This is a genomic window from Nocardia grenadensis NBRC 108939 (genome assembly GCF_001613445.1).
GTDB classification, from domain to species: Bacteria; Actinomycetota; Actinomycetes; order Mycobacteriales; family Mycobacteriaceae; genus Nocardia; species Nocardia grenadensis.
In genome coordinates this window covers 346,030-576,715 of sequence record NZ_BDCJ01000003.1, presented here as the reverse complement: position 1 = coordinate 576,715, position 230,686 = coordinate 346,030, and the positions used below count along the sequence as shown (strand labels likewise).

Annotated in this window: 190 protein-coding genes, 1 tRNA gene, 9 pseudogenes and 1 riboswitch (2 of these 201 running past the window's edge); of the genes and pseudogenes, 100 read left to right on the top strand and 100 right to left on the bottom strand. The window is 68.9% G+C overall.

Going from position 1 to position 230,686, the window contains the following annotated elements:
* The 5 genes from NGR01S_RS04800 to NGR01S_RS04780 form a co-directional block, all read left to right on the top strand.
* Positions 1–258, top strand: the end of a protein-coding gene (locus NGR01S_RS04800) for a hydroxymethylglutaryl-coenzyme A reductase family protein (RefSeq protein ID WP_063034891.1). Its footprint begins 783 nt before the window's first position; only the last 258 of its 1,041 coding nucleotides appear in the window; the start codon falls outside the window, past its left edge; it ends in the stop codon at positions 256–258.
* Between the two features lie 20 nt (positions 259–278).
* Positions 279–1,451 carry a hydroxymethylglutaryl-CoA synthase gene (locus tag NGR01S_RS04795; RefSeq protein WP_063034890.1) on the top strand — a complete coding sequence of 391 codons (1,173 nt, stop codon included), beginning with the start codon at positions 279–281 and terminating at the stop codon, positions 1,449–1,451.
* Between the two features lie 26 nt (positions 1,452–1,477).
* Positions 1,478–2,440: a ketoacyl-ACP synthase III gene (locus NGR01S_RS04790; protein WP_157107113.1), complete on the top strand. Its 963-nt coding sequence runs from the start codon at positions 1,478–1,480 to the stop codon at positions 2,438–2,440.
* Positions 2,441–2,668, top strand: a complete 228-nt coding sequence (locus tag NGR01S_RS04785; protein WP_063034888.1) for an acyl carrier protein — start codon at positions 2,441–2,443, stop codon at positions 2,666–2,668.
* Positions 2,669–2,784: 116 nt separating this feature from the next.
* The gene (locus NGR01S_RS04780) at positions 2,785–3,879 is read left to right on the top strand and encodes a phosphomevalonate kinase (protein ID WP_063034887.1); all 1,095 of its coding nucleotides are present in this window, start codon (positions 2,785–2,787) and stop codon (positions 3,877–3,879) included.
* Between the two features lie 140 nt (positions 3,880–4,019).
* Here the strand turns inward: NGR01S_RS04780 and NGR01S_RS04775 are convergent, their stop codons facing one another.
* From NGR01S_RS04775 to NGR01S_RS32785, 3 genes are all read right to left on the bottom strand, one after another.
* Positions 4,020–4,358, bottom strand: a complete 339-nt coding sequence (locus NGR01S_RS04775; protein ID WP_063034886.1) for an ArsR/SmtB family transcription factor — start codon at positions 4,356–4,358, stop codon at positions 4,020–4,022.
* Positions 4,348–4,779, bottom strand: a complete 432-nt coding sequence (locus NGR01S_RS04770) for an SRPBCC domain-containing protein (protein WP_063034885.1) — start codon at positions 4,777–4,779, stop codon at positions 4,348–4,350. The genes NGR01S_RS04775 and NGR01S_RS04770 overlap by 11 nt, the downstream gene beginning before the upstream one ends.
* A gap of 234 nt (positions 4,780–5,013) precedes the next feature.
* Complete coding sequence (locus NGR01S_RS32785) at positions 5,014–5,145, bottom strand: hypothetical protein (protein ID WP_281179703.1); 132 nt, start codon at positions 5,143–5,145, stop codon at positions 5,014–5,016.
* A 183-nt stretch (positions 5,146–5,328) separates the two neighbouring features.
* Between NGR01S_RS32785 and NGR01S_RS04765 the strand changes: the two are divergent.
* The 3 genes and pseudogenes from NGR01S_RS04765 to NGR01S_RS04755 all read left to right on the top strand — a co-directional run.
* A pseudogene (locus NGR01S_RS04765) lies at positions 5,329–9,960 on the top strand (cation-translocating P-type ATPase); the annotation flags it as partial.
* A 160-nt stretch (positions 9,961–10,120) separates the two neighbouring features.
* Entirely contained in the window at positions 10,121–10,504 is a 384-nt protein-coding gene (locus NGR01S_RS04760) for a hypothetical protein (RefSeq protein WP_063034883.1), read from the top strand.
* Positions 10,505–10,521: 17 nt separating this feature from the next.
* The gene (locus NGR01S_RS04755; RefSeq protein WP_063034882.1) at positions 10,522–11,217 is read left to right on the top strand and encodes a cupin domain-containing protein; all 696 of its coding nucleotides are present in this window, start codon (positions 10,522–10,524) and stop codon (positions 11,215–11,217) included.
* 45 nt (positions 11,218–11,262) lie between these two features.
* Here the strand turns inward: NGR01S_RS04755 and NGR01S_RS04750 are convergent, their stop codons facing one another.
* A complete protein-coding gene (locus NGR01S_RS04750) occupies positions 11,263–12,423 on the bottom strand; it encodes an AI-2E family transporter (RefSeq protein WP_084480361.1) in 1,161 nt (386 codons plus the stop codon).
* Positions 12,423–12,599, bottom strand: coding sequence for a hypothetical protein (locus NGR01S_RS04745; RefSeq protein ID WP_157107112.1), 177 nt, complete (start codon positions 12,597–12,599; stop codon positions 12,423–12,425). The genes NGR01S_RS04750 and NGR01S_RS04745 overlap by 1 nt, the downstream gene beginning before the upstream one ends.
* A gap of 500 nt (positions 12,600–13,099) precedes the next feature.
* On the opposite strand from NGR01S_RS04745, the gene NGR01S_RS04740 reads away from it, so the two are divergent.
* Positions 13,100–14,515, top strand: a complete 1,416-nt coding sequence (locus NGR01S_RS04740; protein WP_084480360.1) for a bifunctional lysylphosphatidylglycerol flippase/synthetase MprF — start codon at positions 13,100–13,102, stop codon at positions 14,513–14,515.
* A 260-nt stretch (positions 14,516–14,775) separates the two neighbouring features.
* Entirely contained in the window at positions 14,776–15,681 is a 906-nt protein-coding gene (locus tag NGR01S_RS04735; RefSeq protein ID WP_063034879.1) for an SAM-dependent methyltransferase, read from the top strand.
* A 35-nt stretch (positions 15,682–15,716) separates the two neighbouring features.
* Here the strand turns inward: NGR01S_RS04735 and NGR01S_RS04730 are convergent, their stop codons facing one another.
* Positions 15,717–16,439: a DUF6875 domain-containing protein gene (locus NGR01S_RS04730; RefSeq protein WP_063034878.1), complete on the bottom strand. Its 723-nt coding sequence runs from the start codon at positions 16,437–16,439 to the stop codon at positions 15,717–15,719.
* Entirely contained in the window at positions 16,436–33,646 is a 17,211-nt protein-coding gene (locus tag NGR01S_RS04725; RefSeq protein WP_169811862.1) for a non-ribosomal peptide synthetase, read from the bottom strand. The genes NGR01S_RS04730 and NGR01S_RS04725 overlap by 4 nt, the downstream gene beginning before the upstream one ends.
* A gap of 562 nt (positions 33,647–34,208) precedes the next feature.
* On the opposite strand from NGR01S_RS04725, the gene NGR01S_RS04720 reads away from it, so the two are divergent.
* The 4 genes from NGR01S_RS04720 to NGR01S_RS04705 all read left to right on the top strand — a co-directional run bounded on the left by NGR01S_RS04720 (position 34,209) and on the right by NGR01S_RS04705 (position 40,235).
* On the top strand, positions 34,209–35,705 hold the full coding sequence (locus NGR01S_RS04720; protein WP_063034876.1) for a molybdopterin-dependent oxidoreductase: 1,497 nt from the start codon (positions 34,209–34,211) through the stop codon (positions 35,703–35,705).
* Positions 35,706–35,725: 20 nt separating this feature from the next.
* Complete coding sequence (locus tag NGR01S_RS04715) at positions 35,726–36,085, top strand: hypothetical protein (RefSeq protein WP_157107111.1); 360 nt, start codon at positions 35,726–35,728, stop codon at positions 36,083–36,085.
* 137 nt (positions 36,086–36,222) lie between these two features.
* Positions 36,223–39,132, top strand: coding sequence for an FAD-binding and (Fe-S)-binding domain-containing protein (locus NGR01S_RS04710; protein ID WP_063034874.1), 2,910 nt, complete (start codon positions 36,223–36,225; stop codon positions 39,130–39,132).
* On the top strand, positions 39,129–40,235 hold the full coding sequence (locus NGR01S_RS04705) for an enolase C-terminal domain-like protein (RefSeq protein WP_063034873.1): 1,107 nt from the start codon (positions 39,129–39,131) through the stop codon (positions 40,233–40,235). Before NGR01S_RS04710 ends, NGR01S_RS04705 begins: the two co-directional genes overlap by 4 nt.
* On the opposite strand, the gene NGR01S_RS04700 is transcribed toward NGR01S_RS04705, so the two are convergent.
* The 5 genes from NGR01S_RS04700 to NGR01S_RS04680 all read right to left on the bottom strand — a co-directional run bounded on the left by NGR01S_RS04700 (position 40,221) and on the right by NGR01S_RS04680 (position 44,687).
* Positions 40,221–41,186 (bottom strand): SDR family oxidoreductase, encoded by a 966-nt coding sequence (locus tag NGR01S_RS04700; protein WP_084480358.1) that lies wholly within the window; start codon positions 41,184–41,186, stop codon positions 40,221–40,223. The genes NGR01S_RS04705 and NGR01S_RS04700 overlap by 15 nt on opposite strands.
* Positions 41,187–41,235: 49 nt before the next feature.
* Positions 41,236–42,996 carry a glycoside hydrolase family 15 protein gene (locus tag NGR01S_RS04695; RefSeq protein ID WP_063034872.1) on the bottom strand — a complete coding sequence of 587 codons (1,761 nt, stop codon included), beginning with the start codon at positions 42,994–42,996 and terminating at the stop codon, positions 41,236–41,238.
* 160 nt (positions 42,997–43,156) lie between these two features.
* The gene (locus NGR01S_RS31445) at positions 43,157–43,381 is read right to left on the bottom strand and encodes an alkyl sulfatase C-terminal domain-containing protein (protein ID WP_063034871.1); all 225 of its coding nucleotides are present in this window, start codon (positions 43,379–43,381) and stop codon (positions 43,157–43,159) included.
* A gap of 53 nt (positions 43,382–43,434) precedes the next feature.
* Positions 43,435–44,505: a ferredoxin--NADP reductase gene (locus NGR01S_RS04685; RefSeq protein WP_063034870.1), complete on the bottom strand. Its 1,071-nt coding sequence runs from the start codon at positions 44,503–44,505 to the stop codon at positions 43,435–43,437.
* On the bottom strand, positions 44,502–44,687 hold the full coding sequence (locus NGR01S_RS04680; protein WP_063034869.1) for a hypothetical protein: 186 nt from the start codon (positions 44,685–44,687) through the stop codon (positions 44,502–44,504). The genes NGR01S_RS04685 and NGR01S_RS04680 overlap by 4 nt, the downstream gene beginning before the upstream one ends.
* Before the next feature lie 194 nt (positions 44,688–44,881).
* Between NGR01S_RS04680 and NGR01S_RS04675 the strand changes: the two genes are divergently transcribed.
* From NGR01S_RS04675 to NGR01S_RS04665, 3 genes are read left to right on the top strand one after another with little or no spacing between them, the layout of a single operon-like run.
* Entirely contained in the window at positions 44,882–45,379 is a 498-nt protein-coding gene (locus NGR01S_RS04675; protein ID WP_063034868.1) for a flavin reductase family protein, read from the top strand.
* A 16-nt stretch (positions 45,380–45,395) separates the two neighbouring features.
* A complete protein-coding gene (locus NGR01S_RS04670) occupies positions 45,396–45,929 on the top strand; it encodes a nuclear transport factor 2 family protein (protein WP_063034999.1) in 534 nt (177 codons plus the stop codon).
* 6 nt (positions 45,930–45,935) lie between these two features.
* Positions 45,936–47,078, top strand: coding sequence for an oxidoreductase (locus tag NGR01S_RS04665; RefSeq protein WP_063034867.1), 1,143 nt, complete (start codon positions 45,936–45,938; stop codon positions 47,076–47,078).
* A gap of 76 nt (positions 47,079–47,154) precedes the next feature.
* Here NGR01S_RS04665 and NGR01S_RS04660 read toward each other — a convergent pair whose 3' ends face one another.
* Positions 47,155–47,640 (bottom strand): nuclear transport factor 2 family protein, encoded by a 486-nt coding sequence (locus NGR01S_RS04660; protein WP_063034866.1) that lies wholly within the window; start codon positions 47,638–47,640, stop codon positions 47,155–47,157.
* Between the two features lie 246 nt (positions 47,641–47,886).
* Here NGR01S_RS04660 and NGR01S_RS04655 point away from each other — a divergent pair, with 246 nt between their 5' ends.
* From NGR01S_RS04655 to NGR01S_RS04640, 4 genes are all read left to right on the top strand, one after another.
* Entirely contained in the window at positions 47,887–49,059 is a 1,173-nt protein-coding gene (locus NGR01S_RS04655) for an acyl-CoA dehydrogenase family protein (protein WP_063034998.1), read from the top strand.
* Between the two features lie 28 nt (positions 49,060–49,087).
* Positions 49,088–50,014: a biphenyl-2,3-diol 1,2-dioxygenase gene (bphC, locus tag NGR01S_RS04650; RefSeq protein ID WP_063034865.1), complete on the top strand. Its 927-nt coding sequence runs from the start codon at positions 49,088–49,090 to the stop codon at positions 50,012–50,014.
* Positions 50,015–50,189: 175 nt separating this feature from the next.
* Entirely contained in the window at positions 50,190–50,843 is a 654-nt protein-coding gene (locus NGR01S_RS04645) for an IclR family transcriptional regulator (RefSeq protein ID WP_063034997.1), read from the top strand.
* 174 nt (positions 50,844–51,017) lie between these two features.
* Positions 51,018–51,770 (top strand): IclR family transcriptional regulator, encoded by a 753-nt coding sequence (locus NGR01S_RS04640; protein WP_063034864.1) that lies wholly within the window; start codon positions 51,018–51,020, stop codon positions 51,768–51,770.
* 7 nt (positions 51,771–51,777) lie between these two features.
* Here NGR01S_RS04640 and NGR01S_RS04635 read toward each other — a convergent pair whose 3' ends face one another.
* Positions 51,778–52,566: an SDR family NAD(P)-dependent oxidoreductase gene (locus NGR01S_RS04635; protein ID WP_063034863.1), complete on the bottom strand. Its 789-nt coding sequence runs from the start codon at positions 52,564–52,566 to the stop codon at positions 51,778–51,780.
* Positions 52,567–52,671: 105 nt separating this feature from the next.
* On the opposite strand from NGR01S_RS04635, the gene NGR01S_RS04630 reads away from it, so the two are divergent.
* Positions 52,672–53,301 carry a TetR/AcrR family transcriptional regulator gene (locus tag NGR01S_RS04630; RefSeq protein ID WP_063034996.1) on the top strand — a complete coding sequence of 210 codons (630 nt, stop codon included), beginning with the start codon at positions 52,672–52,674 and terminating at the stop codon, positions 53,299–53,301.
* Here the strand turns inward: NGR01S_RS04630 and NGR01S_RS04625 are convergent.
* The 3 genes from NGR01S_RS04625 to NGR01S_RS04615 form a co-directional block, all read right to left on the bottom strand.
* The gene (locus tag NGR01S_RS04625; RefSeq protein ID WP_063034862.1) at positions 53,284–54,420 is read right to left on the bottom strand and encodes a 3-ketosteroid-9-alpha-monooxygenase, oxygenase component; all 1,137 of its coding nucleotides are present in this window, start codon (positions 54,418–54,420) and stop codon (positions 53,284–53,286) included. The two genes, NGR01S_RS04630 and NGR01S_RS04625, sit on opposite strands and share 18 nt — an antisense overlap.
* A 52-nt stretch (positions 54,421–54,472) precedes the next feature.
* Positions 54,473–54,640 (bottom strand): hypothetical protein, encoded by a 168-nt coding sequence (locus tag NGR01S_RS32285; protein ID WP_245664429.1) that lies wholly within the window; start codon positions 54,638–54,640, stop codon positions 54,473–54,475.
* Between the two features lie 176 nt (positions 54,641–54,816).
* Positions 54,817–55,371, bottom strand: coding sequence for a TetR/AcrR family transcriptional regulator (locus NGR01S_RS04615; protein WP_063034860.1), 555 nt, complete (start codon positions 55,369–55,371; stop codon positions 54,817–54,819).
* A 98-nt stretch (positions 55,372–55,469) separates the two neighbouring features.
* Between NGR01S_RS04615 and NGR01S_RS04610 the strand changes: the two genes are divergently transcribed.
* The 3 genes from NGR01S_RS04610 (at position 55,470) to NGR01S_RS04600 (ending at position 58,364) form a co-directional block, all read left to right on the top strand.
* Positions 55,470–55,913 (top strand): SPW repeat domain-containing protein, encoded by a 444-nt coding sequence (locus NGR01S_RS04610; protein WP_174551656.1) that lies wholly within the window; start codon positions 55,470–55,472, stop codon positions 55,911–55,913.
* Between the two features lie 44 nt (positions 55,914–55,957).
* Complete coding sequence (locus NGR01S_RS04605) at positions 55,958–56,554, top strand: hypothetical protein (protein ID WP_157107109.1); 597 nt, start codon at positions 55,958–55,960, stop codon at positions 56,552–56,554.
* Between the two features lie 142 nt (positions 56,555–56,696).
* Positions 56,697–58,364: a bifunctional 3'-5' exonuclease/DNA polymerase gene (locus NGR01S_RS04600; protein WP_218020714.1), complete on the top strand. Its 1,668-nt coding sequence runs from the start codon at positions 56,697–56,699 to the stop codon at positions 58,362–58,364.
* Positions 58,365–58,430: 66 nt separating this feature from the next.
* Here NGR01S_RS04600 and poxB read toward each other — a convergent pair whose 3' ends face one another.
* The 8 genes from poxB to NGR01S_RS04560 form a co-directional block, all read right to left on the bottom strand.
* The gene (gene poxB / locus NGR01S_RS04595; protein WP_063034858.1) at positions 58,431–60,167 is read right to left on the bottom strand and encodes a ubiquinone-dependent pyruvate dehydrogenase; all 1,737 of its coding nucleotides are present in this window, start codon (positions 60,165–60,167) and stop codon (positions 58,431–58,433) included.
* Between the two features lie 186 nt (positions 60,168–60,353).
* Positions 60,354–60,896, bottom strand: coding sequence for a DUF4232 domain-containing protein (locus NGR01S_RS04590; protein WP_245664428.1), 543 nt, complete (start codon positions 60,894–60,896; stop codon positions 60,354–60,356).
* Between the two features lie 67 nt (positions 60,897–60,963).
* Positions 60,964–61,629, bottom strand: a complete 666-nt coding sequence (locus tag NGR01S_RS04585; protein ID WP_507762089.1) for an ABC transporter permease — start codon at positions 61,627–61,629, stop codon at positions 60,964–60,966.
* 135 nt (positions 61,630–61,764) lie between these two features.
* Positions 61,765–62,655: an ABC transporter ATP-binding protein gene (locus NGR01S_RS04580; protein WP_063034855.1), complete on the bottom strand. Its 891-nt coding sequence runs from the start codon at positions 62,653–62,655 to the stop codon at positions 61,765–61,767.
* A gap of 150 nt (positions 62,656–62,805) precedes the next feature.
* Positions 62,806–63,237 carry an Hsp20/alpha crystallin family protein gene (locus NGR01S_RS04575; protein ID WP_063034854.1) on the bottom strand — a complete coding sequence of 144 codons (432 nt, stop codon included), beginning with the start codon at positions 63,235–63,237 and terminating at the stop codon, positions 62,806–62,808.
* Positions 63,238–63,400: 163 nt separating this feature from the next.
* A complete protein-coding gene (locus NGR01S_RS04570; RefSeq protein ID WP_063034853.1) occupies positions 63,401–63,739 on the bottom strand; it encodes a glycine zipper domain-containing protein in 339 nt (112 codons plus the stop codon).
* 177 nt (positions 63,740–63,916) lie between these two features.
* Positions 63,917–64,840, bottom strand: coding sequence for a class I SAM-dependent methyltransferase (locus NGR01S_RS32280; RefSeq protein ID WP_245664427.1), 924 nt, complete (start codon positions 64,838–64,840; stop codon positions 63,917–63,919).
* 12 nt (positions 64,841–64,852) lie between these two features.
* Positions 64,853–66,103 (bottom strand): Nramp family divalent metal transporter, encoded by a 1,251-nt coding sequence (locus NGR01S_RS04560; protein WP_063034852.1) that lies wholly within the window; start codon positions 66,101–66,103, stop codon positions 64,853–64,855.
* A 383-nt stretch (positions 66,104–66,486) separates the two neighbouring features.
* Here NGR01S_RS04560 and NGR01S_RS04555 point away from each other — a divergent pair, with 383 nt between their 5' ends.
* The 5 genes from NGR01S_RS04555 to NGR01S_RS04535 all read left to right on the top strand — a co-directional run bounded on the left by NGR01S_RS04555 (position 66,487) and on the right by NGR01S_RS04535 (position 72,830).
* Positions 66,487–66,693 carry an SHOCT domain-containing protein gene (locus NGR01S_RS04555; protein ID WP_245664426.1) on the top strand — a complete coding sequence of 69 codons (207 nt, stop codon included), beginning with the start codon at positions 66,487–66,489 and terminating at the stop codon, positions 66,691–66,693.
* Between the two features lie 52 nt (positions 66,694–66,745).
* Positions 66,746–69,112 (top strand): heavy metal translocating P-type ATPase, encoded by a 2,367-nt coding sequence (locus NGR01S_RS04550; protein ID WP_063034851.1) that lies wholly within the window; start codon positions 66,746–66,748, stop codon positions 69,110–69,112.
* A 317-nt stretch (positions 69,113–69,429) separates the two neighbouring features.
* Complete coding sequence (locus NGR01S_RS04545) at positions 69,430–69,825, top strand: hypothetical protein (protein WP_063034850.1); 396 nt, start codon at positions 69,430–69,432, stop codon at positions 69,823–69,825.
* The gene (locus tag NGR01S_RS04540; RefSeq protein WP_063034849.1) at positions 69,822–70,733 is read left to right on the top strand and encodes a universal stress protein; all 912 of its coding nucleotides are present in this window, start codon (positions 69,822–69,824) and stop codon (positions 70,731–70,733) included. The genes NGR01S_RS04545 and NGR01S_RS04540 overlap by 4 nt, the downstream gene beginning before the upstream one ends.
* Positions 70,734–70,787: 54 nt before the next feature.
* Positions 70,788–72,830 (top strand): erythromycin esterase family protein, encoded by a 2,043-nt coding sequence (locus NGR01S_RS04535; protein WP_174551655.1) that lies wholly within the window; start codon positions 70,788–70,790, stop codon positions 72,828–72,830.
* On the opposite strand, the gene NGR01S_RS04530 is transcribed toward NGR01S_RS04535, so the two are convergent.
* Both NGR01S_RS04530 and NGR01S_RS04525 read right to left on the bottom strand, forming a co-directional pair.
* Complete coding sequence (locus NGR01S_RS04530; RefSeq protein WP_063034848.1) at positions 72,812–74,176, bottom strand: wax ester/triacylglycerol synthase family O-acyltransferase; 1,365 nt, start codon at positions 74,174–74,176, stop codon at positions 72,812–72,814. The two genes, NGR01S_RS04535 and NGR01S_RS04530, sit on opposite strands and share 19 nt — an antisense overlap.
* Before the next feature lie 188 nt (positions 74,177–74,364).
* Positions 74,365–75,315, bottom strand: coding sequence for a terpene synthase family protein (locus NGR01S_RS04525; RefSeq protein ID WP_157107108.1), 951 nt, complete (start codon positions 75,313–75,315; stop codon positions 74,365–74,367).
* A 724-nt stretch (positions 75,316–76,039) separates the two neighbouring features.
* Here NGR01S_RS04525 and NGR01S_RS33120 point away from each other — a divergent pair.
* Entirely contained in the window at positions 76,040–76,432 is a 393-nt protein-coding gene (locus NGR01S_RS33120) for a CBS domain-containing protein (protein ID WP_084480355.1), read from the top strand.
* A gap of 51 nt (positions 76,433–76,483) precedes the next feature.
* Here the strand turns inward: NGR01S_RS33120 and NGR01S_RS04520 are convergent, their stop codons facing one another.
* A complete protein-coding gene (locus tag NGR01S_RS04520; protein WP_063034846.1) occupies positions 76,484–77,353 on the bottom strand; it encodes a universal stress protein in 870 nt (289 codons plus the stop codon).
* 177 nt (positions 77,354–77,530) lie between these two features.
* A complete protein-coding gene (locus tag NGR01S_RS04515) occupies positions 77,531–78,475 on the bottom strand; it encodes a lysylphosphatidylglycerol synthase transmembrane domain-containing protein (RefSeq protein ID WP_063034845.1) in 945 nt (314 codons plus the stop codon).
* Between the two features lie 372 nt (positions 78,476–78,847).
* Here NGR01S_RS04515 and NGR01S_RS04510 point away from each other — a divergent pair, with 372 nt between their 5' ends.
* The 8 genes and pseudogenes from NGR01S_RS04510 to NGR01S_RS04475 all read left to right on the top strand — a co-directional run bounded on the left by NGR01S_RS04510 (position 78,848) and on the right by NGR01S_RS04475 (position 85,226).
* Positions 78,848–79,411, top strand: a complete 564-nt coding sequence (locus tag NGR01S_RS04510) for a CBS domain-containing protein (RefSeq protein WP_218020713.1) — start codon at positions 78,848–78,850, stop codon at positions 79,409–79,411.
* A 41-nt stretch (positions 79,412–79,452) separates the two neighbouring features.
* Positions 79,453–80,139 (top strand): annotated as a pseudogene (locus NGR01S_RS04505) (dienelactone hydrolase family protein); the annotation flags it as partial.
* A gap of 78 nt (positions 80,140–80,217) precedes the next feature.
* On the top strand, positions 80,218–81,342 hold the full coding sequence (locus tag NGR01S_RS04500) for a 4Fe-4S dicluster domain-containing protein (RefSeq protein WP_157107126.1): 1,125 nt from the start codon (positions 80,218–80,220) through the stop codon (positions 81,340–81,342).
* Complete coding sequence (locus NGR01S_RS04495) at positions 81,329–81,820, top strand: cyclic nucleotide-binding domain-containing protein (RefSeq protein WP_084480353.1); 492 nt, start codon at positions 81,329–81,331, stop codon at positions 81,818–81,820. Before NGR01S_RS04500 ends, NGR01S_RS04495 begins: the two co-directional genes overlap by 14 nt.
* Positions 81,821–81,861: 41 nt before the next feature.
* Positions 81,862–82,671 carry an FAD/NAD(P)-binding protein gene (locus NGR01S_RS04490; RefSeq protein ID WP_063034989.1) on the top strand — a complete coding sequence of 270 codons (810 nt, stop codon included), beginning with the start codon at positions 81,862–81,864 and terminating at the stop codon, positions 82,669–82,671.
* Positions 82,668–83,441, top strand: a complete 774-nt coding sequence (locus NGR01S_RS04485; protein ID WP_063034842.1) for an NADH-quinone oxidoreductase subunit B family protein — start codon at positions 82,668–82,670, stop codon at positions 83,439–83,441. Before NGR01S_RS04490 ends, NGR01S_RS04485 begins: the two co-directional genes overlap by 4 nt.
* Entirely contained in the window at positions 83,425–84,717 is a 1,293-nt protein-coding gene (locus tag NGR01S_RS04480; protein WP_063034841.1) for a Ni/Fe hydrogenase subunit alpha, read from the top strand. The genes NGR01S_RS04485 and NGR01S_RS04480 overlap by 17 nt, the downstream gene beginning before the upstream one ends.
* On the top strand, positions 84,714–85,226 hold the full coding sequence (locus tag NGR01S_RS04475; protein WP_084480352.1) for a hydrogenase maturation protease: 513 nt from the start codon (positions 84,714–84,716) through the stop codon (positions 85,224–85,226). The genes NGR01S_RS04480 and NGR01S_RS04475 overlap by 4 nt, the downstream gene beginning before the upstream one ends.
* A 66-nt stretch (positions 85,227–85,292) precedes the next feature.
* On the opposite strand, the pseudogene NGR01S_RS33115 reads toward NGR01S_RS04475, so the two are convergent.
* From NGR01S_RS33115 to NGR01S_RS04435, 9 genes and pseudogenes are all read right to left on the bottom strand, one after another.
* Positions 85,293–85,544 (bottom strand): annotated as a pseudogene (locus tag NGR01S_RS33115) (mycothiol-dependent nitroreductase Rv2466c family protein); the annotation flags it as partial.
* A 51-nt stretch (positions 85,545–85,595) separates the two neighbouring features.
* The gene (locus tag NGR01S_RS04470) at positions 85,596–86,159 is read right to left on the bottom strand and encodes a CBS domain-containing protein (protein WP_063034840.1); all 564 of its coding nucleotides are present in this window, start codon (positions 86,157–86,159) and stop codon (positions 85,596–85,598) included.
* A gap of 135 nt (positions 86,160–86,294) precedes the next feature.
* Positions 86,295–89,003, bottom strand: a complete 2,709-nt coding sequence (locus NGR01S_RS04465; RefSeq protein WP_281179702.1) for a cation-translocating P-type ATPase — start codon at positions 89,001–89,003, stop codon at positions 86,295–86,297.
* Between the two features lie 10 nt (positions 89,004–89,013).
* Positions 89,014–89,955 (bottom strand): universal stress protein, encoded by a 942-nt coding sequence (locus NGR01S_RS04460; protein ID WP_084480351.1) that lies wholly within the window; start codon positions 89,953–89,955, stop codon positions 89,014–89,016.
* Positions 89,952–90,665, bottom strand: coding sequence for a DUF2267 domain-containing protein (locus NGR01S_RS04455; protein WP_084480350.1), 714 nt, complete (start codon positions 90,663–90,665; stop codon positions 89,952–89,954). Before NGR01S_RS04455 ends, NGR01S_RS04460 begins: the two co-directional genes overlap by 4 nt.
* A 243-nt stretch (positions 90,666–90,908) precedes the next feature.
* Positions 90,909–91,940 carry an Acg family FMN-binding oxidoreductase gene (locus tag NGR01S_RS04450; protein WP_063034837.1) on the bottom strand — a complete coding sequence of 344 codons (1,032 nt, stop codon included), beginning with the start codon at positions 91,938–91,940 and terminating at the stop codon, positions 90,909–90,911.
* A gap of 345 nt (positions 91,941–92,285) precedes the next feature.
* Positions 92,286–94,025: a sensor histidine kinase gene (locus NGR01S_RS04445; RefSeq protein WP_063034836.1), complete on the bottom strand. Its 1,740-nt coding sequence runs from the start codon at positions 94,023–94,025 to the stop codon at positions 92,286–92,288.
* A 68-nt stretch (positions 94,026–94,093) separates the two neighbouring features.
* Complete coding sequence (locus NGR01S_RS04440; RefSeq protein WP_063034835.1) at positions 94,094–94,738, bottom strand: response regulator; 645 nt, start codon at positions 94,736–94,738, stop codon at positions 94,094–94,096.
* Positions 94,739–94,863: 125 nt separating this feature from the next.
* The gene (locus NGR01S_RS04435) at positions 94,864–95,724 is read right to left on the bottom strand and encodes a DUF302 domain-containing protein (protein ID WP_063034834.1); all 861 of its coding nucleotides are present in this window, start codon (positions 95,722–95,724) and stop codon (positions 94,864–94,866) included.
* A 399-nt stretch (positions 95,725–96,123) separates the two neighbouring features.
* On the opposite strand from NGR01S_RS04435, the gene NGR01S_RS04430 reads away from it, so the two are divergent.
* Positions 96,124–96,576, top strand: coding sequence for a pyridoxamine 5'-phosphate oxidase family protein (locus tag NGR01S_RS04430; protein ID WP_373861383.1), 453 nt, complete (start codon positions 96,124–96,126; stop codon positions 96,574–96,576).
* 11 nt (positions 96,577–96,587) lie between these two features.
* Complete coding sequence (locus NGR01S_RS04425) at positions 96,588–97,583, top strand: zinc-binding alcohol dehydrogenase family protein (protein WP_063034986.1); 996 nt, start codon at positions 96,588–96,590, stop codon at positions 97,581–97,583.
* A 106-nt stretch (positions 97,584–97,689) separates the two neighbouring features.
* On the opposite strand, the gene NGR01S_RS04420 is transcribed toward NGR01S_RS04425, so the two are convergent.
* Entirely contained in the window at positions 97,690–98,556 is an 867-nt protein-coding gene (locus tag NGR01S_RS04420) for a universal stress protein (protein ID WP_063034833.1), read from the bottom strand.
* A 316-nt stretch (positions 98,557–98,872) separates the two neighbouring features.
* Between NGR01S_RS04420 and NGR01S_RS04415 the strand changes: the two genes are divergently transcribed.
* Positions 98,873–99,865 (top strand): Acg family FMN-binding oxidoreductase, encoded by a 993-nt coding sequence (locus NGR01S_RS04415; protein ID WP_084480348.1) that lies wholly within the window; start codon positions 98,873–98,875, stop codon positions 99,863–99,865.
* 134 nt (positions 99,866–99,999) lie between these two features.
* The gene (gene otsB / locus NGR01S_RS04410) at positions 100,000–104,028 is read left to right on the top strand and encodes a trehalose-phosphatase (protein ID WP_281179701.1); all 4,029 of its coding nucleotides are present in this window, start codon (positions 100,000–100,002) and stop codon (positions 104,026–104,028) included.
* Here the strand turns inward: otsB and NGR01S_RS04405 are convergent.
* From NGR01S_RS04405 to NGR01S_RS04385, 5 genes are all read right to left on the bottom strand, one after another.
* On the bottom strand, positions 104,007–104,264 hold the full coding sequence (locus NGR01S_RS04405) for a DUF1918 domain-containing protein (protein ID WP_084480347.1): 258 nt from the start codon (positions 104,262–104,264) through the stop codon (positions 104,007–104,009). The genes otsB and NGR01S_RS04405 overlap by 22 nt on opposite strands.
* A 213-nt stretch (positions 104,265–104,477) precedes the next feature.
* Entirely contained in the window at positions 104,478–105,518 is a 1,041-nt protein-coding gene (locus NGR01S_RS04400) for a 1-phosphofructokinase family hexose kinase (RefSeq protein WP_084480346.1), read from the bottom strand.
* Positions 105,515–107,029 (bottom strand): bifunctional aminoglycoside phosphotransferase/ATP-binding protein, encoded by a 1,515-nt coding sequence (locus NGR01S_RS04395; protein ID WP_084480345.1) that lies wholly within the window; start codon positions 107,027–107,029, stop codon positions 105,515–105,517. The genes NGR01S_RS04400 and NGR01S_RS04395 overlap by 4 nt, the downstream gene beginning before the upstream one ends.
* Positions 107,026–109,320, bottom strand: a complete 2,295-nt coding sequence (gene ppsA / locus NGR01S_RS04390; protein ID WP_063034832.1) for a phosphoenolpyruvate synthase — start codon at positions 109,318–109,320, stop codon at positions 107,026–107,028. Before ppsA ends, NGR01S_RS04395 begins: the two co-directional genes overlap by 4 nt.
* A 31-nt stretch (positions 109,321–109,351) precedes the next feature.
* A complete protein-coding gene (locus tag NGR01S_RS04385; protein ID WP_063034831.1) occupies positions 109,352–109,906 on the bottom strand; it encodes a flavodoxin domain-containing protein in 555 nt (184 codons plus the stop codon).
* A gap of 291 nt (positions 109,907–110,197) precedes the next feature.
* On the opposite strand from NGR01S_RS04385, the gene NGR01S_RS04380 reads away from it, so the two are divergent.
* The 8 genes from NGR01S_RS04380 (at position 110,198) to NGR01S_RS04345 (ending at position 118,092) form a co-directional block, all read left to right on the top strand.
* Positions 110,198–111,178 carry an Acg family FMN-binding oxidoreductase gene (locus NGR01S_RS04380; RefSeq protein WP_063034830.1) on the top strand — a complete coding sequence of 327 codons (981 nt, stop codon included), beginning with the start codon at positions 110,198–110,200 and terminating at the stop codon, positions 111,176–111,178.
* Positions 111,179–111,237: 59 nt separating this feature from the next.
* Positions 111,238–112,116: a universal stress protein gene (locus tag NGR01S_RS04375; RefSeq protein ID WP_084480344.1), complete on the top strand. Its 879-nt coding sequence runs from the start codon at positions 111,238–111,240 to the stop codon at positions 112,114–112,116.
* A 228-nt stretch (positions 112,117–112,344) separates the two neighbouring features.
* Complete coding sequence (locus tag NGR01S_RS04370; protein ID WP_063034828.1) at positions 112,345–112,590, top strand: hypothetical protein; 246 nt, start codon at positions 112,345–112,347, stop codon at positions 112,588–112,590.
* Positions 112,587–114,398: an acetate--CoA ligase gene (gene acsA / locus NGR01S_RS04365; protein WP_174551654.1), complete on the top strand. Its 1,812-nt coding sequence runs from the start codon at positions 112,587–112,589 to the stop codon at positions 114,396–114,398. Before NGR01S_RS04370 ends, acsA begins: the two co-directional genes overlap by 4 nt.
* A gap of 23 nt (positions 114,399–114,421) precedes the next feature.
* A complete protein-coding gene (pdhA, locus tag NGR01S_RS04360; protein WP_373861387.1) occupies positions 114,422–115,402 on the top strand; it encodes a pyruvate dehydrogenase (acetyl-transferring) E1 component subunit alpha in 981 nt (326 codons plus the stop codon).
* The gene (locus NGR01S_RS04355; RefSeq protein WP_063034826.1) at positions 115,399–116,367 is read left to right on the top strand and encodes an alpha-ketoacid dehydrogenase subunit beta; all 969 of its coding nucleotides are present in this window, start codon (positions 115,399–115,401) and stop codon (positions 116,365–116,367) included. Before pdhA ends, NGR01S_RS04355 begins: the two co-directional genes overlap by 4 nt.
* Position 116,368: 1 nt before the next feature.
* On the top strand, positions 116,369–117,835 hold the full coding sequence (locus NGR01S_RS04350; protein ID WP_063034825.1) for a dihydrolipoamide acetyltransferase family protein: 1,467 nt from the start codon (positions 116,369–116,371) through the stop codon (positions 117,833–117,835).
* 2 nt (positions 117,836–117,837) lie between these two features.
* Positions 117,838–118,092: a hypothetical protein gene (locus NGR01S_RS04345; RefSeq protein WP_063034824.1), complete on the top strand. Its 255-nt coding sequence runs from the start codon at positions 117,838–117,840 to the stop codon at positions 118,090–118,092.
* A gap of 18 nt (positions 118,093–118,110) precedes the next feature.
* Here NGR01S_RS04345 and NGR01S_RS04340 read toward each other — a convergent pair whose 3' ends face one another.
* Positions 118,111–119,007, bottom strand: a complete 897-nt coding sequence (locus NGR01S_RS04340) for a universal stress protein (RefSeq protein WP_063034823.1) — start codon at positions 119,005–119,007, stop codon at positions 118,111–118,113.
* A 308-nt stretch (positions 119,008–119,315) separates the two neighbouring features.
* Between NGR01S_RS04340 and NGR01S_RS04335 the strand changes: the two genes are divergently transcribed.
* From NGR01S_RS04335 to NGR01S_RS04320, 4 genes are all read left to right on the top strand, one after another.
* Complete coding sequence (locus NGR01S_RS04335; RefSeq protein ID WP_245664425.1) at positions 119,316–120,740, top strand: wax ester/triacylglycerol synthase domain-containing protein; 1,425 nt, start codon at positions 119,316–119,318, stop codon at positions 120,738–120,740.
* Positions 120,737–122,131 carry a wax ester/triacylglycerol synthase family O-acyltransferase gene (locus NGR01S_RS04330; protein ID WP_084480342.1) on the top strand — a complete coding sequence of 465 codons (1,395 nt, stop codon included), beginning with the start codon at positions 120,737–120,739 and terminating at the stop codon, positions 122,129–122,131. The genes NGR01S_RS04335 and NGR01S_RS04330 overlap by 4 nt, the downstream gene beginning before the upstream one ends.
* Before the next feature lie 241 nt (positions 122,132–122,372).
* Positions 122,373–123,476 (top strand): GGDEF domain-containing protein, encoded by a 1,104-nt coding sequence (locus tag NGR01S_RS04325; RefSeq protein WP_157107106.1) that lies wholly within the window; start codon positions 122,373–122,375, stop codon positions 123,474–123,476.
* Positions 123,477–123,772: 296 nt separating this feature from the next.
* Positions 123,773–124,420, top strand: coding sequence for a LysE family translocator (locus NGR01S_RS04320; protein ID WP_063034983.1), 648 nt, complete (start codon positions 123,773–123,775; stop codon positions 124,418–124,420).
* 268 nt (positions 124,421–124,688) lie between these two features.
* Here NGR01S_RS04320 and NGR01S_RS04310 read toward each other — a convergent pair whose 3' ends face one another.
* Both NGR01S_RS04310 and NGR01S_RS04305 read right to left on the bottom strand, forming a co-directional pair.
* Positions 124,689–125,990 carry a Zn-dependent hydrolase gene (locus tag NGR01S_RS04310; protein WP_063034982.1) on the bottom strand — a complete coding sequence of 434 codons (1,302 nt, stop codon included), beginning with the start codon at positions 125,988–125,990 and terminating at the stop codon, positions 124,689–124,691.
* Between the two features lie 12 nt (positions 125,991–126,002).
* Complete coding sequence (locus tag NGR01S_RS04305) at positions 126,003–127,130, bottom strand: diaminopropionate ammonia-lyase (protein WP_063034820.1); 1,128 nt, start codon at positions 127,128–127,130, stop codon at positions 126,003–126,005.
* Positions 127,131–127,272: 142 nt separating this feature from the next.
* Here NGR01S_RS04305 and NGR01S_RS04300 point away from each other — a divergent pair, with 142 nt between their 5' ends.
* Positions 127,273–128,046 carry a GntR family transcriptional regulator gene (locus NGR01S_RS04300; protein WP_063034819.1) on the top strand — a complete coding sequence of 258 codons (774 nt, stop codon included), beginning with the start codon at positions 127,273–127,275 and terminating at the stop codon, positions 128,044–128,046.
* A gap of 48 nt (positions 128,047–128,094) precedes the next feature.
* On the opposite strand, the gene NGR01S_RS04295 is transcribed toward NGR01S_RS04300, so the two are convergent.
* From NGR01S_RS04295 to NGR01S_RS04275, 5 genes and pseudogenes are all read right to left on the bottom strand, one after another.
* A complete protein-coding gene (locus tag NGR01S_RS04295) occupies positions 128,095–129,522 on the bottom strand; it encodes a sodium:solute symporter family transporter (protein WP_063034818.1) in 1,428 nt (475 codons plus the stop codon).
* Positions 129,523–129,562: 40 nt separating this feature from the next.
* Positions 129,563–130,750 carry a YgeY family selenium metabolism-linked hydrolase gene (locus NGR01S_RS04290; RefSeq protein WP_063034817.1) on the bottom strand — a complete coding sequence of 396 codons (1,188 nt, stop codon included), beginning with the start codon at positions 130,748–130,750 and terminating at the stop codon, positions 129,563–129,565.
* A 1-nt stretch (position 130,751) separates the two neighbouring features.
* Positions 130,752–132,341, bottom strand: a complete 1,590-nt coding sequence (locus NGR01S_RS04285; RefSeq protein ID WP_063034816.1) for an N-acyl-D-amino-acid deacylase family protein — start codon at positions 132,339–132,341, stop codon at positions 130,752–130,754.
* 270 nt (positions 132,342–132,611) lie between these two features.
* A pseudogene (locus tag NGR01S_RS04280) lies at positions 132,612–133,482 on the bottom strand (IS5 family transposase).
* Positions 133,483–134,852: 1,370 nt separating this feature from the next.
* Positions 134,853–135,596 carry an IclR family transcriptional regulator gene (locus NGR01S_RS04275; RefSeq protein WP_063034815.1) on the bottom strand — a complete coding sequence of 248 codons (744 nt, stop codon included), beginning with the start codon at positions 135,594–135,596 and terminating at the stop codon, positions 134,853–134,855.
* 449 nt (positions 135,597–136,045) lie between these two features.
* On the opposite strand from NGR01S_RS04275, the gene dhaK (NGR01S_RS04265) reads away from it, so the two are divergent.
* The 7 genes from dhaK (NGR01S_RS04265) (at position 136,046) to NGR01S_RS04235 (ending at position 145,694) form a co-directional block, all read left to right on the top strand.
* Positions 136,046–137,047 carry a dihydroxyacetone kinase subunit DhaK gene (dhaK, locus tag NGR01S_RS04265; RefSeq protein ID WP_063034813.1) on the top strand — a complete coding sequence of 334 codons (1,002 nt, stop codon included), beginning with the start codon at positions 136,046–136,048 and terminating at the stop codon, positions 137,045–137,047.
* Positions 137,048–137,564: 517 nt separating this feature from the next.
* Positions 137,565–138,566: a dihydroxyacetone kinase subunit DhaK gene (dhaK, locus tag NGR01S_RS04260; RefSeq protein ID WP_063034812.1), complete on the top strand. Its 1,002-nt coding sequence runs from the start codon at positions 137,565–137,567 to the stop codon at positions 138,564–138,566.
* 1 nt (position 138,567) lies between these two features.
* On the top strand, positions 138,568–139,191 hold the full coding sequence (gene dhaL / locus NGR01S_RS04255) for a dihydroxyacetone kinase subunit DhaL (protein WP_063034811.1): 624 nt from the start codon (positions 138,568–138,570) through the stop codon (positions 139,189–139,191).
* Positions 139,188–141,644 carry a phosphoenolpyruvate--protein phosphotransferase gene (gene ptsP, locus NGR01S_RS04250; RefSeq protein ID WP_063034810.1) on the top strand — a complete coding sequence of 819 codons (2,457 nt, stop codon included), beginning with the start codon at positions 139,188–139,190 and terminating at the stop codon, positions 141,642–141,644. The genes dhaL and ptsP overlap by 4 nt, the downstream gene beginning before the upstream one ends.
* A gap of 252 nt (positions 141,645–141,896) precedes the next feature.
* Positions 141,897–143,888, top strand: coding sequence for an NAD-dependent DNA ligase LigA (ligA, locus tag NGR01S_RS04245; RefSeq protein ID WP_063034809.1), 1,992 nt, complete (start codon positions 141,897–141,899; stop codon positions 143,886–143,888).
* A gap of 408 nt (positions 143,889–144,296) precedes the next feature.
* Positions 144,297–144,662 carry a hypothetical protein gene (locus tag NGR01S_RS04240; protein ID WP_063034808.1) on the top strand — a complete coding sequence of 122 codons (366 nt, stop codon included), beginning with the start codon at positions 144,297–144,299 and terminating at the stop codon, positions 144,660–144,662.
* 120 nt (positions 144,663–144,782) lie between these two features.
* Complete coding sequence (locus tag NGR01S_RS04235; RefSeq protein ID WP_063034807.1) at positions 144,783–145,694, top strand: D-alanyl-D-alanine carboxypeptidase family protein; 912 nt, start codon at positions 144,783–144,785, stop codon at positions 145,692–145,694.
* Here NGR01S_RS04235 and NGR01S_RS04230 read toward each other — a convergent pair.
* The 4 genes from NGR01S_RS04230 to ligD all read right to left on the bottom strand — a co-directional run bounded on the left by NGR01S_RS04230 (position 145,672) and on the right by ligD (position 149,153).
* Positions 145,672–146,088: a hypothetical protein gene (locus tag NGR01S_RS04230; protein WP_063034806.1), complete on the bottom strand. Its 417-nt coding sequence runs from the start codon at positions 146,086–146,088 to the stop codon at positions 145,672–145,674. The genes NGR01S_RS04235 and NGR01S_RS04230 overlap by 23 nt on opposite strands.
* A gap of 443 nt (positions 146,089–146,531) precedes the next feature.
* Complete coding sequence (locus NGR01S_RS04225; RefSeq protein ID WP_063034805.1) at positions 146,532–146,978, bottom strand: 6,7-dimethyl-8-ribityllumazine synthase; 447 nt, start codon at positions 146,976–146,978, stop codon at positions 146,532–146,534.
* Between the two features lie 77 nt (positions 146,979–147,055).
* Positions 147,056–147,221, bottom strand: a riboswitch (FMN riboswitch).
* A gap of 67 nt (positions 147,222–147,288) precedes the next feature.
* Entirely contained in the window at positions 147,289–148,035 is a 747-nt protein-coding gene (locus tag NGR01S_RS04220; RefSeq protein ID WP_063034804.1) for a histidine phosphatase family protein, read from the bottom strand.
* A 92-nt stretch (positions 148,036–148,127) separates the two neighbouring features.
* Complete coding sequence (ligD, locus tag NGR01S_RS04215; RefSeq protein WP_307718758.1) at positions 148,128–149,153, bottom strand: non-homologous end-joining DNA ligase; 1,026 nt, start codon at positions 149,151–149,153, stop codon at positions 148,128–148,130.
* Positions 149,154–149,699: 546 nt separating this feature from the next.
* Between ligD and NGR01S_RS04210 the strand changes: the two genes are divergently transcribed.
* The 10 genes from NGR01S_RS04210 to NGR01S_RS04165 all read left to right on the top strand — a co-directional run bounded on the left by NGR01S_RS04210 (position 149,700) and on the right by NGR01S_RS04165 (position 161,238).
* Positions 149,700–150,509, top strand: a complete 810-nt coding sequence (locus NGR01S_RS04210) for a PaaX family transcriptional regulator (protein ID WP_218020712.1) — start codon at positions 149,700–149,702, stop codon at positions 150,507–150,509.
* 134 nt (positions 150,510–150,643) lie between these two features.
* Positions 150,644–151,561, top strand: a complete 918-nt coding sequence (locus NGR01S_RS04205; RefSeq protein WP_063034802.1) for a transporter substrate-binding domain-containing protein — start codon at positions 150,644–150,646, stop codon at positions 151,559–151,561.
* Positions 151,562–151,607: 46 nt separating this feature from the next.
* On the top strand, positions 151,608–152,540 hold the full coding sequence (locus NGR01S_RS04200; protein ID WP_063034801.1) for an amino acid ABC transporter permease: 933 nt from the start codon (positions 151,608–151,610) through the stop codon (positions 152,538–152,540).
* The gene (locus NGR01S_RS04195; protein WP_063034800.1) at positions 152,537–153,364 is read left to right on the top strand and encodes an amino acid ABC transporter ATP-binding protein; all 828 of its coding nucleotides are present in this window, start codon (positions 152,537–152,539) and stop codon (positions 153,362–153,364) included. The genes NGR01S_RS04200 and NGR01S_RS04195 overlap by 4 nt, the downstream gene beginning before the upstream one ends.
* Positions 153,361–154,515: a CapA family protein gene (locus NGR01S_RS04190; protein ID WP_063034799.1), complete on the top strand. Its 1,155-nt coding sequence runs from the start codon at positions 153,361–153,363 to the stop codon at positions 154,513–154,515. Before NGR01S_RS04195 ends, NGR01S_RS04190 begins: the two co-directional genes overlap by 4 nt.
* The gene (locus NGR01S_RS04185; protein ID WP_063034798.1) at positions 154,515–155,753 is read left to right on the top strand and encodes a CaiB/BaiF CoA transferase family protein; all 1,239 of its coding nucleotides are present in this window, start codon (positions 154,515–154,517) and stop codon (positions 155,751–155,753) included. The genes NGR01S_RS04190 and NGR01S_RS04185 overlap by 1 nt, the downstream gene beginning before the upstream one ends.
* Positions 155,750–156,931 carry a 2-hydroxyacyl-CoA dehydratase family protein gene (locus NGR01S_RS04180; RefSeq protein ID WP_063034797.1) on the top strand — a complete coding sequence of 394 codons (1,182 nt, stop codon included), beginning with the start codon at positions 155,750–155,752 and terminating at the stop codon, positions 156,929–156,931. Before NGR01S_RS04185 ends, NGR01S_RS04180 begins: the two co-directional genes overlap by 4 nt.
* The gene (locus tag NGR01S_RS04175; protein ID WP_063034796.1) at positions 156,928–158,190 is read left to right on the top strand and encodes a 2-hydroxyacyl-CoA dehydratase family protein; all 1,263 of its coding nucleotides are present in this window, start codon (positions 156,928–156,930) and stop codon (positions 158,188–158,190) included. Before NGR01S_RS04180 ends, NGR01S_RS04175 begins: the two co-directional genes overlap by 4 nt.
* A gap of 4 nt (positions 158,191–158,194) precedes the next feature.
* Positions 158,195–159,418 (top strand): MFS transporter, encoded by a 1,224-nt coding sequence (locus NGR01S_RS04170; protein WP_063034795.1) that lies wholly within the window; start codon positions 158,195–158,197, stop codon positions 159,416–159,418.
* A 53-nt stretch (positions 159,419–159,471) separates the two neighbouring features.
* Positions 159,472–161,238, top strand: coding sequence for a CocE/NonD family hydrolase (locus NGR01S_RS04165; protein ID WP_218020711.1), 1,767 nt, complete (start codon positions 159,472–159,474; stop codon positions 161,236–161,238).
* Positions 161,239–161,909: 671 nt separating this feature from the next.
* On the opposite strand, the gene NGR01S_RS04155 is transcribed toward NGR01S_RS04165, so the two are convergent.
* From NGR01S_RS04155 to NGR01S_RS04140, 4 genes are all read right to left on the bottom strand, one after another.
* On the bottom strand, positions 161,910–163,469 hold the full coding sequence (locus NGR01S_RS04155) for an acyl-CoA synthetase (RefSeq protein ID WP_063034792.1): 1,560 nt from the start codon (positions 163,467–163,469) through the stop codon (positions 161,910–161,912).
* A gap of 69 nt (positions 163,470–163,538) precedes the next feature.
* Positions 163,539–164,003: a p-hydroxycinnamoyl-CoA hydratase gene (gene couM, locus NGR01S_RS04150; protein WP_063034791.1), complete on the bottom strand. Its 465-nt coding sequence runs from the start codon at positions 164,001–164,003 to the stop codon at positions 163,539–163,541.
* 26 nt (positions 164,004–164,029) lie between these two features.
* Positions 164,030–164,923 carry a 4-hydroxyphenyl-beta-ketoacyl-CoA hydrolase gene (couO, locus tag NGR01S_RS04145; protein WP_063034980.1) on the bottom strand — a complete coding sequence of 298 codons (894 nt, stop codon included), beginning with the start codon at positions 164,921–164,923 and terminating at the stop codon, positions 164,030–164,032.
* Between the two features lie 7 nt (positions 164,924–164,930).
* Entirely contained in the window at positions 164,931–165,845 is a 915-nt protein-coding gene (locus NGR01S_RS04140) for an SDR family NAD(P)-dependent oxidoreductase (protein ID WP_063034790.1), read from the bottom strand.
* Positions 165,846–165,955: 110 nt separating this feature from the next.
* Here NGR01S_RS04140 and NGR01S_RS04135 point away from each other — a divergent pair, with 110 nt between their 5' ends.
* Positions 165,956–166,393: a MarR family winged helix-turn-helix transcriptional regulator gene (locus NGR01S_RS04135; protein WP_063034789.1), complete on the top strand. Its 438-nt coding sequence runs from the start codon at positions 165,956–165,958 to the stop codon at positions 166,391–166,393.
* Between the two features lie 222 nt (positions 166,394–166,615).
* Here the strand turns inward: NGR01S_RS04135 and NGR01S_RS04130 are convergent, their stop codons facing one another.
* From NGR01S_RS04130 to pcaH, 7 genes are read right to left on the bottom strand one after another with little or no spacing between them, the layout of a single operon-like run.
* Complete coding sequence (locus NGR01S_RS04130) at positions 166,616–167,128, bottom strand: nitroreductase/quinone reductase family protein (protein WP_063034788.1); 513 nt, start codon at positions 167,126–167,128, stop codon at positions 166,616–166,618.
* Positions 167,129–167,180: 52 nt separating this feature from the next.
* Positions 167,181–168,392: an acetyl-CoA C-acetyltransferase gene (locus NGR01S_RS04125; RefSeq protein ID WP_063034787.1), complete on the bottom strand. Its 1,212-nt coding sequence runs from the start codon at positions 168,390–168,392 to the stop codon at positions 167,181–167,183.
* A gap of 18 nt (positions 168,393–168,410) precedes the next feature.
* Positions 168,411–169,190, bottom strand: coding sequence for an IclR family transcriptional regulator domain-containing protein (locus NGR01S_RS04120; protein ID WP_063034786.1), 780 nt, complete (start codon positions 169,188–169,190; stop codon positions 168,411–168,413).
* Complete coding sequence (pcaDC, locus tag NGR01S_RS04115; protein ID WP_063034785.1) at positions 169,187–170,419, bottom strand: bifunctional 3-oxoadipate enol-lactonase/4-carboxymuconolactone decarboxylase PcaDC; 1,233 nt, start codon at positions 170,417–170,419, stop codon at positions 169,187–169,189. Before pcaDC ends, NGR01S_RS04120 begins: the two co-directional genes overlap by 4 nt.
* A gap of 36 nt (positions 170,420–170,455) precedes the next feature.
* A complete protein-coding gene (locus NGR01S_RS04110) occupies positions 170,456–171,814 on the bottom strand; it encodes a lyase family protein (RefSeq protein ID WP_157107105.1) in 1,359 nt (452 codons plus the stop codon).
* Between the two features lie 4 nt (positions 171,815–171,818).
* Positions 171,819–172,445: a protocatechuate 3,4-dioxygenase subunit alpha gene (gene pcaG / locus NGR01S_RS04105; protein WP_063034783.1), complete on the bottom strand. Its 627-nt coding sequence runs from the start codon at positions 172,443–172,445 to the stop codon at positions 171,819–171,821.
* Complete coding sequence (pcaH, locus tag NGR01S_RS04100) at positions 172,438–173,160, bottom strand: protocatechuate 3,4-dioxygenase subunit beta (protein ID WP_063034782.1); 723 nt, start codon at positions 173,158–173,160, stop codon at positions 172,438–172,440. Before pcaH ends, pcaG begins: the two co-directional genes overlap by 8 nt.
* 148 nt (positions 173,161–173,308) lie before the next feature.
* Here pcaH and NGR01S_RS04095 point away from each other — a divergent pair, with 148 nt between their 5' ends.
* Both NGR01S_RS04095 and NGR01S_RS04090 read left to right on the top strand, forming a co-directional pair.
* Positions 173,309–174,055: a CoA transferase subunit A gene (locus NGR01S_RS04095; RefSeq protein WP_063034781.1), complete on the top strand. Its 747-nt coding sequence runs from the start codon at positions 173,309–173,311 to the stop codon at positions 174,053–174,055.
* A complete protein-coding gene (locus NGR01S_RS04090) occupies positions 174,052–174,708 on the top strand; it encodes a CoA transferase subunit B (protein ID WP_063034780.1) in 657 nt (218 codons plus the stop codon). The genes NGR01S_RS04095 and NGR01S_RS04090 overlap by 4 nt, the downstream gene beginning before the upstream one ends.
* Before the next feature lie 25 nt (positions 174,709–174,733).
* Here the strand turns inward: NGR01S_RS04090 and NGR01S_RS04085 are convergent, their stop codons facing one another.
* Positions 174,734–175,642: a LysR family transcriptional regulator gene (locus tag NGR01S_RS04085; RefSeq protein WP_063034779.1), complete on the bottom strand. Its 909-nt coding sequence runs from the start codon at positions 175,640–175,642 to the stop codon at positions 174,734–174,736.
* A gap of 124 nt (positions 175,643–175,766) precedes the next feature.
* Here NGR01S_RS04085 and NGR01S_RS04080 point away from each other — a divergent pair, with 124 nt between their 5' ends.
* From NGR01S_RS04080 to NGR01S_RS04070, 3 genes are all read left to right on the top strand, one after another.
* On the top strand, positions 175,767–177,008 hold the full coding sequence (locus NGR01S_RS04080) for an MFS transporter (RefSeq protein ID WP_063034778.1): 1,242 nt from the start codon (positions 175,767–175,769) through the stop codon (positions 177,006–177,008).
* Positions 177,005–178,186 carry a 4-hydroxybenzoate 3-monooxygenase gene (locus tag NGR01S_RS04075; RefSeq protein ID WP_063034777.1) on the top strand — a complete coding sequence of 394 codons (1,182 nt, stop codon included), beginning with the start codon at positions 177,005–177,007 and terminating at the stop codon, positions 178,184–178,186. The genes NGR01S_RS04080 and NGR01S_RS04075 overlap by 4 nt, the downstream gene beginning before the upstream one ends.
* Before the next feature lie 158 nt (positions 178,187–178,344).
* Complete coding sequence (locus tag NGR01S_RS04070) at positions 178,345–179,811, top strand: aldehyde dehydrogenase family protein (protein ID WP_063034776.1); 1,467 nt, start codon at positions 178,345–178,347, stop codon at positions 179,809–179,811.
* A 19-nt stretch (positions 179,812–179,830) separates the two neighbouring features.
* Here the strand turns inward: NGR01S_RS04070 and NGR01S_RS04065 are convergent, their stop codons facing one another.
* The 4 genes from NGR01S_RS04065 to NGR01S_RS04050 are packed head-to-tail and all read right to left on the bottom strand — an operon-like array spanning position 179,831 to position 184,492.
* On the bottom strand, positions 179,831–181,276 hold the full coding sequence (locus NGR01S_RS04065) for an ABC transporter ATP-binding protein (RefSeq protein ID WP_063034775.1): 1,446 nt from the start codon (positions 181,274–181,276) through the stop codon (positions 179,831–179,833).
* Entirely contained in the window at positions 181,273–182,076 is an 804-nt protein-coding gene (locus NGR01S_RS04060; RefSeq protein ID WP_063034774.1) for an ABC transporter permease, read from the bottom strand. The genes NGR01S_RS04065 and NGR01S_RS04060 overlap by 4 nt, the downstream gene beginning before the upstream one ends.
* Complete coding sequence (locus NGR01S_RS04055) at positions 182,073–183,002, bottom strand: ABC transporter permease (protein WP_063034773.1); 930 nt, start codon at positions 183,000–183,002, stop codon at positions 182,073–182,075. Before NGR01S_RS04055 ends, NGR01S_RS04060 begins: the two co-directional genes overlap by 4 nt.
* Positions 182,999–184,492 (bottom strand): ABC transporter substrate-binding protein, encoded by a 1,494-nt coding sequence (locus tag NGR01S_RS04050; RefSeq protein WP_157107125.1) that lies wholly within the window; start codon positions 184,490–184,492, stop codon positions 182,999–183,001. Before NGR01S_RS04050 ends, NGR01S_RS04055 begins: the two co-directional genes overlap by 4 nt.
* Positions 184,493–184,959: 467 nt before the next feature.
* On the opposite strand from NGR01S_RS04050, the gene NGR01S_RS04045 reads away from it, so the two are divergent.
* The 4 genes from NGR01S_RS04045 (at position 184,960) to NGR01S_RS04035 (ending at position 187,889) form a co-directional block, all read left to right on the top strand.
* Positions 184,960–185,682: a GNAT family N-acetyltransferase gene (locus NGR01S_RS04045; protein ID WP_063034979.1), complete on the top strand. Its 723-nt coding sequence runs from the start codon at positions 184,960–184,962 to the stop codon at positions 185,680–185,682.
* 284 nt (positions 185,683–185,966) lie between these two features.
* On the top strand, positions 185,967–186,389 hold the full coding sequence (locus tag NGR01S_RS04040) for an Hsp20/alpha crystallin family protein (RefSeq protein WP_063034771.1): 423 nt from the start codon (positions 185,967–185,969) through the stop codon (positions 186,387–186,389).
* A gap of 151 nt (positions 186,390–186,540) precedes the next feature.
* Positions 186,541–186,720 (top strand): hypothetical protein, encoded by a 180-nt coding sequence (locus NGR01S_RS30785; RefSeq protein ID WP_157107104.1) that lies wholly within the window; start codon positions 186,541–186,543, stop codon positions 186,718–186,720.
* A 218-nt stretch (positions 186,721–186,938) separates the two neighbouring features.
* Complete coding sequence (locus tag NGR01S_RS04035; RefSeq protein ID WP_063034770.1) at positions 186,939–187,889, top strand: AraC family transcriptional regulator; 951 nt, start codon at positions 186,939–186,941, stop codon at positions 187,887–187,889.
* Positions 187,890–187,966: 77 nt separating this feature from the next.
* On the opposite strand, the gene NGR01S_RS04030 is transcribed toward NGR01S_RS04035, so the two are convergent.
* The gene (locus NGR01S_RS04030) at positions 187,967–188,437 is read right to left on the bottom strand and encodes a MarR family winged helix-turn-helix transcriptional regulator (protein WP_063034769.1); all 471 of its coding nucleotides are present in this window, start codon (positions 188,435–188,437) and stop codon (positions 187,967–187,969) included.
* Between the two features lie 89 nt (positions 188,438–188,526).
* Between NGR01S_RS04030 and NGR01S_RS04025 the strand changes: the two genes are divergently transcribed.
* Complete coding sequence (locus NGR01S_RS04025) at positions 188,527–189,096, top strand: YceI family protein (protein ID WP_030520356.1); 570 nt, start codon at positions 188,527–188,529, stop codon at positions 189,094–189,096.
* Between the two features lie 45 nt (positions 189,097–189,141).
* On the opposite strand, the gene NGR01S_RS04020 is transcribed toward NGR01S_RS04025, so the two are convergent.
* The 5 genes from NGR01S_RS04020 to NGR01S_RS04000 all read right to left on the bottom strand — a co-directional run bounded on the left by NGR01S_RS04020 (position 189,142) and on the right by NGR01S_RS04000 (position 193,961).
* Positions 189,142–189,513, bottom strand: coding sequence for a DUF3140 domain-containing protein (locus NGR01S_RS04020; protein ID WP_063034978.1), 372 nt, complete (start codon positions 189,511–189,513; stop codon positions 189,142–189,144).
* A 17-nt stretch (positions 189,514–189,530) separates the two neighbouring features.
* Positions 189,531–189,749: a hypervirulence associated TUDOR domain-containing protein gene (locus NGR01S_RS04015; protein WP_063034768.1), complete on the bottom strand. Its 219-nt coding sequence runs from the start codon at positions 189,747–189,749 to the stop codon at positions 189,531–189,533.
* Between the two features lie 70 nt (positions 189,750–189,819).
* A complete protein-coding gene (locus NGR01S_RS04010; protein WP_063034767.1) occupies positions 189,820–191,778 on the bottom strand; it encodes an acetoacetate--CoA ligase in 1,959 nt (652 codons plus the stop codon).
* A gap of 39 nt (positions 191,779–191,817) precedes the next feature.
* Positions 191,818–192,564 carry a 3-hydroxybutyrate dehydrogenase gene (locus tag NGR01S_RS04005; RefSeq protein WP_063034766.1) on the bottom strand — a complete coding sequence of 249 codons (747 nt, stop codon included), beginning with the start codon at positions 192,562–192,564 and terminating at the stop codon, positions 191,818–191,820.
* Complete coding sequence (locus tag NGR01S_RS04000; RefSeq protein WP_063034765.1) at positions 192,561–193,961, bottom strand: MFS transporter; 1,401 nt, start codon at positions 193,959–193,961, stop codon at positions 192,561–192,563. Before NGR01S_RS04000 ends, NGR01S_RS04005 begins: the two co-directional genes overlap by 4 nt.
* Before the next feature lie 141 nt (positions 193,962–194,102).
* Between NGR01S_RS04000 and NGR01S_RS03995 the strand changes: the two genes are divergently transcribed.
* On the top strand, positions 194,103–195,017 hold the full coding sequence (locus NGR01S_RS03995; RefSeq protein ID WP_245664424.1) for a LysR family transcriptional regulator: 915 nt from the start codon (positions 194,103–194,105) through the stop codon (positions 195,015–195,017).
* Between the two features lie 618 nt (positions 195,018–195,635).
* Here the strand turns inward: NGR01S_RS03995 and NGR01S_RS33110 are convergent.
* The 4 genes and pseudogenes from NGR01S_RS33110 to NGR01S_RS30775 form a co-directional block, all read right to left on the bottom strand.
* Positions 195,636–195,950: pseudogene (locus tag NGR01S_RS33110) on the bottom strand (styrene monooxygenase/indole monooxygenase family protein); the annotation flags it as partial.
* A 545-nt stretch (positions 195,951–196,495) separates the two neighbouring features.
* Positions 196,496–196,568, bottom strand: a tRNA-Glu gene (locus tag NGR01S_RS03985).
* Between the two features lie 280 nt (positions 196,569–196,848).
* The gene (locus NGR01S_RS03980) at positions 196,849–197,583 is read right to left on the bottom strand and encodes a DUF7873 family protein (protein WP_063034762.1); all 735 of its coding nucleotides are present in this window, start codon (positions 197,581–197,583) and stop codon (positions 196,849–196,851) included.
* Positions 197,584–197,693: 110 nt separating this feature from the next.
* Positions 197,694–197,852, bottom strand: a complete 159-nt coding sequence (locus tag NGR01S_RS30775) for a hypothetical protein (protein WP_157107102.1) — start codon at positions 197,850–197,852, stop codon at positions 197,694–197,696.
* Between the two features lie 315 nt (positions 197,853–198,167).
* On the opposite strand from NGR01S_RS30775, the pseudogene NGR01S_RS33105 reads away from it, so the two are divergent.
* A pseudogene (locus NGR01S_RS33105) lies at positions 198,168–198,275 on the top strand (2Fe-2S iron-sulfur cluster-binding protein); the annotation flags it as partial.
* Between the two features lie 261 nt (positions 198,276–198,536).
* Positions 198,537–199,865, top strand: a complete 1,329-nt coding sequence (locus NGR01S_RS03975; protein WP_063034977.1) for a cytochrome P450 — start codon at positions 198,537–198,539, stop codon at positions 199,863–199,865.
* Between the two features lie 120 nt (positions 199,866–199,985).
* Here the strand turns inward: NGR01S_RS03975 and NGR01S_RS03970 are convergent, their stop codons facing one another.
* From NGR01S_RS03970 to mbp1, 4 genes are all read right to left on the bottom strand, one after another.
* On the bottom strand, positions 199,986–200,486 hold the full coding sequence (locus tag NGR01S_RS03970; protein ID WP_063034761.1) for a metallophosphoesterase family protein: 501 nt from the start codon (positions 200,484–200,486) through the stop codon (positions 199,986–199,988).
* Positions 200,487–200,592: 106 nt separating this feature from the next.
* Positions 200,593–201,765: a phage tail tip lysozyme gene (locus NGR01S_RS03965; RefSeq protein WP_157107101.1), complete on the bottom strand. Its 1,173-nt coding sequence runs from the start codon at positions 201,763–201,765 to the stop codon at positions 200,593–200,595.
* Positions 201,766–201,883: 118 nt separating this feature from the next.
* Positions 201,884–202,576 (bottom strand): PhzF family phenazine biosynthesis protein, encoded by a 693-nt coding sequence (locus NGR01S_RS03960; RefSeq protein ID WP_063034759.1) that lies wholly within the window; start codon positions 202,574–202,576, stop codon positions 201,884–201,886.
* Between the two features lie 242 nt (positions 202,577–202,818).
* Positions 202,819–203,064: a microaggregate-binding protein 1 gene (mbp1, locus tag NGR01S_RS03955; protein ID WP_063034758.1), complete on the bottom strand. Its 246-nt coding sequence runs from the start codon at positions 203,062–203,064 to the stop codon at positions 202,819–202,821.
* Between the two features lie 329 nt (positions 203,065–203,393).
* Here mbp1 and NGR01S_RS03950 point away from each other — a divergent pair, with 329 nt between their 5' ends.
* Positions 203,394–204,083, top strand: a complete 690-nt coding sequence (locus NGR01S_RS03950) for a DUF3159 domain-containing protein (RefSeq protein WP_063034976.1) — start codon at positions 203,394–203,396, stop codon at positions 204,081–204,083.
* Between the two features lie 80 nt (positions 204,084–204,163).
* On the opposite strand, the gene NGR01S_RS03945 is transcribed toward NGR01S_RS03950, so the two are convergent.
* From NGR01S_RS03945 to NGR01S_RS03935, 3 genes are all read right to left on the bottom strand, one after another.
* Positions 204,164–204,466, bottom strand: coding sequence for a hypothetical protein (locus tag NGR01S_RS03945; protein ID WP_063034757.1), 303 nt, complete (start codon positions 204,464–204,466; stop codon positions 204,164–204,166).
* Between the two features lie 373 nt (positions 204,467–204,839).
* Positions 204,840–205,853, bottom strand: a complete 1,014-nt coding sequence (locus NGR01S_RS03940; RefSeq protein ID WP_063034756.1) for a MerR family transcriptional regulator — start codon at positions 205,851–205,853, stop codon at positions 204,840–204,842.
* A complete protein-coding gene (locus NGR01S_RS03935) occupies positions 205,847–206,521 on the bottom strand; it encodes a HEAT repeat domain-containing protein (RefSeq protein WP_174551661.1) in 675 nt (224 codons plus the stop codon). The genes NGR01S_RS03940 and NGR01S_RS03935 overlap by 7 nt, the downstream gene beginning before the upstream one ends.
* Before the next feature lie 205 nt (positions 206,522–206,726).
* Here NGR01S_RS03935 and NGR01S_RS03930 point away from each other — a divergent pair, with 205 nt between their 5' ends.
* Positions 206,727–207,539 (top strand): SAM-dependent methyltransferase, encoded by an 813-nt coding sequence (locus NGR01S_RS03930; protein ID WP_245664423.1) that lies wholly within the window; start codon positions 206,727–206,729, stop codon positions 207,537–207,539.
* Between the two features lie 75 nt (positions 207,540–207,614).
* On the opposite strand, the gene NGR01S_RS03925 is transcribed toward NGR01S_RS03930, so the two are convergent.
* The 5 genes and pseudogenes from NGR01S_RS03925 to NGR01S_RS03910 all read right to left on the bottom strand — a co-directional run bounded on the left by NGR01S_RS03925 (position 207,615) and on the right by NGR01S_RS03910 (position 212,053).
* Positions 207,615–208,547 (bottom strand): YihY/virulence factor BrkB family protein, encoded by a 933-nt coding sequence (locus NGR01S_RS03925; RefSeq protein WP_169811860.1) that lies wholly within the window; start codon positions 208,545–208,547, stop codon positions 207,615–207,617.
* A gap of 85 nt (positions 208,548–208,632) precedes the next feature.
* Positions 208,633–208,737, bottom strand: a pseudogene (locus NGR01S_RS30765) (IS481 family transposase); the annotation flags it as partial.
* Positions 208,738–208,859: 122 nt separating this feature from the next.
* Positions 208,860–209,939 carry a saccharopine dehydrogenase family protein gene (locus NGR01S_RS03920; RefSeq protein ID WP_063034753.1) on the bottom strand — a complete coding sequence of 360 codons (1,080 nt, stop codon included), beginning with the start codon at positions 209,937–209,939 and terminating at the stop codon, positions 208,860–208,862.
* Between the two features lie 63 nt (positions 209,940–210,002).
* Positions 210,003–211,277, bottom strand: a complete 1,275-nt coding sequence (locus tag NGR01S_RS03915; RefSeq protein WP_245664422.1) for a PP2C family protein-serine/threonine phosphatase — start codon at positions 211,275–211,277, stop codon at positions 210,003–210,005.
* Positions 211,274–212,053, bottom strand: a complete 780-nt coding sequence (locus tag NGR01S_RS03910) for an alpha/beta fold hydrolase (RefSeq protein WP_245664421.1) — start codon at positions 212,051–212,053, stop codon at positions 211,274–211,276. Before NGR01S_RS03910 ends, NGR01S_RS03915 begins: the two co-directional genes overlap by 4 nt.
* A 1,811-nt stretch (positions 212,054–213,864) precedes the next feature.
* On the opposite strand from NGR01S_RS03910, the gene NGR01S_RS30760 reads away from it, so the two are divergent.
* On the top strand, positions 213,865–214,578 hold the full coding sequence (locus NGR01S_RS30760) for a hypothetical protein (RefSeq protein ID WP_157107100.1): 714 nt from the start codon (positions 213,865–213,867) through the stop codon (positions 214,576–214,578).
* A gap of 156 nt (positions 214,579–214,734) precedes the next feature.
* Positions 214,735–217,185 (top strand): M28 family peptidase, encoded by a 2,451-nt coding sequence (locus NGR01S_RS03895; RefSeq protein WP_218020710.1) that lies wholly within the window; start codon positions 214,735–214,737, stop codon positions 217,183–217,185.
* Positions 217,186–217,995: 810 nt separating this feature from the next.
* On the opposite strand, the gene NGR01S_RS31430 is transcribed toward NGR01S_RS03895, so the two are convergent.
* Positions 217,996–218,151 (bottom strand): hypothetical protein, encoded by a 156-nt coding sequence (locus NGR01S_RS31430; protein WP_169811859.1) that lies wholly within the window; start codon positions 218,149–218,151, stop codon positions 217,996–217,998.
* Between the two features lie 144 nt (positions 218,152–218,295).
* Between NGR01S_RS31430 and NGR01S_RS03885 the strand changes: the two genes are divergently transcribed.
* The 3 genes from NGR01S_RS03885 to NGR01S_RS03875 all read left to right on the top strand — a co-directional run bounded on the left by NGR01S_RS03885 (position 218,296) and on the right by NGR01S_RS03875 (position 220,708).
* Positions 218,296–218,808 carry an SRPBCC family protein gene (locus NGR01S_RS03885; RefSeq protein WP_063034747.1) on the top strand — a complete coding sequence of 171 codons (513 nt, stop codon included), beginning with the start codon at positions 218,296–218,298 and terminating at the stop codon, positions 218,806–218,808.
* Positions 218,808–219,977, top strand: a complete 1,170-nt coding sequence (locus NGR01S_RS03880; protein ID WP_063034746.1) for a zinc-dependent alcohol dehydrogenase — start codon at positions 218,808–218,810, stop codon at positions 219,975–219,977. The genes NGR01S_RS03885 and NGR01S_RS03880 overlap by 1 nt, the downstream gene beginning before the upstream one ends.
* A 209-nt stretch (positions 219,978–220,186) precedes the next feature.
* Positions 220,187–220,708 (top strand): Rossmann-fold NAD(P)-binding domain-containing protein, encoded by a 522-nt coding sequence (locus NGR01S_RS03875; protein WP_063034745.1) that lies wholly within the window; start codon positions 220,187–220,189, stop codon positions 220,706–220,708.
* On the opposite strand, the gene NGR01S_RS03870 is transcribed toward NGR01S_RS03875, so the two are convergent.
* The 3 genes and pseudogenes from NGR01S_RS03870 to NGR01S_RS03855 all read right to left on the bottom strand — a co-directional run bounded on the left by NGR01S_RS03870 (position 220,652) and on the right by NGR01S_RS03855 (position 222,942).
* A complete protein-coding gene (locus NGR01S_RS03870; protein WP_063034973.1) occupies positions 220,652–221,107 on the bottom strand; it encodes an SRPBCC family protein in 456 nt (151 codons plus the stop codon). The genes NGR01S_RS03875 and NGR01S_RS03870 overlap by 57 nt on opposite strands.
* A gap of 249 nt (positions 221,108–221,356) precedes the next feature.
* Positions 221,357–221,743: pseudogene (locus tag NGR01S_RS03865) on the bottom strand (SDR family oxidoreductase); the annotation flags it as partial.
* Positions 221,744–222,666: 923 nt separating this feature from the next.
* On the bottom strand, positions 222,667–222,942 hold the full coding sequence (locus NGR01S_RS03855) for a helix-turn-helix transcriptional regulator (RefSeq protein WP_169811858.1): 276 nt from the start codon (positions 222,940–222,942) through the stop codon (positions 222,667–222,669).
* Between the two features lie 265 nt (positions 222,943–223,207).
* Between NGR01S_RS03855 and NGR01S_RS03850 the strand changes: the two genes are divergently transcribed.
* Both NGR01S_RS03850 and NGR01S_RS03845 read left to right on the top strand, forming a co-directional pair.
* Positions 223,208–224,011, top strand: a complete 804-nt coding sequence (locus tag NGR01S_RS03850) for a peptidoglycan recognition protein family protein (RefSeq protein ID WP_157107099.1) — start codon at positions 223,208–223,210, stop codon at positions 224,009–224,011.
* 39 nt (positions 224,012–224,050) lie between these two features.
* Positions 224,051–224,386, top strand: coding sequence for a hypothetical protein (locus tag NGR01S_RS03845; RefSeq protein WP_063034742.1), 336 nt, complete (start codon positions 224,051–224,053; stop codon positions 224,384–224,386).
* A gap of 70 nt (positions 224,387–224,456) precedes the next feature.
* On the opposite strand, the pseudogene NGR01S_RS03840 reads toward NGR01S_RS03845, so the two are convergent.
* Both NGR01S_RS03840 and NGR01S_RS03835 read right to left on the bottom strand, forming a co-directional pair.
* A pseudogene (locus NGR01S_RS03840) lies at positions 224,457–225,284 on the bottom strand (KUP/HAK/KT family potassium transporter); the annotation flags it as partial.
* A 254-nt stretch (positions 225,285–225,538) separates the two neighbouring features.
* Positions 225,539–226,792: an MFS transporter gene (locus tag NGR01S_RS03835; protein WP_063034741.1), complete on the bottom strand. Its 1,254-nt coding sequence runs from the start codon at positions 226,790–226,792 to the stop codon at positions 225,539–225,541.
* Between the two features lie 1,147 nt (positions 226,793–227,939).
* Here NGR01S_RS03835 and NGR01S_RS03830 point away from each other — a divergent pair.
* From NGR01S_RS03830 to mug, 4 genes are all read left to right on the top strand, one after another.
* Positions 227,940–229,052 carry a serine hydrolase domain-containing protein gene (locus NGR01S_RS03830; RefSeq protein ID WP_063034740.1) on the top strand — a complete coding sequence of 371 codons (1,113 nt, stop codon included), beginning with the start codon at positions 227,940–227,942 and terminating at the stop codon, positions 229,050–229,052.
* A 150-nt stretch (positions 229,053–229,202) separates the two neighbouring features.
* Positions 229,203–229,526, top strand: coding sequence for a hypothetical protein (locus NGR01S_RS03825; RefSeq protein ID WP_063034972.1), 324 nt, complete (start codon positions 229,203–229,205; stop codon positions 229,524–229,526).
* The gene (locus NGR01S_RS03820) at positions 229,526–230,107 is read left to right on the top strand and encodes a carboxymuconolactone decarboxylase family protein (RefSeq protein WP_063034739.1); all 582 of its coding nucleotides are present in this window, start codon (positions 229,526–229,528) and stop codon (positions 230,105–230,107) included. Before NGR01S_RS03825 ends, NGR01S_RS03820 begins: the two co-directional genes overlap by 1 nt.
* 103 nt (positions 230,108–230,210) lie before the next feature.
* On the top strand, positions 230,211–230,686 hold the 5' portion of the coding sequence (gene mug / locus NGR01S_RS03815) for a G/U mismatch-specific DNA glycosylase (RefSeq protein ID WP_063034971.1). The gene runs 100 nt beyond the window's last position; the window shows 476 of its 576 coding nt (coding positions 1–476); the start codon lies at positions 230,211–230,213; its stop codon lies beyond the right edge, outside the window.

Sequence of the window (230,686 nt, the reverse complement as noted above, 5' to 3'; positions counted from 1 at the left end):
GGCGACCTCTATTTCTCCTGCACCGTGCCCAATCTCGTCGTCGGGACCGTGGGCAATGGGAAACATCACCCGTTCGTCGACGATGCCCTGCGCCGTCTCGGCTGCCGCGAACCCCGGCCCGCGGGGGAGAACGCGCGCCGGTTGGCCGCGATCGCGGCGGCGGTGGTGCTGTGCGGTGAATTGTCGCTGCTCGCCGCCCTGACCAGCCCCGGCGAGCTCATGCGAGCGCATACCCGGCTCGAACGCCACAGCGCATGAGCGCAGCGACAGGAGGAACAATGACCACAGCGATCGGGATCCACGATCTGTCCCTCGCCACCACGCATTACGTCCTCGAGCACGCCGCCTTGGCCGAGGCCCAGGGTACGGACGGTGCCAAGTACCGGAGCGGTATCGGGCAGGAGGCGATGAGCATTCCCGCTCTCGACGAGGATATCGTCACCCTCGCGGCGAGTGCCGCGGCCCCGATTCTCGCCCGGCACGGCCGGGCGGAACCGAGCACCGTGCTGCTCGCGACCGAGTCGGGGGTCGATCAGTCGAAATCGGCGGGACTGTATCTGCATTCGCTATTGGATCTGCCGCGCTGTACCCGGATGGTCGAACTCAAACAGGCCTGTTATGCGGCCACCGCGGCACTCCAGTTCGCCGTGGGGCTCGTCGCGCGGGACCCGGCGCAGCAGATACTCGTCATCGCCACCGATATCGCCCGCTACGACCTCGATACACCCGCCGAGGCCACCCAGGGGGCCGGCGCCGTCGCGTTCCTGGTCGCCGCCGATCCCGCCATCGCCGCACTGGACCCGGTCTCGGGCCTCTATTCCGACGATGTGAACGACTTCTGGCGACCGAACTACCGCGGCACGCCGATCGTGGACGGGAAGCTCTCGGTTCATGCCTATCTCACCGCGACCGAGCACGCGTTCGCCCACTACCGCAGCGGCGGTGGCCGCGACCTCGACCGGTTCGCCGCGTTCTGCTACCACCAGCCGTTCACCGAGATGGCGTACAAAGCGCACCGGCATCTGCTGGAGAGCCAGGGCGAGGTCGCGACTCGTGAAGCGCTCGCCGAGAAACTCGCGCCCACCACCCACTACAACCGGGTGATCGGCAACAGCTACACAGCCTCCCTCTACCTGGCCCTGGCCTCCCTTCTCGACCACGGCGGCGACCTCACCGGGAAACCGGTGGCAATGCTCAGCTACGGATCGGGCTCGGTCGCCGAATTCTTCTCCGCGGTACCGGTTCCGGGCTATCGGCGGCAGCTGCGCACCACGGACAACCGGCAGACCATCGACGCCCGCAAACCCGTCGGCTACCACCGGTATCGCGAGCTGTACCACGCCTACTCGGCGCTCGGGAAGGGCGGCGATCGCACGCTACCGGTGGAGACCGGCGCACCGTTCCGCTTGGCCGCGATCGACGGTCACCAGCGGATCTACGAGGCCCGGTGAACCCGGGAACCCGGAAGGAGGATTCCATGCGGCACCACACCGCCGGGCCCGCGCCGATCGCCCTGACCGCCATCGGCACCCACCTCCCCGGTAAGCGGCTGCGGAACGCGGAGGCCGCGCCATCGCTGGCCGTGACCGAGGAGTTCTTGAACACCAAGATCGGCATCACGGCCCGTGCCGTGAAGGAACCCGGCCAACGGGCCAGTGACCTGTGCGCCGCGGCATTCGCCGATTTGTGCGGCCGTATCCGGATCGACCCCGCCGCGATCCAACTCTGCTGCGTCGTCACCCAGAACCCGGATATGCCAATACCACATACCGCCGCGATCCTGCACGAGAAACTCGGACTGGCGAAACAGTGCATGACCTTCGATCTGTCCCAGGGCTGCGCCGGATACACCCACGGGCTGGCCGTGGTGACCGCCCTCGCCGACCGCTTCGGCTTCGACCACGCGCTGCTGTTCACCTGTGATCCGTACAGCGAAATCGTCGACCCGCACGACCGGGACACGGCCCTGTTGTTCGGCGACGGCGCCACCGTCTCATACTGCGCCACCGGTGCCGGGGGATACCGGATTGTCGATGCCGATTTCGGTACCGTCCCGGGCACCTCGTCGTTGATCAGGTCCGATACCGATCGCCTGGCGATGCAGGGTCGCGGCGTATTCCTGAACGCGGCCCGGGAAGGTCCTGCGAGCATCCGCCGGGTGCTCGAGCGCAACGATCTCACGATCGGTGATATCCGCGTGTTCCTCGTACACCCGGGTTCCAAACGCATTGTCGACACGCTGCGTGACGACCTCGAAGTCGACGAGAGCCGGCTTCCCTTCGAGATCGCCGAATACGGCAACACGGTCTCGTCTTCCATCCCCCTGATGCTCGCCGCCCGCCTCGGGCAGCGGCCGCCTACCGACATCGTGCTCAGCGGTTTCGGGGTGGGCTTTTCCTGGGGGACCTGTCTGATCCGTGCCACCGAAAAGGAGAAGTAGATGACCACCGCACGAGATATCGCCGAACTGATGACGGATTTCGATGTGGATCTCGACGCGCTGCGCGCCGATCTCCCCCTCGAAGACCAGGGTGTCGACTCGATGGATATGAGCGCGCTGCTGGTCCGTATCGAACGCGCCTTCCACGTCGAGATCTCCGACGCCGAGGCCGAAAGTCTGCGGTCACTGGACGATCTGGCGATGCGGGTGAACCACGATCGTTCCTGACCGTTCAGGCCGGGCGCGCGCAGCGATCCGGCCGCTCGAACACGGAGGTCGGCCGTGAACAGTGCCGAAGCACTTGTGCGCCCACCGCATTCCCGGGCCGGTCGCGGGAGCCGGCGATGATCACCCGCCGTGCGCCGGGCAAACTGTTCGTCGCCGGTGAATACGCCGTGCTCCGGCCCGCCAATCCAGCGGTCCTCGTCGCATTGGACCGCTATGTGGCCGTCACGATCGCCGAGAGTCCGTCCGATACGACGGTGCTTTCTTCGGATCTCGGCGGCGGGAGCACGATGCGGTGCACGCGCCGCTCCGGGCGCCTCGTACCCGTATCCGGCCGAGACCCGGGACTTTTCGGGTTCGTCCTCGCGGCCGTGGGGGTGGTCGAACGGCTCCTGGCCGAATCGGGTGGGCAACCAAGCTCTTTCCGGCTGACCGCCAGGGGGGAGGGCATGACCGAAGGCGGGCACAAGCTGGGCTTCGGTTCCAGCGCCGCGGTGACGGTGGCCACGGTCGACGCGCTGGCCGCGTTCTATCGACTACACCTCGGCCGCACCGACCGGTACCGGCTGGCAATGCTGGCCTCTCTCGCGGTCGGCCCGAACGGTTCCGGTGGCGATATCGCCGCGTCCACCTGGGGCGGGTGGGTCGCCTACCGCAGTCCGGACCGGCACCGCGTACGGGAATTCGTTCGGGGTGGATCGGTCACCGCGGCATTGCGCGCACCGTGGCCGGGTTTCTCGGTGCGCACGATACCGCCGCCCGAACGGGTCGGCCTGCTGGTCGGGTGGACCGGCCGGCCCGCTTCGACACCGGCGCTCACCGCACGAACCGGGGACCGGCACCACCGGATCGACGCCTGCCCCGGATTCCTCTCGGATAGCAGCAACGCCGTCGAACACCTGGTGAACGCATTGGCTGACGACGATGTGTATGCCGTCGGCCACGGAATACGCCGGGCACGAGAACTTCTCTACGCGCTCGACGCGACGACCGGCCTCGGCATCCGGACAGGTCACCTTGATGTGCTGTGCACCGAAGCGGAGCGCGCCGGGGCGGCCGCGAAGCCATCGGGCGCCGGTGGCGGCGACTGCGGCATCGCTGTCCTGGACAGCGAGCGCCCCGCGGTGGCCGCCGAGGTGACCCGTCGCTGGCTTGCCGCCGGTATCCGGCCCGTGCCGGTAGGGGTCCACCCCGGTGCGGAATACGAGCGGTGAGCCTTTGCCGCGGTCCCGGGGGCCGTCCGGGCCCATGCCTGTCCTGGCGGGACTCGGGCATGGGCGCGGCGGCGAATCGAGAGAATTCAGATCACGGACACCCGGCGATAAGGATGTCCATCGCCGGGAGTGCCACGGCCTCATTGTTCCCGGTTGTCCAGGTGTCTACGTAACGCGTCGAGCGGGCCGTCCCAGTCCCGCGCCATCGCGGCCAGGAATTGCTGCGCAACCTGCATGGGCGCGGAATCGAGGCGGTACCGGATGCGCCGCCGCTCCCCGGGTTCCGCGATCACCAGGCCCGCCTCCGACAGCAGGGCCAGGTGTTTGGCGATCGCCTGTCGGCTGATGGGCAGTCGATCGGCGAGATCGGTCGCGGTGGCCGGGCCGCCGGCGGCGAGCGTGGCAAGGACCGAGCGCCTGCTGGGATCGGCGAGCGCGACGAAGACCCGTTCCGCGATGATTTCCTGGTCAGGCTGCATCGAGGTACTGGACGAGTTCGGCGAGTTCGCTGGCCCAGCCGTCGGTGTTGCCGCCGAAGGCGATGCGGTGTTCGTCCTCGGGCAGTTGCGCGAAACCGGTCTCCACCACGGTGAGCCGCGTGCCCGCGCCGACGGGTTCGAGAGTGAACTCGACATAGGTGCGTCGCGGATCGTCCTCGGACAATCCGAAGATCTGCCAGGTGAATCCGAAGATGCTCGGCTCCTCCACCCGCTCCACTCGCATATTCGCGGTATGCCCGCCCTCCCACGTCATCCACGCCGCGCCGCCGGGACGCAGGTCGATCGTCGCCGTATTGCCGAACCAGGAACCGAGCCCTTCGGCGGTGGTGAGTGCGGCCCAGACCTTGGCGGGTGGATGTGCGAGTTCCATGGTGCGGGCGATCTGATCGGGGAATCCCATTGCATACTCCTTTATGGCAACCAGTTGATTGCGATAAATACTATTGCAACTGTTCGGTTGCGTCAAGGGCTGCTCGGTTCTCCATGAACCGAGTACTGACTTCGGTATGCCGCCCGGGCAGCGCACTGCGCCCAGGGCCTGTCGCGGGCACTCTGTGGCCGGGGAAACAGCAGATCGACCAGTCTTCCGCCGGCCGGGGGTACTCGAACTGCTGGACGTGCTCGACGACTACGCCTACCCGGTGCCGGTGAACTGTGAGCCGTCGTACGCCGCGTCGCCGCTCCCGGTCCGGTCGTCGATCCGCCGCCCTACCGGCGCAGCCAGATCTTCCCCGGACCCCGGCATCTGCTCGTCCACTTCGATCACATCGCCGATCGTGACGGCCCGGGACCATCGCGGGGGGAGAGACGATTCTGCACGGGTGAACCGCGCGCCGGCGCACAGTTGGGTTCCGATACCGCAACGCGCGGCGCGCGCATCCTCGACCGCCCTTCTCCGCGCCTACACTCGCCCGAATGCATCGACCGATCACTCGGGAAGCCTGAGCGCATGCGGGGCATCGACTTCGGTGGGTTCGCGCGGCTCGCGACAGGGGCGATGGCGTCGACCGTCCGTATCGGATCCGCCACCGCGCTGGTCGCCCCAGCGCTCGTGGGCCCGGCGGTCGGGCCGGTACGCGACTGGGCCCGGGTCGTACTCGGCGGTCCACCGCGCAGGGGCACCGACGAGGTGGGCGTCGACCCGGCGTGGGCGTCCGGACGCAGGCTGCACATCGATCTCGACCGGACCTTGCTGGGGACGAACGGCACTGCCGGGCCCGCGGAGCTCGCACGGCTGGTCGCCGGGAGGCCCGGTGTCGTATCCGCGCACGTCGAGGCTGTACTCGGACGGTTGGTGATCGAACTGGCGGAGACGGCGGATCCGGACGAGGTCCGCGCGACCATCCGCCCCGCGGCCGACCTGCCGAGTGCCGGGCAGGAGGAACCGGGAACGCGATACCGCGGGCTGGTCACCGATCCCGGGGACCCATTGGCGGTCGCGGTTCCGGTGGTGGCCGCGGTGGCCGATGTTCTGGCGATCGGTACCTCGGTGATCGGCCGGCTGGGCCGGTTTCCCCCGGCACCACGGGCCGCTCGGGCCGCCGCGGCGGTGATCAACCATCAGCCACGGATCGTCGCGCTGCTGGAGTCGAAGCTCGGACGGGCCGGTACCGATCTGCTGACGAGTATGTTCTCCGCTACCGCGCACGGGCTCGGCCTGGCGCCCGCCGCGCCGCTACTGGATCTCGTCGCGCGAACCGCCCAGATCTCCGAGGCACTGGCGCGCCGGCAGACCTGGTGTGAGCGCGAACCCGGCCTCGCGGCCGCTACCCGGCCGCGCGGGCCGGCGCCCGCGACGATCTTCGCGGCGGAGCAGGCCGGTTCCGAACCCCGCCCCGCGCCCGAGGACACGGCCGCCGCCGGTCCGGTCGAGGAGTACGCCGAACAAGCCGCGAACGGATCGCTCATGGCGGCCGCGGGCACCCTGCTCGGGGGCGGTACCGCCGACGATATCGCCGATACGCTGCTGGCCGGCATACCGAAAGCGGCGCATATGGGCCGGGAGGCGTACGCACTCGTCCTCGGCCGGGGATTGGCCAAGGCGGGCTCATTGGTGCTGGACCCGGGGGTGTTGCGCCGGCTCGATCGGGTGCGGGTGGTCGTCATCGACGGTGCGGCATTGCGTGGCGATACCCGGGCCGTGCTCGATGTCGAAGTCTGCGCACCGGGATGGCACCGGGGACGGATCTTCGAGATCGCCGACGCCCTGCTGCACGGTGAACAGATCCCCGCCTCCGCCGACGAGATCGGTTTCGACAGTGTCACTCTGCGATGGCACGAACCTGCGGCTGCCACCATGCCGGGGACCGACCGCGCCGACCTGCTCGCGGATGGCGCGATGGTCGCCACCGTGACGATCGGATGGGAGCTCGACCCCTGCGCCGTTCCGCTGATCGAGACCGCCCGGCGTACCGGTGCGCGGGTGGTGCTGCGCAATACAGGTGGCACCGAAGAACTCGGCGCTTCGGTCACCGCCGCGTACGACCCCGGCACCGGCCTGCTCGACCTCGTCCGGGAACTGCGCGCCGACCGTGGCCCGGTACTGCTGATCTCGTCGCTGCATCCGGACGCCGATGCGGTGGACACCCTGGCCGCGCTGGCGCTCGCCGATATCGGGGTCGCCGTCGACGATCCCGCGGCCGCGGCACCGTGGACCGCCGACCTCGTCACCGGCGCCGACCTCGCCGATGCCGTCCGAGTGCTCGCGGCCGTCGTGGCCGCGCGCCCGGCGATCGACACCGCCGTGCGCCTGGCCAAGGCGGGCAGCACATTGGCGGGCCTGCTCGTGGTGACCGGGGAGACCGGCCGGCGGAGCCGACTCGGGCTGGGACAGTGGATCGCTCCGGTCGACGCGGCAGGCGCGACCGCCTGGATCTTGTGCGGGCTGGCCGCGCAGCGGGTGGTGCGATCACCGGACCCGCCGCCGCAACCACTCACCGCCTGGCATGCGCTCGACCCCGCCATCGTGTACGCGCGCGTCCTCCGCGGCCGGCGGGCCGCGATTCCGAACCCCGCGCCGGGTTGGCGGCGGAAGGTTTCCGTCCTGTCGTACAGCGTGGTGGGCGAACGACTGCGCGTACCCGCGGCACTGCTGGGCCGGCTGGCCGGGGCGGCCCGCCGGGAACTGAGCGATCCGCTCACCCCGGTTCTCGCCATCGGAGCCGCGGCCGCCGCGATCCTGGGCAGCAATATCGATGCGCTGCTGGTCGCGGGGGTGATGAGTGTCAACGCACTGGTCAGCGGTATCCAGCGGCTGCGGGCCGAGGATGCCGCGGCGGCCCTGTTCGCCGAACAGGAACAGGCTGTCCGCCGGGTCGTCGTTCCGCGAGCGGCCGCCGAGAACCGGCTGGAGGCGGCGCGGACCTCGGACCGGGTCAGCGTCGTCTCCGCGACCCGGCTGCGGCCAGGCGATGTCCTGGAGCTGCGGGCACCGGAGGTGGTACCGGCCGATGCCCGGCTGCTGATCGCCCAGGATCTCGAGGTCGACGAGTCGTCGATGACCGGTGAGTCGGTGCCGGTGCTCAAACACGTCGAGCCGGTGGCCGGCCACGCCGCGGAACGCGCCAGCATGTTGTTCCAGGGCAGCACGATAGTCGCCGGTCGGGCCCGCGCCATCGTCGTGGCCACCGGTCCGGCCACGGTCGCGAATCGCGCGATCTCCACGGTGTCCGGCGTGGCACCGGCCAGCGGGGTCCAGGGCAGGCTGCGTGATCTCACCGGCCGGGTGCTGCCGCTCACGCTGGCCGGTGGCGCGGTGGTCACCGGGTTGTCGCTGGTGCGCCGGGGACCGCTGCGCCGGGCGGTGGCCGACGGGGTGGCCATCGCCGTGGCGGCGGTCCCGGAGGGGCTACCGCTGGTGGCGACCATGGCTCAGCTGGCTGCCGCCCGCCGGCTGTCGAAACTGGGGGTGCTGGTCCGGGCGCCTCGGGCGTTGGAGGCCATCGGCCGCGTCGACACCGTCTGCTTCGACAAGACGGGCACGCTGACACTGAACCGGCTCGCCGTCGTGACGGCGGTGCCACCGGATTTCCCACCGGGTGGCGACTATCCGGCGATTACCGACCCACCCGCCGCCGCGGTGGTGCGGGCGGCCGGATGGGCGTGCCCCCGGCCGCATACAGGTGAGGGGCACACCCATGCCACGGACGAGGCCGTCCTCACCGCGGCCGCCCGCCTGCCGGGTGCCGGTCCCGACCCGATCGTGCTCGCCGAGCTGCCCTTCGAATCCTGCCGCGGTTACGCCGCGGCCGTCATCGTCGACGGCGACGGCGGACCCGGCACCTCGGCGCGGTTGGTGCTCAAGGGGGCTCCGGAGGTGATCGTGCCACGCTGCCGGTTCGACAACGGATCCGCGGGCCGGGCCGCGGCGGATGCGCTCGTGCATCACCTGGCGGATCAGGGCCTGCGGGTGCTCGCCGTCGCCCAGTGCGAACTCGACTCCGGGCGGGACGGGACAGGTTTCGATCAGGATCGGATCGAGGAACTGGCCAACGATCTGACCATCACCGGCTACGTCGGTCTCGCCGATACCGTCCGCGATTCGGCGCGCCCCCTCCTGCAGCAATTGGCCACTGCCCGCTGCGCCGTCGCGCTGATCACCGGGGATCACCCCGTCACCGCCCGGGCCATCGCGCGCCAACTCGGTTTCCCGGCCGACGCCCGGGTCGTCACCGGTGCCGAACTGGCCACCGCCGACGAGAACGGCCGCGCCGAACTGGCGGCCTCGGCCCAGGTTTTCGCACGGGTCGGTCCAGAACAGAAGGTGCAGGTGATCGCGGCCCTGCAGCAGTGTGGGCGGGTGGTCGCCATGGTCGGTGACGGCGCCAACGACGCCGCGGCGATCCGGATGGCCGATGCCGGTATCGGGGTCACCGGGCGCGGTTCCTCACCCGCCCGCGAAGCCGCCGATCTGGTCTTGACCGGTGAGAACCTCACCGCACTGCTCGACGCTCTCGTCGAAGGCCGCAATATGTGGATCGGTGTCCGCGATGCCCTGACCCTGTTGCTCGGCGGTAATGCGGGCGAAGTGGTGTTCACCGTTCTCGGCACCGCCCTCGGTCGCGGCGGCGCTCCGGTGAGTACCCGGCAGCTCCTACTGGTCAACCTGCTCACCGATATGTTCCCGGCGCTCGCCATCGCTGTGTCACCGCCGAGTCCTTCGGCCACGGGGGCGCCGGCTGCGGCGGGCGCCGGCTATCCGGATTCGGTCCTGGCCGCACCCGCTCCCTCGCTCGGCCGTCCGCTGATCGAGGCGATTGTCCGTCGTGGTGCGGCCACCGCCGCCGCGGCGACCACCGCGTGGATGATCGGCCGGTGGACGCCGGGTACCCGGCGGCGCTCCGCGACCATGGGGTTGACGGCGCTGGTCGGCGCTCAACTCGCCCAGACGCTGGTGCTGCGGCACGACGATCCGGTCGTGGTGGCCACGGCGGTCGGTAGCGCGGCGGTGCTCGTGGCCGTCGTCGAAATACCCGGCGTCAGCCAGTTCTTCGGGTGCACGCCGCTGGGCCCGGTGGCCTGGGCCGGAGTGCTCACGGCGGTCACCGGGGCCACCGCGCTGGTCGTGCTCTCCCCGGCATGGTTCGCCCGGCGCACCGAGGAACTGATCGATCGTGTCGACCGGTTGCCTTCCACCCCTCCGGAGCGAGATCATCGATATCGTCACGCTCGCTGTCATACCGCTCCGCGCACGCCGGAGCGGACAGAACCGGTAGTTCTCGATGACGAGAGGATCGTGTCCCGTGCCCGCACAAAGTAAAGCGAACAGTACCGGCTCGGCCGCCGCGGCCGACGCCGGCGAAGCGACCCGCGAGAAAACCTCCGGGTCCCCGGAGAAACCGGACGGGCAGCCCGGCGCCGACACCGCACCCGCGGCGACGCTGGCACTGCCCTTTCTCGATGCGAAGATCGCGATTCCCGGCCAGGGCATCAAGATGAAGGCAGGACCGGTCGAACTGTCCCTGCCCACCCGCTATCTGTACTACGGCGGGCTCGGTGCGCTCACCGTCGCGGGAGCGGTCGAGTGGCCCATCGCGGGTGCGCTCGCGGCGACCGGGTTGATCGTCGGCCGCTTGCGGAAATCCTCCCGGCCCGAGCCCGTGGGCGCCGACACGGCCACCACATAGCGGCCCGGGGGAGCCCCATGTCGAGTGATCGCCCCGACGAACCCACGACTGTGAATCGCCGGGCCGTGCTCGGTACCGGCGCGGCGGCCCTGGGCGGTGCGGCATTCGGTGCGGCAGCGGCCTCGGTGACCGCGTGCGCGGAGCCCGGGGACGCCGGACTGCCGAGCGCGAGCGAGATCGACGCCAACCTGAACACTTCGGCGCATCTTTTCCATCTCGCCGACGCCGAACCGAGCCGCTACGACGGCGGCACCCTCCGGGGTGCGCACGAGCAGAACTTCCCGGTATTGGCCGGCCAGCACGGTGCCGCGTATTTCGTGCGGCTCGAGCCCGGCGGTATCCGGGAACCGCATTGGCATCCCACGGCCTGGGAACTGAATTACCACATCTCGGGCACCGCGAAATGGACCGTGCTCGGGACCCACCCGGACGGCAGCTATCACACCGACGTGTTCGAAGCGCACGCGGGAGATCTGGTCTTCGCGCCACAGGGGTTCTTCCACTATTTCGAGAACGCCCGTAGCGACGCGCCGCTCGAACTGCTCATCGTCTTCAATACCAGCGCTCCGGAGACCAGCGACGATATCGGCCTGCGTGCTGCCCTGAATGCGATCCCCCGCGAGATCACCGCCTCGGTTCTGGGCGTCCCGGTCTCGGCCCTGGCCGATATCCCGGCCGGGGTCGATCCGGTCGTGATCACCAGACGACACTGAATCCACCGGTTCGACCCGGTCGCCGAGGAAGCGGCGGTCCGCGCGTCACGCCTTGTCGAGGCGTGGAAAGAGTACCTCCTGGGCGATCAGGTGCAGGGCGGCCGCGACGGGGATCGCCACCAGTGCGCCGACCAGCCCGAGCAGTGCCCCGCCCAGCAGGACCGCGAGGAGAGTGCTCAGCGCGGGGACTTTCACCGACCTTCCGATGATCTTGGGAACGAGCAGGTAATCCTCCGCGAGGCGGAAGGTGACGAAGAAGACGACGGTGGTCACACAGACCGGAACCGATACCGTCAATGCCACGGCCGCCACCGCGATCCCGGCGATGGTCGACCCGACCACCGGTACCAGATCGAGTACTGCCACGAACAGGGCCAGCAGCAGCGCATACGGCACCGAGAACGCGACCAGCCACAGAAAGGTCGCCGCCCCCGCGATCACCGAAATCAGAATATTGCCGGCCACATAGGCGCCGACCTTGGCGAAGATCTCGTCGCCCAGCAGGATCGCCCGCGGCCGGCGGGAATGGGGCACGAACCGGTACAGCGCGGCCCGCAAACGAGGCAGTCCGGCCAGGAAGTAGACGGTCAGGACCGTGACGATGACGGTATCGGTCAACGCGGTGAACACTGCCTCCCCGGCCGTGGCGATCTCCCCGACCACCGACGATCCGGCGCCGTTCCACGCCTGCGTCAATCGATTCTGCAGGTCGAACCGGTCGTTGAGCCGGCCGGTCCAGGACGTGGGATCGGTGAGCTGATCGAGATACCGGGGGACCGCGTCGATGAACTGCGACGCCTGCTGGGTCAGTGGGGGGACCGCCGCGGCCACCAATCCGGCGAGCGCGGCGCCCCCGACGACGAACACCACGGTCACCGCGGCCCAGCGCGGTACCCGGCGCGCGGTCGCCCACTGGACGACAGGTTCGAGACCGAGGGCCAGGAAGAACGCGACTCCGATCATCACCAGTACGGATTCCACCGCCCGCAGCGCCGCCACGGCGATGATCGTCGTGAACACTCCGGCGGCCGCCGTCATCCCGACGAAGAAGGGGGAGTTCCGGTCGAATCGAGGGCCGAGTCCGCCGCGCGGCTGCGAGCCGCTGCTCAGCGCGGCCGCGGTGCGCTCGGCCTCGCCGATCGGATCGGTGCCGGGGGCGGACCCCGGCGCCCGGTCCGGTCCGGGCTCGTCGTCGGGCGTGCTCATCACCGCACCTCATCCGTCGCGGGCCGGCGGATCGGTCGGCGGGCGATGTCGTGTGGCGAAGATGTGGAGAGGCCGATGCGGCGGGGTGGGCCGGTGGGCAGCGGCTGCCCGCGCTCGCGCTCCGTGCGCAACGCGGGCCCTACCAGCAGCAGCTCGACAATGCCGACCACGGCCACATGTGGAGCATAGATCTGCACTACGCCGACGAACAGAGGGCCGACGTGTCATCCGCAAAGGCATGAGGTGTCCGACACGTGGTGCAGGCCCGCCCGGAGTGGTGGCCCCACCTCCCGCCGCTGCTTCCACCACCCGAACAGCCGCCCTCCCCACATTCCGCGGAAGCCGATTTCGCTGCCCGCCGTGGGAGATCCAATGGTCACGACGGCCCTGCCGGCGGAAGGCGCCACGGCCACCGGGCCGGGAACAGCATACTGACCCGCGAAGCGACGGGAGACCCCGCGGAAGTACCGGCAGCGCCGGCGCAGTGAACTCGGCGCGCGGACCGCCGGGGGCGGGGCGCGGTAATTCAACTGGCACACCGGGGCATCGGCACCATCCGCCGGGGCGGCGCCCGCCCACGACTGTCGATGATCGAGTCGAATGACTAGAATTGCAGTCGGCCGACGGCCGAAACGGATATCGCAGGTGCGGGTACGCGAACAGCGGGAGCACTACCATGGCAGAACGGTCATGGCAGGGGGAGCGCCACCACGGGGACGATGCCGTGGGTGCGTCCGGCGGCCGCGCACCTCTCCTCGATCGCGGAATAACCGCACCCGCCACCCCCGCGGCGCGGGTGGTGGCGGTCATCGCGATCCTGCTGATCGCCCTGGTCCTGGTATACGAAGCGGAGGTCACCTCCCGCGGCGGCGCCGCCCGTTCCTGGGCGACCGCGCTCGCGCTGTCCGGGCTGCTGGTGGCCCGCGGCGTATACCTGCGCCGTCCGATCACCTACCCGCACATCACGGTCGCGGTCCTGGTGCTCGCCATCGCGAGTATCGCCTACCGCATCCACCATCCCGGCGTGGGCTTCGCCCTGCTCGCCGCAACCGGCTTTGTCCTGGTGCTGCCGCAGCGGGCCGGGTCGCAGCCCTACCGGATCGATCGGGTGGCCGAACTGGTCGGCCGCACGGAAGGCGACCCGCTCGCGCCGTTCGCCATGCACTCGGCCAAGGCGTACTTCTTCGATCGGCGATCCACCGCGGCCATCGGCTATCGCACCCGCTTCGGTGTGGCTGTCGTCGGCGGTGACCCGGTCGGTGATCGCGCCGCGTTCCCGGACCTGATCTCGGCATTCTCCGAGTTCGCCGCCGGTCGTGGCTGGCGGATCGCGGTACTGGGCGCGAGTCCGGGCCTGGCCGAGCTGTGGCAGGTGCGCGCCGGGCGGCACCGCGGACTGTACCCGGTGCCGATCGGCAACGACGTGGTCATCGACGTCGACCGATTCGACCTGAGCGGCCGCAAGTTTCGCAATCTGCGTCAGGCGGTGAACCACACCGTGAACGCGGGCGTCGGCACCGAGGTGCGTTACGAGTCGTCGCTGACCGCGGCGCGGCGGGCCGAACTGCTCGCCATTGTCGACCAATGGAGGCGGGGCAGGCAGGTCCGCGGCTTCTCGATGATTCTCGATCATCTGCTCGACGGCCGTCATCCGAACATGCTTGTCGTCATCGCCGACGGCATGGACGGGCGGGCGGTCGGCTTTCAGCGCTACGGCATCTCCGGAAAAGGAAAAGAACTCAGTCTCGATGTCCCATGGCGCCGCCGAGACGCGTACAACGGTGTCAACGAGCGCATGATCGTCGATCTGGTCGACTATGCGCGGGGCCACGGCATCCACCGGATCGCCCTGGCCTTCGCGCCTTTTCCAGAGTTGTTCGCTCGGCGGAACACATCACGCGGCGCCCGGGTGGCCCGGCTGCTGGCACATCTGGGCGATCCACTGATACGGCTGGAATCGCTCTACCGGTTTCTGTGCAAATTCCATGCCCTGTCCGAGCAACGATATGTCTTGATCCGCCGCCGGGAGATAGTGGTGGCAGCCGCGGCGCTGCTCGCCCTGGAATTCGTGCCGCGCCACCGGGAACACTGATGCCGGCCCTGCCGCGGTAGGAGTCGGGACATGGGGGCCGGGCCGGCGCTTCACGAAACACGCGGTGTTGTCCGGTCGTGGGACACCGGGGGCTGTGCCGCCGTATTACCTGTTCGGACCGCGCGACCGCCCTTTCCGGACGTAGAATCGTCGGTGACCGGCCCCTCGGCTCGCCTTTCTTTTCGGGGCTTCGGCAGAAACAGTGTGCAGTTTTCGTGTCTGATCATCTTGTCCGTATCCACCGATCGGGAGGTTCCGTCGTGCGAACCGAAGGAGATGTCTGGGATATCGTCACCGGTGTCGGACTCACCGCACTGGGGGTGGCGACTTTCCGAGCGCTGGAAACCGCTCTGCCGGAGCCGCTGATCCGCGACGAGTACGCGGAGCTGTTCGTGCGCGCCGCCGGTGAGCCGCATTTTCTGGACATACTGGCCGATCCGCCGACCCTTGCGGGCACTCCGCTCGTACCGGGATTCATGGGGCTGCGGACCAAATTCTTCGATGATTTCTTTCTGTCGGCCGCGGCGGACGGAATCGCCCAGGTGGTGATATTGGCCGCCGGATTGGACGCGCGCGCGTATCGGCTCGACTGGCCGGCGGGGACAGTGGTCTACGAGATCGACCAACCCGATGTGCTCGAGTTCAAGAACCGGGTGCTGGCCGAACACGGGGCGACCCCGCGCGCCGAACGGCGCCCGGTGGCCGTGGATCTGCGGTCCGACTGGCCGGCCGCGCTGGCGGTGGCCGGAGCGGATCCGGCCGCGGCCACGGCATGGTCTGCCGAAGGGCTGCTGCCGTACCTGCCCGGGGCGGCGCAGGACGCCCTGTTCACGCGTATCGGTGGTCTGAGCCCGGTGGGCAGCCGGGTCGCGGTGGAGAGCATCCCGGACGGGGTGGCGAGCGGTAGTTTCGCCAAGATCGAAACGAAGTACTTGGACAAGAACCCGTTCGGCGGTATCGACCCGGCCGAACTGTTCTACACCGACGACCGAACGGATCCGGAGGAGTGGCTGAGCGGGCACGGCTGGTCGGTGCAGGCCGCGGCACCCGCCGAATTGGCCGCCACCTATGGACTGGTTCTTCCGGAACTCCCCGAAGAACTCGAACAGCACTGGGAACGACCGCGGTACCTGGCCGCGGTGCGGAATCCGGACCGGGCGACGTAGGCCGGGTCGGCCGGCCGCCCGGGCGCTGCCGGTGATCACGGGGGCCGCGGTGCACCGCCGTGCACACCCACCGGTTTCGACGCCGCCGGATCGTTCGCCGGGACAGCGGGTTCGTGCACAAGCCGATCGGCCATGGCCGAGGTGATGAACTCGGGAATGGCCGGGGCGAAGATCCGGAGGTAGATATCGATCCACTCGTGGCTGGTGTCGAGGAACAGGAAATCGGTGGCCACCATACGCCGCACGGCGAGCAGGGGGAGTGGTGAATCGAGAGCCGGGAAGTCCGGGTTGTGCAGTCCGGCGACAGTGCAGCCCGGATAGAACTGCCCGAGCATCAGTCCGTCGTGGACGAAACGGGTCTTCTGATCGCGCTGGACGGCTTCGATACCGCTGTAGTCGGTGAGATCGGGGAAGACCGCGAGGACGGCTTTGAAACGGGCATCGGGCTCTTCGGTGGGTTGCAGAATGGGGAACAGTTCGTAGAGATCGTCGACAATGGCGGCGATACGCTCGATACCGATCCCGGGACCGTCGAAGAACGCCGCCCACAGGAACCGGCGCTCGACGGCGTGGCTCATATACGGACAGACGGGACCGTGGCGGCCGAGATCCGGATGCGGTCGGCACAGATATTCCAGAGTCCATCGCCGGAGTTCGGAGGTGCGGGGGTGCTCGAGGGCGGCACTCACCGGATCGGGCGCGAACAGGCTGGCAGGTTCGATTCCGGAGCGTCTACCTATGACTCGGTCGGTGGTCATGATTCGGTGTCCTTGCTGGAGTCGGGGCCGGGCGACGAGGTGGTCCGGACGGAGTGGAGGTGCTGGGTGAGGGCGAGCCCGATTGCGCGGAGTGCGTCGGGCGCGGTCATCTGTTCGTGCCGGACGGGGACCCGGTGCTCGGTGATCCGGCCGGTGATGTGGTCGGCCCAGGCGCGAGCCGGGGTGGCGCCGTCGTCCGTGCCCTCCGGGGCGGCGCTGAAATAGATCAGGTCACCGTCGAAGAGCCCGGGCCGGTGGTGCCAGGTCAGATCGACCAGCCGGGTGTAGTCGCGGTGCAGTCGCGTGAGGTGTTCGGCGGTCAGGAGGGTGCCGAGTCCCCCCTGCCGGTGTAGTAGTTCGGCCGCGGCCGCCATGGTGAGTTCGGCGGAGTCCGGGTCGGCGGCACCGGCCTCGGTCAGCATTTCTCCGATGGTGGGTGTGGGCGCGCGGACGCTGTCCGCGGTGACGACGCGGGTGTCCATCATGGCCAGCGTCGCCACCGGCTCGCCGTCCCGGCGCAATCGGACGGCGATCGCATGGGCGATGGTGCCGCCGAGCGAGTAGCCGAGCAGATGATACGGACCGTGTGGCTGTACCGCCCTGATCTCCCGGACATAGCGGTCCGCGAGCTCGTCCAGGGTGGCGAATTGCGTATCGGGTTCGGTGAGCGCGGGTGATTGCAGCCCGTGGACGGGGCGGTCGGCGTCGAGGTAGCGCACCAGTCCGCTGAACCCCCAGGCCAGACCGATGGCCGGGTGGACACAGAACAGCGGCGGCCCGTGCCCGGTGCCGCGCAGGGGGAGCAGCACCGCCAGCGCGTCCTCGGGTGCCGGTTCGTCGTCACCGAGGTGACGGAACTCGATGTGGTGGGCCAGCGACTGCGGAGTCGGATCGGTGAACACCCAGTGGAGCGGCACCCCGGTGCCGGTCGTCTCACCCAGCCGTGCCGCCAACCTTGCCGCGTCCAGTGAGTTGCCACCGAGATCGAAGAAGTTGTCGTCGGCACCGGCCCGTTCCAGTTCGAGGATGCCGGCGAAGGCATCGCACACGGTGACCTCGAGCGGTGTGGACGGCGGCCGGTACACCGCGGACGGCCGGTCGGGTGCGGGGAGTGCCCGGTAGTCCAGTTTGCCGGTGGCGGTGAGCGGTAGCCGGTCGAGGGCGATGACGGCGGACGGGATCATCTGGGTGGGCAGCCGTGTCGCGAGGTGGGTGGTCAGCGCCGGGATATCGGGGGTGGTGCCGGGGGCGGGGACGACGTATCCGACGAGCCTGCCGGTACCGTCACCGCGGTTGTGGACCGTGACGGCGGCCTGGGCGATATCCGTGCCGCTGCGCAGGGCGGCTTCGACCTCACCGGGTTCGACACGATTGCCCGCGACCTCGAGCTGCCGGTCGCTGCGACCCGCGTAGCGGAGCGAGCGGTCGGCGTTCCAGGCGACCAGATCGCCGGTCCGGTACATCCGGGTGCCGGGCGGTCCGTATGGATCCGGCACGAACGCGGCCGCGGTGGTGGCGGGGCGCCGGTGGTAACACCGGGCGAGACCCGGTCCGGACAGGTACAGTTCGCCGACCGCTCCGGGCGGGACAGGACACAGGCCGCTGTCGAGCACCACGGCGGTGAAACCCCGTACCGGGCCGCCGATGAGGAGCGGGCCGTCCGGCACGGTGCGCAGCGGTGCGGCGGCGCAGCTCATGATCGTGGTCTCGGTGGCGCCGTAGGTGTTGATCACTGTGTGGTCCGTCGTCCATCGGGCCGCCAGCTCGGGTGGACACGTCTCGCCGCCGAGCACCAGGGTCTCGAGCGTGCCGAGTGCGCCCGGATCCAGCGAGGCCAGCACGGTCGGCGTGAGCGCCGCATGGGTGATGTGTCCGGCATCGATCGCCGCGGCCAGTTCGGCGCCGGCGACCACGCGGGCGGGGGCGAGGACGGCGGTGGCTCCGGCGGACGCGGCGCCGAGCCATTCCAGAATGGAGACGTCGAAGCCGGGGGCGGCGGCGGCCAGTATCCGGGACGCGGGGGTGAGACCGAACCGATCCCGTGCTTCGGCGGCCAGATTCGCGATCCCGGCATGGGTGACCACCACGCCTTTCGGGGTGCCGGTGGAGCCCGAGGTGTAGATGAGATAGGCCGGATGCTCCGGGCGGAGCGCGGTCGTGCGCTCGGCATCGGTGATCGGGGCGGGTGCCGCCGCGGCGACGGCCCTCGCGAAGGCCGGGCTGCCAGGGGTGAGCCAGGGGATCGTGTCCGGCAGCCGGTGCCGGACGTCCGCCGAGGCAAGACCGAGGGCGGCGCCGGCATCGGTCAGCGTGCGCGCGAGGCGCTCGTCCGGATCCGCCGGGTCGAGTTGTACGAACGCGGCACCGGTTTTCGCGACCGCCCATACGGCGACGACGGCGTCGACCGACCGCGGTAGCACCAGCGCCACAAAGGACTCCGGCCCGACCCCGGCATCCAGCATTACCCGCGCCCAGCGGTTGGAGAGCTCGTCGAGTTCGCGGTAGGTCAGGTGTACGCCGTCGCCGGCCACCGCGTCGGCGCCGGGTGCCGTCGCCGACATCAGCACCTGCGGTAACACCGTCGGCGCCGTACCGGTGCGGCCCCGGACCGGTACCAGGGCGGCCTGCTCGTCGGGTGACAGTAGCCGGAGCCGGGTGACCGGGAGGTCGACACGTTCGGCGACGGCGTCGAGCACCCGCAGGACCCGATCGGCGAGCGTTTCGATCCGCTCCGGGGTGAAGAGTTCGGGCAGGTATGCGAAGCCGAGGCGCAGCCGGGTGCCGTGTTCGACGATCAGCCCGAGTGGATAGTGCGCGGCGTCGCGTCCGTGGATATCCAGGACACGCAGCCCCGCGATATCGGCGGCCTCGGACAAACCGGTCCGATCGATCGGGTAGGACTCGAAGACGGTCACGGTGTCGAAGATCGCGCCGCGGCCCGCCACATTCTGGATTCGCGCCAGCCCGAGGTGATGGTGGTCCAGCAGCGCGGTCTGTTCGTCCCGGATACGCCGGAGCAGCCGGGCCAGGGTGTCCGCGGGGGCGAGCCGTACCCGGACCGGCACCGTGTCGACGAACAGCCCGACCATCGATTCGATGCCCGCGAGCTGTGGGGGCCGGCCGGAAACGGTGGCGCCGAACACCACATCCGCACGGCCGGTCTCGGCCGTGAGCACTATGGCCCAGGCGGCCTGGACGATGGTGTTGAGCGTGATCTCCTGCTGCCGGGCCACCGCGACCAGCGCCGCGGTGCGATCCTCGCTCAACTGCCGGTGGACCTCGCGCCCGGTGGCCCGCTGCCGGCGGCCGCGGTCGGCGGGTGCCAGCAGCGTCGGCTCGGCCGCGCCGTCGAACGCCCGGGCCCACGCGGCGTCCGCGGCGTCCCGGTCCTGGTCCCGCAACCAGCTCAGATAGTCGCGGTAGGGGCGTACCGGGGGCGGCAGCAGGGCGGGGTCGCCGTCGCCGACGTAGAGCTGCAGTAGTTCCCGGATGAGCAGGGGCGTCGACCAGCCGTCGATCAGGAGGTGGTGCATGCTCACCAGCAGCCGGTACCGCTGCGGCGCCAGGTCGATCAGCGTCATCCGCAGCAGCGGTGCGACGGTCGGGTCGAAACCGGCGCGGCGGTCGGCCGCCATGATTCGTTCGAGCTCGGTCGCCGCCGCGTCCCGGCCCGGCAGTCCGATCCGGCCGAACGGGACGTCGACGTGCCGGTGCACCACCTGGATCGGTCTCCCGGCACCGTCACGGTCGAAAGAGGTTCGCAGGTTCGGGTGCCGCCCGAGAAGAACCCGCACGGCGCGTCGGAGCCGGTCCACATCGATGGTGCCGCCGAGTTCCAGGCAGAGCTGCACCACATAGGCGTCGAGGTCGCCGGCCGCCAGCTGGGCGTGGAACAGCAGTCCGGACTGCAGCGGAGTGGGTGGCCAGATATCGTCCAGCCCCGGATGCCGGGCCGTGAGCCGGTCGATCGCGGCCTGGTCCAGGTCGAGCAGATCGATATCCGACGGGGTGGGGCCACCGCTGCCGGGGCGGGCCGCGTGCGTGGCCAGCGCGGTCACCGCGTCGCGCCACAGTTCCATGAGCTCGGTGACCTCGGCCTCGCCGAGAATGCCGGTGGGGTATTCCCAGGCCGCGGTGAGCGCCGGCCCGCCCGGCTCATCGGTGGTGGCCGCGTTGATACCCAGCAGGGCGGCCACGGGTGCTTCCGGATCCTGTGCGCCGCCGGCGGCTCTCGCGCCGGCCGGCATCCACTCGGCCTGCGATACCGCCGCGGGCAGTGTGTCGAACCGGCCGAGATAGTTGAAACTCACCTGCGGGGCAGGCAGCGCGCGCAGCACGCGGGCGGTTTCGGGGTCGAGATAGCGCAGCAACCCGAAGCCGGTTCCGTGGCGGGGCACCTGTCGCAGCTGTTCTTTGACCGATTTGATCGCCGCTCCGGCGGCGGCGCCGGCGGCGAACGCGTCGCCGATATCGATCCCGGACAGGTCGAGTGACACCGGATAGGTGGTGGTGAACCATCCGACAGTGCGGGTGAGGTCGGCCCCGGGGAGCACGGTGTCGTGGCGGCCGTGGCTCTCCAGGGTGAGCAGTGTGCCGGTGCCGGTGGCACCGCGGCGGTGCCGCCACCGGAGCAGGGCCAGCGCGAGTCCGGTCAGGAGCGCGTCGTCCACATTGCCGCGGAATACCCGGGGGAGCGTGGTGAGCACCTCGTGGGTGACCGCGGGAGACAGCGTGATCTCGGCGGTGGCGACGGTGGCCTGCGTATCCACGGCCGGATCGATCGGCCGGGGGCCGAGCGGCGGATCGTCGGCGCCCAGGACCGACCGCCACCGATCGAGTTCGCTGTGATCAGCGGCGGCGGTGCGCAGCGCGTCCGCCCAGCGGCGCATCGAGGTGCCGACGGGTGCCAGGCGCGGCCGCTGCCCGGCCCGGACCTGGGCCCACGCGGCGACGAGGTCGGGGACGAGGATCTGCCACGACACACCGTCGACCACGAGGTGGTGCGCGACGACGAGCAGCCGGCCCGGCTCGTCGGCCGGATCCAGCCAGACCAGTTGCAGCACCACACCCGCCGCGGGATCGAGACGGTCGGCCGCCGCATCGGCCTCGGCCGCGGCGAGCGCGGCGAACGCGCTGCTGCCGGGGGCCGAGTCCGCCGGCACGTGCCGGATGAGTGCGGCGGCCGATACCGCGGCCGGTTCCACGCGCAGCGCCCACCCCGACGGGTGCGCCGGGTCGGGGTGCAGCCGGGCCCGCAGCATGTCGTGGTGATCGAGTACCGCTTGTACGGTGGCGCCGATACCGGCGGCGTCGATATCGGCCGGCAGGTTCAGCTCGACCCATTGGCAGAAACGGTCGAAGCCACCGCGTTCGAACATCCAGCACATGATCGGGGTGAGTGGCACCGGTCCCACGCCCCCGCCCGGCAGTTCCGCCGGACGCGCGGGTGCCGCGGAATCGCTGCCGGGCTTCGCGATCCTGGCCAGTCCGGCGACCGTGCGATGATCGAACACCGCACCCGCCGAGAACACCAGTCCCGCCGCCCGCGCCCGGGTCACCAGCTGGATGGCCATGATGCTGTCCCCGCCCAGGGCGAAGAACGAATCGTCCGCACCGACCTCGTCGAGTCCTAGTACCTCCTCGAACAGTTGCGCCAGCGTCTGCTCCGCCTCGGTGACCGGAGCCCGGGATACGGTCCGGGCCGCGGCGAAGTCCGGCGCGGGGAGCGCGGCGCGATCGAGTTTGCCGCTCGCGGTGAGCGGCAGTGCGTCGAGCACCATCACATGCGCGGGAACCATATGCGAGGCCAACCGTTCGCCGGCCCCGGCGAGTACCGTGGCGGGATCGATCTCGGCCCCGGGTTCGGGGATCAGATATCCGATCAACCGGTCCCCGGTGGCCGGGTCGCGGTGCACGGCCGCCGCGGCGCGCGCCACCCCCGGGCAGGCCCGCAGCACCGCTTCGACTTCGCCGAGTTCGATGCGGAAACCGCGAATCTTCACCTGCGAATCGGCCCGGCCCACATACTCGAGTGCCAGGCGCCCGTCCGGTTGCCGCGACCAGCGCACCAGATCGCCGGTGCGATACATCCGCCGCCCCGGCCCCGCGAACGGATCGGCGACGAACCGCGCCGCGGTCGTCCCCGTCCGGTTGCGGTAGCCGCGGGCCAGGCCCGGACCGGCCAGGTACAACTCGCCCACGATCCCGACCGGCACCGGCCGCAACCAGGTGTCGAGGACGACCTGTCCGACCCCACGGATCGGTCCACCGATGGTTACCGCCGCGTCCGCCGCCAGCGGCGCGGTGGCATCGGTTTCGACCGTGGCCTCCGCGGGACCGTAGGTGTTGACCAGGGTCCGGCCCGGTGCCCATTGCGATACCAGTTCCGGTGAGGGCACCTCGCCGCCCAGCGCGACGGTTTCCAGGCATTCCAGCCCGGCCGGGTCGATCGTTCCCAGCACCGTGGGGGTGAGCGCGGCATGGGACACGCGCTCCCGGCGCAGGATCCGGGACAGTTCGGCACCGCCGTAGGCGTCGGGCGGCGCGATCACGAGCTGCCCGCCCGATGCGAACGCGCACAACTGTTCCAGGACCGCCGCGTCGAAACTGGGCGAGGCGGCGTGCAGTACCCGGGTGGCCGGCCCGATACCGAAACGCGACTGCTGTTCGGCGACCAGATTGGCCAACCCTCGATGCGAGACCATGACACCCTTCGGTACCCCGGTGGAACCGGACGTGTAGATCACATACGCCACCTGATGGGCCCGCACCGGCAGGTTGCGCTCCGCGTCGGTCACCGGCGCCGCCGTCGTGGCCGCGATCTCCGCGGCCGTCGCCGGTTCGTCGAGGACCAGCCAGCGCGCCCGTCCGGGTAGCCGGTCCCGCCACTGCGCCGAGGTGATTCCCACCGTCACACCGGAATCGGCGAGCATGTGGTCGATCCGGCCCACGGGGTACGCGGGGTCGACCGGAACGAACGCCGCCCCCGATCTGGCGACGGCCCAGATCGCCAGCACCGACTCGACCGATCGCGGCAACCCCACCGCGACACCGGTTTCCGGTCCGGCACCGCGGGCGATCAGGCACCGTGCCAGCCGGTTCGATTCCGCGTCGAGTTCGCGGTAGGTCCACCGCCGATCTCCGCACACCGCCGCCACCGCTGCCGGGTCCCGGCCGGCGGCCAGCAGGTCCGGGAGGACCCGCTCGGGCACCGCCGGATCACCCGATACCGACAGCAGCTCCTGGTACTCCGCCGGGAAGAGCGGATCCAGACGGCCCAGCGGCCGATCGGGATCCGCGGCGAAGAGGTCCAGTACGCGCAGTATCCGGCGCAGTATCGCGGCCGGCGCGTCGCGATCGAAGAGTTCGGGCAGGTATTTGACGCGCAGATGGAGCCGGGTGTCGAGGTGCGCGACCACGCCCAGCGGATAGTGGGCGGCGTCGGTACCGGTCACGTCGGCGACCCGCAGGCCGGCGATATCGGTCTCCGCGGTCAGCCCGCCGCGGTCGACCGGATAGGACTCGAACACCGTCATGGTGTCGAACACCGCCCCCGGCCCGGCCGCGTGTTCGATATCGGTCAGGCCGACGTGGTGGTGATCAAGCAGGGCCGCCTGCTCCGCCTGGATCCGTTCCAGCAGGTGCCCCACGCTCTCGGCGGGGTCGAGACGGACCCGCACCGGCAGAGTGTTGACGAACAACCCGATCATCGATTCGACATCCGGAAGCTGCGGGGAACGCCCGGAGACCGTCGTCCCGAATGTCACATCGTCGCGGGATGCCAGCAGGCCCAGCACGATCGCCCAGGCCCCCTGGAGCACCGTATTGAAAGTGACTCCCCGGGTCTGTGCGAGGCCGGTCAGCCGCACGGTCTGTTCCTCGGTGAGTTCGCCGGTCACATCACGGGATCCGGTGTAGCCGCGCCCGGGGTCCGCGGGAGCCACCAGGGTCGGCTCGTCGGCGCCGTCGAATGCGCGGGCCCAGGCCTCGAGCGCCGCGGCCCGGTCCTGCGCGCCGAGCCATGCCAGGAAGTCCCGGTAGGGCCGTACCGGGGGGAGCACCGCGACGTCACCGTCGGTGGCGTAGAGCACCAGCAACTCGCGCAGGAGCAGCGGGGTGGACCAGCCGTCGAGCAGCAGATGATGCTGGGTGAGTACCAGCCGGTAGCTGTCCGGCCCCGTGGTGACCAGCATCCAGCGCAGCAGTGGGGGGCGCGCCGGGTCGAACCGGGTCGCCCGGTCCGCGGCCGTGAGCAGCTCCCATTCCCGAGCCCGCGCAGCATCGTCGGGCCCGGACAGATCGACCTCCGACCAGGGCGCCGACACCCCGCTGTCGACCACCTGAACCGGTCCGATATCGGTGACGAATGCGGTGCGCAGGTTCGCATGGCGGTCGAGCAACAGTTGTCCGGCGCGCCGCAGCCGCTCCCGATCCACCCGCCCCCGCAGTTCGAGGACCAACTGCACCACATACGCGTCCGTCGCTTCCTCGGCGGCCAGCGCGTGGAACAGCAGACCCTCCTGCAACGGGGTCAACGGCCAGATGTCCTGTACCGCCGGGTATCTCTGCTCGAGCCGCTCGATCTCGGACTGTCGCAGCCGGACCAGATCCAGATCCGACGGCGTCCATCCCCCGGTGCCGGGACCCCGGGCGTATGCCGCCAGCGCGGTCAGTATGTCCACCCACGAGTGCGCGACCCGGCGGACCTCCGCGGCATCCAGTACTCCGGCGGGATACGACCAGATCGCCCGCAGGCGCTGCCGGGCCCCGTCGTCGACGATCCGGGCGGTGATATCGAGCGCCGCTGTCACCGGCATATCCGGGTTCAGGGCCCGGGCGAGTTCGGCGGCGGAGAAGTCGCCACCGTCGTCCACCGGCTGCCATGGCTGCGCTTGCCCGCGGGGCCCGGCGATGATGCGGCCGAGATAGTTGAACCCGATCTGCGGCGCGGGCAGGGCGCGCAGTGCCGGCGCGGTGTCCTCGTTCAGGTAGCGCAGCAGCCCGTAGCCGATGCCGTGGTCCGGGAGGGCCCGCAGCTGTTCCTTGACGGCCTTGACCGCCGCCCCGAGCGCCGGTCCACCGGTGCACGCGTCGTCGACGTCGATATCGGAAAGATTCAGTCGCATCGGAAAACTCGTGGTGAACCAGCCGACCGTCCGCGTCAGATCCGCGCCCGGGACGACCTCTTCCTCGCGACCGTGACCCTCGAGGCCGATCACCGTTGTCGCGGACCGGTCACCGGTGGCCGCGCGTTCGCGGCGCCACATCGTCGTCGCCAGCGCCAGCGCGGTCAGCAGACCGTCGGCCACGGTGCCGTGGAACGCGGCGGGCACATCGGTCGCCAGCGCCGCGGTGACCTCGGCCGGAAGCTCCACCTCGACCGTGCGCACCGTATCGGCCACATCGATCGCGGGGTCCAGGTGACGGGACCCGAGCACCGGATCGGGTTCCACGGCCGCGGCCTGCCACCGGCCCAGTTCCGCGGTCCGCTCCGGACGGTGGGCCGCCTCGACGAGTCCGTGTGCCCAGGCGCGCATCGATGTCCCCACCGGGGCGAGATCGGGTGGTTCGCCGGATTCCCCCCGCGCCCAGGCGATCGCGAGATCCGGTACCAGCACCCGCCAGGAGACCCCGTCGATCGCCGAATGATGCACCAGCATCAGCATCCGGTCCGGCACCGCGGGGTCCACCGCGTCGAACCAGACCACCTGCACCACGGGGCCCGTACCCGGATCGAGCCGGTTCGCCGCGGCCACGGATTCCGCGGCGGTCACGGTGCGGAATCCGGGGCTGCCCGGCGCCGCGTCCGTAACCACCCGGTGGATGATCTCGTCGGATCGGATCGCGCCGACCGGCAACGTCTCCCAGGTCCGGCCACCGTCGCCGGCCGGCCGCAACCGGGAGCGCAGCATATCGTGCCGATCGAGGACCGCCTGCACGGTTTCGGCCAGCCGCCGCCGCTCTGTTCCGGCGGGCAGGGCCAGCATCACGGCCTGGGCGATGCGGCCCGACCCGGAGGACGCGTGTTCGGTGAACCAGTGCATCACCGGCGTCAGCGGAATCGGTCCCACGCCCCCGCCCGGTGGTTCCACCGCACCGGATGCGCGTGCGGCCTCGTCGTCGCGGACGGCGACCCGGGCCAGCCCGGCGACCGTCCGGTGGTCGAACACATCACGCGCGGAGAACAGCACGCCCGCTGTCCGGGCCCGCGTCACCAGCATGATCGACATGATGCTGTCGCCGCCGAGCGCGAAGAACGAGTCGTCGAGACCCACGGTGTCGACGCCGAGTACATCGACGAATGCCCCGGCAATGGCGCGTTCGAGCGGTGTCCGCGGCGCCCGGAAGGGCGCACTGTCCGCGCGGACCGGATCCGGCAGCGCTTTTCGGTCCAGTTTGCCCGCCGGTGTGAGCGGAATGTGTTCGAGCACGGTGATGGACGGCGGGATCATATAGGACGGCAGACGATCGCCGAGGAAATCCTGCAGCCGGCCGATATCGATCGAACGGTCCGGCGCGGCTACGACATAGGAGGCCAGTGCCATGGTGCCGGCGGTGCCGCGGTGGCCGACGGTGATGGCGAATCCGACGGATTCGTGCGCGCCCAGGACCGCGTCGATCTCCCCGAGTTCGATACGCAGGCCGCGGATCTTGACCTGGAAATCCGCCCGGCCCAGATACTGGATGGTCCCGTCCGCGGCCCACCGGGCCATATCCCCGGTGCGGTACATCCGCCATCCGGGTTTCCACGGGCAGGCGACGAAGCGTTCGGCGGTCGTGCCCGGCCGGCGATGGTAGCCGCGGGCGAGCAGCGGCCCCGCGACATACAGCTCACCGGTGACACCGTCGGGGACGGGTTGCAGCCGCTGATCCAGAATCCATACCGTGACACCGCGGATCGGCCTACCGATCGTCACCGGCTCGCCCGCCCGCATCGGGGCGGAGCGGGTCGCGGCGACCGTTACCTCGGTGGGTCCGTATTCGTCGAACACCTCGTGGCCGTGGCTCCAGCGCTCGACCAGGTCGGTCCCGTAGCTCTCGCCACCGACCATCAGGGTGCGCAGGTGCGGTAGCGGCCACCGGATGGCATCGACGGTGGACAGCGCGGAAGGGGTGATGAACACATGGCCGACCCGCTCGCGGTCGAGAAGTTCGCCGAGTGCGTCGCCGCCATTGACATCATCGGGCGCGATAACCATCGTCGCGCCCGCGACCAGGGCCGACAACAGTTCCAGTATCGAGACATCGAAGCTCGGCGAGGACAGGCACAGCACCCGCGAGCCGGGCCCGATGTGCAGGCCCTCATGGTGCTCGGTCGCGCAGCCGGCCAGCCCGCGGTGCCCCACCGCGACGGCTTTCGGCACGCCGGTCGACCCGGAGGTGTAGATGACATAGGCGAGATCGTCCAGACGCAGTGGGCGCACCCGGTCGGCATCGGAGATCGGCCCGGCATCGCCGTCCCCCACCGGGATGTCAGCCGGTGTCAGCCAGTCGATGGTGCCGGGGAGCCGGTCGCGTGCCGAGGCGATCGTCAGACCGAGTACGGCGCCGGAATCGGTGATCATATGGGTGATCCGGGCCGCCGGATAGGCCGGGTCGATCGGCAGGAACGCGGCACCGGACGCGGCCACCGCGCACACCGCGAGAACGAAATCCGCGGACCGTGGCATGGCCACCGCGACGATGTCACCCGGACCGACACCCCGCCGGATGAGCATCCCGGCCGTTCGGCGGCTGCGGTCGCCCAGTTCCCGATAATCGATGTGGGCACCGTCGAAGACGAGCGCGGTCGCCGCGGGATCCCGGACGGCGCCGGCGGCCAGCAATTCGGCCAGGGTGCGGTGCGCGACACCGGGCGGACCGGAACGCGTGAGCAGATCGGCCTGCTCGGCGGGCCCGAGTACCTCGATCGATCCCAGAGGAACCACCGGATCGACCGCCACCGCGTCCAGTATCCGCACCCATCGGCGCACCAGGGATTCCACCGTGCGCGCCTCGAACAGCTCCGTCGAGTAGGTGACGGTCACCGCCAGCCCACCGCCCTCGTCGTCGGCCAGCATCAGTTGCAGATCGAACCGGGACACATCCTCGGGCAGATCGAGCACCGAGACGTCCAGCCCGGGTAGTTGCAGTTCGGCGCGGGCCAGATTCTGGAAGGCCAGCAGCACCTGGAACAGCGGATGCCGCGACTGCGAACGCTCCGGAGCGAGCTCGTCCACCAATTGTTCGAAGGGAACGTCGGCGTTACCGAACGCGGCCAGATCGATCCGCTCGACCCGATCGAGAAAAGCGGTGAACGGCTCGGCGAGATCGACATCCGTGCGCAGGACCACGGTATTGACGAACATTCCGATCACATCGTCGAGGACGGCGGCACCTCGCCCGGCCACCGGCGTCCCGATCGCGATATCGCCGGAACCGCTCGACCGGGCGAGGGTCGCCGCGAGCGCGGCGTGGATCACCATGAACAACGACGAGCTGCGGTCGCGGGCGAACACACGCAGCTTCGCCACCAGATCCGTGCCCAAGCCGAACCGGTGGCTCGCACCCCGGTTGGACCGCACCGCCGGCCGCGGTCGGTCGAATGGCAGGCGCAGCTCTTCCGGTAGATCGGCGAGCGTTTCCGTCCAGTACCGGATCTGCCGGGCGCTCAGCGATCCGGGGTCGCCGGGGTCGCCCAGGACAGCGCGCTGCCACAGGGCGTAGTCGGCGTACTGGACGGGCAGCGGCGGCCACGACGGCGCCTGGCCACGGGCCCGGGCGGCATACGCGATCGTCACATCGCGGGCCAGCGGCGCCATCGAGAAACCGTCCGCGGCGATATGGTGCACCACCACGGCCAGCACGTACTCTGTCTCCGCACCCCCGGTTACGCGGAACAACCGGGTACGCACCGGTACCCGGGCGCTCACGTCGAAGCCTTCGTGGACGAATGCGGTGATCGCGGCGACCACCCGGTCCGGCCCGACCGGTACCGGACTCAGCTCGGCATCGACGGCGCCGACCGGTTCGACCACCTGGGTCAGTGTTCCGTCCTTTTCGGGATAACGCGTCCGCAGTGATTCGTGTCTGCCCAAGACGTCGGCCATCGCCGCGCGCAGGGCGCCGAGGTCGAGTTCGCCCCGCAGCCGGACCGCGATCGGCATGTTGTAGGCACCGGAAGCGGTGTCGTACTGGTTGAAGAACCACATTCGCTGCTGGGCGGGTGCCAGGGGCACGAGGCCGGGCCGGGGTCCGGCGACCAGCGGCGGGCGTTGCCGCCCCGCACGCATCTGCCCTTCCACGTGGGTGGCCAGTTCGGACACCCGTGGCGCCTCGAAGAGCAATCGCACCGGGATCTCGGCACCCAGTGCGGTCCCGAGCCGGGCGGCGACCCGCGTCGCTGTCAGGCTGTCGCCGCCGAGCGCGAAGAAGGAATCGTCGAGACCGACCGTGCCGAGGCCGAGCACCTCGGCGAAAACTCGTGCGATGGTCCGTTCGACCGGGGTCCCGGGCGGCCGGAACGGCGCGGTGCCGGTGACGACGGGCTCCGGGAGCGCCTTGCGGTCCAGTTTGCCCGCCGGTGTGAGCGGAATATGCTCGAGCACCGTGATCGAGGGCGGGACCATATAGGTCGGTAGCAGGCCGCGCAGGTGTTCGGTCAGGAACGCGATATCGATCGAATGATCGGGTGCGGGTACGACGTAGGAGGCCAGCGCGGCGGTCCCGGAGCCGGTGCGGTGGCCGACGGTGACGGCGAAGGCGACGGACTCACAGGCCGTCAGGGCGGTATCGATCTCGCCGAGTTCGATCCGCACACCCCGGATCTCGACCTGGAAATCCGAGCGACCCAGATACTGGATGGCGCCGTCGGCGGTCCAGCGGACCATATCCCCGGTGCGGTACATTCGCCGACCGGGCTCCCACGGGCAGGCGACGAAGTGCGCGGCGGTCGCGCCCGGTCGATGGTGATAGCCGCGGGCGAGCAGCGCGCCCGCGACGTACAACTCACCGGCCACGCCCACCGGGACGGGTTCCAGCCGCCGGTCCAGTACCCATTCCGTGGCACCACGGATCGGACCGCCGATGGTGATCGGATCGCCCGGCGCCAACGGGGCGCTGTGGTTCGCCATGATCGTGACCTCGGTCGGCCCGTAGGCGTCGAAGAACTCGCGTCCCCCGACAGCCCAGCGCCGCACCAGCTCCGGCGGGCAGGCGTCACCCGCGGCAACGACGACGCGCAGGCAGTCCAGCCCGGCCGGGTCCACCGAGGCCAGTGCCGCCGGGGTCGCCACCGCATGCGTCACCCGCTCACGGCGTATCAGATCGGCGAGCTCCGCGCCGCCGTAGGTACCGGTTTCGGCGATGACCATCGTGGCGCCGGCGCCCACCGCGAGAAGTAATTCCCAGACCGAGGCATCGAAGCTCGGTGAGGCGAGGTGCAGGGTGCGCGAATCTCCGGTGACCGTATAGCGTTCGCGCTGTTCGGCAGCGAGGGCGGACAGCCCGGCATGGGTCACGGTCACGCCTTTCGGCGTGCCGGTGGAACCGGAGGTGTAGATCAGGTAGGCCGGATGCGCGGGCCGCAGCCCGGTGGTCCGGTCGTGGTCGGTGACCGGCCGGGCGTCGCCGGGCGGGTCGTGGGCGCCGGGTAGCAGCCAGTCGACGGTTCCGGGTAGTTTCTCGCGCACCCCGCCGACCGTGAGACCGAGTGTGGTCCCGGAGTCGGCGACCATATGGGCGATCCGGGCAGCCGGATACGACGGATCGATCGGGAGGAACGCGGCGCCGGACTTCGCCACCGCCCACAGGGCGAGCACGGAGTCGGCGGAGCGCGGCATCGCCACGGCGACCACGCTTTCCGGCCCCGCGCCCCGCTCGATGAGTACCCGCGCCCAATGGTTGGAGCGCTCGTTCAGCTCCCGGTAGTCGAGCCGGGTATCGCCGAATACGAGCGCCGGCGCGCCGGGGTCCCGGGCGGCGGCCGCGGCCAGCAGTTCGGCGAAGGTACGGGGAGCCGGGGCGCCGGGACCGGACCGGGTCAGCAATTCCGCGCGTTCGTCGGCATCGAGTATGTCCACCGATCCCACCGCGGCTTCCGGCTCGGCGGTCACCGCTCGCAGTATCCGGATCCATCGGTCGATCAGGGAGTCGACCGTGCCCGGATCGAACAGGTCCGCCGAGTAATCGACCGTGACGGTCGATCCGGCCGGGCCGGTGGCGGATACCGCGACCCGCAGATCCGGCCCGGGTGCATCGGGAAGACCCGTCACCCCGGTATCCGGGTCGCTCGCGTCCGGCCCCACGTGCGGTGGGCGCCCGCACGCCACCATCACCTGGAACAGCGGATGCCGGGCCGGTGAGCGAGGTGGGCGCAGCTCCTCGACCAGCCGCTCGAACGGGATTTCGGCGTGGTCGAAGGCGGTGGCCTCGACCCGCGAAACGCGGTCGACGAGCCCGGTGAACGATTCATCGGGATCTATCTCGGTCCGCAATACCACCGCATCGGCGAACTCCCGGTCCGCACCGTTCGGTGTGACGGCACCACACCGGGCCACCGGGGCGCCGATCGCGATATCACCGGAACCGCTCAACCGGGCGAGCAGCACCGCCGTCGCGGCACGGACCACCGTGGACAACGATGTACCACGGTCCCGTGCGAGTCCTTCGAGCGCGTCGGCCAGGCCCGTGTCCACTGCGGACCGGCGGGTCCCGCGCCGGTCCGACGCCACTGCCGGCCGTGGCCGATCGAACGGTAGCGGCAACTCCTCCGGTAGGTCGGCGAGCGTGGCCTGCCAGAACGCGAGGGTTTCGCGCCGGCGCCGGATCCGGGCGCCGCTGCGGGCGCTGTCGGGGTGGACCTGCCCGAGGCCGGTGTCCGGCCCGGCGGCCGCGAAGGCATCCAGGAACCGCGCGAATCCGGTCCGGTGTGCCGCCAGTTCGGCTTCGGTATAGAGGTCGGGGTTGGCCATGAAGTGCAGGATCGTCCGCGGTGGATCGCCGGTCTGGTAGAGATCGACCAGCAGATCGTCGACCGGGCCGGAACTGAGGATATGGAATTCCCCGGTGACCGGCCCGAACCGTATCTTCTGGGGGAAGAACATGACGTTCACCATCGGGCCGGCGAAAAGGCGCTGGCCGTCGCTTCCGGCGGCGGCGCGGATATCGTAGAGGCCGCAGCGCTGGTGCCGCAGGGCGCCGATCAGGTCGGACTGCACGTGCCGCACCAGGGTCGCCACCGTTTCCCCGTCGCCGAGCTCGATCGGGAACGGTGCGACATTGACGAACACGCCCCCGGAGCGCCGCAGTACGGCGGTGGTGCGCCCCGATACCGGGATATCGACCAGCACGTCGTCCCGGCCGGTCATCCGGGCCAGGTAGCACCCGAAGGCGGCGATCACCACGGCGGCCGGGCTCGCGGCCAGCGCTGTCGCGGACCGGTCTATCCGGGCCACCGTGGCCGGCGCCAGTTCGCCGAGCACGGCCACACTTTCCGCGCACGCGGGCGCGGAACCGGTCGCGAGACTCGATCCCTCCACGGCACCGGCGAGCCGCTCCAGCCAATACGCGCGGTCATCGGTGAACCGCTTCGACTCCCGGTAGCTGCGGTCCGCTTCGTACAGCGTGCGCAGGTCCGCCGCCCGGCACGGCTCCGCCGGCGTGCCATGGTCCGCGGTCCCATCCCGCACGGCCGCGGTGTACAGTGCCGCGACCCGGTTCACCATGGTCATCGCGCCGTAGCCGTCCAGCGCGACATGGTGAACCCGGTTGTACCACAGGTAATGCCTGTCGCCGACCTGTAACAGTGCTCCGGCGAACAAGCGGTCCCGGACGATATCGAGTGGTGCAGTGTATTCGCGGCGCATCCACTGCAGACCCGCCGCCATCGGATCCGGTTCGCCCCGCATATCGAGGACCGGTCCCGTCGACTCCAGATATGGGTCGTACAGCTGCTGCGGTTCGCCGTCGTTCTCGACCAGGCGCATATACCCGGATTGGAATTCGTGTCCGGCTCGAAGCAGACTGCGGCGCAGTAGCTCGATATCGAGGTCGCCGTGTAGTTCTATGTACTGCGCTTCGGATATCGGGACATCCGGGCGCAGCTGCTGCGCGAGCCACAATCCCCGCTGCCCGGCGGACAGGGGAACGGGATTCCCGACCGTAGTCCCGGACCAGGCCGTCCCGTTTCCGCCCGATCCTGGCTCGAAATTGGGGTCCGAGCGGTCCATAGCTCTCCTCCATAAGCGGCCGCCCTCAGTGTAAGCAGAGGTTTTTGCCCGAGTACAGACCGAAATTTCGCTTACCGTCCACGATTCTTTGTCCGGGCCCCGGAATCGGCGGCGAATGCCGTAACCGGATCCAGTCCTTACGGTATCGACCATGTCGAGGTCCCCGTAAAATATCGAACTCCGTCACGCTGCGATAAACACCATCGATGGAATTCATTGCACCTTGTGAACACTTTCGGCGCCGAGAACCGGTAATCGTGAATTAGAGCACGATTTTTCGTAACGGGGCGCCGGGCCGGTTGCCGGGATAACCCTCGGGTGTACTGATCGCGCGGCACATTATTGTTTCTTCACCGGCCGCGCCGGGACGGCACTGCATGAACGCCTTCGTCCGGAGTGTGGGTACGGCACTCGGCAGGCATGGAATCACGGCCGCCGTGCGCGATAATGGAATACGGCTACTGCGCGGCGGTTCACGGTACAGCGCATCCGAAATGCGAAGTCGGTAGCAATTGCCCGATTTCCCGGGTGGCGTTCCGGCGATAGTGACGAGGAGCCCAGAATGGATGCAGTGACGGAGTTCCCGCTCTTCGTAGTGGTCACGCACGCGCTCAACATCCTGTTCGTGACGCTGCTGATCCGCTCCGGTATCGAAGTACTCTCCTCGATGCCGAAGCTGTACTGGAGCGACGGCTGCCCACCGGGACGGGAATGGTTGCGGCTGTCGCGGGACAACTACGGAGCCGCCGACCGGCGCCCGTGGGTGTCCCTGGACGAGGAACGCCACTGGCATCCGGTGATCGCGCTGCCCGGACGCGCCAACCTGGGTCTGGGCCGGCACTGGCATTTCCTCACGGTGCAATTCTGGGTCGTCACTGGAGCGGTGTACATCGTGATGATGTTCGTCTCCGGGTACTGGCACAATCTGGTGCCCACGCAGTGGAGCATCGTTCCGGAGGCGATCCGCAACGTCGGCACATACCTGCACTTCCAGCTTCCGGAGCAGCTTCCCGGCCAGCCGTTCGATGCCGTTCAGAAGCTGACCTATTTCGCGGTGGTGTTCCTGCTCGCACCGTTGCAGATCGCCTCGGGGGCCGGGATGTCACCGGCCGTGCTCGCGCGATTTCCCCGATACGGACGGTTGTTCGGCGGTAAGCAAGGGGCGCGCAGCATCCATTTCCTCGGGATGTGCGCGTTCTCCGTATTCATCGTGGTGCACGTCGTCATGGTTGCCGTGCACGGTGTTCCCAGTGAGTTCGCGAAGATCTTCCTCGGCTCCGCCGAGGCCGATCCGGTGGTGGCGACCGTGGTCGGCAGCCTGGTGCTCGTCACGGTGGTGCTCGTACACATCGGGGCCACAGTCTTTTCCCGCACGCGGCCGCGGCAGGCGCAGCGGGTATTGGGTGTCGTGGTGCACCGGTTCGAGTATCTGCTGTCACGGCTGGGCAGCTCCCGGCAACAATACCGCCGCAGCGATATCTCCGAATACCACCGCGTCAACGGCTACCCACCCACCGACGACAATTACCAGGGGCTGGCCGCCGACGGGTTCCGCAGCTACCGTCTGCCGGTCGGGGGGCTGGTCGCCCGCCCGGTGACCCTGTCCTTACCGGAGCTGGCGGGGCTCGGGTTCACCCACCAGATCACCAACCACAACTGCATCCAGGGCTGGAACGGTATCGCCGAATGGGGCGGTGTACCGGTGACCGCACTCATCGATCGTGTCCGGCCCGCCGCGTCGGTGACCCATATGGTGTTCTACGCCATGGACGACAAGGCACTCACCGAAGGCCGTGGTCGCTACGGCTATTTCTACGAAGCGGTCCCCATGTCCATTGTCCGCGCCCCGCAAGCGCTGCTGGCGATGGAAATGAACGGCGCGCCGCTGCCGATCGAACACGGCGCGCCCCTCCGGCTGCGCCTGGAGAACCAGCTCGGCTACAAGATGGTGAAGTGGATCGAGGCGATCGAATTCGTCGACGACATCACCGAGATCGGTATGGGCCAGGGCGGCTACCGTGAAGATCAGCTCTATTACGGCAACACGCCCGGAATCTGACGACCCGGCGAGGAACCACCATGACCGGACCCATAGAGCAAGCCACGCATCCGACCCAGTTGGCCGTGGCCCATATCCGCGCCCGGGTTCTCGGCGGCCGCGGCCGCGGCACCGAACCCGGTGAGCGCGACCGCGCCCAGCGCCATCGCGATATGTTGGGCGCTCTGCCCACACCACTCGAGCGTGAACTGGTCGCCCTCACCAGCGAAGTCGTCCGCGCGACGCCGACCGGGCCCATTCTGCCCCAGCTCAGGCAGCGATTCGAACGGGTGTGTGCGGACTGGCGGCCGGCGGGCGGGCCGGCGCCGGAGGTCCGGCTGACACCGGCCTGGACCCCGGCGGCGACGTCGTGGCATACGGATCGAACCACCGGAGGGTGACCGGTCGGGCCACTCGCGAACCTGTCATCCGCACGCGCCGCACTCCGCAGCGATGTGAATAGCCGGTGCCGCGGTGGGTACGCGCGAGCTGTCGCCGCACTTCCGAGTCGGCCCTCGCAGGGAGGACGTCACTCGATATGACAGGTTCGGACACCACTGACCGGCAGCCGCGTGTACGTACCGAGTGGCCGCTGGACGCGTTGCGCACCGAGCTCACCGAGCGGGTGGCCGGGGAGGTGCGGTTCGACTCCGGTAGTCGCGCGGCCTACTCCACCGACGCCTCCAACTATCGTGCGGTCCCGATCGGTGTGGTGGTGCCACGCACGCCCGAGGACGCCGCCCTCGCGATCGGTGTCTGCAGTGCCCACGATGTGCCGGTGGTCTCGCGCGGTGGTGGCACCAGCCTGGCCGGCCAGAGTTGTAATACCGCCGTGGTCATCGACTGGAGCAAGTACTGCACCCGGGTGGTGTCGATGGACCGGGACGCCGGCACGGTCGTGATCGAACCGGGTATCGCGCTGGACCGGCTCAACACCCAACTCGCGGAGACCGGCCTGATGGTCGGGCCGAAACCCTCGACCCATGTCAGCTGCACCCTCGGCGGCATGATCGGCAACAACTCCTGCGGCTCCACCGCGCAGGCCTACGGCAAAACCGTCGATGCCGTACGGCGTCTTGAAATTCGCACCTACGACGGCTTCCGCGCCTGGGTCGGCCCCGGCGACGCCGTGGAAACCGATGATCCGCGCGCCGGTGACCTGGTGGCGCGGCTGCACACCATCGCCGCGGACTACGCCGCCGATATCCGCGCGAAGTATCCCCGGATCCCGCGCCGGGTCTCGGGGTACAACCTGGATTCGCTTCTCCCGGAATACGGCTTCGACCTGGCCAAACTCTTGGTCGGGAGCGAGAGCACACTGGTAAGCGTGCTGCGTGCGGAGATCGCGCTGGTACCGCGCCCGCCGGCGACGGCACTGACCGTGCTCGGCTTCGAGGATATCTACCGCGCCGCGGACGCGGTACCGATGATCCTGGCGCACCGGCCGGCCGCCCTCGAAGGCCTCGATCACCGCTTGATCCAGCTCGAGCACACCCGCCATCTCGCCGAACCCGCGCTACGGCAACTGCCGGACGGGTCCGCGTACCTGATGGTGCAGTTCGACGCCGACGACCGGGACGAGGCCGACCGCCGGGCATGCGCGATGGCCGAGGAGCTCGGCCGCCGCACCGGCGCCCGTTCGACCATGCTGGACGATCCACAACGCGAAGCCGAACTGTGGGCGGCCCGCGAAGCCGGACTCGGCGCGACCGCCTATCCGCCGCGCGGGGCCGAAACCCACGAGGGGTGGGAGGACGCCGCGGTGCCGCCGGAGCGGCTCGGCGGGTATCTGCGTGATTTCGATCGGTTGCTGACCCGGTTCGGGTACGAATCGTCCTCGCTGTACGGGCATTTCGGGCACGGCTGTGTGCACACCCGTATTCCGTTCGATCTGCGCACCGCCGCGGGAATCGCGAACTACCGCGCGTTCGCCGAGGACAGCGCACGGCTGGTGGTCTCCTACGGCGGCTCGTTGTCCGGTGAGCACGGGGACGGACAATCCCGCGGCGAGCTGCTGCCCATCATGTTCGGGGAGCGGCTGGTCGAGGCATTCCGGCAGGTGAAATCGGTCTTCGACCCCCGGAACCGGATGAACCCGGGCAAAGTGGTCGATCCGCACCGCCTCGATCAGGATCTGCGGCAGGGCAGCGCGTACCGGCCGTGGGAGCCAGCCACCCATTTCGCCTTTCCGGACGACGACCATCGGTTCAGCGTGGCCGCCGCGCGCTGTGTGGGCGTCGGGAAATGCCGCGGCGACAGTGGCGGCGTGATGTGCCCCAGCTACCGGGCGACCCGTGAAGAGGAGCATTCGACCCGTGGGCGGGCCCGGGTGCTGTTCGAAATGCTCAACGGTGAGGTGATCACCGCCGGCTGGCGGTCCACCGAGGTCCGCGACGCCCTCGATCTGTGTCTGGCGTGCAAAGGGTGCCGCAGCGACTGCCCCGTCGATGTCGATATGGCGACCTACAAAGCCGAGTTCCTCGCCCACCACTACCGGTGGCGACCGCGGCCGATGGCCCACTATTCGATGGGCTGGATCCCGCTGTGGGCCCGGCTGGCCACCGGCGCCGCGCCCGTGGCCAACGCGCTCACCCACGCCCGCGGGCTGCGGCGGCTCGTCGCCCGGGCCGGCGGACTCGACCCCCGGCGGGAACTGCCCCGCTTCGCCTCCGCTCGATTCACCGAAACCTTCCACGGCTCGGCCACGGCCGCCGATACCCGGCCCACCGTGCTGCTGTGGCCGGACACCTTCACCAACAACTTCGAACCGGATATCGCCCGGGCGGCGGTACAGGTCCTGGACGCGGCGGGTTTCCGGGTCGAAGTGCCGCCGCGGACGGTGTGCTGTGGACTCACCTGGATCTCCACCGGCCAGCTGGCCACCGCCGAACGGGTCCTGGCCCGCACCCTGCGCATCCTGGAGCCGCAACTGCGCGCGGGTACGCCCATCGTCGCACTGGAACCTAGCTGCGCCGCGGTCTTCCGGGCTGATCTGCCCGAACTGCTCGACGGTGACGAGGACGCACACCGCCTCGCCGCCCAGACCCACACCCTCGCCGAAATACTGACCCGGCACGCGCCGGAGTGGATGCCGCCCGCTGTGGGCGCCACGACCATGGTGCAGCCGCATTGCCATCAGCACGCCGTTCTGGGACTCGACCGTGACCGTGAGCTGCTCGGGTACACGGGGACCCGGGTGGAGGTGCTCGATGCCGGATGCTGCGGTCTGGCCGGTAATTTCGGGTTCGAGCGCGGCCATTACGAGGTCTCCGTCGCGTGCGCGGAGGATGCGCTGCTGCCGGCGCTCGGCGGCCGGGCCCCGGGTACCGAGGTACTGGCGGACGGTTTCAGCTGCCGCACCCAGATCCGCCAGCTCGCCCCCGACGTCCGTCCGCGCCATCTGGCCGAACTGCTCGCCGCAGCCCTCGCCGACCCGGGCCGCCGATGACCCGCGACCTCCGTATCGACGAGTCCGTGGAGGTCGGGGTCTACCGTTTCCCGACCCCCGGACCCGAATCCGACGGCACCTTGACCTGGGACGCCACCACCGCGGTCACCGTCGAACTCGGCGCGGGCGAGGTGCGCGGCCTGGGCTGGAGCTACACCGGCCCGGCCGCGGCCGCCGTCATCACCCATGAACTGGCCCCGATACTGCGCGGCCGCCACCCGTTCGACATACCCGGTATTCGCGCCGACCTGCGGCGCGCCTGCCGCAATACCGGCACAGCGGCGCTGGTGGCGCACGCGTTGAGCGCAGTGGATATCGCGCTGTGGGATCTGAAGGCACGGGTCCTGGACGTGCCGCTGTCGGCGCTGTTCGGCGCCGTCCGGACCGCGACCCCCGTCTACGGGTCCGGCGGTTTCACCGATCTCTCCGATACCGCGCTGGCCGACCAGATCACTGGCTGGCTGGCGGCCGGCTGCCGCAATATCAAGATCAAGATCGGACAGGACCGGGGAACCGCTGTCGACCGCGATCTGTACCGCGTCGAGCAGGCCGGCGAGCTGCTCGACGGACGCGCCCGGCTCATGGTCGACGCCAACGGCGGTTACTCGACGGGCTCGGCGCGCCGGGTCGGCGGTGAATTGGACCGGCTCGGCGTCATCTGGTTCGAGGAACCGGTCACCAGCGACGATCCGGACGGATTGGCCCTGATCCGCGCGTTGGTGCGCGCGGATGTGGCGGCCGGTGAGTACATCTACACCTCCTACGACGCGGTGCGGCTCGTCGGCGTCGTCGACTGCCTGCAATTGGATCTCACCCGCTGTGGCGGCTACAGCGGCTTCCTCGAATGCGCCGCGCTCGCCACTGCCCACGGCACGCCGGTTTCGGCACACTGCGCGCCCGCCCTGCACGCACCGGTCACCGCGGCCGTGCCCCATCTTCGTCACCTGGAGTGGTTCATCGACCACGCCCGCCTGGAACCGCTCCTGGTCGACGGCGCCCCTGAGGTGAGTGGCGGCCTGCTCCCGGCGCCGGGGGAGCGGCCGGGCCACGGGATGACCGTCGCCGCGACCGCCGACCCGTTCCGGCTCTCAGTGCCGGCGTAGCCGGGCGGCCAGCGATTCGGCGCTCTGGGCCAGCCACGTCTGCGGAGACCGCCAGTGCGCCCGGGTATCGAAACGCCCGTGCGCGCCGAAGTCGGCGCCCGCGGCGTCGTCGAGGGGCTCCCACAGGTTGCCGGCCCGGGCGGTGTCGCGGGCCTCGGTCTGCTGCGCCGAGTAACCCGTCCGCGCCAGGTACCGGTCGAGCACCGCGGGTGCCAATCGCTGACCGAGCACGGTGCCGACCGTACTGGCCCCCACCCAGTACTGTTTACGCCGCGGGTGGGCCGCGGCGAACACGACCGCGTCCGCGACGACTTCGGGCTGATAGATCGGTGGGACCGGCTGCGGACGGTTCGGCAGCCGCGAGCGCACCCAGGAGAACTGCGGGGTGTTCACCGCCGGCGCCTGCACGATCGTGAGGTGGATACCGCTGTGTTCGTGCAGCAGTTCCACCCGGACCGCCTCGACGAATCCATCGACGCCGTGTTTGGCGCCGCAGTACGCCGATTGCAGCGGAATCGACCGTTTGCCCAGTGCCGAGCCCACCTGGACGATCGCGCCCCGGTCGCGCCGGCGCATCCGGGACAGCGCCACCATCACCCCGTGCACCGACCCCAGGTAGGTGACCTCGGTGACCCGCCGGAAATCGTCCGGCGTGATCTGCGTAAGCGGCGCGAACACCGTGGCGAATGCCGAGTTCACCCATACGTCGATCGGCCCGAATTCGGCTTCGCCCCGGTCCGCGGCCGCCGCCACCGCCCCGAAATCGGCGACATCGGTACTGATCGGCAATGCCCGTCCACCGGCCGCGCGGACCTCTTCCGCGGCGGCGGTCAACCCGGTGACTCCGCGCGCGAGCAATGTGATCGAGGCGCCGTCGGCAGCGAACCGGCGCACGGTCGCGCGGCCGATGCCACCACTGGCGCCGGTGACCACCACATGTGAACCGGCCATCTCGTCTCCTTTCCTCCGCGTCGCGATCGCCGGTCGCGGTCGGTTCGCCTCATTTCTCGGGCGGAGCCAGCCGAATCGCCGATTCCAGCAGCATCGCGTGGACGAATGCCTGCGGTAGGTTGCCGCGCAACTGGCGCTGGCGGATATCGAACTCCTCGGCGAAGAGCCCGGGTGTACCGCAGGCGGCGCGGTTGCGCTCGAAGAACCGCATCGCGGTCACCGGGCGTCCGAGCTGGGCCGCGGCCATCGCCATGGTGAACCCACAGAAGAGGAATGCGCCCTCGGTGGCCTCCAGCGCCCGCTCGTCGTGCCGGAAGCGGTACACGTAGAAGTCATCGCACAACTGCGCCGACACGGCGTCGAAGGTGGCCGGGTAGCGCGGGTCGTCGACGGGTAGCGCGCCGCGGATCATCGGCAGCAGGAGTGCGGCGTCCACACCCGGGAGATCCGGCGCACGCTGCCAGCGACCGCTCGGATGCAATCCGTCACGCGCCGCGGAGGCGATCAGAGTATCCGCGAGCGCACTGCACGCCGGTGCGTCCGCTCCGGTCGCGGCACAGGCCGCCACCGCACGCAAACCGGCCGCACAGGTCAGCCGCGAATGGGTCCAGTGCCGGTTGTCGAGTTCCCAGATCCCGGCATCGGGCCGGTCGTGCTGTTCGGCGATCACCGATACCGCCACTTGCACGGTGCGCCGATGCTCCTCGGTCAGCCGGTCACCGCGGCCCGCCGCGGCCAGCAGCAGCAGGATCTCCCCGAAAGTGTCCAACTGGAACTGGTCGCACACCCGGTTGCCGGTCAGCGGCTCGGCGCCGGGATAGCCCGGCATGTCCAGCGGGTGCGGTGTCGGCACCGGGGCCCCGCCCACGGTGTAGGCGGGTGCCAGCCGGGCGCCCTCGGCGCGCAGGCGTTCGGTGACGAAATCGACCATATTGTCGAGCAACCGGGTGCCTCCCGCGGCGGCGACGGCTTGTCCGGCGAGGCACTGGTCCCGGATCCACACGTACCGGTAGTCGTAGTTCTCGCCCTGATCGGCGCGTTCGGGCAGGCTCGTGGTGGCTGCGGCGACCATCCCGCCGCTGTCGGCGGTCATGCCGCGTAGTACCGCGTACGCGTGGCCGGCGTCGCGGTCGGCCACCGTGGGCGGCGGATCCGGTGTATGCCGCCGCCACCCCTCTTCGGTCTCGTCCCAGAGGAACTCCGGATCCGGCGGCTGTGGGGCCAGCCGGCCCGCGGTCAGTTCCAGAACCAGATCGTGGTGGCCGCCGGCGGGCACGGTGATCCGACCGGTCCAGAACGGACCGCCGGGTCCGTCGTCCGGCGCTGCCCCGCCCGCGCCGGACCAGCGCAGCCGTAGTGGCCCGAGGCGAGCGGTCCAGACACCGTCGTGGTCGCGGGTGGGTTCACGCGGTGGGTCCGCGCCGAACCCGGCGGCCGGGGCGAGCACCACCTCGACTTCGGCATCGCCGTGCACAGCGACGATCCGCCGCAGCAGTACCGCCTGCCTCGACCACCCGGGGAAAGCCAGCGCTTCACGGCTCTCGATCACCGAGGAACCGGCGACCCAGCGCGAACGCCAGATCAACGAGCCCGGCTCGTAGTAGCCGCCCCAGACGAACGGCCCGGTCGGGGCCACCGTGTACACCCCGTGCCCGCCCAGCAGCGAGGCGAAGACCGCGTCACTGTCCCAGTCGGGGGCACACATCCAGGAGATATCCCCCCGGGGCCCCACGAGCGCGCCGCGTTGCCCATCGGCGAGTAGCGCGTACTCCCGCAATACATGCGGTGAGGTGCCCGACAGCCCGTTCACGTCGGCCGTGTACCACCCTCGCCGTCGGATAACCACCGGTCGGTATACCGCGGCGTCGACCCGTTCGCGAGCACCAGGGGGTGGTGATGCCGGCACCGGCTTCCGGCTTGCCGGGTGCCCCGCCGATCATTCGACGTGTACATACTCGGCCACGACCGGGTCAGGGTGTGACGATGGCGAAGTTCCGGTCGGGGGTGTCGAGCAATTCCTTCAACTGCGCCAGTATCCCGGGGTTCCCGGCGACACCGATACTCCCGGCCCGGGCCGCCTCGCCGACATCCCGGCCCGCCAGCAGCACCCCGAGCAGCGTCGCCCGGGTGAGCGCGGACGAGGCGTCGGGCGCGGGCCCGTGGTGCCCGGCGGGCAGATCGTAATGAACGAGCACGCCGTTGCGCAGGGGTCGCGTCTCCGGGATTCGGTGGTCGCGCTCGGAGGTGATCAGAACTCGATGCGCAGCGTCTCGCTGATCGGCCGGGCCTGACAGGCCAGAATATAGCCGTCGGCGATGTCCTCCTCGTCGAGGACCGATGCGTTACCCATCTCGACCTCGCCCGCTCGCACCGTGCAGGCGCACGAGCCGCATTCGCCCTCGCGGCATGAGAAGGGCACATTCAATCCCTCGGACAGCAGCACATCGACCAGCGTCGCCGTGCGCGGCCAGCGGAGCTCGTGCTCCACTCCGTCGAGAGCGACCGAGACGGTCGCCGCGCCGGCGGAATCCTCGGCAAACTCGGCGAGCGCGACCTCGGCGAAGGGGTCGCCCGACAGCGAGGTGAAGGTTTCGGCGTGTACCCGGTTGCGGGGAGCACCCGCGCGGGCCGCCGCCTCGTGGACGGCGTCCATGAACGGTTTCGGGCCACACAGGTAAATCGAGTGATCCCGATGTGCCGCGATCAGGGCGGCCAGGTGCACGGCGGTGGGCAGGCCCTGGACACTCTCGAGCCAGTGCGTGACCGAGAGCCGGTCGCTGTGCCGGGCGGCCAGTTCACGGAGTTCGCGCGCGAAGATTACCGCTTTCTCGTCCCGGTTGGCGTAGACGAGCGTCACCCGGCCCGATCCCTGTGTCAGCGCCGATTTCAGGATCGAGATCACCGGAGTGATACCGCTACCCGCGGCGAAAAGGAGCAGATCATCGTCCAGGTCCGCGGGCGTGAACAGGCCCGCGGGCGGAAGGACTTCGATCGTATCCCCCGCGACCACGTTGTCGCACAGCCAGTGGGAGGCGTAGCCGTCCCGGGTGCGCTTGATGGTCACCTTCGGTGGTTCCCCGGCGTACGGTGAACTCGCCAGCGAGTAGCACCGGGCCACCGAACCGGTCCGGTCGCTCGGGATGCGCAAAGTCAGGAACTGACCCGGTCGGTAGCCGAACCGGTCTCGGTGGTCTGCGGGGATATCGAATACCAGCGACCGCGCGTCGTCGGTTTCCTCCACCACCGCCGCCACGGTCAGCAGGACCGACCGTGAGCTCCGCGGCGATTCGGCGGTTCTCGGCGTCTCGATTGCGGTCATCGCGGCTGTTGCCTTTCCACTCCGGCGAATACGGCCTTCCCGGCCGGGATGCCCGGGGTGCCGTTCTCGACCACTTCGACGGCGATCCGCGCCCGGTAGGGGGCGTCGGCGAGGGAGTGGCCGCGAACGACGTGCCGCCGGAATGCTCCGCGGCCGCGCTCATCGCCCGGGTCGGTGTTCATGAGGAAGAGAGTGCCAGGCGATGGCGCGCACGACAGTGCCGCTTCCGTTGAGCGAGAAAGCGGACTCCTCGTCCGGCGGAGGCTTCCACTGAGCGAGAGGACGGTGGGAACCGCCACCGGCCGGCCATACGCTCACAGCGTCGACGCAGTCGGAGCCCTCGACCGCACGACGGAACCGGAGGTAGGTCTTGACCATGGAGTCGGTGTCGCCGGCCGCGATGCGCAGTGCATTGAGCCATTTCGCCAGCGGGGTGACCGTGGTGACGGGGCGGGACGCACAGGGCCCGGTCGGGTTCGCCTGCCAGTCGTTCGCGTCGGTCTCGCTCGACCCGCCGCTCATCCTCTTCTGCGCCGACCATCGGGGTCGCTCCTGGCCGCGGATCCGCGCGTCCGGACTGTTCACCGTCAATGTGCTCACCGAGGACCAGGCCGACCTGTGCGCGCGGTTCGGTTCGCGCGACGGGCGCAAGTTCGACGGACTCGACTGCGAAACCTCGAAGTGGTCGACTCCCTCACTGCCCGGTGTGCTCATGCGGGTGCACGCCGAGGTGTCCGAGGTGCACCGGGCCGGAGATCACGATGTGGTGATCGGCCGGGTACTGGAGTTGGAAACCGTCGCCCGGAAAGCTCCGATGATCTTCTTCCGGGGCAAATTCGGAATCGATCCGCGCGCAGATCTGCTCAGCGCTTAGGAAGGTGTGCTCAGCCATGTCGGAACCTACGTCGAATCGACTTCCACCCGGCCTCTCCGCTGCCGACGCCGCGCTGGCCACCGAAGAGATCAAGCGCGTCTTCGCGGCCCGGCTGCGATATATGGACACCAAGCAGTGGCACAGGTACGCCGGACTGCACACCGAGGACGTGATCAGCGAGACCTGGGGCGGGATACCCGACGACAAACAACCCCGCAGTGGCGGCACCGCGAACCGCGTGATCGGCAACCAGGTCCTGGCCGATACGATCCGCGCCCTGCTCGACGGTCCGGTGCCGGTGACCACGGTGCATCACGGGCACACCCCGGAGATCGAGTTCACCTCTGCCACCACCGCCCGCGGTGTCTGGGCGATGGAAGACCTGCTCTGGTGGTCCGACGGCGACGAGGAGTTGCACCTGCACGGCTACGGCCACTATCACGAGGAATACCGCAAGGTGGCCGGGCGGTGGCTGATCGGCTACCGAAAACTCACCCGCCTGCGGGTCGATGCCCCGCCGGATTTCTTCCGTTTCACGAAAGCCCTGTGACCCGTGATGACCGAGCATCACGCGGCCCTGTTCCGGCCGCTGACCATCCGTTCCCTGGAACTGCCGAACCGGATCGTCATGTCCGCCATGACCCGGTCGGCGTCACCCGCCGGTGTTCCGGGCCCCGAGGTCGCCCGGTACTACCGGCGCCGTGCCGCGGGCGGAACCGGCCTGATCGTCACCGAGGGCGTCGCCATCGATCACCCCGCCGCGGTCGACAACCCGCGGGTGCCCCGCATGTACGGCGCGGCCGCGCTGGCCGGGTGGCGGACCGTGGTCGACGAGGTGCACGCGGCGGGCGGCCGGATCGTTCCGCAGCTCTGGCACGTCGGACCGCTCTGGGGCGCGATGAGCGCGGTCGACCCGGCGATCACACCGATGCGGCCGTCCGGGCGCTGGGGTACCGCGGGCACCACATCCTATCCCGACGACTATGTCGCGCGGGCCGCCCCGCTCACGCGGCCGATGACCGACGACGACATCGCCGACGTTGTCGCGGCCTTTGCGCGCGCCGCGGTCAGCGCGGCCGAGATCGGCTTCGACGGTATCGCGCTGCACGGTGGTCACGGCTATCTGCTGGATTCGTTCCTCTGGCACGACACCAACACCCGGGACGACCGGTGGGGCGGTGATCCATTGGCGCGCAGTCGGTTTCCCGCCCGGGTGGTGGCGGCCGTCCGCGAGGCCGTCGGCGTCGAGCTACCCATCTTCTTCCGCTTCTCCCAGCACAAACAGCAGGACTACACCGCCCGCATCGCCGAGACCCCCGACGAACTACAGGTGATCCTGGGGTCGCTGGCCGAGGCGGGAGTGGATGTTTTCGACGCCAGCATCCGGCGCTTCGATCTGCCGGCGTTCGAGGGCAGTGACCTGTCGCTGGCCGGATGGGCCAAAAAACTCACGGGCGCGCATGCGATGGCGGTGGGCAGTGTGGGCCTCGGAAAGCCGCTGCGCGACAGCCGGATCGAGGGTGCCGCAGGTGTGGTCGACAATATCGGCGAGGTGGAACGCCGCATCACCACCGGTGAGTTCGACCTGATCGCGATCGGACGCATGCATCTCGCCGACCCGGCGCTGGCGACGACGCTGCGTACCGGAGCGCCGCTGACACCGTTCGATCGCGCTGTCCACGAAGGCAGCCTGTACTGACCCGGAGGTAGCGGGTCCGGCGCTCGGCCGGCGAACCACCGGCGCCGGCCCGCCGGAACAGCAGCCCGGCGGCCGTTCAACGGCCCGCGCGGCCGAGCAGGTCCCGGGCAGCCGCACTACCGTCCAGCAGGCGCGCGGTGCGGCGCCGGATCAGCCACGTGCCCTCGGTGCGGACGAGTTCGAAGCGGTTGGCGGTGACCCGCCACACCCGGAACGAATCCGCGTCGGCGTCGCGGCGCAGCAGCAGCGAATGACAGGTCGCCACCGCGGTGTCGCCATCGATCCGGATGTGTACGGGATCGAGCAGGTGCCCGCAGCCTTCGTGGATGTAGTCCTGATGTGGTGCGGTGCGTACCATCTCGGTGATCGCGTCGCGTCCTTCCATCACCCGGATATCGATGTCGTACACGGCGTCCTCGGCCCACAACCGGCCGACGGCGTCGGCGTCACCGGCGTCCACGGCGGGTCCGTAGGCGGTGAGCACGTCGTGGACAGCGGCTCTGTCCTCGAGGGCCCGCACCCGGTCGAGCAAGGTGGCCACCAGGTCCGCGGTGTCGGTCATATCGATCCTCTCCGAAGCCTCCGGGCACCCGTGCGGGCGGCCCGGTCTCCTGTTCTACCGATATCGCCGGCGGGGGACCTCGAGCCTTCCGCTCAACGGAAACCCGGGTGTGCCGCCACCTCATGGCTGCCATGTTTGTCGAATCGCATCCCGCGTTCCGCGCGGGCCGACAATTCGTTTCCCACCGGTCTCGCCGAGGAACACAGGTTTCCCGGTCCTCGGCGGGTCGCATTCCAGGAGATTCATATGGGCCAGGTATTGGACAGCATCATGGCGCACGCGGAGGAGATCCGCGCCGGAGCCGCCGAAGGCGAGGTGCTGATGCGGCTGCCCGACGCGACCGCGAAACATCTGCGCGACTCCGGCATCGTGCGCATGTTCCAGCCGAAGGAGTACGGCGGTGCGGAAGGTCATCCCCGCGAGGCCGCCGAAACCGTCATGGCTCTCGGTGCCCTCGACGGCGCCGCGGGGTGGGTGGCGGGCATCGTCGGCGTACATCCGTGGGAACTGGCCTTCTTCGATCCCCGGGCGCAGGAGGAGATCTGGGGTGCGGACAACGATATGTGGATGGCCTCGCCGTACGCGCCGATGGGCATCGCGGTTCCGGTCGAGGGCGGATACATCCTCAATGGCCGCTGGTCGTTCTCCTCGGGCACCGATCACTGTGGCTGGATCATGATCGGCGCCGCCGTCGGCGACAAGGACGGTAACCGTACCGGCGCTGTGCTCCATGTGGTGCTGCCACGTTCGGACTACCGGATCGACCACGACAGCTGGAACGTGCTCGGCCTGCGTGGCACCGGTTCGAAGGATTTGATCGTCGAGAACGCCTTCCTTCCGGAACATCGCACGATCGACGCCGATATCGTGCTCAGCGGTAACGGCTGGCGGCACGCGGGCCGGGACGAGACGCTGTATCGCTTCCCGTTCTCGTGCATATTCCCGCTGGGCATCACCTCGTCGCTGATCGGGATGACCGAAGGCGCGCTCGCCTGCTATATCGCGGCGCAGCGGGAGCGCGTGCAGGTCACCGGCGTACCCATCAAAGAAGATCCCTACGTCCTGTTCGCCGTCAGCGAGGCGGCGGCGGAGATCGCCGCGGCCCGGCTCGCCCTGCTCGAGACGGTCGACCGGTTCTGGGACAAGACCGAGCGCGGCGAGGAGATCGGTTTCGAGGAACGCGCGATCGGCCGGCGCACCCAGATCTCCGCGGCGTGGCGCGCGGTGCGGGCGATGGACGAGGTCTTCGCCCGGGCGGGTGGTGCGGCGGTACATCTGAAGACACCGATGCAGCGGTTCTGGCGCGATGCCCATGTCGGCCTGACGCACGCCATTCATGTCCCCGGCCCGACCTACCACGCGGCGGCGCTCGCGCAGCTGGGCGGTGACCCGCAGGGCCCGTACCGCGCAATGATCTGACACCCCTTCCACTTTCGAGGACGAAACAATGACCGAACTCCCCAGGACAGAACTCCGCGGTCTCGGGTATCTCCGGGTCCAGACCCGGGATATCGCGCGCTGGCGTGAGCTGCTCATCGACGGCCTCGGCATGGCCGTCGGATCCGGTCCCGACCGGGATGGGCTGTACGCCCGCGTCGACGAACGCCGCGCGCGCATCGCCATCCTGCCCGGCGATTCCGATAAGGCATTGGCCGTCGGCTGGGAAGTGCGTGACGAGTTCGCGCTCCAGCGGGTGCGCGAAGCCGTGGCGGAATCCGGGCACGCCGTCGAGGTGCTGTCGCGACAGCAATGCGCGTATCTGGATGTGGAGCAGGCCATCGCGTTCGATGATCCGGCCGGGACACGCCTCGAGGTGTTCTTCGGCCCGGTTCTCGATCACAGCCCACTGGTGACCCCGTTCGCCGGACGGTGGGTGACCGGGGCGCACGGCCTGGGCCATGTGGTGCTGCCTTCGGCGAAGTTCGCCGAATCGTACGACTTCTACACCCAGGTACTGGGCTTTCTGCCCCGAGGCTCGATCCGGTTGGACGACGAGGGGCTGAGCCGGGTGCGGTTCCTCGGCATCAACCGCCGCCATCACAGCCTCGCGCTGTGCCCGGCCCCGCCCACGGCCGAGCCGAGGCTGGTACACCTGATGACCGAGGTCGACACTCTCGATGCGGTCGGCCGGGCACTGGATCGGGTGAACCGGCAGAAGTTCTCGATCTCCTCCACGCTGGGCAGGCATACGAACGACAAGATGATCTCGTTCTATGTCCGCGCTCCCGGCGGCTGGGATCTCGAGTTCGGCACCGAGGGCATGCTCGTGGACGAGCGCTACTACACATCCGAGGAGATCACCGCGGATGCGTACTGGGGCCATGATCAGTCGGGCGCCGAGCCGTTGAAAGCGTTCATCCCGACGGCCGGCTGAATCGGCGCACAGCCCCCGGCCCGTGAAAAGCACCGCGACCCTGGTCACGGTGCTTTTCTGTGTCCTCGTCCCGCTGGGATGAACGGCCTCTGGAGGGCCCACGGGCGCGCAGGTAGCATTCTCATTGATTGTCTGATCAATCAATATGCGTAGCCACCTCGTGCCGGAGTTGCCCGTGACCGCTGTAGACGACCGATCCCAGACCGTGATGGGGCGCGTTCTCCTATTGCTCGAACCTTTCCGCGACCGCGAGGCTCTGACGCTCACCGAACTGGCCGATCGCGCCGATTTTCCCCGGTCGTCGGCCCATCGGTTGCTGGCGCAGCTCGTGGAGGTCGGCTGGCTGCGGCGGAACGGCACCGCCTATCACCTCGGGCCGAAACTGGTGGAGCTCGGCGCCGAGGCGCGCCGGCACGACCGGATCTACCGGGCCGCCGCCCCGACGATGTATCGGCTACACAAAGGCACCGGGATGGCCGCTCAACTGACCGTTCTCGACGGTGACGACCTGCTGTACCTCGAAATAATCGGCGGCCGCTGGGCGGCTTCGGCGCTGCGCGCCCGCGTCGGGCAGCGGCTTCCGGCGCGGGAAACCGCCGAGGGTGTCGCTCTACTGGCCCTGCGTGGCGGGTGTGGGTCCCCGATCCGGGACCTGGTAGTGCGCGGCCGCGCGGGGGAGCGGGTGCACTGCGTGGCGTTCGCCTTCGAGGCGGGGCGGCAGGAGGTGGCCGCGCTCTCGCTGGCCGGTCCGGCAGGACGGACTCCGGAGGGTGTCGCGCACGATCTCGTTTCGGCCGCCGACGTGGTGATATCGCAGCTCTGCATCTGACGTGGCCCGGGCCGTCGCCACTGCTGTGATCGCGGGCACAGGGTTCGGGGATGCGGAATGGTGACGGCCTACGACACAGTGCTGCTATCGTCACCCCTGCCATTGATTGATCGCTTGATCTATCGCTCGATGGTTTCCGGCCGCGGCGCGGCCTGCTCCCCGATGGAGGTTTCAATGAAGAACGGCGGCGACTTCTCTCCGGCTGTCATCGACCGCGTCGCTACTCTGCTCGACGAGTTCCGTGGCGGCGCCGAACTCACCTTGTCCGAATTGTCCGGCCGGACCGGTCTGCCTCGTTCCTCCACGCACCGGATGCTCTCCCGGCTCGTCGAGTTGGGGTGGGTCGGCAGGCGCGGCCGGGTGTACGGGCTGAGTCGCGGGATGTTCGAGTGGGGAGCCCTCGCGCAGCAGCACGACCGCCTGCACCGGGCCGCGCATCCGATCCTGCACGAACTCCACGCGACGACCGGGCTGATCGTTCATCTCGCCGTTCTCGACGGTAACGATGTGCGCTACCTCGACAAGGTCGGCTACGGGCGGCTTGCGCTTCCCTCGCGCGTCGGTGGGCGGCAGCCGGCCTCGCGCACCGCGCTGGGCAAGGTGCTCATCGCCCACGCCGGTGTAGGTCGTGCCGCCGCGTACGCGACCGCGACAGCACCGGCTTCGTGGGGAACAGCGGCACTACCGCGCCAGGAGATCGCCCGTATCCGTCAGCAGCGGGTGGCCTACGAACGCGAGGAATGCGTCGCGGGTGTCGCCTGTGTGGCCGCCCCGATCGGTAACAGCCGGACCTGCGTGGGAGCCGTCTCGGTGACCGGCCCGGTCGGCAGTGTGGATTTCGTGCCTCTGGCGAGGTCGGTCCGGTCGGCGGCGCATGCGATCTGGCGCGACCATGAGGAATACAGCCCCGCGCAGCAAGCGGGATGATCGGTACTCAGTGAACGAGGGCCTGCCCGCCGTCCACCGCCAGCGTATGACCGGTGATATAGCGGGCGGCATCGCTGCACAGGAAGACCACCGCGGGGCCGATATCGGTCTCGGGGTCGCCCAGCCTCCCCAGTGGCACCGTGGCCAGATACTCCGCGGCGGCTTCCGGTTCGCGCTGCGCCCACTGCTCCATGGCCCGGGACTCGGCCAGCGGCAGAATCGCATTGACGCGGATCCCGTCGGCTGCCCATTCGCAGGCCGCGGTACGCGTCAGTACTCGCACCGCTTCCTTGGCCGCCGCGTAGGCGCCGGTACCGGCCGGATTCCAGCGGATACCCGCCGCCGAACCCACATTGACGATCGCTCCGCCGCTCTTCAGGTACCGATGGCACGCCCGCATCGTCCGCCACGTCGCGGTGGGGCCCGAGGCCATGCCCGCGTGATAGGTGTGCTCGTCGATCTCCAGGAGTGTTCCCGGGGCGGGGGTCTGCGCGTTGTTCACCAGGAGGGTGATCCCGCCGAACTCGGCGGCGACGGCGGGGGCCAGCGCGTCGATCGCCCGGCCATCGGTCACGTCGCAGACGAACGGCGCGGCCCGGCCACCGCGGGCGGTGATCTCCTCGGTGACGGCGCCGAGGGTGGCCGCTGTGCGGCCGACCACGGCGACCTGCGCCCCCGCGGCCGCCAAGGCGAGCGCGATACCGCGCCCTATGCCCTGGCCCGCCCCGGTGACAACAGCCGAGTGGCCGGCCAGGGCGGCCACCGATGCCGGGTGGTCGTTCGGAAGAGTGTCCATTCATACTCCTGGAGAGGGACCGGGGGGCATTGACCGTTTGATCAATGGGGTGTGGCACAATCGCCCGCACAGTCAAGTCGCGCCCGAATCCGACAGGGGATGTCCGTGGACCCGCACGAACGCAGGAAGCTGATTCTCGACCGCTCGGCCGAGATATTCGCCCGCAAGGGGATTTCCGCGACGACCATCCGCGAGATCGGCGATGCGGTGGGGGTGCATTCGGGCGCGCTCTACCACTACTTCCCGTCCAAGGAAGCGATCGTCACCGAATTGATCCGCGAGTACATCGAGGACCTGGCCGCGCGCTGTGAGGCCGTGCTCGCGCGGGAACTGCCGCCGATCGAACGTCTCGAGGCGCTCACCGAGGTCGCGCTGACGACCAGCGAGCAGTACCACGGCGCCACATCGATCTGGCGCCGCGAAGGCGAATACATGCGGGACCGTGTGGTGGAGGCCGATATGGCGGCGACCGCCGACATCATGCAGGTCGCCTGGCGTAAGGCCATCGGAGAAGGAATCGCGGCCGGCGAACTCCGCGGCGATATCGATCCTGAGGCGTTCCGGGAACTCCTCTACGATGCGGTCTGGCACGCCTCACGCTGGTTCCGGCCGGATTCGCAGCATTCCACGGCCGGCCTCGCCCGCACCGTGATCTCGGTTTTCGTCGACGGGATGCGCCCCCGCTCCACCCCGACCGAGGTGGAGCGGGCCGCCACGTCACTCGCCGGAAACTGACAGGTTCTCCGCCACTTCCCGGTGCCACGATTCGAGCGCGCGGCCCGTGTCGACCTCGAACTCGAAGCGTTGCGTCATCTCCGGGGTGACATCTTCGAGATCGACATAGAACTGGCTGTACCACCGGCGGAGCTGGTACACCGGGCCGTCCTCCTCGGTGAGGAGCGGGTTCTCGATGCGTGTCTTGTGTTTCCAGATTTCGATGTCCTGTTTGAACTGCTCCTCGAGCCCCTCGGTGAAGAGTGTGGCCATCTCCGCGGTCTGCTCCTCGGTCATCCCGTCGATCTTCTTGACGATCGTGCCGAACTGGAGGACGAACGAGTTCGAACTGACCGGGTAGTGGCAGTTGATGAGCTTGGACTCGACGGTGGTGCCCTCGGCGACGGTGTAGATCGTGTCGAGCATGAAGGAGGGACCGTAGTAGAACGCGTCCGAAATGGTCTGCGCTTCGGGAAGATCCATCTGCACACCCGTTTTGATGTCGTCACGACCGTAGGAGCGCATGTGCTGTCCGGCGATGTGGCCGTCGAAGACGTTCTTGAAGTACTCCGGCATCTGGTAGTGCACGTAGAAGAAATGCGCCATATCGACCACATTGTCGACGATCTCGCGGCAGTGTGATCCGTCGACCCGGATCGTCGTCCAGGTCCAGTCGCTCCATTGCCCGTCCTCGTATCCCTCGATCTCCGGGATCGCCTGTTCGGCGGGCGGCTCGGAGCCTTGCGGGCAATGCCAGACCAGCAGAATTCCGTTGCGCTCCATGGTGGTCCAGGTGCGCGTACGGGCGACCTTGGGCGTCCGGCGAGCGTAGGGGACCGACTCGCACCGGCCCTTGCCGTTCCAGCGCCAGTCGTGGAACGGGCAGGCGATGGTATCGCCCTTGATCTCACCGAGCGCGAGGTTGCCGCCCATATGCCTGCAGTAGGCGTCGAGTACATGGATCTCGCCGGTGGAGTCGGCGAACACCACGACTTCGGTACCGAAGACCGCGATCTGGTGGGGTTTGCCGTCCCGGAAATCCTTCGCCCGGCCGAGGCAATGCCAGCCGCGCGCGAAACGCGCCGGGTTCGTCCCGGTATCGATGGTGCGGATCTCGATCCGCTCTTGCTCGACGGTCATGGGTTCTCCAGTGCTGTGTAGGTAGATCGAACGGGCTGGACGGGGGCTGTGGTCACCGGAGCGGGCGATGGCCCTGCTCGGCGGTGAGGGGCGCGACGGCCGGCTCGGTACGCGTGGTCGCCGCGATCTCACCACGGGCCACCGCGGCGTCGATCGAGCCGTCGAGGGATTCGCAGCGCAGCAGGTAGCCGCCGTGGTCGCTGCCTGTCAGGGCGGCCATTTCCCGGCAGGTACGCGCGGCCTCGGCGGTCCATTGAATACTCGTGTGAGCGGGGCTGTACTTCGCGACGGACACTCGAGCGGCGCAGGTATGACAGACGAGCGGCTGCAATTTCCGGATCCCTTCCTCGGATGTGTCGAGGCTAGGAACCCGCCTGTGGCGGACGCCACAGGAATTCAGTCCAGCGGAACAGCGCCGGTGGTGACCACGGACAGCACCCGCTCACTCCAATCGTCCCGGACGCTGCCGCTGCGTGCGATCTCCGCGAGGTAGGCGCCCACGATCATGTCCAGGAAGGTTTCGACATCGAGGTCCGCTCGCGGCGCCTGCGCCGCGAGCGCCCGGCTCAGCCCCTCGGTCAGCCGATGGCGATGCTGGACGAGCAGTGCGCGGATCAGGGTGGTGAATTCCGGATCATCGTCGGTGAGCAGTGCCGCCACGCCTCCCGGGCCGATACTCGCGTCCACGACGTGCAGGGATTGTTCGACGACCCATCGCAGCACTGTCGGCAAGGCCGCGGTATCCGGGGGCAACTCCGGCTCGGCGATCGAACTCAGCGAAGCGGTGAGCATATCGCCGCGATTGCTGTACCGGCGGTAGATGGTCGTCTTCGCCACCCCCGACAGCGCGGCGACCGCCTCGACGGTGACTGCTTTCGGCCCTTTGGCGCGCAGCAGCTCCAACGTCGCGGCGGTGATGCGTTCGTCACGCGGTGCCGGCGCCTCGACCATCGGCTCTCCCTTGCTTCGGGTTCGGTACCTCACAACTGGTCCATCATGCCAACCACGCACGCTACGATACGTGTAGCGTAGCGCTAAGGAGGTATGTCATGAGGAGACCGGACAAGAACTCGATCGTCGGATGGGGAGCAATGGGGCTGGGGTTGGCGACCGCGGCGACCTCGATATGGACCGATACGGCCGCGGCCGCCGGTCTCACACTCGGATTGGGTGCACTGACCGTCGTCTACGCGATGTGGTCACTACTCGCCCGCAATCCTACGAAGGACCACTGGGCCCTCTCGGTGATCGGGCTGATGCTCTTCATCTCGCCCTGGGTGGGTGGGTTCGCCGCCGAAAGCGCGGGATGGGTGGTGTGGACGACCGGTCTGCTCCTCGCCCTGTCGGCGGGTGCGGCCTACGTGAGCGACGAGGCCGGCAACGTTGCCGAGGCCGCTCGAGTCGACGAGCTGGTGACCTACCGCCTCCGGCAGATCCGGCAGCATGAGGTCGTCGGAGCCGGCCGCGTCAACGGATCGGCCAGAGCCGCATGAATACCGATGGTCCGAGCCACCGGGCACGGGTCCCGGAGCGCGGCGTGGCGGTGCCTGTGCTGCGGAATCGCGGGCCCCGCCCGGGAGATGCCGCCGCCCGTCTCGTGGATCCGGCAGTCCGCGGCGCCATGAACAGCGCTCCGGGTGGGGGCTCCGCCGCATTGCTGTCGCCCGAGCGATTGCTCTCGGCGATCTCGGGTCATCTCGATACCGGTAGCGGTCCGGTCTTGGTGGGCCTGGCCCAGGAACTGGGTGAGCTGCGGGTGGCATTACTGGCCACCGGCCTGGATCCCGTCCGGGCGTCGGCGCGGCCCGACGAAATGGATCTCCGGCGCCGGATCACCACGGTGGTGGAAGATATCGACACCTGGCGCGTGCGGCACCTGCCGCACCGTACCGGGGCGCGCACCCATACCCACTCGCTCGGCCAGACCATGGATCAGGTCGCGGCCCGGTACGCCGACGCTCGCTGGTCCGTACGCCACTCCGTGAATCGGCGTCTCCGTCGCACGGCGTGGTTTCACCTCGGACAGGCTCGCGAAGGTTACGCCCATCTGGTCGCCGATATCCGGGCCGGTCACGTCGAACTCCCGGTGGGATGGGGAGGATTTCGGACAGCGGCGCCGATCCGGCCTTCGTAGGAAGCCGGCCCGGTGGGTTCCGGGTGATGTGTCGTGGTACCGAAACGCGGGCCGGCCGCTTCGGCCGGCTCGCCGCCGGAACATCGGACGACGCGACGAACCGTTGCCGTGGATGTCGGACCCTGGTGCCAGACTCGTGGGCGTGCGGTGGGCGGTGGCGGAGTCCGATGACGGGGGCGCGTATCTGTGTCCTCTCGATCCGGCCGGCCGCCCCGCCGCCGCGGTGCTTCACGAGCCGTCGCTCGCCGAGGCGGTGCGGTCACGCCCGGAGGTCGAGCGGTGGGTGTGGCGGTCCACCGCCGAGATCTACCGATCCCTGCTGGCAGCCGGGGTGCGGGTCGAGCGGTGCTACGACGTGGAGGCCGCAGAGGCGCTGCTGATCGGTTACGAGGAGGGACAGTCGGGTCGGCCCCGTTCACTGGCGGCCGCCTGGGCTCGGCTGCACGACCTACCCGTTCCGCCGGATGCCCCGGCGCGCGCGGCCGAGAGTCAGCCGTCGCTGTTCGAGTCGGGCCCGGTACCGCTGCCGTCGGGCACCGACGAATTCACCGCTCTGCTGGAGGTCTACGCGGGTCAGCTCGCCCGGACCGCGGCCACCGAGCATCCGGAACGCATGCGGTTGCTGCTCGCCGCCGAATCGGCGGGCATGCTGATCGCCGCGGAGATGTCGCGGTCGGGGATCCCGTGGCGCGCGGACGTACACCGCGAGTTGCTGGACACAATGCTGGGGGAGCGGTATCCGGGCGGGGCGGAACCACGTCGGCTGGCGGAGTTGGCCGAGGAGGTGTCGCGGGCGTTCGGGGTGCGGGTCCGTCCGGATCTGCCCAACGACATCGTCAGAGCATTCTCCCGCGCCGGGATCCTGTTGTCCTCCACCCGCAAATGGGAACTCCAGCGCATCGACCACCCCGCGGTGGCGCCACTGCTGGCCTATAAATCGCTGTACCGCCTGTATACCGCTCACGGCTGGTCCTGGCTGGAACAGTGGGTACACGGCGGCCGGTTCCGTCCCGAATATCTGCCCGGTGGTACGGTGACCGGCCGCTGGACCACCAACGGTGGTGGCGCGCTGCAGATCCCGAAGGTGATCCGCCGGGCGATCCGTGCCGACCCGGGCTGGTCGCTGGTGGTGGCCGACGCCGATCAGATGGAGCCGCGCATACTCGCCGCGGTCTCGCGTGATCCGGGGTTGATGGAAGTGGCCGGCCGGGGTGCGGATCTGTACGCGGATCTCGCGGCCCGCGGCTTCGGCGGGGACCGCGCGCAAGCCAAACTCGCCCTGCTGGGCGCCATCTACGGCCAGACCTCCGGCGATGCCCTGACCCACCTGGCGGGTCTGCGCCGGCGATATCCGGCCGCGGTGGCCTATGTCGACGACGCGGCCCGGGCCGGTGAGGAGGGTCGACTCGTCCGCACCTGGCTGGGACGGACCTGCCCGCCGGTATCGGTTGTGGCACCGGATCAGGAGGAACCGTCCCAGGGGGATGCCGGCGAGTACCGCAGTACCTCGACGGCGCGCGCCCGCGGCCGCTTCACGCGTAACTTCGTGGTGCAGGGCAGTGGCGCCGACTGGGCCCTGCTGGTCTTGGCGGGTCTGCGTCATGCGATATCTCGTGCCGGGCTCCGGGCCGAACTGGTGTTCTTCCAGCACGACGAGGTGATCGTGCACTGTCCGTCGGAGGAAGCGCCGCGGGTCGCCGCACTGATCGCCACCGCGGCCGATACCGCGGGCCGGCTGGCTTTCGGGCCGACGCCGGTGCGGTTTCCCTTCACCACGGCGGTGGTGGAGTGCTATGGGGACGCGAAGTAGGTCCCCGTCTCGCCGAGGATGTCGAGTGGCGGATCGGCCATCGGCCGGGAGGCCCAGGCGGCGTGGTTAGTCCAGAATGCGCCGGGCGACGTTGGTGGTGACCAGGTCGAGCAGTTCTTCGGCGCGGCCGGCGAGGACGGTGCGGATGGCGTAGATGGTGAATCCCTTGGCCTGCTCTGCCGAAATGGCCGGCGGAATCGTCAGTTCCTGCCGTGCCACGACGACGTCGACGAGCGCGGGCCCCTCGTACGCGAGTGCCTCCGCGACGGCCGGTTCCAGGTCGCCGGGGGCTTCTACCCGGCGCCCCCAGATCCCCATGGCCCGGGCGGCGGCGCCGAAGTCGGGATTCGACAGTTCGGTGCCGAAGTTCACCACCCCGGCCGCTTTCATCTCCAATTCCACGAAGTTCAGCGACGAATTGTTGAACACGATCACCTTGACGGGTAGATCGTTCTGCGACAGGGTGATCAGCTCACCGAACAGCATCGTCAATCCGCCGTCGCCGGCGAGGGCGACCACCTGGCGTCCCCGGTGGGCCGTCTGCGCACCGATGGCGTGCGGCAGGGCGCAGGCCATCGTGCCGTGGGTGAACGAGCCGGTCAGCCGTCGCCGGCCATTCATGGTCAGATAGCGGGCCGCCCAGATCGTCGGCGATCCGACGTCGAAGGTGAACACCGCGTCGTCGGCGGCCAGTCGATTCACCACTCCGGCGACGTATTCCGGACGGATGGGCGTGCGGTCGCGGTCATTGACCGCCAGCGCGTCCAGCGATTGCCGGGTGCGCCGGTAATGCCGCAGCGACCTGTCCAGATGCGTTCGATCGGTTTTCTGCTCCAGCAGGGGCGACAGCGCGTCGATCGTGTCCCGCACGCTGCCGACCATGCCCAGGTCGACCGGGGTGCGGCGGCCGAGACGGCTGCCGCGGATGTCGACCTGGATGATCGCGGCGTCCTCGGGATAGAACTGTGTGTACGGGAAGTCGGTGCCCAGCATCAGCAGCACATCGGATTCTTTGATCGCCTTGTATCCCGAGGCGTACCCGAGCAACCCGGTCATCCCCACATCGAACGGGTTGTCGTATTCCAGGTGTTCCTTGCCGCGGAACGCGTGCACGATCGGCGCGTGCAGCGTCCCGGCCAGCGCCATGACCTGGGCGTGCGCACCGGCGGTACCGGCCCCGCCGAGAATCGTCACCCGCGATCCGGCATTCAGGATGTCCGCGGCGCGGCGCAGGGTGGGGTCGTCCGGCCGGACCACCGACCGGGACGGCAATACCGGACGGCTGCTCCACCGTTCACCGGACAGGCGGCTCTGGAAGACCTCGCCGGGTATGACCACGACGGCGACACCGTTCTCCTCGACCGCCGCCCGCATCGCCATCTCCACGATCCGCGGCGCCGATCGCGGACTGCTGATGAGTTCGCAGTACACACTGCACTCGCGGAACAACTCCTCGGGGTGGGTTTCCTGGAAGTATCCGGAGCCGATCTCGCCGATCGGGATGTGCGCGGCGACGGCCAGCACCGGAACCCGCGTGCGCTGGGCGTCGTACAGTCCGTTGATCAGATGTAGGTTGCCCGGCCCGCAACTCCCGGCGCATACGGCGAGCCGGCCCGTCAGTGCCGCCTCCGCGGTCGCCGCGAACGCGGCGGCCTCCTCGTGCCGCACATGCTCCCAGGTGATGCCGTCGGATCGCCGTATCGCGTCGGTGAACCCGTTCAAACTGTCACCGGGCAACCCGTAGACCCGGCTGACGCCGCTGACCTGCAATGCAGTGATCATGTGCTGAGCGACAGTCGCCATGACCCGACCCTACGCGGTGGTTGCCGGATCGTAGCCGGATATGCGGGGTGGGTCGGTAGCCGAGCTCTCTCGGCTGTCGCCGGTCGAAACGTCCGGCTCGCGAGTGGTCGCAGAGCGAAGTCTGCCGCTCCCCGCAACGAGAACCGCCGCGCCGACGGGTGCCGGCGCGGCGGTCGAAGCGGGGGATCAGGCGGGTTGCAGCGGGCCGATATAGGTGCCCGGGTGGGTGGCGGCGTCCTGGCGTTGCACGCTCACGCCCGCGGGCCACGGCGCCTGGAGCTGGGTGGTGGTGTCCGGCGGGGTGACGACGAGCGTCACCGGGACCCAGCCCTCCGGGCCGTCCGACAGGTAGGTGAGCAGGCTGCTCACCGCGGCGCCCGGTTCCACCGTCAGCGGTGCGGGCTCCGCGGCCTGGCGGGGTAGCCGATAGGTGGGGCCGAAGGTCGGATCATCCGGGCCCGCCAGGTCCACGCCCGGGAATCCCTGCACCGCGCAGCTCTGGGCGGAGGTATTGGTCAGCACGACTTCGAGCCGGCCCTGACCGGGCGAGTCCGACGGGCGCTCGCGGGTGCTCAGGTCGAGCACCTCCGCGGCACACGGGGCAGGCGCGGCGGCGCTGGTCGCGGCCGGAATCGTCACCGCTGCCAGGGCTACTGCCGCGGCCCCCGCCACGCCGGCGGCGCGCCACTCGGTCGATGTTCTGGTTCCTTTCGATATGCGATACATCATCAAGCCATTTGAACAGATGTCCGGGCCGAATGCGCGGAGACGGCCACGGGTCCCCGGGCGAGCATGCTCACACTCCGGCGATATCACGACGATGGAATACAGGGAGCCCGGCCAATAATGCGACGGCTCCCGCCAGCAGTAGCCAACCGTAGGCGGCGGGAAGCCCGCCGCCCAGTGGCCCACCTTCGATGGCCTGATGAAAAGGTGACAGCGGGCCCCAGGGCCGCACCGCATCCACCAGTTTGCTCGCCACGTACAGGACATACGCCGCTACCGCGAATGCCGAGGTGAGCGCTATGGCGAGCACGCGGTGGCCGGTCGCCGCGCCGATCGCCAAGGCGAGCCAGCCGAACTCGACAGCGATGAGCACCATGGCCACGGCACCGGTCAGTGCCGCAGCCACCGCGACGCCGAGACCGAATACCGTGGAGAACACGGTGACCGCGACGAAAAGCACCGTTCCCAGCGCCGCAGCCGCCGTGGCGAGCACCGCGGCCTGCTCGATCACCAGTCGAATCGGTGTCACCCTGGTCATCAGCAGAACCTCCAGGGTTCCCGCTTCTTCTTCGCCGGCTATCGCCCTGGCGCCTCGCCCGATCGCGAAAACGAGGAACAGGGTGGGCAGCAACATACTGAACAGCTCGACATTGAGAAACCCGGTGCCGGTGCCGAATTCGTCCAGGTCGAACAGCTCGCGCAAGGGTTCGGGATAGTTCTTCACGAACTCCCGCATACCTGCCGTATTCGAGATCGATGGCCACAGTGCGCTTTCCAGAAGTACCAGCGCGACTATTCCGACGCTCCAACCCGCCAGGCCGCGTCGCTGATCGCGTAAACACTTCAGGTAGACATTGCGGAGCACGACGTTTCAGTCCTGTCCGTAGTAGCCGAGGAAGATCTCTTCGAGGTCCGGTTCACGGCTGACGAGATCGATGACCTCATAAGGCGCGATCGCTTTCACCAGCTCGGCCGTGGAACCATCCATCTCGACCTCCACTCGGTATCGATCCGGGCCCCGGTGCACGTGCCGTACTCCGGGGAGGGCGCGGAACACGGCCGGGGCCGGCGCCGGGCCGGCGAATGTCAGGTCGAGGCGGCGCACTGTCCGTCCGGTGAACTCGGCCACGGATCGAACCTCGATGAGACGGCCATTCCGCAGCATTCCGACGGTGTCGGCGACCGCTTCCACCTCCGATAACACATGGGAGGACAGGAAGACCGTGCGCCCGCTGTCGCGTACCTCCCGTGCCATGGCGAGAAATTCCCGCTGTACCAGCGGATCGAGACCGCTCGTGGGCTCGTCGAGGATCACTACGGGCCGCTCGGTCATGAACGCCGCCACGATGCCGACCTTCTGCCGGTTGCCGTGGGACATCGCACCGATGCGGGTCGCGACGTCCAGATCGAGGCGGTCGGTCATGCTACGACGCACTTTCGGGTCGACGCCGCCGTGCAGATGCGCGAAATAGTCGAGGTACTGCTCGGCGGTCAGATCCGGGTAGGCGACGAACTGTCCGGGCAGATACCCGAGGTTGCGTTGCGCTTGTTTCCTTTCGCGTACCGTGTCCGCGCCGCAGATACGAGCCGAACCACGCGACGGACGCATCAGACCGGCGAGGATACGGATCGTGGTGGTTTTTCCCGCGCCGTTGGGCCCGACATATCCGAAGATCACCCCGGCCGCGATCCGCAGTGTCACCGCGTCCAATGCCACTGTGCTCCGGTAGGACTTGCCGAGTCCTGTGAGCTCGATCGTCACCGCGCCTCCGCATCGTGTCCTGATCGTCTCCACCGGGGCCGTCCGGGCGAAGCGGACTCCCGATCTCCGGTCGCGACTCCGGCCACTTCGTATTGCCACGCACCGCCGGATCAGCACGGTCCGGCGTTCACGCAGCGATCCGGCGCCGGGTCATTCGGCTGGTTTCACCTCCACCTTCTTCGCCGCTGCCGTCGGCTCGGTGATGGGGACCGAGACCGTCAGAATTCCCTTGGCGTAGCTGGCTTCGATGCTGTCTTCGTCGGCGCCACGCGGTAACGCGACGGTCCGGACGAACGAGCCGTAGCTGAATTCCGAACGGCCTCGCTCTTCGTGCTTCTCCGAGCGTTCGGCCCTGATGGTCAATTGCCCGTCCCGCACGGAAATATCGACGTCCTTGTCCGGATCCACGCCGGGCATCTCGGCCCTGAGCACATATCGGCCGTCGTCGACAGAATCCTCTACCCGAAGCATATGAGTGCCGAACATCGCGGCGAGGCCGGTGGCCGGGGCCAACGAGTTCCAGACCTCGGCGAAGTCGGGCAGTAACGAATGCTGCTGGCGGTGCGCAGGGAGAAGACTCATTGTTCCTCCTGATCGTTGGGCTGTCGGATGACAGTCTCGATTGCACGCTCCGGCGGGCCGTCGCGGTAGGGGCGGCAGTCATCTACTCCAGAGGCCCATGTCGCCGGCGTAAGGGACCGAAGATCCCGGAGCTCCGCCCGCCGACCGGTCTACCGGATCGCGGTCAGGGTAAAACCTGCGGGATCACGTCCGGACGAAGATAGCCGACCAGGGCACCGACCACGGCGCCGAGAAGTGAGCCGGCGCCGGATCCGGTGGCCGACCCCACGGCGGAACCGACCGAGCCTCCCGCGGACGAGCCGTTCACTACCGGATCGGGGATCAGCGCGTGCGGGTTGGTAGCGATGTCCTCGCTCTTCTGCAGGGGAATGCCGGCCACGGGGGCGGCTCGGTCGGTTGCGGCTTCGGCGGCGGACGGCCCCGCGAGAACTATGGTCGCGGCCATGGGCAGTGCGCCGAACGCGACCATACCTGTTGCCTTGACCAGGCTGTTTCCCATCATTTCAGCTCACCTCTCCGACCCTCGGAACAGGCGAGGGTGTGGTTCACGGGCCGGAGGCACTCCGGCCGCCTGAATCATAGGCGGCTCGGCGCGGGGTCCGAACAAGGAATGTGATCAATAATAATGCGCGGCAGCCGGATTCGTGATCGGTCCGATCCACGGTGTGTGGAGTGAGCGTCAATCCCGGCCGGGTGCCGCTTTGCTGGCCACGCCCATGATCAGCGGCCGGACGATCGGGGGCATGCGCCGCCATGATGTTTCCTGTACATCGTCGAGGTCGAGACCGCGCGCCCGGATCAGCTCGAGGGTCGCGCGATTGCAGTGGCAGCCCTCGGCGAATCGGCGCCACGGGCCGGCCAGGCGGTCCTGCCAGCGGGCGAGTCGCGGCGATTCGGATCGCACATGTTCGATGAACAGCAGCCGGCCACGGGGATGCAGTACGCGCTCGATCTCCCGTAGTGCCGCGTCCGGGTCCGTCACAGTGCACAACACGAGCGTCGAGACGACGGTGTCCACGGTGCCGTCCGCGAACGGCAGCTGTTCCGCCGAGGCGTCGACGACGCGTGCCCGCTCTCGCTCGCGGCCCAGCCGCCGAGTCAACCGGATACGCATCGCGGCTTCCGGTTCGGTCAGGGTCAGCTCGTCGAGGTCGCGGGGGTAATACTTCAGGTTGAGGCCGGTACCACTGCCGAGTTCGACGGTGCGGCCCTGTGCGCGGCCGAGCAGATCCCGCCGGCGATCGGCCATACCCGACTTCTCACCCAGCCAGAGCAGGGGATCGTACAGCGTCGCGAACACTCGTGCCCACGGGCTCGAGCCATTCACCGCTGTCGCCGGTACGGCGCCGCCGCTCACAGGTTCGACCGTACGCCGGGGCCCGCCTGGACGCACGCGGATGCCGATCGGCTTCTTCGCGACCTCGGCCGGATCCTCGGGCGCGAACTCTCCGGCCTCGTCGTGAACGCTACCCGGGAGCCGGCGCACCTCCGGGTCGCGCAGCGCCGCACGGACAGCGTCGAGGTCCACATCGAAGAACGGCCGGCGAAGAATCCCGCTGTGCACCGGCCGTGCCACGCCCGGTGGCGCGAGAACAACCCGCATCCGGACGCCAGGTCAGATCTTGGTCGCCGCGAGTGAAAGCAGCACCACATTGAGCGCGGTGACGAGAGCGGCCACCGACCAGGCCGCCACCGTGGTGAACCGGTGATTCGCGTCGTGGCCCATGAGGGTTCGATCGCTGGTGAAGCGAACGAGCGGGATCAATGCGAACGGTATGCCGAAGGAGAGGATCACCTGCGAGATGATGAGTGCCCGGGTCGGGTCGACTCCGGCGGCCAGGACCACGAATGCGGGGATCAGTGTGATCAGCCGACGTACGACCAGTGCTACGTGCCGGTGGAGAAGGCCCTGCATGATCATGGCGCCGGCATAGGCGCCGACCGAGGTCGACGCCACGCCCGAGGCGAGGAGGCCGGTCGCGAGCAGCGCTCCGGCCGCCGGCCCCAGCGCGTCGCCGATTCCGGCGAATGCCGCGTCCAGCGAGGTGGCTTCGGTGCGGCCGTGCAGGATACCGGCGGCCACCAGCAGCATCGCCAGATTGACCGTGCCGGCCAGCAGCATGGCCATACCGACGTCGCTGCGGGTCGCCCGTAGCAGTCGAGCGAGTTCCGAACGTGTCCTCGGATGGCCGTGCCGATCCCGGACCAGCCCGGAATGCAGATACACCGCGTGTGGCATTACGGTGGCGCCGATTATGGCGCCGGCGAGCATCATGCTCTCGGTCCCGTCGAAACGCGGCACGGCGCCGCCTATCGCGCCGGAAATCGAGGGGCGTGCCAGGACCGCGCCGACTAGAAACCCCAGGGCGATAATGGTGAGCAGGCCTATCGCGGCCCGTTCGAAGGGTTGTTGCCCGAACCGGTTCTGTACCGCCAGCAAGATCATTGATGCGAGCCCGGTGACGGCACCGCCCACAACGGGCGGAAGGCCGAACAAGATGTTCAGCGCGATGGCCCCGCCCACCACTTCGGCGATATCCGTGGCCATGGCGACTGTTTCCGCCTGTACCCAGTACGCCAGCCGTACCGGGCGGCCTGTGTGTCCGCGCACCAGCTCGGGCAGCGTCCGGCCCGTGGCCAACCCGAGTTTCGCGGACAGGTACTGCACCAGACCCGCCACTGCGTTGGCTGCGATGATGACCCATACGAGCAGGTATCCGAACCGCGCGCCCGCGCTGATATTGGCGGCGACATTACCGGGGTCGACATACGCGATGGCCGCCACGAAGGCGGGCCCGAGCAGCAGCGCCGCCGAGCGAATTCGCACCAGCGTTGCCCGACGCGACACGAAACCGGTCGTGCCCATAAACCCTGATAGTACGGGCAGGCGGAGTCGGAGGCTTCGCGCGTCCGCGTCCGGATGATGCCGCCGGCGATGTAATTCGGATTCGTGACCGTGTCGGCCGAACCAGCGCTGATGCGGGCGGCAGTTTCCCGGCATCGCCGGGGCCGGTGAAATTGAGCGTATATCCGGGCCGATTCCGGTGACGTTGTACCCGCTGCCGGGGTCCTCGTCCTCTGCCGCGACTCCGGTTCGAGCCGCGAGGGTGGGAAGCAGCGGTCCGGTGCGGCGGAGGAGGTTGTCATGAGAACGCGGAATCCGGTCGCGTGCCGAGGGCTCGGCGACGGCGGGGGATGGTCGTGGTGATGTGGTACGGGCCCGGGATGAGTGGGTGGGGGATCGGACTGATGGTCGTCGGCACAATCCTGTTCTGGGCGCTGGTGATCTCGGGATCGGTTCTGCTGGTGCGGTATATGGCCTCGTCCGAGTCACCGCCGCCCAGGGCGTGGGCGAGTCCGCGGCAGGTGCTCGCCGAGCGGTACGCCCGGGGCGAGATCACCGATGACGAGTACGTGCGGCGTATGAAAGTGCTCGATTCGCACTCCGATGTCTGAACAGCGGGAGGCGAGGCGTCCGGAGCCCACCCGCTCGGGAAAGGTGCCGCCGATGGTGACTGCGCGTTCGGTGCTCGGCAGGTGGGCGCGTGGAGTCCGGCGGTGGATCGAACCCGGACTACTGGTGTCGGTGGTCTCGGCGTTGGTCGCTGGTCTGATCGCCTGGGCAGTCGGCTCCCCGGGTGTTGCCGACGGCTTCTGGATCGCGGCGACCGTGGTGGCGTTGTTGCCTGCCGTGTGGTGGATGGTGGCCACCATCTCGAAAGGCCGCGCGGGGGTCGATCTGATCGCGGTTCTTTCCCTGGTCGGCACTCTGGTGGTAGGGGAGTATCTGGCCGGTGCGTTGATCGCTGTCATGCTGGCGACCGGTCGCACGCTGGACGCCGCGGCGCAGCGGCGGGCCGCGCACGATCTGCGAGCGCTGCTCGAGCATGTCCCGCGATCCGCGCGGCGCCGCAGCGGCGGCGAGGTGACCACGGTCCCGCTCGACGACATAGCCGTCGGCGATATCGTGGTTGTCGCGGCCGGCGAAGTGGTCCCGGTCGACGGACGGGTCATCGGACCGCCCGCGGTCTTGGACGAGTCCGTCCTGACCGGTGAGCCGCTGCAGGTCGAACGCGATATCGGGGAGCCGGTGCGCTCCGGTGTCGTAAACGCCGGTGCGGCTTTCGAGATCCGCGCCACCGCAACCGCGCAGGACAGCACCTATGCCGGCATCGTGCGATTGGCACAGCAGGCCGGTGCCGAGAACACACCGGTAGTGCGCCTGGCCGACCGGTATGCGACCTGGTTCCTGCCATTGACCCTGCTGGTCGCGACGGGCGCGTGGGCGTTCAGCGGCTCGCTGGTGCGTGCGGTGGCGGTCCTGGTGGTGGCGACACCGTGTCCGCTGCTGTTGGCCGCACCGGTGGCGATCGTGTCGGGGCTGTCTCGCGCCTCCCGGCAGGGGGTGATCATCCGTAGCGGCGGGGCACTGGAGAATCTCGGCCACGCGACGACTTTGGTCATGGACAAGACCGGCACACTCACCGCTGGTCGACCGGCCGTCACCGAGGTGGTCGCAGCACCCGGCGACGACCCGGCCGACGCGCTTCGGCTGGCGGCCTCACTCGACCAATTGTCGCCGCATGTGCTGGCGGAGGCGATCGTCACCGAAGCGCTGGCCCGTGATCTGGTGCTCTCGCTGCCGTCGGATGTGACCGAGCAGCCGGGGCGAGGAGTGCGGGGTGTCGTGGATGGGCATCGCGTCGAGGTCGGGAAGCTGCCGGATACAGCGACCGGCGACCAGTGGGCGCGGGCGGCGCTGAACAGGGCGGCCCTGGATTCGGCGGCTATCGCGTGGATCGTCGTCGACGACCGGCTCACCGCCGCCATACTGCTCCGCGACCCGCTCCGCCGCCACGCCCCGCGTACGGTGCGTCGCCTACGCCGAGCCGGGCTCGACCGGCTGGTCATGCTCACCGGTGACCGGCCCGAACCTGCCCGCGAGGTCGCCACCGTCCTGGGCCTGGACGAGGTGTACGCCGGACAGAGCCCCGCCGACAAAGTTCACGCGGTGCGGCGCGAACGTGAGGCCGCGGTCACGGTGATGGTGGGCGACGGAGTCAACGACGCACCGGCGCTCGCCGCGGCCACGGTCGGAGTCGCCATGGGCGCACGCGGCTCGACTGCCTCTTCCGAAGCCGCCGATATCGTGCTGGCCACCGATCGCCTGGACCGTCTCGCCGATGCGATGGACACCGCGCGCTGGTCGCGCCACATCGCGATCCAGAGCGCGGTGGCAGGTATGAGCTTATCGCTGATAGCGATGATCATCGCGGCGCTGGGCCTGTTGGCGCCCGCCGCGGGCGCACTGCTGCAAGAGGCCATAGACGTCGCGGTCATCCTCAACGCGCTGCGCGCGCTACGCGGCAGCCCCGCTGCCCGCGTAGCGCTGCCTGCCGAAACCGGGCGGCTGCTGTACCGCTTCGCGGGCGAACACGACGAACTGCGTGACATGCTCGGCCTCGTCCGTACCGCCGCCGACCAGCTTGCCCGCCGCCCCGACCGGTCGGCGCTGTCCGCAGTGGAAGACGCGTACCGGTTCCTCGTCGATCGCCTACTCCCACACGAAACGGCCGAGGAAACCCAGCTGTATCCGGCGTTGGCCGGACCGCTCGGGAGCAGTGAGGCCACCGCCACCATGAGCCGGACCCATGCCGAGATCCAGCGATTGGTCACCCGTATCGGCACTCATCTCCGACTGGCCCGGGCCACCGGCCATATCGCCACCGACCAGATCGACGATCTGCTCGCCTGTCTCTACGGCCTGCACACCGTGCTGCGACTGCATTTCCTGCAGGAAGAAGAGAATTACTTCACCCTCGCCGACGACGACGCCTCATCATCCGACCCCGCCACACCTTCGCTACAGCAATGACCGTAGTAGTGAAAAAGATAGTCGGACAGGTGAATTCGCCATATTCCGGGACGGCGACCACTCACTACGATGCGGAACACTCGCGACCGGCGGCGCATCGATGGTCGTCCATCGCGAATCGGATGACCTCGAGGCCACTGCGACGTTCGCCTACGCGTCCGAACCCCCCGACCCGGCAGTGCCCTCGCGCCGGCTCGCCGAGTCCGGCCGGTGGATCCGGGCATTGGGCACATGAACTCGGTGACATTCTTCTCTGATCCTCGGCGCGCGCGGGCGGGAACATCGAGAAAGGGGCCGGCCCGGAAAGGGTGATAAGGATGACCGAGCAGGCGGCAGCGCAGTGGTTGCGATATCAGCTGATTTTCCGGCGTCTGTGGGCCCGGCGGCCGACAAACCCGAGTGCGCTGCTGCGCCCGGTCGACCGGATCGAGTCGATCGTGCTGATGGTGGCCGCCTCGAGCGCACTGCTCGCGGTTCCGGTCGCCGGGACCGTCGGCACGGTGGTCTATGCGAACGGTGCGACAGCGGTGGCCGGTATCTGTACGGGTCTCGGGATCGTCGGCGTGGGCTGGCTGAGCGCATGGTGTCTGGTGTTCGGCAGTACGCGTCTCGCCGCCCGCCGCCGGGACCGCTATTGGGACCGGCGCTGGCGTTCGTTCGTCCGCGCGGCGGAGAACAGCCCGCACGGAGACACACAGGAAGGTAGCCCATGACCGACTCGGTTTCCCGCTCCGAAGAACACGCCGCCCCGCCGGTCGTCGCGGCGGTGGACGGTTCACCCAGTTCGAATCGAGCGGTGGCCTGGGCCGCCGTCGAAGCGAACATCCACGGGTGCGGTCTGCATCTGCTCAACTCGTGGATACTGCCGGTCGGGTTCGGTCCCGAAGCCACCATGACCGAGCACGACCTGCGGGCGTTGCACGACGAGGCCGGCCGGCTACTGGCCGGGGCCGAGCATATCGCCCGGACCGCGGCGCCGGACCCCGGCCTCGTGATCACCACCGAGGCGCTCGACAAGCTCGTCGTGCCCGCTTTGGTCGAGCGGTCGGATTCGGCCCGGATGCTGGTTGTCGGGAGCCGGGGACTCGGAGCCTTCCAGCGCGGGCTGATCGGCTCGGTGAGCACCGCCGTGACCCAGCACGCTCGATGCCCGGTCGCGGTGATCCACGCGGACGCGCCGCTGGACGTGGCCGCGGCGACCCGGCCGGTGCTGGTGGGCGTCGACGGCAGCGGCAACAGCGTCCCCGCCGTCGAACTGGCATTCGACGAGGCGGCGCGCCGAAGAGTTGGATTGGTGGCCGTGCACGCCTGGAGCGATACCAGCGGATACGAGATCCCGCTCCGGCATTGGGACGGCGCGCGGGAGTCGGCCAAGGCGTTGCTCGCCGAGAATCTCGCCGGATATGCGGAGAAGTATCCGGATGTCCCGGTCGAACGCCGTGTCACGGCGGATCGCCCGGTGCGTTCGCTGCTCGACGCGTCGACGGATGCCCAGCTGGTCGTCGTCGGTAGTCACGGCAGGGGTGGTTTCGCGAGCATGCTGCTGGGATCCACCAGCAGCGCGCTGCTGCACGCCGTGGACACTCCGATCGTCATTGTTCGTGCGCGCGAGCGGCGCTGACACGGTACTCGCCGCCGAGCAGGGCCCGGCGTGCGGCTCGGAATACTGGAGGAGATGACTGTGCGAACACCGGAACCGCCGGATACCCGGTCACGGATCTTCGAGGACCGCGGCGACGCCGGACGAGCGCTGGCGCGGCTGCTGGAGCGGTATCGCGGCGACCCGGAGGTGCTGGTGCTGGGGCTGGCGCGCGGTGGGATCCCGGTCGCGTGGGAGGTCGCCGACGCATTGCGGGCACCGATGGATGCGATCATCGTGCGCAAGCTGGGCGCCCCGGGTCATCCCGAATTCGCGGTCGGGGCCCTGGCCTCCGGTGGGCGCGTCGTCTTGAACGACGACATCGTGCGAGCACTGCGGCTGTCCGCCGACACAGTGCGGGAGATAGCGCGTGACGAGGCGGCGGAACTGGCGCGCCGTGAAGCGGTCTACCGTGCCGGTCGCGGGCCGCTGGACGTGTCGGGCCGGACGGTGATCCTCGTCGACGATGGCCTCGCCACCGGCGCGAGCATGGTCGCCGCCATCGAAGCGATCCGGAGCGGCGAACCGAAGCGGATCATTGTGGCCGTACCCGCCGCACCCGAGTCCACCTGCCACGAACTCGGTGTGGCGGTAGACGAACTCGTTTGTGCGACAATGCCTTCACCGTTCCGGGCGGTGGGGGAATCCTACTGGGATTTCACCCAGGTCACCGACGAGCAGGTCCGGCAACTGATGGCCACACCGACCGGCGGTGCTCCGTCACGGCACCGGTCGGACGCGGAGATACTGCGCGCGGCGGCCGTCGACGCGCCCGGCGGCGTACCACCGTTCGACGATCTCGCCGATCTGATCGGTGACGCCCGGTTCGTGTTGATCGGGGAGAGCTCGCACGGCACGCACGAGTTCTATACCGCCCGCGCGGAGATCACTCGATGGCTTGTCGAGGAGCACGGATTCACCGCGGTCGCCGCCGAGGCCGACTGGCCCGACGCCTATCGGGTCAACCGCTACATTCGTGGGCACGGGGACGACAGGGACGCGTCCGAGGCATTGGCCGGATTCGAGCGGTTTCCGGCGTGGACGTGGCGCAATACCGTGGTTCGTGATTTCGTCACCTGGCTGCACACCCACAACCTCCGCTGCCGTACCGCCGGAGCCCCGGAGACCGGATTCTACGGACTCGATCTGTACAGTCTGCATCGTTCGATGCGCGAAGTGATTCGTTATCTCGAGGACGCGGACCCGCGTGCCGCGCGGCGCGCGGCAGCACGCTACGCATGCTTCGATCAGGTGTCGGGCGACGACGGCGAGGCGTACGGGTTCGCGGCGGCATTCGGCGCCGGCCGGTCCTGCGAGAACCAGGCGGTCGAACAGCTCGTCGAAATGCAGCGAGACCTGTTGGCCGCGACATTGGCACACGGCCGGACGGCAGAGGAACAGTTCGACGTGCTTCGCAATGCCTGGTCGGTTCGCGACGCCGAGGCCTACTACCGCGCGATGTTCTCCGGACGCGTGCACTCGTGGAATCTGCGCGACCGGCATATGGCCCGGACCCTGGACGCGCTGGCCGCGCATCTGGTACGGCAGGGGGGATGCGGTGGCAGCTCACGCGAGCCCCGGATCGTGGTGTGGGCGCACAATTCTCATGTGGGCGACGCCCGGGCCACCGAAATGGGTGCCGACGGTCAGGTCACCGTCGGCCAGCTCGTCAGAGAGCGTCACGGACGCCACTGCTGCCTTCTCGGTTTCAGCACCGCCTCGGGAACGGTCACCGCTGCCCAGGAGTGGGGCGGGCCGGCTCTACGCGAAACCGTGCGTCCGCCACTCGACGGAAGCCTCGAGAGCCGCCTGAGCGCTACCGGGAAGCCCGCGTTCCTGCTTCGGCTCGACCATCCGTCCGCGACGACGGAACTATTGGATATGCCGCGTATCCAGCGGGCGATCGGCGTCGTCTACAGCCCCGGGACCGAACGTCGCAGCCACTATTTCCATACCCGCGCGGCGCGGCAGTTCGATGCGCTCGTCCACATCGAATCCACCACAGCTCTTCAGCCGCTCGAACCGGGTGGCCGCTGGAGTCCGGGCACCGTGCCGGAGAGCTACCCTACGGGTCTGTGAACCGTGGGGGGCCGCCGGTCGCGCGCATGCGCCACCAAAACCGCTATCTCCGTCGCGATACCCGAGGCGATCGTCCGGATATCGGGTGTGGTGTCGTAATCTCCGGTGATCCCGAAAGTCAGCCGGTCGCGATAGCTCAGGATCGCGACGGTAGTGCGGACCCGCAGCGCAATGGGGATGCAGGGCCACAGCTCGAGCACCTTTCGGCCGCCCAGGGTCAAGCGGCGCCCGGGGCCGGGAATGTCGGTTGCGAAAGTCACCACCCCGCGCTGCGGGAACGACACCGCCAGCCGGAACACTTCGGCCACGAATCCGAAAGGTAGCCATCGCGACCAGCCGAGCAGCGCCTTCTCGGTATCGGCTTCCCCGCGGGCGCGGTGTTGCCGTACCTGCTCGTGGACGGCGACCAGTCGTTCGACCGGGTGCTCGATCTCCACCGGCAGATGCGCGACCATCGCGGATACCTGATTGTCGAGTACCTGTTCGGAGTCCCGCTCGCAGGTCGAGATCGGTATGAGGATGCGCAGGTCGGTCGGGGTGGGTTGTTCGCCGCGGCTGAGCAGTAGACGCCGGTACGCGGCGGCGATCGCGGCCACCGCGACATCGTTGACGGTGACGCCGAAGACCTCGGCGATCTCTCGTACCCTCGGCAGGGACGTGCGCGCCACCGTGTAACGCCGCCGGCGCCCGAGCGGGCCGTTGAGCGACGAATCGCTCGCGGGGGCGATCACCGCGTACAGGATCGGGGCGAGAACACGAACAGTCCGTACCACCGATCGGGGGAACGCTACCGGTAGTCGTGTGACCTCCTTCAGTTGCCGCACAATATCGCTACCCGTACGGCTGTGCCTCGGTCCCGGTAGTCGGCTTCCGCCGGTGACCGGGTCGCAGAAGTTCTCCAGCAGTGTGATCTCCGAGATGCCGTCGAGCATGGTGTGATGGGCGCGCACGATCAAGGCCCAGCGGTCCTCCGCCAGCCGGTCGACCACGACCACCTCCCACAGCGGGTGGTCGCGGTCCAGCCGTTCGGTCAGCTCGGTGGCGATCAGCTGCTCCAACTCCGTGTCGCCGCCCGGCGCGGGCAATGCCGACCACCGCACGTGCCGATTCAGATCGAAACCCGCGTCGACTTCCCAGACCGGGGCCCGCAGGTCGAAGGCCCGGCGCCGGACCCGCTGACGCAGCCGGGGCTGCTGTCGTAGTCCACGGTCCAGCCAGCCGTACAGCTCGGCCCGGGTCGGGGGCGGTCCTTCGAGGATCGCCACGGTGCCGATGCCGAGGCTCACCCGGCGGTCGGTGTCCTCCATCTCCAGAAAGCCCGTGTCCAGCGGGCCCAGTTCGGTCATCGCGAACCTGTTCCGGCAGCAGTTGCGAACTGTACTGCCTGTGGTGGATACCTTCTCGGAGTTCTCATCCTCGCGCGCTCGGGCCCGACCGATGAGATGCCCAGGTCACCGGCGGGCGGGACCTTGGGCCCGGGACCGGACACCGCATCGTCGGACCACCGCGGCACATCGCGGGAGCCGTCGCCCGCTCAGACGTAGCCCCACCACCAACGAATCGCCGCGGGCGGCTCGACTCGAGTGAAGTGCCGTTCGGCCGCGATTTCGTGCAAGGGCTCAGCCGCAACGTCTCCTGAGGCCAGATCGGCATACTGTTCCGGCGCGCAGGCGTATCGTGGCAGAACCCGTTGCCACTCCAGCGTTCCCCGGACCATATTGGACAGGTTGCTCAGGTAGTGGCGCAGCGCGGGACCGGCGTCGGCCGCCAGCCGCTCCCGGAGATCGACGAACAGCTGCATAACCTCTTCCAGCAATGCGCCCGCCATCTCGACGGCAGTCTGGACCGAACAATCGTTGTCGGCCGCCAGAATCGCCACAACATTGGACTCCAGTGCCGCTTGCCGGCTCTCGTGTCCATAGGAGGCGAGGTCGGTGGGAACGGTGAGTAGCAATCCCGCTGCCGCGGTGATCGCGCGGACCGGGCCGCTCAGCCGAGTCGCGCTGTCCAGCCACGTGCCCTCGGCGATCTCGATGAGATGAATCGAGACCGAATCGGCTCCGTCCATCGGCCGGGCGATGAGATGCTCCTCCAGACCGCGCAGGTAGTTGCCATTGCGGTCACCGACACCACACGCGGCGCCGAGCGCCCACTGGAACTGTGAACGACTGCAGAGCAGAGCCTGCTCCGCACCACCTATCCGAGCGATGCGGGCGAAGATGTCACCGAGAGCCGCGGCGAATCCGTCGAACTCGCCGTCACCGATCCCTTCCCGCTCGACCGCCAGCGCGGCTTCGAACATGCGCGATGCGACATGCCCGAAGGCGGTGGGATCGCGCGACACCTCACCCGCATCGCAATACCGATCATCGAACAGCAGCGCCCACATGAGCCAATCACTCAACAGCTGCACGCCCTCTGCGGTTCCCTCGGGGGCCCACATGCACGCCAGCCGACCGGTTCCCATCGCTTTGGCCGAGCTCATCGCGCGATCGCCGAAACCGTGTGCAGCGAAGAATTTCTCGGATTGCTGCTGAACAGCTCGGTCGCCGGACCGCGCTCGCAAAGGCAGCGGGCACCAGATCGGCGGTAGCCGGATCGGCTCCGGGCGGACGTCGCCCACTTCTTTTCTCCGCAAGCTCGGCAGCGGATGATGCTCCGACCGGAATGGACGATCCAACGGCGCGAAGCTACTCACTGTGCTCGTGGCGTGCTGCCGTGATTCGAGCACCGGGCGGACCCCTGCGACCAATGCTTGTGGTCGCTTGGATTCTCCGAAGGTCGAGTTCATGAAACTCCTCGGTCGAATTAGTGTGGAAGGCACATCCGAAGCGACGCGCCCATCGCGTAGCGACGGGTCGACGCCGAGCAGCCACCGGCCGAAGGTGTGCCTTGTGCGGCTTCGACCGAGGACGGACGCGCGGTGTTGTGCACAGGCAGCCGCTCTCGCGGCCGTGCCGCGGTACCCCCGCGCTGCCGGCGTCTGCATCGGTAGCGAGCGGCCGTACCGGTTCCAGTATGGGTGCGAATACATTCGTCCGGCGGGGCGTCGCCAGCATTATCGTTATGCGCCGAGTGTATGAGGATCCGGCGCACGGGCACGACAGAACAAGCGGGCGACACCCACGGCGAACAGAAATATCGGCGGTGCGGAACTCGCCGCTGCGGCTAGACGGCTCCAGCTCGGTAATCTTCGCATACATGATGTGATGACCACGCACCCGACCGCGGTTCGCGATGCCTGGACGATCGATGAGCTGGTGCGCTCCGATATCCTGCGTCGCATACGGCACGGTGTGTTCCCCGTCGTCGACGGAGAGGCACGTCCGGTAGGTATCCTCACCTGGCCGCCGCTGACCGGCGTGCTGTCCGCCGACCGGGAGACGACGATCGTGGGGCGAATCGCCCGCCCCTGCCCGAGGCGGCTCGCACGCACCCGGACGAGCCGCCCGCCGACGTGTGCTCCCAGTTCTCCTCCGACCGGATACGGGCCTGATCACCGCGCTCGATGGACGCCAGAGTCTGCTGGCCGTCGTCACCGCGACGGATGTGACGCGGGCGTGCCAGCGGAGTGTTCTGGGAATCCCTATCCGGGGCGATAGTCGAATAGCCGAGTACCGTCCGTCTGTCGCCGAGGCCGCAACCGGTGGGAATCAGGCGCGGGGGCGGGCGACGATCACCGGGGTAGTGGCGCCGTGCAGAACCGCTCGTACGACCGAGCCGAGTGTCGTTCCGGCGAATCCTCCGTTCCCGCGGGCACCCACCACCAGTAGCCGGCCTCTGTCCGCTTCCTCCAGCAGGCGTCGAGCGGCGAGATCTTCCTCGACGACTCGGACGACCTCGATATCCGGATACTGTTCGCAGTGGCCTGCCAGGCATTCCGACTGTACGGCCTGTGCCCGTGCCGCGATCTCGTCGTGGGAGCTGTATCGGAAGAGCTCGGACCATACGGTGACGGCGACGATGCTCGTCCGGTGGCGGGCGGCTTCGTCGAAGGCCGTATCGATTGCCCGGACGCAGTCGGGCGACCCATCGACCCCCACCACGACGGGACCGGGTGGGCGCCCCGGATCGAAACCGGTCGATTGGGGGACGACTGCCACCGGGCAGTGTGCGTGATGGGCCAGGAAATCGCTCACCGAGCCGAGCAGAGTGCGCCCTGTCGCGTCACAGCCGGTGGTGCCCACGACGATCATGCGGGCGCCTTCGGAGTGGTCGACCAGTACGAGCGCCGGTGGCGGATCGGCGACCGTGGTCTCGACATCGAGATCGTCCGGCCGCTCGACCGTCGCCCGTACCGTTTTCTCGGCGGTGCGCAGTATGGCTTCCCCTTCCGCGCGCATCGAGGCCCTGTCGAAGACGGCACTGACGGCCGGGCCGCTGTCCACGGGTGCGCCGATGGCATAGACGAGCCGCAGCGGCGCCCGCCGTTCCGCTTCCAGAGCTGCCCAGGTCAGCGCCCCGAAAGACGCGGATGATCCGTCGATTCCGACGACAACGGCGGGATCACTGTGTGCGGGCATTTCGTCGAGCCTCCGCTCCGGCGATGTGGACTGGCTGGCCGAGACCGGTTCCGGCGACCACGCAGACCCGTTGCCCCGGTGTCGTCAGCGGACGCTATCCGAGGCGACGGCCGGCGTCTGCTGCCGTTCGTCACCGGCCGCTGGGGACGAAATACTCTCGGGGCGCGGAACCGCGACTCATAGCCGGTTTCGATGCTTCAGTGCGCGATACGAGAAGAAGCCGAGCGCCGCCGGCAACCAGAAGGTCGCCAGCCGGAAGGTGAGAACTCCGGCCACCGCGGGGCCGGGCGGCACGCCGACCACCGCCAGACCCGCGACCAGGGAAGCCTCGACCACACCCAACCCGGCCGGTGTCGGGCCGGCGGCGCCGAGCGCCGACCCGGCCAGGTATGCGGCTGCCAGCCGGCCCGGGGACACGTACTGCCCGAAAGCATGCAGCGCGAACCCCAGTGCGGTGATATACGCGAGGTTCACGCTCAACTGACCGCCGAACAGCAGCGCCGCCCGGTGGGGTTGCCGGAGCAGGCGGATCATCGAACGCAGGGTGTCGCGCGCGTCGCGGACCAGCTCCGGCCGCCGCACCGCGATCACGATGATCAGCCCGGAGATAGCCAACGCGATACCGCCCCCGATCAGCACGGTCCGGCCGCCGGGCAGGGTGGCCGAGAACAGCTGCCCGGTCCCGCCGAGCCAGAGGCCCACCGCGGCCAATTCCACGATGTGCAGGACCATACCGGTGCTCACTGTGACCGCGACCGTCGCGACGGCCGTGGCCGGTGGTACGCCGGACCGTTCCAGGTATCGTTCGTTCACCGCTGTCGCGCCGAGCCCATAGGGCAGTAGCAGATTCGCGAAGGAAGTCGCCAGCTGCACTTCCATTGTGCGAATGAAGACCAGCCGGCGAGGGCAGGCACCCATCAGAGCCAGCGCGGCGGCCGCGTAGGTCGCCACCGACATGATCAGCGCTGCCGCCGGCCACGGCCAGCGCGCTTCCCCCAGGGCCGCGCCGGACCGCCCGAGCCGAGTGACCTGCGGTAACAGGATAAAGGTGGCCACAACGGTCACCGCGATCCAGGCGACAGTGCGCCAACCGAACCGCATGGTGATCTCAGGACGGGCCATGACCTCGTCTTTCCTCGTCGGCCTGCCGTGCTGAGACCGGTCGGAACACAATCTTCTCGCGCGCCGGGCCGGGCGGGTGAGGTACCCCGGTCACCGGAAAGGTGACCTCGGTCCTGTCGATGCCGGACGAGTACCCCGCCGGTGCGACGGATGGCTTGTGGGGGAGGCGCGGCGATGGCGCTGTCGGCGCGGCTCGGACAGACCGCAGCCGATGACATTGGTCCTCGTCCCGGTGCACCTTCCGCACTATCGGCCGTGATCGCCGATGACGAGTGTGGTGAGCAACAGTATGTTCCGTCGCTTCGGCACCAGGGGCTGCTGTGGGAACAGGTCCGCCGGAGGGAGCTGATCACCGTGCGTGCACGTGACATAATGAGCCGCCCCGTCGTCACGGTCCGCCGGGAGACACCGCTCTCGGAAGCGGTCGGGCTCCTGACCACTCACGGTTTCGCGGCGCTACCGGTGGTCGATGACCGGGAGCGGGTCGTCGGCCTCCTGTCCGAGTCCGACGCCATGGCCGCGCTCGAATCCCGGAACGCCTCGGCGGTGGTGGGGGTGGCGATGTCGAGCCCGGTGGAGGTGGTCGAGCCCACCACCGAGGTATCGGATGTGGTGAAGGCCGCGCTCGATCACCATCGCCGATCGCTTCCGGTCGTCGCGGCCGGGGTGCTCGTCGGCGTCATATCGCGCAGCGATCTGCTCCGTGCCTTCGCGTTGAACCAGGGTGTGATCGAAGCGCGGGTGTGCTCTCTCCTCGACGACTACTCAGGCAGCCAACGCGGATGGGAAGTCGAGGTAGCCGACGGGACGGTCACCGTCCACGGTTGCTGTGCCGACGAGGCCGAGCGGCGCGTTCTGACGGCCATGATCCGGACGGTCGCCGGTGTCGAGTCGGCTCGAGTGGTGGATACCGCGCACGTTCGGTCCGCCGGATGACATTCCAGGACGGTTCCGCGCGGCGATCGGCTGCCCACCGGGCCCGACGCGACGAGCAGGTTGTCGTCCAGGTTCGGGGCGGGCAGCTGGCCGGAAATCTCGCAGTGCCGGAAGGTCCGCTCGGGCTGGTCGTTTTCGCGCACGGCAGCGGCAGTAGCCGGCACAGTCCGCGCAACCGATTCGTGGCCGACGCGCTCGGCCGTGCCGGGCTGGCCACCTTGCTCGTCGATCTGCTCACCGGGGACGAGGAAAAGGCACGAGCGCGTGTTTTCGATATCGAGCTGCTCGCGCGGCGACTGCTCGAAGTCACCCATTGGGCGACAGCACGTGCGGATCTCGCGGCGCTGCGATTGGCCTACTTCGGCGCCAGTACCGGAGCGGCCGCCGCACTGCGCGCCGCGACCGATCCCGGCGTCACGATCACCACGGTGGTCTCGCGCGGTGGTCGGCCGGATCTGGCCGGGCCGGCGCTGGGGGCGGTGCGCGTGCCCACATTGTTGATCGTAGGGGGCGATGATCCGCAGGTGCTCGAGCTCAACAGGTCGGCGGCACAGCAGATGCCCGGCGACACCGAGTTGGTCGTGGTGCCCGGCGCCACGCATCTGTTCGCCGAGCCGGGAGCTTTGGAGCGGGTCGCCGAACTGGTCCGCGATTGGTTCCTCGCGCGGTTGGCGTCCGTACCGGCGCACCGGGGCGACCCCGACGCGCCCGGCGGTGCCGATCGGTGACCTTCTTCTCTCGCAGGGGCTGTCCGACCGGTCCAGACTCGGAAGCGGGCGAGGTGTTCGGACGGATCGGAGGTGGTGATGATGCCGGGTGGGACGGCCGTGATCGACCGTGCGGGCCTGGATGGGCTGGTGGAGGTGTTGCGTGCGCGCGGATATCGGGTGATAGGACCGCGCGTCCGCGACGGTGCGGTGGTGCTCGACGAACTCGAATCGGGGTCGGAACTGCCCGATGGATGGGGTGTGGAGACTGCCCCGGGGTACTACCGGCTCCGGCGTCGCGCCGACCACGCCGTGTTCGCGCATTCCGCGGGCCCGGGCTCCTGGAAACAGTTTCTGCATCCGCCTCGGCGCAGGATTTCCGCCATGGGCCCCGATCTCGAACCCGAACCGGCGGAGACGGTGCCCGCCCGCTCGGCCTTTCTCGGTGTCCGCGGTTGCGACCTTGCGGCGATGGGCATACTGCGCCGGGTTCTCGGCGGTGGCGCCCAGCCTGATGCCGGGTTCACCGCGCGCACCGGCGATCTGTTCGTGGTCGCCGCGAACTGCACGGAACCGGGTGGTGTGTGCTTCTGCGCGTCCATGGGCACCGGACCCGGAGTGACAGCCGGATACGACCTCGCACTCACCGAGCAGACCGCGCCCGAGCACCGATTCGTGGTCGACGTGGGCTCCGAGGCCGGCGCGGAGGTCCTCGCCGAACTCGGAGCCGTGCGAGAAGCCGAGGACGCGGAGGTCGCGCGGGCCCGTGACACGGTCTCGGCAGCGGCCGGGAAGATGGGCCGGACGATGCCGGATGTCGATCTCCCGCGCCTGGTGCGCGACTCCCGGGAATCACCGCACTGGCAGGACGTGGCATCACGCTGTCTCACCTGCGGAAATTGCACGATGGTCTGCCCGACCTGTTTCTGCACGACCACCGAGGACATCACCGACCTCACCGGCGACCACGCCGAGCGCTGGGAGCGGTGGGCGTCGTGCTTCGAACTGGACTTCTCCTATGTGCACGGCGGCGATGTGCGGCAGAGCGGAGAGAGCCGCTATCGGCAATGGCTGAGCCATAAACTCGGCACCTGGCACGAGCAGTTCGGCAGCTCCGGCTGTGTGGGATGCGGACGGTGCATCGACTGGTGCCCGGCCGGTATCGACCTGACGGCGGAGGTGGCGAGCCTCGCCGCCGAGGAGACCACGGATGCCGGTTCTTGACGATCTGTCGGCGTTTCCGAGTCTGGCGGCCCTCGACCGGGAGGAGCTGCGGACCCTGGCGCGGGCGGGACACGAGGTCGCGTTTCCGGCCGGTCACCGGGTGATCCAGGAGGGGCAGCCGGCGGACCGGTGCTGGCTGATCCGTGGCGGGCAGGTACGGCTCGACGCGCGGGTGGGCGGGTACACCGAGATCGTTCTGCAAACCCTGCACCGCGGTGACCTGCTCGGCTGGTCGTGGCTGGTGCCTCCGTACCGCTGGCACTTCGGTGCGCTGGCCACCGAGGCGGTGGAGGCGGTCGAATTCGACGCCACCGCGTTGAACCGGCTCTCGGCCGACGATCCGCGGTTCGGCCGGGCGCTGCTTCTCGCATTGACGGAAGTGCTGGTCGTCCGGTTGCAGGCCACGCGGGCCCGCCTGATCGACGTGTACCGCAACCCGGCCGACAAGCCCTGGCACCCCAGCTGTGGTGGATCGTGACCAGCGTGGTGCGGTCCGAACTGTCCGCCGCGAGCGACGTGATGCTGCCGTATCGGGTCGTACGACGTACCCTACGGACCTCGGACACGGTCACGGTGCTGCTCCGGCCGGTCCACTGTCGGACCGCACCCTTCCGGGCCGGACAGTTCATGATGCTCTACAGCTTCGGAGTGGGGGAGGTCGCCATCTCCCTCAGCGGTGACCCCACCGCCGAGGACGGGCTGCTCGAGCACACGATCCGGACTGTGGGCGCGGTGAGCCGCGCACTGAGCGACACCTCGGTGGGCGGACTGATCGGGGTACGCGGGCCGTTCGGCACCGGATGGGATGTGGAAGCGGCCGCCGGTGGCGACATCGTGGTCATCGGCGGCGGTCTCGGACTGGCGCCCCTGCGACCACTCGTGCTCGCCGTGCTTGCCGCCCGCGCCGACTACCGGCGGGTCACGGTGATCACCGGCGCGCGGTCGCCCGCGGAAGTGCTGTTCGGGCAGGAGCAGGATCGGTGGGCGCGTACCGGTTCCGTCGAAGTGCTGCGTACCGTGGACCATCCCTGCCCGGGCTGGACGGGCCGGATCGGTTTCGTCACCGAGCCGCTGGCACAACTGACTATCGACCCGGGCCGGACGACGGCATTTCTGTGCGGCCCGGAACCCATGATGCGATTCTGCGCCCAGACGCTGCTCGGCAAGAAAGTGCCGGGCGAACGTATCCGGGTGTCGCTGGAGCGAAATATGAAATGTGGTGTCGCCCGGTGCGGGCACTGTCAGCTCGGCCCCCTGCTGCTGTGCCGGGACGGTCCGATCGTCGATTACGCGGTGGCCGAGCCGCTGCTGGCGGTGCGGGAACTATGAGCGCGCCACCGACTCTCGCGGTCTGGAAATTCACCTCCTGCGACGGATGCCAGCTCACCCTGCTCGACTGTGAGGACGAATTGCTCGCGCTCGCGGGCCGGATCCGCATCCTGCATTTCACGGAGGCGTCGAGTGCGGTGGAGCCGGGCCCCTACGATGTCTCCCTGGTCGAGGGTTCGGTGAGCACCCCCGAGGAACTCCGGCGGGTCATCGAGATCCGCGAACAGTCACGCATTCTGGTGGCCATCGGAGCCTGTGCGACGCACGGCGGTATCCAGGCGCTGCGTAATTTCGCCGACATCGAGGAATTCACTTCGGTTGTCTACGCGCAGCCCGAGTACATCGCGACCCTGGCCACGTCTACCCCGATCTCTGAGCACGTCCCGGTCGATTTCGAGCTGCGCGGCTGTCCGATCGATCGCCGGCAGCTGCTCGATACGCTGTGCGCGTTCCTGGCCGGGCGGGCTCCCGATATCCCGAACACCAGCGTCTGCACCGAGTGCAAACGCCGGGGCACCACCTGTGTGACCGTCGCCGAGGGCATTCCGTGCCTGGGCCCGGTGACCCAGGCGGGATGCGGGGCGCTGTGCCCGGCCTACCACCGGGGCTGTTTCGGCTGCTTCGGCCCGATGGCCCGGCCCAATATCCACGCGCTGCTACCGATTCTCCGGATCAACGGCATGTCGGTCGACGAGGTCGATCGTGCTTTCCGGACCTACGCCTGCGGCGCACCTGAATTCGCGGAGCACCGTCGTGACGACCCGGCGTAGAACACTGACCGTCGATTCGCTGGCGCGGGTGGAAGGCGAAGGGGCGTTGCATATCGTCGTGCACGACGGTGCCGTCGAGTCCGCCCAACTCCGGATCTACGAGCCGCCGCGGTTCTTCGAGGCACTGTTGCGCGGCCGGGCCTACACCGAGCCGCCCGACATCACCTCCCGGATTTGCGGGATCTGCCCGGTGGCCTACCAGGTGAGCGCCTGTAACGCCCTGGAACAGCTGTGCGAGGCGCAACTGGATCCACCACTGCGCGAGTTGCGCCGGTTGCTCTACTGCGGAGAGTGGATCGCCAGCCACTGCCTGCACATCTTCCTGCTGCACATCCCCGATTTCCTCGGCTTTCCCGACGCGGTGGCGCTGGCCCGGGTGGAGCGTGAGCTGGTCGAGCAGGGGCTGGCGATGAAGAAAGCGGGCAATATGCTGCTCGAGCTCATCGGCGGCCGCGCCATCCATCCCGTGAACGTCCGCCTCGGCGGCTTCTATTCGACGCCCGAGCCACGAGAATTCACCGCGGTGGCCGAACAGTTGCGCCGGGGATTGGACAGTGCGGTGAGTATTGCACGGCGGGTGGCCGATTTCGACTTCCCCGAGGCCGAACTGGACTGTGACTTCGTATCGGCGACGGATGCGGCGCACTATCCCATCGAAACCGGCGAGGTCCGGACCAGCGGCGGTCTGCTCTTCCCCGCCGACGACTTCGCCGCTCACCTGGTCGAGCATCAGGTGCGGCACTCTACGGCCCTGTACGCCACCTTCGACGGCCGCCGCTACCTCACCGGTCCGCTGGCCCGGTACGCGCTGAACTCCGCTCGGCTGTCGCCGGTCGCCCGCCGGCTCGCGGCGGAGGTCGGGCTCGGCAGCGTCTGCCGAAATCCGTTCCGCAGCATTCTGGTCCGGCTGGTGGAGGTCGCCTACGCGATGGAGGAGGCGCTCGCACTCATCGGGCGCTACCGGCGCCCGCCGCGCCCCTCGGTTCCCGTACACCCACGCGCCGGAACCGGCTACGGCGTGAGCGAGGCGCCCCGGGGACTGCTGTACCACCGGTACGACATCGGTGCCGACGCCCTCGTACGGTCCGCCACCATCGTGCCGCCGACCTCGCAGAACCAGGCGGTGATGGAGGAGAACCTACGTCGGATGGTGGGGGCGCACCTCGACCTGCCGGACCCGGCGCTGACGGAGCTCTGTGAACGAACGATCCGAAACTACGATCCGTGTATCTCCTGTTCGGCGCATTTCCTGACCCTCGATGTGACGGGTCGATGACCGCTACGCGCGCCGTGGTCATCGGGATCGGAACCGGCTGTCGCCGTGACGACGGCGTCGGCCCGGAGGTCGCGTCGCGGATCGCCGTTCTGCGGATTCCGGGCGTGCGGGTGGCGATATCGGACGGAGAATGCACCGGCCTGCTGGATCTGTGGACCGGATCGGACCTGGCGGTCGTGGTGGACGCGGTGATCGGCACTCCGTCGCGGCCGGGGCGGGTCCGGCGGGTGGACGGGCAGTGCCTGCGCGGCTCCTCCGCTGTGACGAGTTCGCATGCGCTCGGCGTGGCCGAGGCCGTGCGACTGGGCGAAGTACTCGGCCGGCTGCCGGGCCGCCTGGTGATCTTCGCCGTCGACGTCGAACGACACGATCTCGGAATCGGCCTGTCCGCGCCGGTGGCGGCCGCGGTACCACGGCTGACCGCGGCGATATGCGGCGAACTCGAGCCGTACGCGCGCGGCCGCCGCCGGACGGCCCGGTCCTATCCGAGTTTCGGTGGTCCCTCGTAAGGACGCCGCAGGGTGGCGAATTCGGGGCGGTCGCGACGGTGACCAACGTGGGTCCAGTGCTTGGGTGGCCCGGTGCGGGTCCGGTGGAACGGTGAGCACCGGACCGACGAATCCGTGACCGTCGACAGTGCTGATGGGACTGCCATCGAGCCCACCGAGCGCCGTCTGGCTCGCGCGGTGTGCCTCGGCTACCTCGGCGTCGTAGGGATCGTCGAGTCCGTCGACGAGAGCACGGTCGAGGCCTGCCTCGGCCAAGGCGGAGGCGGACGGCCGACTCGTCGTCGAGGTCCGGCTCGCGCGGGTGCAGTCGGCGCCCACGGAAAGACAGAGCGCAGTGAACGCCCCGAGGCCGGCGGACCGTAAGGCCGATCATCGGCCGGCGGCGGTGTCCACGATATGGACTTCGCCGACGCCGGCGACCGTGCGGGCCATCGCGGCCACGACCCGCTGTTCCGACTCGTCGGCGAAGATCCCCTGGATCGTCACCACACCGTGGCCGACATCGATATCCCATTGGCGATGGCTACCGGCGTAGTCGTCGAGCAGGGCCCGCACCTTGGCCGCTATCGCGGCTTCGTCGGAGACGAGTGCCCGCAACAGGTCACGGCGGGAGACCATGCCCACGAGTATCCCGGCCTCGACCACCGGGAGCGACCGCACGTGGTGTTCCAGCGCGGAGGCGGCCACGGCGGCCGCATCCGTGGTGGGCCCGACCACCTCGACCGGTACGGTCATGGCGGTTTCCACTGCGGCGGTGCTCGTTTCGGCGCTCATGGCGTCGGATTCGGACAGTATTCCCACCACACGGTCCTCTTCGTCCACCACCGGCAGCGCCGCGAAACCGTGACCGGTCAGCAGGGCGACCGCTTCGGGGAGGGGCGTGTCCGGGTGGACGGTGACCACCGGGCGGCTGAGAATATCGCGTGCGCGCATCGTAACGACCTCACCTGCTTTCCGGGACGATCAGGAATGCGACCGCGGTGTAGCGGCGGGTGAGAGCCGCCGCGGATCGCTTCTCCAATTCAGACTCGCTGCCCGGTGCCCGAGAGCACCAGTGCACGAATACCTTTATCCGGGGACCGAAGTCCCGGCCTCGAAATCACCACGCGGGAGTCGCCGATCCGGCGTAGTGCGGCCGGCCGGTCGTCGGCGGCGCCATCGCAGCGCCTCGTCGGCGGCCCAGACCACGACGGGGAAGGGAAGTATCAGCCCCACCATCCACGGATCCAGCCCGATGGTGCCGAAGATCTGCTGCAGCGGTGGCGCGTAGATGAGTGCGGCGGCGAACACGATCTCGAACGCACAGCCCGCCAGCAGCAGCCGATTGCTCGTGAGACCGACCGAGAACAGCGACGCCCACTCGGTACGGGCCGCGAACGCGGTGCCCAGCTGACAGGCGACGATACCGGCGAAGGTCACGGTGGTGGCCTGGACATAGGCATGGTGCAGCGGCGCGCCCGGTCCCACGGGATCGCCGGGACGCCAGCCGGCGGCAACCAGGACGACGAAGAAACCGGTGGTCACCAGGAGGGCCGAGACCACGCCGAGCAGGGCCCACGCCCGCACCAGCAGCCATCCGGTGATCACGCCCTCGCGCCGCGGGCGCGGCGGGCGGTCCATCAGACCCGGTTCGGCCGGTTCCCGGCCGAGCGCGAGCGCCGGCAGTGTTTCGGTGCCGAGGTCGATCGCGAGGATCTGCAAAACCGTCAGTGGTAGCGGGATCAGACCGCCGGACAGCGCGAACAGCAGGAAGGGCACGACCTCGGGCACCGCGTGCGCGAAGATGTACAGCACGAATTTCCGGACATTGTCGAAAACCCGGCGCCCTTCCTCGATACCGGTGACGATGGTGGCGAAATTGTCGTCGGTGAGGATCAGGGTCGCGGCTTCGCGCGCGACATCCGTACCGCCACGTCCCATCGCGACACCGATATCCGCGCGCCGCAGGGCCGGAGCGTCGTTCACCCCGTCTCCTGTCATGGCCACCACTTCGCCGTTGTGGCGGAGCGCGTCCGCGATGCGCAGCTTCATCTCCGGGGTGGCCCGGGCGAAGACGATCTCCCCGGATTCGGCAAGGACAGTGTCCAACCGGTCGTCCGACATCGCGTCCACCGCCGTGCCGTCGATGACGCGGTCGGCCCCGAGCCCCACCCGCCGCGCGATCTCGGCCGCGGTCCGCCCGTTGTCGCCGGTGATGACGTGCACCGCGATACCGGCGGCGTGGACGGCTCGTACGGCGGCGGGGACCTCCGGCCGTGGGGGGTCGAGCAGACCGACCAGACCCACGAGCCTCAGGTCGCGCTCGACGTGCCCGGGGTCGGTGGGCGTGCCGGGATCCCAGCGGCGCGTGGCCACCGCGAGCACCCGTAGCCCCCGGCCGGCCAGTTCGTCGATCTGCGCGCGGACCCGCTGCGGCGTCGTATCCGCCGGCCACCGGGTGCAGCGGGGGAGCACCTCTTCGGGCGCGCCTTTGACGTGCACACGGGGTGTTCCGTCGACGGAGTCCACCGTCGACATCATCTTCCGCTCCGGGTCGAACGCGTTGAGCACCGAGCGCTCGGCGTCCCGTTGTGCCGGGGACAGGAGGTGGCCGCCGTCTGCCGCGTATTGCAGGAGTGCGAGTTCCATGGGGTCACCGCCGGGGTGGTCGCCCAGTTCCGCGGTAGCGCACCTGGCCACGATCTCGGCGGTCTCGCCCGGTGCGCCGGTGACCTCCGCGACCCGCATCGAGTTCATGGTGAGGGTGCCGGTCTTGTCGGTGCACACCACCGTGGTGGAGCCGAGGGCTTCGACCGCGGACAGGCGTTTGACCACGGCACCGCGCCGTGCCATGGATCGGACGCCGGCGGCCAGCGCGAGCGTGATAGTGGGCAACAGGCCTTCCGGGACGTTGGCGACCAGCAGGCCGATGGCGAACAGGAAAGCTGATCCCAGCGACAACCCGGCCAGCAGCCCGAGCGGCAGGAAGGCCGCGCCCGCGCCCACCGCGACCGCGGCGATCAGCCAGGCGACCCGGCGGACCTGATGCTCGAGCGGGCTCTCCTCGGGCCGGACGTGCTGGGACAGGGCAGCGATCCGGCCGAGTTCGGTGTGCACACCGGTGCCGTGCACGAGCGCACGGCCCGATCCACCCACACAGGCGGTGCCGGTGAAGACGAGCACGGGTGAATCCAGTGATCGATCGGCATTGTCGAGGGCACCGGCGCGACGGTCCAGGACCTCGGATTCGCCGGTGAGCGCTGACATGTCGACCTCGACACGGCCGTCGATCATCCGTGCGTCGGCGGGGATACGTTCGCCCTCTTCGAGGAGCAGGACATCGCCGCGTACCAGCTGTCCGGCCGGCACCTGGATCCGGTTTCCGTCGCGTACCGTCCATACCTGTGCGGGTAGGAACCGGCCCAGTGCCCGGACCGCGTGTTCGGCCTGGCTCTCCTGCCAGAAGGCGAGAACCGCGTTGAGCACGATGACCACCAGGATCGCGATACCGAGCGCGACCGCCCCGCTGCCGAGGGCGAGTGCCGCCGCCATCCACAGCAACAGGGCGAGCGGGTGACTGAACTGGCGGCCCAGCGCCACCCACCAGGGCTGCCCGCGCCGCTGCGGGAGCTCGTTGGGGCCGTACAGTTCGAGCCTGCGCGCGGCCTCCCGGGAAGTGAGTCCCTCGCGGCTCGTCCGCAGATCACGCATCAGAGCCGAGACGGGTTCGCGCGGGTCGACCACCGCCTCGGAGCGCACCTGCTCGGGCGGATGTGCGGATTCGGCAACGAAGGGCACGTCGGCGTGATCAGGTCGCGTGGGCGACGAGGACCGGGCAGTGGGCGCGCTGGACCACGATATTGCTCTTGGATCCCAGCAGCAGTCCGCGGAAACCACCGCGTCCGCGACTTCCGACAACGATCAGCTGCGCGGACTCCGACCACTGGATCAGGTGCAGATCCGGTCCGGCCAGATAGGTCCGGCGGGTCACCCGGACACCGGGATATTTCTCCATCCAGTCGGCCAGCCAGCTGCGGAGCCGGGCGTCGGCCGCCTCCGCGATCGGCGGGTCCTCGATCATGTCCGGCATCCCGGCGAACCAGTGAGCACGCAGATCGTGCCAGGTGTGGATCGCGATCAGGGGTGCACCGCGCGCGGCCGCCTCGGCGAAGGCGGCCGCCGCGGCGGCCTCGCTGCACCGGGAACCGTCCAGCCCGACGACTATCGGCCCGTGCCGGTGCGCGGGCCGGCCGGGCGTGGCGCAGCATGCGACGACTACGCGGCCGTGGCCGTGCGCGACCACGGACAGCAGGGTGGAACCGAGATGGGTGAGGGTCGATCCGTGGCCGGAGGCACCGAGGACGGTGAGGTCGGCGGTCGCCGAGAGGTCGATGAGCCGCCGGGCCGCACCTTTCTCGGAGAGTTCGGTCTCCACCGGCAGCGACGGGTCGATGCCGAGAGCCTGTTCGCGTGCGGCCGCGAGGATTTCGGCACCGCGGCGGCGGATGGTGTCGACCACGGGTGGTTTCACGGCGTCGTGGACTCTCCGGACGGCCCGAGCCGCGTGCAGGTTGTAGCCGTGCACGATTCGCAGCGTCCGGTGGCGTTGCGCGGCTGTCTCGCTCGCCCACCGCACCGCCGGCTCGGATGCCTCGGAACCGTCGACGCCGACCACGATCTGTCCGGGGCGCGTGGACGCGATATCTTCCACGGGTTCCTGTTGCCGCTGCGTTGCTGCTGTCCGGTTCATTGCCCGTCTCCGGGCGTACGGCCCGCGGAGGCGATCGTGATCCGGTCGTGGTGCGGCTGTAGCTCCGGTGGTGCCGTCACCCCCGCGGCCAGCAGGATGCGATGGGCCTGCTGGGCGGCGGCGCGCATCCGGGCGTCGTCGGCCTCGTCCGGCTCGACCGGAGAGCGTTCGAGACCGCGGGCGAGTACACCGACGGCTTCGCCCAGCGCGCGGACCGATGCGCTCAGGTCCGCGGCAGGCGCGTCGACCCGGTTCTGCTTCCGGCGCCCGGACCCGTCGGCGGACGTGGACGCCGCGCCCGACAGCAACCGGCACAGCGGTTCGGGCAGAACCCCGAAGACCCGGCCGAGCTGCCCTGGCGAGAATCTCCCGGCGAGCACTCCGGTCACCGCGCCGGCGATGTAACCGACCTCGCCGCGCTCGACCCCGGCCTCGCGGGCGAACCGGGCCGCGAAATCCTCCGCGTTGTGCGGTAGCGGTACCCGGCTCGGCACCCAGCCGCTGTAGTAGGTGCCGCGGAGCAGTTCGGGCAGCTGGGCGGCCAGATGTGCCGATCCGGCGACCCCGAGCTGATCACGAACCGTGTGTAACCAGGCCCGCAGAACTCGATACGCGCGGGGTTCGTCGGTCCCGAGGGAGGCCGCTACCGCGCGTATCCACTCGTGCGCTGTGCCCGCGGCCGCGGCCACGGGATCATGGGGATGAGACATCGGAGGTCCTCGCTTACGGTCTGGGTTACCGCGGCGTCTCCTCGATCCGCTCTCCGGGTTGCGGAAATTCGTCGCGGACGCTGTATTCGCCAGTCTCGCGCTCCGGAACACCTGCTGACAGAGCAGAAAGTCACCGGCGGGCGGGGCGGCCCGGGGCGTGGCCGTGGGCTCCGGGCGCGCGGCAGGGCCCGCCGCTTCCGCACGCACCGACGTGCCACGAGCCGGCGAGACGACCGCCGAGCACTAGCCGACGCCCGCGTCGCCGGTGGCGAAGGTGTCGGGGTGGACGGTCAGGAAATCGGTCACGGGTCTGCGTGGGGTGGGCTCCTGATCCGAGCGGTGGGGCGCGAGCCCGACGCGAAGCACCACCTGCGCCGTGCCGTGCCCACCGATCAGGGTCGATGCGATGCGCCGGGTGGTGGGGAGTTCGGTGATATGGGTCAGCGTGCAGGTCGCCAGGCCGGCCGCGGTGCATTCGAGCAGAATCTCCGACAGCGCCTCGCCGGTCCGCAGCCACGCGAGACCGGACTCGCCGGCGGTGGTGAGCACCCAGAGCTGTGCCCGGTCCTCCTGTTCGCCGCCGTGTGCGGCGCGCGCCGGAGTCGGGAACTTGCGCCCGACCGGTACCCGAGCGGCTTCCACCTCCGAGACCAGGGCCGTGGCCGGTACTCCTTCGGGAAGGTTCTCGTGACCGGCCCACCACTGGAGTTCACTGTGGTAGGGCATGTCGTAGTGCCGGAGCGCGGCCGAGTGTTCCGAGGCACGGCTCAGCCGGGCGGCCGCCTCCGCGTCGAGGACGTCCAGCTCGACCCCGTACTCGTGGGCCGAAAGCCGGGCCGCCTCGGCCCGGCCGGACAGATCGCCCGGATCCAAGAGGGAGAGGCGGTCGGTGCGGCGGCGTTCGATGACCTCGGGGAGGGTGCGCAGCGCGGCCGGTGCGTCCGGCCACGGTGCGAAGGTGAGGACGGCCAGGAGACCGGGGTCGCCGGGGTCGGGCATGCGTTCGACTCCGGTCCGCCACCCGGCCGCCGCGAAAGCGGCGCGGACATGGTGCAGCATGGTGCCGCAGCTGATCACGAGTTGGCGGCCACTGGGGTCGGCCGAGGTCAGCAGCCGTTCGTCGTCGCGGTAGAGGCGCAACCGGCCGTCGCGGTACACCCACCGCCAGGGCTGCGTATTGTGCACCGACGGCGCGCGTGCCGCTACGCGCATGGCCGCGAACAGGGTGGCGCGGTCGGGTGCGTAGGTGGCGCCGGGGACGTCGTTGTCGGTCATATCGCCAGTGTGGAGGTGTATCCCGGCGCCGGGCAGGGCCGGTCGACAGTACGTAGGACACACAATCCGGGGCCCGCGGCCCCTCCGGTTTCACGACATCGGACCCTGTCGGCGGTTGCCCCGGCTCCGGTTCCGAATGCCCGACCGGTGGCCGACGACGTGATCGGTCTCGGTACGGAATTAACGAGCTCCGTGGCCGACGGAATGATGAGCGTGGGCGCCGACGATATCGTGACCCGTCCGAGTTCTGTGGTGGCCTTCGGGGCGGGTGTGCGCGCAGACGAAGGGCCGGCGTGTCCTCACCAGGCCGGATGGCCCCGGGGCGGGTTCGGTGGACCCGCCGGGTCAGGGCAGCGGCGCGCTCCAGCACAGGACCGTGCCGCCGGTCGGTTTGCGGCCCACCGTGCAGTGTCCGCCGGCCCGCTCCGCGCGGACCCGCAGGTTGGCCAGCCCGCTACGCCGCCGGATTTCGGGCGACAGCCCGATACCGTCGTCCGCCACCTCGAGAGTCACCTCGTCGCCCACCCGCAACTCGACCGACAGGGTGGTGGCGCGGGCGTGCCTCACCACATTGCTGACCGCCTCACGCAGGACCGCCTCGATATCGTCGGACAGGGGCGGAGCGAGGACGGTGACGGGCCCGCTGAGCCGGATCGTGGTGCGCAGGTCGGTCTCGGCGGTCAGCTCGGTGACGATGTCGTGCAGGTGCCGGCGGTAGCCGGCCGATTCGGTGGTCGTGGTGCTGTGCAGATCGAAGATCGAGTGCCGGATCTCCTGCATGATCGATTGCAGATCATCGATGGTTTCGCCCAGTCGTGCCCGCACTTCGTCGCTGCGGGCGCGCTGCAGGGTGCCCTGGAGGCCGAGGCCCAGGGCGAAAAGGCGCTGGATGACGTGGTCGTGCAGGTCGCGGGCGATCCGGTCGCGGTCGGCGACCACATCCAGTTCCCGCATCCGGCGCTGTGCCTCCGCCAGCCGCAGGGCCAGGGCCGCCTGGTTGGCGATCACCGTCATCATGGCCCGGACGGCGGGATCGAAGGTATTGCCGTCGGGTGGTTGGACGGTGGCGAGAACCCCGATGATGGTGTCCTCGGCGCGCAGCGGGAGGACGAGGGCCGGGCCGAAATCTCCGGAAATTCCCGGTGATACGTCGGTGGCCAGCTGATCCACGGCGATCGTCTGCCCGTGCCGGAAGGCCTTACCCGATTGCGAACCGTGCAGTGGCAGCCGTCGTCCGCGTAATGCGTGGGTCTGCTCACCGGATACCGCGGCGATGGTCAGTTCCCGGACCTCATGGCCGGGGAGGTCGGGATCATCGGGCAGCGCCACGAAGGTGCACGCGGCGCCGGTGAGGGTGCGTGCCCGCTCGGTGACCAGATCGAGGATGTCCTGCGGTTCGCCGCCCGCGAGCAGTTCGGTGGCCACATCCCGGGTGGCCTCCAGCCAGTGCTGGCGCCGCCGGGACTGCTCGTAGAGGCGGGCGTTCTCGATGGCGATACCGGCCGCCGCCGCCAGGGCCTGCACTACGACCTCGTCGTCCTCGGTGAATTCCTTGGCCCCGATCTTCTCGGTGAGGTAGAGATTGCCGAACACCTCGTTGCGCACTTTGACCGGCACGCCGAGAAAACTGTGCATGGGCGGGTGGTGCGCCGGGAAACCGACCGACGCCGGATGCTCGGAGATATTGGTGAGGCGGATGGGTTCGGGATGCTGGATGAGCACCCCCAGTACCCCGTGGCCGCGGGGCAGATCGCCGATCCGGTGGCGGGTGGCATCGTCGATACCCTCGTAGACGAATTCGGCCAACTGGTCACTGGCCGAATCGGTGCCGCGGACACCGAGCGCGCCGTATCCGGCATCGACCAGCTCGATAGCGGTGTGCACGATCGACCGCAGCGTCTCGTCCAGATCGAGGCCCGCGGTGATGGACAGCATCGCCTCCATCAGCCGATCCATCCGGTCACGCACATCGACGATCTGGGCGATGCGTTCCTGCACCTCGTCCAGTAGTTCGTGCAGCCGCAGCTGGGACAGCGTTTCGGTCACCGGGGGCCGATCACTCGTCGCGGGCACCTGGCGTTCCATACGCAGTATTCTTCCACTGGCCCGGCGTCCGCCGCTACCGTCCGGCCTGGTCACGGTCTGTTCACGGGTCACCCGCGGTCGGGCGGGATGATCTTGGTCGCGAGCACCGCGGCCTGGGTCCGGCGTTCGACACCCAGTTTGGTGAGCAACCGCGAAACGTAGTTCTTGACGGTTTTCTCGGCCAGGAACATGCGCCCGGCGATCTGCCGGTTGGTGAGCCCCTCGCCTAGCAGTGCGAGCAGGGTGCGTTCCTGTTCGGTCAGTCCGGCGAGCGGACCCGTGGCGGTTTCGGCCTCGGCCCGGAATTTCGCCATCAGCGCGGCCGCCGCCCGGTTGTCCAGCAGAGACCTGCCGGCCGCCACCTCACGAATGGCGCGTACGAGCTCCAGGCTGGTGATGTCCTTGACGACGTAGCCGCTGGCGCCGGCCAGAATGGCGTCGAGCATGGCCTGGTCGTCGGTGAAGGAGGTGAGCATCAGACACCGGAGCTCCGTATTCGCCGAGAGCAGTTCCCGGCACAATTCGATGCCGTTGCCGTCCGGTAGACGGACGTCGAGGACGGCGACATCGGGCCGTAGCGCCGGGATCCGGGCCAGCGCCTGGGAGACGCCGGCCGCCTCACCGACGACCTCCAGGTCCGTTTCCGCCTCGATCAGGTCGGCGACCCCGCGCCGTACTATCTCGTGGTCGTCGACCAGGAACACCCTGACCATGGTCTCGCCTCTCTCGGGGATGAGTTGTTCTCAGCGTACGGAGTGACGAGACCCCGCGGCGGCGGCATGGGCCTCGCATTCGACGACGAACGGCTCTTGACCGGCCGGTCGTTCTGTGCAGCGCACTAGTCGTGCGCGTGTGCCACCGCTGTCAGTACGGCGATGAGCCGTTCCCCGAGTTGCTCGGCCGCCGGCCCCAGCGCCGGTTGCCCGCTGCATTCCACGAGCGACCTCGGGTCGGCCGTTTCGACGACAGTGCTCGAATCCGCCTGCCGCACGGTGATATCGCAGGGCAGCAGTGGGATGATCCGGCCGTTGGCCCGGACCGCGGAGGTGGCGAGGGCCGGGTCGAAGGCCCCGACGAGCAGGTGCTCGGCGGTGTCGGCGCGGGCCCGCGGACTCGTTTCGGCGGGAACCTGCAGTTCGTACAAGATCTCGAAGTCGCAGTCCCGCAGTGCTTCGCGGACCGCTCGCGCCACCACTGCGACGGACCTGGGAATCCGCACGCTCAACCAGGTGGAGGTAACCGGGACGCGTATCTCGGTGAGCAGGTCGGCAGGGGTGACGGCCTGGTCCGGCGCGATCCGATAGATCTCGGTGGGTGGCCCGGTGGCCTGGAGACCGGAGTACCGGAGCCAGTCGTCGAGCGCGCGGTAGGCGGCGCCGATATTCGCATAGTCGCCGTAGTGGCAGGTACGCGCGTAGCACCGGGGTTCGGTGCGGCGGAGAGTGAATTCGCCGTCCGCGGTGCCGGCGGCTTCGACCGGTAGGACCAAGTCGACCTCGGTGGCCGAGCCGGACCGGAAATCACCGTGGTAGGTGGTAGCGGGCGGACCGACCGGCAGCAGGCCCAGGGTTCGGACGAGGCGATAGAGGTCGGTCATGCCGTCCCGGATATCGTCACCCGCCCGGTCGCTCCGTACCGTCCGGCGGATGGTGAGAACGGTGTGCGGAGCCGATTCGTGAAGATCCACCCGATATGCCATGACGCGCCGATCCTTTCGCCGCCGTCGGCCGCCGCGGCGGCAAGCGTCGCCGTTCGATCGGGTGCGCGCACGCATGACCGAACTCGCCGTCCCGGCCGGCGCGGTACTCGCTTCTCCGTCTCGCTGCACGCGACGATGCGTCGACGATAAACGGGGCCGACCGGGTGTCCCCAGGGTCGCTCGGCTCCCGTGCCGGGGACATTGGGCCCCGGTCGAGGGCATGGGGTTTCCGTGATGCGGAGGCGGGGAAGTGGTGTTCGGATCCGCCGGTGTGCGCGCGGGCGCGGCGAGCCGGGAAGGTACTTGGTGAGCGGCGGCAGAGGGCATTCGACCCTGTCTCTTTCCTTGCCGTGGTGGTGATCTGGGGAGAGGCGCCGACAGAGGAAGCGGGGAAACGAGGTGATCGGTCCCGAACTGGCCCCGGGCCACGGCGGAGTTCCGCGGCGAACCGTGCCGCTGGAGCGCGCCGAAGCCCTGCGCCTGCTCGCCACCGCCCCCTTCGGGCGCCTCGTGTTCACCGCCGACGCGCTGCCCGCGGTGCGGCCGGTGAATCACCTCATCGGCGACGACGGGGAGGTGATCGTGCGGACCCAGCCGTTCGCCGGGCTGTCCGGGACGGCGCTCGGCCGTCCCGCCATCGTCGCCTATCACGCCGACGAGATCGACCCGGTGCGCCGGATCGGATGGTCGGTGCTGGTCACCGGGCCGGCACGGGTGATCACCGCCGGGGAACTCGCCGCGGAGTACGCGCGGCGGCTCGGCCCCTGGGACGATCCGGACAGCGGCGTCGTCATCGGTATCGAACCCACCCTGGTCACCGGGACGCGGTTGATCGCGGAGGTCGCGGTGTGAACCCGGTGACCATGCGGGCGTGGCGGGTGGACGCGCCCAGAAGTATCGACCGCAAACCGATCATCGCGCGACGGGAGCCGCTGCCACGACCGGGCCCGGGTGAACTGCTCGCCCGCGTCCTCGCGTGCGGTGTGTGCCGGACGGATCTGCATGTGGTGGAGGGCGACCTGCCCGTGCACCGCCCGCATGTCGTACCGGGCCACGAGGTCGTCGCGGAGGTCGTCGCCACCGCGGAACGGGGGGATTTCACGCCGGGGGATCGCGTCGGGATCCCGTGGCTGCGGCACACCTGCGGTGTGTGCGAATTCTGCCGGAAAGGTGCGGAGAACCTGTGCCCGGAGTCGCGGTACACCGGATGGGACGCCGACGGCGGGTACGCCGAATATGTCACGGTCCCCGCGGAGTTCGCATTGGCCTTGCCGGTCGGATACGCGGACCGGGAGTTGGCGCCTCTGTTGTGCGCGGGCATCATCGGCTACCGGGCCCTCACCCGTGCCCTCGTACCCGAAGGCGGAGTACTGGGAATCTACGGATTCGGCGGCAGCGCCCATCTGACGGCTCAGGTCGCCCTCGCCCGGGGCGCCCGCGTCCATGTCATGACCCGCGGCGCCGCATCCCGGCAACTCGCGCTCGGTCTGGGTGTGACGTCGGTACAGCACGCCGCGGATCCACCCCCGGAGCGCTTGGATTCGGCCATTCTGTTCGCCCCGGTGGGCGAGCTGGTACCGCCGGCGCTGGAAGCCCTCGGGCCGGGCGGGACCCTGGCGGTGGCGGGTATCCATCTCACCGATATTCCCCCGCTCGACTATCGGCGCCATCTGTTCCGTGAGCGGCAGGTTCGCAGCGTCACGTCCAATACGCGCACCGACGCCCGCGATTTTCTCGCCTTCGCGGCGCGTCATCGGCTGCGGGTGACGACCCATCCCTACCCACTGGAGCGGGCCGACCAGGCCCTCGCCGATCTCGCGCACGGCCGCTTCGACGGTGCCGCCGTGCTACTGCCCTGATATCGGGCGAAGAGTTCCGGTCCGCCGGCGCCCGGTGCGAAGGGGGCGCTCGACGCGAGGCCGGCCGGGTGTTCCCGACCGCGCCGCCGCGTCGATACGGATCCGCTCAGGCGCGGGGCCGGGCGATGATCAACGGTACGGAAACCCCGTGCAGCACCGCCTGGCTCGTCGAGCCCAGGCTCATCCCGGCGAAACCGCCGCCACCGTGACTGCCGACGACAACCAGTTGCGCGCCCTCGGCTTCGTGCAGCAATCTCCGTGCGGGCCGGTCCTCGACGACGACACGGGTCACCGGGACATCCGGGTACTGCTCGGTGTGCCCGGCCAGGCCCTCGGCCTGTAGCGTGCGGGCCTGCTCCTGCATCTCGGCACGCGACCGGTACCGGAAGAACTCCGACCAGGTGGTGACCGCGACCAGACCGGTGCCGCGCCGGGAGGCCTCGGCGAAGGCGATATCGACGGCCTCGGCGCTGCGTGGTGACCCGTCCACCCCGACCACCACCGGCGTGCCGGGGCGTTCGCCGTGTTCGGCGTAACTCTGTGGGACCACGGCGACCGGGCAGTGCGCATGCCGCGCCAGGGAGGTGCTCACCGAGCCGAGCAGCCCCCGCCCGATCGCGCTACGGCCGTAGGTGCCCACAACGACCAGGCGGGCGGTCCGGGATCTCTCGATCAGCGTGGGCGCCGGGTCGGGATCGACCACGAGCGTGGTGATCTCCAGTTCCCCGGCGATTTCGCGGGCGATCTTCGCGGCGGAGGCGCATACGGCCTCGCCGTCGGCCCGCAGCGCTTGATTGTCGAAGGCGACGACCCCGAGCCCGGGCCCGAAATCCAGTGGCGCCCCGACGGCGTACATCAGGTGCAGCGGATCGCCGTGTCCGGCCGCTGTCCGGGTCGCCCACTGGACGGCGGCGAACGACGCGGCCGAGCCGTCGACACCGACGACCACGGGCTCTCGGGTATGTGTGCTCACGGTGGGCTCACCCTTTCGCTCATCGGCATCGGAATCCGGGCCCGCCTACCGGCCACGGTTCTCCGCCGCTCCGGTTCCTCCGGATACAGCGAGATTAAAGCGCGGACCACGCCGACGATGGGGGCGTTGGTCCCGGTCGGAAGAGACCAAAGTCGATTCCCGGCCGCGATATTCGGCGCCGGTCCGGCCGACCCGGGCCCTGCTCCTCCGGGACGGGGGACCTTCGGCACTCTCGCGAGGCTGCCGGGGTCGGTCAGTATGCAGGAATGGGGTCGCGGCGACCCGGTGATATGCGCGGGGCAGCGGAGGTGTCGGCATGCGCGAGCAGAAGCCCGATGAGAACACTGTGCGTGCGGTGCTGGAGCGCGCCTGTCGCGCGCCGTCCCTGCACAACAGTCAACCCTGGCGGTGGCGCTGGGACGGCAGCACACTGGAGCTCTTCGTCGACGCCGAACGGCTACTGCCCGGTACCGACCCCTTGAACCGTCAGGGCATCCTCGCCTGTGGTGCGGTGCTCGACCATATCCTCGTCGCATGGGCGGCCGCCGGCTGGAATGCGCGCGTCACCCGGTTCCCGGAACCTCCGGTGCGGGCGAATCTGGCCGCGCTGTCGTTCGCGGGGCGGCGCGAGCCGTTCGAGATCGATGTGCTGTCCGCCGCGGCGATCGAGAGCCGATACACCGACCGAGCGCCCATGGCCGCCCCCGGCGGCTGGGCCGAACTCGAGCCGGTGCTGCAGAGTTTGTGCCGGCACCGCGATACCGCACTGCATGTGGTGGACCCGCGTCTGCGAGCCGAGCTGGACGGGCTTTCCCGGACCACCACGAAGTTGCGCCGGCACGATCCCCGATACCAATCGGAACTGCTGTGGTGGGCCGGGGCCGGCAGCCACGGCGGTGCCGGGATCCCGGCCGGTCGGCTGCCCTCGCCGGACCTGGCGGCCCAGGTGCCGGTCAACCGCAGTTTCCCGGTGGGTGCACTGGGTGCGGCCGACGAGGACGTCCCCCCGGACGATGCGATGATCGTCGTACTGTCCAGCCGCGACGATACGGTCGAGTCGCTGCTGTGGTGCGGAGAGGCGCTGTCGGCGGTACTGCTGGAGTGCACCGTCGAGAACCTGTCGACCTGCGTTCTCACCCATGTCACCGAGCTCGCCTCGGCCCGCGAGAGGGTCACCGAACTGGCCGGGCCACGGTTCCCGCAGCTGCTCGTCCGGTTGGGACGCGCGCTGGCGCCGCCACCGCCGCGTACCCCGCGGCGTGCTACCGACGAGGTGCTCGAGGTCGTCGATATCTCCGCGGCGGGGTGAGCCGTCACGACGCTCGCGGTCGCGGCCGGGCAGGCCCGGTGAGAGGCGGCATCCGGGGCCGAGAGTTTCTGTCGGCCGAAGAAGCGGACCTTCGCCCCTGTCGGGCCGGGCGCCGGGCCGGTCACACTGGATTCGTGGCTCACAGTGCGGCCGCGCCGCGGATCGATACGCGCCGTCACGACGCGGTGATCTTCGATATGGACGGGGTGGTGACCGACAGCGCCTCGATACACGCCGCGGTGTGGACCGAGCTGTTCGACGCCTTCCTCGCCGCACGGCCGGCCGCCCCCGGACAGGACCGGTCACCGTTCACCGAGGTCGACTATCTGAAGTACGTGGACGGTAAGCCTCGCTATCGCGGTGTGGCCGATTTCCTCGCCTCCCGCAATATCCGGCTGCCCTGGGGTGGTCCGGCCGATCCCGAATCGGCCGAGACCGTATGCGGTGTCGGTAACCGCAAGGACCAGCTGTTCCGCGAGCGTGTCGCGCGCGACGGTGTCGTGGCGTTCGATTCCACCGTGGCGCTGGTTCGCCGCCTCCGCTCCGAAGGCATCCGGACCGCCGTGTTCACCGCCAGTCGCAATTGCGAGCAGGTGCTCGCCGCGGCCGGTCTCGCCCACCTCTTCGAGGTCCGGGTCGACGGGGTGGACGCGGAAGAACTCGGCCTGCCGGGGAAGCCGGATCCGGCCGTGCTACGCGAAACCGCGGCGCGTCTGCACTGTGCGCCGAGCCGGGTCGTCGTGGTGGAGGACGCCGAAGCCGGGGTGGCGGCGGGCCGCAACGGGGGTTTCGGACTGGTGGTGGGTATCGACCGGGCAGGTGACGGGGACAGGCTGCTGGCCGCGGGCGCCGATACGGTGGTCGACGACGCCGCCCGGATCGGTGTGCGCGGCGGGTTCCGGCGGGTCGGTGAGGTCCCCGATGCTTTCGAGTACTGGCCGCGGTTCGCGGATCTGCTGGAGACCGAGAAGCCCGCTGTGCTACTGGATTTCGACGGGACCCTGGCCGAGATCGTCACCGACCCGGCCGCCGCCGAGATGGTGGAGGGCGTGGCCGCGACCCTCGCGGATCTGGCCGCGCGGTGCCCGGTTGCGGTGCTCAGCGGTCGTGGGCTCGACGATTTGCGGGCGCGGATGCCGGTTCCCGGCATCTGGCTCGCGGGCAGCCACGGTGTCGAACTGATGGCACCGGACGGCAGCGGTCATCTGCCCGGCGCACTACCGGGCGCGGAGGCCGACCTCGCCGGTGCCGCCGCGGATCTGCGGGTGCGACTCGGCGATATCGCCGGGATCACTGTCGAGCACAAACGGTTCGCCGTGGCCGTGCACTTCCGGGCGGCGACGGAGGCGGACGTGGCCGAAGTGATCACCCTCGTCGGCGCGACCGGGCGCGCTCGCGGTCTGCGGGTGACCTCCGGACGCAAGGTGATCGAGTTGCGGCCGGATGTGGACTGGGACAAAGGTGACGCACTGCGCTGGATCCTGGACCGGATCGACGGACCGGTTGTCCCGCTGTACCTCGGTGACGATATGACCGATGAGGACGCCTTCGACGTCGTCGGGCCGGACGGGGTCGCCGTCGTGGTGCGGGCCGCGGAGAACACCGGCCGATACACCGCCGCCCACTTCTCGGTGGACGGCCCCCGCCGGGTCGCGGATCTGCTCGCCCGGTGCGTGCGGTTGCTCGGCACCGGCCCGGCCGCGGCGGAAGCGGAGACGTGGTCGTTCGCCTATAACGGCTACGACCCGGAACAGGAAAAGCTCCGCGAGGCGCTCTGCACCGTCGGCAACGGCTATTTCGCTGTGCGCGGAGCCGCACCGGAGAGCCGGGCGGGACCGTGTCACTACCCCGGCACCTACGTGGCCGGGATCTACAACCGGCTCTGGGACCGGGTGAACGACCGGACCGTCGACAACGAAAGCATGGTCAACCTGCCGAACTGGCTGCCGGTGACATTCCGGGTCGCCGACGGTGACTGGTTCGATCTCGACACCGCCGAACTGCTGGACTATCGGCAGCGTCTGGACCTGCGGCGCGCCGAACTGATCCGGTGGTTCCGGTTCCGGGACGGCGCGGGCCGGATCACCAGGGTCGAGCAGCGGCGATTCGCGGCGATGCACCGTCCGCATCTGGGAGCCCTCGTCACGACTGTGACGGCCGAGAACTGGTCTGGCACGCTCCAGCTGCGCTCGATGATCGACGGGGCGGTGAGTAACAGCCTGGTCGAACGCTACCGGGCCCTGTCCGGAGTACATCTGGACGAGGTGCAGACCGCCCGGTTGTCCGAGGCGGCCGTACTTCTCGCGGCGCGCACCGGCGACTCGGAGATCCCGCTGGCCGTGGCGATCCGCGACCTGCTGCGTGGGGGGACCGCGCGCGCCGTGGAAGTGCGGGAAAGCAGCCGTATCGGTCACGAGTTCGGCGTCGAGATCGGAGAAGGCGACTCGGTAACGCTCGAGAAGACAGCAGCGGTGTGCACGGGCCGGGACCGCGCCTCGTCCGGTCCCGCGGACCAGGCCGGACGGTTGCTGGCGGCGGCGCCGGATTACGCGGCACTCTTCGCCGGACACACCCGGGCCTGGGAGCGGATCTGGGGCAGGATGCGAATAGATCTCGACGGCGACGCGGGGTCGGTGCGCGTGCTGCGGCTGCACCTGCTGCATCTGATCCAGACCCTGTCGCCGAATACCGTGGAACTGGATGTGGGCGTGCCGGCCCGGGGGCTGCACGGTGAGGCCTACCGTGGTCACGTCTTCTGGGACGAACTGTTCGTTTTTCCGGTGCTGAACCCGCGTATCCCGGCGCTGACGCGCTCGCTGCTGCGTTACCGCCACCGGCGGCTGCCCGAGGCCCGCCGCGCGGCCGCGGCGGCCGGCGTGCCGGGTGCGATGTTCCCCTGGCAGTCGGGTGGCGACGGACGTGAGGAGAGCCAGCAACTGCACCTGAACCCGCTCTCGGGCCGATGGAATCCGGATCCGAGCCGACGGGCGCACCATGTCGGCGCCGCCGTCGCCTACACGGTGTGGCAGTACTACCAGGCCACCGGCGATCTCGAATTCCTTGCCGACCACGGCGCCGAGTTGCTCGTCGAGATCGCCCGGTTCTGGTCCGGGCTGGCCGATTACGATCCCCGGCGGGGGCGGTATGTGCTCTGCGGTGTCATCGGTCCCGACGAATTCCACACAGGCTATCCGCACGCTCCGCTGGCGGGCGTCGACAACAACGCCTACACCAACGTCATGGCCGCCTGGACCATCACCTGTGCGCTCGAAGCACTCGATACGCTCGCCCCGCGGGCCCGCGCCGAACTACTGGAGCGGCTCGGGGTCGGTGCGGCGGAGCCGGCCCGGTGGCGTGAGGTCGCCCATCGGATGTACGTGCCTTTCCACGATGGCGTGATCAGCCAGTTCGACGGCTACGAGCGGCTGCGGGAACTGGACTGGGAGCACTATCGGCGCCGCTACGGCAATATCCAGCGGCTGGACCGGATACTGGAGGCCGAGGGCGACGATGTCGGCCGCTATCGCGCGGGCAAACAGGCCGATGTGCTCATGCTCTTCTACCTGTTCTCCGCCGACGAACTCCGCGAACTGTTCACGCGCGCGGGCTACGAGCTGCCGGGGGAGATGATCCCGCGGACGATCGACTACTACACGGCGCGGACCTCGCACGGTTCCACATTGAGCGCCCTGGTGCATTCGTGGGTTCTCGCCCGGGCCCACCGCGACCGTGCCATGGAGTTCTTCGAGCAGGTGGTCCGTTCGGATGTTGCCGATATCCAGGGCGGGACCACCGGCGAAGGTATCCATCTGGCCGCGATGGCGGGCAGCGTCGATCTGCTGCAGCGCTGTTTCACCGGTCTGGAGATACGGCGCGACCAGCTCATCTTCTGTCCCTACTGGCCGAAAACCATGGGCACTCTGTCTTTTCCGATGATGTATCGGGGTCACCGGCTGATCGTGCGCGTCGACGGCCGCCGCGTCGAGATCGGGTCGGAGCCGGGGAACGCGCCGCCGATCGAGGTGGTCTGCCGTGATCGGCCGGTGTGGCTCGAGCCCGGGGAGACGGTCCGGCTGATCGATCGTCCGCCCACCGGGGCACCGTATCCGGAGCCCGGACACGGTTCGGCGTCAGCCCGTCCTCAGGAGCCCGGCGCCGGGTAGTGCCTCGACGAGAAGTGATGTGCCACGACGTCCTCTTGCGCACGCAGTTCCGCGCTTGTGACCACTCGCGAGTCCGGTCCCGGGAAGGTCAGGGCGCGATTGCCGGTGTCTGTCCAGTGCACCAGATAGGGTGGGCCGCCGTCGGCGCCGTGTATCTCCTCGATCAGACCGCGCCGCACCGTCCTCCCGACCGCGTGTCCTTCCACGATCAGCCAATCCCCGGGTGTGGCCCGCATGAATCGACGACCTCCTCGCGCTGGATCCGATCGGTGATACGGCAGCGTCGACGGACCGGCCGCTGCGCGCGACCCGCCGGGCCGCCGTCGACCTACCGAATCGCTTTCAGCTTCCGCCCGGCACGGAATGGCCGGGAGGCCCGATCGTCATCGACCGAGGGGCATTAGGTCCTCCGCCGAAGGTGAGGGGTCGTGATCGGAGCGGTCGCGGGCCTACCTGTCGAGACCGGCTCCCACATCCCTCACATCCGGGCCGGGGCGATCCGCGCCCGCCGGATCCGTCCCGGCCGCGACACTGCGGACTCGGACCCGCCGGACCAGCTCGTCGACGGTTGTGGGTTCGAAAACATCGGTGCCCGGCAGCGACACCGTGGCGGCCGCCGCCGCGACACCGAACTGACAGGCGCGCAGGCAACCATCGCCGCGCAGGGTGCGATAGGTGAGGGCGGCCACGAGACTGTCGCCGGCGCAGGCGTCGCTGCGTGCCCGGCCGGGCAGCGGTGGCGCGGAGATCTCGTGATCGACGCCGGGTTCGGAATACACGGCCCCGAGCGCGCCCACGGTGGTCACGGCGTGCCGCGTCGCGCCGGATTCGAGCAGCTGGTGGTTCGCCCGCCGGGCGTCGTCGAAGGAGAGGATGGGCGAGCCGATCAGCCCGGCGGCCTCCTTGCGGTCCAGCCGGATGAGGAATACGTCCTCGCCGGGTAACCGGCGCAGCTGCCCGCCCGTCACATCGATGAGTACCGGGATCCGGCCCGGGCGGGCCTGGCGGACCACGGTCGCCGTGAAATCGTCGGGGATCCCCGGTGGGACACTGCCGGTGACGACGAGCGCGGCGCTGCCGGGTAGTCCGGCCCGGACCGCCGCGAGCACACCGGCCGTTTCCTGCTCCGTGATCGTCGCACCCGGCGCAACGATGTGGTAGCTGCGCCCCGTCCCGTTCTCCGTGACGACGAAGGCTTCCCGTGTTCCGCCCCCGACCGGTACCCGAAGCCTGTCCATACCCTCGTCCGCGAGTAGATGGTCCAGCCGCAGCCCGGTATCGCCGCCGGAAAGGTACAGGGCGGTGGCCGTACCCCCGAGCCGCCGGATACAGCGCGCCACATTGATACCGCCGCCGCCCGCGCGGACAGAGCGGACCCGTGCCCGGTTCTTGCCCTCCGCGATCAGCTCGTCCACTTCCAGGCAGATATCGACGGTCGGGTTCAGCGTCACCGTGAGGACCCGTACCGCTCCGTCCGGTGCGCGGCTCACGGCCGGCTCCGGTGGCGCCCGCTGTCATGCCACCGATGCAACGCCTCGGCCGCGACGAGTGCCGGCGGTCGCCGGGTGTCGAGCACGACGGCCTCGGGCCAGGGTGCGGCGGTCGCCGAAATAGCGTGCGCTATCGGTGGGGTGGCGTCGGATTCGCCACGGGGCCGGGCCCGCAGCCGGTGGTCGGCGATGTCGCGGGGACATTCACACCGTAGCTGCACCGGCTCGGCGCCGAGCGCGATGGCGAGTTCGCGTGCACTGCGGCGCTCGTCGGCGGCGGGCCAGCCGGCGTCCAATACGACCGGTACTCCCGTCTGCAACAGCGGGCGGGCGCGCGCCAGCAATTCGGTGTACACCCGGTGTCTGCTCTCCGGTGCGTACGCGCCGGCGTCGTAGGCACCGGCCGCACCGGCTATCTCACCCGCGCGTATCAGTTCCCGGCGGATCGAATCGCTCGAGAGCAGCTGTGAACCGGTGGCTTTCGCGAGCTGTCCGGCGACGGTGGTCTTGCCCGTGCCGGGGAGCCCACCGACCAGCGCGAGCCGGATCGCGCCGTACTCCAGGTGCTGTTCGACCAGCGTCAGGTGCCGCCCGGCACGGTCCCGTGCGGTGCTGTCGCCCTGGCCGTAGCGGATCACATCGACCTTCGCCCGCACCGCCGCGCGATAGGCCCGATAGTGATGGTCCAGCGATGACGGCGCCCGGTCGCCGCCGAGGTGCCGGTAGTCGGTGAGCAGACGGGCCGCATCCCCGGGGTGGCCGAGAAATTCGAGATCCATCGCCAGAAAGGCGATATCGTCCAGGCGGTCGATATGGCGGAGTTCATCGTCGAAATCCAGGCAGTCCAGGATCCGGAACCCGTCGGGCAGGTCGAAGATGTCCTCGGCGAGCAGGTCGCCGTGCCCGTCCACCAGCCATCCGCCCGCGATCCGCTGGGCGAACAGTCGATCCCGGCCGCGAACGTAGTCCAGTGCGCGTTCCTCGATCGCGGCGAGGCGGGCGGGATCGATGACCGCGGGGGACTGTTCGTGCAGTGGGTCGAGGACGCTTCGCCAGCGATCGCGCAACGCCGCGCCCGTCCCGGCACGATCGATATCCGGGCCCCGCCGGGCACCCTCGTGGAAATCCACGAGAGTGGCGACCAGCGCGCGCAGATCGTGCACCGGACGGCCGGGATCGGCGAGCAGAGTGGACAACCGGCGGCTCTCGGGCATCCGGCGCATGACCAGCACCGGTTCGTCCGCGCCGCCGATCGGATCGGTGAGATATGCGAGACCGAGGTAGACATCCGGCGCGAGCCGCCGGTTGAGTTCGAGCTCGCGCCGGCATGCCCGTTCCCGGTCCTGCGGCGTGGCGAAGTCCAGGAAATCGGTGGTGATCGGCTTCTTCACCTTGTACGCGCGGTCGCCGAACAGGACGACCACACCGGTGTGCGTTTCCCGTAGTACTGCCGCCTCGGTGCGGGTCACCGGCGGGACCGGCTCGGCGGAACCGGGCGGTGAGAGGGTCATCGGGGCGCCGCCGCGGACCGGGCGTGGTCGAGCAGCAGACGGCGTTCGGCGGCGGCTACCGCGCGGCGGGCCGCCGCAACGGCGTCGGGTGTCACCGAGACCGAGGTGATCCCCATCCGCACCAGGTGCTCGGTGAACTCGGGACGATTCGACGGCGCCTGGCCGCACAGCGACGAGGTGATGCCCGCTCCGCGGGCGGTCGTGACGATCTGCGCGATGGCGTCGAGTACGGCCGGATCGGATTCGTCGAACAGCTCGCTGCACTGTTCGGAGTCCCGGTCGACGCCCAGCATGAGCTGCGTCAGATCGTTGCTGCCGATGGAGACACCGTCGATACCCAGTCCGGCGTATTCCGACAGCCAGTACATCACCGACGGCACTTCGGCCATCACCCAGCGATGCAGGTGGCGCTGGCTCCCGAGCGGACTCGAATCGATGAGTTCCAGGCAGGATTCGAGTTCCCAGCGGGTCCGGACGAACGGGATCATCAGGTGCAGGTTCGGCGACTGCTCGCGCACCCGCGCCAGCGCGGACAGCTCGAGCCGGAACACCTCGGGATCGCGGACATAGCGGTAGCAGCCGCGGTAGCCGATCATCGGATTGTTCTCGGTGGGTTCGTAGCGGTCGCCCCCGGCCAGCCCGCGGAACTCGTTGCTGCGGAAATCGCTGGCCCGGTACACCACCGGCCGGGGCCGGAAAGCGGTCGCTATGCGGTGCAGTGATTCCGACATGCGGGCCACGAACCGCTCCTGCTCGCCGTGGGCGATCAGATCACGTGGGTGCCGGTTGTCCAGGGCCCGGGTCAGCAGCGTCTCCGCGCGCAGTAGTCCGACGCCGTCGACATCGGTCGCGGCGATGTGTTCGGTGGTTTCGGGCAGGGCGAGGTTGACATACACCCGGGTGGCGGTCGGCTCCGCTGCCCCGGTCGCCGCGCCGTCCGGGGCGCGGTCCGTGGTTCGCGCGCCGCCACGCGCGGCTCCGGCACGGATCTCGCCGGAGGCACCGTCGACCGTGACCACCGCGTGATCGGTGAGCGTGGTGGTGGCGGTGCGCGCGCCGACGACACAGGGTATGCCGAGTTCCCGCGCGACAATGGCGGCGTGGCAGGTCATACCGCCGCTGTCGGTGACCACCGCGGCGGCTCGGCTCAAGGTGGGCAGCCAATCCGGGTTCGTCATCGGGGCGACCAGAATCTCGCCGTCGCGCAGGGTATCGCCCCGGGCGGGAGAATCGAGGACCCGGACCGCTCCGGTGGCCGAGCCGGGAGCCGCCGCGAGCCCACGGACGAGGATTCCGGAATCCTCCCGTGTATCGGCGGTACCGCCGGAGCGCCGCCCGGGCAGGGTCGTGATCGGCCGGGCCTGCACCAGCCACAACCGCTCGGTGTCGAAAACCCACTCCACATCCTGTGGTGTGCCGTGGTGATGCTCCTGCACGGCCAGCGCCATTCGTGCGACAGCCACGGCCTCGGATTCGCGCAGGACCGGTGCGGCGGTGTCGGCCGCGGACAGCGCGACCCGCCGGTCACCGTCGGCGCCGGCCACCACGGCGTACTCCTGGTGGCCCCCGCGAGTACTCAGCAGCGTCGGCCCGGCGGCGTCGAGCAGGTAGGTATCGGGTTCGGTGGCGCCGGATACCACCACTTCCCCTTGGCCGCGGGCGGCCTCCACCACGACGCGGTCCTCGCGTCCGGTGGCCGGGTCGGCGGTGAACGCGACTCCGGATACCCGCGCGGTCACCATTTCCTGCACCACCACAGCCATTTGCGGACGGTCGGTGATCCCGCGCCGCGCCCGGTAGGCCAGCACGCGCGGGGTGAAAAGGGAGGCCCAGCATTCGATCACCGCGTCCAGCAGCTTCTGTTCACCGCGCACATTGGTCAGGGTCGCGTTCATCCCCGCGAAGGAAGCGGTCGCACTGTCCTCCCCGACCGCGGAAGAACGCACCGCGACCGGGATATCCGTGCCGAGTGCCCGATACTCCGAGCCGATGACCTCGCGTACCGAGGGCTCGAGAACGGTGTCGTGGATCAGCTCGCGCATTGCGCGGCACCGTGTCGCCAGTTCGGGCCCGTCGGTGACCCCGTCGAGCGCTGCGGAGTGCAGGCGGTCCAGTTCGGCACCGTGGTGGCCGTGGGTGATCACATGTTCATAGCAGGCCCGCAGGATGACGAAACCGGGCGGAACCGGAAGCCGCGCCGCCACGAGTTCGCCGAGATTGGCGCCCTTGCCGCCCGCCTCCGCTACATCGCCGATGCCGAGCTGATCGAATGGTGCGACATATCGGCCCATTGTTGCTCCTCCGGAGGTGCGCAGCGATGTCTCAGGGATGAATCACGGTCACGTGGGCGCGGGGCAGGCCGAGCGAGTCGCCGAGGGCCGTGGACCAGGCGATGATCGCGGGCCAGTCGCGCAGATCGCCGTAGCGTCCGCCTCCCATGAGCCGGTAGAGGACACGTGCCTTGAACGACACACCCGTGCGTTCGTAGTGCCCGGCGAACGCACGGTAGTCCCGGGCGGCGACCTCCTTACACAGCGTGGTGATCTTCGGCGGGGTCATCCGGCCCAGTCGACGGCCGAGGGGGCCGCGCAGGGCCGGGCCGAGGCCCACTCCGAACAGCCGGAGATCTGTGGTGGCGAGCTGGTCGCGGTGGTGACGTAGATAGTCGGCGGCCGCCGGCAGGAAGTCCATGTCGTGGATCGCGCTGCCCAGGATCACGGTATCGAACCGGGACGGGTCGGGCGCATGGTCGATATCGTGCAGTTCGACTTCGGCGCTGCGCTCCTCGAGATCGGCCGCGATGTACTCGGCGATATCACGGGTGGACCCCTCTTCGGTGGCATAGAGGACTGCGATACGCGGGCGCTTCGATGTCATGTTCTCAGGGTCCAACGAGTCGCGGTACGGGAGGAGGGTCCTGATACCCCCGCCGCCGGGACCATGGACCCGAGCGGGGGCGGCGGGCCGGCGCCGGGCCTTCGGCACGAGCCTGCGGAGGTACTGCCGGAGGACACTTCGACAGGTGACTTTCGCCTGTCTCGGCGCGCCCGGGTGGCCGCGAAGCTGAGAGGCGAACATCTGCCCGCAATCACCCTGGGGGCCGAGGCGTGTAGGCGCGGCTTTCTCCGGGCCGACGGTACGGACCCGATTCGAGAGCGAGGACCTGTTATGACCGGGATCCACCCCGACGCCGAGGCCGTTCGCGCCGCCCTCGCGCTGGCCGTCCGCGCGCCGTCGGTGCACAATACGCAACCCTGGCAGTGGCGGGTGGGTGACCGGACAGTGCACTTGTATGCCGACGAGAGCCGACGGTTGGCCTGCGCGGATCCGGACGGGCGTGACGAGATCCTCAGTTGCGGGGCCGCGCTGCACCATTTCCGGGTCGCGGCGAGATCTCTGGGGTGGCGGACTATCGTGCACCGCATCCCGAACCCCGCGGAGCCGGCGCATCTGGCCGCGATCGAATTCGCCCGCCTGACGCCGACCGCGGAGGACGAGGAACTGGCCCGTGCGATCAACCGCAGGCATACCGATCGCCGACGGGTTTCGGCGTGGGAGACTCCGCCCGCCGATCTGGCCACGCTACTGGCCGCGGGTACCGAGGAGGGCGCCGAGGTGCGGGAGATCACCGCCGGCCCGGGGCGCTCCACCCTGATGTCGGCGTTCACCCGGGCGGCCGGACAGCATCGCCGCGACCCGTCGTACCGGGCGGAGCTGTCGATGTGGAGCGGGCGGCACGCGTCGGCCGACGGCGTACCCGCGCGCAATGCGGTACCGGTCGCGGACGACGACCCGTTCACCCGGGAATTCGCGGAAGCCACCCTCAGCGAATCCGGGGTGCAGGAGATGACCCAGGGCGGCAGTCTCCTCCTGATCCACACCCCTGCCGACGATCGTCTGTCCCGCCTGCGGGCAGGTGAAGCCGGGAGCGCTGTACTGCTCGCGGCGACCGTGCTCGGCATGGCGACGTGCCCCATGAGCGAGGCCCTGGAACTGCCGGATACCCGGGCGGCGGTGCAGGGCGAGGTACTCGACGGTATCGGGTTCCCGCAACTGATCATTCGCGTCGGCTGGGCGGAAGTCGCCGCCGGCGCGGTGCCCGTCTCGCCCCGCCGCCCGCTCGCGGAAGTCGTCGGCCGGCTGCGGTAACACCTTTCGTCGGCGGCCGGGGGTGACCCGGGCCGACCGGCTCGAGCACGGAGCGATCTATGAGCGAGACGACCGTCCGGCCACCCACGACGCCGATCACGACAGCGGTCGATGGTTCCGCGTCGTCGTTTCGTGCCGCCGCGTGGGCCGGGCTGGAGGCAAGCCTGTGTGGACGGGGCGTGCACCTGATCGTCTCGTGTGCTCTTCCGCCGCGTTCGGCTCCCAGCCCGGAGGTGGACGAGCCCGAAGCCGAGTGGTTGCGTGCCGACGCGGAGTGGGTGTTGGACGAAGCCGTGCGGATCACCCGCGCCACTACGGGCGGTGTCACGGTAGCGGTCACCACCGAGGTGACCTTCGATGCCATCGCCTCGGTGCTGCTCGAGAGGTCTCCGTGGATCCCGCTGCTGGTGGTCGGCCGGCGCGGCCGCGGCGGCATCAGCCGTACTGTGATCGGCTCGCTCAGTTCCGCTGTGGCGGCCCACGCCGACTGCCCGGTCGCGGTGGTGTCCGGGCAATCGGGGACCGACCCGGTATCGCGCAGCCGTCCGGTGGCAGTGGGTGTGGACGGCAGCGCACACAGCGTCGCGGCGCTCGACACCGCGTTCGCCGAGGCCGCCCGGCGCGACGTGGGATTGGTGGCGGTGCACTGCTGGAGCGATACCAGTGGCATCCGGCTCCCCGGACGCTCGGGCCCGCCGGACCAAACACTGCTCGACGAGCAGCTGGCGGCTCATTCCGACCGGTATCCGGCGGTGCCGGTGCACCGGATCGTCCGCACGGACGCACCGGCACGGTCACTGGTCGGCGAATCCGAATGGGCCCAGCTACTCGTAGTGGGACGACACGGTCGCGGCGGCGCCGCGGGAACCGTATTGGGGGCGGTCACCGTCGCGCTGCTGTACGCGGCCGAATGCCCGTTGCTCATCGTGCATCGGTGAGCGGGCATCGGCCGAACCGGAGCATCCCCGACTGCCCGGCGGCCGGCTACGAGGCCCTCGCGTAGAACCGGGCGGGCATTGCGCCCATCGACTCGAGGACCTTCTTCTCTGCCCGGACGCTGTTCCGCGGCGGGATGCTCGGTACTGACCCGTGGACTCGGAAAAGGGGTTCACGGACCGACGAAGTGACGTCCGGGCAGTGGGGGCGGGCCGCGAAGGAGGAAACGTATGGCGCATACCGCCTCCGGTCTGCCGCACGCCGCCCCGGTGGTGCTCGCGGCGGTGGATGGATCGCTCAATTCGTACCGCGCGACCGCCGGGGCCGCGGACGAGGCGGTTCTGCAGGGCTGCGGTCTGCAACTGATCAACTCGTGGACACTGCCGGTCGGCTCCGGCCCCGAAGTGGCCCTGACCGGGTCCTCGATCGTTATCGTCCCGTCCCGGGAACCGTGGTTCGCACGGAGGACGATATGACTTCTACCAGCCGGCATCCTGCCGCTGCGTCCGTGCACTGGGCGCCGATCGAGAAGACTCCGGCCGAACGGTCGGCGGCGAACCTGACCGATTACGACCATGCACGCCGGACATTCGACTGGCGAACAGCGCGGGCGGAACTGATGGGTATGCCCGGAGGCGGTGTGAACATCGCCGTCGAGGCAGTCGATCGCCATCTCGGCACACCGCTCGCGGACGGGGTAGCGCTGCGCTGGCACTCCGCGGCAGGCACGCGCATACAGCTGACGTACACGGAGTTGGCGCTGCTCAGCAATCGTTTCGCCAATGCGGTTCGGGCTCTGGGAGTTTGCCCGGGGGAGCATGTGGCACTGCTGCTGGGACGCACACCGGAGTTGTACGTGGCGGCGCTGGGGGCCTGGAAGGTCGGTTGCGTAGTGGTATCCCTGTTCTCGGCGTTCGGGCCGGAGCCGGTGCGGCAACGGCTGGAGATCTGCGGCGCGACCACCCTGGTCACCACGGCGTCGCTGTACCGTCGCCGAGTCGCTCCGGTGCGCAGCGTGCTGCCGTGCCTGCGGCATGTGCTCATCGCTGATGAACCCCCGCAGAGCGAACCGGCCGACGACGCCATCAGCATGCCGGTGGCCGTCGCCGCCGCGGAGGAGCGGTTCCCCTCGGTGCGCACCCGAGCCGACGACCCGGCGCTGCTGCATTTCACCAGCGGAACCACCGGTAAACCGAAGGGGGCGGTCCATGTGCACGAAGCCGTTCTCGCCCATCGGATCACCGCTCGCAGCGCACTCGACCTACGTCCCGGTGACAGCTACTGGTGCACCGCCGACCCCGGCTGGGTCACCGGTATGTCCTATGGGGTGATCGCGCCGTTGAGCCTGGGCACGTCGGTCGTCAGCGACGAGGCCGATTTCGATACCGAACGCTGGTACCGGATCCTCACCGAGGAACAGGTGTCGGTGTGGTACACCGCCCCGACCGCATTGCGGATGCTGATGCGCCGTGGCGACGAGCTGCCCGCGGGCACCGATCTGTCGGCACTGCGTTTCGTGGCCAGTGTCGGTGAACCGTTGAATCCGGAAGCGGTCGAATGGGGGCATCGGGTGCTGGGACATCCGGTCCACGACAACTGGTGGCAGACCGAGACCGGAGCCATCATGATCGCGAACCTGGCCGCCGAACAGGTCCGGCCGGGTTCGATGGGACGCCCGCTTCCCGGAGTCGACGCCACGATCCTGCGCAGCGGCCGGGACGGGCGTGCCGCCGTGGCGGACGGCGCCGTCGAGCAGGCAGCCTGCGGCGAGGTCGGTGAGCTGGCGTTACGGGCGGGCTGGCCGTCGATGTTCCGTGATTACCGAGGTGATCCCGGCAGATACGCGCGCGCTTTCGCCGGCGGCTGGTATCTGTCCGGTGATCTGGCCCGCCGCGACGACGACGGCTACTACTGGTTCGTCGGGCGGGCCGACGATGTGATCGAGTCCGCCGGTCATTTGATCGGGCCGTTCGAGGTGGAGAGCGCGCTGATGGCGCATCCGGCGGTCGCGGAGGTGGGAGCTATCGGCGTTCCCGATCCCGTGGTGGGCGAACTGGTGAAAGCCTTTGTATTACCGCGCCCCGGATATCCTGCTTCCGATGGGTTGCGCACCGAGTTACTGGCGTTCGGCCGGCGCGCGCTGGGGGCGGTGGCACCCAAGCAGATCGTTTTCACCGAAGCCTTACCTCATACGCGCAGCGGTAAGGTGATGCGCCGGTTGCTGAAGGCCCGGGAACTGGGGTTGCCCGAGGGGGACGTGTCGACGCTGGAGAACCTCCGGTGACCGCGACCGAGCCGGACACCCGGGTGGGCGTCGACCCGCCGCTTCCGCCGGCGCAGCGGATCGAGTTGTTGCGGCAGATGATCCGGATCCGGCGCTTCGAGGAACGCTGTGTGCGTCTCTACAGCGCCGAGAAGATTCGTGGTTTCCTGCATTTGTACATCGGTGAAGAGGCGGTGGCAGCCGGATTGCTCCGGGAGATCGACCCGGCCGACGCGGTCGTCTCGACCTATCGGGAACACGGCCACGCGCTGGCTCGTGGGATACCGATGCCGGATCTGATGGCCGAGATGTTCGGGCGGGCGACCGGGTGCAGCGGCGGCCGTGGCGGTTCCATGCACCTGTTCGACGCCGATCGTCGTTTCTACGGCGGTAATGCGATCGTCGCCGGGGGCATGCCACTGGCGGTCGGTCTCGCGCTGGCCGACGCGATGCGCGCGGAGCCGATCGTCACCGTCTGCCTATTCGGGGACGGTGCCGCTGCCGAGGGAGAGTTCCACGAATGCCTGAACCTGGCGGCCCTGTGGCACCTGCCGGTCCTCTTCGCCTGCGAGAACAACCAGTACGCCATGGGCACCGCGCTGCGTCGGGAACACGCGGTCACCGACCTCGCGCTGCGTGCCGCGAGTTACGGGATGATGTCCTGGCCCGTCGACGGTATGGATGTCGAGGCGGTGGGGGCGGCCACGCGGCGCGCGGTGGCCTCGATCCGCGGTGGGGGCGGGCCCTGTTTCCTGGAACTGCGAACCTACCGTTTTCGCGCCCATTCGCTCTACGACGCCGATCGTTACCGCGATAAGGCCGAGATCGAGCGGTGGAAGGCGCGAGATCCGATTCCGCGTCTGTCGGCCGAACTCCGCGCGTCCGGTGACCTGGACGAAGCGGGACTCACCGCACTGGAGGACGCCGTCGCGGCGGAACTGGACGAGGCGGTCGCGGCCGCCGAAGAGGCGCCCCGGGAACCGGTCGCCGACCTGACCCGCCACGTGTACGCGGAGCGGCCATGACCACCTATCGGGAAGCGTTGCGCGAAGGCCTGCGGGAGGCGTTGCACCGCGATGACCGCGTTTTCCTGATAGGGGAGGACGTCGGTGCCTACGGCGGTTGTTTCGGAGTCAGCCGTGGCCTGCTCGACGAGTACGGCCCGCGGCGAATCCGGGACGCGCCGTTGAGCGAATCGGCGTTCGTCGGGGCGGGTATCGGTGCCGCGCTCGGCGGGCTGCGACCCGTGGTCGAGATCATGACCGGGAACTTCAGCCTCTTGGCGCTGGACCAGATCCTCGACAACGCGGCGACACTGCGGCATATGTCGGGCGGACAGTTCGGCGTTCCGCTGGTGATCCGGATGGCCACCGGGGCGGGCCGCCAGCTCGCGGCCCAGCACTCGCACAGCCTGGAGGCCTACTACGCGCATATCCCGGGATTGCGAGTGGTTTCCCCGGCGACGGTGACCGACGCCCGTGGCATGCTCTGGACCGCGTTACAGGACCCGGACCCGGTGGTGATCTTCGAGCCGATCGCGCTCTACAACCTCGAGGGGGATCTGCCCGAGGACGCGGGGGCGGTCGATATCGAGCGGGCGATCATCCGCCGCCCGGGCGCGGATGTGACCGTGGTCGCCTACGGAGCGAGCGTGCCGATCGCCGCCACCGCCGCGGAGCGGCTGGCCGCACAGGGAATCGACGCGGAACTGATCGACCTGCGCAGCCTGCGGCCGCTGGACGAGGACACGGTAGCGGAATCCCTCGCGCACACCCACCGGCTGGTGGTCGTGGACGAGGGCTGGCGCAGCGTGGGTATCGCCGCGGAAATCGCCGCCCGCGCGGCCGAGCACGCCTATTACGACCTGGACGCCCCGGTGGGCCGGGTGTGTACCGCCGAGGTACCGATTCCGTACGCGCGGCAACTCGAGGAGGCCGCGCTGCCCCAGCCGGGGCGCGTCGTCGACGCGGTCGTCCGGGCGGTGAGCTGAGATGCCCGAATTCCGGATGCCCTCGCTCGGTGCGGATATGACCGAGGGCACGCTGCTGCACTGGCTGGTGCACCCGGGAGACGCCGTCCACACCGGCGATGTGGTGGCGGAGGTCGACACCACCAAGGCCGCCATCGAGGTCGAATGTTTCGACGACGGGATCGTCGGCGATATCTTGGTTCCGGAAGGCCGAAAGGTGCCCGTCGGCACGGTCCTGGCGACTATCGAGCGCGTCGAACAGCCGACAACCGAGGCCGCCGGACCCGCGCCGCACGGTGATACCGGACAGCGGGCACTCGGATCCGTCCCCGCTTCGACCACAGCGGCCGGTCGTGAGCTCCGCGAGGGCGGTGCGCGGGAAGCGGAAAAGCCGGCCGTACCCGATTTCCGGGCGACGCCACTGATCCGCAAGCTGGCCGCCGAGGCGGGCATCGACCTGGCGGCGGTACGAGGGTCGGGTCCGGCCGGACGGATAGTGCGGGCCGATATCGAGGCGGCTGTCTCCACCGGCGCACCGGTCGCACCCACCGAGCGGACCGAAGTCGCCGGGGTCGCTTCCGGTTCCACCGACGGACAGGGACCTGTTCGGGCCGTGCGGGCTCCGTCCCCGCGCGCCTCCGGGTACGCGCGCCGACTGGCCGCGGCGCTCGGTACCGACCTGGTATCGCTGACCGGGAGCGGACCCGGCGGAGCGATCCGGGCCCGCGATGTGCACACCATGCCCGCTGCCCCTGTGCCGGCCGCGACAGGAAGCGCATCCGGTGTCGTCGCGGAACCGACCGGTCCCGCGGGGGGCGGCCGGGATCAGGCCGCGATCCGGCGACAGATCGCGGCGGCGATGACCCGGTCCAAACGAACCGTGCCGCACTATTATTTGTCCGACGTGATCGATGTGGACATCGCCGTTCGCTGGTTGCGGGAAGTGAATCGGAGCGCGCCCGTCCCGGAGCGAATCGTCCCGTCCGCCCTGCTGCTGTGCGCGACCGCCCGGGCCGCTGCCAGGGTGGGCGATTTGAACGGCCATTGGATCGATGACGAGTTCCGCCCGTCGCCGCGCGTTCATCTCGGGGTGGTCGTATCGCTGCGCCGGGGCGGCATCCTCGTGCCCACCGTTCCCGATGCCGACGAATTGTCGCCCGCGCGGATGATGACCGCGCTCCGCGGTGTGGTCGGTCGGGCTCGTACGGCCCGGCTGCGCTCCTCGGACACGGTGGAGGCCAGTATCTCCGTGACCAATATCGGCGAAGCCGGGGTGCGCACGATCTTCGGCGTGATTCCGGCGCCGCAGGTCGCGATCGTGGGATTCGGCACCGTCACCGATCGCCCGTGCGCGGTCGGTGGAGCGGTCGCTGTCCGGCCGCAGGTCACGATCACCCTGTCGGCGGACCATCGGGCCAGCGACGGCGCGCTGGGTGCGCGTTTTCTCACCACTGTGCGCGATCTGTTACAGCATCCGGAGGAGTTGTGACCATGGAAGCCGAGATCCTAACCGCCGAGCAGGCCGAACGTCTGGTGCGTACGTCGCTGCGCGGCTTCGACACCGACGAGCAGATCGCCGAACTCGGTGCCGACGAGGAACTGCGCAGCACGCTGGAACTGGACTCGATAGATTTCCTGACCTTCGTCGAACGCCTCTCCGCCGGCTCCCGACGTATCGAGGAAAGCGATTATCCGAGCCTGGTCACGATCCGGTCGTGTGTCGATTTCCTGACCGGATCGGGCTGAGCCCGGCGTCGGGTGCGCTCACCGGGGACGGCAGATGAGCACCGGGCACCTCGAATGACGGAGCAGGAACATGACGGTCGGCCCGGGTGCCGCCGACGCGCCGGTCGCGCGCCGGCCGGCGACGACCAGAAGTTGGGACGTTGCCGATCTGCGTGCCAGGACATGCGGGAGCGAACCGGAGACCGTGGTCTCGCTCGACCTGACCGCAGGATGTTCGCGGGCCATCCCCGCCGTCGAGCCGGCGGTCCGCGACGGCGGCACCACCGCCGCGGAGCCGTACCGGCCGGTCGGCATACCGCACCGAGGACGTACCACCTCGAGGCCCGCGCCGAGGGCTTCCGCCAACTCGAACCCCTGGACCAGCGCCGGCAGTGTCGACTCGCTGCCGTCGAACACGGCGACCACCGGCCGCTCCCGCGGGATCGGATGGCCCGGCATACCCCGCCACACGGCTACCGGGGAGTATGCCCGCGCGACGACGCCCGTCGTCGTCGGACCCGTTCGCCTCTCCCCGAACGCCGTCTGGGCACCCACCACCAGCATCCGGGCTCGGCGGCTGCGCTCCACGAGGACCGCCGTGGCCGACCCGATGGCGATTTCGATGTCCGGCTCCGCGACAGCGGGTGCGGCGCAGGTGCCGATGATCAATGCGGTCCGGCGGACGGCGACCGCCGCGTCCGGGTCCGCGAGGCGCGGCCCGTGGAACCACGGTCGCGCACCTGCGGCATGCCGGTGTCCGGGAATCGGAAGGACGTGTACCACCAGCAGAGGGGCGTGCAAGGCTCCGGCTATATATGCGGCCCAGCGCGCCGCGTTCAACGACACGGACGAGCCGTCGGTACCGAGGACCACCGGAGGTATGCGGTCACCCCCCGAGCGTTCGTCCATGGCTACGGATTCGCCGATGCTCGACACGACTCGTGATTGCCCGGTATTCGCATGACATCCTCCGAACGCGTGGCCTCGCATATCCGGCTGCCCCGATCCGGTGCAGCGGTGGAACCAGCGTTCCGCCGACGCGGAACCGCGGGCAAGAGCCCGATGTCCGAGGTGCCGGGGCCGTAAGTCCTCCGGACGACCGCGGGCCCCGGCCGGTCCGCGTGGTGCTCGTCATTCGCTCGGCCCAATCGGTGACCTTCGCCTCTGCCGGCCGCACGGCGACGGGACGACAGTAGGAAGGTCGACTCCGCAGGGATCGACTCCGACGATGAAAGCGGCTGAGCATGGGCACTCGCGAGTCCCATATGACCCAGTCGGACCTGTTCACCTGGAGTATGGAACAGGATCCCGCGCTGCGGTCGACGATCGTCTCGGTCCTGATCCTCGACTCGGAACCGGAGTGGGACCGGCTGGTCCGCGTCTTCGATCGGGGAACACGGGTCGCGCCCGGTTTCCGCCATGTACTCGCCGCGGCGCCGCTCGGGCTCACCCCGCCGCGCTGGCAATACGATCCGAATTTCGATCTCTTCTGGCATCTCCGGCGTATCGCGCTACCGCCACCGGCGGATCAGGCGGCCGTGCTGGAATTCGCCCGCAACGAGGTGATGACAGCGTTCGATCCGGTGCGACCGCTGTGGACCTTCACGCTGCTGTCGGGCCGGCCCGGCGGCGGAAGCGCGGCCGTGCTGAAAGTTCATCACAGCCTCACCGACGGTGTCGGCGGTATGCAGATCGCCACGGAAGTACTGGACTTCACCCGGGAGGGCACCGAACGCGGACCGGTGCGCGAACGGGAACCGCGTCGGGCGGCGCCGGTCGCCGATGTACTCGCGTGGAACTGGTCGGCTGGATGGGGGTTGGTGCGGGGTGGCGCCGCCGGGGTCGCCGCCGCATCGATACGTGCCGCGGTCGATCCGGTGGGCGCAGTACGTGACGGTGTGGCGATGGTTTCCTCGCTGGCCCGCCTGGCCCGTCCGGTCACCGAGACCATGTCGCCGGTGATGATCGGACGTGGACTCGGCCGGCAGCTGACCGTGCTGGAAGTGCCACTCACCCAGCTGGAGGAGCCCGCGGTCCGGGCGGGATGCACCGTCAACGACGCCTTTCTCACCGCCCTGTTGCTCGGATTGCGGTCCTACCACCGGCGTTACCACGTCTCGCTCGGCCAGGTCCGGGTGACGGTGCCGATCAGTACCCGGACCGCCGACGACCCGCCCGGCGGTAACCGCATCACCCTGGCCCGGTTCGCCGTGCCCGCCGACACCGACGATGTCGGGGAACTGATGTGGGTGGTGCGCGACCTCGTGGAGCGGTGGCGCCGGGAACCGGCGATCCCCTGGTCCAACGCGGTGGCGGCGGTGTTCAACCGGCTTCCCGCCGGTGCCATCGCGCAGATGCTCAGACACGTCGATTTCGTGGCCTCGGATGTGGCGGGATCCCCGGTTCCGCTGTATCTGGCGGGCGCGGAGGTCGAGCGGATGCACGCCTTCGGGCCGACCATCGGCACCGCGTTCAACGCGACGCTCATCTCCCATATGGGAACGTGCTCGGTGGGGATCAATGCCGACACCGCGGCGGTGCCCGATCTACCGGAGTTCACCGAATGCCTGGCCTCCGGCTTCCGTAAGGTGGCTGCGTTCGCCCCGCACCGGGATCTGCGTCGCGACGGGATGGTGGCACGATCCGGCGAGCGGTCGGGCACCTCGTGAACGAGTTACGGCCGCTCGATACCGGATTCATCGAGCTGGAGGACGCCGACCGGCGGATCAGTCTCGGCGTCGCGGTGATAGCGGTGCTGGCCGGCCCGCCGCAGCGGCACGAGGAGTTCGCGGCCGTGCTGAATACGCGAATTGCCGGAATGCCCCGGATGCGGCAGCGGGTGCGCCGCACCGTGCTCGACCTGGCCGCACCGGAATGGGAAAACGACCCGGCCTTCGACCTGGGTCATCACCTGCGGTGGGTGGCCCTCCCGCGGCCGGGACGGGACGCGGCGCTGTGGGAGCTGGTGGCGGCCGAGCTCGAGGAGCGACTCGACCGGGACCGTCCCCTGTGGGAGTGCGTGGCGGTGGAGGGTTTGGCCGACGAGCGCTGGGCGGTGATCCTGAAGGCTCATCACAGTCTGGTGGACGGGGTATCGGGACTGGCCGTGTTCGAGACCCTCTGCGATCCGCTACCGGAGGAGCGGCCGGCCCGCAGCGGCCGGATGCGGCAACAGCCGGAAAACGCGGGATGGGCGAAGCTCGCCGCGGCGTTACCCGCAGCAGTGTTCGGTACCGTGCGCAGCCTCGTTCCGGTGGGCGCCGCGGTTCTCGAGCAGGGGCCCGTGTCGTCGCTGAACGGTCCGATCGGGCACCGGCGCCGGTTCACCGCGGTGCGCCTGTCGCTGCCCGTGGTATCCGCTATCGGCGCCGCCTACCACGTGACCGTCAACGATGTCGTACTGGCTGCCATCACCGCGGGATACCGGGAACTGCTGCGCGGGCGCGGCGAGGACCCGGCGGCGCATCCGCTGCGGATACTGGTACCGGTCTCCATGCGTGCCGATCACGCGAAATATGTCATGGACAACCGTGTCTCGGCGGTGCTGCCCGACCTGCCGGTCGACCGCCCCGATCCGGTCGACCGGCTCCGCGCAGTCCATATGACCATGAAAGCCCACAAGTCGGGTGGCGCGCCGGGTGCCGAACACCTCGTGCTGGGGCTGGCGCGTGGGCTGCCGTTCGCCGCCGTCGCGTGGACGTTGCGGCTCGTGGCCCGGTTCCCCCAGCATGCGGTCGCGGGCCTGGCGACCAATGTGCCCGGTCCCCGGCACCCGCTCACTCTCCAGGGGCGGCCGGTGCTGGAACTGTTGCCCGCGGTGCCGATCGCCATGCGTCTACGGACCGCGATCGCGATCCTCAGCTATCACGATCACCTGGTGTTCGGCATCACCGGCGACTACGACTCCACTCCCGATATCGACGTGCTCGCGACAGGAATCCGTGGTGCTGTGCGGGAACTCGCCGAGCGGGCCGGTTGCGATGTGGCGGCGGCCGACCCTCCGGACCGGACTCCGTACCGTCCACCGGTACCCGAACCTCGGCCGCCGGATATGCGGTGAGCGCGCACCGTGCCGGATCTCTCGGGCCGGAGCCGGCCCCCGGGTAGCGGGCGGAACCACCGGCTGCCGACAGGCCGGTCGGCCCCATCTCGGCTGGCACACCTCGGTCTGCCCGCTCCCGTTGGTCCGGCCCGAGGAATAATGGCCGGTCTGGACTGCCCCGGAACAGCCGGTGATTGTGGCATTCTCGCCTTCGGTGCGGGCTACGGTGGGCAACGCGGTCGGGACCAAGGGTGAGTCGATGAATGACAGCAAAACACTGCGGGCCTGGTGGAATGATCCGGTCGACTACCGCTGGCTGGTGCGCACGCTGGCGGCGCGATCGGCGCTGGGTCCACTGAAAGTGTTGATCGGCGTCGCGGGCGCGGCGATCGCGGTGATGGGCGCGGTCATCGCGGGCACGCCGGTGGGCCCGGCAGGCGATCCCGGCATCGCCTCGACGATCGGAGTGCTGTGCGGGACGCTGTGGGCGCTGCGCTGGTGGTTGCTGGCCTGGCCGGGCAGAACCGAGTCGCTGGTGCTGATCGGCGGCGCGGATGTGCTGTTCACGATGGAGTTCCTCCAGGTGCCGGATCGGCTGTTCGCGGCGATGGGCGTGGTGCTGCTCGTGGTCACCGGCAGTTACCTCGGCTTCTTCCACAGCGCGCGGGCTCTGGCAGCGCATTCGGTGTGGTCGTTGCTGTCGGTGATCGTGTTCTCGGTGCGGATAGTCACCGGGGGCGGCGATATCCGGTTGGCTTGCGCGGTCGGGCTGCTGTTGTTCGTCTCGGTGGTCAGCGCGCTGCCCGCATTGCAGATCCTCTACTGGCTGTTGCGCACCGAATCGCTGTCGGACCCGCTGACCGAACTGCTGAACCGTCGGGGCCTGGAGATCCGGCTCCCGCAGTTGGTCGACAGGTTTCCCGCGATCTGCGTCATGAGCGTGGATCTCGACCGGTTCAAAAGTGTGAACGACACCTGGGGGCACCGCGTCGGAGACACCGTCCTGGTACGGACCGCCCGGCGGTTGCGCGCCGCGGTAGGGGACAGGGCGGTGGTGGCGCGTACGGGTGGGGAAGAATTCGTGGTGGCCGCGCCGATGGATGCGGCGGCCGCGCGCACCGAGGCCGAACGGCTGCGGCGCGCGGTCGCCGACCCCCCGGAGACCGCGGTGGAGGTCACCGCGAGCGTAGGTGTCGCGGTCTTCGACACGACGATCTGCCCCCGGTGCCCGCGCCCGACGCCGGACCGGCTGCTGCAATGCGCCGACGCCGCCATGTACCGGGCCAAACAGTCCGGCGGGAATCTGGTGGTGGTCGACGAACTCACCCCAGCGGCGGATCACCGGCATCCGGCTGCCGGATGAGGCGCCGGTCCGCCCCCCGGTCCATCCGGCGCGATCAGCGCTGGAACATTCCCTGCCACTTCTGCTGGTAACGGGTGACGGCGTCCGGGGTGAGGGCGGCGGTATCGGGGAAGGGGATGTCCCGGGCTCGTGCCACGGCACCTCGATATCGGGCAGGGCGGAGGCATAGCCGGTAGACAGCGCTGTCTGCCCGTCCCGGGTGACCAGGAAATCGCCGAGTGCTGCCGGTGGGGCCGGGGGGAATCCTCCCGGTGCCCCCGGTTTCCGCGTTCGGCAACCGGCTGTATACCCGGGATATGCCGACTCTTCACTGGCAGCCGTTCCTGATCGCTGCTCCGCTCATCGCGTTCACTCCGGGTGCGAACCAGCTACTGTCGCTGCGGAACGCGGTGCAGCAGGGCACCGTGGATGCGCTGGTGGCCGTGTCCGGCCGGCTGTCGGCGTTCCTGTTGCTGGTACTCGCCACAGCGGTGGGGCTGGGTGAATTGCTGGTCACCGCCGAGCCGGTGTTCACGGCCGTGAAATGGTGCGGCGTCGCATATCTGCTCTACCTCGGCGTGTCCATGCTCTACCGCAGCCGACCCGCCGGTGCACCGGACGCGTACGGCAGCCCGCCGCCGGACGTGTCGTCGCTGCGCCGGACACGTCGCCGGCCGACCCGGCAGGAGTTCACGGTGGCGCTCACCAATCTCAAGGCGCTGCTGCTGTTCGCCGCGCTCCTGCCCCAATTCGTCGACCACACGGTGGGGGCCGTACCCGCCCAGCTGATTTTGCTGGGTCTCGGCTACCTCGTCGTCGAGTTCATCGCGGCCACGGTGTACGCGGGGGTGGGTGGAGCGCTCAACTCGTTCGATATGCCGCCGCGCACCCGGCGCTATCTGGATCGCGGCACCGGCGTCACCATGCTCGCGGTGGCGGGCGGACTCGCCTTCGCGCGCCGGTGAGCCGGGCGGCGCCGGTCGCATCCCGGGTGCTCACACCGCGCGAACTTCGGTGAGCGCCGCCTTCCGGTCTCCCGCGCGATGACCTGCGCCGCCTGCTCGGGGCCGACGATCATGCCCACCGCGCTGGTGCGGACCCGGGCTTCGTCGCGTAGCCGCGCCGGCGGCCGACGGCACGGAAGCCGATTCGGGACCGCGCTCACTCTCCGCGAGATCACGCATGCCGGCCGCGAATCCGGGCCGGTCGCCGGTGGAGCGGGCCGATGATTCGCTACCCGGTGGCAGGGCCGCTGACCGGTGCGGCGCAGCCCGGGGCGACTCCCGCCAGCTCCAGTACGGCGTGCAGCAGCACATCGATTCCGTCCGCGCAGGCTTCCGGAGTGGAGTACTCCCGTGGGTTGTGGCTGATCCCGTCATACAGCCCCGGAACGAATATCATGCCGGCGGGGCACCGTGCGGCTATCTCGCCCGCATCATGTCCGGCGCCGGAGGTGATGGGGGCGCTGCTCATCCCCAGATTCGCGGCATGCTTCTCGACCAGGTCCCGCATCTGTTCGCCGAAGACCACCGGCGGGGTCTTGGCGGTGGTGCGGGCGGTGATCGTGACCCCCGCGCGCTTCTCCACTTCGGCGAGATAGGCCGCGAGGTCGGCCTCCACGCGTTCCATGGCCGCGCCGTCGGGATTGCGCAGGTCTACCGTGATCAGCGATTTCTCGGGCACGATATTGACCAGGTTCGGATAGTTGACCTGCCGCCCGACCGTGGCCAGCATGGCGCCGTACTCGCCGGATTCCACCATCTCGTCGAGTCGCACCGTGATCAGCGCGGCGGCGAGGCCGGCGTTGCGGCGCAGCCGGTGCGGGGTGGCGCCGGCGTGCGCGGCCCGCCCGGCGATCTGGAGTTCGAGCCAGGTGATGGCCTGCACACCCTGCACGACTCCGATCCGGGTGTCCTCCGCCGCCAGGATCGGGCCCTGTTCGATGTGGCATTCCAGATAGGCGAACGGCGCCCGGATCGGTACGGCGACGTCACCGGCCAGCCCGTGCCGGTCGAGTTCGGTGCCGACGGTCACGCCGTCGGGATCGGTGCGCTGCCGTGCGTCGTCCAGGCCGATCCGCCCGGCCGCCACGGCGCTGCCGAGCATATCGGTGCCGAACCGCACCCCTTCTTCCTCGGTGAACACGGCGATCTCGAGCGGGCGTTCGGTGGCGATTCCGTGAGCGTTCAGGGTGCGGACCACCTCGAGCCCGCCGAGGACACCGAGACATCCGTCGAACCGGCCCGCGGTGGCGACCGTGTCGATATGCGATCCGACCATCACCGGCGCGAGGGTGTTGTCGCGGCCGTCGCGGCGGGCGTAGATATTGCCGATGCGATCGGTCGTCACGGTGAGCCCGGCCGCCCGCATCCATCCCGTGACCAGTTCCCGTCCGGCCACGTCGGCGTCGGTCAAGGCCAGTCGGCGCACGCCACGTAGACCGGTGTCCTCGTCGGAATATGCTCCTACGTCGCCCAGTTCGCCGAGAGAGCGCCACAGCCGTTCGGCGTCGATCCGGACATCGGATGTAGTCATGTATTCCTCCACTCACGCGCCGGCGAGCGCGGCGCCGGTGACACGGTTGAAGTTGGCGGTATCGGTGGCGCCTTCGGTGGAGAAGATCAGGACATGATCGTCGCGATCCAGCTCCAACTCGCCGGCGTGGGTGAGTAAACCGGCCAGACCGGCGGCCCCGCTTTCCCCCGAGACGACCCCGTCGGCGAACATCAGCCGCATCGCGTCCTCCGCGGCGGAATCGGTGACCGTCGCGAAAACGTCGTAGCCACCGGAGACATCCGGCCAGGCGATCACCGACGGTGTACCGCAATTGAGTCCGGCCATGATCGACCGCTGGGGACCGGGGATGGTGGTGATACCGCCGGCCTCGATACTGGCGGTGACACAGTCGGCGTCGACGGGTTCCACGCCGAGCAGCCGGGTGCCCGCGCCGGTGCGGAATCCGCGTGCGACCGCGGCGGCGAAGGCGCCCACCCCTATCTGCGCGACCACCACGCTCGGCCGCGGGACTCCACCGGCGACGATCTCGTCCAGAATTTCGCCGATCATCGTGGAGTATCCGTCGATCACCCAGGACGGCGGGTCGACGTACCCGTCCCAGGAGGTGTCGGAGACGACGAGCGAATCCGTATCGGCGAGTGCGGCACTGCGGCGGATGGCATCATCGTAACCACCGGGCACCACTTCCACCTGCGCGCCTTCGGTGGCGATGGCGTCGATCCGCGCCTGCACCATATCCTCCGGCACCAGGATATGGGCCGAGAGTCCGAGCAGCGCCGCCATCCTGGCGACGGCGCGTCCGTGGTTGCCGTCGGTGGCCGAGACCAGGCGGAGAGCCGGCGCCGCGGTACCGAGCTCGGTTTTCAGCTCGGCGAGCCCGATCTCACTGTCCGCGGGGTGGCCGAGGTGCGCGAGCACGGTTCGGTAGGTGGCCCAGGAGGCGCCGAGGATCTTGAACGACGGCATACCCATCCGGGCGGATTCGTCCTTCGCATGTACCGAGCCGACGCCGAGCCGGGCGGCGGCCGCGGGAAGCGCGGTGAGCGGAGTGGGGTGGTAGTCCGGCATCGACCGATGGAAAGCGCGGCTCCCGTCGACGAGCGGACGCACAGTGTCCTTGGCTACCAATGGATTCCGCACGAGTCGCGGTTCTGACATCACGTTCCTCCCGGGCTGCGAATGACCGCTTCAGGATAGAAAGTTGTATGACAACTGTCAAGTGACTTAAGTCCAATCGCCCTGATAAGCTGCGCGGACGTCCCCGCATGTACGTCCGCAGCACAGTGAAAGGGCTCTCACGATGGCCACCAGTGCCCCTGCCGAATCGGCGGGCCTCGGCGACGACATCTCCCGGATCCGATCCCGGCGCCAACTGCACGCGGAGATCCGGGAGGCCATCCTCAACGAATTCATCCTGTCCCGGAAGCTGGCTCCCGGTGCCCGGCTGCCCTCGGAAAGCGAACTGTCCCGGTTGTTCGGCGCGTCCCGGGTGACGATCCGCGCCGCGTTACAGAGCCTCAAGGACCAGGGTTATATCCGGATCGTGCGCGGCTCGGGCTCGATCGTGTTGCCGCTGCCCGAATCGATCAGTTCGGGTATCGACCGTCTCTCGTCCTTCGATACCTTCGCCGAGCAGTCCGGTAAGGAAATCCGGACCGGCGATCTGGAATTCACTCGGATCGATCGCGACGACGATCCCCTCGCCGCGGTATTCGAACCCGGATCGATCACCGTGGTGAGCCGCACCAAGACCATCGACGGCCGCAAGGTCGCACTGATCGTCGACTACGTTCCGGAATCGGTGATTCCGCCGGACGCGCTCCGGCGCCGCTTCGACGGTTCCGTCCTGGACCTGCTCCTGGCCGATGGACTCGCCGAGTACTCCGACTGCACACTGACGCCCGTGGTGGCGGCGGGTGATCTGCGCGACCGGCTGGGCTGTGAGAACGGCTCCCCGCTACTGCAACTCAGCGAACTCACCCGTAACTCGGTGGGTGCCGTGGTCGACCGCAGTGAGGCATGGCTGTCGCCCGAGACGTTCCGCTTCCAGCTGCGCCGCCGCCGCGAGAGTTGAGGGCGCGGAAAGCCCCGCCACCGATCAGGGGTGGCGGGGCGGGTTCCCCTACTGTGCCGTGGCAGGTTCCGGCTGCTTATCGGCCTCCGGCCCGTAAGCGTCGGGTACCAGCTTGCCGCGGCGCGCGTCGATCATATGGATCACCAGGAAGGATGCCAGCCCGCAGACACTGCCGAAGATGATGGCCGCCACGGAGAACGGTTCATCGGCCAGTTCCCAGGCGAATCCGCAGACAGTACCGACGACGATGGAGACCACACCCGCCGCCCGGCTCGTCTTCTTCAGGACAAGAGCGAAGAGGAAGGCGGAGAACGGTCCGGCCGAACGCATGGTGAACGCGAACACCAGCAGCGGGATGATGGCCTGGCTCCACAGCGAGATCAAGGTCGCGAGCACCCCCACCACCAGGACGCCGATCCGGCTGTATTTGATCTCGTTGTCCGCGGTGACAGTACCGCCGAGCTTGGGCAGGAGATCCTTGATGAAGATGGTCGACGAGCCGAGCATATTGCCGCTGGCACTGGACAGCGTCGCCGACACCACGGCGCTGAGCAGCAGACCGGCGATGAGCCCCGGCAGCAGACCCACCGACACGGTGGCCAGGGCGTTGTTCGGATCGATATCGGGGTAGACGGCCAGCGCGATCAGGCCCAGCACCGCGGGGATGAAGGCGTAGACCGACATCAGCAACCCGCACAGCACCGAACCGAGCACGGCGGTGCGGGGCGTGCGGGCGGAGTAGTACCGCTGCACGGCCTCTTGGCCGGTGGAGAAGGTCATGAAGTACAGCACGACGAGCCCGATGATGGTCGGCCAGCCGATCTTGGTGAATCCGAGCTGCCCTTCGGGCAGGTTGGCGACCACGGTGTCCCAGCCGCCCGCATTGTGCAGCGCGAACGGCACTGCGACAGCGAAACCGCCGACAATCAGGAAGAACTGCACGAAATCGGTGAGCGTGACACTCCACATACCGCCGATCCAGGTATAGAAGATGACGGCGATCCCGGTGAACACGATCGACCAGGCCAGGCTGATCCCGCCCAGAGTGGACACGATGGTCGCCGTCGCGGTGATCTGCACCGCGGTCAGCGCCACCAGCGCGACACTGCCGAGAACCGCCGACATGGTCTGGGCGGCCGCACCGTAGCGCCGGCCGATGACCTCGGGCACGGTGACGGCCATGGTGCGCCGCATCGCCGGGGCCACGAACGACACCAGCAGGATGCCGATACCGGCGGCCACCACATACCATCCGGCCGACAGGCCCCAGTCGCCGTACGCCTTGCTCGCCACGCCGACCGAACTACCACCGCCGATCTCCGTCGCGGCCAGTGTGCCGGCCATCATGAAGACCCCCAGCCGGCGGCCGGCCAGATGGTAGTCGGTGCCGTCTTTGATACGGGTCCGGGCGTATAGGCCGATACCGACCATGACGGCCAGATAGATCACCATGATGGTGATGACGGTCGCGTTCATCTGTCGATCCTTCGGTGTGCAGAGCTGCTCGAGCGCTGGCTTATTCGGTTTCCGCGGCGAGCAGCGCCCGAAGCAGTACGGAATAGCCGTACGCGCCCAGGTACAGGTCGTCGAGGTCGATGGATTCGTCGGTGGTGTGGGCCCGGCCGGGATCGCCGGGACCGAAGCCGAGCGTGGGTATCGCGTGCCGGCCCGCACTGGCCGACCCGTTGGTGCAGAACTGGTAGTAACCGGGTCGCGGGTCGAGACCGGCCGCCTCGAGTGCCCGGATCGACTCTGCCGCAGGCCATTCCGTGGCAGGCATGCACCAGGCGGGTGCGAAGGATTCGGCGGCGGCCACGACGCCGGTCCAGGTGGTGAACTCGCTGCGGGCCAGGTCGATCTCGACGCGGGCGCCGTCCCGTCCGGCGATCCGTCCGGCGAGATCACGGAGCGGTTCGAGTACATCGGCCGCCGATTCGCCGAGCACCGTGCGGCGGTCATAGGTCGCGACGCACCGGTCGGGCACCACCGAAACATTCGGATACGGTTCGGATTTGAGATTGGTCAAGGCGATCATCGCCGGCCCCGGATCCGGGTGGTGCGGGAATTCCAGGTCGCGGACGGCGGTGATCACATCGGCCATCACCTCGGCGGCGTTCACCCCGGCCTCCGGGTACGCCGAATGACTCGACCGCCCGATCACCTCGATACTCACCTCTGCCCGGCCGCGCTGGCCGAGCATCAGGCGGTTGCCCGACGGTTCGCCGATCACGACCACATCCGGCCGCACCTGTTCGAGCACCCGGCCGAGCGCGGGCCCTTCGATCAGTTCCTCACAGACCGTTCCCGCGACGACGACGGTGCCGCGCAGGCCGGGTGGTAGCGCTTTCGCGCCGTAAACGACGGCTGCCAGGGCGCTTTTCATATCGACCGTGCCACGGCCGTACACCACGCCGCCGGCCACCTCACCCCAGGGACTGTGCGACCACTGCTGCGGGTCGGTCACCTCCACCGTGTCCAGGTGGCAGTCCACCAGCACTACCGGACCCGGGCCGAACCGCAGGGTGCCGATCACATTGCCCCAGTCGTCGGTGGTGACGGCGAAGCCCAGCGCGGCGAGCTCGCCGGTGAGCACCCGGACCGCGGGCTCTTCCGCGGTGGCCGGGCTTCGGGCGGCGAGGAGCCGCAACAGGAAGTCCCGCAGCCCGTCGCGGTCGATTCGTGCGTTCGCTTCCGCGCGGCCCACCTCAGTGACCTCCCGGAGTGGTGCCGCCGGTGACGATCCCGGGCCGCCGGCCGGTGTGCTCGCCGGACTGCCATACCGTTTCCCCGCCGACGGTGACCAGTTCGACGCCCGGCGGGGTGGTATGCGGTTCGGCGTAGGTCGCGGTATCGACATATCGCCGCGGATCGATCAGTACCAGATCCGCGCGCCGGCCCTCGGCGACCGCGCCCCGGTCGTCGAGTCCGAGTAGCCGGGCGGGGCCGGCCGCCAGCCGGGTGACCGCTTCGGGCAGCGAGATCAGATTCTCTCGTAAGGTATAGCGGCCCAGCACTTTCGGCGCGGTGCCGTAGAGCCGCGGATGCGGATGCGGATTGAAGACCCCGTCGGAACCGACCAGCGCGCCCGAGCGGACGAAGATTTCGCGCACGACCTCCTCGGCGGAGTAGTGGTCGATCATGGCCGCGTCCAGTGCGGTATCGGCGAGCAGATCCAGCACCGCGAAGGCCGGGTCGGTGCCGGTTTCCACGGCGATCCGCGCGACCGTTCTGCTCACCGCCGCCTCGCGGGGCGCACCGGCCTGTGTGACCACGATGTTCTCCGGCCCGCACGCGCCGAACAGGTTCTCCCATCCGGGTAGCCCGCGGTGCATATCCCGGCACATCCGTTCCCGTTCCGCGCCATCACGCACCCGTTCGAGCGTCGCGGCCGGGCCACCGTCGAAGGCGTACGGCGGCAGTAGTGCGCTCAACAGGGTGCTACCGGCCCCATAGGGATACTGGTCGAAGGTGAGCCGGATCCGGTTCTGTGCCGAACTCAGCAGGTCGACGAGGTCGGACAGCAGTTCGGGGACGCCGACGAGCTTCACGTGCGAGACGTGCAACGACGCGCCGGTGCGTTCGCAGACGCGGACGAACTCGGCGATCGAATCCAGTACGCCCGCTGCCTCGTTGCGGACATGCGGTACCAGTGGAACATCGAACCGGGCCGCGGTTTCGGCGATACCGATGAGCTCCGCGGTATCGGCGTACAGGCCGGGCGCGTAGATCATGCCGAACGAGACCGCCCGGCACCCGGCCGCCAGTGATTGCTCGACCAGGTCTTTCATCGCCGACATCTCGCGGGCGTCGGGCCGGCGGTCGGCATTGCCCAGCACCGCTTCGCGGACCGCGCTGTGCGGCACGCAGGCCACCATATTGGCGGTGGGCCGGGCCTGCTGTAGTGCGTCCAGGTACTCGCCCATGCTCCGCCAGGTCCACGGAGCGGAGGCGCTGGGCTCCAGACCTTGCAGATAGCTGCGCCGGCTCGTCAGGGTCGCGTCGGTGATCGGCGCGGGACCGAGGCCGTCGGGGCAGATCAGGTCTGTGGTGAAACCCTGCGCGATCTTCGGCGTCAGCAGCGGATCGTCGAACGGGCGCAGGGCGGAGTGGGCATGCAGATCGATGAACCCCGGCAGCAGCAGCCGGCCCCTGCCGTCGATGCGCATTCCGGCGGATTCCACCGGCAGCCGCGGCCCCACCGCGACGATCCGTCCCTTTTCCACGGCTACGTCGGCGGTCCGGACGCCTGTTTCGTCGACAACCTCGGCATCGGTGATGAGCAGGGCCGCTTCCACAGTTCCTCCAATTTGTATGACAACTGACATGAGTTCTAACACAAGGGTTCGGTCAGCGGAAGGGTTCCGGCGATGGAAGAAACATGATGGTTACGTGTATCGCGGTCGGGCGCCCAGTGCCGCGAAGGAGGTACCGTGAAATCCGGTCGTGGGCTCTCGCGAGTGCCAGACGGCCTGGAGAGTGATTGTCGCCGTTTTTTACGTCTATCGACCAGAACTGTGGTACGGCGGCGTATTGGAGAAGCGGCGTGTCAGAGGGCGTCTGAGAACTCAGGTGTCGGGCCTGTCGGCTCGTGCGAGTCTGCGAGTGAGGGTGTGGATGGCGGCGATGTAGACCATCGCCTCGTGGTGGTCGGGGCGTGTCTCGTAGTCGCGGACACAACGACGGTGTTTGACCAGCCAGCCGAAGGACCGCTCTATCACCCATCGGCGGGGCAAGACCTCGAATCCGGTGGCGGCATCGCTGCGGTTGACGATCTGAATCGTCAGGGCCAGAACTGATTTCGTCCAAACGACCAGTCGCCCGGCGTAGCCGCCGTCGGCGAATACCAGCGAGACTGTGGCGAAGCGGGTCCGCACGGCGGCCAGCAGCCGGTGCGCGGCGTCACGGTCCTGGATCGAGGCCGGGGTCACCACGACCGCCAGTAGTAGCCCGAGGGTGTCGGTGGCAATGTGACGTTTGCGGCCCTTGGTCTTCTTGCCCGCGTCGTAACCGGCCGTGGCCGCGGCGACGGTGTCCGGCGCCGCGCACGGTCTGCGAGTCGATGACCGCGGCGGTCGGCTGAGACTTGCGTCCCGCCCGCACCCGGGCACGGTCGCGCAGACAGTCGTGAATACGTTGCCACGCACCGGCTTTGGTCCACCGCTGGTAGATGTCGTAGACGGTCTTCGTGGGCGAGAAGTCGTGCGGCAGCTGCGCCCAGGCGATCCCGCCACGCACCAGTTAGAAAATCGCGTCCAGTACCAGTCGGCGGGACCATTTCTCCGGTCGGCCGCCCTTGCCGGTGGTGTTGCCCGGCGGCGGCAGCAGCGGCTCGAGCAGCGTCCACTCGGGGTCGGTCAGCGACGAGGACGGGTAGAACGGGTACTTCGGCGACTCACCGGGGGCCGGGCACGACGAACACGAGCAAGTAAGCGACACTGGCACAGGGACTCTCAGGCACGAACGTTGGTGTGGAAACCTCAGTCGTACCGGGAGTCCCTCTACGTTCCGGCGTCACACGCCGACCAGTCATCGAGTTCTCCAGCATGCCGGTCGTTGGCAGGCCGAGACGATCTTGCCTCCCGAGGTCGCCGCTGACGTCTGCGGACGACGGGTCGGTGACCGCCATTGTTGTCCTCGGCCGGCCGAGGACACGGGCCGGCGAGCGGGTCAACTGCTACGCAGTTTGTCGATAACGCGCAGCACTTCGGCCCGGTTCTTGGCCGACTTGAGCCAGGCGGGGAGCTTGGCCGTCATGGTCATCCGACTCCATCCGTCGTTCGGCAACGCTCGCTCGCGAAGATCCGCTGCAACATAGGATCGTAAATACTCGAGGTGGCGGCGGTTGTAGGCCCACAACTGATGGCCCCGGCAGTCGGCTTGGAACCACAACGGACGTTGGAAGAATGGGTCTCGAACCGTTCCACAACGTTCGGGTCCGGAACGGAACCGCCGACCGAAGATGTACCCCGGCGATCGAGGTCGACGATCAGCGCGGCCGGAATACGGTACGAGGACTTGCTTCTGACGGCCGTTGCGCCGGCCCGCTTCGGCGGCCTCGGGCTCGTCACAGACAAAGCCGCATCCGTTGCAAACCAATCGCCGAGTAGCCCACAAGGGACGGTCGATGGGCTCCTGTCCTGGCTTGGTGATCACTTTCGCGCAGCCGTCGCAGCGTGGGCACCGGACGAGAACGTCGTCGGTATCCAGCACAAACGACCAACTCGTGACCTTGCGATCACGAAAACGCCTCGACCCCTCGCGACTATCACCACCCACCTCGAGCCTCCTCGTCATACGACGGTAGGTGGTCCAAGGGCATACCACGAAGTTCAGCCGCCATACGTGGGAACCCGCGTCGAAACAACTCGTCACAAGCGTCGGGGTGCACAGCAGGCGACGGGTTCCACCCAGATCGGGAAGGCGGAAGCTTCTCGCCTGGCATCACACGCCGACCGGCACCCGAGTTCTCAGATGCCCTCTCAGAGAAGATATGTATAGACGCGGCTCCGGAGCCGGCGGCCCGGACGGTTCCGGGCTGGGGCGGTGACCCGTCGGCGGCGTCTGCGCTCACCTTCGTGCCGATACGCAGTGAGGAATGGCTGAACCCCATCGCGGGCCAGGTGTCCGTGATTACCGCCCTGGTGCGGGCGAACTGTTCGGGGGCGCCACCTGCGACCTCCGCCCCGTCTCGGGGCAGATCGGGATACGTGCGCTCCAGGGTGGGGCTGCCGGGCCTGTCCGCATTCCGCCCGCTCGGGTTGGTCGGGACGCGGCCCGAGCGGGCCGTGCTGTCCCGGCGAGATGGTTTATGGTGGTGGCGCCGGCCAGCGGTGTGAACCCAACTCGCGTGAGATGGTTTGTGCGGTGGTCCGGACGGCGTCGATGGCGGACGTGGGTGCGGGCCAGTCGGAGGTCGGCAGTACCACGCCGATTGCTCCGACCACCATCCCGGTTCGGTCGAAGATCGCCGCGGCCACCGCGGATTCGCCGAGGACCGCCTCGTCGTTTTCGTAGGCGAGGCCCGAGGCCGCGGTCGGTTGTAGTTGTTCGGCGAGTTCCTCGGGCGAGGTGATCGTTTCTCCGGTCATGCTGCGCAGCTCCCGCTGCTCGACGGGCGGAAGGAATGCCAGCATGGCCTTGCCCAGAGCGCTTGCGTGTGCGGGGATCTCGATGCCCAGTTCGAGCATTTGCCGGCTTCCCTCGGGGCTGGGCTCATGGTGGATGATCACGATATTGTCGCCGGACAGCACTCCCACGCGCACCGAGCGCCGGGTCCGGTGCGCCAGTTCGTGCGCCCAGGTCAGTGACCGCGACCGGAGTTCGAGCGTGTCGAGGTACACGTTGCCCATTCGCAGCACCGCCGGTCCGAGCTGATAGCGCCGTCCCCCGTGCTCTTGGGCGACAATGCCGTGCGCGGCCAGTGTGCGGATGATGCCGTGCACGGTGGGTGCGGCGAGACCCAATTCGGCGGCCAGTTCGGTCAGCGTCATCCGGCGCGCGCCTTGCAGCGCGAACAAAATGCGGACAGCTCGGTCCACGGACTGGATCACGCGACCTCCTTCGATCGGCTCTTGTGACCTGGACAACACCGTCGTATCATCCCCACTTCATTCGACATTATCGAATCTGGTTCGACACTTACGGGGAAGCTTATGAATGATCTGCGAATATCACAACGACTCACCGCCCGTATCCGCGCCACAGCATGCCTTGTCGTCCTCGGGGTCCGCGCCGTCCCCGCGACGGGGTCCGCGCGGCGCGCAATGGCCGATGCGGGTGTCATCTCGCTGTCCTTCGGTGCGGTCGTGGCTGCCACGGTCGGTGTCCGGGGGCATCTGCCAGGAAATCACATCGACCCCGCCGACCCGCCGGTGCCAGTATCGGGTGGGCGGTCCACTCGCGGCGACTTCTCCGCCCATGTGACCGCGCCGATCCCGACTGTGGTGAGGACGTCTCGGGCCTCCGGCTCCGGAAGATCCGGCGCGGCGGTGGCGCGGCGATGAAGAAGCTGATCAACGATCCGGATGATCTGGTCATCGAAGCGTTGACCGCGATGGCGCAAGCGCACCCCACTGTGCTCCTCGACGAATCGAACCGGGTGGTGCTGCGTGCGGTGGCGCCCACGCGCGGCAAGGTCGGACTGGTATCGGGCGGGGGTGCGGGACATGAACCTCTGCACGCCGGCTTCGTCGGGCGCGGGATGCTCGACGCAGCATGTGTCGGCGAGGTTTTCACCTCCCCGACTCCGCAGCAGATCCTCGCCGCGACCGCCGCGGTGGATACAGGTGCCGGCGTCCTGTACATCGTGAAGAACTACACCGGCGATGTGATGAATTTCGAGATGGCGGCCGAACTGGCCGAGGCCGTAACCGGCTGTGAGGTCGCCTCGGTCCTGATCGACGACGATGTCGCGGTCATGGACAGTCTGCACACCGCCGGGCGCCGGGGTGTCGGAGCAACGCTGGTGGTGGAGAAAATCGTCGGCGCCGCGGCCGAGCGAGGCTGGTCGCTGCCGGAGCTGGTAGAACTGGGCTGCGCCGTGAACGCCAACTCGCGCAGTTTCGGCATCGGGCTGACTTCGTGCACCGTCCCGGCCGCGGGCAGGCCGACCTTTGAGCTGCCCGATCACGAGATCGAGATCGGGATCGGGATTCACGGCGAGCCGGGGCGGGGACGGGTGCGGCTCGCGGAGGCCTGGAAACTCGCCGAGACGCTGGTGATGCCCGTCCTGGTGGACCTGCCGTTCATCCCCGGTGATTCCGTGATCTGTTTCGTCAACAGCATGGGCGGCACGCCGTTGATCGAGCTGTACGCACTGTTCCACGGGATCGTGCGCGCACTCGAGAGTCGTGGGATCGCGGTGGCCCGATCGCTGGTAGGCCCGTATGTCACAGCCCTCGACATGGCCGGGTGTTCGCTGACGTTGACCCGCGTCGACGCGGAGATACTCCACCTGTGGGATGCCCCCGTACGTACCCCCGCGCTGAACTGGGGGGCGTGACCGTGGTTGAGCAGGCATGCTCCACGGTGACCCCGGCGCCTACGCGCCTCGCGCCGACCGGCGACAGGTCGACGACAGTCCCGGGCTGCCGATCCGCTCGGCCCGCCGTGCCGCGGGAGCGGCTGTCCCCGGACACCGAGGTGTTTCGACGAGAGGTTGCGGCGGATCGAACGGCACGTCCGCGCTCTGGGGATACCGGCAGTGGACCGCTTGCCGTCGGAATGCGGCTCGCACGGAAGCGGCACCCGGGGAGAATGCCTTCCGGGCAGCTGATTTCGCATTCGATCCGGACTTGTGGCCTGCGCTACGTCGACGTACCATGTACTAGCATTTGTTCGATAATGTCGAATCGTTATCGACATTATCGAAAACTAGTCCCCTCATCCGGCCTGGTGCGCCCGGGTTCCTCATGCGAGATCCCCAGCGGTACCGGACTCGGGCGGGCCGAAGCGGCGCCCGGTAGCGGCGGCGACAGTCCGCCCCGCCACGACAGAGCCAGTCGCGTAAGGAGCAAGCAGTGAAAAAGATCCTCAACGACCCCGCCGACGTGGTGGGGGAGCAATTAGCGGGGCTGGCGGCCGCGCATCCGGAAGTCCGGGTCGACAACACCCACCGGGTCGTCTTCCGCGCCGACGGCCCCGTACCCGGCAAAGTCGGCGTGGTATCCGGCGGCGGCTCCGGACACGAACCGATGCATTCCGGCTTCGTCGGACGCGGAATGCTCGACGCGGCCTGCGTGGGCGAAGTGTTCACCTCACCGGTTCCCGACCAGATCGCCTACGCCACCACCTCGGTCTCCGCGGGCGCGGGTGTATTGCACATCGTGAAGAACTACACCGGTGACGTGCTCAATTTCGAGATGGCCGCCGAACTCGCGACCGCGGAAGCCGATGTCGAGATCCGATCAGTGCTGGTCGACGACGACGTCGCAGTAGAAGACAGCCTGCACACCGCCGGCAGACGCGGAGTCGGCGCGACACTTATCGTGGAGAAGATCGCAGGCGCCGCCGCGGAGGAAGGCCGTTCCCTCGCGGACGTAGCCGATATCGCATACGCGGTGACCGCCAACTCCCGGAGTATGGGAGTCGCGCTGACCTCCTGCACAGTCCCCGCGGCCGGAAAAGCAACCTTCGAAATCGGTCCCGACGAAATGGAGATCGGGGTCGGTATCCACGGTGAACCCGGCCGCAAACGCACCCAGCTCGCCTCGGCCCGCGACATAGCCGCGAAACTCACCGAACCCATTCTCACCGATCTGCCCTTCGACCGGCGAGACAAAGTCATCTGCTTCCTCAACGGGATGGGCGGTACCCCACTGATCGAGCTGTACCTGATGTACGGCGAGGTCGCACGGATCCTGCGCGCACAGGGCATCGAAATAGCGGGATCCCTGGTCGGTCCATACATGACCGCACTCGAAATGGCGGGCTGCTCGGTCACCCTCACCCGAGTCGACGACGAACTGCTCAACCTCTGGAAATCGCCGGTACACACAGCGGCACTGCGCTGGGGAGTATGAAATGACCCTTCTCGATCCGATTCGCTGGGTGTACCAGTTCGCCACCCTCGTCCAGGAGAACGCCGACCACCTGACCGAACTCGATGCCGCGATAGGAGACGCCGACCACGGCGGCAATATCCGCCGCGGTGCCACCGCCGTCACCGAAGCGCTCGCCCGGACCGCACCCACCACAACACCCGCAGACACACTCCAACAGGTCGGCATGGTGCTCATCCGTGCTGTAGGCGGAGCGAGCGGACCACTGTACGGCACCTTCTTCCTCCGCTTCGCCGGCACGGTCGGACCCGGCCATATCGACGCGGCAACCTTCGCCACGGCATTCCGCGCGGGCGTGAACGGCATCGTCACCCGGGGTAGAGCCGAAGCAGGAGACAAAACCATGTACGACGCGCTCGGCCCTGCCACCGATGCCTTCGACCGCTACCACGCCGCGGGCGCCGGTTTCACACCGTCCATGGAGGCGGCACTCGTCGCCGCCGAAACCGGTCGCGACGCGACAATCCGGATGCAGGCGCGGAAGGGGCGCGCCTCATACCTGGGAGAACGCAGTGTCGGGCATCAAGACCCCGGCGCGACCAGCGCAGTACTGCTCGTCCGCGCGGCCCGGCAGGCGCTGCGATGATCGGGCTCGTAGTCGTCTCCCACAGTCGTCGGCTCGCCGACGCGGCAGTCGACTTGGCCACTCAAATGGTGCACGACCGCGACCTGCGCATCGAGGTAGCGGCCGGCCTCGACGAGGAAACCCTCGGTACCGACGCGACAGCGGTGGCCGACGCCATCATCGCTGCCGATTCCGGGTCCGGCGTTCTCATCCTCATGGACCTGGGTAGCGCGATCCTTTCCGCGGAACTCGCGCTCGAGCTACTCCCGACCCAACACCGGATACGATTGTGCGCAGCGCCGCTGGTCGAGGGTCTCGTCGCCGCAGCCGTCGCCGCAGCGAACGGCGCGGCCCTGGCCGAGACCGCAGATGAGGCCGACAACGCCTTGATCGGCAAACGAACCCAACTCGGCATCGACACCACCCCGGAGGCGCTCCCCGAGGCCGTGCCGCAGAACGAGACAACCATGCGCGGCTCGTTCATCGTTGCCAACGAACACGGACTACACGCCCGGCCGGCGGCGCGGCTCATCGCCGAACTCCGCGACCTCGACTGCCGGATCGAGCTACGCAATCTGACAACCGGCACCGGCCCGGCCTCGGGCCGAAGCCTCAGCCGCATCGCCGCATTGGGCGCACTCACCGGCCACGAAATCGAAATCACCGCATCGGGACCGGCCGCCGAGCACGGAATGAACCGGCTGCTGATGCTCGCCCGGCAACGCTTCGGCGAAGAGATTCCCGCGCTGGTCGCCGACCATCCCGCTCCCACCACCTCCACCGGCCCGCTGCCCACTTCGACCGGCATCGCGATCGGCCCGGCCTGGCAGCCCGAGACGACACATTTCGTGTTACCCGACCACCCCGCCGGACCGCCGGCCACCGAACGCCGGCTTCTCGACGACGCAATCGCCCGGGCAAAAGAACGGCTCCGCAGCGAAATACAGCTGCATCCCGGACGGGAACCACGGTACACATCGCCACAATCGGAGGTCTTCCAAGCGCATCTGCTACTGCTGGACGACGACGAACTCATCACCGGCGCACGGCAGCAGATCGCCGGCGGCGCGGCCGCCGCCGGTGCCTGGGCAACCGCGCTCGACACCGCAGCGCAACAGCTGGAAGTGCTTCCCGACCCCTATCTGCGGGCTCGTGCCGCCGATATACGAGCGGTGCGCGACCAGGTCCTGGGCGAATTGCTCGGCCAGGACACCCGTGTCGCCAGCCGGCCGGGAATACTCGTGGCAGCCGACCTGACGCCCGCCCAAGTCGCTGGACTCGACGAGACCGTCGTCACCGGGATCGTGCTGGCCCATGGAAGCCCCACCTCGCACGCGGCGATACTGGCCCGAGCGAAGGGGATCCCCGCCGTGAGTGCCGCCGGGGACAGCGTCCTGCGGATTCCCACCGGGACGACAATCGCACTCGACGGAGCGACAGGGGAACTGGCCATCGATCCCCAACCCGAATGCCTCGCCGAGTTTCGCGCAACTGCCGCCGAACAACACAATCGGCGACAATCCGCGCAGTCCGCAGCCCATGACGTGGCTGTGTCGCGTGATGGGGTCATGGTGCATGTCGCAGCCAACGTCGGCAGTGCCGCGGAAGCCGATCACGCCGTGCGCGCCGGCGCCGACCTCGCCGGGCTGGTCCGCACCGAATTCCTCTTTCTCGGACGTGAGCAGGCACCCTCCGTGGAGGAACAGGAACAGGTATACCGAGACATAGCAAAGTCTTTCGACGGCCGGCGAGTCGTACTGCGCACTCTTGACGTCGGTGGCGACAAGCCGCTGCCGTATATTTCGCAGCCTCGCGAGGCCAACCCTTTTCTCGGATTGCGTGGGACCCGGCTGGGCCTGGCCCACCCGGAACTGCTGCGGGACCAGTTACAGGCGATCGTCCGGGTAGCCGCCGACTATCCGGTGAGTGTGATGTTCCCGATGATCACCACTGTGGAAGAGGTACGTACCGCGCGGCGAATGCTGGGCACGATAGCTCCGCCGGACCTCGATATAGAAGTCGGCATCATGGTCGAAGTGCCTGCTGTTGCCGCCCGAGCCGCGGTATTCGCGGGTTTCGTCGACTTCTTCAGCATCGGCACCAACGACCTGACCCAGTACACCCTTGCCGTGGAACGAGGAAACGAATCCGTTGCGGGACTGGCGGATCCGCTGGACCCCGGTGTCCTGCATCTCATCGACAAGGTGTGCCGCGGCGCGGGTGACACGCGGGTCGCGGTCTGCGGTGAAGCCGCCGCGGATCCGGCGGCGGTGCCGCTGCTTCTCGGGCTGGGAGTCTCCGAGCTCAGTGTCGCGCCGCCCGCGCTGCCGCTGACGAAAGCCGCGGTACGGGAACTGGATATCCAGGCCTGTCGCGCGGCAGCCGCACGTGCGCTGGCGTGTGAGTCCGCGACACAGGTGAGGTCTCAGCTCGCGCGGAATATCGCTTTGCGCGGCCGTGTCCCGACGGCCTGAGCTGAACCCGGTCGGCTCGCGGATGAACTCGTACGCCCCGGGCCTTCCTGTCGAGACGAACTCGATAGGAAGATGCCTCGGACCGTTTGCCCGGGTAGCTGTACCATCCCGCAGCGTCGTCGCTGCTGCGGGATGGTCCCAGGTCGGCCACCTCCGACTCGGGGAACTGATTCCCGCTGTACCCCGTGACGCGCTACCTCCGTGAAGTCCCGGCGGGCTTCATGTCGGTGAGCCTGGGTAGCGTCTTGGGCTGTGGAAACCGGTGAACGTATCCAAGAGCTCGCGGACCGTGTGGTAGCGCTGCGGGACGCCTATTACCGGGGCTCGCCGCTGGTCGCGGACGCGGAGTACGACGCGATCGAGGACGAGTTACGGGGCCTGCTCGAGGCGCACCCCGATCTCGCACCCGACCCGAACCCCTTGGAGCAGGTCGGGGCGCCCGCCGTGCTGCACGCCCCGATCCGGCATTCGCGGCCGATGCTGTCGCTCGAGAAAGCGACCACCCCGGATCAGGTCGCGGCGTTCTTCGACCGGTTTCCCGGGCAGCCGGTCGTGGTGATGCCGAAGCTCGACGGCTTGTCCCTGGCGCTTGTTTTCGAGGACGGGCGGCTGTTGCGGGCGGTGACCCGCGGTGACGGCACCACCGGTGACGATGTGACGGTGCTGGTCCGCGCGTTGGTCGACGGGGTGCCCGACCGGATCGATGTTCCTGGGCGAGTGGAGGTGCGCGGGGAGGCGGTGATGCTGCGGTCGACCTTCCTCGACTACAACACCGCGCACCCGGACAAGCCGCTGATCAACCCGCGTAATGCCGCGGCGGGCACACTTCGGGCGAAGGACCCGGCCACGGTCGCCGAGCGACGGCTGCGGTTCTTCGGCTTCGATCTCGACACCTCCGCCGGCGGCGCCGCGGCCGATCTGGCAGAAGGGCTGCGGGTGCTCGGGATCGCGGGGGCACAGATGCGGATGTGCGCCGATGCCGAGCAGGCGCAGGCGGCGATCACCGTGATCGAACAGGGCCGCAACGATTTGGACTACGATATCGACGGCGCGGTGCTGCGGCTGGCCGACCGCGGGGCCTACGCCGCGGCCGGCACCCGGTCCAACAGCCCGCGGGGCGCACTGGCGTTCAAGTTCGCCGCCGAGGAGAAGACCACACTGCTCAACGAGGTGGTCTGGGACGTCGGCAAGACCGGCAAGATCGTCCCGGTCGCCCGGCTGGAGCCGGTGTTCGTGGGCGGTACCACGGTCACGAAGGCGACGCTGGCCAATCAGCAGGTGATCCGGGCCCGCGATATCAAGGTCGGGGACACCGTGCTGGTACGCCGCGCGGGCGATGTGATCCCGTTCGTGGCCGGCGTGCTCGACGCCTCGAAACGCACCGGCGACGAGCGTGAGATCGTGCCGCCCACCGATTGTCCGTCCTGCGCGCAGCCGGTGACCGAGCAGGGCAACAGCCGGGAACTGTTCTGCACCAATGTCGCCTGTCCCGCGCAGACGGTACGCAGGCTCATCCACTGGGCGTCGCGGCCGGCGGCCGATATCGAGGCCTTCGGCCAGGTGTGGATCGAGCGCCTGGCCGAGGCGGGCATCCTGGAGCGCCCCTCGGATTTCTACACGCTGACCACCGAGCGCCTGCTCGAATTCGACCGTATCGGCGAAACCTCCGCCGCGCGCATGATCGACTCGGTCGATGCGTCCCGCCGGGTGGGTCTGCGCCGCGCACTGATCGGCCTGGCTATTCCGATGGCCTCCGAGGGCACCGCCGCGCGCCTGGCCCGGGCGGGATTCCGTTCCCTGGAGGAGGTCGCCGCCGCGGGCGAGGAACGCCTCGTGGCCGTGGAGGACATCGGCCCGAAGGTCGCGGCGTCCCTGGTCGAACACCTCACCCGCCTGCGTCCGGAACTGGAGCGGTTGCGCGCCGCGGGCGTGAGTCTGGATGTGCTCGAGGAGGATCTACCACCGGTAGTCGCGGCGGGTGCGCCGCTGGCCGGTAAAACGGTGGTGGTCACCGGCGCGATCAGCGATCCGCGTTCGGGAGAGAAGGTTGCCCGCCCGACGTTCCAACGCTTGTGTGAGAAGGCGGGCGCCACAGTGGCGTCCTCGGTGTCGGCGAACACCGACCTGCTCGTCACCGGTGCCGGGGTCGGTGAGAGCAAGCTGGCCAAGGCGGCGAAACTCGATGTGGAAGTGGCCGATCAGGGAAAGATCTGGAACCTGCTGATCGACGCGAACGTCGTCTAGACCACGCCGGGCCGGCCGGGCGGAACCGGCGAGCCGCCGTACCCCGGAGCGGTGCCGCGGTCGCCGGCCCGGGCTCGTATCGCTGCGCCCGCCGGTTACCGCGCCGGCGCGTCGAGTGCCCGCGAGGTGGGTGTCGCGTGACCGGTGGTCGGTCACGGAGCGACGAGTTCCCGGCGGGCCCATCCCTACCGCCGGATCCATCAGCACCTGCGCTGGTACTTGCTCGCCTGGGATACCGGTCGACTCACACACTGTTGCCGACCGGATCTGCCTCGGGCAGCACGGTCGCCGAAGCCGACGCCGACGGTCGCCGGATGCCGAGATATGCTGCCACGACCGCGAGTTCACCGGTTTGCGTGCAACGAGCGGCACTGCCATGCGATCAACCGAGAGGATGTGGCCGGTAGCGTGAGTAGCTATCTGGTTGTCCAGCTGTACTGCACACCCGCGCAAGCCGATTCCGTGCGTTCGGCCGCGGCCGGTGAACTGGCGAAGTTCCCCGAATTCGCCGAGGCGAGAACAGAACTGGCGCCGAAGGCCGAAGGTGAGCGCCGCATGCACCTGGCCTGGGCCGAAGAGCATCCCGGTCAGGAGCCGGGCGAGCGCACCTACTTCTCTCTCGAGATGACCTCCCCGGTCGATGCGCCGGAATCCGTATTGCGGAAAGCGGAGGACCAGATCCTGGAGTGGATCGATACGACCTTCAACGACGAGGCGAACGATATCGCCGAGGTCCAGTGGGCGAGTTTCGCGGAGATCAGGCAGGACGCCTGACGGCTGCGCGCGCCGCGCGGAGAGGCGGCTGCCGGGGCCGGTCCCGGTCGACCGGGTGAGCAGCCGCGACTCCGATCGGAAATCCCGCTGTTCGACGAGGTCGGCCGCCACAATGTGGCGATGCGAACCTATGTCCGTGTACTGACGGCGACCGTCGCCGGAATACTCGTCGTCTTCGCGCCCACCGCCGCGGCCGTCCCGGTTTCCGGCGGCTCGGCTCAGCTGCCGTTTCCGCTGACACTGCAACCGGAGGGAGTGCGGGCGCCGGCGGCGGCGCTGGCGGAAGCCGGTACCGGATTGCTCGTGTGGTCGCGGCAGCCGGATGCCCGCGTCCCGATCGCCAGTATCACCAAGGTGATGACGGCGGTGGTCGTGCTCGAATCGGGCGACCTCGAGCGTCCGGTCACGGTGCCGCGAGCGGCCGTCGACTACGCGGCCGCCTACGGCGGAAGTACCGCCGGACTGGCTCCCGGCGAGGTGCTCACCGCACGTGAGCTGTTGTACGCGATGATGCTGCCCTCGGGCTGCGACGCCGCCTATGCCCTGGCGGAGGCGTTCGGACCGGGCCAGGACGCTTTCCTCGCCAGGATGAACGCCACCGCGCAGCGGCTGGGAATGCCGAACACATATTTCAGCGATCCCAGTGGCCTGCCCGCCCCCGACGATTACGCTACGTACTCCACCCCGGCGGAGCTGGTGCGGCTCGGTCGGCACGCAATGGCCGATCCGGTCTTCCAGGAGATCGCCGGATCGCAGGTCCACTACCTGCCCGCCGGTCCCGCGAACCGGGCCCACGTCTGGGAGACCACCAACGATCTGCTCCGCGATTATCCGGGCACCACCGGAATCAAGACCGGGTCCACGGACGCTGCCGGGACCTGCCTGCTGTTCGAAGCCTCCCGGGGTGCGCAGCGGCTGATCGGTGTGGTCCTCAACAGTTCACCCGACGACCTGGCCGCCGCGGCGACCGACGCCGCACGGATCATGGACTGGGGTTTTCTCCCGATCCTCAGTGGGCTGCCGGTCGGCTGATCAGGCCGCCTCCAATGCGTTGGTTCCGGAGGAGAAGGGCCGCGGCCCCGGCGAGAAGTACCAGGCCGCCGGCATCCACGGCCGCGACGCGCAGCAGTTCCGGGCCCACCGGTCCCTCGGCCGGGAGCAACGCCACGAATCCCGCCATACTCACCGCATTGGCCACAATGGCGGCGGGCCGCAGCCGGGGCCGGAACACCGCGACGATGAGGGCCACTCCCAAGATCGCGAACAACAGTCCGCGATGGCGGAGCAGCAGGCGCAGGTCGGCGCCTACCGGATCGATCCCGTAGGCCGCACTCGCCCGTTCCACGGAGAGCACAGCGACAGCGGGAAGGAGGTTCAGGACGGCGGCCGCGCCGAGTAGGAGCCGGCCCCAGGTATGGCTTCGCATGGTGCTCCTCGAAGTAGGGTTCGAACCGATTCTCGGTGCCGAGCGTGCGTGCCACTTCTGAGAACGTGCGGTATTCCTTCGTAGTCGGTGACAGGTCGAAGCGGTACAGGACGATGACCGTGCGCCCGATGAGCTCCGGTTCAGCGAGGGACGCTTGGAGACCCGGTGGATCAACTGGAATTTCCGTGGCCAGCAGGTGGTCAGGCACGCCGGTAATGCGCTCGAGGGGACGAAGCCCAAGGTGGCCGCGTACCACCCGACGTCCCGCATGGGAACACCTGGGCCGAGGTCGCTCGGGCGGTACTGTTCCTCGCGTTGGACGCCACCTGCACAACCGGCGCGAACTCGTCGTAGACGGCGGCGGTTCGCAGCTCTGAGAGTACCGATCCGGATGACCGGAAAGCCGCCGGGAAACAGTTCACCCGGTGGCGTCCGGTCTTCGATCAGACGGGGATCGGGGCCGAGGCCAGCGTGGCCGCGATGGCGGCGGCCAGTTCCGCGCCCTTGATCTCGAAGTGCCGAGTGAAGTACTCCAGATGTTCGGTGTGTTCGTGGAAGTGATGCGGGGTCAGGACCGCCGAGAAGACCGGTACCCCGGTGTCGAGCTGTATCCGCATCAACGCGTCCACCACGGTCGCCGCCACGAAATCGTGCCGGTAGATACCGCCGTCCACTACCAGGGCACAGCCCGCGATACCCGCGTATCGGCCGGTGGTGGCCAATTGCTTGATACGTAGCGGTATCTCGAAGGCGCCGGGGACTTCGAAGATATCGATATCGACGACGCCGCGCTCGGTGAGCCCGGCTCGGCAGGCCGCGACGGCCCGGTCGACGATATCGGCGTGCCACCGGGCGGCGACGAGGGCGATGCGGTTCGGTGTGGGTGACATTCTGTTCCTCCTGCTCGCTGTGTCACCCAGGGCATGACGACGCGAACAGGAGCCGCCCGCGCGCGGGCACTCCGGTGCCGCGTTCTCTTTCATCCGGACTGTGACCGTCGGCTCCGGGATCACACCGGAATCTGCTCGACCCACCGCGTCCGAGGACACGGTGGCGCTCGCGGGCTCGTGCACCGGATCGGACCGGATGCCATGACCGCCGGTGGGGAATTCCACCCCGCCCTGAGAACGTGTACGAAACGGACAGTAACAATGCTGCGACCCCAGGACAACCCGGCGGCCGTCCGCCCGGCCCGGACGGTCATGCTCGGGGGAGATGCGCGCGGTGGTCGTAGTACAGCAGGCGGTAGTCGCCGGCCTCCTCCGCCCACGCGGTGACAGAGGCGTTTCCGGCCAGGCCCTGGGCGGCGACGGCGAGTGTTCCGGCGTCGTCGAGGTGCTCGAGCAGGCGGCGCAGCAGCAGGATCACCGCATCGTGCGCGACGATGAGTACCCGGCGGTGCCGGGTATCGGCGGCGATGCGGTCGAGCACCCCCGTCACCCGGGCGGCGACATCGTGGAAGGATTCGCCGCCGGGCGGCCGGTAGCCGAGCGGATCGGCCTGCTCGGCCGCGTACTGCTCGGGGTAGCGTTCCCGGACCTCCGAGACGGGGGTATGTGCGAGTGTGCCGCGGAACCGGTCGTACAGGCGCGGGTCGGTCACCCGGCCGGGCAGCGCGATGCCGGCCGCCCGGAGTTCGGTTTCCGCGAGCTGCCAGGTCTGCACCGCCCGTCGATACGGCGAGCACAGGACGATTTCCGGGAGTTGCTCGGGCGGCAGCGCGGCAGCCCATCGCCCCAGGGCGGCGGCCTGGCGTTTTCCGAGATCGGTCAGCTCGATGACCATATCGTCGGCTTCGGCGGGGGTCGCGGGGCGGATACCGGCATTGACGGTGCTCTGACCGTGCCGGACCGCGTAGAGCAGACGGGGGCTCGGGTGCTCGTCACGGGTAGCGAAATATTCGGGCGCGACGGAGGTTTCGGGATCGGCGGGCGGCTGCGTACTCATACCTGGAGGATGTACCGGGGGACGCCGTGCTGCCGGAATTTCCGGATACCGCGGCGGCGGTCCGAGTAGATCACGAAACGCGGGATCCGGCATTACTCGGGCATCCCCACCTCGTCCGGGGTCTTGTCGTTGCGCAGTCCCCGCCAGCTCGGATGTCGCAGACCCTCCCCGGTGTACTCGCGGTATTCGATATCGCCGACGAGCACCGGATCCACCCAATGCGGGGCCCCGGGGCGGCCGAAGCGCGCCGGGGTCAAGGGGAACAGCGCCTCCGAGCGGGCGATCTCGTCCAGCCGGGTCCGCAGCGCCCGGCGGGCGGCCGATGTGAAACCGGTACCCACATTGCCGATGTGCACGAGCCGCCCGTCGGCGTCGTGGGCGGCGAGGATCAGCGAGCCGAATGTCGCGCTCGCCGAGCCGGTGCCGGCGGTCCAGCCGGCTACGACGGCCTCGGTGGTCTTGCGGATGGGGGTCTTGATCCAGGCCGGGGAGCGGCGGCCGGGATGGTAGGTCGAGTCGAGGCGTTTGGAGATGATGCCTTCCAGCCCGTTGTCCCGTGCCGCGTCGAGTAACCGGTCGGCGGGCGTACCCACCCAGTACGGCGGGGTTTGCAGCGGTGCGCTGTCCAGCGCCAGTGCCTGCAGGCGTTCGCGACGATCGAGGTAGGGCAGGCCGGTCACATCCGCAGCTGCATCGGTGAGGATGTCGAACAGGAACAACTGCACCGGGACCGCACCGATCAGCGCCCGGCTCGGCCGCACGACGTGCATACGGCGCTGTAGCAGGCGGAACGACGGCGCACCGGCGGGGGTCTGCGCGATGATCTCGCCGTCGAGCATCACGTCCCGGCCGCCGAGGCGGCCGGTCAGGGCGGTGACCAGATCGGGATAGGAGCCGGTGATCTCGCGGCGGTTGCGGCTGTAGAGGCGGCAGTCCGCACCCGAGCAGATCACGAGGGCACGGACCCCGTCCCATTTCATCTCCACCGCCCAGTCCGGAGTGTCCGGTGGACGGCCCGGGGTGGCGAGCATCGGCGCCGGGACCGCCGCCCGGCCCGCGGGGCTCAGCGGCCGGTGCCGGGGTAGGCGACCACGGCCGCGGGCGCGCTCGGGCGCCACCGGAGTGCCACGGCCCTGTCCCGGCCGCATCGGAATTCGCCCGCCATGCCTACCTCCCGCTCGATACAGCCGGATAAAGCCTGGTCGGGCGCAGACTACGGCGTGCTCGCGCGGGGGCCGGGCAGACACGCGGGATTCGATTCCGAGTGCGGATCCCCTACGCGATGCGTTCGAAAACCGCTGGCGATCCCTGCCCCCGCCGATGTATAGGGTCTCCAAGCCGTAGCGGCCCTCACGGCGGCCCAGTTCGCGCAACGGCAAAGCCCCGACCGGTGACTGGGCACCGCCACGGGAACGAGGCTCGACCTCACCGCTAGTGTCCGGCGGGCGCCCGTGACGGAAGGTCGCGGCGAACGCACAGTGCAGCCCCGGGCATGTCCGCTTCCGGCGGCTACTCCTGGCTCTGGTCTCGGCGGCCCGGCCGGATGAGCGGATCGCTGCTGTGCCGGGCCGGTGCATGCGGCGGGCTACCGCCGACGGCGGGACATGTATATCGTCATATTTGTGACGAATGCAGAGATTTTAACTGATGATATCGCGTCGTCGGTGAAACCGCAGAGCGTTCTGCTGACCGTTTTGGGGCGCTATGTACTCGATCGCCACGCGATGGTGAGTACGACCAGCCTGATCGATGTGCTCGCCTCCGTCGGTATCGGTGAGCACGCTACCCGCTCCACGCTCAACCGTATGGTCAAACGCGGTCTACTGGATCGGCACCGCGTAGGTCGCCAGGCCTACATGGTGTTGACCGCCCGGTTGACCGAGATCCTGCGGGATGGTCATGTGCGGATCTGGCGTACCGGCGCGGTCGAGGCGAATTGGGACGGTTCGTGGACCATGTTGACCTTCAGTTTCCCGGAATCCTGGCAGCGGCAGCGGCACGATCTGCGGGCGCGGCTGCAGTGGGCGGGCTTCGGGTCGTTGCAGGGTGGCCTGTGGATCGCACCATCGACGACGAATGTCCGGGAGATCCTCGAGGGTGTCGAGGGCGCCGACCGGATCCGCGTTTTCCGCAGTCGTGCCGATGCCGAGACCGATATCCCCGCCATGCTGCGCGATGCCTGGGACGTGGCGGGTATCGCGGCGCTGTACTGCGATTTCCTCGGGCGTTGGGGGGCCACCGACCGCTCTCGGGCGCACGACGCGCTGGCGGTACAGCTTCTGCTGGTGACGGAGTGGCTGGACGTCATCCGCCAGGATCCCCGGTTGCCCGTCGAGCACCTGCCCGCGGACTGGCCCGCGGCTGCGGCGCAGCGCGCATTCCACGCTCTGCACGACCGGCTGGACACGGTCGCCCGGGCGGAGGCCGCGCATCGGCTGGAACTGCGTTCACTGGAACCATCTGTCCTGGAATGAACTTAGTCATTTTGTTGACGGTAGTAGTGAATACGGCTAATGTATGCCAGGTCACATCGGTTGCTCATGGCGGTTCTCGTCACAGGCCCGAAGCGTGCACAGACCCACTGGACACTCATCACGTGAGGGACTCGATGAGACCGACCCGAACACAGGCGTTCGTCGCCATCGTCGCGCTGCTCGCCCTGGCACTCGCCGGATGTACGTCGATCGACGAGAAAACAGCCGAGACGGAGCAGCTGTCCGGCCCGGGCGAGAGCGCCGGCGTGCTGTACGAGCGGCTACCACAAGCGGTCAAGGACAAAGGCGAAATCGTCTTCGTCGGCGATTCGCATCCGCCCTACCGCACGGTGGCCGCCGACGGGAAGACGATCACCGGCATGGACCCCGATATCCAGCAGGCACTGTCCGGCGTGCTCGGGGTCCCGATCCGCATGGAGGTCTCCAGTGGTCTTCCGGCCATGCTGTCCGGCATGCTGTCCGGTCGTTACGACGCGTTCAACGGACCCGTCAAGGCCACGCCGCAGCGGCTCGCGGATTTCGACGGGGTGCAATGGCTGACCAGCCGCACCTCCTACCTGCTGCCGATCAACGGAGGGATCGGCGCACAGAGCACGGACGAATTATGCGGAACCCGGACCGCGGGCGTGATCGGGTCGATCACCGAGGAACAGGCTGCCAAGCTGTCGGACTGGTGCGAGAGCAACGGTAGGCAGCCCCTCGAATTCGTCGGATTGGCCGATACCAATGCGACCCTGCTGGCCGTGCAGTCCGGCCGTGCCGATTCCGCCGCGCTCACCCAGAGCGGTGCCATCGATACCGCCGCCGCGCAGCCCAATACCTGGCGTGCCGTCGCGCAGACCGAGGAGCAGGGTGCCCTCGCCGACCAGCTCGTGCTGCTCTCACCCAAGACTAACGGTCTGGGGCCGGTTTTCTACGAGGCTTTCGAACTGCTGTTTTCCGGTGGGCAGTACGACGAGCTGGTGGCGAAATGGAATCTCGAGGACATCGCCATCCCCGAGCCCGTGCTGAACCCCACCGCGCCGGCATGAGCCGGGATCTTCGAGCCATTCCATGTCTGACGAACAAGGAAACGCGATGACCGCATCTCTGACCGAGCGGCCCGCGGCGACCGTATCCACCTCCGACGATGTCTCCACGGCCCGGCCCCGCCTGCGACCGCTGCGGTGGATCGTCTCGGCGGTGCTGCTCGTACTCGCCGCCCAGCTCGTCAATTTCATCGTGACGAACGAACGGTTCGGCTGGGATATCGTCTGGGGCTATCTCTTCTACCCGACGGTCCTGAAGGGCCTGGCCATGTCGGTGTTCATCACCGTGGTCGGGATGGTGGTCGGTTCGTTGCTGGGCGTGGCGCTGGCCGCGGGCCAGAACAGTGATTTCTGGCCGGTGCGCCTGGTGTGCCAGGGGTATGTGGGGATCTTTCGGGGTATCCCGCCGCTGGTTCAGTTGATCTTCTGGTTCAACCTGGCTTATCTGCTGCCGCAGCTGTCGATCGGCATACCGTTCGGTCCGACCTTCGCCTCGTGGTCGTCGACGGAGTTGATCAGTCCGCTCACTGCCGCCTTGATCGGGCTCAGCCTGCACGAGGCCGCCTATATGTCGGAGATCATCCGGTCCGGTATCGGGGCGGTGGATGCCGGACAGCGGGACGCGGCGATGGCGATGGGTTTCAGCCGGTGGCGGACCTTCTCGCGGATCATCCTGCCGCAGGCGATGCGGGTGATCGTGCCGCCTACCGGGAACCAGTTCATCTCCCTGCTCAAGGGCACCTCGCTGGTCTCGGTGATCGCCATGACCGACCTCTTGTTCTCCGTGCAGCTCATCTACAACCGCACCTACCAGGTGGTGCCGCTGCTGATCGTCGCCTGTCTCTGGTATCTGGCCGTGGTGTCGCTGCTCACGATATTCCAGCGCCGGCTCGAACGTCGCTACGGCCGCGGCGAACGGCGTGACGAGACCCGGTCGAGTCTGTGGGGCAGCGCGCTGAATCGTGGAAGGAGCATTCGATGAGCGACCAAACCGCCACGCCCGTGATACAGGTATCGAGCCTGCGCAAGGTTTATCACGGCCGTCCGGCGCTGGACGGCGTGGACCTCACCGTCACCGAGGGGGAGGTGGTCGTTATCCTCGGTCCTTCCGGATCGGGCAAGTCCACGCTGGTGCGCTGTATCGACCAGTTGGAGAAGATCGACGGTGGGGCCATCTATCTCGATGGCGAGCTCCTGGGTTTCGCGCATCGGCACGGTGCCCTGCGGCCGCTGTCCGAGGACGATATCGCCGCACAGCGGCGCCGGATGGGCATGGTTTTCCAGCAGTTCAACCTGTTCCCGCACTGGACGGTGCTGCGCAATATCACCGAGGCCGCGGTGGCGGTGCACGGGATGTCCAAGGATGCCGCCCGCGAGCGAGCCGAAACCCTGCTGCGGAAAGTCGGCCTGCCGGACAAGGCGAACGCCTACCCCCGGCAGCTGTCCGGCGGCCAGCAGCAGCGGGTCGCGATCGCCCGATCGGTGGCCACCCGGCCGCGGGTATTGCTGTTCGACGAGCCGACCAGCGCCCTGGACCCCGAGCTGGTCGAGGAGGTGCTCAACGTGATCAAGGACCTCGCTCGTTCGGGTTTGACCATGGTCGTGGTCACCCACGAAATGGAATTCGCCCGCCAGGTCGCCGACCGCTGCGTGTTCATGGTCGACGGGAAGGTCGTCGAGCAGAACGCCGCCGCGGAGTTCTTCGAACGACCGCAGACCGAGCGGCTGCAACGCTTTCTCAGCCGCTTCAACGAATCCCGTAAGGCCGACCCCGTAGCGACCGAACTCGCCGTGGAGGCCCGATGAGCGCCACCTGCACGATCCTGGCCGTCGGCGACCTGGTTCTCGACGAGCCGGACCCCGCGTCCTACTTTGCGCCGAGCACGGGGGTGCTGCGGGCCGCCGATCTCGCGATCGGTCATATCGAGGTTCCGCATTCGACCAGCACTGTCCAGGCCAGCACCGATGTGCCGGCGCCGCCGGCCGATCCGGCAGCCCTCGGTGCCGTCGCCGACGCCGGTTTCGCGATCGTCACTCTCGCCGGGAACCATCTCTACGATGTGGGCACCGACGGTGTCCTCGACACTATCCGGCACTCCCAGGCGGCCGGGTTGAAAACCGCGGGCGGGGGAGCGAACCTCGCCGCCGCCCGCGAGCCCGCCGTCCACGAGGCGGGCGGGCTGCGGATCGGGGTGCTCAGTTTCAACTGTGTGGGTCCGCGGGATTCGTGGGCGGCGTCGCAGAAGGCGGGCGCGGCCTACGTCAAGGTGCTCACCCACTACGAACTCGAATCGGCGACTCCCGGCGGGCCGCCGACGGTCTACACATTCGTGGCGCCGGACAGTCTCGCGCAGATGAAGTCCGATATCCGGGCGTTGCGGGCAAACGTGGACGTCGTGGTCGTCGCTCTACACAAGGGGATCGGTCATACCCCCGCGGTGCTGGCCGATTACGAATCACCGCTCGCGCAGGCCGCGGTCGACGCCGGCGCCGATATGGTGATCGGGCATCACGCGCACATCATGCGCGGGATCGAAATGTACCGCGGTAAGCCGATCTTCCATGGTCTCGGCAACTTCGTCACTGTGACGCACGCGTTGACCCCGGTCGGCGGCGACTCCGCTGAGCGCCGCGCGTGGGCGGCACGCCGACAGCAGATGTTCGGGTTCGTGCCGGACCCGGATATGCCGTCTTACCCGTTCCACCCGGAAAGTCGCAATACCGCGATCGCGTCATGCGTCTTCGGCCCGCGAGGCATGGTCAGCGCGGGATTCGTGCCCTGCTGGATCGATGACGACGCCCGCCCGATCCCGTTGACACCGGGTGATGCGCGCGGCGCAGAGGTCGTGGACTACATCGAAAAAATCACCCGGGCAGCAGGTTTCGACACCGAGTTCCAGCGCGGCGGCGATCTGGTGACCGTGGCCGAGCCCGACGTACAGCAAAGGACACCCTGATGGCTCAGCGGCCTCTCGAAGGAAAGATCGTGCTCGACCTGACAACTGCGCTGGCGGGCCCCTACGCGACGCTACTGCTCGCCGGACTCGGCGCCCGGGTGATCAAAATCGAGAACCCGGAGCGGGGCGGGGACGCCGCGCGCAACAACTCCCCGTATGTCACCCGCGACGGTCTCTCGGTGCGGCGCACCTCCGATGAGGACATGTCGGTCTCGATGCTCGCCCGCGGCCGCAACAAGGAGTCGATCACCCTCGACCTGAAGAACCCGGCCGGCCGGGAGGTGTTCTTCGATCTGGTCGCGCACGCAGATATCGTCGTCGAGAACTACAGCGCCGGTGTCACCACGCGCCTGGGTATCGACCACGCTGCCGTCGCCGCGGTGAACCCGGCGGTGGTCTACACCTCCATCAGCGGGTTCGGCAGCCAAGGTGGTCCGGGCACCGGCAAGGCGATGGATACGATCATCCAGGCTCTCAGCGGGGTCATGATGACAGCCGGAGGCCCCGGCGATCCCCCCGTCCGGTTCGGTCTGCCGATCGGTGATCTGCTCGCCCCACTGTTCGCGGTGATCGGCACCCTGTCGGCGGTGATCCAGGTAGGGCAGACCGGACGCGGCCAGCACGTCGACGTCTCCATGCTGGGCGCGCTCACCTCACTGGTCGCCGCCGAACCCTTCGACGCCTTCGACATGATCGGGCTTCCCACCCGCACCGGCGATATGGTGCCGCGGCTGGCGCCGTTCGGTATCTTCGCCGCCGCGGACGGGCATTTCGCGATCTGCGGGCCCACCGACCCGTTCGCGCACGGGGTACTCACCGCGATCGGCCGCGCCGATCTGATCACCGACCCGCGGTTCGAGAAGCGGGACGGCCGGGTGCACCACGCCGACGAACTGCACGCGATGATCGCACAGTGGGCGGCGGACCAACCGGTGGCGAAGGTTATCGCGGAACTCGAGCAGCACGGCGCACCCTGCGCGGAGGTCCGGGCACCGCACGCCGCGGTCCGCGATCCGCTCGTGCGACAGCGCGGCGAGGTGGTGCCGCTGCGCCATCCCAGCTACGACGATATCGTCGAGCTCTGGGGCAGCGGTCTGCCGATCACCATGTCCGACAGCGATACCGGCCTCGACCGGCCCGCGCCCGCCCTGGGTGCGCACAATCACGAGGTGCTCGCCGGACTGCTCGGGTACGACTCCGCGCGTATCGCCGCCTTGTCGGAAGGCAAGGTTCTATGAGCCCGGAACCGCCGGGGCCGGCGAATCCTGAGCAACGCGCTGCCGGTGCCCTGGGTTCGCGGGTACCCGGCGCCACCGATTCCGATCGGCCGGTGATCGGTGTAGTCGGCGGTGATGTGCCGCCCGAGATCATCGAGGCGGCCGGCGGGCAGGCCTACCGGCTGTCCGGCGGCGACCGGCCGGCCGGCGCCGAGGCCGTCCGATTACTCGGCGTCGCAGTGGATTCCGTCGCCCATTCGATTCTCGACGATATCCTCACCGGCGAAGCGGGCTCCCTGCGCGGATTGCTCGTCTCCCGGGATTCGCAGGCCGCACTGCGCCTGTTCTACGTGCTTCGGATGCTCGCCCAGCAGGGCCGCGCGGTGCCGGAGGTACACCTCGTCGACCTGCTGCACCTACCGCGGGCATCGACGCGCGACTACAACGCCGGTCAGCTCGCGAAACTGGCCGATACCGTCGCCGACTGGACCGGTACCGGCCTCACGCCGGAGAACCTGTACACCGCACGGAAGCTCCGTGCCGAACTCGCGGCGGTGCTGCGAAGGGTGCGCGACCGCCGGGCCGCGGGCGTCGTGACCGGTGCGACCGCGCTGCGCGTGTACACACTCGCTCAGACCCGAGCACCTGCCGACTGCCTGACGGCAGTGAGCGCGGTACTCGACGAGGCCCGGTCACAGCCGGATTCGGATCCCGCGCACGGGTGGACGACCGAGGGGCGGCGCCGGGTCTTCCTCACCGGAAGCACGGTCGACCAGGTTTCGGTGTACGACAGCCTGGAAGCCGCCGGACTGTTCGTAGCCGGTGAGGACCACAACTGGGGTGACCCGGTGGCCGATCTCTGGGATATGCCCGCCGAGGCCACCGATCTGCACACCGCCTACGCCGAGATCGCCGGCCACCGCCTACACGCCGGACCCATGGCCCAGACCTCGGGCCTGGCCGAGCGCGCACGCTACAGCGCGGACCGCGTCCGCCGCTGCGGCGCCTCGGTGGTGCTGTCGGTCGGCCGCCACCACGATCCGGCGCCCGGGTGGGACCGGCCGGGACTGATCCGGGAACTGGGCTCGCACGCCCGCGTGGTGCCACTGCCGGTCGCCGCACACACCTGGTCGGCGCACGAACTCGAGACCGCCGTCGAGTTGCTCACCCGTGAAGATTGCGAGGCTACGGCACGATGAACGCACCGCATTCCGCATTGCCGGACCGATTGGCCGCGGCGACGGCCGCGACGGCGTATCAGAAGCAGTGGTTCGCCCGGATGCGCGCGGAGGTCGCTGCGGGCGCCCCGCTGGCATTGGTGAACGCCGATGCGCCACAGGAGATATTGCGTGCCATGGGGATTCCGTATGTGGTGAACCAGTGGTGGGCCTCGGTGGTTTCGGCCAAGCGGCTCGGTCCGACGGCCCTGCACAATATCGCCGTGCGGGGCTATCCGGACGATTCCCTGCAATACGACGCGATCGGTCTCGGGTCCATGGACCTGCCCGCCGAGGACGCACCGTGGGGTGGCCTACCGCGGCCTCGCTTTGTCATCGCCGAATGCAGCGGCGATGCCACCCGCAAGGTTTTCGACCTGTGGGCCGAACATCCGGACACCGGATTCTTCCCCTTCGAGCGCTCGTCGGCCACCACGACGCCGGACAATTGGTGGGAGCTCGTCGGCCACGACTGGGAACAGGTTTACGCCAGTGACCGTCTCGATCTGATGACCAGCGAGAACTGGCAGCTCGTCGAATTCCTCACCGAGCGCACTGGGCGAGAGTTCGATATCGACCGGCTCGCCGAGGTGATGGCGTTGGTCAACGAACAGGCGGAATGGAACAAGCGGACCCGGGACCTGATCGCCGCCACCCAGCCCACCCCGGTCTCCATCAACGACAGTATTCCCGCGGTGATGATCCCGCAGTGGCATCGCGGGAGTGAATGGGCCCGGGACGCGGCTCGCGAGTTGTACCACGAGGTGGAGGCAGCGGTGCGCGACGGTCGCGCGGTATGCCCGGGGGAGCGGGTGCGGTTGATGTGGATCGGCCGCGGTCTCTGGTTCGACCTCGGCCTGTATCAGCGCTTCCAGGAAAAGTACGGCGCGGTGTTCGTCTGGTCGATGTATCTCGCGATCGCGGCCGACGGCTACGCCCGCTACGGGGGGGATCCGATGCGCGCTCTGGCGGCCCGTTTCACGGGTTTCACCGATCAGCTGTACACGCCGCCGTGGTCGTCGCAGTGGTACGTGAAAGAAGCTCGGAACCACGGCGTCGACGCAGTGGTGCACCTGGTGGCCGACGATGTACCAGGATCGTCATTCACCACCGAGGCGCTGGAGCACGCCGGTATTCCCGTCCTGGAGATCCGCACCAACAACGCCGATTCCCGGGGCGCCGCCGCAGCGGCACTGGAAACCGCCATCGGCGACTTCCTGCAGCAGCGCGTACTCGACTGAGCTCATGCCCCGCTTCCTGCCGCCACCGCTGCGTCGGCGGAACTTCGTGCTGTACTTCGGCGGCCAGATCTTCGCCAGCACCGGTGTGTGGTTCCAGAATCTGGCGTTGAGCCTGTGGATCGTGCAAACCACCGAAAGCGCGCTGGCGCTGTCGCTGGTCGCCGTATGCCAGTTCACCCCGATGCTGGTGCTCTCGGCGCCGGCCGGTGTGGTGGCCGACCGCTTCCGGCCACGCACGATACTCTTCGTCACCACACCGCTCATGGCGCTGTGCGCCGCGGCGCTGGCCGGCGCCGCCGCCACGGGCCACGACGAACTCGTCACGTTGCTGGGGCTCGTGGCGCTGAGCGGGATCGTGCAGGCCTTCGACCGCACCGCGGGGCAGGCGTTCCTCTACGAACTCGTGGGCGCCCGGGAACTGGGCCCGGCGGTATCGTTGAACACCGTCGCGCTGTCCGCAGCCCGTTCATTGGGGCCCGGACTGGCCGGCCTGACCTACGTCGTGGCTGGCGCGCCGATCTGTTTCACGGTCAATGCGCTCACCTACTCCGGCGTACTGCTCGCGCTCTGCGTCATGGACCCGAAAGCGTTCGCGGAGAAGCGGCCTCGCTCCCGCGACGGGGGCAAGGGGTCGGTGCGGACGCTGCTGGGTGACCCGGTCCTGCGCAGGCTGTTCGGCACCAATATCGCCGTCACGGTGCTGGCGATGAATTTCATGGTCGTGGTCACCGCCATGGTCACCATCACACTGGCCGGTGATCCGGCACAGCTGGGTGCCGCGCACACACTGAACGCGGTGGGCGCGGTAATCGGTGGACTGATCGTCTCGGCGGTCGCGCACCAGGGAACCCGGGTGGTGGCGACGGCCACGGCGGTGCTCGGTATCTCGCTGGGTTCGGCTGCCCTCGCACCGGACGTGACAGTGTTCCTGCTGGTATCGCCGCTCATCGGCCTCGGCCTCGGTGCGTTCCAGAGTTCGCTGAACAGCACGGTGCAACTGCTGAGTCCTCCCGGGCTGCTCGGGCGGTCCGCCGGGCTGCTCACGATGAGCAGTGTCGGTGTCGTCCCCGTCGGAGCCTTGATCGCCGGCTCGATCATCGACAGTACGTCGGCGCGGGTGGCCCTGCTCGTCGGGACGGTCGCCTGTCTCTTCTGCGGTGCCGTGCTGGCGCGAGGTGGCGACCGGAAGCCGCAGACCGCGTACGAACACACTCCGCTTCTTCGCTAGCCGCCGCCTCGAGGCGAGAACTGGTGTCGTCATGACAATTCAAGGAGATGAGTATGTCCAGATATCGCTGGGCGATCGCGGGGCTAGTCGGCCTCCTGGTCGTCGCGGGCGCGCTGTTCGCAGTGGTCACCCGCACGGAGGAAGCCGACACCGCGCAGGCCGGTTTCGCCGATTACACGCCTGGTACGCAGTACACCGAGGCGATCACCGAAACCTTCTATCTACCGATGGCCGATGGCACGCGCCTGGCGATGCTGCTGTCGCGGCCCGCCACCGACGGGCGGGCGGCCGAAGGCCGCTTCCCGGTGATCTGGCATCACAAGCTCGATATCTACCCCAGCCCCAAAGACGGTGTGGGACCGCGGGAGGCCGGCTATTCGAACCTCACCGCCCTGACCGAACACGGCTATGTGATCGCCCAGGTCGCGCGGCGCGGTAACGGTCAATCGTTCGGTGTCCGGCGCGGTTACCACGACCGCGTCGAGGCACAGGACGCCTACGACGTCACCGAATGGCTGGCCACCCAACCCTGGTCGAACGGGCAGGTCGGCATCTACGGTTGCTCGAACACCGGCGATGCGGCCATGCACGCGGTCTCGATGCGGCCCCCGCATCTGAAGGCGGCCTTCGCCGGCTGCTTCTCCTGGAACAAGTTCGACGCGATGCGGCGGGGCGGGATCGCGGCCCAATGGGGTTACGGGCCCACTCGGACGGTGGCCGATGATATGCAGGTCACGCCCGTGGCCGGCGATGAGGACAAGACGCTGCTGCGCCAGGCCGCCGAAGAACATCAGAAATCGACCCCGCTGGCGAAGATGTGGGCGGGGATGCCGTATCGCGACGACTTCTCCCCGCTGGTCGCCTCCCGGTTCTGGGCGGAAGGCAGCCTGAGCACCTACGCGGCCCAGATCCGCGAATCGCAGATCCCGCTCTATATCGTGGGCGGCTGGCGCGACGAGTTCCGGGACCAGGGAATCATCACCGCACTCAACACCTCCGGATCGAAACTGCTGATCGGACCGTGGCTGCACTGTGAGAACCCCGGCCTCGCCCTCGTCCAGGAGGCGCACCGTTTCTTCGACGAACATCTGAAAGGCATCGATACGGGACTCGCCGAAGCTCCGCCCATCCGCTACGCCACGGTCTCCGATATCGGCAATCCCACCGGCGCGATCGACTGGCGGGAGGCACAGGCCTGGCCGCCCACCGAGTCCGGCCGCACCGATTTCTCCCTCGGCGCCGATGGGGTACTCGGCTCGCAGGCCACCGGCAGCCGGACGTTCACCGTGAACACCGCGGTCGAATGTCCCGAGGCAGGCTCGGGAGCGACCATCCAGCCGTGTCACACCGGTGGTGAGGGAACGTCGTACACGAGCGCGCCCCTCACCCGGGATACCGAGGTGACCGGTACCCCGCTCGCGGATCTGACCGTCCGGGTCGACCGTCCCGACGCCCATATCTTCGCCTACGTCGAGGATGTGGCGCCGGACGGCACGGTGTCAGTGGTCACTGAGGGCCGGCTCGCCGCCTCGTTGCGTGCGGAAAGCGAAGCGCCGTACGCACTACCCCCAGGGGTGCCGCATCACCGCTCCTACCGGGAGGACGCCCGGCCGCTGACTCCCGGGGTGGCCGCGCGCCTGCGGTTCGACATCCTTCCCCTGTCGTATGTGTTCCGCGAAGGACATCGGATGCAGCTCACGGTCACCGGCTACGACCACCGGGAGAGCATCCCGCTGCCCGATGCCCACGGGTCGACGATCGAGGTCGTGACCGACCCGGCGCAACCGTCGCTGGTGCAGCTGCCCGTCGTGCACCCCTGATCGTCACCCCCGTCCATCCCAAGGAGATCGACCGTGAAGTTCTCCCGGAGCGCCGCACTATTGCGCGCATTCGCTATGGCCGGTGGGTTTGCGACCGCCTGCGGCACCCGAGCAGAGGACGCCCGCCCGCGCATCGGCCGTCGATGCCCGAGACGACTATCACCCCACCGTCCGCGAGCCGACCGCAGGCCTGGACGGGCCCACCGTGTTCCGGTCCGCGGATCTCACACTGTCTCCCGACGACACTCTCGCGCGCCCGGCCCGGCCGACCGAAGCGATCGACTCGACCACCGACTCCGATACCGGTGGTGCCCAGCTCGGCGGTAAGGCCGATAGCGGCAAGATCGGCATGATGGGCACCTCATGTGGCGGTGTGGAAGCCCTGGGCGAGTCCTGCGGCCTGTGCACCCGGCCCACCTGGACAGTGCGGACCAAGAATCGCTGCCCCGGCAATGCGAACGGCCGGATCTTCCCTCATATCGAGATCCGGCCGTTCGGCCCCCGGCAGGTCGCCACCGTTAGCTGTTCATCCGGTCAGCACCACACGGTCGCCCTGGATCGAACAGTCGAACGGAAACCCCGGGGCCGCACAGATCTCCGAGAGATACTCCCTCGATCTGTTCGTACACGGTGTGGGCACGGTCGGTGACCTGTCCGTCGCCGGGGTGCGTTCAGTCGTCGGCCCCGTCCGCCGGCGATCGGGCATCGCCTTGTGGGTAGTGGGAACGCAGGATGTCCTTGCGGATCTTCCCGGTCGCGTTGCGGGGGATCTCGTCGAGCACCAGGGTCGACTTCGGGATCTTGTACTTGGCCAGGCGAGGTGTGAGGAACTCGACCAGTCGCTCGTGGTCGATATCGCTTCCGGGAGTGAGAGTGATGGCCGCGCAGCCGGTCTCGCCCCATTTCCGGTCGGGCACGCCGAACACGGCGCAGCCCGTCACGCCGGGCATCTCGAGTATCGCGGCCTCGACCTCGGCGGGGTAGATGTTCTCGCCGCCAGAGATGATCATGTCCTTCAGACGGTCCACGATCGATACGAAACCGTCCGAATCGGCCGTGCCCACATCACCGGAGCGGAACCATCGGCCGTCGGCGAACGCGTCGGTAGTGGCCTGCGGGTTGTTCCAGTAGTCGCGCATGACATTCGGTCCCGAGATCTGGATTTCGCCGCGCTCGCCGGGGGCCACGTTTCGGCCGTCCGCGTCGACAATCCGGACGTCGGTGAAGAAGTGCGGAACTCCGGCGGTGCCGAGTTTGCGTTCGGCATTGTCGGGGATGAGCACGAGGGTTCCGGGGCCGGCCTCGGTGAGCCCGTAGCCCTGGCACATCTTCACGCCGCGTTCGGTGTAGGTGCGCAGGGTCCGGGGCGGTACCGGGGCTGCACCGACGAGGACTCGGCGGACCCCCGACAGATCGGTGCCTGCCCAGCGGTCGTGTGCGGTCATCTGATCGAGCATGGTCGGTACGGCGAATGCGTAGGTGATGCGGTCGTGTTCGAGCACCTCGAGCACCCGGCCGGCGTCGAAGCCCGGTTCGATGAGCACGTTCCCGCCCTTGAGCAGGGTCGGCAGGGCGACCATGTCCAGGGCGGCGGTATGGAACAGTGGGGCGCAGACGAGGGCGATCTCGTCGCTGTGCAGGTCCAGATCGATGACCGCGTTCATCACCGCGAAGACGATATTGCCGTGGGTGAGCACGACACCCTTCGGTCGCCCGGTGGTGCCGGAGGTGTACATGATGAAGCAGGGGTCTTCGTGGCCGACCGGTTCGTCGATGCGGCTCGCGTCGGATGCGGCGAGCAGTTCTTCGTAACCAGGTGCGCCGTGGTCGTCCGGCCCGTCGAGGACCACGCGCCCGCCCAGATCGACGGCCCGCGCCGGGCCCGTCGCGATATCGGCCGTCGCGGTGGAGTGGATCAGTACCGACGCGCCGCAATCCCGCAGCGCGTACTCGATTTCGGCGGCGGTCAGCCTGGCGTTGAGCGGAACAAAGGTGGCGCCCAGCAGTCCCGCGGCGAACAGCGCTTCGAGATAGGCCGGGTGGTTCGCGCTGAGCAGCGCCACCCGGCTGCCCGAACCGACACCCAGGCCGCGCAGGCCGTGGGCCAACCGCGTGACACGGTCGTCGAGTTCACGGTAGGTCGTGGTCCGGCCGCCGAAGGTGAGTGCGACCTGGTCGGGGGACAGGCGGGCGCGCCGCAGCGGCCAGGAACCGATGCCCTCGTTGCGCATGGAACTCCTTCGATGGAAAGCCGGAGGCGCAGGGCGGCCCGCGCCTCCGGGGTGCGGGAGCGGGCGGGGCTACTCGAAGAAGCGGTACACGGCCTCGACGACCACGGCCGGGCGCTCGGCGCCCTCGAGTTCGATCAGGGCGTCGACGGTCACCTGCAGACCATTTTTCGGTAGCTCCTCGGCCTTCTTCAAAGTGGCCTGCAGCCGCACGCGACCGTTCGCGGGTACCGGGTTGGTGAAGCGCACCTTGTTCAGGCCGTAATTGACTGCCATGGTGACACTGTCGATCTTCAAGACCTCGTCCCACATCGGGATGATCAGCGAGAGCGTCAGGTAGCCGTGGGCGATCGGCCCGCCGAAGGGGCTTTCCGCCTCCGCGCGCTCGGGATCGACGTGAATCCACTGGTGGTCGTCGGTAGCGTCGGCGAATGTATCGATGCGTTGCTGCGGGATCTGGATCCAGGAGCTCGTGCCGAGCGACTGCCCCTCGAGTGCCGCGAGTTCGGCCAGTGTGGCGACGCGGGTGGTGGTCATGGTGTCTCCTGTGGGTTCGGGAAGAATCAGCGTTCGATATGGAGTGCGCGCAGCGCGTTCTCCTTGAAGATCAGCGGCCGGACCTCCGGCTTGATCTCGAGTTTCGCGAAGTCGGTCATCCAGCGGTCCACCTGGATCACGGGGAAATCGGAGCCGAAGAGCACTTTCGATTTCAGCATCGAATTCGCGGCCCGCACGAGTTGCGGCGGAAAATATTTCGGTGACCAGCCGGACAGGTCGATATAGACATTGGCCTTGTGCGTGGCGATCGCGATCTGGGAATCCACCCATGGCACCGCGGGGTGCGCCATGATCAGCGTGAGGTCAGGGAAGTCGGCGGCCACGTCGTCGAGCAGCATCGGGTCGGAGTACCGCAGCTTGATGCCGTGTCCGCCCGGCAGACCGGCGCCGATACCGGTCTGGCCGGTGTGGAAGAGGACGGGCACACCGGCCTCTGTCAGTGCCTCGTACAGGGGATAGAAGGCCCGATCGTTGGGTTCGAATGCCTGCATGCTGGGGTGGAACTTGAACCCCTTCACCCCGAATTCGTCGATGAGGCGGCGGGCGCGGCGCACCGCCGCCCGGCCCTGCCACGGGTCGACGGACCCGAAGGGGATCAGGACGTCATTGTGGGCAGCGGCCTTCTCGGCGATCTCCTCGACCGAGTTGGGCGAGTGCCCACTGCCGGACTGCGCGTCGACGGTGAACACCACGGCGGCCATGTTCCGCCGCCGGTAGTGCTCGGCGATCGAGTCGATGGTGGGCGTGCGGTCCTCGCCGGATTTGAAGTATTTCTCCGATGCCGCCATGAGCTCGTCGTCGAGGGAACGGTGCCCACATCCGTCGACCTCGACATGGGTGTGGATATCGATCGCTTCGATACGGTCGAAGTCGATGGCGTACTCGTAGCGCGTCGTCATCGCCGCATCACTTTCCGCCACCGGTCAGTTCGGCGGGGAATTCCTCGCCGACCGATTCGCGGTGTTCGGACAGGTTCGGCCATTCGGCGGCGAGGTCCTCGGCGGACCAGCCGTTGTCGTGGTAGCTGATACCGCTGAGCTGGGGGTGGGTCCAGAGGGCGACGCGGTCACCGCCGATGGCGAAGGCTTGACCGGTGATATCGGCGGCTTCGTCGCTCGCCAGGAAGGTGATGATCCCGGCGGCGTCGTCGGCGGTGCCCAGGCCGATGTCGCGCCGCAGCAGGGCGGGCAGCGTGCCCGTCTTTTTCGCCGACTCGATATGGGGTCGGAAGATCGGCATGGTCTCGGTCATCGCGGTCGCCGCGACCGGGCAGACCGCGTTCGCGGTGATTCCGGCGCGCTGCAGTTCCATCGACCAGGTGCGGACCATACCGACGATGGCGGCCTTGGCGCCGGAGTAGCTCGTCTGGCCGAAGTTGCCCCGTTGGCCGGCGGGAGAGCCGATGCAGATGATGCGGCCGCCCGCGCCCTGCGCACGGAAGCGCAGCACTGCCTCGCGAACACAGGTGAAGGTGCCACGCAGATGCACGGTGTTCACCGCGTCGAACGCCTCGTCGCTCGTCTTCCACACCACGGCGTCGCGGAGGATGCCGGCATTGGTGACCATGATGTCGAGTCGGCCGAATTCCTCGACCGCTGTCGCCACCAATTGCTGCGCCGTCTCGGTGGGCCCGACCGGGGCGACCACCGCGACCGTACGGCCACCGAGTGCGCGGATCTCGGCGACCGCCTTGTCGGCGGTTTCTTTGTCGACGTCATTGATCACGACGGCAGCGCCGTGGCGCGCGAGATCCTTCGCGTAGGCGAGGCCGAGGCCACGTCCGCTGCCGGTGACGACCGCCACCTTGTTGCTCAAATCCACTTCGGCTCCTTCGGGAGAGTTGCTCATCACAAGTAAACATCTATCATTGAGAAAGTCAATCATTTATTTCTGCTACTGTGTTCCCGGGCAGGGTGCGAACAGGAGGGTAGATGTCTCGATCACGGCAGGTGCAACTGGCCGAAGACCTCGGTTTTCTGCTGTCCCGGGCCGGCGGATTGGTAGCCGGACAGGTGAACCGAGCGCTCGCCCCCGTCGACCTCAAGGTGCGTCCCTACTCGGTGCTCATCCTCGCCTGTGAACAGGCCGAGGGGGTCAATCAGCGAAGCGTCGCGGCGACGTTGGGCCTGGACCCCAGCCAGATCGTTGCGCTGATCGACGATCTCGAACGACGCGGCCTCGTCGAGCGGGTCGCCGACGCCGCGGACCGGCGCAATAAACTGATCGTGGCCACCGACGCCGGCCGTGAGCTGCTGGAACAGGCGCACCGCAGGGCCGACGAAGTGCACGAGCGACTCTTCGGCGGGCTGCCCGCCGGTGTCGTGAACAGTTTGAAAGAGGCATTGCGCGCAGTGGTTCTCAACGAGTGACCCGTACCGCGAGTGTTGCCGTACCGGCGCGCGGTACGGCCGTACCACCATGAGTCGTCCCGCGACGGCGATAACCGCGCCCGCCGTTCTCCGCGAAAAAGAGCGGGTGGCCGGCAAGACGAGGATGGTCTGTGTAGGCCGTTCGAATTCGCCCCGGCTCGTACTCGACCTTCAAGAAATCCCCGGTGTCGGCTCGGAGCGGCGGTCAGTGCCTGGAAGCGCTCAGCCGTCGCTGTCGAGGGACAGCACGACCAGCGGTATGGGCCGGTCGATCTTGGACTGGAAGTCTGCCAGCAGGGGGTTGTTGGCCAGTACCCAGGCCGCGAACTCGTCGTAGTCCGCCCCTTCGAGCACCGTGCCGGTCGCCTGGTAGGTCTTGTCCCGGAGCTCGATGGTGACCCGCGGATTCACTTTGATGTTGTACCACCAGGCCGGGTACTTGTCCTCGATGAACGAGCTCACGTACATGGTGTCGTCCCGGTACAGGGGCCCCAGCGGAGTCGTGTGCTGCTTGCCACTCCTGGCTCCCGTGGTGGTGAGCAGGATGAGGTCCCCGCCCGCGTAGGCGCCGCCCACCCTGCCCGAGTTCTCCCGGAACTCCTTGATCACATCATCGTTCCAGTCGGCGATACCGCCCTCCTGGTCCCAGGCCTGGTTCCACGGCGCGTTCGGATCGTTGTAGTCGGTGATGTCGGCCTGTTCCGGCTGTCCCGTGATCGAGTCGGTTTCGCTCATGGTTCGAGTGTTTCGTGGATTCAGGACAGTTATCGTCCTGAACGACCCGGGTCTAGATGATGCGTTCGAAAACGGCTGCGAGCCCTTGTCCACCGCCGATACACATGGTTTCCAAGGCGTAGCGGCCCTCGCGGCGGTCCAGCTCGCGCAGCAGGGTGGCGAGGATGCGGGCTCCGGTAGCGCCCACCGGGTGGCCCAGTGAGATACCCGAGCCGTTGGGGTTGAGGCGTTCGTCGTCGGGTTCGATCTTCCAGTTGCGCAGAACCGCGAGGGTCTGCGCGGCGAAGGCTTCGTTGAGTTCGATGACCGACATGTCGTCGAGCGAGAGATCCATTCTCGCCAATGCCTTTTCGGTCGCGGGAACCGGTCCGATGCCCATGGTGCGTGGTGGTACTCCGGCGACGGCCCAGGAAGCGAGACGGGCGAGTGGCCGCAGGCCCAGGGTGCGGGCGCGCGCGACGGTGGTGACGATACACAGCGCGGCCCCGTCGTTCTGACCGCTGGCGTTACCGGCGGTCACGGTCGCGTCGGGATCGACACCGCCGCGGATCGGGCGCAATTTCGCCAGGGCCTCCACAGTGGTGTCGGCCCGGGGGTGTTCGTCGGTGTCGATGACTATCGGGTCCGATTTCCGCTGCGGGACCGCCACCCCGACGATTTCGTCGGCGAACCGACCGGCCCGCTGGGCGGCGACGGCCCGCTGGTGTGACTGCACCGCCAGCGCGTCCTGATCCGCGCGGCCGATGGAGTATTCGGCCCGCAGATTCTCCGCGGTTTCGATCATGCCGCCCGGAACCGGGAAATTCCTACCGCCCGCGCTGACCCGGGCCCGGGCCAGCCGGTCGTTCAGGGCGATACCGTCGCCCTTGACGCCCCAGCGCATATCGGTGGCGTAGAACTCCGCCCGGCTCATGGATTCTGTACCGCCGGCCAGCACCAGATCGCTGCCGCCGGTGGCGACCTGCATACACGCCTGCAACACGGCCTGCAGTCCAGACCCGCAGCGTCGGTCCACCTGCAGGCCGGGCACCTCGACCCCGAGCCCGGCGTCGAGTGCCGCGACCCGGCCGATCGCGGGCGCCTCGCCGTTGGGGGAGGCCTGGCCGAGGACGACGTCGTCGATCTGGTCCGCGGATAGGCCGGTGCGATGGAGGAGTTCGGTGATCAGGCCGGCGGCCAGGGTTTCCGGGGCGACATCCTTGAACACCCCGCCGAACCGGCCCACCGGGGTGCGCAGGGGTTCGCAGATGACGGCGTCGATCATGGCATTCCTTCGTGGTGCTCAGGCGCGGTTCTGGACCTGCGCGAGATCGGTGCTGATGGCCGCGGCCGTGGCGAGCAGCGGGGGCAGCAGGTCGGCCCGTACGCGCTCGGCGGTGTAGCGGGCGGCGTGGGTGGAGATGTTCACCGCGGCGCACACCGTGCCGGTGTGATCGCGGATGGGGGCGGCCATCGAGCGCAACCCCTGCTCGAGTTCCTGGTCGACCAGGCAGTAGCTGGATTCCCGGGTGCGGCGTACCTGTTCACGCAGTTCGTCGGCGGTGAGGACGGTGCGGTCGGTGAGCGGGGTGAGGGTGACTTTCGCCAGATATTCCTCGAACGCCGCCGCGGAGAGCCCGGCCAGCAGTACCCGGCCCATCGAGGTGCTGTAGGCGGGGAAGCGGGTGCCGATGGTGATCGAGACGGTCATGATGCGACTGACCGGTACCCGGGCCACATACACGATGTCCTCGCCGTCGAGGATGGAGACCGAGGTCGATTCGTGCACCTGGTTGGCCAGGCTTTCCAAATGAGGTCCCGCGACCTCTGGCAGGCTCAGACTCGACAGATAGCTGTAGCCGAGCTCCAATACGCGGGGGGTGAGCCAGAACAGCGAGCCGTCGGTGCGCACATACCCCAGTTCCACCAGGGTCAGCAGGAAGCGGCGCGCGGTCGCCCGGGTCAGGTCGGTGGCCTTGGCGACCTCGCTGAGTGTGCGCCGGGGATGGCCGGCGTCGAAGGAGCGGATCACGGCGAGGCCGCGGCCCAGCGACTGCACGTAGTCCGGTGAGGGTTCGGTCATGGTCGGTGTATTTCCTCGTCGGCGGGTCCGGCCGCGGTGTCGTCGGCCGGGCGGGACCCGACACCGTCGGCCAGCGCCGCCTTGCCGAGTCCGAAGGCGAGGTTACTGTTCGGCACACCCGCGTAGACCGCGGTGTGCAGGAATACCTCGGCGAGCTCGGCCGGCTCGAGGCCGGTCCGCAGTGCGGCGCGTATATGCATATCGAGCTCGTGGGTGTTGCCCACGGCGGTGAGCACGGCGAGGGTGAGCAGCCGCCGGGTGTGCTGATCCAGGCCGGGTCGGCTCCAGACATCGCCCCAGGCGGTGCGGGTGATGAAATCCTGGAACGGCTCGGTGAATTCGGTGGTTCCGGCGACGGCGCGGTCGACATGGGCGTCGCCGAGCACCGCGCGCCGCACCCGCATCCCCTGCTCGAATGCCGCGGCACGTTCGCGCCGGCCGGCGATATGCGCGGTGATCAGTGCCGATACCGGTCCGGCCTGTTCGACATTGGCCAGGTGGGCGGCGGGATCGAGCACGTGCAGTACGGAATCCGCGATCCCGTCGGCGAGGCTCCGCATATCGCCGGGGGTGGTGGCCGGGTCCTGGGCGCCCGCGATCACCAGGGTGGGTGCGGTGATCCGGGCGAGATCGGGGCGCCCGTCCCAGTGCGCGAGGGCGACACAGCAGGCGGCGTAGCCCGCGTCCGGCGTGGCGGCGACCATGGCCCGGCTGCGGGCGACGAGCTCGGGGTCACGGGCGGCGAGGCCGTCGGTGAACCAGCGGCCCACCACGGCCTCGGCGAGAGATCCGGTGCCCTCGGCGCGCACCGCGGCGGCCCGGTCGAGCCAGGTCTGCGGGCTACCGAATTTCGCGGCGGTGCAGAGCAGGGTCAGGGTGCGGACCCGGGTGGGATGGTAGGCGGCGATCCGCTGGGCGACCGCACCGCCGAGCGACAATCCGATCAGGTGCACCGCGTCGCGGCCCACCCGGTCCAGCAGCGCGAGGACATCACCGGCGAGTTCGGCGACGGTGTAATCACCTGCCGGAGAGGGAGAGTCGCCGTGCCCGCGCAGCTCGACGGCGAGTACCTCGTGGCCGGCGGCCAGCGCGGCGATCTGCGGGTCCCACATCGACCGGTTCGAACCGAGCGAGCCCAGCAGGACGACGGTCGGCGCGTCCCCGGTGGGGCCGAAGGCCTGGTAGGAGAGTTCGACGCTCGTGGTCGGTTCCGCTGCGGTCGACGCCATATCACCTTTTCCGTTCGGTTCGTTCTCGGTCGCGGGTCACTGTGGCCCGGTGGCTTGGTCGGTGTCCGGCCCGCCGGTCTCGTCACCGCGTTCGTCGAGTACCCGCGTGACGAAATCGGCTGCGTGGCCCAGATATCCGGCGGGGTCCAGCAGTTCCCGGACCCGGTCGGCACCCAGGAATTCGACGATCTCGGGATCGCTGTCCAATGCCGGTGGGTCGGCGGTGGCTGCGGCGGTGACGATCTCGCGCGCCCGTTCGGTGTGCTCGGAGAGCGCCGCGGTCACTCGTTCGGCCAGCAGCAATCCGCCGGTGACGGCGAGATTGCGCGACATCGCCGTGGGATCGACCCGCAGCCCGGCCAGGCTCTGGGCCAGCCGGTGGGCGGCGCCGCCGGTCAGGCGGAGCAAGTCGGTGACGGTTTCCCATTCGGCGTGCCAGGCTCCGGCGGCACGCTGCATTTCGTGGTCCATCGCGCCGAGCGCGGTCGCGACCAGCCCGGGGACGCGCCGGGCCGCGGCGCGTGCGGTGATCGCGGCCACCGAGTTCCGCTTATGGGGCATCGCCGACGAACCACCGGGCGAATCCTCGCTCACCTCATTGATTTCGGTAGCGGACAGCGTCACGATATCGGTGGCGACCTTGCTCACCGCACCGGCGGCCACGCCCAAGGCGGTGGCGAGTTCGGCGAGGGGCGTGCGGTCGGTGTGCCACGGCACCCGCTGCGGCGCCAGCCCCAATTCCGCCGCGAGCGCGTCGGCGACCGCCGGACCGTGCGGGTACAGCGCGGCGAGGGTCCCCGCGGCACCGCCGAACTGGACCGGCAGGTCGGCCAGCGCGGCGGTGACCGAGCCCGCCGCCCGGTCGAGTGCGACGCACCAGCCGGCCGCCAGCGCACCGAAGGTGGTGGGCAGGGCCTGTTGACCGAGGGTGCGCGCGGCCATCGGGGTGTCCCGGTGGCCGCGGGCCAGGGTCGCGGCGGAGTCCGCCGCGGCGCGCAGGTCGTCCACGATCAGCGTCCCCGCCCGCTGGGCCAGCAGTGCCAGGGCGTTGTCGAGGATGTCCTGGCTGGTGGCGCCCTTGTGGACGGCCGCCGGGGGCACGTGCGCCGCCGCGCAGGCCCGGCGCAGTTCGCCGACGAGCGGAATGACCGGGTTACCGCCGGTCACCGCGGCACCGCCGAGCTGCTCCGGGTCCAGTCGTCCGGCCAACTCCGGTCCCGCCGCGTCGATGGCGTTCGCGTATTCCTCGTCGAGCACCCCGGTGGCGGCCTGGGCGCGGGCCAGCGCGCACTCGACCTGGATCAGTGCGGTGATCCAGGCGCGGTCGGACAGGGCGGCGCCGAGTTCGGCCGCCCCGAAAAGCGGATCGAACAGCTCTCCACGCGGCACTCGGATCCTCCTAGAAGTGGAAGAACGGCGTCTCGGCGCCGTCCGGATCGGCGTCCTGTACGACGATGTCGAGGTGGTAGCCCTCGGCGGTGGCGCGGGCGATCAGCTTGTTCCGCTGGGGCGCGGGCAGCGCGGCCAGAACAGGATCGGCGGCGTTGGCGGACTCTTCGTCGGCGAAGTAGAGCCGGGTGACCAGTCGGTTGAGTATGCCGCGCGCGAAAATCGACACGTTCAGATGCGGCGCTTCGGTTTCCCCGTCGCTGCCGGTGAGGGCTCCGGGTTTTACCGTGGTGAACCGGACGGTGCCGGTCGCGTCGGCGGGGCAGCGGCCGAAACCGCGGAAAGCGGGGTCGGTCTGCGGGCGCGGGTCGTCCGGATGCTCGAATACGCCGTCGCGATTGGCCTGCCAGACCTCCACGAGCGCGTCCGCGACCGGTGTCCGGGCCCCGTCGCTCACCGTCACTGTGACGGTGATGGCGCCGTCCGTGCCGGGGGCGACCACATCGGGGCCGTCCGGCCAGGGGAGTCCGATATGGAGGAAGGGGCCCACGGTCTGTGACGGGGTGGGGCCGAACTCCACCGTGGTGAAATCGCCGGTGGTCACCGGATAGCGGGGGGCGAAATCGGTGTCATTCATCGTGGTCGTCGTCCTCCTCGAACGGGGTCGCGTCGCGGCCGCGTAGCACGATGTCGAACCGGTAGCCCACCGCCCAGTTGTCGGTGGTGGCCTCGTAGTCGAATGTGCTCACCATGCGCTGGCGGGCGCCGTCGGGGACCGAGTTGTAGATCGGGTCCTGGAAGAACATCGGGTCGTCCGGAAAGTACATCTGGGTCACCAGGCGCTGGGTGAAGGCGCGCCCGAACAGCGAGAAATGGATATGGGCGGGGCGCCACGCATTGTGGTGGTTGCGCCACGGATAGATGCCCGGCTTGATCGTGGTGAACGAGTAGTGACCGTCGCGGTCGGTGAGTACCCGGCCGACGCCGTCGAAATGCGGGTCCAGCGGGGCCGGCCACTGGTCGCCCTGGTGCCGGTAGCGCCCGGCGGCATTGGCCTGCCAGACCTCGACCAATGTGTTCGGTACCGGTTTGCGGTCGCTGTCGAGGACGCGGCCGTGGACGACGATACGCTGCCCGGCCGCCTCGCCACCACGGGCCAGTGTCAGATCGGCGTCCGCCTCGGTGATCCGGCCTTCGCCGAGCACCGGACCGGTGAGTTCGCCGAGTCGCTGGGGGAGCAGGATCAGCGGCTGTTTCGGGTGGCGGAGGGCGGTGGTGCGGTAATCGGCGAAGTCGAGCGGTGCTTCCTCGTCCTTGTCGATACCGCGGTACCGCGGGGGCAATTGGAGCATGCGCGACCTCACGTTCGGGATGTGGACATTGCTACGGGATGCGAACAGCATAGGGCCCGGCTCGGACCGGATCAATGACCGTGCGCGAAGTTCACTATACGCACATGAGTTCACATTCCGCACAATTCTGGTTACTGTGGAGCGCGTGATGGACAAAGTCATTGCCACAGCCGCCGAAGCGGTCGCCGATATCCCCGACGGCTCTTCCCTGGCCGTCGGCGGATTCGGGCTGGTCGGGATCCCGGAAATACTGATCAACGCGCTGCTCGACCAGGGCGCCACCGATCTGGAGGTCGTCAGCAACAACTGCGGCACCAACGGCTTCGGTCTCGGGGTGCTGCTCGCGGCGCACCGGATCCGCCGGACCATCAGCTCCTATGTCGGCGCCAACGAGGAGTTCGCCCGCCAGTACCTGTCCGGCGAACTCGAGGTCGAGCTCACCCCGCAGGGCACCCTCGCCGAGCGGATGCGGGCCGGGGGCGCCGGAATTCCGGCCTTCTTCACCCCGGCCGGTGTCGGCACCCAGGTCGCCGAGGGTGGATTGCCGCTGCGCTACGACGGCGCGGGGGGCATCGCGGTGGCCTCACCGCCGAAGGAGACCCGGGTATTCGACGGGGTCACCTATGTGCTCGAGCGGGGCATCGTCACCGACTATGCGCTGGTCCACGCCTGGAAGGGCGACCGGCACGGCAACCTCGTCTATCGCGCCAGCGCCCGCAACTTCAACCCGCCCGCGGCCGCGGCGGGCCGGATCACCATCGCCCAGGTCGAGCATTTGGTGGAACCGGGCGAACTGGACCCCGACCAGGTGCACACCCCGGGGATCCAGGTCCAGCGGGTCGTACCCGTCGGCAAGGTCGAAGTAGGAATCGAGAACAGGACGGTGCGCGCATGACGCTGACCCGCGAACAGATGGCGGCCCGGGTCGCCGCCGAACTCACCGACGGCCAGTACGTCAACCTCGGCATCGGGATGCCGACGCTGGTGCCCAACTATCTGCCCGGCGATATCACCGTCGTGCTGCATTCGGAGAACGGTGTCCTCGGGGTGGGCCCGTACCCGACCGACGACGAACTCGATCCCGAACTGATCAATGCCGGCAAGGAAACCATCACCGTATTGCCCGGCGCCTCGTTCTTCGATTCCGCGCAGTCCTTCGGCATGATCCGCGGCGGTCAGGTCGATGTAGCGGTGCTGGGCGCCATGCAGGTCAGCGCTCGCGGCGATCTGGCCAACTGGATGATTCCGGGGAAGATGGTCAAGGGGATGGGCGGCGCCATGGATCTGGTGCACGGCGCCCGGCGGGTGATCGTGATGATGGATCATGTCTCGCGGTCGGGGGAGCCCAAGATCGTCGAAGAATGCACCCTGCCGCTGACCGGTCTGGGCTGTGTGGACCGGATCATCACCGATATGGGCGTGCTCGACGTGACCGAGCGTGGACTGGTGCTGGTGGAAACCGCGCCCGGGGTGACCGTCGCCGACGTCCGCGCGGCCACCGGCGCGGCCGTCGAGGTCGACGACGCGCTGGTCGAGCGGGTCGGTTGAGAGCGATGTCGTGATTTCGGCCGGTTCACAGGGCCGGCAGCTTGCCCATGGCCGTCCGGATCACCTCCAGGAAGAAGCGCTGGGCGGCGCTGCGTCCGGGTGCGTGCCGGGTGTAGGCGGCCACCTCGACCGGTTCGATGGGCCAGGGCAGCGCGAAGATCCGCACCGAATGGGTCCGGGCCAGCGCGCGGGCGACTCGCTCCGGGACGATCGCGACCAGTTCGCTGTCCTGCACCACGTACGGGAGTGTCGCGAACCGGGTGACCCGGACCGCGATGCGGCTCTCCAGCCGGTGTTCGCCCAGTGCCCGGCGCGGACCCAGATGTCCGCTGCCGCCGTCCACCACCACGTGTCGCTCCCGCTCGAGCTCGCCGTGCGTCGGTGTGCCGGTGCCCAGCCGGGGATGATCGGCGGCGACCATACCCGCGTACCCCTCGGTGAACAGGGGTGTCCGGCGCAGCCGGGGCGAATCGAGGACCGGGCTGGCCACGATGGCGTCCATCTCGCCGCGGGCCAGCCGATCGGTCGCGGTGTCGAGGTCGAAGGCCTGGACCTGCAGACCCGCCTGTGGCGCCTGGGCTGCCAGTTCGGCCAGGACCAGCGGCAGTACCGTTACCTCCCCCAGATCCGAGAGTCCCAGGGTGAAGCGGGTGGGCCGGCCCGGATCGAAGTCCGTGGTCGCGCCGAGTGTTTCGGTGACCTCCGCCAGTGCGGCGCGCAGTGGCGGGTACAGCCGTTCGGATTCCGAGGTCGGCACCAGGCCGCCGGGCCCGCGGACGAACAGTTCGTCGTCGAGCCGCCTACGCAATTTGCCCAGGCCGTAGCTGACGGTCGGCTGAGTGACGCCCAGCAGATCGGCCGCGGCTGTGACGCTGCGCGTCTCGTAGAGCAGGACGAATGTCCGGACCAGGTTGAGGTCCACCTCGAATGCCATAGATCTCCTCTATTCCACTTCAGAAAATCATCTATTGGATTTCTGAGGAAGCGGAGCTTAGCGTGAGTGCCGTCACAAGCCGGGTCGCATCGTGGCGACCCGAAGATCAGAAGAGAACCCCATCATGAACAAACTGCTGTCGTGGCCTGCCGCGCTGTGCTGGCTCACCGTGCTGCTCGACGGGTACGACCTCGTCGTCCTCGGTGCGGTCATTCCGACACTGATCGACGAGAACCACGCCGGGTTCACGGCCTCGGGCGCGACCTTCGCGGCGACCATCTCCCTGGTCGGCGTGGCCATCGGTGCCGCCGGAGTCGGTCTGCTCGCCGATCGCTACGGCCGGCGCTCGGTACTGCTGGCCTCGATCGCCCTGTTCTCGGTGTTCACCGTCGCGGTGCCGTGGGCCGGATCGGTAGCCGTGTTCGGCGCCTTCCGGTTGCTCGCCGGGCTCGGTCTCGGCGCCTGTATGCCGACCGCCCTCACCTTCATGGCCGAACACATGCCCGCCTCGCGCCGGGCCTTCGCCAGTACCTTCACCATGACCGGCTACCACTTCGGTGCGGTCCTGGCCTCACTGTTCGCGCTCTGGCTCGTACCGAACTGGGAGATCCTGTTCTATGCCGGCGGTATCGCCGGTTTCCTGCTGCTGCCCCTCATGTGGTGGAAGTTGCCCGAATCCGATGCCTATCTGGCGGCCCAGAGCAAGACCGAACGCGTCGGCCCCACTGTGGTCCTGCAGCCGAAATACCTGCGCACCACCCTCGGCGTGTGGGTCGGGTCGTTCATGGGTCTGCTGCTGGTCTACGGACTCAACACTTGGCTGCCGAAACTGATGCGCGACGCCGGATACAACATGTCCACGTCGCTGACCCTGCTGCTGGTGCTGAATATCGGCGCCATCATCGGCCTGATCGTCGCGGGGACCCTGGCCGACCGGCGCGGCACCAAACCGACCATCCTGATCTGGTTCGGTGCGGCCGCGGTGCTGCTCGCCCTGCTGAGCATCAAAGTGCCGAACACGTTCCTGCTCAATGCCCTGGTGCTGGTGACCGGTATCTTCGTCTTCTCGGCCCAGGTGTTGGTCTACGCCTATATCACGCAGGCCTACCCGGCCGAGGTCCGCGCGACCGCGCTCGGTCTCGCTTCCGCGGTCGGCCGCCTCGGCGCCATCTTCGGGCCGAGTATCACCGGGGCGCTCATCGTGGCCGGTTCCGCCCATCCGTGGGGTTTCTACTTCTTCGCGGTGGTCGCCGCGATCGGGTTGCTCGCGCTGGCGACGGTTCCCCGCCTGGCCGCCCGGCACTCGGAACCCACGGCCTCGGCACTCGGCACCGGACGCGACGATACGAAGGAGTACGCACTGTGACCACCACTCGGACCCAGGTAGCGATTGTCGGGGCGGGCCCGGCCGGGCTGCTGCTCTCCCATCTCCTGCACCGATCCGGAATCGACTCGGTGGTCATCGATATCCGCAGCCGGCACGATATCGCCACCACCATCCGCGCCGGAATCCTCGAAGCGGGGTCGGTGCGCACCTTGGTCGACTCCGGGGTGTCCGATCGGGTGATCACCGACGGTGACCGCCACGACGGTGTGGTGTTCCGGTTCGGTGGCGAGAACCACCGCATCGACTTCCAGGAGCTGGTCGGTGAATCCGTCTGGCTGTACCCCCAGAACGATGTCTTCATCGATCTGGCGGCCCGCCGCGAGATCGACGGGGGCGATGTGCGCTACGGCGTCGCCGATACCGTGGTCGACACCTCCGGCGCACGGCCAGTGGTGTCCTTCATCGATGCCGACGGTCGCCCCGGCCGGATCGAGGCGGAGCTGGTGGTCGGTTCCGACGGCTCCCGGTCGATCTGCCGCAAAGCCTTCCCGGCCGGGACCCGCGGTGAATGGTTCCGCGAATACCCGTTCGCCTGGTTCGGGTTCCTCGCCGAGGCACCGCCCTCGCATCCGGAACTGATCTACGCGCAGTCCGAGCACGGCTTCGCGCTGGTGAGCCAGCGCACGCCCACGATGCAGCGGATGTATTTCCAGTGCTCGCCCGGCGAGCGGCCCGAGGACTGGGACGACGACCGGATCTGGGCGGAGATGCGCCGCCGGGTGAACGGGAACGGTTTCGAGATCCAGGAGGGGCCGATCAGCGCGAAGATGGTGCTGCCGTTCCGCTCCTTCGTCACCGCCCCGATGCGCTACGGGCGGTTGTTGCTCGCCGGCGATGCCGCGCACACCGTACCGCCGACCGGAGCCAAAGGGCTCAACCTGGCGCTCGCCGATGTGCGCGTACTGCACGAGGCGATCACCGATTTCCTGGCCGGCGCCGGAGACGAGGCCCTGGACCGCTACACCGACCGTGCTCTCGACCGGGTATGGAAGGCCCAGCACTTCTCGTACTGGATGACCACCATGCTCCACTCCGTGGAGGGGGCGTCCCCGTTCGATATCGCCCGGCAGCGCGGCGAACTGGCGCTGGTCACCGGTTCCCGGCACGGCGCCGCCTATCTGGCGGAGGCCTATACCGGGTGGCAGCAGGCGGCCTGATTGCGGTCGCCCGCTGCCGGATCTACGCGTGAGCGCAGGGCCGGTGCCCGGTCCGCGCCATCGGACACGGGCGATCGACACAGCGGACGGGTGCGGCGAGGATACTCGTCCTCGCGGCCACCTCTGCTACGCACGACACCGCATTTCAGGAGTTCGCTATGACCACCACCGCCGATTCGGCCGCCACCGCTTGGCGCGCCGCGCTGTTCGACGGCAGCTTCCGTCCGACCTCCCGCACCCTGCCCGTGGTCTCGCCGGCCACCGGGGCGGTGCTCGACACCGTGGGCGAAGCCGGGACCGCCGAACTGGAGACAGCGGTGCGCTCGGCCACGGCGGCGCAACAGGACTGGGCGGCGCGCACCTATGACGAACGAGTGGCCGTCCTGCTGCGCGCCGCGCAGCTGCTGGGCGAGAATCCGGACCGGCTCGGCTCCTGGCTGGTGGCCGAAGCGGGGTCGGGGCAGGGTAAGGCGGCCTTCGAGGTCGGTCTGGTGACGAGCGAACTCCAGGAGTCCGCGGCCCTGGCCGCGCATCCGTACGGGGAGATGCTGCGGTCCGGGAAACCGCGCCTGTCGATGGCCCGCCGGATTCCGGTGGGAATCGTGGGCGTGATCTCGCCGTTCAACTTCCCCGCCATCCTGTCGATGCGCTCGGTCGCACCGGCGCTCGCCCTGGGTAACGCGGTAATCCTCAAACCGGATCCGCGTACCCCGATCTCGGGCGGGCTGGCCCTGGCCGAAGTGCTGCGGGACGCGGGATTACCTGTTGGAGTGCTGCACGTACTGCCCGGCGGCGGCGACCTGGGTGCGGCGATGATCGAACACCCGCGGATCCCGTGCCTGTCGTTCACCGGTTCCACGGCCGCCGGTCGCCGGATCGCCGCGGCGGCCGGGCCGCTGCTCAAGAAGCTGCACCTCGAGCTGGGCGGTAACAATGCGCTGCTGGTGCTACCCGATGCGGACGTGCAGGCGGCCGCGTCGGCGGGTGCCTGGGGTTCGTTCCTGCACCAGGGGCAGATCTGCATGACCACCGGCCGGCATCTCGTGCACCGGTCCGTCGCCGAGGAGTACGTGGCAGCCCTGGTGGACAAGGCGCAGCACATTCCGGTGGGCGATCCCACCGACCCGGGCAACGTGCTGGGTCCGATCATCGATGCCGGCCAGCGCGACCGGGTCCACGGACTGGTCACCGCGGCCGTCGATGCGGGCGCTACGGTGGCCGCGGGCGGGCAGTTCACGGATCTGTTCTATCGACCGACCGTTCTCACCGGTCTCACCCCGGACAATCCCGCCTGGACCGAGGAGATCTTCGGCCCGGTGGCGCCGGTCCTGGTCTACGACACGGTCGAGGAGGCCGTGGATATCATCAATGCCTCCGAATACGGTCTGTCCGTGGGTATCCTCACCGGTGACGCGTTCAAGGCCTACGAACTCGCCGACCGGATCGTCTCGGGCGCCGTGCACATCAACGATCAGACCGTGGACGACGAGGCGCCGATTCCGTTCGGCGGTCTGAAGGCCTCCGGAGCCGGCGGCCGGTTCGGCGGGCCGACCGCCAACCTCGATACGTTCACCGAAACCCAGTGGATCACTGTGCAATCCGAGATCCAGCGGTACCCGTTCTGATTCGGCCACGAGCCACCGGTCAGGCCAGCAAGGCCTTGGTCTCCAATGCGTGCGGGGCGGCCAGTACCTCCGCGGTGGAGCCCTGTTCGACGACGGCGCCGTCGCCGAGGACCACGATCTGCCGGCAGTAGGCGGCGATCACTGCCATATCGTGGCTGATGACGAGTGTGCCGATGCCACGGGTGCGCCGGGTGCGCTCGATCAGGTCCATGATCGAGCGCGCGGTCCGGTCGTCGAGCGCCGAGGTTATCTCGTCGCAGATGAGGATGTCGGGCTCGGCGCCGAGTGCGCGCGCGATGGCGACGCGCTGGCGCTGGCCACCGGACAGTGCGCCGGGATAGCGGTGTAGTAGATCGGGCGCGAGGTCGACACTGCGCAGCAGGTCGGCCGCGCGTTCGGCGATCTCGGACCGGGCGGTGTTCCCGGCCAGGCGTAACGGTCGTGACAGGGACTGCAGGACCGTGTGTTTCGGGTTCAGCGTGGACAGCGGGTTCTGCGGGATCAATTGGACGCGGCGCCGGTCGCGCCGGGCTCGGCGGGCCCGGCCGACGGCCAGCGGACGGCCGTCGACCACGAGGGTGCCGGTGGCCTCGGTGTGTATTCCGGTGAGTACCCGCGCCAGCGTGGTTTTCCCGGCCCCGGACGGCCCGGCCAGGGCCACCGACCCGCCGGCCGGGACCGTGAGATCCACGGAGCGGAGCAGGCCGGTGCGCCCGGCCACCGCGGAGATCGCGGCTGCTTCCAGCGCGGGCGGCCCGGAGCGCGGTGGTTCCGCGGCGCGTGCGGCGAGCCGGGCCAAGGTGGTCCGTGATTCGCCCAGTTCGACGACCTCGTCGGCGAGGCGGTGCAGGATCTCGGTGTGGTGACCGGAGATCACCAACGCGATCTTGTCCTCGGTGGCCAGCGAGCGCAGGAGGTCGACGATCGTATTGCGCAGGTTTCCGTGCAGACCGGCGAGTGGTTCGTCGGCGACCAGGACGCCCACCTCGCGCACGAGGGCGACGGCGAGCGCAACCCGCCGCTGTTCGCCGCCGGACAATTCGCCGGGGCGCCGGCGCAGGAAGGATTCGGGCAGGTCCACCCGGGCGAGGGCGGCGCGGAGCGTGCTGTCGCTCGGGTGAACCGCTGCTTCTTCGAGCAGGGTGCGTACGCGCAGTGCGGGGTTGAGTGCGGCGCCGGGATCCTGATCGACGAACGCGATATTGCGTCGCCGGAAATCCTGCCGCGCAGCCGGGCTCAGGGCGAAGACATCCTGGCCGGCGACGTGCACGGTGCCGTGCGTGCGGTGGGCGCCCGGGGACAGATGCCCGAGCAGAGCCCGCATGAGCGTGGTCTTGCCGGTACCGGACGGCCCGGTCAACGCCGCCACCGTCCCCGGCGGCACCCGCAGCGATACCGGTGCCAGGAGTTCGGCACCGGACAGTGCGTGGATCGATAGATCGTCGACGACTACGCCGCCGTTCATATCGGCCGTTCCCCGGCGAACGCGGTCACCGCGCTGTTGACGCTGACGGCCAGTAGCCCGATGGCCAGGCTCGGCGCCAGCACCGCCGCCGGATTGAGCAGGATCCCCGGCGCGTTCTCCCGGACCATCACCGCCCAGTTGGCGGCGCCCAGCGAGGTCGGCAACTGTAGGAACGACACGGTGCTGACGATGTAGATGGCCTCCACGAACCGCAAACCGAGCTGGGTGAGCAGTGTGTGACGCAGATTCGGCAGCAATTCGCGGAATACCAGGTAGCCCAGTCGCTCACCGCGGGCCCGGGCGGCCTCGACGAAGCCCGCTCGCGCGACTCCACTCGCGGCCGCGGCGAATACACGCGCCGAATACGGGGTTCCCGCGACGACCGCGACAGCGATCAGGCCGGCGGTACCGGATTCGGGCCAGGACAGCATGAACAGCAGGATCGCCAGTACCGGCGGCAGCAGCATGCACAGGTCCGCGGCGCGTTCGATCCACGCGCCGGCGCGGGTGTGCAACGCGGCCGTCGCACCCAGGACGGCCGCGCAGGTGGTGACCAGCCCGGCGATGATCGCGGCGAGCACCAGTAACCCCCAGCCCCCGTGCAACAGCCGGCTCGTGACGTCCTGGCCGATCCGGTCGCCGCCCAGCCAGGCGCTGCCGCTGGGTTTCTCGAACGCGATACCCACGGGATAGTCGACCGGATGCGGTGCGAGGAAGGGGCCGGACACCGCGACCACGGTGATCAGGACGGCGGGGGACACGGCCGCCACGACGCCGCGGCGGGTGAGCACGGGCGTCATCGCCGGCCCCGGTTCGCCCAGATACGGATGCCGTCGGCGGCCAGCAGTACGCACATGATCGCCGTGCCGGTCAATGCCACGATCGCGGCGACCAGTGCGGTATCGCGATCGGAGACGGAACCGGCGATCAGCGCACCCACGCCCGGGTAGTTGAATATCGTCTCCACGACGAGGGCGCCGCCGAACAGGGTGCCCACGGAGGTCGCGAAGGACGCCGCGATGGCCGGGAGAGCGAACGGAACCACATGCCGGAGCAGGACGGTCCGCTCCGGTAGTCCGTTCAGGAGGGCGTTGTCGACATGGGGAGCCGTCGCCGCGTCGAGCACCGCGCCCCGGACCACGCGCGCGTTCCAGGCCGCCTGCGGTACCGCGAGCGCGAGGACCGGTAGCACCAGCATTTCCACGCTCGCCGGATAGCCCGATCGATCGGTGAAGGTCACCGAGGGAAGGACACCCAGCCACAGCGAGAACACCATTACCAGGGTGATCGCTACGACGAACTCCGGAATCGCGGTGGCGAAGGCCGTGCCCGGTTGCAGTACCCGGGCCGCGAGACCGGAGGGGCGTGCCGCCCACCACATCCCGCACAGCAGCGAGACCGCCACGGTGACCAGCATGGCGATCGAGGCCAACAGCAGTGTCTGGGGGAAGTTCTCGGCGAGCAGTGCGTTCACCGGCTGCCCATGAGCGGTGGTCCCGAAATCGCCCGTGAGCGCACCGGTGAACCAGGACCAGAAACGCTCCGGTAGTGGGCGGTCGAGACCCAGTTCGTGTTCCTTGGCGGCGATTCGATCCGCCGGCGCGTCCCGCCCGAGCACGGCGCGTGCGGCATTGCCCGGCAGCAGATCGACCACCAGGAAGACCAGGGCGAGCAGGATGAACAGCAGCGCGAGCCGGCGCGCCACCAGGCCGGTGACCTTCCTCAACTCGACAACCACGCGCGTTCGAGCTGCACCCGGCCGTACCCGCCGAGGGCGGGCAGCCCCTGAACCGAGGTGGCGGCGATATCGATACCGTCGGCCATGCCCCACACGAGGTAACCGCCGCGGTCGTACTGGATCCGTTGGATTTCCCTGCTCGCCTTGTCGAACTCGGTACCGACGGGCGCGGCGAGCGCCCGAGTGTAGGCCTTGTCGAAGGCGGAATCCGCGAAGCCGGTCTCGTTCCATGCGGTCTGCGAGGTCATGACCTTGCTGGCGAAGAACACCACCGAGTCGTTGGTGCCCCAGTTGACCGTGTAGAACGGTGCCTGCAGCCAGGTCCGGTCGTAGAAGTCGTTGGCCTCCTGGACGACGACCTCGATCTTCAGGCCGGCATCTCCGGCCTGGGCGGCGAAAACGCGGGCGGACTCGACTTCGCCGGCGGCCTCCTGTTTGGTCACCAGCCGATAGGTCTTCGATGTGTCGAATCCCGCCTCCGTGAGCAGCGCCTTCGCCCGGTCGATATCGCGTGCGCGCTGCGGTAGGGAGCGGTCGAAGCTCGGATCCGCGGTACCGAGAACATCGTTTGCGACCGTGCCGTAACCCGACAGGGCCTGTGCCACCATCGCCTCGCGGTCGACGGTGAGGCGCAGCGCTTCCCGCACCCGCGGATCGGCGAACGGCCCATCCGAGGTACGCATGGCGATCGCCACCGCGACATCGTCGGGCCGCCGGACGACCTTCAGATCACCCCGGCGCTCCGCGGTGCGGCCGGCCACCGCGCCGACACTGGACGCCAGATCGATCTGACCGGACATGATCGCGTTCGACATCGACTCCGGGCTCTCGAACAAGGTGACCTCGATCGCGTCGAGCAGCGGTGGACCGCCGTGCCAGGCCTCGTTACGCACCAGCCGGGCATTGCCGCGGTCGAAGGATTCGAGCCGGAACGGTCCGCTGCCCACGCCGCGGGCGAAATCGGTGGTGCCCTCGGGTACGACGAAGGTCATCATCCGCAGCAGCAGCGGCAGTTGACTGTTCGGCGCGGCGCAGGTCAGCACCACCGCGTTCGGGCCCGCGGGCCGGATATCGGCCACCGAGGACACCGGAACCTTCGTTTCTCCGGCGATCTCGCGCAGCCGGCGAAGCGACCACACCACGTCCGCGGAGGTGACCGGCCGGCCGTCGTGGAAACTCGCGCCTTCGGCGAGCGTGAACGTCCAATTCCGCTGATCCGCGTCCGCCTCCCAGCGAGCCGCGAGTCGCGGAGCCACATTGGGGTCGGCGCCGGGCACGGTCAGCGGATCGTAGAGGAGCGACATGATCAGGAAATCACTGTCGTTGCTCAGCGTGGCGTGGGGGTCGCGCTCGATCTTGGACAACTTACCCAGCGCCCCGACGCGCAGCGTTCCGCCACGTCTGGGCGGACCGCTGGTGCCGTCACCCGAACCGGGAGAACCACTTCCACACGCCGCGACCACCAGTATCGCGCTCATGCCGAGACCGGCTCGGAACAGTCGGCGCCTGTTGATATCCACTACCCGACCTCGTCCGCTCGCCCATCAGAGGTTAGCCTCTGCTAACTCGATTGAGGTTATCGCGGTGTGCACACCGGGACAACAGATTCGGCTGGCCGGTGCGGACTCAACCGGGAGCGAGAGCGAACCGGGAGCAGGCGGGCAAGCAGGACGCCGGTGATCATCCATACGGCACGGGTGGTGTGGGTGTGTCGCACGGTCGGGCCCGCCGCACCACCGCCACCGCCACATACAGCGCGATCCATCCGAGCCCCCGAACCACCATGGGCACCGCTACCTCCCGTCGAAGGGGCGTTTCGCTGTGCCGGGCCGGCGCCTCGTTCCACGCTGGACCCACCCGCGGACCGCCCCGGGGCTCCCCGGTTCTGTGCGTGTGTCCGGCGCACACCACGGCCGTGGTGTGCGCCGCCCGGCATACTCGGCAGGTGGCGAACGACGAGATCTGCGGTATCGCGGTGGCCCCGGACACCGCTGTGCTGGACGACCCGGTGGGCGAATCACTGCGTGGGCACCATGCGCATCTGGCCCGCCGGAGCGGCCGGGCCCTCACCTACCTGCCCGACATCGCGACCTTCGCCGCGGTCGGTGCGGATCCGGATCCGCGGGCTTGGGCCGATCTCGCGCGGTTGCTCGGGCCGGGCGAACTCGCCGATATGTTCAGCTGTGCGGCGCCGCCGCCGGCGGACTGGGAAGAGATCTTCACCCTCGCGGGTCGGCAGATGGTCTTTTTCGGAGCCGCCCCGACCGCGCCGACCGACGATCGCGGGATGGTCGAACTGGGGCCGGACAGCGTGTCCGAAATGCTCGACCTCGTCGCGCGCACCCGGCCCGGTCCGTTCCGGCCGCGCACCCAGGAGCTCGGCACCTATCTCGGTATCCGCGACGGCGGCCGGCTGGTGGCCATGGCGGGAGAACGGCTCCGGCCCCCGGGGTGGACCGAGATCAGCGCCGTCTGTACCGCCCCTGAAGCCCGGGGCAAGGGCCATGCGGCCCACCTGGTCCGTGCGCTCATCGCCCGTATCGTGGCCCGCGGCGACCGTCCTTTTCTGCATGTCGCGGAAGGGAATACGACCGCGATCGACGTCTATGAGCGGCTCGGCTTCCGAACCCGCGTATTCGTGACCTTCCGGGGGTATCGCATCCCGTAGCTTCCGCGGCATCGCGGTGTCCCCGGGCGGTGCCGATCGCGTGGAGTCGTACAGTGGCCGCCGCCCCGGTCGTTCGACGCAGCGGCCGTCCAGTCGTGTGCGCCCTCCGATCCGGACCGACACTCCGGCCGGACAGGAGCTGCTTCGGCTGTTCTGTACGTCATATTTTCTACGGACTTCACTTGCACTCTCCTGTGGAGAGTGCTAAAAATTATCTCTGTCAGATGACACAGATAATCTTAGTTCCCTTCGACAGTGAATGGAGTGAACTGGAGGTGGCGACCATGTTGATGCGCACCGATCCCTTCCGCGACCTGGACCGCCTGACCCAGCAGGTGTTCGGGACCCCCGCGCGACCGGTAGTGATGCCGATGGACGCTTGGCGGGAAGGCGACGAATTCTTCGTGGAACTGGATCTGCCCGGGATCGACCCGGATTCACTGGACCTGGATGTCGAACGCAATGTGGTGACGGTGCGCGCGTCGCGGCCGGAGCTGAACTCGAACCGGTCGATGATCGCGGCCGAACGCACCCGCGGCGTGTTCGGCCGGCAATTGTTCCTCGGCGAGAACCTCGATACCGACGCGATCCGGGCCGACTACCGCGACGGTGTCCTACGGTTGGTGATCCCGGTCTCGGAGAAGGCCAAACCGCGCAAGATCGAGGTCGCGCGCCACGACGGCGAGCCCCAGGCCCTCACCGCCTGACCGGCCGGCCGGAGCGTCCGTGCCGAGGAGTGCGAGAGGTCCGGCCGTGCCGTGTATCGAGCTCCCCTACTCCCTGCGGTGGCCGGGCCCGGTGAATGTGCCGGGCCCGCGCTGTCCAGGAGTCACCCGCATGTCAGCCAGGAATATTGCTATGACCACTACTGCTGCCGCTTTCGTGACCACCGGTACCGCCACCGGCGGCGACTCGCCACCGGCTCGGGTCGTGCCGGGTGATGTAGACGTGCGATGGCCCGACCCCAGCCCGCTGCAGAGCTGGTGGACCGAGATCATGGACGGCGTCTCGATGCCCCGCCCCCACAGGGTCGCCTGACCCGTACTTGTTCCTGGTGGGCGAGCCGCGGCGGTATTCGGGTGTCGACGCCCCGGGACGTCCGGTACCGCGCGAGCGGCCGGCGACCGGACGAGTCGGTGCCGGATCGATCCCGCCCACCCGCTCCATCCGATTCCGTAACCCGGGCCCTTGGCCGAGATCGCAGTGTCCCGGCCGGTTCGCCGACCGGCGGTCGAGGGCCCCAAGAATTCGAGGCGGTGCGCTATCCGGTGTTCCACAGCGAAAACCTCGATGAGATCGAGGCATTTCTCCGCACCGCGTACCCCGGGGTGCTGATCGGTAATACCGGTCCCCAGCGCACCTCGGTGGGCCTGCGCCGCGATGTGCTGGGCCCCGTTACGCTGGACCGGATCGCCCTCGGGTTCGACGTCTCCTTCGGCGTCGAGCGTTCGGGCGCACTGTGTTTGGCGAGCGTGCACGCCGGAGTGATCGAACACAGCGGTCTCGGCGGCGGAGCCGAGGATCTCACGGCCGGTCGGATCGGGGTGCTCGGCGTGAACGCGCTGCCGTCCTCGGGAATCATCCGCGCCGGTCGCTACGACCTCACACTGTTCGAATCGGCACTGCTGGACCGCTTGGCCGTCGGCGCGGGCGGGGCGCCGGTACGGATCGCCGCACCCGGGCCGCGCACCCCCGCCGCCACCCGCCGGCTCACCGCGGCGATCGCACACCTGAAGCATCTCGCCGCCGACCCCGCCACCGCGGGAAATCCACTGCTGATCGCCACCGCCACCGACTACCTGGCTGCGACTGTACTGGCGACCGTACCCACCACCGCGGTCACCGCGCCGACCGCGGCCGACCGCCGCGACGCCCACCCCGAGACGGTGCGCCGCGCCGTCGCCTACCTGGAAGCGCATGTGCGCGAGGACATCACCGTCGCCGCGGTCGCGGCGGCGGCCTTCGTCACTCCGCGGGCCCTGCAACTGGCCTTCCGCCGCCACCTCGGCACCACCCCGCTGCGCTACCTGCAGCGGCTACGGCTGGCGGGCGCGCACGATCAACTTCTCGCGGCGGTGCCCGGTGACGGGCAGACCGTCACCTCCATCGCTCGGGCGTGGGGGTTCGCCCACCCGGGACGCTTCGCCGCTGCCTACTACCGCTGTTACGGACGGACCCCTTCCGAAATTCTGCGCCACAGCAGGTGAATCGGCCGGGTGTCGGATGGTGAAGGTTTCTCGCCGGCGGACGATCGTCCGCGGGAGAGCGCGCGCTGCCGCAGTGATCATCTGCTCTGGTCCGTGTCGTCGAGTTTGTCGAGAATACGGCCGGCTATCGACGCCAGAGCGTCCACCTGGTCGTCGGTGAGTGCGTCGAAGACCAGTTCGCGCACGGTATCCACATGTCTCGGCGCGGCCTGTTCGATCGCGGTGCGGCCCTGCTCGGTGAGCGCGATGTAGGCGCCGCGGGCGTCGTCCGGGCAGTCTTCGCGCACCACCAGTCCGCGACGCTGCATCCGGCCCAGGTGGTGGGACAACCGGCTCTTCTCCCACTGCAGGGCCTGCCCCAGTTCGCCCACCCGCATCCGCGGCTCGGGTCGGTCGGTGAGCTGGACCAGGACGTCGAAATCGGCCAGCGACAGGCCCGAGTCCTGCTGTAGCTGCCGGTGGAGGCGGGCGACCAGCCGGGCGTGCATCGTCAGGTAACCCCGCCAGGCCCGGCGCTCGCACTCGTCGAGCCATCGCGTCTCGGTCATATGTCCAGCGTAACCTAGTAGTTGACATATCACCAATTGCGGCGCAGGCTTTATATGACACATCAACAACAAGCACTCGGAGGCACAGGATGACGACCGCGACGAACGTGAACGAGCTGAGCGGAACCTACGTACTGGACCCGACCCACACCCGGGTCGGTTTCGTCACCAGGCACGCGATGGTGACCAAAGTGCGCGGCGCGTTCAACGAATTCACCGGCAGCGCGTACTTCGACGGCGACAACCCGGCCAACTCCTCCGGGGAGGTGACGATCCAGGTGGCCAGCATCGACACCCGCAATGCCGACCGGGACAAGCATCTGCGCGGGCTCGACTTCCTGGGCCTGGACGAATACCCCGAGATCACCTTTCGCTCCACGGCGATCACGCCGACCGGTCCGGACGCGTTCGACGTCACCGGCGACCTCACCATCAAGGGCATCACCCGGTCCGTGACCGTCCCCTTCACGTTCGAAGGCCAGGCCACCGACCCGTTCGGCAATGTCCGGGTCGGTTTCGAAGGTTCGGCCACCATCAACCGCAAGGATTTCGGCATCACCTGGAACGCGGCGCTGGAAACCGGCGGCGTGCTGGTCGCCGACAAGGTCGTCCTGGAATTCGAGGTCTCGGCGATCAAACAGGATGCCGCGGCGAACTGACCACCGCCGGCCCGGAGGGCGCGAGCAGAGCGCGGTGGGGCGTGTTCACGCCTCCACCGCGACGGCTCCGCGGGCCCTACCCGGCGGCCTTTTCCGGATCGTGCCCCAATTCATCAGTGAATACCGCCACCTGCTGTGCCCGGTGTCGCCGGCGGGGCGTTGTTCTAGGTGACGGTGCGCGTATCCGACGACCTTGCGCATATGGGCATAGTCGTCGGCGGTGAGATCCTTCGTCTTCTTCTCGAGCAGTTCGACGATGCGACGCCCACTGGAATGCCCGGTCGATTCGCCGCCCCCGGACGGCTTCTGCCCGACCGATTTCGACTCGTCGGTATCGAGCCATCGCCGTAGTTCCGCGGCCGTCATATTGACGGCATCGCCGAACTGCGCGCGAGTTTTCTCGTTGTTGTCCGACATGACCGCCACCTCCGGTGTCAGTCGCCCCGGAGGCGAAGAGCGTCGGGTTTGTGCACGGCGTCACGGCCACTCTTTGCGCTGCGCACCCGGTACTGCGGGTCCTCGTCGGAGGCGCGCACCGTGCGGCCGGCCGCCTCCGTATCGGAGGTGATGACCTCTTCCACCTCGCCTTCGGCGGTGCTGCCGTGGCTGTTCCATTCGACTTTGTCGCCTGTGCGGAAGGATTTCTCGCTCAAGGCTGCCTCCTGCCTGTCCAGGCCCCCGTGTGCACGCGTTACCCGTGGAACGACGCGGGAAACCGGCAGCTCACCTCGGGGCGTGGCCACCGCCCGGCCGGATCGTGCGGTACCAGTCGAGTAGTTCCGGACGGTCCACCGCAGTGCGGTCCACGATGCCGTCCGGGTCGGCGCCCTGGAACAGTTTCTTGATCGGTACCTCCAGTTTCTTGCCGGTGCGGGTGTGCGGGATGCCGGGGGCGGGAATGATCTCGTCCGGGACGTGCCGGGGCGAGACCTCGGTGCGGATGGTGGTGGCGATGAGCGCCTCGAGCTCGCCGGTGAGTTCGGCGCCGGGCGCCGGGACCACGAACAGCGGCATCCAGTAGCCCCCGTCGGGTTGTTCGACGCCGACCACCAGTGCCTCGGCGATATCCGGCAACCGTTCGACCGCCTGGTAGATATCGGCACTGCCCATTCGGATGCCGTGTCGATTGAGGGTGGAATCGGAGCGGCCGTGCACGATGACGCTGTGGCGTTCGGTGACCGTGATCCAGTCGCCGTGCCGCCAGACACCGGGGAAGGTGTCGAAATACGCGTCGCGATACCGCGTACCGTCCGCGTCGCGCCAGAAACGGACCGGCATCGACGGCATCGGCGCGGTGACCACGAGTTCACCCACCGCACCGCGCACCGATCGTCCGGCCGGGTCGTAGGCGTCCAGCGCGACACCGAGGAAGGGCGCCGACAGTTCGCCCGGCCACACCGGTACGGTGCGCACGCCGCCGAGGAACGCCGACACCACGTCGGTGCCGCCGCTGATCGAGGAGACTCGGACGTGGTCGCCGGCGTGCTCGCTCAGCCACCGCGCCGAGGAGGCCGGTAGTGCGGAGCCGGTCACGCCGACGGTGCGCAGTGCCGACAGATCGTGATCGGACCGCGGCACCGAGCCCGCCTTGATGCAGGCCAGCGCATAGCCCGGGCTGATACCCAGCACGGTGGCACCGACATCGGCGGCGATCCGCCACAGCGCGTCCGGCTCGGGCGCGGTGGGACTGCCCTCGTACGTGACGACGGTCGCCCCGGCCAGCAGGCCCGCGACCTGGAAATTCCACATCATCCAGCTCGGGCTGGTGTACCAGAAGAATGTATCGCCGGGGCCGATATCGGATTGCAGCGCCACGGCTTTGAGGTGTTCCAGCAGCACACCCCCGTGTCCGTGCACGATGCCCTTGGGCGGGCCGGTCGTGCCGGACGAGAACACGATCCACAGCGGATGGTCGAAATCCACGGATTCCGTGATGAGCTCCCGCGATGCTGTCCGGGCGCCGCCGATCGCGTCGTTCCAGGAGATCGCCTCCGGCACCGCGAGCCCCAGACGCCCGATCACGACCGTGCCGCGTACCGAGTCCAGGCCCGCCCGCAACGCGGCGATATCGGCGCGTTTGTCGTGGGTCCGGCCGCCGAATCGATAACCGTCGGCGGTGACCAGGACGGTGGGTTCGAGTTGACCGAGCCGGTCCAGCGCGGCTTTCGGCGAGTAGTCCTGTCCGCACGCGCTCCATACCGCGCCGATACTCGCGGTGGCCAGGAAGGCGACGATCGTCTCCGGGATATTCGGCAGATACCCGGCCACCCGGTCACCGGCCCGCACACCCAGTTCGCGCAGCGTACGGGCGAAAGCGGCTGTCTGGTCGAGCAGTTCGGGCCAGGAGATATCGCGGACCGGCGTGTTTTCGCCGACCGCCCTGATCGCGGGCCGGTCGGCGCGCGCCCGACGGATCACCTGATCGACATAGTTGAGCCGGGTGCCCGGGAACCACCGCGCGCCCGGCATCCGGGTGTCCGCAAGTATCTCGCCCGCGATATCCCCGAGGGCGAAATAGTCCCAGAGCGCGTGCCAGAACCCCTCGAGGTCCTCGACCGACCAGCGCCACAGCGCGTGGTAATCGGCGGTATTCGCACCCGTGCGTTCCGCGACGAAGCGCGCGAAGTCGGTGAGGGTGGCCTCGGCGACGTCCTGTTCGGTCGGCACCCACAGTGGTTGCATCCTATTTCTCCTGCCGGGCCGGCGGGCTGGAGCGCGCCCTCATCGCGCGCTCCAGCCGCCGTCCATCGTGTACGCCGCACCGGTGACCATTGCGGCTTCCGGGGTGGCGAGCCAGCTCACCAGTGCGGCGACCTCGTCGGGCTCGACGAGGCGTTTGATCGCGCTCTCGGTGAGCAGGACCCTCTCCAGCACCTCCTGTTCGGGGACGCCGTGTGCCGCGGCCTGGTCCGCGATCTGTTTGTCGACCAGGGGAGTGCGCACATAGCCGGGGTTGACGCAGTTGCTCGTCACACCGTGCGGACCGCCCTCCAGCGCAGTCACCTTCGATAATCCCTCCAGGCCGTGCTTGGCCGTCACATAGGCGACCTTGTAGGGGGAGGCGCGCAGACCGTGCACCGAGGAGAGATTGACGATCCGCCCCCAGCCCTGCCGGTACATATGCGGCAGGGCCGCGCGCACCAGCAGGAACGGTGCCTCGACCATCAGCGTGAGCAGGTCGCGGAACCGCTGCGGCGCGAACTCCTCGATGGGGGAGATGTGCTGTACCCCGGCATTGTTCACCAGGATGTCGGTGCCCAGTTCCAGTGCCTCCAGCGCCGCGACGTCGAGCAGATCGACCGCCCACGACTTGCCGCCGAGTTCCCCTGCGACAGCCGCGGCGCCGGCGGCGTCGATATCGGCTACCGTCACCGTGGCGCCGCGCGCCGCGAGCGCCCGGGCGCAGGCCGCACCGATACCGCTCGCGCCACCGGTGACCAGGGCGCTGCGTCCTACGAGGTCGGTCATCGCGCGGGCACCTCGGCGGTACGCGGGGCCAGGCTTTCGGCGTCGGCGCGATCGATGCTCTCCAGGTCGAGCCCCTTCGTCTCGCGTGCGGCCAGGACGGCGATCGCGCTGACCGCTGCCGCGCCCGCCAGATACCAGGCGATCGGCACCGCGGATCCGTAGGTATCGAGCAGCCGGACCGCGATGATCGGCGCGAGCGAACCCGCCACGATCGAGGTCACCTGATATCCCAGGGACACACCGGAATAGCGCATACGGGTGGGGAACATCTCGGCCATGATCGCGGGCTGCCCGGCGTACATGAAGGCATGGAAGACCAGTCCGATGATGATGGCGGATACGATGAACAGGTTGTTACCGCTGTCCATCATCGGGAAGGCGAAGAAGCCCCAGGTGGCCGCCGTCAGCGCGCCGATCATGTAGACGGGCCGGCGGCCGATGCGGTCGGACAGGCTGCCGACCAGCGGAACGACCACGAAGTGGACCGCGTGCGCGGCGAGCAGCCACCACAGGATCACCGAGGTGTCGGCGTGTACTTCGACCTTCAGATAGGTGATGGTGAACGTGACGACCAGGTAGTACATGATGTTCTCGCCGAACCGCAGCCCCATCGCGGTGAACACACCGCGCGGGTAGCGGCGCAGCACCTCGACGACACTCAGCGAGGTGGCCTTGATCTCCTCGGCCTCCTGCTGCGCGGCGACGAAGATGGGCGCGTCGGTGATCTTCGTGCGGATGTAGTACCCGACCAGCACCACCACCGCCGACAGCCAGAACGCGACCCGCCAGCCCCAGCCGAGGAAGGCCTCGTCGGACAGTGTCGTGGTCAGCACCAGCAGCACTACCGTGGCCAGCAGATTGCCCGCGGGCACGCCCGCCTGCGGCCAACTCGCCCAGAAACCGCGGCTGCGATTCGGACTGTGCTCGGCGACCAGTAGTACCGCGCCGCCCCATTCGCCGCCGACCGCGAAACCCTGGATGAAACGCAGCGCCACCAGCAGGGCCGGTGCCCAGTAACCGATCTGTCCGAAGGTCGGCAGACAGCCCATCAGGAAGGTGGCACCGCCGACCAGGACGAGACTGAACTGCAGCAGTTTCTTGCGGCCGTATTTGTCGCCGTAGTGCCCGAAGACCACGCCGCCCAGCGGGCGGGCCGCGAAACCGACCGCGTAGGTGACGAACGCGGCGAGGATCGCGTCCAGGTCGCTGGTGCCCTCCGCGAAGAACACCTTGCTGAACACCAGCGTCGCGGCGGTGCCGTAGAGAAAGAATTCGTACCACTCCACGACCGTGCCCGCCATCGACGCGGCCACCACCCGCCGCAGGCCGGCGGCCGTTCCACCGGACCCGGCGTCCTTCACTGCCGCCGGATCCGCTCCGGCGCTGTGCTCCCTCATCGCACTTCTCCTTCGTGCCCGGGACCACATCACGTCTCATGATGTGACGGGCCCCACATTGATCGGCTGCATAGAGTATTAGTGCAGACCGAAGTCCCTGCAATGACCATTACTGCAGTGCGGATGTGCGAAAATGCAGATATGAGCACGGCCTTCCCGGGTCGTCCCAGTGCGGACGACCTCCTCGTACTGCTGGCCGTCGGTCGTTCGGGGCGATTCGTGACCGCGGCCGAGCAGCTCGGTCTCAACCACACCACCATTTCCCGCCGGATCGCCGCACTGGAACAGACCCTCGGCGGGCGGGTACTCACGCGGGTGACCGGCGGCTGGGAACTGACCGACCTCGGCAGAGAAGCCCTGGCCGTGGCCGAGGCGGTGGAATCGGCGGTGAAATCACTCGCGGCGGACGCGGGCCGGAGCCGGGTGCTGGCGGGCGTGGTCCGGCTCTCGGCGACCGACGGCTTCAGTGCCTATATCGCCGCCCCCGCCGCGGCGGCGGTACGCCGGCGGTATCCGGATATCGCGGTCGAGCTCGTGGCGACCACCCGGCGGGCGTCGCAACAGCGCTCCGGGCTCGATCTGGAGGTCGTCGTCGGCGAACCGCGGGTACGTCGTGCCACCGCGACTCATCTGGCCGACTACCGCCTGGGGCTCTACGGGTCGCGCGCATACCTGCGTGAACACGGCGCCCCGGCGACACTCGATGATCTCGCCCGGTATCCGCTGGTGTACTTCATCGATTCCATGCTCCAGGTCGACGATCTCGACCTGGCCTCCGGTCATGTCCCCACCATGCGGGAATCGGTGACCTCCACGAATGTTTTCGTGCACGTGGAGGCCACCCGCGCGGCCGCCGGGCTGGGCCTGCTGCCCTGTTTCATGGCCGATCGGCACCCGGATCTGGTTCGGGTACTGGGCGATTCGGTGGCCGTGACCCTCGGTTACTGGCTGGTGGCCCGTACCGAGACCCTGCGTCGTCCGGAAGTCGCCGCGGTGGTCGCCGCGATCCGGTCCGTGATCGACGACCAGCGCGAGACGCTGCTCGGTGCCGGATAAGTCGTGCCCGGGCGGGCCGTGCGTGCCGGAAAGGTCGCGGGGCCACAGTCGGGCGTGGGCGGATTGTGCCGGTCGGTACCCCATGGCGCCACACCCGAGCGGGGCGGCGCCCGCGTCCCGGGCGGCGGTGAAGCGGGCCATATCGGCCGGCCGGGCGAAGGTGTCGGCGAAGGCGTTCGCCAGCGCGGGGTCGTGCTGCGCGGCCACCATCAACTGCTGCATCTCGGCCGGCGGGTCGAGCACCGCCGCCGTCCACCGCGCGGCATGGTGTGCCGTTCCGGTGAGCCAGGGCGTCGCGGCCGACTCCATCCAGGACCGATCGAACGGCCCATCGCGACGTTCCAGGATCGCGGTGGCGTAGGCCTGCGCACAGTGCGCGGCGTTGTTCGCGCCCTGGGCGCCACCGGGGTCCATCCGGCACACCACATCACCGCCTCCGAGCATCGGCCGGCCGGAGGGAAGTGTCCCCACCGGCCGGCGCACCGCCGGCTTCACCGCACCGGTCAGTGCGGCGCGCGCATCGGTCAATTCGGCCGTACGATAACGATCCGCGAGATCGGCGGGCCGATGGGTCTCCAGCAGGCGACGGGCCCGGCGCAGGTGCTCGGACGCCGGGTCGCGCGGATCGAAGACATCGAGGGGGCCACCGGGGCGGGCCTCGATGAGCAGCATCTCGCAGCGCCGCTCCGCGCCCGGCGCACCGGTGAGTCCGGGGTAGGAGATCACTTCGCCCAGACCGGGCAGGGATGCATAGATCCCGAGGTCGTCCGGGTCCGGCGTCGCACCGTCGAGATACAGCACGGCCAGCTGCCGGGCGGGGCGGTCGGGCCCCGGCCGGCCGGGATCGGCGGGGAAGCAGGCGGCCAGCTCACCGGAGGCGCGGGTGACCACGGTCAGGTCGTACTCGGCCGCTCGGCGATCGACTTCGGCCATAGACGGATCGCCGATCTCCAGCTCCCCGCCGGCGTCGATGTAGTCGGTGAGCCAGCGCGCGAACACGGTGCGCTGATCGACGCTCTGCGCCGGCCGGGCGAATCTGCCGGTCCAGCCCATGATCCGTTGACCATCCATCACCGCGGCCAGCCGGATACCGTGTATCTCGGGCGCGAGGGACCGCCAGTGTCCCAGCCCGGCCGCGGTTTCCAGATCCAGTGTCGCCGGGAATTCGACCTGGGTGCTCGTGACCGTGCCGTTCAGTACGGCGGCCGCTTCGCGGGCCGCCACCAACGTCGCCGGCCGCCCCGCGCGTAACAGCCGGTGCGCCAACGGGAGCCCGCATTCGCCCGCCCCCAGAATCCGGATATGTCCCATCACGCACCCTTTCCGCTGACTTGTTCGACCGATTCGATAAGCCGATCCTCGGCCGATAGGTGGGAGTGGCACATCGGTACCGGCTACGTGGAATCGCTGCGGTCATCGAGCCGTTTTCCGGCCGAGACAGGCGAAGGGGCCGGGAATACCCTTCCCGGCCCCTCCTGATAAACGAGTGGGATTCGAACCCACCACCGTCGGAATGAGAGTCCGATGCTCTACCGAATGAGCTATCGTTCGTTCCACCTGTGATCGCCGATACGCGGGTGTGGGTCATGGTGAGTAACCCCGCGCGTTTCCTTTACGCCACAGCGGCAGGGAGAGCCGCCACCGGGAATCGAACCCGGATCTCGGGGGTGCGTCGCACACATCCGCCCGTCGAGCAATCGATGAAATTGTTGAGCCTGGAGCAAGAAGCTGAGTTTTTCGGCAGACCCTGGCAGCGCCTGCGCCGGTTGAGTATGAATTTCAGTCTCAGATTGTGCTCCATCCCCCCGCAGGGGGGAGTTCGTGGTCCCGGCTAGCCGAAGAGGTAGTCGAGAACGGCCCGGCCGGGCTCGACATCCGTCACGGGCGTCGCGTTCGCCGTCTCCCGGGCGACACGCACCGCGTCGAGCAGCTTGCCGAGCCGGTCGTCGATATCGCCGACTTCCTTCGCGGGCAGCGCGCCGGAGAACTTCGTGGTGGTCCAGCGACCGACCACGACATCCTCGTGATACACCTCCACCTGTGCCGGGTGCTTATCGGTGGCCGGGGCCAGTACGTGATTACGCGGCACCTTCTTGGTCCGCACCGTCTGCGACGGCTGGGTGGCGTAGCAATCGCTGACTTCGTCGAACGACCACGACTCCGCCGGATCGAGGGTGGGCAGCTTGGCGACGAACTTCTTCAGTTCGCCGAGCTGCTTCTCCAGGAACAGCAGGTAGGTGACGGGCAGGTCCCGGGCGACGGTGATGCCGTCGACGGTCACGTCGGCCTTCGCCGCACAGTTCGCCGTGTCCTTCGTCGCGGTCACATCGAACAACCGTGTCAGGGTGCTCTTCACCTCCGCGATCACCTCGCGTGTGCGCACCTGCACCCGCTTGGACTCCGACGGCAGTTCCTCGCCCATATCGTCGAGCGGGCGGTAGGTGCGGGAGATACCGGCCAGCAGATCGGCCTTGCCCACACGCTGATAGGCGGCGGTCACTTCCGCGTTCGCCTGTGACTTCGCGCCCTTCTCGATGGCGATGAGCTGATTCAGCTTGGTGGACAATGCTTTTCCCTCCTCCGGTCACCTCGTCGCGACCTGGGGAAACCGTAACCGAGCGAGGCAGGAGCATGCCACCGAATATCGAGCCCGCGAGACCCCGGTTGTGCGTCCGATCAGGCCCGGCCGGGCGCACGGTGCGGGGCAGGGCCGGGATCACCGGCGTCGTGGCGGCTTTCGAGCCACATACTCACCGCTACTGCCACGTACGCGGCGGCGGCCGCCAGTCCCGGCAGGACGAGCATCAGCGAAAGGAACGAGAGGAACGAAGACACAGGCCCTCCTGGAGCACGCGACGAGAACTGCCGAGCCGGTGCGCCGCACTGCGTCACCGCCCTGCCGGGACATACCCACGCCCGGGCGGTGAAACGTTCGCGGGCCGCCGGATCGCAGTGACGGTCACCACTCCGAGACCGTCGCTCGGCGCCGCGAAGGCACCGCGGCGCGGCTGCGCGATCTCAATGCGCCCAACACAGCCGGTGCCGCGGCCGGGGTTCGAGCCGCGGACGGTGGTGGACCGCCGCGCATGGACGCTGCCGGCAAGCACAGCGAGATAACCCTCGAGGTGGACGACGCAGCGGAGGCTGCGCGTGGACAACCGTAGGACGTTGCTCGACGCGCTCCGCGAGCGGCTCGGTGTCATCGCGCCGAAGAAAGGGTGCGGCTACGGCCGATGTGGATCCTGCACGGTGCTGCGTACGCGATCTCCCCACCACCACCGACGCCCTCCTGAACTGAGCGGTCGCGCGCATCGGGGCAACGGGTGGCCTTCGCTATTCCACAGGGTGGCGGCCGAAGCCGTTCCGGCGGTGCTGCTTCGGCGCCTTTCGTGCTCGGTGGCTGCGCTCCGGCGCTCTCTCCTCGGGGCAGGTTCCGGGATCCGCTTCGGCGTGCTCGGTGGACCCTGTGATATCCGTTACGTCTCACAAGGACGCGACGGTTCGACGATGGAGGGCTCGATGAAACCGCAGTACGTGTATCGCTGGGTCAACAATCACGGATTGATCGTCCTGTTCAAGAAGATCCGGCTACGCCGCGGGGATCTGTTCGCGCGGTTGAACTGCGGCACGGAAGGTATCGAGGACCCGTACGCGCTGATCGAGCAGATGCGCGGACCGGGCGGGTTGCACCGGACGCTTCCGGTGTGGACCACCTTCGATCACGAGATGGTCCGGGAGATACTGCGCGACAACCGTTTCGGTGTCGGTATCCCGACAGTGTTCGGCACGCCGCGGCCGGTGCGGCGTGCGCTGGCGCGTCGGCCCCTGCCACCGAATCCGGTGGACCCGCCCTCGATGCTGGTGCTGGACCAGCCCGAGCACACCCGGATGCGCAAGCCTGTAGCCGCCGCGTTCACCCCGCGCGCGGTCGCCCGGTTGCGCGACCGGATCGAGACGGTCACCGAGGAACTGCTCGCGACACTGCCCGACGACGGGCCCACCGATCTGGTGGCGCGGTACGCCGCCCAGGTGCCGATCGCCATCATCTCCGAGATGCTCGGCTTCCCGGACGCCGATCGGGAGATGTTCTTGCGCTGGGGCGACGACATCAGCCCGTTGCTGGATCTCGGAATCTCCTGGCGGACGCATCAGCGCGCGATGGAATCCTCGGAGCGAGTGCACCGGTATCTGCTGGAGCACATCGAAAGGCAACGCGCCGAACCCGGCGACGATATCCTCAGCAGCCTGGTCACCGCGGGGGATTTGACCACCGACGAACTGTGCGCCTCGGCGACCCTGCTGATGGCGGCGGGTTTCGAGACCACGGTCAACCTGATCGGGAAAGGCATCGTCTGGCTGCTGGGCCATCCCGACCAGCTGGACCGGCTGCGGGCCGAGCCGGAACTCTGGCCCAACGCGGTGGAGGAGATCCTGCGGATCGATCCGCCGGTGCAGAGCACCGCGCGTACGACCCGCGCGGAACTGGAGATCGACGGTACCCGGTTGCGCACCGGATCGACGGTGGTGTTGTCGCTGGCGGGTGCGAACCGCGACCCCGCGGTATTCGCCGATCCGGCCCGCTTCGATATCACCCGGCACAACGCGAAGAATCACCTGTCCTTCAGCAACGGTATCCACGTGTGCCTGGGCGCCGGCCTGGCCCGCTCGGAAGCGGCGCACGCATTGCGCGCCCTGTTCGAGACGTTCCCCGACCTGCGGCTGACCGATGCACCCACCCGGCGGCCCCTGTTCACCCTGCACGGTTACGAACATCTTCCCGCGCACACCGGCCCGCGGGTCCGCAACCGCCGGCACAGCGGCGGACCTGTCTCCGTGGCGTCGCCGTAGCATGGCCGTGTCACGGATCCGCCGGGTCGATCGACACGCCGCGAACATACTCGAGGGGACCGGCCCGTAACTCGATGCGGTCTTCCGGGCGCGCGTCCCGCCGGTGGGTGGACCCGGGGCTCAGCGGTGTACCACGGTGTGCAGAGTCACCTCGCTCAACGCCCCGGACCGGATCCGCGCGGTGAGATAGGTGTGTTCGGGCTGCCGGCGGCGATCGGTGGGTGAACCCGGGTTGAGCAGGCGCAAACCGGTATCGGTGACGCTGTCCCAGGGAATGTGACTGTGGCCGAAGACCAGCACATCGGTTTCGGGGAAGGCCGCGGCGCAGCGGCGTTCCCGACCTTTCGCCGGCCCGGTCTCGTGCACCACCGCCAGCCGGAGACCGGCGAGGTCCGCCCGGGCGATCTCGGGCAGGCGAGCGCGCAATTCCGGTCCGTCGTTGTTGCCGTACACGCCGATGAGCCGTCTGCCGCGTTTTTCCAGCCGGTTCAGTAGCGCGAGTTCCACCCAGTCACCCGCGTGCACGACGACGTCGGCCGCGTCCACCTCGTCCCAGAGCACGGTGGGCAGGTCCCGGGCCCGTTTCGGTACATGCGTATCGGACATGATGAGCAACCGCATGGGTCCGGTGTAGCACCCCGTCCGCTTACGCGCCGCCTCCGGACACGGTCCGCCGCGGTGTGTCCGGCTTTGAATATGAGGGGCGACAGTACGCCGGGGGTTCCCGTCAGGCGAGTGCAGTGGAGCGGCTGTTCCACTGCACGACGAGGTCGTCTGCCAGCGCACCTCGCTGCTCGATCGTTTCGCGGGAACTTATTTCGTAGTATGCATCGATATCCTTCGCCACCGCGTTGGCATTGTTCGCGTTCTGGTAGACGCTGTTCTCGGCCCGCTGATAGGTGTTGTCGGTCTTCAGCTCGTGGACCATGTAGTCGATATGGGTTCTCCAGTTGCCCGGGCTCCGGGGTGGCAGATCGGGATCCTGATTCGGATCCGGGCTGTTGGCGAAGTCCTGAAACCTCTGGTAACGGCCGGCGCGCCACTGGAAGAGGCCGTGGGCCTTGTCGGCCAGATTCCTGTCGCCCAACGCTTCGACGTCGAATTTCGACTCGAACCACGCGTTGGCGACGATGCCCGCGGCCTGTGCCGGTGTGAAGTTGTAGCGCTCGATGAGATACTGCATCATCTCCATAGCGCCGGGCTTGTCCCCCGTAGAGGTGATCGGGGGAGCGTCGCCGGTGTAACTCACCTGATCGAAACTCGGGTCCGAGCCGCCGTAGGCCACCGGCTGACCGCCTCCGCCCCGACCTCCGCCACCGCCGCCGTTGGGGACGGGAACGTTCGGCTCGTCGGCGGTGATCGCGAGGGCCTGCGCGGCTGCCCGATCGGAAACACCGCTGACCTCTTCGAAGGTCGTGTTCAAAGCTTCCCAGGTGGCCGTGAACAAGCCGTCGACAATGTGATTCGGCAGCTTTTTGTACTCCTTGCCCTGCTCATCCTTCAGGGTTTGAACTGCGGTGAAAGAGGCGTCGATCAACCCGTTGAGCTCTTCCACCTCTTTGTCGACGGCGTCGTAGGCGTCGGTTATTATCTTGCCGATACCGGCGGTTCGGACGGTGATGCCGTTGTCTGAGCTGTGGATGCCCGATTTGACCTCGTCCACATCCTCTTGATGCTGGTTGTAGTTGTCGACCATTGTCGACTGGTCCTCGGGTTTGGTGATCCCTTTGTCACGCAGCAATTCGCGCAGATCGGGCGCTTGGGACGGCTTACCTTCTCCCAGCAGGGTGACCTGGGTCTGGATCATTCCCTCGGCTATTGTGACGAGTGCTTTCAACCCCTCCGGAGCGCAGGCCGGTAGCTCGTGGAGATCGCCCAGGCGTTTGGTGTCCGGGCTCATGAATGCGCGGCTCTCACCGAGGTAGACAACGTTGACACATGTCGATTATCGGATGTTCCCGGATCTGGGAACGCCTCATGTTGGGCGGAGCCTCCCGGCGGGAAGCGACCGTATGGGCTCAGAGTGTGACCGGATGATCGGCCACCACGCGCCCGCCCAGATGAACCCAGCCGTCGGGGTCGTACCTGGTGAACAGCTGTGAGCCCTGCCCCTGGGTGATGGTCAGGTCGCGACCCAGCCGGGCGGTGAGGGCGATGGCGGCGGCGCCGGTGGCCTCGTCCTCGGGAATGCCCATGGCGGGCGCGAACATGCGGGAACGCACCGCGCCGCGAGTCCGGTCGGTCCAGGCCCAGACGTAGTGATGGCCGCTGTCGAAATCGGCGGGTGCCACGGTGGCGAGGAACTCGGTGTCGTCGAATTCGTGGAAGCTGAATTCGGGCGCCCATTCCGGCCGGGCCCGCACCCAGGTCAGACCGGCGTCCGCGGTGACGGCCACCGGGCCCGCGGGCACCTCGAGTGTTTCGGCCGGCGTACCCTGATCGGCCAGCCACCAGGCCGTACCGACCGTAGGGTGGCCGGCGAAGGGGAGTTCGACGGCGGGGGTGTAGATACGCAACCGGGCGACCTCCCGGGCCGGTGGCTCGACCACGACCGTCTCGCTGTAACCGAGCCGGGCGGCCAGGGCCTGGTGGTCGACGCCTACCACATCACCGGCCCGGGCGATACCGAGGGGGTTTCCCCAGCGGCCCGCGGTGTCGGTGAAGACCCGTACGACCTCGACCTGGGTACTGTCCTGCTCTGGCGTGCGCACGTGGCACAGACTAGCCGAATACAACCCCCGAGCCGCGGAGTCCCGGAGTCGGGAGATGTGCCACCGGTGGTGGTGGCGGTCCTCAGCCGAGCACCCCCACCGGCCGCAGCCGAGGCGGTCGCACCACTGCGGACCAGAGGAAGCCGCCCCGGGATGTCACCGGGGCAGCCCCGTCCGCCGATCACCCCGTCCGCAACCCCGTGTGGAGATGCGGAGCGGGTATCGGTGTCGTGTGCGGGTCGTTACCGGCCCTCCTGGTGCGAACGCTGGCGCGTCTCCTCCACGTCGGCCTCGGCGCGGGCCTTCTCGGCCTCGGCTTCCTTCTGCGCGACCTCGCGCTGCGATTCGGCCTTGTCCTGCTGGGCGATCCCTTCGTCCCGCAGGTCGTTGTGCCCGGTCACGGCGCCCGCGACCTCCTTGGCCTTGCCCTTGACGCCCTCGACGGCGCCTTCCAGTCCTTCCCGGGGGCCTGTGCGATTCTCGGCCACGATATCTACCTCCGATGTCGATTGTTCGGGTGGACATCGAGCGCTTACCCCACGTCCGCGGGTTCAATCCGGATCGATACGGAGTCTTCCGAGCGGGTAATTCCGGGGTGGACGTGGAGAAGCGCGCCCCGACGCGGCGGTGCGGCACGGAACCCGGAAGCGGAGGCCGCCTCGGGACCGGGATGACCGGGCGACCGGGCGCCGTGTGTCCGGTGTGCGCCTCGGAATCGTATCCGGGGGCCGATTCCGGCGCAGGGGTTGAGTGTGCCGTTGCGGCATGGTTTTTCCTTGTTCCGAGCGCGAGAACGATATGGGAGGACGGAATGACCATGACGGAACAGCATTGCGACCGGACGAGTGACGCCCCGGTGGCCCCGCCGGTCCTGCCGCCCGCCGGCCAGGTCACCGAGCCCGATGCCGTCGAGCCACAGCCGACATTGCTCGATCAGATGGGCGGGCCGATGGGATTCGTGTACTCGACCATTCCGGTCGTGGTGTTCGTGGCGGCCAACGCGGTACTGCCGCTGGCGGCGACGATCGGAGTCGCCATCGCGGTCGGCTTGGCGCTCACCGGGTTCCGGCTGTTGCGCGGCGAGCGTTTCTCGTCGGCGGTCGGTGGGCTGCTGGGGCTGGCGTTTGCCGTGGGGATCGTCGCGTGGACCGGGTCGGCGAAGGATTTCTTCGTCCTCGGCATCTGGGTGGCGCTGGCGGGCTTCGTCGTCACCTTCGGCTCGGTGCTGGCCCGGCGGCCGCTGACCGGCGTGATCTGGAACTCGCTGCACGGCGGCCGGCACGCGTGGCGTGCGGATCGGGCGGTGCTGCGCGCGCATGATCTCGCCACCCTGGCCGCCGCGGCCGTGTTCGGCGCCCGGTTCGTCGTCAAGGAATGGTTGTACCTCGCCGACTCGACGACCTGGCTCGCCGTCGCCAAGATCGCGATGGGTACGCCGCTCACGGTGCTGGCCGCGCTGGTCGTGCTCTGGGCGTTCCGGCGCACCACCAAACGTCTCGGGAAGTAGCAACGAGTGCCGCGGCGCGTAGCCGCTTCCGGCAAAAGACGCGGCCCGTCGGCATTCGCCGGCGAGCCGCGCGGCGGTGTTCAGGCGCCGAGCAGCCGGATCTCGGTCTCGAGTTCGGCGGCCTGCACGGTCAGGGCGTTGTCGTCGGGGTCCGCGCCGATGCGGTCGACGAGTGCGGCCCGGGTGATGACGGGAAGCCCTTGGGCGGCGACGTCGGGATCGGTCTCGACCCGGACCGCGCCCCCTGTCAGCGCCAGGGTGGCCTGTGTGTTCTCCGCGTCGAGTAGTCGGCGGAGGTCGTCGGGTGTGACCCGGGTGTGCGGTTGCCGCAGCGCGCTCCCGGTGGCCGGTGGATCGTCCGGTGTGTGGTTCTCGGTAGTCATGGTCCCCGGTTGCCCGGCCGGGCCCGAGGAAAACCTGAGCAGGTCGATGCCCGTTTCCGGTCCCGGGAACTCAGGTGCTCGTGATCGATTCGCCGACACCGTCGAGCGGCAGCGCAGCCCGAATCCGAAAATACTCGCCGGTGCGGCGCTCCCAGGGCGTCTACACCGATATCCGGCCACCCGGGCACTCCGGGTGTCAGGCGACCGCGGTGGTGCTCGCCGAGAGCGGCTGCGACGTGCCACACCGGAGTGCGCACCCCGGTCACCGCGCGAAGGATGCCCGTCCACCGAGCGGCTGTGTGCGGCGGGGGAGGCGTATCGACGTGACGGCCGGCCGAGCGAATGCGGACAGCGCACCTCGCCTCGACCGGAGTCAGTCGGTAGGGCGCTGCTCGAGCACCCCGGCGAGCGCCGCCGCGACGAGTGCCACGGCGTGATCGGGATCGTCGGCCAGATCCCGCATAACACCCAGTGCCAGGTCGGACGGCATTTCGGCGAGGGCCTGGGCGAGGCGTATCCGCACCGCCGGCTCGGTGGCGTGCGCGGCGAACTCCCCGGTCAGGGCGTCCATGATCCGGTCGGCGAGCGCGGCGTCCAGTGCCAGTGAGCCCAGGACCTCGGCGGCATCCACATCGTTGCTGCCCTCGACCACCATATCGACGAGTACCGGGACGGCCGCCGGATCGCCGCGCGCCCCGGCGGCCAGGGCGGCGGGACGGCGCACCGCCGCCTCCGGATCGGTGAGTGCACCGGTGAGCGCCGCGCTCGCGTCGTCGCCGGGTATCTCGGCGATCGCGAGTACCGCGCGCCGCCGGATCGCGGCGTCCGCGGCGCGCAGGCCGGTCATCACGCCGGCCAGGCCGTCCCGGCCCGCTCTGGCGAGTGCCCAGTGCAGGGCACCGGCGACATTCGGATCGGATTCGGTGAGGACCGCTCCGGCCAGTAGTTCGGTGGATACCGGTACGTCCTCGGCCGAGGCCAGCGCCGTCTGCTGCCGGCGTGCGGCACTCGGCGACTCGAGTCCGTGCAGGAGTTCGACGATGCGCAGGGCATCCGGCCAGCCGGCCGGCGTCGAGGCATCGACGGCCCGGAGCCGGTCGAGGAGCTCCTGCTCCCGCCGCACCCGCGCCTCGGTCCGCTGGATGAGCGCGCCGACCAGCTCCGCCGGGGTGAAGGCGGGATCCTGCAGGGCCCGCCCGACCTCCCGTAACGACAGCCCCAGGGAGCGCAGGCTTTCCACATGGAAGATCCGCCGGATATCCGCGGGGGAGTACTCGCGGTAGCCGCCGACCGTGCGGCCGGTGGGCCGCACCAGCCCGAGAGCGTCGTAGTGCCGCAGCATCCGGGTACTCACTCCCGAACGGCGCGCCACCTCACCGATCAGCACGCGGCCGGCCCGGCGTGTTCCGGACCGAGCGCGACGATCCGTTTCGCCTCGGCGACATCCGGATCGAATCCGGCGTCCGGGTCGCGCAACAGCCACTCGGTGGCGCGGGCATGCGCGCGCACCACCGGGTCCGAGCTGGTCAGCCTTTCCCGCACGGCCGGTTCGGCGTGGTCGCCGAGGGCCACCAGTGCCCGGCTGAGACTCAGCTGGACGGTGCGGTCGCCACGGCCGAGTTGCGTCGCCAGTTCCGCGGCCAGCGCCTTCTGCTCAGCGGCCGGTACGAGGACCACGGCGGCGCGCCACGCGCTCCGGGCGACCTCGTCGTCGGCGTCGTGCAGCAGCGACCGGGTGATCGCGGGCCAGACGGATCCGTCACCGATCTTGGACAGGGTGTGCAGCGCCTGGCTGCGGGCCTGCGCGTCCGCGGAACGCAGTTCCGTGCGCAGGACCGGCACGGTGATCTCGGCCGGATGGCGGGTCAGTGCCCAAGTGAGCATATCGCGGACGTAGAAGTCGGGTTCGACCGCGCATCGGGCGACCAGCGCGCCGACCAGGCCGGGTGCGGGGTTCGTACCCGCGGCCAGCGCCGCCTGGAGCCGGGTCGACGAGTCCGCGGCGGACAGTGCCTCGAGCAGGCGCGTATCGGGTGAATCGAATATCGGGTCGATGGGGACCACCTCCTGCGCTCAGTCAAGACCTTGTCACAGTGTCAGGGTCAAATACGTCAGGTCCGGTCGCATCGCGGGGTCGTCGGTGGCACCGTCCCACCTCCGCGGGGCACCGAATCGGTTTGCCGGAATGCGTTGGGCGACTTGTCCGGATGGGGTATACCTGCGGGGTACCGATCTCACGACGCCACAAGGAGCATCCGCCGTGTCCGACGGCTCTATCGACCTGCGTACCGATGTCGCGCATCCCGCGCGCATGTACGACTACTTTCTGGGCGGCAAGGATTCCTACGATGCCGACCGGGCCGCGGCCGAACAGGCACTGCGCGATTTTCCGGCGGTCCGGCTGACCGCGCGCACCAACCGCGAGTTCATGCGCCACGCCACCCGCTATCTCACCGAGCAGGGGATCCGCCAGTTCCTCGATATCGGTACGGGTATCCCGACCGAACCCAATTTGCACCAGGTCGCCCAGAGCCTGGCGCCGGAATCGCGTGTGGTCTATGTCGACAACGACCCGATCGTTCTCGCGCACGCGCGGGCGCTGCTGGTGAGCGCCGAAAAGGGCCGCACCGCCTACATCCAGGCCGATGCGGGAGACCCGGAGGCCATTCTCGCCGCGCCGGAACTACGCGCGACGCTGGATCTGTCGCAGCCGGTGGCGGTTTCGCTCATGGCCCTGCTGCATTTCGTGCCCGGTGATGTCTACGAGATCGTGAACACCCTTATGGAGCCGCTGGCGCCGGGCTCGTATCTGGCGATGTCACATGTCACGACGGAGTTCGACGACGGTCCCGACGATCCCGACGGAATGGCCCGGCTGTTGCAGGTCTATGTGGATCGCGGGATTCCGGTGCGGCCGCGCACCCGCGCGGAGGTGGCCCGATTCTTCGACCGGCTGGAACTGGTGGATCCGGGTGTCGAGGTGATCCATCGCTGGCGTAATTCGGGTATCGAACATCCGCAGAGCCATGACAAGAAGGTGTCGCTCTACGGTGCCGTGGGCCGGAAGGCCTGAGAACCTACCGTCGCCCGGCGGTGTGGGCGGTCCCGGTGCCGGCATCGGGACCGAGACCGCCCACGATGCGCGTCTTCACCGGGCGACCACGCCGTGATCCGGTTCGGTGCCGGCCGGGATCGACCGGTGCCCCCGGTCGTCGTCGATGCGCTCCGCTTCGGTCGGCGTGGAACGGCGGGCCCGTTGGGCGTCGACCACCGCTCCCAGCAACACCGCGAAATTGGCGACCCACAGCCAGACGAGGAAGACGACCGCCGCCGCCAGCGAACCGTAGACCTTGTCGAACGAGTCGAAATGGGCGGCATAGAACGACAGTCCGGCCGAACCGGCCAGCCATACCGCGACCGCCAGCGCGCTCCCCGCGGTGAACCAGCGGAACGGTTGCCCGGTCACATTGGGCGCTACCCAATACAGTAGTGACAGTGCGAAACTCGCCACCAGCGCGAGGACGATCCACCTGAGGACCGCCCAGACCCCGTGCACGAAAGGCAGGTCGGCGAGGGCGCCGCCGTATCGTCCGGCCATACCGTTGGTGATTACGAATCCCAGGCCGGTGAACACCATCATGGCGATCAGGACCACGCTGAGCGACAGTTGCAGGAGTACCGTCCGGGGCCGGGACCGGCTCTCCGCCACGGAGTACAGGGCGTTGGCGGCCCGAATGAACGCGCCGACATAGCTCGACGCCGTCCACAGCCCCGACACCAGTCCCGCGATCGCGATCGGCGCCGACCAGGCCCGGACCTGTTCGAGGTGGCGCACCGAATCGGCGAGCAGGGTCCGGCTGCCCTGCGGGCCGACGTGGCTCGCCGCTCCGGCGAGTGCGCCGGTCGGCTCGGGTCCGGCCAGACCGAGCGCGGCGACGGTGAGCAACAGTGCCGGAAACAGCGACAGCATGCTGTAGTACGTGAGTGCCGCCGCCCAGTCGGACAGTTCGTCCGACCATGCCGCCCGCAGTGTGCGCACCAGAACGCGGACCTCGCCGCGCCGCAGCACTCGAACGCTCAATCCGCGATAACGCCGATCCATCCCCGGCAACACCTCCGGTTCCCTCGGCTACCCGCGCTGTGCGCTGCGCAAACGCCACCGTCCAGGTGTGATGCCCAGGGAGGTTGGTCAGTCGGGGGACCGGTGGCCGACCACCGATGGCGGAGTGGGCTCGGTGGTGATTGTAGAAGTGGCGACGGCCGGGTAGGGCTGTGTCGCGTTGCTCGGTTGATTCGTAGAAGCCGGGCGTATGCCCGGCCGTCGGCGAAGGTGCGGTGGATCCGGCGATAAGGGCACGAGCCCGCGTGGAGGGCGGGAGCATCGCGGTCCGGGTTACCGGGTCAGCCCGGCGCCGGCCGCACCGGCGGTGAGCGCCTCGAGGCCGAACGCTTCGACCGGGCCCAGCGCACCGGCGCCGCGCAGACCGCCGTCGAGCGCGGTCTGCGCACCCCAGGCGAGGATCGCCGCGGTGAAGTCGTAGGGGTCACCGCCGGCCAGGGTCACCGAGGCGAGGACCGTGCCCGACTCGTCGGCCACCTCGGCCACCGCCCACGTTCGGGTCCGGGCCCGCGCGTTGGCCGCCGGGCCCCCGGTCGAGCCCTTGACGATCCGGGTCAGTGCGCTCTCGGCCAGCCGTTTCACCGGGTCGATCCGGCCGAGGGCGCCGGTGAGCAGCGAGGCGACCCGCAGACCCTGCGCCGCCCCGCCGGGCATACCGAGGTAGACATCGGCGTCACGCAGCCGCGGGTAGGAACGGGTGAGCGCGAAATGTTCGGAACCGGGTACCGACGCGCCCGTGAGCTCTCGGCCCGCGACGCCGAAACTGCGGACCCGCGCGGCTGTACGCTCGGGCACGACCCGGCCGCCGCGCAGGGCGAAACCCTCTTCGAAGAGCATGCCCGCCATCGATGCCCGCGTACCGCCGCTGGTGCCGGGGTCGGTGATGAAGTAGCCGATATCCGCGCGGACCGCCGTCGGCGCTTCGGCCAATGCGAGACCGGCGGCCAGATTTCCGGGCACATAGTCGTAGCCGAACGCGGTGAGCAGCCCGACGCCCGCTCCGCGGGCCGCGTCGTCGTGCTCGAAGACCGTCCGAATGAACGGGCCCTCACCGGTGGAGTCGAAATAATGCGCCCCGGCCTCGACAGCCGCGGCCAGCGCAGGGCTGCCGTGGCGCAGGAACGGCCCCACCGTGCTGATCAGCACATCACCGGGCCCCAGCAGGGCCCGGACCGAATCCGGGTCGGTCACATCGGCCACCGCGATGTCGGCGCCGCCGACATCCGCGGCCAATTTCTGCAGGGCGGTCGCATTGCGTGCGGCCAGCACGGGTGCGGCGCCCCGGCCGACCAGGATCTCGGCGATCAGCCGACCGGTGTAACCGGTGGCTCCGAACAGAACGATCTTCGGCATCACTGGTACTTCCCTCTCTGTGCTCGGTGGAGCGGGACATGATGTCGCGGTGCGTCCGCACGTTCACCCGAGCCGGTCGCGGAGAGGCTCCGGCCCCGGCAGATGCAAGGCCAGCAGCGCGGTGTCGTCGGTGACACCGGTGCCGAGCGAATCGAGCAGTGCGGTGACCGCGGAGACGGTTCCGGTGGCGGACGCGGGAGCGAGATGGCGGGCGAAGTCGAGCAGCGCCGACTCCCCGTAGAAGCCCTCGGCGGTCCGCGCCTCGGTGAGTCCGTCGGTGTAGAGCAAGAGTGTTGCGCCGGCCTCCAGCGTGAAGGTCACGGCCGAGACCGCCGCGTCCGGGAATACCCCGACCAGTTGCCCGCCGGGAGTGGGCAGGTAGTCGGCCGTGCCGTCGGCACCCAGCAACAGGGCCGGGGGGTGCCCGCCGGAGGCGAGGGTGACGGTGGCGCGGGGCCTCTCGGCGTCGTCGGTCAGGGTGAGCCGACCGTAGATGACGGTACAGAAACGGGGGTGGCCGCGGCGATGGTCACGCACCATGGTGGTGTTCAGATGCCGCAGGACCGCGGTCGGATCCGAGTCGTAGACCGCGGCGGCGCGCAGCGTGTACCGGGCCAGCGAGGTGATGGTGGCGGCGACGGCGCCTTTGCCGCAGACGTCACCGAGAAAGAAACCCCATATCCCCGGGGAGATGGGGAACAGGTCGTAGAAGTCGCCGCCGACCTCATCGGGGGAGGCGGCGTGGTAGTGCGCGGCGATATCGGCCCCCGGAACCGGCTCGAGCACCGCGGGCAGCAGCGTGCGCTGCAGGGTGGCGTTCAACCGTTGCAGGCGTTCGCGGTCGCGTTCGGCCTCGCGGCGTGCGCGCAGCAGCTCGGCTTCGTAGGCGCGGCGCTCGCGGGCGTCGAACACGGTGGTCCGGATCAGCAGCGGTTCCCCGTCCGCTCCGGTCTTCACCGTGGAGGTCACCAGGACGGGCAATCGCGAGCCGTCGGCCGCCCGGAGTTCGAGCGCGATACCGCTGAGATGGCCCTGCATCCGCAGCAGCGGCGCGAAATGGGTTTCGTGGTAAAGGCGGCCCCCGACGGTGAGCAGATCGCTGAAATGATGTCGCCCCACCAGGTCTTCGCGTCGGTAACCGAGCCAGTCCAGCAGCGTCGTGTTGATCTTGGCGATCCGCCCGTCGAGCAAAGTGGACAGATAGCCGCAGGGGGCGTTCTCGTACAGGTCTTCGACGTCGTCCTCCAGCAGGGCGCTGAACTCCGCGCGTTGGTCCGGATCGTCGGGTTCGAATCCGGCGCGTTCCGGTCCCGAGCCGCCCGCGCGGCACATCATCATGATAGGTCGCGCACGAAGCCGGTGATCGCGGCGGCGGTCTCCTCGGGAGCCGCCAGTTGCGGACAGTGCCCGGTGGCGGTGAGGGTCACCAACCGGCTGCCGGGGATACGGGAATGCACGAACTCGCCGACCCCCGGTGGGGCGATCGCGTCGTTCGAGCACTGCGCCACCAGGGTCGGTACCCGCACGGCCGCGAGATCGTCGCGGTTGTCGGACAGGAAGGTCACCCGCGCGAAGGTCCGGGCGATCTCCGGATCGGTGCGGCAGAACGTCGTCTCCAGCTCCTGCGCGAGTTCCGGACGCTCCGGATTGCCCATGATCACCGGCGCCATGGCCCCCGACCAGCCCAGATAATTGGCATCCAGGGATTCGAGCAGCTCGTCGATATCGTCGGCGCTGAAGCCGCCCCGGTAACCGCTCGCTGCATCGTCGATGAAGCGGGGACTCGGCGCCAGCAGTACCAGGCCCCGGAACAACTCCGGTTCCGCCGCGGCGGCCAGGACGCCCATCATGGCCGCCACCGAATGGCCGACCAGCACCACCGGTCCCAGATCGATCGCCCGGCACACCTGCCGGATGTCCTCGGCGTACCCGGCCATGGTCGAGTACCGCTGTGGGTCCCAGGCCGACAGATCCGACCGGCCCGAGCCCACGTGGTCGAACAGGACGACACGGAACTCCCGCGCCAACAGGGGCGTCACCAGCCGCCACAGGCCCTGATCGCAGCCGAATCCGTGCGCGAGGACCACCACCGGTGCTCCGGTGCGACCTGTCACGACCACACGATTTCTGCTCAGCACATCGACCACAACCTCATCCTCGCAGAAGTACCCCTATCCGTCCGTGTCCAGACGGTCGCCGTGGCGCACTTCGCTGTGCGTACCGCCGAGCGCGCGCCGGCGACCGTCCGTGCGGTCCGCCGTTCCGGTGAACCCGCCACCGGAGGCCGCTCCCGCCGCGCCACCGACTTCGGGTCCGGGTCCGGACTACGAACTCTTCCCATTCCGGGAGGGTCGTCGCCATCGCGTGGCGGACCACGACGTTTCACACTGTTTCCATGTCTGTGTGCGTCATATCGTGGATGCCGGCCGAACCGACCGACGGTCCGGCCCGGCTGCGGTGACGACAAGCGGGGACATCGTTGAACGAGACTCCGAAAGTGGACACGGACGAACTACGGGCCTTGGTGACGACGCTGGAGAAGCTGATCACCGAGGCGTCCCGCGTCACCGGGGAACTGAGGGCCGCGATAACCTCCGCCGAGGCGAATGCGGCGCCGGGCCCGGCGGTCGTTGCGTCCCCGGCGGTAACGGTATCTCGTGAACCCGTGGTACCGGTCGCGAATCGGTTCGGCACGGGGACGTCCGCAGCCGTCCGCGCGCCGGCTTCGACCCCATGGGCGCGTAAACGGGCCGCCACCTCCGCTGTGGTTCGGCCCGAGCCTGCCGCTACTGCTGCCGCCACGGCCCGCCCGGCAGCACCCGGGGAAACCACGACCCGCCCCGGAATGCCGGCGGTCGACCGGCCGGTACCGGTCCCCGGGCCGTCGCCGGGCGTACCTTCGACGGCCGTACCCGCCACGGTCGTCCCCGTGCCGGCCGCGGCAGAGGTAGCGCCACTCGCCTCGCCGTTGTCCCCGGTCGCCGAACCGGCACCACGGCACGTGCCGCGCGCGGTCGATTCCTCGCCCGGTCCGGTGCAGGCCGTCGACATCGTGGGGCCGTCGCGCGAAACCCGGCGCCCCCCATCACTCTCCGGAACCGGAGGCACACCGCCGGCCGTATCCGGTGTCCCGGCGCCGCCGGGCCGGGACGATGCGCCGCTCGACACCCGTGCCGCCGCCGTGGACAGTAGCGCGGCCGCGGCGAGCGCCGGTGCGCGAGTGCTCCGCGAGCGCTCGGAGTCGCCCGAGCCCGCGGCCCCCGCCCTGCCGATCTCGGCGCGGGAACCGGCGGCTCCGCACGCCCAGCCGGTCCTGTCCACCGGCCGGGCCGAGGTGTCGGCGCCCCCGGAACGAACTCAGCTCGCGGGCGGGCGCGCCGAACAGCCGCGGATGGCCGTGCCGAGCGACACATCGCGGCCCCCGGCCCCGGAACCCCGTCCCGTGCCGCGCACGGTCGAGCTGCCCCCTGAGTTATCGCTGCAACTGGCCCGGATCACCGGTTCGGCCGGGGCCCGGACGGCACGGCGACCGGACGAACCGGTGCGCGGAGAAGTACCGGCCCGGCCGGTGCGCGCGGAGCCACCGGTCGAGCCGGCGTGCCCGGGCAGACCGGACGAACCGGTACGCAGGGAAATATCGGCGGAGGCGGTGGGCACGGAGCCGCCACGAACGGGATTACCACCGGCCGAATCGGCGTGTGCGGAGGAACCGAGGTGCGAGGAGTCATCGGTCGAGCCTGCGCCTGCGGAGTCGCCGGTGGGACCGGTGCCTTCGGCGTCGTTGGGCGGGCCGGAACCCGCGGAGCCGGCCGGGGGGCCGGTTCGCTCGGAGTCCTCGGCCGAGGCGGCACGCGGGGAGTCGCCGGTCGAGCCGGTACACACGGACCTGCCGGCCGAGCCGGATGCGGCGCCTGCGTTGCATCTGGTGGGGAACCCGTCCACGCCGGAGACGCTGTCGCCGCCCGAGGCGGAGCCGGCGTTCTCGCCGCCCGAGGCGCTGACCGTGGTGCCGGGAACAGGGGGCGACCCCGCCGACGCGATCCGGCTCGCCGAGGAGATGGCCTGCCGACACGGCCTGAGGATTCGCGGCTTCGGGACCGCCGGGATGGAAACCGAGGTGGTGCACCAGATCGCCGCGGCGCTGAACGATCTGCTCGCGAAGTACACCGTCGCCCTGTACGGCATCGAGGTCACCGAACAACGCGACGATACGATCCGCCGGGAGCGCAAAAAAGCGGCGGAGTCGGGTTCGGCCGAGCCGCCTCCGGTATGGATCACTCTGGAACGTGCGGAGTTGACGAGCTCGGGTGCCGCCGGGCCGGGATCGACCAGAAGGCGTTTCCGCCGAGGCGGCACCACCGGCCGGCCGGCGTACACCGCGGTGGTCCGCGCCTTCGCGGCCGCGCTCGACGAGGCGGGGGATTACCGGGCGCGTCAGGAAGCCTGGCGGATCCTGATGGCAGGTTCCCTGAGCGGCGGGCCGGATATCGGGGCGGGTCTGCTGGATCCCGGGCGGGCGCTGGTCGAGGGTTTCGTGGAGGTCGAGCTACACGGGAAGCGGGCGGGTGAGCCGGCCAAGGCGCTGCACCGGGCCCTCCTGACAATGGCTCAGGCCGACTCTGCGGAGTCCACGGCCTGACCGCGCTCCGCCCGCTCCCGCGGTGTCGGGTATCGGCCCGGCGGGTGTACCGACCAGCGGGCCGCGTTCGAACCGGTCGATCACCACTTCGCGCAGGGTCGGTTTCTTCGCCTCGGCCACCTCGCGCATTCGCCGCGCGGTCGCGAAGCGATCCTGATGGAGGAGCGCGCGCCCCTGGCCGAACGGCGGCGCGTCGGGATCGGGGTCGATATCGGGGATCGGGCCCTGCGGGTCGTAGCCGGGTCGGGGCCGGCCGGTGGCGACAGTATGCCCGGAGTGGCGACATACTGTCACCTCGTGCGCGCCGGACTGATCGAATCTCCACATCGGGTAGCCGCGGGGCTGGTGGCCCTGCTGATGCTGATGGCCGCGGTGGCGGCCACCGTCGTCACCGACGGATACGGCCCCCGGCCGGTCCCTGCGACGGTGACCGACCGGTTCAGCGCAGAACGGGCCCTGAGCCACCTGAACCGCTTCGCGACCGAACCGCGGCCGCTGGGCAGTCCGGCGAGCGACCGGGCCCGGGAATATCTCACCGCGCAGCTGGAATCGGCGGGCTTCGCGGTGGAAACCCAGCGCGGTGTCGGAGCGCGGGCGTCGAAAGGACTCGCGACCTTCGGCCGGGTGGACAATGTGATCGCCACCCTGCCCGGCCGTGCGTCCACCGGCACGGTTCTGCTTGCCGCGCACTATGATTCGGCCGCGACGGGCCCGGGCGCCTCCGATGACGGCGCCGCGGTCGCGGCCATGGTGGAGGTCGGCCGGTTGCTCGCCCGGCACGGCGGCCAGCGCAATGATCTCGTGCTGCTATTCACCGACGGTGAAGAGGACGGTCTGCTCGGTGCCGAGGCGTTTGCCCGGGAGCACCGGCTCGCACGCGCCGGCGGTGTGGTGCTCAACTGGGAGGCCCGCGGTGTCGGCGGACCGTCACTGATGTTCGAGACCTCGGTGGACAATGCCGCCCTGGTATCGCTGTTCGCCGGCGCCGTACCGCATCCACGGGGTGATTCGTCGCTGGTCGAGGTGTATCGGACGATGCCGAACTCCACCGACTTCACGGCTCTGTCGAAGGCCGGCTTCACCGGGCTCAACTTCGCCTATATCGAGCGCTCGTCCTACTACCACACGGCCGGCGACACCATCGACAACCTCGATCGGGGCAGTCTGCAGCACCACGGCGAGAACATGCTCCACCTCGCCCGCGCGCTGGGCGAGACCGATCTGGCCGAGCTGCGATCCGACCACGACGCCACCTATTTCCGCCTCGCGGGCACCATGGTCACCTACTCGAACGCATGGGTCCTGCCGATCGCCCTGCTCGCCGCGGTGGCGGTCGGTGCGGTGGTGTTGCTCGCGTGCCGGCGCGGCGCGGCGGAAACCGGGCAGCTGTTGCCGGCCGCGGCGTCGGTGGCATTGCCTCTGGGCGCGGCGGCACTGCTCGGGCAGGGGATGTGGTCGGTGCTGGAGTGGTCGCGGCCCGAGTACGCACAGATGGGCGGGCTGCTGCATCGCCCACAGGTCTATCACTGGGCCCTGGCGGCGCTTGCCGTGACAGCGGTGGTCGGCTGGTATCTACCGGCACGCCGCCGGTGGGGGCCGGCCGCACCGGCGATCGGCGCCCTGGTCTGGCCTGCCGTACTCGGGGTGGGGTGCGCGGTCGTGGCGCCCGGTGCCTCGTTTCTGTTCGCGCTGCCGGCCCTGTTCGTGGCACTGGGCACACTGGCGGCGCTGCTGCCGATGCGCCGGCGCCTGTGGCCGGTGCTGATGTTCACGCTGGGCGCGCTGGTCGCCGCCGCGCTGCTGGGACCCCTGAGCGGGAACCTGATCGACGGAGTCGGCCTGACATCAGGCGGGGTCGCCGCGGCCGGTGCGGCACTGTTCGTGGTGCTGGTGCTCCCGCTGATCGAGTTGGTGCTGCCCGGGCCCGCCGTCCGCCGCCGCGTCACGGTCGCGGTCCCGGTGACGGCGGCGGTTGTCTCGGTACTCCTGATCGGCGCGGGAACCATGGTCGACACCTTCGACGCCCGGCACCCCGCCCGCGCGCACCTGGCCTATGTCCTGAACGCGGATACCGGTGCGGCGAGCTGGGTGAGCGGCGATACCGAACCGGCCGCGTGGGCTCGGACCTTCGTGGACGGCACCGATATCGCGCGCCTCTCGCCCGGCTACGCGCGGGGCACGGTATGGACCGGACCGGCCGAGCCGATGGCGCTCGACGGTCCGCTGCTCGAGGTCGTCCGTCGCGACGGCGACACCGTCACCGTGCACGTGGCATCCCGGCGTGCGGCGTCCGGGCTGGTGCTGCGCGTCGATCACCGGATCGACCGGGTGGTCGCGACCGTCGCGGGTGCGGTGCCGGTCGAACTGGCCGTCACGGGGGAGCGGGCCGATACCTGGGCGGGCGAGATACGGTTCCGGGATCTGCCGCCGGACGGAGTCGACATCACTGTGCGTACTCCCGGTGCCGACCGTGTCCGGATGACCGCGGCCGACGAAACCCACGGCCTGGCCACCGCCCCGGGTTTCCGGCCCCGCCCGGACGATCTCGTTCCCTCGATCCGAGAGGACGGCGAGCGGATCGTGGTGACACGCACCGTGGAACTCTGATCGGGAAGTGGTGCGAGCGCAGCGGTGTCCGTGGGCGGGCACGGTGGTCTTCAGGCGGTGCGCAGATGTTCGATCAACAGGTCGAGGATGGGTCAGGGGATCGAACGCCATGCCAGTGGCGGCGATTACGCCGACTGGCTCGGATACTTCCTGCTTTATGCGCGTTTGGGCTTCGGGGCGCTGGCGGGTGGTCTGCCGAGCCTGCTCGGAGCCTGCTCGTGGCGGGCTGGGCGATGCTCGTCACCGCGACCGGCGTATGTCTCGTCGTCACCGCATACACCTATCTACATCTGGATCGGCCCGGACCGCTCGCGGAGTGACGTCGATTGGGGGTGCGGGGCGGGGGAGATCGGCCGCATGCCCGCCGCGAGGTCCGGCATGCGGCCGTGGCGGATCCCCGTGGCGCCGGAGCAGGGTGTACGCCGGGCCCTGACCGTGCCCGGCTGCGCGGCCTCCGCAGTGACCTCCTCCGGCGCCGCGAGCTGGTTGAGGACCAGATCGCGGATATCGCGGCGGCGGAGGATATTCGCGTGGTATCGGTCGCGCAGCGGTCGCCCGCCGGCCGGCTGGTGTCCAGATGCCTTGCCGGGGTGGCCGACCGGCCGAATACCGGACGACAACTGGACAACGGCAACGCTTTTTCGCCCCGCTGCGGAGTTCGATGGGTGAATCCGGGGTGTGGTCTCGGCGGAATCCGCCGGTGCCGGTACCGAACTATTACGGTGTTGTCTTTACCGTCCGGCGGGGCCGCATAAATGTGAGCGCACATGTGCACCGGGCCATCGGTGGCCCTGCGGCTCCCGAGTGGTCTCAGTCCGGTGGTTCCTGCTCCGCATCCGCGACGGTCACCTCGGGCGCGATCTCGCGCGTGGCCATCCCGCCATCGCGACCCCGGTCGGTCGGGCCCGGCCGACCGGCTTCGGGCTTGTCGTTCTCGTTCTTCTCCGTGCGTTTTGCTTCGGTCAAGACTCCTCCTTTCCTATGGCCTCGGCCTACCCCGGTTCCCGTGGTCGAAAAGCAGAAAATCGGGCAGGCGTCCGCGGGTTTGCACCGGAGCGCCCGGGGTACCGCGTCGGCGCTGCCGGTCCGACTCCTCGGAAGGGAGAGCGCGTGGATTACCTACAGAAGGCGAAAGAGGAAGTGGTCACCCTCGTTGGCCGGGCCGTGGGTGCGGTGGCCGGCGGCACCGGCCGGCGGGCCCTGACGATCGGGCGGCCGCGGGCCGCGGTGGAAGAGTTCTGGCGTGATCCGGACAACCTGTCCCGCGTGTTCGGCGGTTTCGCCGACGTGCGGTCGACGGCTCCGGATCGCTACGAATGGACAGCGGCGCCGGACGGCGCGGACGCGATCCACTGGGAGAGCGTACTGCTGACGGGGCGGGACGGACTGCAGTTCGTCGACGCGGTGGATCCCGAACGCGCCCGGATCGAGCTGGAATTCACCGACGCGCCTCGGAACCGGGGCACCGAAGTGCGTATATCGGCGACGACGCCGCTGCCGCGGCAGCTCACCGGCGCGGCGATCTTCACGGTCCTCTACCGCGCGCGTGCGCTGATGCAAACGGGCGAAATACCCACTCTCGACCGTAATCCCAGCGGCCGGGCGGCCGGACAGGAGGCATGATGCGTGCGCTGTGCTGGAACGGGGTCAACGATCTCGCGGTCGAAACCGTGCCGGACCCGGGCCTGGTCAATCCCCACGATGTGATCGTGCGGGTGACGCTGACGACGACCTGCGGTTCGGATCTGCATTTCATCGACGGTTATCTACCCGGTATGCGCGCGGGCGACGTGTTCGGCCACGAGTTCATGGGTGAGGTGGTGGAGACCGGCGTGGAGGTCACCGCGACCAAGGTGGGGGACCGGGTGGTGGTGCCGTCGTTCATCGGATGCGGGGCATGCTGGTACTGCGACCACGACCTCTACTCGGTCTGTGACACCACCAACCCCAACGCCGCCCTGCAGCAGCCGGTCTTCGGCCAGCCGACCGGCGGTATCTACGGGTACACTCACCCGTTCGGCGGGTATCAGGGCTCGCACGCGAACTTCATCCGCGTCCCCTTCGGGGATGTCAACTGCTTCACCGTGCCGGAGGGCATCACCGACGAGCAGGCGCTGTTCTGCTCCGACGCGGTTCCCACGGGCCTCATGGGCGCCGACTTCTGCGATATCGCCCCCGGCGACACCGTCGCGGTGTGGGGCGGTGGCGGGGTCGGCCTGATGGCGGCCCACTCCGCCCGGCTGCTCGGCGCCGAGCGCGCCGTCGTGATCGACCGGATCCCGGAACGCCTGGCCCTCGCCCGGGACCGATACGACGCGGAGACGATCGACTACACCGCGGTGGACAGCGTCCAGGAAGCGCTACTCGATATGACCGGGGGCCGGGGTCCCGACGCGTGTATCGACGCGGTGGGCATGGAGGGGCACGGAACGGGTCTGCAACAGCTCTACGACCGGGCCAAACAACTGCTACGCCTGGAAACCGACCGGGCGACCTCGCTGCGGCAGGCGCTGCTGGCCTGCCGGAAGGGCGGAGTCGTCTCGGTGCTCGGCATCTACGGCCTGACCGATAAATTCCCGATGGGGGTGGTGACGAACAAGAGCCTCACCATCCGGACCGCGCAGCAGCACGGGCAGCGGTACATGCCGCGGATGTTCGACTACATCCAGCAGGGCGATCTCGACCCCGCCCATCTGATCACCCACGATATGCCGTTGGAGGACGCGGTGCTCGGCTACGAGCTGTTCAAGACCAAACGAGACGGTTGCATCCGGGCGGTTTTCCGGCCGTGAACCGCGTCGGCCGAGGGGTGCGAGTCCGATGAAGATCGTGATCACCGGTGCCAGCGGCAATGTGGGGACCGCGCTGGCGTGTGCCGTCGTGCAGGGTGACGCGGCCGCGGAAATGGGCGAATGGTTGTTCGGCCGGTGGCTGCCGCGCGCGGTGCTCGGTCGGCCCGGGGTGCCCGTCCCCGCTGTGGAACGGGCTGCGCCTGCAGCTGGTGCATGCCGCGGACGTGGCCGCGGCGATCGGCTCGATCATCGAGCAACGCGCCACCGGCGCGTTCAACCTCGCCGCCGATCCTGTGCTCACCGCGACCGACCTGGCCGCCGTATTCGGCGGATTCCGGATACCCGTGCCGCAGTGGGTACTGACCGCGGGAGCCGGCCTGAGCTGGCGGTTGGGCCTACAGCCACTGCATCCGGCCTGGCTCCGGCCGGCCGACCGCGCCTGCCTGGTGGACGCCGGCCGGGCCGCCCGTGAACTCGGCTGGACGCCGCGATACGACGCGGTCGCCGCCTGCGCCGAACTCGCCGCGGCCCTGCGCGCCGGACGCTCCGGCCCCAGTGCGCCGCTCGCGCCGGACCACCCCGCTTTCCGCCCAGGGAGACCCACCCACCAGAGCCAGCGTCCATCCCCGCGGGTCCCGGCGGTAGTCGCCGGACCCGGGCTTCGGGTCGGCGGGTCAACTCGGAGAACGGGGGGATCGCCCGACGGCGAGGGCGGCGAAACGCTGGAGTGATTCCCGGTTGCGCGGTACCAGCGCGAGATCCTGTACCGCCCCGGGGAGGAATTTCCCGGGGCCGTGGACGACGCGTTCGGCCATTGCCACTTCGGTACGGTCGGGGCCGAGCTCGGTGAGATCGAGCCGGATATAGGCCGCGCCCGCCGGCCACAGCCGGGCCTCGAGCTCGAGCCGGTGTGGTGCGTCGACCGCGCGGACCTTCGTGGTGTCGTGCCGGGCCAACGGCCAGCTACCCACGCTGTGGTGGATACGGGTGCCCACCTGTGGCCAGCCGCTGTCGACTTCGCGGATATGGGTGGCGCCCACCACCCACAGCCCGTACAGCCAGCCGTCGGCGAGAACAGCGAACGCGTCCTGCACGGGCACCGGTATCTGCACACTCGGTTCGGCCGCCATTGCTCCTCCGATCTTCCGGACCACCTCGGTCACCGGGGCGCGGCTTCCCGCCCGATGAATGCGGGCGCGATACCCGCGAGCGCCGGCACGAAACCCCCCGACCTCGCCGGCTGCCGGCGCCCCGGCCGGGTGCCGCGTGCGCCCGGCACGGGGTTCGCCACGCGGAGGGCGGGGCATCCGGCGGTGAGACCGGACCGGGGCCCGCGGCCCTGATCGCGCGGCGCGGCGGCCTGTGCCGGGCCGCGCGCCTCAGAGGATCGGATTTCCCCCGGTCACCGCGACCCGCGCGCCCGACATGTAGCTGCCCTCGTCGGAGGCGAGCAGGACATGGACCGGAGCCAGCTCGGCGGGTTGCCCGGCGCGCCCGAGCGGCGTGCTGTCGCCGAATGCGGTGACCTTCTCGTCGGGCATTGTGGAGGGGATCAAGGGGGTCCAGGTCGGCCCGGGTGCGACGCTGTTCACCCGAATCCCTTTCTCGCCCAAGAGTTGCGCGAGGCTGACGGAGAAATTGGCTATGCCCGCCTTGGTGGCCGTGTAGGGCGCCAGGGTGGGCGAGGGCGAGTCGGAGTTCACCGAAGAGCTGCCGACGATCGAGGCACCCGGGCGCATATGCGGGAGTGCGGCCTTCACCAGATAGCCTTTCACGGCATAGGCCACCACCGTGGTGGTGTGCTGATCGAGGTGCGGATTACCGGACCGAGCCGCTCGAAACCGAGCGTGCCGAATCGGTCCTCCGGGCTGGGTGCAGGCGCCGTGCCGCGCCGGCCGCGCCGTTCGTACCGTTTGCCGCGCGGAGCGAACCGCCGCGTGGACAGCGCGTCGGAAGGTTTGCCGGTCGCCGCGGGCACCTCGCCGACCGACGACCCCACCGCCGCCGCTGTCCTGGATCCGCTGCTCCGGTGTTCGTCGCTGGCGTGCAGCAGTTCTCGATCGCCCGGCCGATCGGGCCCCGGAGCCGGCGGCGACACCTGTGCCCGAAGGTGTCGTATCCCGCTGCTACCGTGCTGGTGTAGTGCGAAAAGCGTTGTGTCTCAGCTCCGCTGTCCATGTTCTCACGTCCCGGCGGTCAAACCCCTTGGTTCATCGATCCTTTCCGGGCCTAGGCGGAGCGGGCGAAAATAATTACACTCGGCGTCAGGCTCTGGCTACGAGCCTGGGTGCAGGGGTCGGGTAGCTGGAAGGTGTCGGTGTGGGTGTCGAGCTTGTTCCGGGAGTACGGGGTTCGCCCGACCGGGCCGGTTACGGAAGCGACCGGGTCCGGGTACCCGCCGGTGTGGCTCCGCGGTCCGTAGGGCGGCACTGCTGGACCCGATACGACGAATTCGCCCAGCCGTACCGTGCCGACCCCGGAGAGGAAATCGAGTGGGAACTGTCGGGCTCCGCGGGGGAAGCGGGAACACCTCGCGAGCGTGGATCGGGCAGAACTGGAAACGCTCATGGGCAACGAAGCTCCGGACCGCCCCCTGGCTATGGCGGACTATCTGAACGCTGATCCCACCACGACGACCGTTTCGTCGTTCGTCGTCGAGGCACGCCGGCGCGGGGTCGATCCGGCCCCATTACTGGATGCCGATTTCCTTCTCCGCGGCGAGGACTAGGTCGCTCGGCCGGATGCCGAACACCTTGCAGATCTTGTACATCTGCGCCATCGTCATCGCTCGTTCGCCGCGCTCGAGCCGGATGATGGTCTTCTTGTTGTAGCCGGCCTTCTCGGCGAGCGCTTCCTGACTCCAGCCGCGCCGCGCCCGCATCGCGCGGACCTCCGCGCCCAACGCCGCGTCCAGTCGTGCTTCCTCGGTGGTCGCTGCCTCCGACTCCGCGGGCGTCGCATCCATGTCGACCATTCTGGGATCGGGCAGGGTCTGAATCAAGTGCCCGATAGTCTCAGGTCCGCCGCAGAGTGCCGACGTACGTGGTGTACGAAATGGGCCCAATAGTGACATAAACGGGTTGAAAAGAGACCGAAATGGGCCTACGATACGGAGAGCGGTTGTCTATCACCGCAGTTCACGCCCCGCAGCGCCGGTCGCGTCCGCACCGGTGAACACGGCCGGCCTCCCGGGGTGCCGACGGCGATCGGCGCGAGGACAGGAGAGTCCCATGGCCTGGAGCGGAGACCCGGTATGGCTGGCCGATGTGCTGCGCGGCGCCGGTCTGCGGGTGATCGAACACGACGGCTGGCGCGACCGCGGCCACGGCGACTTTCTCGATATCCGTGGTGTGCTGTGCCATCACACAGGCGGAGGTGGCCCGAACGACTGGCGCATCGTTCAGGACGGTCGCCCCGATCTGCCGGGCCCGCTCGCCCAGCTGGTGCTCGAGAAGGACGGCACCTACCGGGTGATCGCGGTCGGGGTGAGCTGGCATGCCGGGCGCGGGAGCTGGCCGGGCTGGCCTACCGACAACGCGAACTTTCACACCATCGGTATCGAAGCCGTCTCGCGTGGCACACCGCCCTGGGATTGGACGCCGGCCCAGCTCGACGCCTACAAGCGCGGTTGCGCGGCGCTGCTCCGGCGTATCGGCCGCGGCTCGGGCGATTGCGTGGCGCACCGCGAGTACTCCAGTGAGGGAAAGATCGACCCGGCGGGTATGGATATGAACTCCTTCCGCCGGGACGTCCAGGCACTTCTCGACGGAAAGGGCGAGCAGATGGCGTTTCTGGAAGAAAAGATCACCAACTATCACGGTGAGCAGGTCACCGTCGGGACCCTGCTGCACTATCTGGACAAACATGTGGGGCTCACGCTGGATCAGCTCTCCGGCGCCGGGACCGCCCGCGGGGCGGACTTTCCGGGCTGGGATTTCCTGGGTGACCGGACCACCGCCGAGGCGCTGGGCGTCATCGGCGCGGCCCTGAAGATCCCCGGTTTCCGCGATCCCGCCGCCGACGAACGCGCCTGAGGAAGGACGCGACCACCCTGCCGCAGTTGGGAGGACAGCATGATCAGCGAAGTGGCATCTGTCCTCGGTGGCCTGCTCACCGGCGTCGGCGGGGTGTGCGCGGCCGGAATCCTGGGCAGGCGTAAGCGGCGGGCCGATGCCGTGCAGGTACTGACCCAGGCCGCCGCCCAGATGGTCGAGCCGCTGTCGCGGCAACTCGCCGCGATGACCGCCGAACTCGAGGCACACCGGCGGGTCGTCGCCGACGCGGAACGTCGCTGCCGTCTCGCTGCCCCCCAGCACGCCAGCTGGGACATCGTGGTCCGCTCCTCGCTGCTCGACCTGGGCGTCGACGTGCCACCACCGCCACCGCTCACCAGCGAGATACCCGAATGACGGCGGCAACGCGAACGCCACACCATCATCGCCGAGACGACACGCAGGGTCACGGGCACGCGGACTCCGCTCATACTTCGACCCGCGAGCCCATGATCACTGTCCGGTCGCGGGGCAGCCCGAAATAGTCGGCGGCGTCGGAGGTGAGGTGGGAGGCGGCGATGAACATGCGTTTGCGCCAGGGCGCCATGGTGGGCGCCGGACCCGGCTCGAGTTCGATCTTCGACAGGAAATAGGACGCCTCCGCCACCGAGATCGTGCCCTCGGTCTGCGTGGGATCGAGCCGGCGGAGCAGCTGCGGCACCTTCGGGGTTTCCATGTAACCGTGGTAAACGGTGACATGGACGATGCCGTCGTCGGTGTAGCTCAGCGGATCTATACGGAGACGGTCGGCATCGGGCACGCGCGGGGCGGGCACGGTGTCCAGGGAGAGGATCACGACGTGCTTGTGCAGTACCCGGTTGTGTTCGGCGGTGGCGCGCAGAGCCAGCGGTGTGGTGCTGCTGCCGCGGTTGAGATACACAGCCGTACCGGGGATCCGGATCAGGGGCGGTCGGCGGCTGCGCAATCGTTCGACGAATCGCGGTAGCGGCCCCTCGGCCTGCCGCCGCGCGGCGGTCACGATGACACGGCCCCGTGCCCAGGTGATCATCACGGTGAACGCGATGAGTCCGATCGACAGTGGCAGCCACGCCCCATGGACCAATTCGGTCAGGTTCGCCGCGACGAACAGCGCGTCGACGGTGAGCAGCGGGACCGCGCCGAGCAGCACCAGCCACAGCGGGGTGTGCCATTTGGTGCGGGCCACGTAGAAGAAGAGCAGGGTCGTGATGGTGATGGTCGCGGTGACCGCCATCCCGAAGGCGTAGGCCAGTGCCGCGGAACTCCGGAAGGCGAAGGGACCAGTCCGAGCCGGCTCCGGGTGATCGCTTTCCGGCCGGTACGTGTTTCGCTGACCATGGGCGCGCTCCTCGTCGGCCGGGTCCGCACTATCGTGACCTGCCCGACCCCGGCTCCGCGGGAGCGACCGCCGGTGCGCCCGTCGGCCGGCGCGGACCGGTGGGCTCGGCCGGCCGGTGCGGCGGGGGCCACCGGTGAGCGGCTCGCCCGAGCGCAGGTCCCGGTCGGCGGGGTCACCGGCCGGGACCGTGGTCAGTGCGCGACGAGTGTTCGGTCCGCTGCGGGTGCCGTGGTGATCCGGCCCAACGCCACGACCAGGATCAGGGCGGCGACTACCGGAACGCAGGCGATGAGCACGATCGTGCCGGTCGACGCGCCGAGGGCGATGAGAGCGCCCCCGATGATCGGCCCGAGGACCGAACCGAGCCGCCCCATGGACGACGCCCAGCCGACACCCGTGGCCGCGGTGCGGTCGGGGTACAGCGAGACCGCGAGCGCGGCCTGGCCGATCATGCCGGCCTGCAGGCCGAGGCCGACCCCGCCGAACACGATGAGCAGCAGTGCCTTGTCCGCGCCGAGGAAACCGGAGACGATCAGGAAGACGCCGGCCGCAACGGTGGTGCCCGCCAGCACCGAGGTCATCGGCAGGCGCAGCGCACCCAGCATGAGCACCCCGGCGCCGATGATGCTGCCGATTCCCAGTGCCGCCGACCCCAGCGGGGCCAGGCCCTTGTCGAACCCGTAGCTGGTGAGCAGGGTCGGCAGCCACGAGGAGAAGATGTAGTAGACCGAGAAGGTGAGGAAGGAGAACCCCCACAGCAGGGCGGTGCGGGTGCGGACCTCGGGGTCGAAGAGCCGGCCCACCGAGGCGCTGCGCTTGGCGGCGGTCGGTTCGATCGTGCCCATGACCTCCTCCTCGTCAGGTAGTCCCAGCCACAGCAGGGGGAACAGTACCGCGGAGGCGAGCGCACCGACGACGAATACCGACTGCCAGCCGTAGCTGCTCACGAGTGTGCTGCCGAGCAGGCCCGCGATCAGCGCGCCGAGGGAGATCCCCATGGTGACGAACACCGCGATGGACTGGCGGAAGCGGGCGGGATTGAGGGCGGTGGCGTGGGCGACGGCCGCGGGGAGTACGGCGCCGAGCCCGAGTCCGGTGATCAGCCGCAGGGCGGTCAGCTCCCAGATGGATGTCGCGGCGGCGGTGACCAGCGATCCCGCGGTGAACACCAGCACTGCGGCGAGAATGACCCGCCTGCTTCCGAAACGGGCGACCAGTTGGCCGACCGCGATATATCCCAGCGCGACGCCCAGGCTGGTGATCGAGAGCGCCGGCGTGAAATGCGACGCGGAGACACCCCATTCCTCGGACAGCGCGGGTATCGACAGGCCCAGGGCGATGGTGTCGTAGCCGTCGAGTACGACGGCGACGAAGGTCAGCGCGAGCACGACCCTATTGGGGCGGGTGACGGTGCTCGGGGTTACGGCTGTGGGGGGTCCGCTCATAGTGGTGGCGTCCTCGGCAGTGGTCGATAGGTGGGCCCGGAGTGCGGTTGTGGGGAAGGAGACTCTGCCTCGACCGTTACGGTCGGGCCGGGTTCGGATTGGGGACGAGGGCCATGGCGTGCTTTCGGTTCAGAGGATGTGAAGATGTGGGCGGGGCGCTCATCTTCGGAAGAGATAACTCGACGCCAAGGCCTGTGTAATCGCTTAGCGCTAAGACGTCAATGGGCGAAAGTGTCTTCGGTACGCTGCTTCATCGGCGGGATCCAGCGGAGACGCAGGTCACGGGCTCGGTATGCCGGTCACTGAGATCGGAGAGAAATTTCGGACGCAGGCCCGGTTTAGGAATCCGCGGGCGCGACGGTCAGATCCGCATACTTGACGGCGTTATGCCCCCGATCGGCAACTGGTCGGCCCGCACATCGATCGAGGAGTTATTGGCCGGCACCGCGCCCGCTGTCGTCGTGCAAGCCGTCCCGTCGCACCCGGACGGCGCCGCGGAAGCGCTCGCCGGGGCCGGGTGGTCGTCACCCTGCGAGAGTTCCCGCGGACGGTAGCGCCCTTCGGTTTCCTGGCCGGTCCCGAGAAGGCGGTCGAGTTCCGGTGCGGCGACGCCGGCGACATCACCGTATCCGGGGGGCCGGTCGGGCCCGCTCGGCGTGGGCGCTCGCGATGGTCAAGGACACGCTCGCGCTCGCGATCGACCCGGTGGCCGGGATCGGCTGAACTACGCGGAATCCGGAGGCCGCCGATCCGGCCGATCCATGGGCTGCTCGGACTGCGGTGAATCCGCCCCGGCCGCGACGTATCGGCCCGGCTAGGGCATCGCTGCGCCGTTGCGCACGTCCGGGCGCGACGGCGCGCGCCCGCCGCCTCCGGTCGACGATTATTGCGTCGGTGGCGAGTACGGGCGACCGGCTCTCCGGTCCATCCTGGTGGATCGGTGCCCGCGATCGGTTCCTGCGGGCCGCGCTATCGGGTTCGACGGCCCGCGTCGGTGGGAGTGGCCGCCTCGGGACAGGCCCGGCGGGGAACATTCTTCCGATACTCGGCCGGGCCGGTCGGCGGATAGTAGTGGCCGACCGGGTATCGCACGTGACGGCCCTCCCGGATCGACCCGCAGAAATATTCCTACGAGAGGACATCCGTCGTGACGAACCCCTTCGAACCCGCGCAGTTGCAGGCCGCCCTGGACGATATCCACCGCGCGGGGATGCCCGGCGTATTCGCCGAGGTGCGCGACGGTGAGCGAATGTGGCACGGCGCCGCCGGGGTCGCCGATATCGAGACCGGTCGTCCGGTCACGCCCGAGATGCGGCACCGGGTCGGCAGTATCACCAAAACCTTCACCGCCGCGGCGGTATTACAGCAGGTGGAGAGCGGGCAGCTCGACCTGGACAAATCGATAGGCCATTACCTGCCGACGCTGGTCCCTGGCGCCCGCGGGAAGGCCGTGACGGTCCGGATGTTGATCAACCACACCAGCGGCCTGGCCGAATACCTCCCGTACGCCTACCCCTCCCTCGCCGCCTTCCCGGCCGTGGCCGATACCCGCCCGGACAGTCTGGACGACAACCGGCACACCCGTTTCGACGCCCTCGAACTCATCGAGTTGGGGGTCTCCGCCCCCGCAGTCGGAGCACCCGGCGGCACCCCGGGTATCTACTCCAACACCAACTACCTGCTCCTGTGCCGGCTCCTGGAACTGGTGACCGGTACGACCGCGGAGAATTACATCACCGGCAACGTCATCGAGAAGGCCGGTCTGCGCGACACCGAACTCCCGGAGGGCACCCATGTCGACGGGCCGCATTCGCGGATCTACGAGGCGTGGTTCGGGATGCTCGAACCCCCGCGCGATTACAGTGATTTCGATATGTCATGGGTGGGGCCGGCGGCTTCGCTGATCTCGACCGTCGCCGACCTGAACCAGTTCTTCGCCCTGCTGCTCGCCGGTGCGATCGTGGACCGGTCGTCGCTGGCACAGATGCAGCAGACCGTTCCGGTCATCTCCTTCGAGGGCAAGACAATCGAGTACGGTCTGGGCCTGCACCGGATGGAGGTACCCGGGCACGGTACATTCTGGGGCCACGACGGCTCGGTCTGGGGCGCCGGAGCGGTCTCGATGACCCGCGCCGACGGTGCCCGGCAGTTCTCGGCCGCGATCAACATGCAGCGCTGGCACCGGCTCGACGAGCGGGGCAGGCCGCAGCCGCATCCCATCGACAGTGCGCTTGCGGCGTTCTACCGGCTCGTCATGTGAGGCATGGGAACCTCGGCGGCGACCCTCGCTCCACGCGCGATGCCACCGGGACCGCGCCGCTTTCTTCCGCCGCGGCGTGGACCGCTGTCGGACGGTGTTCCGACGTGGTTGTATGAAAGCGAGCCGAACCGGAAGGAGCCGGAGAGCGCCGTGACCGACGAGGACGAGAAGCGGGTAGCGCATCGCGCGCTGGTGGACAGCGTCCGCAACGGCCCCGGAAGCGCATCTCTCGAACAGCGGGCGAACGCCTTCGCCGGCGCCGGCCTCCCGCCGCCGTTGGACACCCTGATCGGCAAGGTCCTCACCCGAGCCGACCAGATCACCGATGCGGATTTCGACGCGGCGAAGGCGGCGGGTTTCAGCGAAGACCAGCTTTTCGAACTGGTGGTATGCGCCGCGATGGGCCGGTCGACCCGGCTCTACGAGGCCGGGCTGGCCGCTTTGGCCGCTGCCGACGCCGATACGGCCGGGTAATGCGTCTCGGTATCCTCGACCACGGGTACTGTTCGCGGACCAAGCTGCTGTTCGCATTCATCCGGATGTTTTCCGGGCATTCACCACCCGATGCCGCGAAACTGACCTTCTACCGGCCTGCCTTCTACGGTGCCGCGGCCAAGAGGTTCACCCAGGCGGCGATGCGCGGGCCCGCGACGTGGTCGGTCGCCGACCGGGAACTGATGGCGGCTTTCGTCTCACAGGTGAACGGGTCGGCGTTCTGTATCGGCGCCCATACCGCGACCGCCGCCCGGGCGTACCGCGACCCGGCGAAGGTGCGCGCGGTGCTCACCGACCTCGAAACAGCGCCGATCGGAGACGAACTCCGGGCCACGCTGCGCATGCTCGGCACGTTGACCAGTGAAGGGTCGATAGGGGCCGAGGGTATGCGTGCGGTGCTGGCCGCCGGTGTCTCGCGCGATCAGGTCGCGGATGCATTGGCGGTCTGCACCGCCTTCGATACCACCGATCGGCTCGCCGACGCCTTCGGTTTCGAGCTCCTCGACCCCGCGGGTTTCGAGGCGGGAGCGGCGTACCTGCTGAAACGTGGCTACCGGTAGCTGGTGCTTCGTGGCGCCGCGATCGTCGGCGTTCGTGTCCGGTGGCGAATCCACGCCCGACCGCCGGGCTCGGCGCGACCGCGCCCGCTGGCAGACTGGGCGAATGCCCCGTTCCGCGGTAAACCGTCCGACACCGGCCGATCTGGCGGCCGCGGCCGGGAAGACCATTCCCGATGTAGTGGCACCGGATCTGCGAGTGCTGTTCTGCGGAATCAATCCCGGACTGTGGTCCGGTGCGACCGGCCATCATTTCGCTCGGCCGGGAAACCGCTTCTGGCCCGCACTGTTCCGCTCGGGTTTCACACCGCGCCTGTTCCGTCCCGACGAACAGGACGAACTGCCCGCGCTGGGGCTGGGCATCACCAATGTCGTCTCCCGGACGAGCGCGAAGGCCGACGAGCTGACCAAGCAGGAACTGCGCGACGGTGGCGCCGCGCTCGTAGAGCGGGTGCGGCGGAATCGGCCGCGAATCCTCGCGGTGCTGGGCCTGGGGGCCTACCGCACCGCGTTCGGCCGGCCGCGGACCACCGTCGGGCGTCAGAACGAAATGATCGGCGCCACCGAGGTCTGGGTGCTGCC

What these genes read in the sequence shown, in the direction of transcription:
- NGR01S_RS04795 (WP_063034890.1), top strand. Translation starts at nt 279, where the DNA reads ATGACCACAGCGATCGGGATCCACGATCTGTCCCTCGCCACCACGCAT.
- NGR01S_RS04790 (WP_157107113.1), top strand. Translation starts at nt 1,478, where the DNA reads ATGCGGCACCACACCGCCGGGCCCGCGCCGATCGCCCTGACCGCCATC.
- NGR01S_RS04785 (WP_063034888.1), top strand. Translation starts at nt 2,441, where the DNA reads ATGACCACCGCACGAGATATCGCCGAACTGATGACGGATTTCGATGTG.
- NGR01S_RS04780 (WP_063034887.1), top strand. Translation starts at nt 2,785, where the DNA reads ATGATCACCCGCCGTGCGCCGGGCAAACTGTTCGTCGCCGGTGAATAC.
- NGR01S_RS04775 (WP_063034886.1), bottom strand. Translation starts at nt 4,358, where the DNA reads ATGCAGCCTGACCAGGAAATCATCGCGGAACGGGTCTTCGTCGCGCTC.
- NGR01S_RS04770 (WP_063034885.1), bottom strand. Translation starts at nt 4,779, where the DNA reads ATGGGATTCCCCGATCAGATCGCCCGCACCATGGAACTCGCACATCCA.
- NGR01S_RS04755 (WP_063034882.1), top strand. Translation starts at nt 10,522, where the DNA reads ATGTCGAGTGATCGCCCCGACGAACCCACGACTGTGAATCGCCGGGCC.
- NGR01S_RS04750 (WP_084480361.1), bottom strand. Translation starts at nt 12,423, where the DNA reads ATGAGCACGCCCGACGACGAGCCCGGACCGGACCGGGCGCCGGGGTCC.
- NGR01S_RS04740 (WP_084480360.1), top strand. Translation starts at nt 13,100, where the DNA reads ATGGCAGAACGGTCATGGCAGGGGGAGCGCCACCACGGGGACGATGCC.
- NGR01S_RS04730 (WP_063034878.1), bottom strand. Translation starts at nt 16,439, where the DNA reads ATGACCACCGACCGAGTCATAGGTAGACGCTCCGGAATCGAACCTGCC.
- NGR01S_RS04725 (WP_169811862.1), bottom strand. Translation starts at nt 33,646, where the DNA reads ATGGACCGCTCGGACCCCAATTTCGAGCCAGGATCGGGCGGAAACGGG.
- NGR01S_RS04720 (WP_063034876.1), top strand. Translation starts at nt 34,209, where the DNA reads ATGGATGCAGTGACGGAGTTCCCGCTCTTCGTAGTGGTCACGCACGCG.
- NGR01S_RS04715 (WP_157107111.1), top strand. Translation starts at nt 35,726, where the DNA reads ATGACCGGACCCATAGAGCAAGCCACGCATCCGACCCAGTTGGCCGTG.
- NGR01S_RS04710 (WP_063034874.1), top strand. Translation starts at nt 36,223, where the DNA reads ATGACAGGTTCGGACACCACTGACCGGCAGCCGCGTGTACGTACCGAG.
- NGR01S_RS04705 (WP_063034873.1), top strand. Translation starts at nt 39,129, where the DNA reads ATGACCCGCGACCTCCGTATCGACGAGTCCGTGGAGGTCGGGGTCTAC.
- NGR01S_RS04700 (WP_084480358.1), bottom strand. Translation starts at nt 41,186, where the DNA reads ATGGCCGGTTCACATGTGGTGGTCACCGGCGCCAGTGGTGGCATCGGC.
- NGR01S_RS04685 (WP_063034870.1), bottom strand. Translation starts at nt 44,505, where the DNA reads ATGACCGCAATCGAGACGCCGAGAACCGCCGAATCGCCGCGGAGCTCA.
- NGR01S_RS04680 (WP_063034869.1), bottom strand. Translation starts at nt 44,687, where the DNA reads ATGAACACCGACCCGGGCGATGAGCGCGGCCGCGGAGCATTCCGGCGG.
- NGR01S_RS04675 (WP_063034868.1), top strand. Translation starts at nt 44,882, where the DNA reads ATGGAGTCGGTGTCGCCGGCCGCGATGCGCAGTGCATTGAGCCATTTC.
- NGR01S_RS04670 (WP_063034999.1), top strand. Translation starts at nt 45,396, where the DNA reads ATGTCGGAACCTACGTCGAATCGACTTCCACCCGGCCTCTCCGCTGCC.
- NGR01S_RS04665 (WP_063034867.1), top strand. Translation starts at nt 45,936, where the DNA reads ATGACCGAGCATCACGCGGCCCTGTTCCGGCCGCTGACCATCCGTTCC.
- NGR01S_RS04660 (WP_063034866.1), bottom strand. Translation starts at nt 47,640, where the DNA reads ATGACCGACACCGCGGACCTGGTGGCCACCTTGCTCGACCGGGTGCGG.
- NGR01S_RS04655 (WP_063034998.1), top strand. Translation starts at nt 47,887, where the DNA reads ATGGGCCAGGTATTGGACAGCATCATGGCGCACGCGGAGGAGATCCGC.
- bphC (WP_063034865.1), top strand. Translation starts at nt 49,088, where the DNA reads ATGACCGAACTCCCCAGGACAGAACTCCGCGGTCTCGGGTATCTCCGG.
- NGR01S_RS04640 (WP_063034864.1), top strand. Translation starts at nt 51,018, where the DNA reads ATGAAGAACGGCGGCGACTTCTCTCCGGCTGTCATCGACCGCGTCGCT.
- NGR01S_RS04635 (WP_063034863.1), bottom strand. Translation starts at nt 52,566, where the DNA reads ATGGACACTCTTCCGAACGACCACCCGGCATCGGTGGCCGCCCTGGCC.
- NGR01S_RS04625 (WP_063034862.1), bottom strand. Translation starts at nt 54,420, where the DNA reads ATGACCGTCGAGCAAGAGCGGATCGAGATCCGCACCATCGATACCGGG.
- NGR01S_RS32285 (WP_245664429.1), bottom strand. Translation starts at nt 54,640, where the DNA reads ATGGCCGCCCTGACAGGCAGCGACCACGGCGGCTACCTGCTGCGCTGC.
- NGR01S_RS04615 (WP_063034860.1), bottom strand. Translation starts at nt 55,371, where the DNA reads ATGGTCGAGGCGCCGGCACCGCGTGACGAACGCATCACCGCCGCGACG.
- NGR01S_RS04610 (WP_174551656.1), top strand. Translation starts at nt 55,470, where the DNA reads ATGAGGAGACCGGACAAGAACTCGATCGTCGGATGGGGAGCAATGGGG.
- poxB (WP_063034858.1), bottom strand. Translation starts at nt 60,167, where the DNA reads ATGGCGACTGTCGCTCAGCACATGATCACTGCATTGCAGGTCAGCGGC.
- NGR01S_RS04590 (WP_245664428.1), bottom strand. Translation starts at nt 60,896, where the DNA reads ATGATGTATCGCATATCGAAAGGAACCAGAACATCGACCGAGTGGCGC.
- NGR01S_RS04585 (WP_507762089.1), bottom strand. Translation starts at nt 61,629, where the DNA reads ATGCGGGAGTTCGTGAAGAACTATCCCGAACCCTTGCGCGAGCTGTTC.
- NGR01S_RS04575 (WP_063034854.1), bottom strand. Translation starts at nt 63,237, where the DNA reads ATGAGTCTTCTCCCTGCGCACCGCCAGCAGCATTCGTTACTGCCCGAC.
- NGR01S_RS04570 (WP_063034853.1), bottom strand. Translation starts at nt 63,739, where the DNA reads ATGATGGGAAACAGCCTGGTCAAGGCAACAGGTATGGTCGCGTTCGGC.
- NGR01S_RS32280 (WP_245664427.1), bottom strand. Translation starts at nt 64,840, where the DNA reads ATGCGGGTTGTTCTCGCGCCACCGGGCGTGGCACGGCCGGTGCACAGC.
- NGR01S_RS04560 (WP_063034852.1), bottom strand. Translation starts at nt 66,103, where the DNA reads ATGGGCACGACCGGTTTCGTGTCGCGTCGGGCAACGCTGGTGCGAATT.
- NGR01S_RS04555 (WP_245664426.1), top strand. Translation starts at nt 66,487, where the DNA reads ATGGTCGTCGGCACAATCCTGTTCTGGGCGCTGGTGATCTCGGGATCG.
- NGR01S_RS04550 (WP_063034851.1), top strand. Translation starts at nt 66,746, where the DNA reads ATGGTGACTGCGCGTTCGGTGCTCGGCAGGTGGGCGCGTGGAGTCCGG.
- NGR01S_RS04545 (WP_063034850.1), top strand. Translation starts at nt 69,430, where the DNA reads ATGACCGAGCAGGCGGCAGCGCAGTGGTTGCGATATCAGCTGATTTTC.
- NGR01S_RS04540 (WP_063034849.1), top strand. Translation starts at nt 69,822, where the DNA reads ATGACCGACTCGGTTTCCCGCTCCGAAGAACACGCCGCCCCGCCGGTC.
- NGR01S_RS04535 (WP_174551655.1), top strand. Translation starts at nt 70,788, where the DNA reads ATGACTGTGCGAACACCGGAACCGCCGGATACCCGGTCACGGATCTTC.
- NGR01S_RS04530 (WP_063034848.1), bottom strand. Translation starts at nt 74,176, where the DNA reads ATGACCGAACTGGGCCCGCTGGACACGGGCTTTCTGGAGATGGAGGAC.
- NGR01S_RS04525 (WP_157107108.1), bottom strand. Translation starts at nt 75,315, where the DNA reads ATGAGCTCGGCCAAAGCGATGGGAACCGGTCGGCTGGCGTGCATGTGG.
- NGR01S_RS33120 (WP_084480355.1), top strand. Translation starts at nt 76,040, where the DNA reads ATGACCACGCACCCGACCGCGGTTCGCGATGCCTGGACGATCGATGAG.
- NGR01S_RS04520 (WP_063034846.1), bottom strand. Translation starts at nt 77,353, where the DNA reads ATGCCCGCACACAGTGATCCCGCCGTTGTCGTCGGAATCGACGGATCA.
- NGR01S_RS04515 (WP_063034845.1), bottom strand. Translation starts at nt 78,475, where the DNA reads ATGGCCCGTCCTGAGATCACCATGCGGTTCGGTTGGCGCACTGTCGCC.
- NGR01S_RS04510 (WP_218020713.1), top strand. Translation starts at nt 78,848, where the DNA reads ATGAGCCGCCCCGTCGTCACGGTCCGCCGGGAGACACCGCTCTCGGAA.
- NGR01S_RS04500 (WP_157107126.1), top strand. Translation starts at nt 80,218, where the DNA reads ATGATGCCGGGTGGGACGGCCGTGATCGACCGTGCGGGCCTGGATGGG.
- NGR01S_RS04495 (WP_084480353.1), top strand. Translation starts at nt 81,329, where the DNA reads ATGCCGGTTCTTGACGATCTGTCGGCGTTTCCGAGTCTGGCGGCCCTC.
- NGR01S_RS04490 (WP_063034989.1), top strand. Translation starts at nt 81,862, where the DNA reads ATGCTGCCGTATCGGGTCGTACGACGTACCCTACGGACCTCGGACACG.
- NGR01S_RS04485 (WP_063034842.1), top strand. Translation starts at nt 82,668, where the DNA reads ATGAGCGCGCCACCGACTCTCGCGGTCTGGAAATTCACCTCCTGCGAC.
- NGR01S_RS04475 (WP_084480352.1), top strand. Translation starts at nt 84,714, where the DNA reads ATGACCGCTACGCGCGCCGTGGTCATCGGGATCGGAACCGGCTGTCGC.
- NGR01S_RS04470 (WP_063034840.1), bottom strand. Translation starts at nt 86,159, where the DNA reads ATGCGCGCACGCGATATTCTCAGCCGCCCGGTGGTCACCGTCCACCCG.
- NGR01S_RS04460 (WP_084480351.1), bottom strand. Translation starts at nt 89,955, where the DNA reads ATGAACCGGACAGCAGCAACGCAGCGGCAACAGGAACCCGTGGAAGAT.
- NGR01S_RS04455 (WP_084480350.1), bottom strand. Translation starts at nt 90,665, where the DNA reads ATGTCTCATCCCCATGATCCCGTGGCCGCGGCCGCGGGCACAGCGCAC.
- NGR01S_RS04450 (WP_063034837.1), bottom strand. Translation starts at nt 91,940, where the DNA reads ATGACCGACAACGACGTCCCCGGCGCCACCTACGCACCCGACCGCGCC.
- NGR01S_RS04445 (WP_063034836.1), bottom strand. Translation starts at nt 94,025, where the DNA reads ATGGAACGCCAGGTGCCCGCGACGAGTGATCGGCCCCCGGTGACCGAA.
- NGR01S_RS04440 (WP_063034835.1), bottom strand. Translation starts at nt 94,738, where the DNA reads ATGGTCAGGGTGTTCCTGGTCGACGACCACGAGATAGTACGGCGCGGG.
- NGR01S_RS04435 (WP_063034834.1), bottom strand. Translation starts at nt 95,724, where the DNA reads ATGGCATATCGGGTGGATCTTCACGAATCGGCTCCGCACACCGTTCTC.
- NGR01S_RS04425 (WP_063034986.1), top strand. Translation starts at nt 96,588, where the DNA reads ATGCGGGCGTGGCGGGTGGACGCGCCCAGAAGTATCGACCGCAAACCG.
- NGR01S_RS04415 (WP_084480348.1), top strand. Translation starts at nt 98,873, where the DNA reads ATGCGCGAGCAGAAGCCCGATGAGAACACTGTGCGTGCGGTGCTGGAG.
- NGR01S_RS04405 (WP_084480347.1), bottom strand. Translation starts at nt 104,264, where the DNA reads ATGCGGGCCACACCCGGGGATTGGCTGATCGTGGAAGGACACGCGGTC.
- NGR01S_RS04395 (WP_084480345.1), bottom strand. Translation starts at nt 107,029, where the DNA reads ATGACCCTCTCACCGCCCGGTTCCGCCGAGCCGGTCCCGCCGGTGACC.
- ppsA (WP_063034832.1), bottom strand. Translation starts at nt 109,320, where the DNA reads ATGGGCCGATATGTCGCACCATTCGATCAGCTCGGCATCGGCGATGTA.
- NGR01S_RS04385 (WP_063034831.1), bottom strand. Translation starts at nt 109,906, where the DNA reads ATGACATCGAAGCGCCCGCGTATCGCAGTCCTCTATGCCACCGAAGAG.
- NGR01S_RS04380 (WP_063034830.1), top strand. Translation starts at nt 110,198, where the DNA reads ATGACCGGGATCCACCCCGACGCCGAGGCCGTTCGCGCCGCCCTCGCG.
- NGR01S_RS04375 (WP_084480344.1), top strand. Translation starts at nt 111,238, where the DNA reads ATGAGCGAGACGACCGTCCGGCCACCCACGACGCCGATCACGACAGCG.
- NGR01S_RS04370 (WP_063034828.1), top strand. Translation starts at nt 112,345, where the DNA reads ATGGCGCATACCGCCTCCGGTCTGCCGCACGCCGCCCCGGTGGTGCTC.
- acsA (WP_174551654.1), top strand. Translation starts at nt 112,587, where the DNA reads ATGACTTCTACCAGCCGGCATCCTGCCGCTGCGTCCGTGCACTGGGCG.
- NGR01S_RS04355 (WP_063034826.1), top strand. Translation starts at nt 115,399, where the DNA reads ATGACCACCTATCGGGAAGCGTTGCGCGAAGGCCTGCGGGAGGCGTTG.
- NGR01S_RS04350 (WP_063034825.1), top strand. Translation starts at nt 116,369, where the DNA reads ATGCCCGAATTCCGGATGCCCTCGCTCGGTGCGGATATGACCGAGGGC.
- NGR01S_RS04345 (WP_063034824.1), top strand. Translation starts at nt 117,838, where the DNA reads ATGGAAGCCGAGATCCTAACCGCCGAGCAGGCCGAACGTCTGGTGCGT.
- NGR01S_RS04335 (WP_245664425.1), top strand. Translation starts at nt 119,316, where the DNA reads ATGGGCACTCGCGAGTCCCATATGACCCAGTCGGACCTGTTCACCTGG.
- NGR01S_RS04325 (WP_157107106.1), top strand. Translation starts at nt 122,373, where the DNA reads ATGAATGACAGCAAAACACTGCGGGCCTGGTGGAATGATCCGGTCGAC.
- NGR01S_RS04320 (WP_063034983.1), top strand. Translation starts at nt 123,773, where the DNA reads ATGCCGACTCTTCACTGGCAGCCGTTCCTGATCGCTGCTCCGCTCATC.
- NGR01S_RS04310 (WP_063034982.1), bottom strand. Translation starts at nt 125,990, where the DNA reads ATGACTACATCCGATGTCCGGATCGACGCCGAACGGCTGTGGCGCTCT.
- NGR01S_RS04305 (WP_063034820.1), bottom strand. Translation starts at nt 127,130, where the DNA reads ATGTCAGAACCGCGACTCGTGCGGAATCCATTGGTAGCCAAGGACACT.
- NGR01S_RS04300 (WP_063034819.1), top strand. Translation starts at nt 127,273, where the DNA reads ATGGCCACCAGTGCCCCTGCCGAATCGGCGGGCCTCGGCGACGACATC.
- NGR01S_RS04295 (WP_063034818.1), bottom strand. Translation starts at nt 129,522, where the DNA reads ATGAACGCGACCGTCATCACCATCATGGTGATCTATCTGGCCGTCATG.
- dhaK (WP_063034813.1), top strand. Translation starts at nt 136,046, where the DNA reads ATGAAGAAGCTGATCAACGATCCGGATGATCTGGTCATCGAAGCGTTG.
- dhaL (WP_063034811.1), top strand. Translation starts at nt 138,568, where the DNA reads ATGACCCTTCTCGATCCGATTCGCTGGGTGTACCAGTTCGCCACCCTC.
- ptsP (WP_063034810.1), top strand. Translation starts at nt 139,188, where the DNA reads ATGATCGGGCTCGTAGTCGTCTCCCACAGTCGTCGGCTCGCCGACGCG.
- NGR01S_RS04235 (WP_063034807.1), top strand. Translation starts at nt 144,783, where the DNA reads ATGCGAACCTATGTCCGTGTACTGACGGCGACCGTCGCCGGAATACTC.
- NGR01S_RS04230 (WP_063034806.1), bottom strand. Translation starts at nt 146,088, where the DNA reads ATGCGAAGCCATACCTGGGGCCGGCTCCTACTCGGCGCGGCCGCCGTC.
- NGR01S_RS04225 (WP_063034805.1), bottom strand. Translation starts at nt 146,978, where the DNA reads ATGTCACCCACACCGAACCGCATCGCCCTCGTCGCCGCCCGGTGGCAC.
- NGR01S_RS04220 (WP_063034804.1), bottom strand. Translation starts at nt 148,035, where the DNA reads ATGAGTACGCAGCCGCCCGCCGATCCCGAAACCTCCGTCGCGCCCGAA.
- NGR01S_RS04205 (WP_063034802.1), top strand. Translation starts at nt 150,644, where the DNA reads ATGAGACCGACCCGAACACAGGCGTTCGTCGCCATCGTCGCGCTGCTC.
- NGR01S_RS04200 (WP_063034801.1), top strand. Translation starts at nt 151,608, where the DNA reads ATGACCGCATCTCTGACCGAGCGGCCCGCGGCGACCGTATCCACCTCC.
- NGR01S_RS04195 (WP_063034800.1), top strand. Translation starts at nt 152,537, where the DNA reads ATGAGCGACCAAACCGCCACGCCCGTGATACAGGTATCGAGCCTGCGC.
- NGR01S_RS04190 (WP_063034799.1), top strand. Translation starts at nt 153,361, where the DNA reads ATGAGCGCCACCTGCACGATCCTGGCCGTCGGCGACCTGGTTCTCGAC.
- NGR01S_RS04185 (WP_063034798.1), top strand. Translation starts at nt 154,515, where the DNA reads ATGGCTCAGCGGCCTCTCGAAGGAAAGATCGTGCTCGACCTGACAACT.
- NGR01S_RS04180 (WP_063034797.1), top strand. Translation starts at nt 155,750, where the DNA reads ATGAGCCCGGAACCGCCGGGGCCGGCGAATCCTGAGCAACGCGCTGCC.
- NGR01S_RS04175 (WP_063034796.1), top strand. Translation starts at nt 156,928, where the DNA reads ATGAACGCACCGCATTCCGCATTGCCGGACCGATTGGCCGCGGCGACG.
- NGR01S_RS04170 (WP_063034795.1), top strand. Translation starts at nt 158,195, where the DNA reads ATGCCCCGCTTCCTGCCGCCACCGCTGCGTCGGCGGAACTTCGTGCTG.
- NGR01S_RS04165 (WP_218020711.1), top strand. Translation starts at nt 159,472, where the DNA reads ATGTCCAGATATCGCTGGGCGATCGCGGGGCTAGTCGGCCTCCTGGTC.
- NGR01S_RS04155 (WP_063034792.1), bottom strand. Translation starts at nt 163,469, where the DNA reads ATGCGCAACGAGGGCATCGGTTCCTGGCCGCTGCGGCGCGCCCGCCTG.
- couM (WP_063034791.1), bottom strand. Translation starts at nt 164,003, where the DNA reads ATGACCACCACCCGCGTCGCCACACTGGCCGAACTCGCGGCACTCGAG.
- couO (WP_063034980.1), bottom strand. Translation starts at nt 164,923, where the DNA reads ATGACGACGCGCTACGAGTACGCCATCGACTTCGACCGTATCGAAGCG.
- NGR01S_RS04135 (WP_063034789.1), top strand. Translation starts at nt 165,956, where the DNA reads ATGTCTCGATCACGGCAGGTGCAACTGGCCGAAGACCTCGGTTTTCTG.
- NGR01S_RS04130 (WP_063034788.1), bottom strand. Translation starts at nt 167,128, where the DNA reads ATGAGCGAAACCGACTCGATCACGGGACAGCCGGAACAGGCCGACATC.
- NGR01S_RS04125 (WP_063034787.1), bottom strand. Translation starts at nt 168,392, where the DNA reads ATGATCGACGCCGTCATCTGCGAACCCCTGCGCACCCCGGTGGGCCGG.
- NGR01S_RS04120 (WP_063034786.1), bottom strand. Translation starts at nt 169,190, where the DNA reads ATGACCGAACCCTCACCGGACTACGTGCAGTCGCTGGGCCGCGGCCTC.
- pcaDC (WP_063034785.1), bottom strand. Translation starts at nt 170,419, where the DNA reads ATGGCGTCGACCGCAGCGGAACCGACCACGAGCGTCGAACTCTCCTAC.
- pcaG (WP_063034783.1), bottom strand. Translation starts at nt 172,445, where the DNA reads ATGAATGACACCGATTTCGCCCCCCGCTATCCGGTGACCACCGGCGAT.
- pcaH (WP_063034782.1), bottom strand. Translation starts at nt 173,160, where the DNA reads ATGCTCCAATTGCCCCCGCGGTACCGCGGTATCGACAAGGACGAGGAA.
- NGR01S_RS04095 (WP_063034781.1), top strand. Translation starts at nt 173,309, where the DNA reads ATGGACAAAGTCATTGCCACAGCCGCCGAAGCGGTCGCCGATATCCCC.
- NGR01S_RS04090 (WP_063034780.1), top strand. Translation starts at nt 174,052, where the DNA reads ATGACGCTGACCCGCGAACAGATGGCGGCCCGGGTCGCCGCCGAACTC.
- NGR01S_RS04085 (WP_063034779.1), bottom strand. Translation starts at nt 175,642, where the DNA reads ATGGCATTCGAGGTGGACCTCAACCTGGTCCGGACATTCGTCCTGCTC.
- NGR01S_RS04080 (WP_063034778.1), top strand. Translation starts at nt 175,767, where the DNA reads ATGAACAAACTGCTGTCGTGGCCTGCCGCGCTGTGCTGGCTCACCGTG.
- NGR01S_RS04070 (WP_063034776.1), top strand. Translation starts at nt 178,345, where the DNA reads ATGACCACCACCGCCGATTCGGCCGCCACCGCTTGGCGCGCCGCGCTG.
- NGR01S_RS04065 (WP_063034775.1), bottom strand. Translation starts at nt 181,276, where the DNA reads ATGAACGGCGGCGTAGTCGTCGACGATCTATCGATCCACGCACTGTCC.
- NGR01S_RS04060 (WP_063034774.1), bottom strand. Translation starts at nt 182,076, where the DNA reads ATGACGCCCGTGCTCACCCGCCGCGGCGTCGTGGCGGCCGTGTCCCCC.
- NGR01S_RS04050 (WP_157107125.1), bottom strand. Translation starts at nt 184,492, where the DNA reads ATGAGCGCGATACTGGTGGTCGCGGCGTGTGGAAGTGGTTCTCCCGGT.
- NGR01S_RS04040 (WP_063034771.1), top strand. Translation starts at nt 185,967, where the DNA reads ATGTTGATGCGCACCGATCCCTTCCGCGACCTGGACCGCCTGACCCAG.
- NGR01S_RS30785 (WP_157107104.1), top strand. Translation starts at nt 186,541, where the DNA reads ATGACCACTACTGCTGCCGCTTTCGTGACCACCGGTACCGCCACCGGC.
- NGR01S_RS04030 (WP_063034769.1), bottom strand. Translation starts at nt 188,437, where the DNA reads ATGACCGAGACGCGATGGCTCGACGAGTGCGAGCGCCGGGCCTGGCGG.
- NGR01S_RS04025 (WP_030520356.1), top strand. Translation starts at nt 188,527, where the DNA reads ATGACGACCGCGACGAACGTGAACGAGCTGAGCGGAACCTACGTACTG.
- NGR01S_RS04020 (WP_063034978.1), bottom strand. Translation starts at nt 189,513, where the DNA reads ATGTCGGACAACAACGAGAAAACTCGCGCGCAGTTCGGCGATGCCGTC.
- NGR01S_RS04010 (WP_063034767.1), bottom strand. Translation starts at nt 191,778, where the DNA reads ATGCAACCACTGTGGGTGCCGACCGAACAGGACGTCGCCGAGGCCACC.
- NGR01S_RS04005 (WP_063034766.1), bottom strand. Translation starts at nt 192,564, where the DNA reads ATGACCGACCTCGTAGGACGCAGCGCCCTGGTCACCGGTGGCGCGAGC.
- NGR01S_RS04000 (WP_063034765.1), bottom strand. Translation starts at nt 193,961, where the DNA reads ATGAGGGAGCACAGCGCCGGAGCGGATCCGGCGGCAGTGAAGGACGCC.
- NGR01S_RS03995 (WP_245664424.1), top strand. Translation starts at nt 194,103, where the DNA reads ATGAGCACGGCCTTCCCGGGTCGTCCCAGTGCGGACGACCTCCTCGTA.
- NGR01S_RS03975 (WP_063034977.1), top strand. Translation starts at nt 198,537, where the DNA reads ATGAAACCGCAGTACGTGTATCGCTGGGTCAACAATCACGGATTGATC.
- NGR01S_RS03970 (WP_063034761.1), bottom strand. Translation starts at nt 200,486, where the DNA reads ATGCGGTTGCTCATCATGTCCGATACGCATGTACCGAAACGGGCCCGG.
- NGR01S_RS03965 (WP_157107101.1), bottom strand. Translation starts at nt 201,765, where the DNA reads ATGAGCCCGGACACCAAACGCCTGGGCGATCTCCACGAGCTACCGGCC.
- NGR01S_RS03950 (WP_063034976.1), top strand. Translation starts at nt 203,394, where the DNA reads ATGACGGAACAGCATTGCGACCGGACGAGTGACGCCCCGGTGGCCCCG.
- NGR01S_RS03945 (WP_063034757.1), bottom strand. Translation starts at nt 204,466, where the DNA reads ATGACTACCGAGAACCACACACCGGACGATCCACCGGCCACCGGGAGC.
- NGR01S_RS03920 (WP_063034753.1), bottom strand. Translation starts at nt 209,939, where the DNA reads ATGCCGAAGATCGTTCTGTTCGGAGCCACCGGTTACACCGGTCGGCTG.
- NGR01S_RS03915 (WP_245664422.1), bottom strand. Translation starts at nt 211,277, where the DNA reads ATGATGATGTGCCGCGCGGGCGGCTCGGGACCGGAACGCGCCGGATTC.
- NGR01S_RS03895 (WP_218020710.1), top strand. Translation starts at nt 214,735, where the DNA reads ATGGAGGAGCGCGCGCCCCTGGCCGAACGGCGGCGCGTCGGGATCGGG.
- NGR01S_RS03880 (WP_063034746.1), top strand. Translation starts at nt 218,808, where the DNA reads ATGCGTGCGCTGTGCTGGAACGGGGTCAACGATCTCGCGGTCGAAACC.
- NGR01S_RS03870 (WP_063034973.1), bottom strand. Translation starts at nt 221,107, where the DNA reads ATGGCGGCCGAACCGAGTGTGCAGATACCGGTGCCCGTGCAGGACGCG.
- NGR01S_RS03855 (WP_169811858.1), bottom strand. Translation starts at nt 222,942, where the DNA reads ATGGATGCGACGCCCGCGGAGTCGGAGGCAGCGACCACCGAGGAAGCA.
- NGR01S_RS03850 (WP_157107099.1), top strand. Translation starts at nt 223,208, where the DNA reads ATGGCCTGGAGCGGAGACCCGGTATGGCTGGCCGATGTGCTGCGCGGC.
- NGR01S_RS03845 (WP_063034742.1), top strand. Translation starts at nt 224,051, where the DNA reads ATGATCAGCGAAGTGGCATCTGTCCTCGGTGGCCTGCTCACCGGCGTC.
- NGR01S_RS03835 (WP_063034741.1), bottom strand. Translation starts at nt 226,792, where the DNA reads ATGAGCGGACCCCCCACAGCCGTAACCCCGAGCACCGTCACCCGCCCC.
- NGR01S_RS03820 (WP_063034739.1), top strand. Translation starts at nt 229,526, where the DNA reads ATGCGTCTCGGTATCCTCGACCACGGGTACTGTTCGCGGACCAAGCTG.